Source organism: Rossellomorea sp. LjRoot5 (genome assembly GCF_964253455.1).
Lineage (GTDB): Bacteria > Bacillota > Bacilli > Bacillales > Bacillaceae_B > Rossellomorea.
Genome location: NZ_CAXUQN020000001.1, coordinates 3,501,521 through 3,732,206 on the forward strand (window position 1 = coordinate 3,501,521; position 230,686 = coordinate 3,732,206).

At 42.7% G+C, this 230,686-nt stretch carries 239 protein-coding genes, 7 pseudogenes and 1 riboswitch (2 of these 247 cut by a window edge); of the genes and pseudogenes, 62 read left to right on the forward strand and 184 right to left on the reverse strand.

The genetic code is table 11. The annotated features are described in order from the left end of the window. The 13 genes from ACSQ2E_RS17895 to ACSQ2E_RS17955 all read right to left on the reverse strand — a co-directional run. Positions 1–291: the 5' portion of a DinB family protein gene (locus ACSQ2E_RS17895; protein ID WP_435992730.1), read on the reverse strand. The gene continues 183 nt to the left of window position 1, outside the view; 291 of the gene's 474 nt are visible here — the first part of the coding sequence; the start codon lies at positions 289–291; its stop codon lies off the left edge, out of view. Positions 292–356: 65 nt separating this feature from the next. Further along, on the reverse strand, positions 357–821 hold the full coding sequence (locus ACSQ2E_RS17900) for an NUDIX hydrolase (protein ID WP_435992732.1): 465 nt from the start codon (positions 819–821) through the stop codon (positions 357–359). Continuing rightward, entirely contained in the window at positions 818–1,405 is a 588-nt protein-coding gene (locus tag ACSQ2E_RS17905) for a histidine phosphatase family protein (protein ID WP_435992734.1), read from the reverse strand. Before ACSQ2E_RS17905 ends, ACSQ2E_RS17900 begins: the two co-directional genes overlap by 4 nt. A 256-nt stretch (positions 1,406–1,661) precedes the next feature. After that, entirely contained in the window at positions 1,662–2,090 is a 429-nt protein-coding gene (locus tag ACSQ2E_RS17910; protein ID WP_435992736.1) for a hypothetical protein, read from the reverse strand. Positions 2,091–2,127: 37 nt separating this feature from the next. After that, positions 2,128–2,337: a hypothetical protein gene (locus ACSQ2E_RS17915; protein ID WP_435992738.1), complete on the reverse strand. Its 210-nt coding sequence runs from the start codon at positions 2,335–2,337 to the stop codon at positions 2,128–2,130. Positions 2,338–2,339: 2 nt separating this feature from the next. Then, entirely contained in the window at positions 2,340–2,819 is a 480-nt protein-coding gene (locus ACSQ2E_RS17920) for a GyrI-like domain-containing protein (protein WP_435992740.1), read from the reverse strand. 3 nt (positions 2,820–2,822) lie between these two features. After that, positions 2,823–3,614, reverse strand: coding sequence for a phosphotransferase (locus ACSQ2E_RS17925; protein ID WP_435992742.1), 792 nt, complete (start codon positions 3,612–3,614; stop codon positions 2,823–2,825). 115 nt (positions 3,615–3,729) lie between these two features. Next, positions 3,730–5,460 carry an ATP-binding protein gene (locus ACSQ2E_RS17930; protein WP_435992744.1) on the reverse strand — a complete coding sequence of 577 codons (1,731 nt, stop codon included), beginning with the start codon at positions 5,458–5,460 and terminating at the stop codon, positions 3,730–3,732. Positions 5,461–5,977: 517 nt separating this feature from the next. Next, complete coding sequence (locus tag ACSQ2E_RS17935) at positions 5,978–6,265, reverse strand: YesK family protein (RefSeq protein WP_435992746.1); 288 nt, start codon at positions 6,263–6,265, stop codon at positions 5,978–5,980. A 14-nt stretch (positions 6,266–6,279) separates the two neighbouring features. Then, complete coding sequence (locus tag ACSQ2E_RS17940) at positions 6,280–6,444, reverse strand: hypothetical protein (protein ID WP_435992748.1); 165 nt, start codon at positions 6,442–6,444, stop codon at positions 6,280–6,282. Further along, positions 6,445–6,705, reverse strand: coding sequence for a SunI/YnzG family protein (locus tag ACSQ2E_RS17945; protein WP_435992750.1), 261 nt, complete (start codon positions 6,703–6,705; stop codon positions 6,445–6,447). It lies immediately after the preceding gene. Positions 6,706–6,769: 64 nt separating this feature from the next. Next, the gene (locus tag ACSQ2E_RS17950; protein ID WP_435992752.1) at positions 6,770–7,189 is read right to left on the reverse strand and encodes an HIT family protein; all 420 of its coding nucleotides are present in this window, start codon (positions 7,187–7,189) and stop codon (positions 6,770–6,772) included. 28 nt (positions 7,190–7,217) lie between these two features. Further along, positions 7,218–7,547 (reverse strand): HIT domain-containing protein, encoded by a 330-nt coding sequence (locus ACSQ2E_RS17955; RefSeq protein WP_435992754.1) that lies wholly within the window; start codon positions 7,545–7,547, stop codon positions 7,218–7,220. Positions 7,548–7,790: 243 nt separating this feature from the next. Here ACSQ2E_RS17955 and ACSQ2E_RS17960 point away from each other — a divergent pair, with 243 nt between their 5' ends. The 3 genes from ACSQ2E_RS17960 to ACSQ2E_RS17970 are packed head-to-tail and all read left to right on the forward strand — an operon-like array spanning position 7,791 to position 11,575. Beyond that, positions 7,791–9,890 carry a BglG family transcription antiterminator gene (locus ACSQ2E_RS17960; RefSeq protein ID WP_435992756.1) on the forward strand — a complete coding sequence of 700 codons (2,100 nt, stop codon included), beginning with the start codon at positions 7,791–7,793 and terminating at the stop codon, positions 9,888–9,890. 19 nt (positions 9,891–9,909) lie between these two features. Beyond that, entirely contained in the window at positions 9,910–10,176 is a 267-nt protein-coding gene (locus tag ACSQ2E_RS17965; RefSeq protein ID WP_060671682.1) for a PTS sugar transporter subunit IIB, read from the forward strand. 31 nt (positions 10,177–10,207) lie between these two features. After that, complete coding sequence (locus ACSQ2E_RS17970; RefSeq protein ID WP_435992758.1) at positions 10,208–11,575, forward strand: PTS ascorbate transporter subunit IIC; 1,368 nt, start codon at positions 10,208–10,210, stop codon at positions 11,573–11,575. 115 nt (positions 11,576–11,690) lie between these two features. On the opposite strand, the gene ACSQ2E_RS17975 is transcribed toward ACSQ2E_RS17970, so the two are convergent. Continuing rightward, positions 11,691–12,689 carry an ABC transporter permease gene (locus ACSQ2E_RS17975; RefSeq protein ID WP_435992760.1) on the reverse strand — a complete coding sequence of 333 codons (999 nt, stop codon included), beginning with the start codon at positions 12,687–12,689 and terminating at the stop codon, positions 11,691–11,693. After that, positions 12,682–13,608, reverse strand: coding sequence for an ABC transporter ATP-binding protein (locus tag ACSQ2E_RS17980; protein ID WP_435992762.1), 927 nt, complete (start codon positions 13,606–13,608; stop codon positions 12,682–12,684). Before ACSQ2E_RS17980 ends, ACSQ2E_RS17975 begins: the two co-directional genes overlap by 8 nt. Positions 13,609–13,714: 106 nt before the next feature. Between ACSQ2E_RS17980 and ACSQ2E_RS17985 the strand changes: the two genes are divergently transcribed. The 3 genes from ACSQ2E_RS17985 to ACSQ2E_RS17995 all read left to right on the forward strand — a co-directional run bounded on the left by ACSQ2E_RS17985 (position 13,715) and on the right by ACSQ2E_RS17995 (position 16,113). Next, positions 13,715–14,485 carry an SGNH/GDSL hydrolase family protein gene (locus ACSQ2E_RS17985; protein ID WP_435992764.1) on the forward strand — a complete coding sequence of 257 codons (771 nt, stop codon included), beginning with the start codon at positions 13,715–13,717 and terminating at the stop codon, positions 14,483–14,485. A 481-nt stretch (positions 14,486–14,966) separates the two neighbouring features. Further along, entirely contained in the window at positions 14,967–15,464 is a 498-nt protein-coding gene (locus ACSQ2E_RS17990; protein WP_435992766.1) for an RNA polymerase sigma factor, read from the forward strand. Next, positions 15,454–16,113 (forward strand): zf-HC2 domain-containing protein, encoded by a 660-nt coding sequence (locus tag ACSQ2E_RS17995; protein ID WP_435992768.1) that lies wholly within the window; start codon positions 15,454–15,456, stop codon positions 16,111–16,113. Before ACSQ2E_RS17990 ends, ACSQ2E_RS17995 begins: the two co-directional genes overlap by 11 nt. Before the next feature lie 42 nt (positions 16,114–16,155). On the opposite strand, the gene ACSQ2E_RS18000 is transcribed toward ACSQ2E_RS17995, so the two are convergent. The 10 genes from ACSQ2E_RS18000 to ACSQ2E_RS18045 form a co-directional block, all read right to left on the reverse strand. Beyond that, positions 16,156–16,896: a phosphotransferase family protein gene (locus ACSQ2E_RS18000; protein WP_435992770.1), complete on the reverse strand. Its 741-nt coding sequence runs from the start codon at positions 16,894–16,896 to the stop codon at positions 16,156–16,158. A 111-nt stretch (positions 16,897–17,007) separates the two neighbouring features. After that, positions 17,008–17,259, reverse strand: a complete 252-nt coding sequence (locus tag ACSQ2E_RS18005; protein ID WP_435992772.1) for a hypothetical protein — start codon at positions 17,257–17,259, stop codon at positions 17,008–17,010. A 100-nt stretch (positions 17,260–17,359) separates the two neighbouring features. Beyond that, positions 17,360–17,632, reverse strand: a complete 273-nt coding sequence (locus ACSQ2E_RS18010) for a hypothetical protein (RefSeq protein WP_435992774.1) — start codon at positions 17,630–17,632, stop codon at positions 17,360–17,362. Positions 17,633–17,646: 14 nt separating this feature from the next. After that, entirely contained in the window at positions 17,647–18,438 is a 792-nt protein-coding gene (locus tag ACSQ2E_RS18015; protein WP_435992776.1) for an aminoglycoside N(3)-acetyltransferase, read from the reverse strand. Continuing rightward, positions 18,435–18,620 (reverse strand): hypothetical protein, encoded by a 186-nt coding sequence (locus ACSQ2E_RS18020; RefSeq protein ID WP_435992778.1) that lies wholly within the window; start codon positions 18,618–18,620, stop codon positions 18,435–18,437. The genes ACSQ2E_RS18015 and ACSQ2E_RS18020 overlap by 4 nt, the downstream gene beginning before the upstream one ends. Before the next feature lie 146 nt (positions 18,621–18,766). Continuing rightward, complete coding sequence (locus ACSQ2E_RS18025) at positions 18,767–19,048, reverse strand: hypothetical protein (RefSeq protein ID WP_435992782.1); 282 nt, start codon at positions 19,046–19,048, stop codon at positions 18,767–18,769. 120 nt (positions 19,049–19,168) lie between these two features. After that, a complete protein-coding gene (locus ACSQ2E_RS18030; RefSeq protein WP_435992784.1) occupies positions 19,169–19,780 on the reverse strand; it encodes an HD domain-containing protein in 612 nt (203 codons plus the stop codon). Then, a complete protein-coding gene (locus ACSQ2E_RS18035; RefSeq protein ID WP_435992786.1) occupies positions 19,781–20,305 on the reverse strand; it encodes a DinB family protein in 525 nt (174 codons plus the stop codon). 118 nt (positions 20,306–20,423) lie between these two features. Beyond that, the gene (locus ACSQ2E_RS18040) at positions 20,424–20,864 is read right to left on the reverse strand and encodes a GyrI-like domain-containing protein (RefSeq protein ID WP_435992788.1); all 441 of its coding nucleotides are present in this window, start codon (positions 20,862–20,864) and stop codon (positions 20,424–20,426) included. A 751-nt stretch (positions 20,865–21,615) separates the two neighbouring features. Beyond that, on the reverse strand, positions 21,616–22,818 hold the full coding sequence (locus ACSQ2E_RS18045) for an MFS transporter (protein WP_435992790.1): 1,203 nt from the start codon (positions 22,816–22,818) through the stop codon (positions 21,616–21,618). Positions 22,819–23,401: 583 nt separating this feature from the next. On the opposite strand from ACSQ2E_RS18045, the gene ACSQ2E_RS18050 reads away from it, so the two are divergent. After that, positions 23,402–23,542 carry a hypothetical protein gene (locus tag ACSQ2E_RS18050; RefSeq protein WP_435992792.1) on the forward strand — a complete coding sequence of 47 codons (141 nt, stop codon included), beginning with the start codon at positions 23,402–23,404 and terminating at the stop codon, positions 23,540–23,542. A gap of 109 nt (positions 23,543–23,651) precedes the next feature. Next, positions 23,652–24,437, forward strand: coding sequence for a hypothetical protein (locus tag ACSQ2E_RS18055; protein ID WP_435992794.1), 786 nt, complete (start codon positions 23,652–23,654; stop codon positions 24,435–24,437). Between the two features lie 509 nt (positions 24,438–24,946). Here ACSQ2E_RS18055 and ACSQ2E_RS18060 read toward each other — a convergent pair. After that, positions 24,947–27,019: a hypothetical protein gene (locus tag ACSQ2E_RS18060; RefSeq protein ID WP_435992796.1), complete on the reverse strand. Its 2,073-nt coding sequence runs from the start codon at positions 27,017–27,019 to the stop codon at positions 24,947–24,949. Between the two features lie 188 nt (positions 27,020–27,207). Next, entirely contained in the window at positions 27,208–27,591 is a 384-nt protein-coding gene (locus ACSQ2E_RS18065) for a hypothetical protein (RefSeq protein WP_435992798.1), read from the reverse strand. 301 nt (positions 27,592–27,892) lie between these two features. On the opposite strand from ACSQ2E_RS18065, the gene ACSQ2E_RS18070 reads away from it, so the two are divergent. Further along, complete coding sequence (locus tag ACSQ2E_RS18070) at positions 27,893–28,084, forward strand: hypothetical protein (RefSeq protein ID WP_435992800.1); 192 nt, start codon at positions 27,893–27,895, stop codon at positions 28,082–28,084. A gap of 42 nt (positions 28,085–28,126) precedes the next feature. On the opposite strand, the gene ACSQ2E_RS18075 is transcribed toward ACSQ2E_RS18070, so the two are convergent. The 9 genes from ACSQ2E_RS18075 to ACSQ2E_RS18115 all read right to left on the reverse strand — a co-directional run bounded on the left by ACSQ2E_RS18075 (position 28,127) and on the right by ACSQ2E_RS18115 (position 34,623). Then, positions 28,127–28,765, reverse strand: coding sequence for a hypothetical protein (locus ACSQ2E_RS18075; RefSeq protein ID WP_435992802.1), 639 nt, complete (start codon positions 28,763–28,765; stop codon positions 28,127–28,129). Continuing rightward, positions 28,758–29,333: a sigma-70 family RNA polymerase sigma factor gene (locus ACSQ2E_RS18080; RefSeq protein WP_435992804.1), complete on the reverse strand. Its 576-nt coding sequence runs from the start codon at positions 29,331–29,333 to the stop codon at positions 28,758–28,760. The genes ACSQ2E_RS18075 and ACSQ2E_RS18080 overlap by 8 nt, the downstream gene beginning before the upstream one ends. 608 nt (positions 29,334–29,941) lie before the next feature. Next, positions 29,942–30,349: a YbaN family protein gene (locus ACSQ2E_RS18085; RefSeq protein WP_435992806.1), complete on the reverse strand. Its 408-nt coding sequence runs from the start codon at positions 30,347–30,349 to the stop codon at positions 29,942–29,944. 120 nt (positions 30,350–30,469) lie between these two features. Beyond that, positions 30,470–31,408, reverse strand: coding sequence for an alpha/beta hydrolase family protein (locus ACSQ2E_RS18090; protein WP_435992808.1), 939 nt, complete (start codon positions 31,406–31,408; stop codon positions 30,470–30,472). An 85-nt stretch (positions 31,409–31,493) separates the two neighbouring features. Further along, positions 31,494–32,504: an ABC transporter permease gene (locus tag ACSQ2E_RS18095; protein WP_435992810.1), complete on the reverse strand. Its 1,011-nt coding sequence runs from the start codon at positions 32,502–32,504 to the stop codon at positions 31,494–31,496. After that, entirely contained in the window at positions 32,501–33,367 is an 867-nt protein-coding gene (locus tag ACSQ2E_RS18100; protein ID WP_435992812.1) for an ABC transporter permease subunit, read from the reverse strand. The genes ACSQ2E_RS18095 and ACSQ2E_RS18100 overlap by 4 nt, the downstream gene beginning before the upstream one ends. A gap of 171 nt (positions 33,368–33,538) precedes the next feature. Next, complete coding sequence (locus ACSQ2E_RS18105; protein WP_201712882.1) at positions 33,539–34,108, reverse strand: manganese catalase family protein; 570 nt, start codon at positions 34,106–34,108, stop codon at positions 33,539–33,541. A gap of 27 nt (positions 34,109–34,135) precedes the next feature. After that, positions 34,136–34,396: a spore coat protein CotJB gene (locus ACSQ2E_RS18110; RefSeq protein ID WP_098441517.1), complete on the reverse strand. Its 261-nt coding sequence runs from the start codon at positions 34,394–34,396 to the stop codon at positions 34,136–34,138. Further along, positions 34,396–34,623 (reverse strand): spore coat associated protein CotJA, encoded by a 228-nt coding sequence (locus tag ACSQ2E_RS18115; RefSeq protein WP_435992815.1) that lies wholly within the window; start codon positions 34,621–34,623, stop codon positions 34,396–34,398. Before ACSQ2E_RS18115 ends, ACSQ2E_RS18110 begins: the two co-directional genes overlap by 1 nt. 157 nt (positions 34,624–34,780) lie before the next feature. Between ACSQ2E_RS18115 and ACSQ2E_RS18120 the strand changes: the two genes are divergently transcribed. After that, positions 34,781–35,485: a YetF domain-containing protein gene (locus tag ACSQ2E_RS18120; RefSeq protein WP_435992817.1), complete on the forward strand. Its 705-nt coding sequence runs from the start codon at positions 34,781–34,783 to the stop codon at positions 35,483–35,485. A 168-nt stretch (positions 35,486–35,653) separates the two neighbouring features. Beyond that, entirely contained in the window at positions 35,654–36,169 is a 516-nt protein-coding gene (locus ACSQ2E_RS18125) for a DUF3231 family protein (RefSeq protein WP_435994636.1), read from the forward strand. Positions 36,170–36,280: 111 nt separating this feature from the next. Here the strand turns inward: ACSQ2E_RS18125 and ACSQ2E_RS18130 are convergent, their stop codons facing one another. From ACSQ2E_RS18130 to ACSQ2E_RS18155, 6 genes are all read right to left on the reverse strand, one after another. Then, positions 36,281–37,120, reverse strand: coding sequence for an MBL fold metallo-hydrolase (locus ACSQ2E_RS18130; RefSeq protein ID WP_435992819.1), 840 nt, complete (start codon positions 37,118–37,120; stop codon positions 36,281–36,283). After that, complete coding sequence (locus ACSQ2E_RS18135; protein WP_435994638.1) at positions 37,117–38,310, reverse strand: MFS transporter; 1,194 nt, start codon at positions 38,308–38,310, stop codon at positions 37,117–37,119. Before ACSQ2E_RS18135 ends, ACSQ2E_RS18130 begins: the two co-directional genes overlap by 4 nt. A gap of 231 nt (positions 38,311–38,541) precedes the next feature. Then, positions 38,542–38,931, reverse strand: coding sequence for a VOC family protein (locus ACSQ2E_RS18140; RefSeq protein ID WP_435992821.1), 390 nt, complete (start codon positions 38,929–38,931; stop codon positions 38,542–38,544). A 190-nt stretch (positions 38,932–39,121) separates the two neighbouring features. Continuing rightward, complete coding sequence (locus ACSQ2E_RS18145) at positions 39,122–39,286, reverse strand: hypothetical protein (protein ID WP_435992823.1); 165 nt, start codon at positions 39,284–39,286, stop codon at positions 39,122–39,124. Positions 39,287–39,342: 56 nt separating this feature from the next. Beyond that, positions 39,343–39,555: a hypothetical protein gene (locus tag ACSQ2E_RS18150; protein WP_435992825.1), complete on the reverse strand. Its 213-nt coding sequence runs from the start codon at positions 39,553–39,555 to the stop codon at positions 39,343–39,345. Between the two features lie 186 nt (positions 39,556–39,741). Further along, positions 39,742–41,064, reverse strand: coding sequence for an ATP-binding protein (locus ACSQ2E_RS18155; RefSeq protein WP_435992827.1), 1,323 nt, complete (start codon positions 41,062–41,064; stop codon positions 39,742–39,744). A 182-nt stretch (positions 41,065–41,246) separates the two neighbouring features. Here ACSQ2E_RS18155 and ACSQ2E_RS18160 point away from each other — a divergent pair, with 182 nt between their 5' ends. Together ACSQ2E_RS18160 and ACSQ2E_RS18165 are read left to right on the forward strand one after the other, a co-directional pair. Next, on the forward strand, positions 41,247–41,960 hold the full coding sequence (locus ACSQ2E_RS18160) for a DUF421 domain-containing protein (RefSeq protein WP_435992829.1): 714 nt from the start codon (positions 41,247–41,249) through the stop codon (positions 41,958–41,960). Positions 41,961–42,014: 54 nt separating this feature from the next. After that, positions 42,015–42,215 carry a hypothetical protein gene (locus tag ACSQ2E_RS18165; protein ID WP_435992831.1) on the forward strand — a complete coding sequence of 67 codons (201 nt, stop codon included), beginning with the start codon at positions 42,015–42,017 and terminating at the stop codon, positions 42,213–42,215. Between the two features lie 77 nt (positions 42,216–42,292). Here ACSQ2E_RS18165 and ACSQ2E_RS18170 read toward each other — a convergent pair whose 3' ends face one another. The 4 genes from ACSQ2E_RS18170 to ACSQ2E_RS18185 all read right to left on the reverse strand — a co-directional run bounded on the left by ACSQ2E_RS18170 (position 42,293) and on the right by ACSQ2E_RS18185 (position 47,153). After that, entirely contained in the window at positions 42,293–43,696 is a 1,404-nt protein-coding gene (locus ACSQ2E_RS18170; protein WP_435992833.1) for a sensor histidine kinase, read from the reverse strand. Continuing rightward, positions 43,686–44,393 (reverse strand): winged helix-turn-helix domain-containing protein, encoded by a 708-nt coding sequence (locus tag ACSQ2E_RS18175; protein WP_435992835.1) that lies wholly within the window; start codon positions 44,391–44,393, stop codon positions 43,686–43,688. Before ACSQ2E_RS18175 ends, ACSQ2E_RS18170 begins: the two co-directional genes overlap by 11 nt. Positions 44,394–44,619: 226 nt before the next feature. Beyond that, positions 44,620–45,507 (reverse strand): foldase protein PrsA, encoded by an 888-nt coding sequence (locus tag ACSQ2E_RS18180; protein WP_435992837.1) that lies wholly within the window; start codon positions 45,505–45,507, stop codon positions 44,620–44,622. A 374-nt stretch (positions 45,508–45,881) separates the two neighbouring features. Beyond that, a complete protein-coding gene (locus ACSQ2E_RS18185) occupies positions 45,882–47,153 on the reverse strand; it encodes a S1C family serine protease (RefSeq protein WP_435992839.1) in 1,272 nt (423 codons plus the stop codon). Positions 47,154–47,374: 221 nt separating this feature from the next. On the opposite strand from ACSQ2E_RS18185, the gene ACSQ2E_RS18190 reads away from it, so the two are divergent. Then, entirely contained in the window at positions 47,375–49,477 is a 2,103-nt protein-coding gene (locus tag ACSQ2E_RS18190) for a peptidoglycan D,D-transpeptidase FtsI family protein (protein WP_435992841.1), read from the forward strand. A gap of 78 nt (positions 49,478–49,555) precedes the next feature. On the opposite strand, the gene ACSQ2E_RS18195 is transcribed toward ACSQ2E_RS18190, so the two are convergent. Further along, the gene (locus ACSQ2E_RS18195) at positions 49,556–50,470 is read right to left on the reverse strand and encodes an aminoglycoside phosphotransferase family protein (RefSeq protein WP_435992843.1); all 915 of its coding nucleotides are present in this window, start codon (positions 50,468–50,470) and stop codon (positions 49,556–49,558) included. A gap of 111 nt (positions 50,471–50,581) precedes the next feature. Continuing rightward, on the reverse strand, positions 50,582–50,941 hold the full coding sequence (locus ACSQ2E_RS18200; protein WP_435992845.1) for a DUF3862 domain-containing protein: 360 nt from the start codon (positions 50,939–50,941) through the stop codon (positions 50,582–50,584). A 143-nt stretch (positions 50,942–51,084) separates the two neighbouring features. Between ACSQ2E_RS18200 and ACSQ2E_RS18205 the strand changes: the two genes are divergently transcribed. From ACSQ2E_RS18205 to ACSQ2E_RS18240, 8 genes are all read left to right on the forward strand, one after another. After that, positions 51,085–51,714, forward strand: a complete 630-nt coding sequence (locus ACSQ2E_RS18205; RefSeq protein ID WP_435992847.1) for a lysozyme inhibitor LprI family protein — start codon at positions 51,085–51,087, stop codon at positions 51,712–51,714. 163 nt (positions 51,715–51,877) lie between these two features. After that, a complete protein-coding gene (locus tag ACSQ2E_RS18210) occupies positions 51,878–52,201 on the forward strand; it encodes a hypothetical protein (RefSeq protein WP_435992849.1) in 324 nt (107 codons plus the stop codon). 98 nt (positions 52,202–52,299) lie between these two features. After that, a complete protein-coding gene (locus ACSQ2E_RS18215; protein ID WP_435992851.1) occupies positions 52,300–52,497 on the forward strand; it encodes a hypothetical protein in 198 nt (65 codons plus the stop codon). 34 nt (positions 52,498–52,531) lie between these two features. Beyond that, positions 52,532–53,416: a YitT family protein gene (locus ACSQ2E_RS18220; RefSeq protein ID WP_435994639.1), complete on the forward strand. Its 885-nt coding sequence runs from the start codon at positions 52,532–52,534 to the stop codon at positions 53,414–53,416. 180 nt (positions 53,417–53,596) lie between these two features. Next, positions 53,597–53,893, forward strand: coding sequence for a spore germination protein (locus ACSQ2E_RS18225; RefSeq protein ID WP_435994641.1), 297 nt, complete (start codon positions 53,597–53,599; stop codon positions 53,891–53,893). Beyond that, positions 53,868–54,110: a spore germination protein gene (locus tag ACSQ2E_RS18230; protein ID WP_224520951.1), complete on the forward strand. Its 243-nt coding sequence runs from the start codon at positions 53,868–53,870 to the stop codon at positions 54,108–54,110. Before ACSQ2E_RS18225 ends, ACSQ2E_RS18230 begins: the two co-directional genes overlap by 26 nt. A 24-nt stretch (positions 54,111–54,134) precedes the next feature. Continuing rightward, positions 54,135–54,569, forward strand: coding sequence for an Hsp20/alpha crystallin family protein (locus ACSQ2E_RS18235; protein WP_435992853.1), 435 nt, complete (start codon positions 54,135–54,137; stop codon positions 54,567–54,569). 26 nt (positions 54,570–54,595) lie between these two features. Further along, complete coding sequence (locus ACSQ2E_RS18240) at positions 54,596–55,006, forward strand: hypothetical protein (RefSeq protein WP_435992855.1); 411 nt, start codon at positions 54,596–54,598, stop codon at positions 55,004–55,006. A 107-nt stretch (positions 55,007–55,113) separates the two neighbouring features. Here the strand turns inward: ACSQ2E_RS18240 and ACSQ2E_RS18245 are convergent, their stop codons facing one another. Continuing rightward, positions 55,114–56,355 carry an ATP-binding protein gene (locus ACSQ2E_RS18245; protein WP_435992857.1) on the reverse strand — a complete coding sequence of 414 codons (1,242 nt, stop codon included), beginning with the start codon at positions 56,353–56,355 and terminating at the stop codon, positions 55,114–55,116. 217 nt (positions 56,356–56,572) lie between these two features. Between ACSQ2E_RS18245 and ACSQ2E_RS18250 the strand changes: the two genes are divergently transcribed. Continuing rightward, on the forward strand, positions 56,573–57,403 hold the full coding sequence (locus ACSQ2E_RS18250) for an STAS domain-containing protein (RefSeq protein ID WP_435992859.1): 831 nt from the start codon (positions 56,573–56,575) through the stop codon (positions 57,401–57,403). A 122-nt stretch (positions 57,404–57,525) separates the two neighbouring features. Here ACSQ2E_RS18250 and ACSQ2E_RS18255 read toward each other — a convergent pair whose 3' ends face one another. The 5 genes from ACSQ2E_RS18255 to ACSQ2E_RS18275 form a co-directional block, all read right to left on the reverse strand. Continuing rightward, complete coding sequence (locus ACSQ2E_RS18255; protein WP_435992861.1) at positions 57,526–58,350, reverse strand: STAS domain-containing protein; 825 nt, start codon at positions 58,348–58,350, stop codon at positions 57,526–57,528. Between the two features lie 151 nt (positions 58,351–58,501). Beyond that, complete coding sequence (locus ACSQ2E_RS18260; protein WP_435992863.1) at positions 58,502–59,875, reverse strand: MDR family MFS transporter; 1,374 nt, start codon at positions 59,873–59,875, stop codon at positions 58,502–58,504. A 390-nt stretch (positions 59,876–60,265) separates the two neighbouring features. Then, positions 60,266–62,125 carry an ABC transporter ATP-binding protein gene (locus ACSQ2E_RS18265; RefSeq protein WP_435992865.1) on the reverse strand — a complete coding sequence of 620 codons (1,860 nt, stop codon included), beginning with the start codon at positions 62,123–62,125 and terminating at the stop codon, positions 60,266–60,268. Further along, positions 62,122–63,846 carry an ABC transporter ATP-binding protein gene (locus ACSQ2E_RS18270; protein WP_435992867.1) on the reverse strand — a complete coding sequence of 575 codons (1,725 nt, stop codon included), beginning with the start codon at positions 63,844–63,846 and terminating at the stop codon, positions 62,122–62,124. Before ACSQ2E_RS18270 ends, ACSQ2E_RS18265 begins: the two co-directional genes overlap by 4 nt. Next, a complete protein-coding gene (locus ACSQ2E_RS18275) occupies positions 63,843–64,313 on the reverse strand; it encodes a MarR family winged helix-turn-helix transcriptional regulator (protein ID WP_435992869.1) in 471 nt (156 codons plus the stop codon). Before ACSQ2E_RS18275 ends, ACSQ2E_RS18270 begins: the two co-directional genes overlap by 4 nt. 183 nt (positions 64,314–64,496) lie before the next feature. Here ACSQ2E_RS18275 and ACSQ2E_RS18280 point away from each other — a divergent pair, with 183 nt between their 5' ends. Then, positions 64,497–64,787, forward strand: coding sequence for a DUF4190 domain-containing protein (locus ACSQ2E_RS18280; protein ID WP_435992871.1), 291 nt, complete (start codon positions 64,497–64,499; stop codon positions 64,785–64,787). 298 nt (positions 64,788–65,085) lie between these two features. On the opposite strand, the gene ACSQ2E_RS18285 is transcribed toward ACSQ2E_RS18280, so the two are convergent. From ACSQ2E_RS18285 to ACSQ2E_RS18310, 6 genes are all read right to left on the reverse strand, one after another. Continuing rightward, positions 65,086–65,478: a DUF3021 family protein gene (locus ACSQ2E_RS18285; RefSeq protein WP_435992873.1), complete on the reverse strand. Its 393-nt coding sequence runs from the start codon at positions 65,476–65,478 to the stop codon at positions 65,086–65,088. A 103-nt stretch (positions 65,479–65,581) separates the two neighbouring features. Further along, positions 65,582–66,052, reverse strand: a complete 471-nt coding sequence (locus tag ACSQ2E_RS18290) for a DUF1648 domain-containing protein (protein ID WP_435992875.1) — start codon at positions 66,050–66,052, stop codon at positions 65,582–65,584. A gap of 17 nt (positions 66,053–66,069) precedes the next feature. Continuing rightward, complete coding sequence (locus ACSQ2E_RS18295; protein ID WP_435992877.1) at positions 66,070–66,222, reverse strand: hypothetical protein; 153 nt, start codon at positions 66,220–66,222, stop codon at positions 66,070–66,072. Positions 66,223–66,360: 138 nt separating this feature from the next. Beyond that, positions 66,361–66,957, reverse strand: a complete 597-nt coding sequence (locus ACSQ2E_RS18300) for a hypothetical protein (RefSeq protein WP_435992879.1) — start codon at positions 66,955–66,957, stop codon at positions 66,361–66,363. Beyond that, on the reverse strand, positions 66,954–67,493 hold the full coding sequence (locus ACSQ2E_RS18305) for a GrpB family protein (RefSeq protein WP_435992881.1): 540 nt from the start codon (positions 67,491–67,493) through the stop codon (positions 66,954–66,956). Before ACSQ2E_RS18305 ends, ACSQ2E_RS18300 begins: the two co-directional genes overlap by 4 nt. Next, entirely contained in the window at positions 67,483–67,974 is a 492-nt protein-coding gene (locus ACSQ2E_RS18310) for a GNAT family N-acetyltransferase (protein WP_435992883.1), read from the reverse strand. Before ACSQ2E_RS18310 ends, ACSQ2E_RS18305 begins: the two co-directional genes overlap by 11 nt. Before the next feature lie 120 nt (positions 67,975–68,094). Here ACSQ2E_RS18310 and ACSQ2E_RS18315 point away from each other — a divergent pair, with 120 nt between their 5' ends. Then, a complete protein-coding gene (locus ACSQ2E_RS18315) occupies positions 68,095–68,589 on the forward strand; it encodes a hypothetical protein (protein WP_435992885.1) in 495 nt (164 codons plus the stop codon). A 167-nt stretch (positions 68,590–68,756) separates the two neighbouring features. On the opposite strand, the gene ACSQ2E_RS18320 is transcribed toward ACSQ2E_RS18315, so the two are convergent. Next, the gene (locus ACSQ2E_RS18320; protein ID WP_435992887.1) at positions 68,757–68,930 is read right to left on the reverse strand and encodes a hypothetical protein; all 174 of its coding nucleotides are present in this window, start codon (positions 68,928–68,930) and stop codon (positions 68,757–68,759) included. A 146-nt stretch (positions 68,931–69,076) separates the two neighbouring features. On the opposite strand from ACSQ2E_RS18320, the gene ACSQ2E_RS18325 reads away from it, so the two are divergent. Then, the gene (locus tag ACSQ2E_RS18325) at positions 69,077–69,589 is read left to right on the forward strand and encodes a hypothetical protein (RefSeq protein ID WP_435992889.1); all 513 of its coding nucleotides are present in this window, start codon (positions 69,077–69,079) and stop codon (positions 69,587–69,589) included. 13 nt (positions 69,590–69,602) lie between these two features. Then, positions 69,603–70,073, forward strand: coding sequence for a GNAT family N-acetyltransferase (locus ACSQ2E_RS18330; protein WP_435992891.1), 471 nt, complete (start codon positions 69,603–69,605; stop codon positions 70,071–70,073). A 235-nt stretch (positions 70,074–70,308) separates the two neighbouring features. Here ACSQ2E_RS18330 and ACSQ2E_RS18335 read toward each other — a convergent pair whose 3' ends face one another. The 4 genes from ACSQ2E_RS18335 to ACSQ2E_RS18350 form a co-directional block, all read right to left on the reverse strand. Then, the gene (locus tag ACSQ2E_RS18335; RefSeq protein ID WP_435992893.1) at positions 70,309–70,998 is read right to left on the reverse strand and encodes an alpha/beta fold hydrolase; all 690 of its coding nucleotides are present in this window, start codon (positions 70,996–70,998) and stop codon (positions 70,309–70,311) included. Positions 70,999–71,370: 372 nt separating this feature from the next. Further along, the gene (locus ACSQ2E_RS18340; protein WP_435992895.1) at positions 71,371–72,327 is read right to left on the reverse strand and encodes a hypothetical protein; all 957 of its coding nucleotides are present in this window, start codon (positions 72,325–72,327) and stop codon (positions 71,371–71,373) included. A gap of 268 nt (positions 72,328–72,595) precedes the next feature. Next, the gene (locus ACSQ2E_RS18345; protein ID WP_435992897.1) at positions 72,596–73,099 is read right to left on the reverse strand and encodes a DUF3995 domain-containing protein; all 504 of its coding nucleotides are present in this window, start codon (positions 73,097–73,099) and stop codon (positions 72,596–72,598) included. A gap of 1,057 nt (positions 73,100–74,156) precedes the next feature. Then, the gene (locus tag ACSQ2E_RS18350) at positions 74,157–75,410 is read right to left on the reverse strand and encodes an MDR family MFS transporter (RefSeq protein WP_435992899.1); all 1,254 of its coding nucleotides are present in this window, start codon (positions 75,408–75,410) and stop codon (positions 74,157–74,159) included. 99 nt (positions 75,411–75,509) lie between these two features. Between ACSQ2E_RS18350 and ACSQ2E_RS18355 the strand changes: the two genes are divergently transcribed. The 4 genes from ACSQ2E_RS18355 to ACSQ2E_RS18370 all read left to right on the forward strand — a co-directional run bounded on the left by ACSQ2E_RS18355 (position 75,510) and on the right by ACSQ2E_RS18370 (position 78,734). After that, positions 75,510–77,162 (forward strand): ABC transporter substrate-binding protein, encoded by a 1,653-nt coding sequence (locus ACSQ2E_RS18355; protein ID WP_435992901.1) that lies wholly within the window; start codon positions 75,510–75,512, stop codon positions 77,160–77,162. A gap of 130 nt (positions 77,163–77,292) precedes the next feature. Then, positions 77,293–77,850 carry a DJ-1/PfpI family protein gene (locus tag ACSQ2E_RS18360; RefSeq protein ID WP_435992903.1) on the forward strand — a complete coding sequence of 186 codons (558 nt, stop codon included), beginning with the start codon at positions 77,293–77,295 and terminating at the stop codon, positions 77,848–77,850. 132 nt (positions 77,851–77,982) lie between these two features. Then, positions 77,983–78,333, forward strand: a complete 351-nt coding sequence (locus ACSQ2E_RS18365) for a potassium channel family protein (RefSeq protein ID WP_435992905.1) — start codon at positions 77,983–77,985, stop codon at positions 78,331–78,333. A gap of 20 nt (positions 78,334–78,353) precedes the next feature. Then, on the forward strand, positions 78,354–78,734 hold the full coding sequence (locus ACSQ2E_RS18370; RefSeq protein WP_435992907.1) for a YkvA family protein: 381 nt from the start codon (positions 78,354–78,356) through the stop codon (positions 78,732–78,734). 36 nt (positions 78,735–78,770) lie between these two features. Here ACSQ2E_RS18370 and ACSQ2E_RS18375 read toward each other — a convergent pair whose 3' ends face one another. Together ACSQ2E_RS18375 and ACSQ2E_RS18380 are read right to left on the reverse strand one after the other, a co-directional pair. Next, positions 78,771–79,277 (reverse strand): GNAT family N-acetyltransferase, encoded by a 507-nt coding sequence (locus ACSQ2E_RS18375; protein ID WP_435992909.1) that lies wholly within the window; start codon positions 79,275–79,277, stop codon positions 78,771–78,773. A gap of 17 nt (positions 79,278–79,294) precedes the next feature. Next, positions 79,295–79,687 carry a hypothetical protein gene (locus ACSQ2E_RS18380; RefSeq protein ID WP_435992911.1) on the reverse strand — a complete coding sequence of 131 codons (393 nt, stop codon included), beginning with the start codon at positions 79,685–79,687 and terminating at the stop codon, positions 79,295–79,297. A 380-nt stretch (positions 79,688–80,067) separates the two neighbouring features. Here ACSQ2E_RS18380 and ACSQ2E_RS18385 point away from each other — a divergent pair, with 380 nt between their 5' ends. Continuing rightward, positions 80,068–80,691, forward strand: a complete 624-nt coding sequence (locus tag ACSQ2E_RS18385) for an HNH endonuclease family protein (RefSeq protein WP_435992912.1) — start codon at positions 80,068–80,070, stop codon at positions 80,689–80,691. Between the two features lie 85 nt (positions 80,692–80,776). Continuing rightward, entirely contained in the window at positions 80,777–81,019 is a 243-nt protein-coding gene (locus ACSQ2E_RS18390; RefSeq protein WP_435992914.1) for a hypothetical protein, read from the forward strand. Positions 81,020–81,092: 73 nt separating this feature from the next. On the opposite strand, the gene ACSQ2E_RS18395 is transcribed toward ACSQ2E_RS18390, so the two are convergent. Continuing rightward, on the reverse strand, positions 81,093–81,473 hold the full coding sequence (locus ACSQ2E_RS18395; RefSeq protein ID WP_435992916.1) for a VOC family protein: 381 nt from the start codon (positions 81,471–81,473) through the stop codon (positions 81,093–81,095). A 249-nt stretch (positions 81,474–81,722) separates the two neighbouring features. On the opposite strand from ACSQ2E_RS18395, the gene ACSQ2E_RS18400 reads away from it, so the two are divergent. Then, the gene (locus ACSQ2E_RS18400; RefSeq protein WP_435992918.1) at positions 81,723–82,085 is read left to right on the forward strand and encodes a VOC family protein; all 363 of its coding nucleotides are present in this window, start codon (positions 81,723–81,725) and stop codon (positions 82,083–82,085) included. Between the two features lie 40 nt (positions 82,086–82,125). On the opposite strand, the gene ACSQ2E_RS18405 is transcribed toward ACSQ2E_RS18400, so the two are convergent. Next, the gene (locus tag ACSQ2E_RS18405; RefSeq protein ID WP_435992920.1) at positions 82,126–83,139 is read right to left on the reverse strand and encodes an HAAS signaling domain-containing protein; all 1,014 of its coding nucleotides are present in this window, start codon (positions 83,137–83,139) and stop codon (positions 82,126–82,128) included. Next, complete coding sequence (locus tag ACSQ2E_RS18410; RefSeq protein ID WP_435992922.1) at positions 83,136–83,477, reverse strand: PadR family transcriptional regulator; 342 nt, start codon at positions 83,475–83,477, stop codon at positions 83,136–83,138. Before ACSQ2E_RS18410 ends, ACSQ2E_RS18405 begins: the two co-directional genes overlap by 4 nt. A gap of 280 nt (positions 83,478–83,757) precedes the next feature. On the opposite strand from ACSQ2E_RS18410, the gene ACSQ2E_RS18415 reads away from it, so the two are divergent. Beyond that, positions 83,758–83,940, forward strand: a complete 183-nt coding sequence (locus ACSQ2E_RS18415; RefSeq protein WP_435992924.1) for a CsbD family protein — start codon at positions 83,758–83,760, stop codon at positions 83,938–83,940. A gap of 46 nt (positions 83,941–83,986) precedes the next feature. Here ACSQ2E_RS18415 and add read toward each other — a convergent pair whose 3' ends face one another. Further along, positions 83,987–85,003: an adenosine deaminase gene (gene add / locus ACSQ2E_RS18420; protein WP_435992926.1), complete on the reverse strand. Its 1,017-nt coding sequence runs from the start codon at positions 85,001–85,003 to the stop codon at positions 83,987–83,989. Positions 85,004–85,054: 51 nt separating this feature from the next. Further along, positions 85,055–85,154, reverse strand: a riboswitch (purine riboswitch). Between the two features lie 176 nt (positions 85,155–85,330). On the opposite strand from add, the gene ACSQ2E_RS18425 reads away from it, so the two are divergent. Further along, the gene (locus ACSQ2E_RS18425) at positions 85,331–86,011 is read left to right on the forward strand and encodes a hypothetical protein (RefSeq protein ID WP_435992928.1); all 681 of its coding nucleotides are present in this window, start codon (positions 85,331–85,333) and stop codon (positions 86,009–86,011) included. A gap of 244 nt (positions 86,012–86,255) precedes the next feature. On the opposite strand, the gene ACSQ2E_RS18430 is transcribed toward ACSQ2E_RS18425, so the two are convergent. After that, positions 86,256–86,648 carry a DUF5412 family protein gene (locus ACSQ2E_RS18430; protein ID WP_435992930.1) on the reverse strand — a complete coding sequence of 131 codons (393 nt, stop codon included), beginning with the start codon at positions 86,646–86,648 and terminating at the stop codon, positions 86,256–86,258. Between the two features lie 140 nt (positions 86,649–86,788). Further along, a complete protein-coding gene (locus tag ACSQ2E_RS18435; protein ID WP_435992932.1) occupies positions 86,789–87,232 on the reverse strand; it encodes a GNAT family N-acetyltransferase in 444 nt (147 codons plus the stop codon). 173 nt (positions 87,233–87,405) lie between these two features. Between ACSQ2E_RS18435 and ACSQ2E_RS18440 the strand changes: the two genes are divergently transcribed. Both ACSQ2E_RS18440 and ACSQ2E_RS18445 read left to right on the forward strand, forming a co-directional pair. After that, positions 87,406–88,416, forward strand: a complete 1,011-nt coding sequence (locus ACSQ2E_RS18440) for a DUF3231 family protein (RefSeq protein WP_435992934.1) — start codon at positions 87,406–87,408, stop codon at positions 88,414–88,416. A 9-nt stretch (positions 88,417–88,425) separates the two neighbouring features. After that, positions 88,426–88,893: a hypothetical protein gene (locus ACSQ2E_RS18445; protein ID WP_435992936.1), complete on the forward strand. Its 468-nt coding sequence runs from the start codon at positions 88,426–88,428 to the stop codon at positions 88,891–88,893. Between the two features lie 76 nt (positions 88,894–88,969). On the opposite strand, the gene ACSQ2E_RS18450 is transcribed toward ACSQ2E_RS18445, so the two are convergent. Genes ACSQ2E_RS18450 through ACSQ2E_RS18460 form a run of 3 tightly spaced genes read right to left on the reverse strand, consistent with a single transcriptional unit; the run spans position 88,970 to position 91,093 of the window. Continuing rightward, on the reverse strand, positions 88,970–89,584 hold the full coding sequence (locus tag ACSQ2E_RS18450; RefSeq protein ID WP_435992938.1) for a response regulator transcription factor: 615 nt from the start codon (positions 89,582–89,584) through the stop codon (positions 88,970–88,972). A gap of 4 nt (positions 89,585–89,588) precedes the next feature. Beyond that, positions 89,589–90,683, reverse strand: a complete 1,095-nt coding sequence (locus ACSQ2E_RS18455) for a sensor histidine kinase (protein WP_435992940.1) — start codon at positions 90,681–90,683, stop codon at positions 89,589–89,591. A 26-nt stretch (positions 90,684–90,709) separates the two neighbouring features. Next, the gene (locus ACSQ2E_RS18460) at positions 90,710–91,093 is read right to left on the reverse strand and encodes a DUF6069 family protein (RefSeq protein WP_435992942.1); all 384 of its coding nucleotides are present in this window, start codon (positions 91,091–91,093) and stop codon (positions 90,710–90,712) included. Positions 91,094–91,399: 306 nt separating this feature from the next. Here ACSQ2E_RS18460 and ACSQ2E_RS18465 point away from each other — a divergent pair, with 306 nt between their 5' ends. After that, positions 91,400–91,702 carry a hypothetical protein gene (locus tag ACSQ2E_RS18465; RefSeq protein ID WP_435992944.1) on the forward strand — a complete coding sequence of 101 codons (303 nt, stop codon included), beginning with the start codon at positions 91,400–91,402 and terminating at the stop codon, positions 91,700–91,702. A 256-nt stretch (positions 91,703–91,958) separates the two neighbouring features. Here ACSQ2E_RS18465 and ACSQ2E_RS18470 read toward each other — a convergent pair whose 3' ends face one another. The 13 genes from ACSQ2E_RS18470 to ACSQ2E_RS18530 all read right to left on the reverse strand — a co-directional run bounded on the left by ACSQ2E_RS18470 (position 91,959) and on the right by ACSQ2E_RS18530 (position 107,450). After that, positions 91,959–93,065, reverse strand: a complete 1,107-nt coding sequence (locus ACSQ2E_RS18470) for a glycosyltransferase (protein WP_435992946.1) — start codon at positions 93,063–93,065, stop codon at positions 91,959–91,961. Positions 93,066–93,150: 85 nt separating this feature from the next. Then, entirely contained in the window at positions 93,151–93,636 is a 486-nt protein-coding gene (locus ACSQ2E_RS18475) for a glycosyl-4,4'-diaponeurosporenoate acyltransferase (protein ID WP_435992948.1), read from the reverse strand. Between the two features lie 15 nt (positions 93,637–93,651). Beyond that, on the reverse strand, positions 93,652–95,139 hold the full coding sequence (locus tag ACSQ2E_RS18480) for a phytoene desaturase family protein (protein ID WP_435992950.1): 1,488 nt from the start codon (positions 95,137–95,139) through the stop codon (positions 93,652–93,654). A 396-nt stretch (positions 95,140–95,535) separates the two neighbouring features. Further along, entirely contained in the window at positions 95,536–95,787 is a 252-nt protein-coding gene (locus ACSQ2E_RS18485) for a hypothetical protein (RefSeq protein ID WP_435992952.1), read from the reverse strand. Positions 95,788–96,190: 403 nt separating this feature from the next. Further along, positions 96,191–96,745: a DUF488 domain-containing protein gene (locus ACSQ2E_RS18490; RefSeq protein WP_435992954.1), complete on the reverse strand. Its 555-nt coding sequence runs from the start codon at positions 96,743–96,745 to the stop codon at positions 96,191–96,193. 429 nt (positions 96,746–97,174) lie between these two features. Beyond that, on the reverse strand, positions 97,175–98,035 hold the full coding sequence (locus tag ACSQ2E_RS18495) for an ROK family protein (protein ID WP_435992956.1): 861 nt from the start codon (positions 98,033–98,035) through the stop codon (positions 97,175–97,177). Between the two features lie 123 nt (positions 98,036–98,158). Beyond that, positions 98,159–100,681 carry a beta-mannosidase gene (locus ACSQ2E_RS18500; RefSeq protein WP_435992958.1) on the reverse strand — a complete coding sequence of 841 codons (2,523 nt, stop codon included), beginning with the start codon at positions 100,679–100,681 and terminating at the stop codon, positions 98,159–98,161. Positions 100,682–100,780: 99 nt separating this feature from the next. Further along, a complete protein-coding gene (locus ACSQ2E_RS18505) occupies positions 100,781–101,845 on the reverse strand; it encodes a BtaManbiosPhlase (protein WP_435992960.1) in 1,065 nt (354 codons plus the stop codon). Positions 101,846–101,862: 17 nt separating this feature from the next. Then, a complete protein-coding gene (locus ACSQ2E_RS18510; RefSeq protein ID WP_435992962.1) occupies positions 101,863–102,816 on the reverse strand; it encodes an MTP-1 family protein in 954 nt (317 codons plus the stop codon). Then, positions 102,794–104,413 (reverse strand): alpha-glucosidase, encoded by a 1,620-nt coding sequence (locus tag ACSQ2E_RS18515; protein WP_435992964.1) that lies wholly within the window; start codon positions 104,411–104,413, stop codon positions 102,794–102,796. Before ACSQ2E_RS18515 ends, ACSQ2E_RS18510 begins: the two co-directional genes overlap by 23 nt. 22 nt (positions 104,414–104,435) lie before the next feature. Continuing rightward, positions 104,436–105,266 (reverse strand): carbohydrate ABC transporter permease, encoded by an 831-nt coding sequence (locus ACSQ2E_RS18520; protein WP_071617268.1) that lies wholly within the window; start codon positions 105,264–105,266, stop codon positions 104,436–104,438. Continuing rightward, positions 105,253–106,131: a carbohydrate ABC transporter permease gene (locus ACSQ2E_RS18525; RefSeq protein ID WP_435992967.1), complete on the reverse strand. Its 879-nt coding sequence runs from the start codon at positions 106,129–106,131 to the stop codon at positions 105,253–105,255. The genes ACSQ2E_RS18520 and ACSQ2E_RS18525 overlap by 14 nt, the downstream gene beginning before the upstream one ends. Then, a complete protein-coding gene (locus tag ACSQ2E_RS18530) occupies positions 106,131–107,450 on the reverse strand; it encodes an extracellular solute-binding protein (protein WP_435992969.1) in 1,320 nt (439 codons plus the stop codon). The genes ACSQ2E_RS18525 and ACSQ2E_RS18530 overlap by 1 nt, the downstream gene beginning before the upstream one ends. A gap of 514 nt (positions 107,451–107,964) precedes the next feature. Between ACSQ2E_RS18530 and ACSQ2E_RS18535 the strand changes: the two genes are divergently transcribed. After that, entirely contained in the window at positions 107,965–108,981 is a 1,017-nt protein-coding gene (locus ACSQ2E_RS18535; RefSeq protein ID WP_435992971.1) for a LacI family DNA-binding transcriptional regulator, read from the forward strand. Positions 108,982–109,030: 49 nt separating this feature from the next. Here the strand turns inward: ACSQ2E_RS18535 and ACSQ2E_RS18540 are convergent, their stop codons facing one another. Further along, on the reverse strand, positions 109,031–109,666 hold the full coding sequence (locus ACSQ2E_RS18540) for a hypothetical protein (protein ID WP_435992973.1): 636 nt from the start codon (positions 109,664–109,666) through the stop codon (positions 109,031–109,033). 196 nt (positions 109,667–109,862) lie between these two features. Here ACSQ2E_RS18540 and ACSQ2E_RS18545 point away from each other — a divergent pair, with 196 nt between their 5' ends. Then, a complete protein-coding gene (locus tag ACSQ2E_RS18545) occupies positions 109,863–110,468 on the forward strand; it encodes a hypothetical protein (RefSeq protein WP_435992975.1) in 606 nt (201 codons plus the stop codon). 515 nt (positions 110,469–110,983) lie between these two features. On the opposite strand, the gene ACSQ2E_RS18550 is transcribed toward ACSQ2E_RS18545, so the two are convergent. From ACSQ2E_RS18550 to ACSQ2E_RS18585, 8 genes and pseudogenes are all read right to left on the reverse strand, one after another. After that, the gene (locus tag ACSQ2E_RS18550) at positions 110,984–111,859 is read right to left on the reverse strand and encodes a DUF4839 domain-containing protein (protein ID WP_435992977.1); all 876 of its coding nucleotides are present in this window, start codon (positions 111,857–111,859) and stop codon (positions 110,984–110,986) included. A 360-nt stretch (positions 111,860–112,219) separates the two neighbouring features. Further along, positions 112,220–112,951: pseudogene (locus ACSQ2E_RS18555) on the reverse strand (Ltp family lipoprotein). 178 nt (positions 112,952–113,129) lie between these two features. Further along, positions 113,130–114,356 (reverse strand): DUF819 family protein, encoded by a 1,227-nt coding sequence (locus tag ACSQ2E_RS18560; protein WP_435992979.1) that lies wholly within the window; start codon positions 114,354–114,356, stop codon positions 113,130–113,132. 230 nt (positions 114,357–114,586) lie between these two features. Beyond that, positions 114,587–115,786: a hypothetical protein gene (locus tag ACSQ2E_RS18565; protein ID WP_435992981.1), complete on the reverse strand. Its 1,200-nt coding sequence runs from the start codon at positions 115,784–115,786 to the stop codon at positions 114,587–114,589. A gap of 145 nt (positions 115,787–115,931) precedes the next feature. Next, positions 115,932–119,606 (reverse strand): AAA family ATPase, encoded by a 3,675-nt coding sequence (locus ACSQ2E_RS18570; RefSeq protein WP_435992983.1) that lies wholly within the window; start codon positions 119,604–119,606, stop codon positions 115,932–115,934. A gap of 122 nt (positions 119,607–119,728) precedes the next feature. Beyond that, positions 119,729–122,200, reverse strand: a complete 2,472-nt coding sequence (locus tag ACSQ2E_RS18575; RefSeq protein WP_435992985.1) for a DUF2357 domain-containing protein — start codon at positions 122,198–122,200, stop codon at positions 119,729–119,731. 2 nt (positions 122,201–122,202) lie between these two features. Beyond that, positions 122,203–124,767 carry an MrcB family domain-containing protein gene (locus ACSQ2E_RS18580; RefSeq protein WP_435992987.1) on the reverse strand — a complete coding sequence of 855 codons (2,565 nt, stop codon included), beginning with the start codon at positions 124,765–124,767 and terminating at the stop codon, positions 122,203–122,205. Positions 124,768–124,974: 207 nt separating this feature from the next. Then, positions 124,975–125,298, reverse strand: coding sequence for a nucleoside triphosphate pyrophosphohydrolase (locus ACSQ2E_RS18585; protein ID WP_435992989.1), 324 nt, complete (start codon positions 125,296–125,298; stop codon positions 124,975–124,977). 499 nt (positions 125,299–125,797) lie between these two features. Between ACSQ2E_RS18585 and ACSQ2E_RS18590 the strand changes: the two genes are divergently transcribed. The 3 genes from ACSQ2E_RS18590 to ACSQ2E_RS18600 are packed head-to-tail and all read left to right on the forward strand — an operon-like array spanning position 125,798 to position 129,781. Continuing rightward, on the forward strand, positions 125,798–126,601 hold the full coding sequence (locus ACSQ2E_RS18590) for a hypothetical protein (protein ID WP_435992991.1): 804 nt from the start codon (positions 125,798–125,800) through the stop codon (positions 126,599–126,601). 16 nt (positions 126,602–126,617) lie between these two features. Then, positions 126,618–127,982 carry an McrB family protein gene (locus ACSQ2E_RS18595; RefSeq protein WP_435992993.1) on the forward strand — a complete coding sequence of 455 codons (1,365 nt, stop codon included), beginning with the start codon at positions 126,618–126,620 and terminating at the stop codon, positions 127,980–127,982. Further along, positions 127,982–129,781, forward strand: a complete 1,800-nt coding sequence (locus ACSQ2E_RS18600) for a DUF2357 domain-containing protein (protein ID WP_435992995.1) — start codon at positions 127,982–127,984, stop codon at positions 129,779–129,781. Before ACSQ2E_RS18595 ends, ACSQ2E_RS18600 begins: the two co-directional genes overlap by 1 nt. Positions 129,782–129,860: 79 nt before the next feature. On the opposite strand, the gene ltrA is transcribed toward ACSQ2E_RS18600, so the two are convergent. Then, positions 129,861–131,297 carry a group II intron reverse transcriptase/maturase gene (gene ltrA / locus ACSQ2E_RS18605; RefSeq protein WP_435989184.1) on the reverse strand — a complete coding sequence of 479 codons (1,437 nt, stop codon included), beginning with the start codon at positions 131,295–131,297 and terminating at the stop codon, positions 129,861–129,863. Between the two features lie 747 nt (positions 131,298–132,044). Between ltrA and ACSQ2E_RS18610 the strand changes: the two are divergent. Then, positions 132,045–132,582, forward strand: a pseudogene (locus ACSQ2E_RS18610) (IS5/IS1182 family transposase); the annotation flags it as partial. 8 nt (positions 132,583–132,590) lie between these two features. On the opposite strand, the pseudogene ACSQ2E_RS18615 reads toward ACSQ2E_RS18610, so the two are convergent. The 4 genes and pseudogenes from ACSQ2E_RS18615 to ACSQ2E_RS18630 all read right to left on the reverse strand — a co-directional run. Further along, a pseudogene (locus ACSQ2E_RS18615) lies at positions 132,591–133,139 on the reverse strand (transposase); the annotation flags it as partial. Positions 133,140–133,269: 130 nt separating this feature from the next. Beyond that, on the reverse strand, positions 133,270–134,295 hold the full coding sequence (locus ACSQ2E_RS18620; protein WP_435992997.1) for a DNA methyltransferase: 1,026 nt from the start codon (positions 134,293–134,295) through the stop codon (positions 133,270–133,272). Further along, the gene (locus ACSQ2E_RS18625; RefSeq protein ID WP_435992999.1) at positions 134,279–135,346 is read right to left on the reverse strand and encodes a DNA adenine methylase; all 1,068 of its coding nucleotides are present in this window, start codon (positions 135,344–135,346) and stop codon (positions 134,279–134,281) included. Before ACSQ2E_RS18625 ends, ACSQ2E_RS18620 begins: the two co-directional genes overlap by 17 nt. A gap of 1,306 nt (positions 135,347–136,652) precedes the next feature. Then, positions 136,653–136,878 (reverse strand): annotated as a pseudogene (locus ACSQ2E_RS18630) (nuclease); the annotation flags it as partial. A gap of 248 nt (positions 136,879–137,126) precedes the next feature. On the opposite strand from ACSQ2E_RS18630, the gene ACSQ2E_RS18635 reads away from it, so the two are divergent. Continuing rightward, a complete protein-coding gene (locus ACSQ2E_RS18635; protein WP_435993001.1) occupies positions 137,127–138,554 on the forward strand; it encodes a hypothetical protein in 1,428 nt (475 codons plus the stop codon). A 294-nt stretch (positions 138,555–138,848) separates the two neighbouring features. On the opposite strand, the pseudogene ACSQ2E_RS18640 reads toward ACSQ2E_RS18635, so the two are convergent. Continuing rightward, a pseudogene (locus ACSQ2E_RS18640) lies at positions 138,849–139,209 on the reverse strand (ThuA domain-containing protein); the annotation flags it as partial. A 281-nt stretch (positions 139,210–139,490) separates the two neighbouring features. Here ACSQ2E_RS18640 and ACSQ2E_RS18645 point away from each other — a divergent pair. Continuing rightward, positions 139,491–140,168 carry a GIY-YIG nuclease family protein gene (locus ACSQ2E_RS18645; RefSeq protein ID WP_435993003.1) on the forward strand — a complete coding sequence of 226 codons (678 nt, stop codon included), beginning with the start codon at positions 139,491–139,493 and terminating at the stop codon, positions 140,166–140,168. A 45-nt stretch (positions 140,169–140,213) separates the two neighbouring features. Here the strand turns inward: ACSQ2E_RS18645 and ACSQ2E_RS18650 are convergent, their stop codons facing one another. Continuing rightward, positions 140,214–142,130: a 3'-5' exonuclease gene (locus tag ACSQ2E_RS18650; RefSeq protein ID WP_435993005.1), complete on the reverse strand. Its 1,917-nt coding sequence runs from the start codon at positions 142,128–142,130 to the stop codon at positions 140,214–140,216. A 358-nt stretch (positions 142,131–142,488) separates the two neighbouring features. Between ACSQ2E_RS18650 and ACSQ2E_RS18655 the strand changes: the two genes are divergently transcribed. Then, positions 142,489–143,070, forward strand: a complete 582-nt coding sequence (locus ACSQ2E_RS18655) for a hypothetical protein (RefSeq protein WP_435993007.1) — start codon at positions 142,489–142,491, stop codon at positions 143,068–143,070. A gap of 20 nt (positions 143,071–143,090) precedes the next feature. Continuing rightward, positions 143,091–143,474, forward strand: a complete 384-nt coding sequence (locus tag ACSQ2E_RS18660) for a hypothetical protein (protein WP_435993009.1) — start codon at positions 143,091–143,093, stop codon at positions 143,472–143,474. Between the two features lie 252 nt (positions 143,475–143,726). Here ACSQ2E_RS18660 and ACSQ2E_RS18665 read toward each other — a convergent pair whose 3' ends face one another. The 5 genes from ACSQ2E_RS18665 to ACSQ2E_RS18685 form a co-directional block, all read right to left on the reverse strand. Further along, complete coding sequence (locus ACSQ2E_RS18665) at positions 143,727–144,278, reverse strand: hypothetical protein (RefSeq protein ID WP_435993011.1); 552 nt, start codon at positions 144,276–144,278, stop codon at positions 143,727–143,729. A gap of 270 nt (positions 144,279–144,548) precedes the next feature. Beyond that, positions 144,549–145,340, reverse strand: coding sequence for a hypothetical protein (locus tag ACSQ2E_RS18670; protein ID WP_435993013.1), 792 nt, complete (start codon positions 145,338–145,340; stop codon positions 144,549–144,551). A gap of 4 nt (positions 145,341–145,344) precedes the next feature. Then, positions 145,345–145,713, reverse strand: a complete 369-nt coding sequence (locus ACSQ2E_RS18675; RefSeq protein WP_435993015.1) for a helix-turn-helix domain-containing protein — start codon at positions 145,711–145,713, stop codon at positions 145,345–145,347. Positions 145,714–146,057: 344 nt separating this feature from the next. Then, positions 146,058–146,849 carry an RsbR, positive regulator of sigma-B gene (locus ACSQ2E_RS18680; protein ID WP_435993017.1) on the reverse strand — a complete coding sequence of 264 codons (792 nt, stop codon included), beginning with the start codon at positions 146,847–146,849 and terminating at the stop codon, positions 146,058–146,060. A gap of 513 nt (positions 146,850–147,362) precedes the next feature. Continuing rightward, a complete protein-coding gene (locus ACSQ2E_RS18685) occupies positions 147,363–148,259 on the reverse strand; it encodes a glycerol kinase (protein WP_435993019.1) in 897 nt (298 codons plus the stop codon). A gap of 455 nt (positions 148,260–148,714) precedes the next feature. On the opposite strand from ACSQ2E_RS18685, the gene ACSQ2E_RS18690 reads away from it, so the two are divergent. Beyond that, positions 148,715–148,903: a hypothetical protein gene (locus ACSQ2E_RS18690; protein WP_435993021.1), complete on the forward strand. Its 189-nt coding sequence runs from the start codon at positions 148,715–148,717 to the stop codon at positions 148,901–148,903. A 120-nt stretch (positions 148,904–149,023) separates the two neighbouring features. Here the strand turns inward: ACSQ2E_RS18690 and ACSQ2E_RS18695 are convergent, their stop codons facing one another. The 23 genes and pseudogenes from ACSQ2E_RS18695 to ACSQ2E_RS18805 form a co-directional block, all read right to left on the reverse strand. After that, on the reverse strand, positions 149,024–149,455 hold the full coding sequence (locus tag ACSQ2E_RS18695; RefSeq protein WP_435993023.1) for a type II toxin-antitoxin system death-on-curing family toxin: 432 nt from the start codon (positions 149,453–149,455) through the stop codon (positions 149,024–149,026). Next, complete coding sequence (locus tag ACSQ2E_RS18700) at positions 149,456–149,656, reverse strand: hypothetical protein (RefSeq protein WP_435993025.1); 201 nt, start codon at positions 149,654–149,656, stop codon at positions 149,456–149,458. Positions 149,657–149,802: 146 nt separating this feature from the next. Continuing rightward, positions 149,803–150,054 (reverse strand): annotated as a pseudogene (locus tag ACSQ2E_RS18705) (immunity protein YezG family protein); the annotation flags it as partial. Positions 150,055–150,204: 150 nt separating this feature from the next. After that, a complete protein-coding gene (locus ACSQ2E_RS18710) occupies positions 150,205–150,642 on the reverse strand; it encodes an SMI1/KNR4 family protein (RefSeq protein ID WP_435993027.1) in 438 nt (145 codons plus the stop codon). Positions 150,643–150,738: 96 nt separating this feature from the next. Then, entirely contained in the window at positions 150,739–151,194 is a 456-nt protein-coding gene (locus tag ACSQ2E_RS18715) for an immunity protein YezG family protein (protein ID WP_435993029.1), read from the reverse strand. 19 nt (positions 151,195–151,213) lie between these two features. Then, a complete protein-coding gene (locus ACSQ2E_RS18720) occupies positions 151,214–152,362 on the reverse strand; it encodes a DNA/RNA non-specific endonuclease (protein ID WP_435994643.1) in 1,149 nt (382 codons plus the stop codon). A 251-nt stretch (positions 152,363–152,613) separates the two neighbouring features. Then, positions 152,614–153,069 (reverse strand): DUF4274 domain-containing protein, encoded by a 456-nt coding sequence (locus tag ACSQ2E_RS18725; RefSeq protein ID WP_435993031.1) that lies wholly within the window; start codon positions 153,067–153,069, stop codon positions 152,614–152,616. A gap of 35 nt (positions 153,070–153,104) precedes the next feature. Continuing rightward, positions 153,105–154,958 carry a T7SS effector LXG polymorphic toxin gene (locus tag ACSQ2E_RS18730; protein WP_435993033.1) on the reverse strand — a complete coding sequence of 618 codons (1,854 nt, stop codon included), beginning with the start codon at positions 154,956–154,958 and terminating at the stop codon, positions 153,105–153,107. A 12-nt stretch (positions 154,959–154,970) separates the two neighbouring features. Next, entirely contained in the window at positions 154,971–155,252 is a 282-nt protein-coding gene (locus ACSQ2E_RS18735) for a YwqI/YxiC family protein (RefSeq protein WP_435993035.1), read from the reverse strand. Between the two features lie 229 nt (positions 155,253–155,481). Next, positions 155,482–156,363, reverse strand: a complete 882-nt coding sequence (locus tag ACSQ2E_RS18740) for an aminoglycoside phosphotransferase family protein (RefSeq protein ID WP_435993037.1) — start codon at positions 156,361–156,363, stop codon at positions 155,482–155,484. A 23-nt stretch (positions 156,364–156,386) separates the two neighbouring features. Further along, on the reverse strand, positions 156,387–158,282 hold the full coding sequence (abc-f, locus tag ACSQ2E_RS18745) for a ribosomal protection-like ABC-F family protein (RefSeq protein ID WP_435993039.1): 1,896 nt from the start codon (positions 158,280–158,282) through the stop codon (positions 156,387–156,389). Between the two features lie 216 nt (positions 158,283–158,498). Next, entirely contained in the window at positions 158,499–159,692 is a 1,194-nt protein-coding gene (locus ACSQ2E_RS18750; RefSeq protein WP_435993041.1) for a PLP-dependent aminotransferase family protein, read from the reverse strand. Positions 159,693–159,754: 62 nt separating this feature from the next. Then, entirely contained in the window at positions 159,755–160,330 is a 576-nt protein-coding gene (locus ACSQ2E_RS18755) for a 4'-phosphopantetheinyl transferase family protein (RefSeq protein ID WP_435993043.1), read from the reverse strand. Between the two features lie 25 nt (positions 160,331–160,355). Continuing rightward, positions 160,356–161,231: a hypothetical protein gene (locus ACSQ2E_RS18760; RefSeq protein ID WP_435993045.1), complete on the reverse strand. Its 876-nt coding sequence runs from the start codon at positions 161,229–161,231 to the stop codon at positions 160,356–160,358. After that, positions 161,232–161,873 carry a hypothetical protein gene (locus tag ACSQ2E_RS18765; protein WP_435993047.1) on the reverse strand — a complete coding sequence of 214 codons (642 nt, stop codon included), beginning with the start codon at positions 161,871–161,873 and terminating at the stop codon, positions 161,232–161,234. Beyond that, positions 161,860–162,300 (reverse strand): hypothetical protein, encoded by a 441-nt coding sequence (locus ACSQ2E_RS18770; RefSeq protein ID WP_435993049.1) that lies wholly within the window; start codon positions 162,298–162,300, stop codon positions 161,860–161,862. The genes ACSQ2E_RS18765 and ACSQ2E_RS18770 overlap by 14 nt, the downstream gene beginning before the upstream one ends. A gap of 94 nt (positions 162,301–162,394) precedes the next feature. Beyond that, positions 162,395–163,609, reverse strand: coding sequence for a DegT/DnrJ/EryC1/StrS family aminotransferase (locus tag ACSQ2E_RS18775; RefSeq protein ID WP_435993051.1), 1,215 nt, complete (start codon positions 163,607–163,609; stop codon positions 162,395–162,397). After that, a complete protein-coding gene (locus ACSQ2E_RS18780) occupies positions 163,593–164,810 on the reverse strand; it encodes an MFS transporter (RefSeq protein WP_435993053.1) in 1,218 nt (405 codons plus the stop codon). The genes ACSQ2E_RS18775 and ACSQ2E_RS18780 overlap by 17 nt, the downstream gene beginning before the upstream one ends. After that, positions 164,807–166,660 carry a hypothetical protein gene (locus ACSQ2E_RS18785; protein WP_435993055.1) on the reverse strand — a complete coding sequence of 618 codons (1,854 nt, stop codon included), beginning with the start codon at positions 166,658–166,660 and terminating at the stop codon, positions 164,807–164,809. The genes ACSQ2E_RS18780 and ACSQ2E_RS18785 overlap by 4 nt, the downstream gene beginning before the upstream one ends. An 84-nt stretch (positions 166,661–166,744) precedes the next feature. Then, complete coding sequence (locus ACSQ2E_RS18790; protein WP_435993057.1) at positions 166,745–167,725, reverse strand: radical SAM protein; 981 nt, start codon at positions 167,723–167,725, stop codon at positions 166,745–166,747. Further along, complete coding sequence (locus tag ACSQ2E_RS18795) at positions 167,715–168,815, reverse strand: hypothetical protein (RefSeq protein WP_435993059.1); 1,101 nt, start codon at positions 168,813–168,815, stop codon at positions 167,715–167,717. The genes ACSQ2E_RS18790 and ACSQ2E_RS18795 overlap by 11 nt, the downstream gene beginning before the upstream one ends. After that, complete coding sequence (locus ACSQ2E_RS18800; protein WP_034761703.1) at positions 168,812–169,300, reverse strand: hypothetical protein; 489 nt, start codon at positions 169,298–169,300, stop codon at positions 168,812–168,814. Before ACSQ2E_RS18800 ends, ACSQ2E_RS18795 begins: the two co-directional genes overlap by 4 nt. A gap of 77 nt (positions 169,301–169,377) precedes the next feature. Beyond that, positions 169,378–169,515, reverse strand: a complete 138-nt coding sequence (locus ACSQ2E_RS18805) for a hypothetical protein (protein ID WP_435993062.1) — start codon at positions 169,513–169,515, stop codon at positions 169,378–169,380. Positions 169,516–169,684: 169 nt separating this feature from the next. Between ACSQ2E_RS18805 and ACSQ2E_RS18810 the strand changes: the two genes are divergently transcribed. Next, positions 169,685–170,572 carry a helix-turn-helix domain-containing protein gene (locus ACSQ2E_RS18810; RefSeq protein ID WP_435993063.1) on the forward strand — a complete coding sequence of 296 codons (888 nt, stop codon included), beginning with the start codon at positions 169,685–169,687 and terminating at the stop codon, positions 170,570–170,572. 103 nt (positions 170,573–170,675) lie between these two features. On the opposite strand, the gene ACSQ2E_RS18815 is transcribed toward ACSQ2E_RS18810, so the two are convergent. The 17 genes and pseudogenes from ACSQ2E_RS18815 to ACSQ2E_RS18895 all read right to left on the reverse strand — a co-directional run bounded on the left by ACSQ2E_RS18815 (position 170,676) and on the right by ACSQ2E_RS18895 (position 189,733). Beyond that, positions 170,676–171,392, reverse strand: a complete 717-nt coding sequence (locus ACSQ2E_RS18815) for a ThuA domain-containing protein (RefSeq protein ID WP_435993065.1) — start codon at positions 171,390–171,392, stop codon at positions 170,676–170,678. A gap of 2 nt (positions 171,393–171,394) precedes the next feature. Continuing rightward, complete coding sequence (locus ACSQ2E_RS18820; RefSeq protein WP_435993067.1) at positions 171,395–172,519, reverse strand: Gfo/Idh/MocA family protein; 1,125 nt, start codon at positions 172,517–172,519, stop codon at positions 171,395–171,397. Positions 172,520–172,532: 13 nt separating this feature from the next. After that, positions 172,533–173,600 carry a Gfo/Idh/MocA family protein gene (locus tag ACSQ2E_RS18825; RefSeq protein ID WP_435993069.1) on the reverse strand — a complete coding sequence of 356 codons (1,068 nt, stop codon included), beginning with the start codon at positions 173,598–173,600 and terminating at the stop codon, positions 172,533–172,535. Positions 173,601–173,755: 155 nt separating this feature from the next. Beyond that, positions 173,756–175,432, reverse strand: a complete 1,677-nt coding sequence (locus ACSQ2E_RS18830) for a glycoside hydrolase family 13 protein (RefSeq protein ID WP_435993071.1) — start codon at positions 175,430–175,432, stop codon at positions 173,756–173,758. A 14-nt stretch (positions 175,433–175,446) separates the two neighbouring features. Continuing rightward, the gene (locus ACSQ2E_RS18835) at positions 175,447–176,709 is read right to left on the reverse strand and encodes an extracellular solute-binding protein (protein ID WP_435993073.1); all 1,263 of its coding nucleotides are present in this window, start codon (positions 176,707–176,709) and stop codon (positions 175,447–175,449) included. A gap of 21 nt (positions 176,710–176,730) precedes the next feature. Next, entirely contained in the window at positions 176,731–178,263 is a 1,533-nt protein-coding gene (locus tag ACSQ2E_RS18840) for a response regulator transcription factor (RefSeq protein WP_435993075.1), read from the reverse strand. Continuing rightward, complete coding sequence (locus ACSQ2E_RS18845; protein ID WP_435993077.1) at positions 178,256–180,034, reverse strand: cache domain-containing sensor histidine kinase; 1,779 nt, start codon at positions 180,032–180,034, stop codon at positions 178,256–178,258. The genes ACSQ2E_RS18840 and ACSQ2E_RS18845 overlap by 8 nt, the downstream gene beginning before the upstream one ends. Positions 180,035–180,103: 69 nt before the next feature. After that, a complete protein-coding gene (locus ACSQ2E_RS18850) occupies positions 180,104–181,891 on the reverse strand; it encodes a glycoside hydrolase family 66 protein (RefSeq protein WP_435993079.1) in 1,788 nt (595 codons plus the stop codon). 28 nt (positions 181,892–181,919) lie between these two features. Further along, positions 181,920–182,753, reverse strand: coding sequence for a carbohydrate ABC transporter permease (locus ACSQ2E_RS18855; protein WP_034761677.1), 834 nt, complete (start codon positions 182,751–182,753; stop codon positions 181,920–181,922). A gap of 21 nt (positions 182,754–182,774) precedes the next feature. Then, positions 182,775–183,734 carry a carbohydrate ABC transporter permease gene (locus ACSQ2E_RS18860; RefSeq protein WP_435993081.1) on the reverse strand — a complete coding sequence of 320 codons (960 nt, stop codon included), beginning with the start codon at positions 183,732–183,734 and terminating at the stop codon, positions 182,775–182,777. Between the two features lie 75 nt (positions 183,735–183,809). Next, positions 183,810–185,087 carry an extracellular solute-binding protein gene (locus tag ACSQ2E_RS18865; protein WP_435993083.1) on the reverse strand — a complete coding sequence of 426 codons (1,278 nt, stop codon included), beginning with the start codon at positions 185,085–185,087 and terminating at the stop codon, positions 183,810–183,812. Positions 185,088–185,404: 317 nt separating this feature from the next. Next, positions 185,405–185,951 (reverse strand): annotated as a pseudogene (locus ACSQ2E_RS18870) (T6SS immunity protein Tdi1 domain-containing protein). A 277-nt stretch (positions 185,952–186,228) separates the two neighbouring features. Further along, complete coding sequence (locus ACSQ2E_RS18875; RefSeq protein WP_435993085.1) at positions 186,229–186,678, reverse strand: SMI1/KNR4 family protein; 450 nt, start codon at positions 186,676–186,678, stop codon at positions 186,229–186,231. Positions 186,679–186,692: 14 nt separating this feature from the next. After that, positions 186,693–186,821 (reverse strand): HNH/ENDO VII family nuclease, encoded by a 129-nt coding sequence (locus ACSQ2E_RS18880; protein ID WP_435994645.1) that lies wholly within the window; start codon positions 186,819–186,821, stop codon positions 186,693–186,695. Positions 186,822–187,040: 219 nt separating this feature from the next. Continuing rightward, entirely contained in the window at positions 187,041–187,514 is a 474-nt protein-coding gene (locus tag ACSQ2E_RS18885; RefSeq protein ID WP_324746981.1) for an SMI1/KNR4 family protein, read from the reverse strand. A 23-nt stretch (positions 187,515–187,537) separates the two neighbouring features. After that, the gene (locus ACSQ2E_RS18890; protein WP_435993087.1) at positions 187,538–189,439 is read right to left on the reverse strand and encodes a T7SS effector LXG polymorphic toxin; all 1,902 of its coding nucleotides are present in this window, start codon (positions 189,437–189,439) and stop codon (positions 187,538–187,540) included. Between the two features lie 12 nt (positions 189,440–189,451). Further along, positions 189,452–189,733, reverse strand: coding sequence for a YwqI/YxiC family protein (locus ACSQ2E_RS18895; RefSeq protein ID WP_435993089.1), 282 nt, complete (start codon positions 189,731–189,733; stop codon positions 189,452–189,454). Positions 189,734–190,065: 332 nt separating this feature from the next. On the opposite strand from ACSQ2E_RS18895, the gene ACSQ2E_RS18900 reads away from it, so the two are divergent. Continuing rightward, on the forward strand, positions 190,066–190,935 hold the full coding sequence (locus tag ACSQ2E_RS18900; RefSeq protein WP_435993091.1) for a helix-turn-helix domain-containing protein: 870 nt from the start codon (positions 190,066–190,068) through the stop codon (positions 190,933–190,935). A gap of 36 nt (positions 190,936–190,971) precedes the next feature. Here the strand turns inward: ACSQ2E_RS18900 and ACSQ2E_RS18905 are convergent, their stop codons facing one another. From ACSQ2E_RS18905 to ACSQ2E_RS18915, 3 genes are all read right to left on the reverse strand, one after another. After that, a complete protein-coding gene (locus ACSQ2E_RS18905; protein WP_435993093.1) occupies positions 190,972–191,415 on the reverse strand; it encodes a hypothetical protein in 444 nt (147 codons plus the stop codon). A 233-nt stretch (positions 191,416–191,648) separates the two neighbouring features. Beyond that, the gene (locus ACSQ2E_RS18910; protein ID WP_435993095.1) at positions 191,649–192,143 is read right to left on the reverse strand and encodes an LURP-one-related/scramblase family protein; all 495 of its coding nucleotides are present in this window, start codon (positions 192,141–192,143) and stop codon (positions 191,649–191,651) included. A 97-nt stretch (positions 192,144–192,240) separates the two neighbouring features. After that, positions 192,241–193,311, reverse strand: coding sequence for a thermonuclease family protein (locus ACSQ2E_RS18915; protein ID WP_435993097.1), 1,071 nt, complete (start codon positions 193,309–193,311; stop codon positions 192,241–192,243). Between the two features lie 467 nt (positions 193,312–193,778). On the opposite strand from ACSQ2E_RS18915, the gene ACSQ2E_RS18920 reads away from it, so the two are divergent. From ACSQ2E_RS18920 to ACSQ2E_RS18930, 3 genes are all read left to right on the forward strand, one after another. Beyond that, a complete protein-coding gene (locus tag ACSQ2E_RS18920) occupies positions 193,779–195,533 on the forward strand; it encodes an alkaline phosphatase D family protein (RefSeq protein WP_435993099.1) in 1,755 nt (584 codons plus the stop codon). Between the two features lie 19 nt (positions 195,534–195,552). Continuing rightward, a complete protein-coding gene (gene tatC / locus ACSQ2E_RS18925; RefSeq protein WP_435993101.1) occupies positions 195,553–196,302 on the forward strand; it encodes a twin-arginine translocase subunit TatC in 750 nt (249 codons plus the stop codon). 98 nt (positions 196,303–196,400) lie between these two features. Continuing rightward, complete coding sequence (locus ACSQ2E_RS18930; RefSeq protein ID WP_206856063.1) at positions 196,401–196,634, forward strand: twin-arginine translocase TatA/TatE family subunit; 234 nt, start codon at positions 196,401–196,403, stop codon at positions 196,632–196,634. Positions 196,635–197,067: 433 nt separating this feature from the next. On the opposite strand, the gene ACSQ2E_RS18935 is transcribed toward ACSQ2E_RS18930, so the two are convergent. Beyond that, positions 197,068–197,337, reverse strand: coding sequence for a DUF3949 domain-containing protein (locus ACSQ2E_RS18935; RefSeq protein ID WP_435993104.1), 270 nt, complete (start codon positions 197,335–197,337; stop codon positions 197,068–197,070). 149 nt (positions 197,338–197,486) lie between these two features. Between ACSQ2E_RS18935 and ACSQ2E_RS18940 the strand changes: the two genes are divergently transcribed. Beyond that, positions 197,487–197,828: a hypothetical protein gene (locus tag ACSQ2E_RS18940; protein WP_435993106.1), complete on the forward strand. Its 342-nt coding sequence runs from the start codon at positions 197,487–197,489 to the stop codon at positions 197,826–197,828. 79 nt (positions 197,829–197,907) lie between these two features. Here the strand turns inward: ACSQ2E_RS18940 and dhaK are convergent, their stop codons facing one another. Continuing rightward, on the reverse strand, positions 197,908–199,665 hold the full coding sequence (dhaK, locus tag ACSQ2E_RS18945) for a dihydroxyacetone kinase subunit DhaK (RefSeq protein ID WP_435993108.1): 1,758 nt from the start codon (positions 199,663–199,665) through the stop codon (positions 197,908–197,910). Between the two features lie 244 nt (positions 199,666–199,909). Between dhaK and ACSQ2E_RS18950 the strand changes: the two genes are divergently transcribed. From ACSQ2E_RS18950 to ACSQ2E_RS18965, 4 genes are all read left to right on the forward strand, one after another. After that, entirely contained in the window at positions 199,910–201,163 is a 1,254-nt protein-coding gene (locus ACSQ2E_RS18950) for an RNA polymerase sigma factor (protein WP_435993110.1), read from the forward strand. Between the two features lie 90 nt (positions 201,164–201,253). After that, a complete protein-coding gene (locus ACSQ2E_RS18955) occupies positions 201,254–201,628 on the forward strand; it encodes a YciI family protein (protein ID WP_435993112.1) in 375 nt (124 codons plus the stop codon). Positions 201,629–201,672: 44 nt separating this feature from the next. Beyond that, a complete protein-coding gene (locus ACSQ2E_RS18960; protein WP_435993114.1) occupies positions 201,673–202,113 on the forward strand; it encodes a YybH family protein in 441 nt (146 codons plus the stop codon). Between the two features lie 84 nt (positions 202,114–202,197). After that, positions 202,198–202,701 (forward strand): DinB family protein, encoded by a 504-nt coding sequence (locus ACSQ2E_RS18965; RefSeq protein WP_435993116.1) that lies wholly within the window; start codon positions 202,198–202,200, stop codon positions 202,699–202,701. A gap of 61 nt (positions 202,702–202,762) precedes the next feature. Here the strand turns inward: ACSQ2E_RS18965 and ACSQ2E_RS18970 are convergent, their stop codons facing one another. The 18 genes from ACSQ2E_RS18970 to ACSQ2E_RS19055 all read right to left on the reverse strand — a co-directional run bounded on the left by ACSQ2E_RS18970 (position 202,763) and on the right by ACSQ2E_RS19055 (position 219,976). Beyond that, the gene (locus tag ACSQ2E_RS18970; protein ID WP_435993118.1) at positions 202,763–203,569 is read right to left on the reverse strand and encodes a CPBP family intramembrane glutamic endopeptidase; all 807 of its coding nucleotides are present in this window, start codon (positions 203,567–203,569) and stop codon (positions 202,763–202,765) included. An 11-nt stretch (positions 203,570–203,580) separates the two neighbouring features. Then, positions 203,581–205,080, reverse strand: coding sequence for a class I adenylate-forming enzyme family protein (locus ACSQ2E_RS18975; RefSeq protein WP_435993120.1), 1,500 nt, complete (start codon positions 205,078–205,080; stop codon positions 203,581–203,583). 3 nt (positions 205,081–205,083) lie between these two features. Beyond that, positions 205,084–206,310, reverse strand: a complete 1,227-nt coding sequence (locus ACSQ2E_RS18980; protein ID WP_435994647.1) for an amino acid racemase — start codon at positions 206,308–206,310, stop codon at positions 205,084–205,086. An 81-nt stretch (positions 206,311–206,391) separates the two neighbouring features. Next, positions 206,392–206,958, reverse strand: coding sequence for a hypothetical protein (locus ACSQ2E_RS18985; protein ID WP_435993122.1), 567 nt, complete (start codon positions 206,956–206,958; stop codon positions 206,392–206,394). A gap of 25 nt (positions 206,959–206,983) precedes the next feature. Continuing rightward, a complete protein-coding gene (locus ACSQ2E_RS18990) occupies positions 206,984–208,342 on the reverse strand; it encodes an ABC transporter permease (protein ID WP_435993124.1) in 1,359 nt (452 codons plus the stop codon). Positions 208,343–208,373: 31 nt separating this feature from the next. After that, positions 208,374–209,312: an ABC transporter ATP-binding protein gene (locus ACSQ2E_RS18995; RefSeq protein ID WP_435993126.1), complete on the reverse strand. Its 939-nt coding sequence runs from the start codon at positions 209,310–209,312 to the stop codon at positions 208,374–208,376. Beyond that, positions 209,299–209,817, reverse strand: coding sequence for a tetratricopeptide repeat protein (locus tag ACSQ2E_RS19000; protein WP_435993128.1), 519 nt, complete (start codon positions 209,815–209,817; stop codon positions 209,299–209,301). Before ACSQ2E_RS19000 ends, ACSQ2E_RS18995 begins: the two co-directional genes overlap by 14 nt. Positions 209,818–209,842: 25 nt before the next feature. After that, positions 209,843–211,198, reverse strand: coding sequence for a phenylacetate--CoA ligase family protein (locus tag ACSQ2E_RS19005; RefSeq protein ID WP_435993130.1), 1,356 nt, complete (start codon positions 211,196–211,198; stop codon positions 209,843–209,845). Beyond that, the gene (locus ACSQ2E_RS19010) at positions 211,179–212,033 is read right to left on the reverse strand and encodes a class I fructose-bisphosphate aldolase (protein WP_435993132.1); all 855 of its coding nucleotides are present in this window, start codon (positions 212,031–212,033) and stop codon (positions 211,179–211,181) included. The genes ACSQ2E_RS19005 and ACSQ2E_RS19010 overlap by 20 nt, the downstream gene beginning before the upstream one ends. Positions 212,034–212,054: 21 nt before the next feature. Further along, positions 212,055–213,176 (reverse strand): 3-dehydroquinate synthase II, encoded by a 1,122-nt coding sequence (locus tag ACSQ2E_RS19015; protein WP_435993134.1) that lies wholly within the window; start codon positions 213,174–213,176, stop codon positions 212,055–212,057. 10 nt (positions 213,177–213,186) lie between these two features. After that, positions 213,187–214,533, reverse strand: coding sequence for a phenylacetate--CoA ligase family protein (locus tag ACSQ2E_RS19020; protein ID WP_435993136.1), 1,347 nt, complete (start codon positions 214,531–214,533; stop codon positions 213,187–213,189). Next, complete coding sequence (locus tag ACSQ2E_RS19025; RefSeq protein ID WP_435993138.1) at positions 214,530–215,306, reverse strand: amidohydrolase family protein; 777 nt, start codon at positions 215,304–215,306, stop codon at positions 214,530–214,532. The genes ACSQ2E_RS19020 and ACSQ2E_RS19025 overlap by 4 nt, the downstream gene beginning before the upstream one ends. Further along, positions 215,303–216,667 carry a phenylacetate--CoA ligase family protein gene (locus ACSQ2E_RS19030; RefSeq protein ID WP_435993140.1) on the reverse strand — a complete coding sequence of 455 codons (1,365 nt, stop codon included), beginning with the start codon at positions 216,665–216,667 and terminating at the stop codon, positions 215,303–215,305. The genes ACSQ2E_RS19025 and ACSQ2E_RS19030 overlap by 4 nt, the downstream gene beginning before the upstream one ends. Continuing rightward, positions 216,664–217,926, reverse strand: coding sequence for a phenylacetate--CoA ligase family protein (locus tag ACSQ2E_RS19035; protein ID WP_435993142.1), 1,263 nt, complete (start codon positions 217,924–217,926; stop codon positions 216,664–216,666). The genes ACSQ2E_RS19030 and ACSQ2E_RS19035 overlap by 4 nt, the downstream gene beginning before the upstream one ends. Positions 217,927–218,152: 226 nt before the next feature. Further along, entirely contained in the window at positions 218,153–218,638 is a 486-nt protein-coding gene (locus tag ACSQ2E_RS19040; RefSeq protein ID WP_435993143.1) for a hypothetical protein, read from the reverse strand. A gap of 18 nt (positions 218,639–218,656) precedes the next feature. Further along, entirely contained in the window at positions 218,657–219,163 is a 507-nt protein-coding gene (locus ACSQ2E_RS19045) for a permease (RefSeq protein ID WP_435993145.1), read from the reverse strand. Continuing rightward, positions 219,160–219,642, reverse strand: a complete 483-nt coding sequence (locus ACSQ2E_RS19050; protein WP_435993147.1) for a hypothetical protein — start codon at positions 219,640–219,642, stop codon at positions 219,160–219,162. The genes ACSQ2E_RS19045 and ACSQ2E_RS19050 overlap by 4 nt, the downstream gene beginning before the upstream one ends. Further along, positions 219,635–219,976, reverse strand: coding sequence for a PadR family transcriptional regulator (locus ACSQ2E_RS19055; protein WP_435993149.1), 342 nt, complete (start codon positions 219,974–219,976; stop codon positions 219,635–219,637). The genes ACSQ2E_RS19050 and ACSQ2E_RS19055 overlap by 8 nt, the downstream gene beginning before the upstream one ends. 157 nt (positions 219,977–220,133) lie before the next feature. Here ACSQ2E_RS19055 and ACSQ2E_RS19060 point away from each other — a divergent pair, with 157 nt between their 5' ends. Continuing rightward, entirely contained in the window at positions 220,134–220,622 is a 489-nt protein-coding gene (locus ACSQ2E_RS19060) for a DinB family protein (protein ID WP_435993151.1), read from the forward strand. A 51-nt stretch (positions 220,623–220,673) separates the two neighbouring features. Here the strand turns inward: ACSQ2E_RS19060 and ACSQ2E_RS19065 are convergent, their stop codons facing one another. Beyond that, positions 220,674–221,435 (reverse strand): hypothetical protein, encoded by a 762-nt coding sequence (locus ACSQ2E_RS19065; protein WP_435993153.1) that lies wholly within the window; start codon positions 221,433–221,435, stop codon positions 220,674–220,676. Positions 221,436–221,858: 423 nt separating this feature from the next. After that, a complete protein-coding gene (locus ACSQ2E_RS19070; RefSeq protein ID WP_435993155.1) occupies positions 221,859–222,467 on the reverse strand; it encodes an FMN-binding negative transcriptional regulator in 609 nt (202 codons plus the stop codon). A gap of 181 nt (positions 222,468–222,648) precedes the next feature. Between ACSQ2E_RS19070 and ACSQ2E_RS19075 the strand changes: the two genes are divergently transcribed. Then, positions 222,649–223,482: a YitT family protein gene (locus tag ACSQ2E_RS19075; protein ID WP_435993157.1), complete on the forward strand. Its 834-nt coding sequence runs from the start codon at positions 222,649–222,651 to the stop codon at positions 223,480–223,482. Positions 223,483–223,606: 124 nt separating this feature from the next. Here ACSQ2E_RS19075 and ACSQ2E_RS19080 read toward each other — a convergent pair whose 3' ends face one another. The 9 genes from ACSQ2E_RS19080 to ACSQ2E_RS19120 form a co-directional block, all read right to left on the reverse strand. Next, positions 223,607–224,635: a phosphotransferase gene (locus ACSQ2E_RS19080; protein WP_435993159.1), complete on the reverse strand. Its 1,029-nt coding sequence runs from the start codon at positions 224,633–224,635 to the stop codon at positions 223,607–223,609. Between the two features lie 88 nt (positions 224,636–224,723). Continuing rightward, entirely contained in the window at positions 224,724–224,858 is a 135-nt protein-coding gene (locus ACSQ2E_RS19085; protein WP_435993161.1) for a hypothetical protein, read from the reverse strand. 51 nt (positions 224,859–224,909) lie between these two features. Continuing rightward, a complete protein-coding gene (locus tag ACSQ2E_RS19090; protein ID WP_435993163.1) occupies positions 224,910–225,131 on the reverse strand; it encodes a hypothetical protein in 222 nt (73 codons plus the stop codon). Between the two features lie 156 nt (positions 225,132–225,287). Continuing rightward, positions 225,288–226,364, reverse strand: coding sequence for a glycosyltransferase family 4 protein (locus tag ACSQ2E_RS19095; protein WP_435993165.1), 1,077 nt, complete (start codon positions 226,362–226,364; stop codon positions 225,288–225,290). Between the two features lie 19 nt (positions 226,365–226,383). Continuing rightward, positions 226,384–227,424, reverse strand: a complete 1,041-nt coding sequence (locus tag ACSQ2E_RS19100) for a glycosyltransferase (protein WP_435993167.1) — start codon at positions 227,422–227,424, stop codon at positions 226,384–226,386. 16 nt (positions 227,425–227,440) lie between these two features. After that, a complete protein-coding gene (locus ACSQ2E_RS19105) occupies positions 227,441–228,409 on the reverse strand; it encodes a hypothetical protein (protein ID WP_435993169.1) in 969 nt (322 codons plus the stop codon). A 250-nt stretch (positions 228,410–228,659) separates the two neighbouring features. Then, positions 228,660–229,367 (reverse strand): DNA alkylation repair protein, encoded by a 708-nt coding sequence (locus ACSQ2E_RS19110; protein WP_435993171.1) that lies wholly within the window; start codon positions 229,365–229,367, stop codon positions 228,660–228,662. Positions 229,368–229,409: 42 nt separating this feature from the next. Beyond that, positions 229,410–230,519, reverse strand: a complete 1,110-nt coding sequence (locus tag ACSQ2E_RS19115) for a GerAB/ArcD/ProY family transporter (RefSeq protein WP_435993173.1) — start codon at positions 230,517–230,519, stop codon at positions 229,410–229,412. 20 nt (positions 230,520–230,539) lie between these two features. After that, positions 230,540–230,686: the 3' end of a Ger(x)C family spore germination protein gene (locus ACSQ2E_RS19120; RefSeq protein ID WP_435993175.1), read on the reverse strand. The gene runs 1,077 nt beyond the window's last position; 147 of the gene's 1,224 nt are visible here — the last part of the coding sequence; the start codon falls outside the window, past its right edge — the gene reads right to left on this strand; its stop codon occupies positions 230,540–230,542.

Genomic DNA, 230,686 nt, shown 5'->3' on the forward strand with positions numbered 1-230,686 from the left:
CTCCTCTAGAAATTCATGAAGCAGGTCATCAGTCTTCCTGAAAATTTCACGCATTTCTTCTACAGTGGTTGCGGAATCTGGAGTGATTTTAGGAAAAGACCGACCTAGAGCACGACTTCCCAGCCATACACGATAACAATCCGCTACGTGAACGTGCAGATTCCGAATGGAGTCACCACCGAATGAATCAAGTTCTTTTACATAATCGGATGGGGACATGGTTTCACAATAACGAAATAATAACTCTCTGGTACGGCGGATCCAGTCATATTGGCTTTCGAAAACATCCATTTTTTGCACTCTCCTTTTATGGTTCCTCACTTTATTTTCGTGCTTTTAAAATCCAGTAAACTCTCTTAACGTTTAACCTGCAGATAATCGTGAGCCTCTTTCTTTACGAAATGCTTCTCGATAAACGCTAGTACTTCCTCATTTCCAGGTAAAGACACAATGCCCATTGCATCTTTAAAGGACAACCATCTATAATCACTATGCTCTTCGTTTAACACGACTTTCTGATCATCTCGTACGAATCCCACAAACACAGGAGCGATGTATATGTAATTCCCTTCAATGGAATAAATCCGATCAAAGGTGTTAGCAGAATATAAGGAAAGGTTCGTGATGCCTGTCTCTTCTTCCACCTCTCTGTATGCAGCTTCCCATGCTTTCTCGCCTTCTTCGATTCCTCCGCCGATATAGCACCATGCATCTTTTAAAACCGCCTCGGCTCTTTTCACGAGTAATACTTTTTGTTGATTCCCCTCTTTTTTTAGTAATACGACGGCGATTCCTGTGCATCTGATTGGTACTTCGCTCATGTCATCACCCTTTTCGTGTCAGTCCACAACCGCTGGACCCCTACCAGTTCCAAACCATTAAATTCCATCCGATAAATATCCGGTTTGGTCGTACTGTGCAGGAAACTCAAATCATAGCGGCTGTCATAATGGCCCATCATCAGCGTCATGATGGCTCCATGTGTGCCGACCGCAATCTTCTTTCCTTTATATGTATGTAAGAGTGTATCCAACACGGTAATGGCCCGACTTTGACATTCGGCATTGGATTCTGCCTCCTTTAAGGCAAAATCCGGGTCGCGGAACGACGCCTCCAGCAATGGTCCGAGTTCCTGGTCGGAAATCCGGTTGTTATTTGTGGAAAAGATCCGTTCCTTCAGGTCTTCTTCCACGATCACAGATTGTCCGATATGCTGACTTATCCCTTCCACCGTTAGAACTGAACGGAGGTAGGGACTCGATACCACGACGTCCATGTCTTCCTTTTGCAGCAGCTCGGTCACTTTTTGGGCATCGGCTATCCCTTTTTCCGTTAATCCCCGTGTACGTTCAGGACCTTCTTTCGGTGAGTCGCCGTGTCTTATCATATAGATGTAAGTACTCAAATCAAGATTTTCTCCTTTCATTTTAAAAATTTGTCCTCTTTTGGAAAAACTTATTGGGAACCTACCAATCTCTTATCCTGGTAGCACTAAGAATCGGCCCCGGAAACAGGAATCATGCCGGTTTCAATCACTTTTATGCGGGACCTGCCACAATCATGCGGTTTACACGATTATCGTGCGGGAATAGAAAAATTCGTGCCGGATATGAGATAATCGTGCAGGTTTGTCGAATTTTCTTTACACTTAGATCCCCCGCTCAGTCCCCTAAACTCTCCCCTGTCAAAATTTCAAACAAACGGGCAGATTCAGCCTTTGGTAACTGCGCATACTCTCGAATCCCCTGCATCACTTCCAGCTTATCCTTCTTCGGACTGATCCAGACCTGGTGCAGCACGGGCTTGGCATCGATATTCGGATTTTTAAATTTGTAAATAAACCGATAGTCAGGAGGATGGACGAAGTCTACTTGTGCTTCCTTCCAATGGGTATCATGAAGGATTCCCCTTACCTCTTCCACCTGCTTTGTATCCGTGACCGTGTTAAACTCTTCATATTGATCCTCATCTCCGACCTGCTTCTCGACGACGATGTTTTGTTTTTCATTTCCTGCAATATCAGTTGTGCAGGCTCCTAGCACAAGGATTAAAATAAGCGGAATAAATATTATGCATCCACGCCTCAACATATAGAGGTCTCCCCTTTTTCAATTTTACCTACAGAATTCACAGTGTCTTTCCCCACTCACAATTTCCTTCATTCTCCCAAGAAACAATATACTTGTTCCACTCCTTGGTGACGGAGATGATTTCAACCGTGTTGCCATGGTGCTTCATGACGATGGCTTTTGCCTGTTCTTCCGTCAGGTCCGAATTGATGCCTTGGCAGCCGCCGACCAATAATAAACTTGCGACCATGAAGGAAGTCCTCTTCAACTCTACTCCTCCCCTTGAGGCAGAATGGCATCATACAATTCCACCCGTACATCAGAAGGGTCCCCAGGCTGGTTTTCTTTTTGATAGATTTCAAGATTCCAGCTCTTGGTGGAACGGGTATACCCGTTTTCATGGATCCACTGGTGCAGCTGCTCGTAGCTCTGCCGTATGTCATGATTGGGTCCCTGGTGAAGGATCGTTCCATATGTACTGGCAGGGATGGTCAAGGTGGTCATGTCTGCTGGAATGTCTCCATACTCACTTACCTGCAATCCGATCCAGTAACCGTCTTCTTCCGGGGATGATTCTTCTACGATAAAGGCGCCGATCTGCTGGTCCGGTTGCAACACGTTTTGGATTTCACCCTTTCTCTCTTGTAACCTCACCGCCGCTTTCGGGATTTCCTGCACGTATTCGTCACCGGGGCACACGACCCTGAGCCCCACTAATTTCACTTCTCCAACGCTTTTCAATTCTGCCATGATTTACGACTCCTCTACCCAATCTTTAAAATTCCCCCGAATAAAAGCGATATCCTTCTGATAATGTTCCACATGCCCTTCTTCTATCATCTTTTGAAAAGCAGGATCGCCTTCCCGTGCTTTCCGGTGGATGGTTTGACATATTGCTTCCAATCGGCGAAGGACCATCTGAAGATCCTCCATTCCAAAATCAATACCATACGATTCAAAGAACCGTTTCACCCGCTCTTTGATCCTCGCTGCATCCCGTTCCCGGTCGTAATGCATAGCGTCACCCGCCTCTGAATAACGGACACGGCTCAAAGGTACACAGGTGTACAATGTATATGCGATGTCCCACCGTCTTGGACCGGGCCCCGCCACGTCGAAATCGATGATCCCTACAGGATGCTGTTTGTTAAAGATAATGTTGTATATAGCAAAGTCATTGTGGCATAGCACTTCAAATGGCTCTGGTGTGAGATCGATTGGTTCCCAGCCGTCGTCGATGGGGAAATCGCTCACGTCGTCATGAAAGTTCCTGAGCATCTTCGCAATACCCCTAAGTACCTCATCTGACCACATGTATTCCTTTAACGGATAATTCCCGGCTTCCCCTTCAATAAAGGATAAGATTTCCCTGTCTTTCTCATCGATGCCGAGAAACGCCGGCGAGTGCAGGAATCCTTTCTTTTCGAGATGGTTCAGAAGCTTGTGAATCCTGGCACTCTCAGGCTTCAGTTTCCGACGAACAGTATCTCCGGATCGGTAGACGGTCGAGACATTCCCGCCGGTTAGTTTTTCTTCGTGTGACATAAGCTACCTCCATGAAACCAGTTTAATCCTACAATCCCAATTATTTCAAAACTCAGACCATTTCACAATCCCCTACTCACTTCAACGAAAAAAACCTCTCGTTTTCACAAGAGGGTCAGGTTTTCTGCGGTAAGAGGAGCGTCACGGTCGTTCCCCAGCCTACTTTACTTTTCACGGACATTTCTCCGTTGTAGTCATTCATGAGCTTGAAGCAGATGGTGAGGCCGATGCCGGTCCCTTTGTCTTTATTGGTAAAGTAAGGTTCCCCGATCCGGGCCAGGCGTTTTTTGGAAATGCCTTTGCCGTTATCGATGATGCGGACACGGATGCACTGGTTCGACTGATCTAGCTTGATTTTAATCTTGCCTTTTTCCTCGACGGCTTCGAGGCTATTCTTGATCGTATTGAGGAGCACTTGTTTAAAATGAGATTCATGAAAGGCAACTTGCGTGTCAGACGGGAGCGAACTCGACAAGTAGATCCTCTTGTTCTGCTCCGCGGCAACGGCGTCGAACAGGATCCTGACATGGTTGACTTCATGATGGATATTAAGCTGCATGTCTTCTTCGCGGAGGTGGGCATTGTCATTCGCTTCGGGCCTTGAGAGCAGCAATAGCTCCTTCAACACTTCATTTACCCGATCGATTTCTTCGAGCATGATCCCTTCATACTGACTTTCCACGTTTTTTTCTTTCATAAGTTGGATGAATCCCCTCACCGTTGTCAGCGGATTTCGGATTTCATGTGCAATGCTTGCGGCGAGTTCCCCGATGACCTTACTTTTTTCAGTCGAGAGGAGAAGCTGTTCATTCTGCTTCTGATTGGTGAAGTCGATTCCATAAAAGAGGGTGTACAGTTCCTTGTCATGATAGTGCAAGGTCGTGGTGCCCCATTGGATATAATGGACTTCCCCGTTGATGCGGGTCAGCTTCTGCAATTCACCGCGAGTGATTTTCAACTGGTACGTTTTGAGGAAGGTGGAAAATGTCATGCCCATCATCTGTTCTCCGGATATCAACAATAAGGCACAAATGGAATGATTGATCTTTACGATCCGATTCTCTTTATCCAAAACAACCAGATAGTTCGGGTTGATATTCATGATCTCTTCCAACAGATTGCTTTGTTTCACGAGATTGTCATTCGCCACATTCAGCTGTTCCGATTGCATTCGGAAGAAGCCGAGAAACAGGAGGATAGCGACAAGGATGGAATTGAAGCTTGAGAAATATAAAGGCAGCACACCAAAACCGCTGATGACCCCGTTTAAGAAAACAAAGAAGGAGCCAAACACAAGCTTCGAATAAAAAAGACGGAAAAAAGAGTCATGCAACTTTAATGTAAGCCCAAGAAGGAAAAACGTGTGAACAAACACCAATAGCACATTAATGATAAAAGTAGAGTTAAGCATCCCATACACGGGAATGAAATGAGAAGGGGCGAACGCCGTTTCTGGAACAAGCGCATACGAGGTGACTCCGATCTTGGTGAAATTTATCCCGTATACAATGAGACTGAATCCAACAAGGAACAGGAGCGCCGCTTTATTAAAGAACAGGTGATATTTCCTTAATTCATCATGCCTTTCTACAAGATAGTATGCAAAATAGTACATGACCGGCATGATCAGAATCGGGCCGATCCGGAAGATCCTGAATGCATGATCGATCAATTCTGGAGAAAAATAGTCATTGGCATATAAAAAAGCAATATCAATCTGCCATAAACATAATAGGAATAAAAATAAGGATAGAGCTTTGCTTAAGGTGGATTTTGAATAGAACAATAGCGACCCTGATATGATGACAGGAATGAATGAAATAGCGACTAACAGAACAAACTCCATTAACCTCTCCCCTTTTGCTATGATCATGCAGCTGTTGATGCCCTTGTGAGGTGATCTCGTTATGCTTCTCGAGACGGATTTTTGCCCCGGGAGAAGCCAAGGGATGCTTTCTTATCTATATCGGATTCCGTGCGATCTTGTTGAACGATTTTATGAAGCCTTCCCTGAAATTTTTTTGGCCCATATGACGTTTTGAAGAAGTCGCTTCCATTATTCAGGTGGGTGCATTGAATCCACAACTTCTATTTTACTGAGAAACGAAAGAAAACTATATATATTTTCCTAGTATCCCGAACGTTACTTTATGGTAAATTAGGATTACTTTTGGAAAAATTATATAAAAATCCCGCTTCCATAGAGAGAAGCGGGATAGTTTGAAGAGGATGGCTGGATGTGGATGAGATTTTTTCGATAAACGGCTTATATAGTAGAATTGTGGATCATTTCTTCCTTTCTTTTAAAAGCGAGCCGGCAACTGCCGCGATAACATCACCAATCGCCATCAATATCGCAATCATCAACCCACCCTTTCATCAGTTCTTGTCTTTTTCTTAACAAAAGGGCTGATAGCCGTTCCGATCGAAAGTCCAAGAAACGCAGCAATGGCATAGAAACCGATTGCCATCCCATCCCAGCCGCCTACCATGAATATACTGTAAAGAATGGTTCCTAAACAGACAAATCCCAATAGTGCAGACACACTCAATACGATATGATTACGGGTATACCTGGCCATCACCACAATCAGGCAAGCTGAAATGAAAAAAAGCACAATGATTGGAAGCCACCCCTCTAACATTAACATGTTGCCACCCCCTATTAAGTCCCTCTGTTAAACCACCAAAAGAAAAAGAGAATCACGGCCATAATAAACCCAAGTAGGGCAATCACATGTTTTCTTTCCGTTTTTTTCTTACCGGAATTAGCGGCAACGATACCGCCGATCAATGGTAAGGAAATGGCGACCCACATCCACAAACTCATCTAACTTGCTTCCATGAATGAAAGGATCTTGTCTTTCAAGCCATCATTGCTTGTATAGAGAATATACGTTTCAGAACGGGTCTTGATGACGACTCTGTCTGTGTGGCCATATGGCAGACCGATTCGGATGGCCTTCTTATCTTCACCACCATATGTATCATCCATCGTTACGTCTTTGATCTCTGAAAGAGGGATGTCTATTTGGCTTAACTGCCATTTGATACGCAGGTTCTCATTGTTCCTCAATACCTTCACTTCCATTCTAATCACTCCTATCTATATCAATATCTACGAGATAAGAATACAGAAAGTTTCAAATTTCTTCCTATTTTGAACTTGACGTCTCTTTCTTCCTTTTGTTTTCAGGTTGCTTTAACCAGTAACGAACCCCTTTTCCAGCCAGCGGTTCGTCATTGTATCTCGGAATCACGTGCAGGTGGCAGTGGAAAATGAACTGATTGGACACCTCACCGACATTCCAGCCAAGCGTATAGCCGTCTGGTGAATACGTTTCATCTAAGTATGTCTTTGCCTTTTGTAATAATTCGTATGTATCGTTCCACTCTTTCTCTGTTAACTCGAATGCATTTGCGTGATGACTTTTCGGCACAATCACGCCGGACCCTTCCAGTACATCCTGGTGCTTGTTATGCTGCAGGAAATAGCAGGAGTCATTTTTGAATACGATGTTTTGGTCTTTGTCCTTTTCCGGATGACAGAATGGACAGGTTTTTTGATTGGTCATGTGTTTTCTCCTTTCTCACTATCAGTTCTTATCGCAACGCCTTACCAGAGACAATATGCCAGTGCAGATGCTTGGAATCCTGATAGTCTCCCATATTTGTGATGACTTTACACGCACCATGCTCATTTGTAACCATTCGTGCAACCTTTTTAATGACGCTTAATAGTTCAATCAATAATTCGTCATCTTCTTCTTCAAGTGTAAGGAGTGAAGGAATATGTTTTTTTGGAATCGCTACAATATGGACAGGATAAAAGGGCCTTGTGTGATGGTAGGCGAGTACATTGTCTGTTTCAAGCACCTTATTCACTTCGGTTCTTCCGCTTAACACTTCATCACAATAAAAATCATTCGACATGGTTTGACCTCCCGGATACGGTTTCTCTTCCAATTATTTCAAACCTCCCTCCCTTTGACAATCACAAAATCCCATAAGGATGCCGTTTTGGTTCACTGTTCATTTTTGCAAAAACAGCCCATACAAACTCTACACAGTGAAACCCCTTTCATTACTGGTTAAATGCCTATATACTAGACTCATAAGATGATCATCTACTAAACAAGAATATAAATATGCAAAATTAATCAGAGGAGGATCCTCATGGTATTGGATAAAAGACGTGCACACTTATTATCCATCATTCAACATTCGCCCGACCCGGTCCCGACGAAGGAACTTGTCGCGAAGATGAACTTGTCTCAGCGGACCATTTATTACGATCTTGATCAGATCAACAACTGGTTGAGGACGGAAGGGTTGGAACCGATTGAAAGTCAGCATGGGAAGGGGTTGTATTTGCCCCCTGATTCGAAATCGAAGTTGATGATTTCGAAGGATCAGAGTTTTGAAGATTGGCAGTATCAGTTATCGAAAGAAGAGCGCGAAGTCCTCATTAAAGCATCCATCCTGTTGGAAGAACAAGATGCCTCGATGCAGCGGTTCATGGATTTGACGAGCATGAGCCGGGGGACGATCGCGAAGGTGATTAAAGACATCAAGCAGGAATTTCACGAAGCAGGTTTGCACTTGTACTATAAAAAAGGATCTGGCTACAGGTTGAAAGGTCCCGAGGACGCAAAGCGAACGATGCTTTCCACAATCCTCGCCACCATCTTTTCGCACCACGATTGGCAGAATGTCCGGAATGAGGTTCATAGGATGATCCAGCCGGAAGCCGATACGTGGTCACAGGATACGGAGCAAAGACGCCTCGTGAGGGAAATTCTTTATGAAGCGGAAAAGGAATTGGGATTGACGCTGACAGATGAAATGGTCGAGATTCTTTCCCTGCAGATCCTGATGATCATGAAGCGGATCGAATTACACAAGTACATTTCGGTCCCGGAAGAAGAAAAAGAAGTCCTGAAGCAGACAGAAGCCTACAGGGCAGCACTTCATATCACCAATAAACTAGATGTTGCTTTCCCGGATGATGAGGTTTGCTTCATTACGATGAACCTGCTCGGATCCAAGGTCCAACAGGATAACTTCAACCGCTATACGGAACAGGAACTATCCGGGCTCAAGGAAGTCGTTCAACGGATGATCCATGATTTCCAGCTTTACTCCTGTGTTGTATTCGATGACAAACAGGGACTTGAGGAAAACCTTATCTCCCATATTAAGCCGACGTTTTACCGGCTCAAGTACGGGCTCTCGATCGCGAATGACCTGTCCGGCAGTATTCAAACGACGTACCCCGATATCTTTCACCTGACGAAGCGGGTCATGAAACACCTGGAACTGTATGTCGGAAAATCCGTACCGGATGAAGAAGCAGCCTATATCACTCTTCATTTCGGAGGGTGGTTGACGAAAGAGCAGAAGAAGGTCGAAACCAAGTTCAAGGCACTCATCGTGTGTGAAAACGGGATTGGGACTTCGAACATGCTCAGGACACAGCTCGAGAACCTGATCGCCGGGTTGAATGTCATCACGACGCTCTCCATGAGGGACTATCGAACGAACGAGTACGAGGCGGATATTATTTTTTCCACCAATTATATAAAAGAAAAAGACATTCCCGTCATCCATGTGCCCGCCATACTGACGAACTTGGAAAAGGAACGGGTCATGCAGCGGATGAACGAGCTTTTCGACTCGAAGCCGACCGAAAAGAACCGGACCGACCTTCTGATGGACGTGATCAAACGGTACGCAACCATCCATCAGGAAAACGCATTAAAAAAAGAACTGGTCCAGCTTTTAGAACAAACTACTCCCACGATAAAGGAGCTCAGAAAGCCTATGCTTAATGAATTACTGACAGAACAGACGATCCAGCTGAAAGAACGTGTCGCGGATTGGGAGGAAGCCATCAAGGTGGCGAGTGAGCCCCTTGTCGAACAGCAATCGATCCGACCGGATTATGTGGAAGCGATGATCACGAACGTGAAGGAATTGGGTCCTTATATCGTCATCGCACCAAATATCGCGATCCCCCACGCACGTCCTGAAACAGGTGTCGAACAGCTGGGGATGAGCTTCCTGCGACTCGAGGAACCGGTTTATTTTTCCGAAAAAGAAAAGCATCGCGCCCAGCTCATCATCGTGCTTGCGGCAATCGATAATCAAACACACTTAAAGGCACTCGCACAGCTAACAGAACTATTATCAAATGAAGGCAACGTAGAAAAGTTGATCGCAGCAAGTGATCAAGAAACCGTCATTAAATTAATCAATCAAACAGTAGAAGTATAAATCTGAGGAGGAAATGAAAATGAAAAAAGTATTAGTCGTATGTGGAAATGGATTAGGAAGCAGCATGATCGTAGAAATGAACGTAAAGGCAGCACTGAAGGATATGGGGAAAGAAGCAGAAGTTTCCCACACGGATCTGACAACAGCCAAGACGGAACAGGCGGACCTTTTCCTGGGCTCTGAAGATATCGTCGAAAGCCTGGAAGACGGCCGTAAGAATGTCGTGAAGTTAAGAAACCTGATGGATAAGAACGAATTGCGTGCAGCATTGGAACAAAACATCTAGACCATTTTTTAAAAAAGAAGGAGCGATATAAATGATAGATATCATAATGAAGGATATACTCGGTACACCTGCGATCCTTGTCGGTCTATTCGCCTTAATCGGGCTCCTCATCCAGCGCAAGAATTCAGGGGATGTCGTGTCCGGAACACTGAAAACGGTCATGGGCTTCGTCATCCTCGGGGCGGGTGCGAATGTACTCGTCCAGTCCCTTGGGCAATTCAGCAGCATGTTCAATCACGCTTTCGAAGTCGACGGCGTGATCCCGAACAACGAAGCGATCGTAGCTCTTGCACAGGAAAGCTTTGGAACAGAAACAGCGATGATTATGCTGTTCGGTATGGTTGTCAATATTCTTATTGCACGATTCAGTCCTTTTAAATACATCTTCTTAACCGGACATCATACCATGTTCATGGCCTGCATGATCGCCGTCATCCTGACGACCGGAGGATTTACGGGAGTACCGCTGATCGTTCTTGGTTCGATCATCCTTGGGGCACTGATGGTCTTGTCTCCTGCGATGCTTCAGCCGTTCACTCGCAAAGTCACCGGTTCCGATGATTTTGCCGTCGGTCACTTCGGATCGATCGGGTATTTAGTGTCAGCGATGGTCGGGAAAGCCGTTGGAAAAGGAAGCAAATCGACAGAAGAAATCAAAGTGCCAAAATCACTAGGATTCCTTCGTGATACATCTGTCTCCGTTTCCCTGACGATGGTCATCCTGTTCTTCGTCGTAGCAGGCGCAGCAGGTCCAGCTTTCGTCGAAGGAGAATTAAGCGGGGGACAGAACTTCCTGGTCTTCGCCTTTATGCAGGGGATTACATTTGCCGTCGGTGTGTACATCATTTTAGCAGGGGTGCGCATGCTCCTTGGTGAAATCGTTCCGGCCTTCAAAGGGATCGCGGACAAAGTCGTCCCGAATGCGAAACCCGCCCTTGATTGCCCGGCCATCTTCCCATTCGCAGGGAACGCCGTCATCATCGGATTTCTATTCAGCTTCATCGCCGGACTCGTGAGCATGCTCTTCCTTCCACTACTGGGATTGAAGGTCATCGTTCCGGGACTTGTCCCTCACTTCTTCACAGGGGCAGCAGCCGGAGTATTCGGAAATGCCACCGGCGGACGCCGCGGTGCCGTCATCGGTTCCATGGCGAACGGGGTCATGATCAGCTTCCTGCCAGCACTCTTGTTACCAGTACTAAGCTCATTAGGATTCCAAGGAACCACGTTTGGAGATGCAGACTTCGGTTTAGTCGGTATCGTTCTTGGTAACCTTGTGAAATTGATCGAATCCAATATGATGGTATTTGTTTCAATCATTATCCTTCTGGCCGTCCTGTTCTTTATCAGTTATAAGGCTAAAGGGACTGGGGAGAAGAAAGAAACAGAAGTAGCATAAAATGAAAGTAGCCACCCTCTAAGTTTGTTGGAGGGTGGCTACTTTTTTTGTTTCATCTTCCATTACGATGCAGATGCGGACAGGATTCAGTAATAAACATTATTAAAGGATGAACTTAATACATATCCTTCTGAGTAAAATTCCAAAACGCAACGGCAAGGCAAGCGACAGTCCATACTCCAAGTACTGTTAATGAAAACGGCAGTGACATCCCTTCGATTGGCGGAGCTTGACCTTCTAAGTAATTGATCAGATCAAAATTCAAATTCACCAAATACTTTGAGCTCGTCCAGCTTGAACCGATGGAAGATAAAAGGGTGCCTGCAATCAACACAGCCATCATCGCCCCGATACCAGTAGCTGTATTTTTCACAAGGACTGAAATCATCAGGCTTATGGTTGCAACAGTCGCTGTAACGACCCATGCAAGACCCGCTGACATCAGCAAGTATTCCCACATCGGGAGGGTATGGATAGATGTCGTCGTTAATTCACCTGATGGAGAAACTTGAAAGCCCGTCAGAATAGGTGCCGTCCAGCCATCATACCCGAGGACAATCCCTGAAATCCCATAGCAGACAACTACAGTAGCTGCTATCAGCATCGATGTATACAGTAAAACCGTCAGCCATTTAGCCATCAGGATCTTCCATCGTTTGATCGGTCGGGATAATAATGTCTTGATGGTCCCATCATTGTATTCCCCACTCACAACATCAGCCATCATGATAATGATGAGTAAAGGCAGGACCAGTGTGAGTCCCTGCGAGAAAAAAATGCGGATAAATGTAGGTGCTCCAGGATAGTTCGGATTGATATTGTTGTCCAAGTAGTATTGCTTTTGCTTCAAATCCAATTCAAGGAATTGTCTGGCCTCATCCTGGATCCCACTGGATGCCAGCCGGTTTTGCCGATCGACGATCTCCTGCTGCAGTTCCACTCGCCAGTCCAGCGTACCCTGCTTTTCAATCTTCTCTTGTATCTCCCGGTATTGTGCATAAGTAAACATAGAGACTAGAATGATTAATATGGCGATGACAACCGCAAAGCGTTTTTTGGAAGCAATTTTCATGACTTCATTATGAATCAGACCAATCATATTTGGATTAGACAATATGATCGCCTCCTGTCAAACGAATAAATAAGTCCTCCAATGTCTGGACCTTCCTTTCAATTGTCCATACCTCCATTCCCGACTGCAGTAAAGATTCATTCAGGATCGACGTTTTGCTTTCATCCATAAGAGTATGGATCGTATGATCATCGTACAGTTCTGCAGCCTGGACATATGGAGATGCTTTAAAGAGATCAAGTGCACGAAAAGCATCATTGACTCTCCAGTCCACACCTGATGACAATGCATCCACTAAATCACTTACCTTGCCTACCTTCACGATTCTCCCACGGCTCATAATCGCCACTCGATTGGCTAGCATTTCAATTTCACTTAATATATGACTGGATACGAGAACGGAAAGGCCGGTTTCGTCGACCAGTTTCCTGATAAATGTACGAAGATCCTTTATTCCCATTGGATCCAACCCGTTCGTAGGTTCATCCAAAATTAGCACATCCGGCCGGCCTAACAATGCTTGTGCAATCCCAAGCCTCTGACGCATCCCCAGTGAATAGGTCTGTACCTGGTCATCAATTCGCGCAGTCAGATCAACCAGATCAATGACCTCTTGTATTCGTTCACTGTCCACCTCAGGCAGCATCCGTGCAAATAGTTGCAGATTTTCCCGACCGGTCAAATACTTATATAACTCTGGATTTTCAACAATCGAACCAAGGCGCTGCATCGCCTGTACAAATTGCTTTCTCACATTAAAGTCACAGATTTTGATGACTCCTGATGTTGGCTTGATCAGACCGACGAGCATCCGAATCGTAGTCGTTTTTCCAGCACCATTGGGACCAAGGAACCCAAATACTTCTCCTGGATATATGTCAAATGATATATTATCAATAATCTTCTTTTTCCCTATTACTTTCGTTACATTTTTCAATTGAACAGTTGGCTTTATGCTCATATCATCACCCTACATCTATTCTAACGAACTTTTTTCTCAATTGCTCTTATAAATACTCAGCATGAGTAAAAGTTGGTACAATCATAATAGAAGGAGAGATTAAGAGATGAAAAAGTGGATGTGGCAACTATTTATCACCCTTTCCCTTGCACTGACCGTCCTATTTGGATATGGATTTGTAAGAGCCTATTCGGATATCGCCAACCCTCCCGAAGAGAAGATAGTAGCAGAATCAGAAGAAGCTCCCGCTACTCCTGGAGAAACGTATATTGCACTTGGCGACTCATTGACAAGGGGGGTAGGATCTTCAAAAGGAGAAGGTTTTGTCCCGCTGGTTGGAGATTCACTTAAAGAAACCAATACGGTGGAGCGCTACCAAAACTTAGGTATACGTGGTGCCAGGATTGAAGATTTACTGGCCCAGTTAGAACAAAAGGATGTCAGGCGATCTCTTAAGAACGCCAAAATCATATCCATCACGATTGGGGGAAATAACCTCTTTAATTCCGGTGAGATTTTAAACAATTATTCAGAAGATGCCGCCCTTGGCATTCTGAAAACTGAAATTCCTAACTTGGAAAGAACGTTTGAAACCATTCGTGACATAAATAAGGATGCCGTCATCCTCTATATGGGACTATATAATCCCTTTAAGGAATTACCGGACGGGGAGTCCTTTGATTCTGTCATCCAAAAATGGAATGAATCTGCCCGCACATTAGGCTTAAAATACGACGTTCAAGTGGTGGATACCTTCAATTTGGTAACAGATGCCAAACGCGATCTTTCAAGTGACAACTTCCATCCAAATGATGCTACTTATCAGCAAATAGCTGATAGCCTATCACTTGTCATTGAAAAAAATGTTATAGAATGATCAGAGAAATGGTGAATACTTGAAGCCTCATGAGCGGATTTTGTATCCGATAAGGAATGATGAAACACTTTGAAGACCTTATTTTCAACATACTTTTGCAGTATTTCCTATAGCCATTGTAAAGCCACGTGGACAGGTAACGTTGCTTTTTGTGTACCAAAGGACCTGTACCCATGGGGTTTCGCAAAAGGGCAGAACCAGCCATCCGTGTTTGTTGCGGGTGGCTGTTTTTCGTTACGAGCCCAGAGGATAGCTCGAAGTTTTATTCAGTAAAATCCATTCTCCAAATGATGTTTTTGGTGTAATCTAGTGGATGTACCTTTTTTTGTCAAACCCTTACTTATTGTACCCTGAATCTATTTATTGAGGTCTGTAAGTAGTCAAAGCAAATAAAAAAAGAAAATAAATTGTAACGAATGAACATTTTTTTGGAGAAATAGATGATTAGACTTTTAAAAACAGATCGGAAAGGAGGTTACATGTGGATAAAGAGAGAGTTTATCAAGAATACGCAGACTTTATTTTCAGATATTTAGTGACCCTGACAAACGACCATCAAGCTGCTGAGGAGTTGACTCAAGAGACATTTTATCAGGCCATTAAGTCCATCGATCGTTTTCAAGAAAACGGAAAAGCGAAATTTTCAACGTGGCTCTGTTCAATCGCTAAAAATGTTTGGCTACAAGAGGGAAATCGCGAAAATAAGAAGCACTTGTTAGTGGAATCACTAGGCGATGAACCTGCTCCCGTTAACAGTTTGGAAGAACAATATATTCAAAATGAGGACAAAATCCAATTTTTTAAGCAGGCACAACAACTTAGCGAGAAAAAGCGTGAAATCCTTTATCTTAGGTTATTGGGAAATTTATCATTCAAAGACATTGGTTCTATTTTTGGAGAATCAGAAAACTGGGCCAGAGTCACATTTTACCGTGCCAAACAACAAATAAGAAAGGGTGATAAAAGGTATGAATCATGATGTTTTTAAAGATTTAGTTCCGAGCTATATTGAACATTTAACGAGTGAAGAGACCAATAGACAAATGGAAGTACATATGGAGCAGTGTAAAAACTGTCGAGAATACTTACATGAAATGCAAGAAGAATGGTTGTCGGAAAACGTACATGAACAGGCTAAAGAGGATAAAAATATCGACTACTTAAAAAAAGTAAGATCAAAGAACAGAAAAAAAATACTCACTATTGTCACCTCGTTGCTATCCCTATTCCTCATTTTGATCCTCGGCTATTACCTACTCTTCATCAGAATGTGGATAGCAGATGCAAACGATGTTCAAACAACAATTCAAAATCAAGGGAACACGGTTACTCTGTCATTTAAATCAAAACAAGACAATCGACATCTGTTAATTAGAAAAGAACAGCTGAATCGGGACTTTACTGACTGGATGGTCATCTATGAGAAGCGGGAAGATTTATCAACACCAGAAAACCTAAAGGATGAGATCAACATCACGTATACTTTCTTGGATGAAAACACGTTACTACTGGATAATGGGAAAGAAAAAAAACTGACTAACGATGACAAAATATCCATCCAATATAAAGACAGCACGAAAGAACTCTTAGTAAAAGATTTATACAATCCGGAAAATAAAAGACAATAGTATGAGTATAGTAGCCATGGGGACAGGTACCATGGCTTTTTATCAAATCTGTTGCACGATCTCTAATAGTCGCTTTGGATCTTCGGAAGAAACCCTCTCTGACAATCTGGCCGCGGCGATTATGGGTGCCCATTGGAAAATTTCATCTTTGCACAGACCGCTTTTCTCGCAATAAAGGCGCATGTACATATCAGCGAGGTCCTCTGAGACCCGGGAATACAGGAGATAGCTCCGATAGACGTCAGCTCGTCTATCCCCTGCACTGGAATCAACCCAGTCGATGATGGTGACGTTATTCTCTGACAGGATTAAGTTATATAAATGAAAATCTCCGTGGCAGAGCTTTTTTTCAAAGGTCATGGAATCTAGTTTTTTCAGTAAACGAGTCTTTACCCCATCTTCCAAATCAGGTGCAGATTCAATTTGGCGTCGCAGTTTTTCGGACATCGGTTCAATGGAATGAGCTGTGATCTGATGAATCTTCATTTGTACTTCAACGGACATGTTCATATAGTACTCTGCTTTTTCCATGTTGTCAGTTAGAAGGTCCCCTAGTGTTCTTCCTTTGATGTGTTCCATGATGATGACCTGTTTTCCGTCTGTTTTTGTGACATGAAATATTTCCGGTACAGGAAGCCCGCAAGAATGGGCATATTGTTGCTTTTTTGCTTCTTTTATGGATTCATAGGCTGGTAAGGAATCGTTAAAGACTTTGTAAATTTTTTTTTCATAGAGATAGACGTTGGCTGTGTTTCCGGTTGCGGTTGGAGTGCCCAGGTTCATTTTTTCTCCTCCTAGTGTGTATGTATTAATAGCATGAGTGCATCTTTATCATTTCTATAAAACAAAAGAACTTCTTTGCACAAGAAGTTCTTAACGTTAAGCTTTTGGCCTCTAAGGCTTATTCCAAAAAAACGTCGTCACCACAAATGGAAGAAGCAGACCGACCACTAATATGAGGCCATTTCCATAAAGGCCAATCTTTCTCTGGATTGTTTTTTCTCCGAACAAGCCTGCCACAAAACCTACGACTGCCGTGATGACCGCAGGCAGTAACAATGTATCTTTTCCTAACAGGGCTAAAAAATAGAATACTAGACCGATGAGAAATAAAATGAATGAACCCGTACCTAATGACTTTTTCAAATGGCACCCTCCCTTTCTCTTACCTACATATGTTTGAGCTTGTAAAATCATTCTATAATCAACAAGACTTCTTCTCATTGTGAAAGAACTCATTTGCAGATCATATATCACGGAACAACAAATTTAACAAAATAGAAATGACCAACCCTGATACAGCCACCATCATCACAGACAATCCTATACCCGTCATACTCAGACCAATCCATCCACCAAGCGCTATGCTGATGACCCAGCATGCAGCTGATAAAAGGATCAACACGACGAAAAGCTTCACATTCAAAAATGATGGTACCCTACTGTACTTCTGCAAAGTCTGTAAAACAACTCCAGCAACCGCCCCGATGAGTATCAACGAAAACACATCAAAGGTCATCTCGAATCCTCCCATCATTTCCTGTTTTTATCCATCCAGCCAACAGCGTAGTCCACTATCTGTCGCATGGGCATCAGAAAGCTCCTCGCTTCCCCGACCATACCCTCTTTCACAGCATCTGTTTCTCTATAAAAATCCTCAAACAATCGGTCAAAATCGTCTGACTCATTATTGATATCACGATACGTCGTCCACACTTCTTTCATGCCTTTTTTTATTTTGACGTCCCATATCTTTTCTTTCACAAACGAGTTGTTTTGCCTGTATTCTGCGAGGTGCAATGAGGTATTTGAATTCGTCGGGGCTCCAAGGAGGAGAATGTAGCCATCCAGTTCATATATCTTTCCTAATGGGGAGTGTTCATTCATGGAAAAGTCGAAACCATGTTCCTGCGTGATGCAGGCAGCATCTTTCCCCCAGGCAGCGAATGATGTATGTGGATGGGGACTCCGGTACACCCCATCTTGCTTTCTGAATGTCTCAGGAATGAAACCCATATAAGAGGTCGGGGTTAGATCAGGATGAAATGTCGGCATGTTTTCCCTAATGAGTTCCAGCTCTTCATCGCTATAGCCACTTCCATATTCCGTCGGGTCGCAAAGATGCTCGGTTTGGGACGGCATGACGATGGTTCCTTCTGTACCGACTGCCTCTTCCAGTGCCAGGATGACGGAAACCGGACCGCCTATGACTCTGCCGATTGATTTTAAGGATGAGTGGACGATGACGGTCATTCCCTTTGTAACGCCTATCCTCTTTAAATCTTTTACAATATGTTCTTTGGTGATGAGTCTTCCTTTTTTCATGGCTTTTTCACCCTTTTACTTGGTTTCACCTGATGCGTCCCTATGAAATAACTGCTGACACCAAGCATCATCCCACCACCGACACTTAATAACACACCCAGGTCTGGGATATATGTAGATAAATAGATTCCCAGCATAAAGAGTAGTAACCCTGTTATGAATAAAAGTGTACCTGTTTTCATGGTTGGTTCCTCCGATTGTTTTCTTGTATTCTTAGTTGATAATTCCAATTATTTCAAACAAGGCGTTATTTCACAATCATTTTTTGTATAATTTTACCTATACAAAAATTACAGTGACGATTCTGATACTACCGGTGCTTTGTTTTTCATAAAAAAAAACCCCATTTTCGGAAAAATGGGATCTGTATCTTACACGTTTTTCGCTTAAAATCCTTCTCTGATAGTGATTTCAAAAGATCTGAAGTAGAAATCCCCAGCCCTTGTTTGTACTGCTCTTCACTCTCTTTTGTCATACGTTCTAAATCTGGATTTTTCTTACTATCTTCTGAAATCGCTTGTTCACTCTCCTCTTGTAATACAAGAGTAAACTTCCCCTTACCCGGGATCGAGAATTGAACAACAGAGTTTTCACTATTCATGTTATCCATTTACTTCATAAGATCTTCTGAAGAATAAATCTTTCCCATACTATCAACGCCGTTTAAAATTTTCTTATATATATATTACCGTATACCTGGAATGCAAAGAATCCATTCTTGTATATCTCATCATCCCCTTAATTTTTCGGGCTCCATCCCAGCTACTTTCAACTTCGCGTAAGCCTCTTCCTCAATAATATCTTTAAATACCTGCAATGTTCCGTCAAAACCCACGTGCTTGCCCATCATGAAACTCATCCTATGTTCAATATCAAGCCAGGTAGAGATGTCTGCTTCGTTATGCTGGATCTGGGCTTCCAGTTTATCCAAGGCATTAGCAACTTTGGCTTCATACGTTTCTTTCTCTTCAAACTCATGCCAGAGATCGTATAGCTCTTCTCCTAAAGCATTTCCCTGCATATCCCGTATTCTCTCAATGGACTTCTTCTCATTGAATGCCTTCTGTTCCTTCACTGCTTGGTCATTCATCGTATCAAATGCCGGAATGTCTCCGGCTTCTGCTTCAACGAGATCATGAATGATGATCATTTTTAATAATTTCGCCGAATCCACTTTCTCTGTTAAATACGGTTCCATCAGCATGGCCATCAGGGAGACTCTCCACGTATGCTCGGCGACGCTTTCCTGTCTTCCGTTTGAAAGCCAGCTGTGCCTCATTTCAGTTTTCAGCTTTTCTCCTAGTTTGATGAGTTCCAATATGTTTAAAAGATTTGTTTTCATTTATATTTTCTCCTTCTTTAATCTCCGTTTCAGGCTGCGTATTTGTCCCCGGTGATTGATTTCGTCTTCCATGACGTGAAACCAGAGGTAGTAATGGTTATACGGTACACCATTCGGCCACTCATTCTCTTCGAACAACCATTCATCGTTTCTTTTTATGAGCTCTGCCAAGGTCTTCTCCCTGACGGCTGAGAGCTCGTTGATGTAGTACTGAATGGGATGTCCTTTTATAGTCTTCCCTGCTTCCTCACCGAGTTCCAGTGCGGCTTTCCATTTCTCCAACTCAACCTTGTTGATGTCCCGTCCTTCAAATGAAATAACCCCGTGAACAAACTCAATGGAAGCAATATGGAGGAGAAGTGATCCAATGGTATTCACATCGCCGTCTGCCCTCTTATCCAAGTCTTCTTCAGTGAGATCCTTGATTTCCTCCACTGTCACCGCCCGGCTATGTTCCAGCATTGAAACGAGTTCCCCCATCGTTTTTGTGTAACCACCGTTATTTTTTATACGATAATCAATCATATCCATTCCCCCTAACCAATCTATCCTGTATTTTACCAATTACCTCCATTTTTAACAGACTGATATTTTTAAGATAAGAGTGATACAATGGAATTAGATATAAAAAAAGAAGCTTATCTTAAGCTCCTTCAATCGGCAGGTAAACCGCCACTTCTTCCACGCCATCCTCCAATGGATGATACGTCTCCACAATATATGCTTCTGATTTTCGGTGATATCCCTGATCATCCATCCACTTGTTTAAATCTCTGTGAAGATTTCCAATATCGGTTCCTTTCATCGTCGCATAGTCTTCGTCCAATTCCATATAAATCATCCCGTCAGGAACATTAGTAAATGGTTCATCTACTTGGACGCCGACATAATAAATCCCATTGACATGAGCATGGTCCCTTTTCGGCTCATATAGAGCGATTTCCGGCCCAGTGACGGCTTTCACTTCGTGTAACCTTCTGAGAAACTCTTGCGCATGCTTTGGCACTTCCGTACTAAAATCACTAAAGGCCCCTTCCCCCTTTAATCCTATAAAACGAAATGTTTTTTTCAATTTGGCAATCATTCATATTCCTCCCCGCTTGTTCAATTTTACCATAATTATCCTTTAAAAAGGATATAAAACCCCTACTTGAAAATAAGGATCATAAATCCTGCACGTTCGGTTGGGAGATCAGATTAAGTGCTAGAGCTGATATATAGACGGAATAATTCCGCTTATTTCATAATGTATAGTAAAAAAAGCCGAAATAGTCGGAAAAATTCCGCCTATTGTCTCTATAAAGACAAAAAATGGTGGACTTTTCAGTACATAGGCGGAATAACGAGACTGTCGATTAATTAAAATGTGAAACTTTTACTTGACCTCACTGAATCTCAACTGCTATTTTAATGCACTAGAGAGTCACGATCGTTTACAAAAATCCCCTTGAGACGCATTTAAATCGATTTTCAGACAGTTAAGGCTAAAAAAGGGGTCAAGATACTCTGGGTAATACTAAATTGATCATTGAAACCTAACGAAATTTTAAATTTTTATTTGTCTAAAATATGGAGCATTTATTAAAAGTAGTTAATCGACGGTCTCATAACTCCGCCTATTCCCCTCAAAACAAGGGATATATTGAATGTAACCGGAAAATCTCCGCTTATCTTTCTTTTACTGTTTCTTCTATTAAGGGCAAGACATCTTATTTAAAAGATGACGATAAAAAAAGAACCTCGCCAAATTCCTGCGGCGAGGTTCTACCTTCTAAATATGATGATCATTCTGTACTTTATTTTACATGCACCTTAAAAGACAAGGAACTCCCTCCTTAGGCCCGTCCCTTCATTTTCATCCTCTGACCAACCAAATACCCACCTGCCAACACAAAGAAAAGCACCAGCAGCCAGGCGAATCCGTCAGTGAATCCTGTCCGTTCAATGGCATAGCCGAACAGCGGGAAGCTGATCATGATGACAAAGCTCTCCATCAACCCGATCAGGGAAAGGAAAGTCGACCGTATATTGCTTTTCAAAAAGCTCTGCACGAAAGAGCTGAAAATCGGTTCGAACAAACTCAACAGCTGGGCAAGGATCAGAAACGATAGCAGGATCGCCCAGTCCGTTGCAAAGATAAACAGGACGAAGAACACAAGAAAAAGTCCCAATCCGTAATACAGGATGTTGAAGAACTTGAATCGTTCCTCCACCTTGTAGGCAATCTTCGCCATGACAACTCCGAGAAGTCCTTCGATGGTAAACACCGCTCCCACGACGATGGACGAATACCCCAGTTCCACGAAGTATTCCTGCCCGTAAAATACCATGATCACCATGACCGCACTCGCCAGGATAAAAAGCACAACCGGTGCGTGAATGACCCGATTATTTCTCCAAACATTGACCCCCAGCCGGAATTGATAGACCCACTGATTGTACCAGCGTCCGCTGATCTCTTCGGTCTTCTCCCTCTCCGGTTCTTTCATGAACAACAAGGGAATGACCGCCAAGACGTGGGTGACGATGGTGGACCCGTACACCCACTCCCAGCTCACTTCCGCCATGAAACCGCCTAGGAATTTCGCCAGGCTAAGGGATAACAGGGAAATCGCCGTCATGCTTCCGATCACCCGGGTATAATCCTTTTCCCGTTTGTCATTCTTCAATGTATCGAAGGCAAATGCCTGCTCCGCTCCGGAATGAAGGGTGACCATGAGCCCCATGGACAGAAACGCCAGGGTGAACATGGAGAAGTTACCGCCGAGGAGCATGAACAATCCGTACAGGAGACTGAACAGATTCCCAATCACTAAGCTGACCTTCCTCCCGTACAAATCGGCAATCATCCCTGTCGGAACCTCGAATAACACAATGGCCAAGTGGAGCAGCGCCTCAAGGACCCCGATCTCACCTAATGTCATCCCCTTATCGCCAAGATAGATGACCCATAGCGCCCGGTCGAAAAACAGCTGGGCAAAAAAGAGATAAAAGTATAGTAAATAGATATTGTTTTTTGTTTTTAATATTTTCATCATTTTATTTCGTCCTCTCATAAAAGCGCAGGCGGGTTGCCCAAAGGCGACAAGCATAAGATGAACAGGGCGGAAAGGCGTTTTTTGCCTTTTTGACCTGTTTAGCTTATGACCTCGAGCCTTTAGCCGCCGGAGCTGGATAAAAAAAGCGCAGGCGGGTTTCAGCTGCTGATATTCCTATGATATTCTGCTGCTAAAAATCCCCTGAAATTCAGCAGCTGAATGGTACGTCGCAAACCTCAAGCCACTAGCCGCTGCGGCTGAATAAAATCAAAAAAAGCCACAGGAAATCATTCCCCATGGCTCTCGCTATTCCAGGAAATCATACACTCGTTCACACTATAAAAAATCAGCTAAAAAAGGACAGACGTGTCCCGAGGACGGCTGAAATTCCAATAATAGACATCATTAATAGTCGGTATTTTTTGATGTCTACAGTGAACGTATGCATGATATTCCCCCCTTTAGTATGTAAGATTCTTTTTTATTATATCTCTCTTCCTTTTTTTGGACAAGAGGAGAATTTATATCCCCTGGGACCAAGGCCCATACTAAGAGCCTAAACAAATTTGGAGGTGATTCGTATATGAAAAAGCCTGATCAGAATGAGATGAAATCAATGACAACAGGGACGGACCCACAGCAGGTGAAAAAGCAAATTCAAAAAGATGTCGCCGCAGGGCAAGGGGCCATGACTTCAAGGGAAGCAGGATCCATGCGTGATTAGTGATGAAAAGGGGCGAGCTCACCGTCCCCTTTTTCTTCCAAAAAGGAAATGATTCAAGGTAGAATGTCCGATTCAGATGTTTTATAATTATAGGAAGGAGGTGAGAAAAATGGAGAAGCAGATACTTGAAATACTGTTGGATTTACGTGGCGAGATGAAAGAAGTGCGCAGTGATATGAAGGAATTTCGAAGTGAGCTGAAGACGACTCAAGCTGATGTTCTCAGCATCCGGTCCGATCTGAAAGAGACCCAAGCGGACGTGAGCGGTATTCGTTCTGATCTGAATCAAATCCAAACGGACGTGAGCGGCATCCGTACTGATCTGAATCAGACCCAAGCGGACGTGAGCATTATCCGTTCTGATCTGAATCAGACCCAAACGGACGTGAGCGGCATCCGTTCTGATCTGAATCAAACCCAAGTGGACGTGAGCATTATCCGTTCTGATCTGAATCAAACCCAAGCGGACGTGAGCATTATCCGTTCTGATCTGAATCAGACCCAAGCGGACTTGAGCGGCATCCGTTCTGATCTGAATCAGACCCAAGCGGACGTGAGCATTATCCGTTCTGATCTGAATCAGACCCAAGCGGACGTGAGCGGTATCCGTTCTGATCTTAAATCTACCCAAGCGGACGTGAGCGGTATCCGTTCTGATCTTAAATCTACCCAAGCGGACGTGAGCGGCATCCGTTCTGATCTTAAATCTACCCAAGCGGACTTGAAAAACATCAAAGCAACCGTCGACCGGATTGAAGCTGCACAAACCGATGAAGTACTTGCTTTATTAAAAGTGACGAAGCAATCCATAGATTCCGAATTTCGCTTTGTGAATGCGAAAACGACAGACATCGATAAACGGGTATTCAACCTTGAGAATCGGGTGGAACGGTAACATATTAGAGCATGAATTCCCTCTCATTCACCCAGCCCCACACATTTTTTCTTCGTCTTTCGTTTCTACTTGGCTTTCCCCTGAACGTTATCCGATCAATGATGATCTTTTTTCCACTTATAAGGTTTATCTGCCCAATGAAACAACAACATAAATAAAAAAATGCAGAAGCAGACACTGATATTTTCTATCCACCTGATTTCTTCGTTTTTGATGAATTGGTAGAGGATCTTAATAACGAAATAGATTAGGGGGAATCGGATGCTTTTTTTAAACATGAAGAGACTCCTTTCAGCGTGACACATTATGGAATTTGTTTCCATTTTATCACTTATAGAAGATCGTGAACACTAGTAAAAACAAAGCCACAGAGAATCCATCCTCTGTGGCTTTCACTATCTATCTTTTACACTTGAAACTTCCGGACGAGACCGTTTAATTCCTGAGCCAGTTTCGCCAGCTGTTCTGAGCTTCCCGCCACTTCTTCCATCGAGAATCATCCCGCTATTTTAACAACCTGTTATAAATGACTGAGGACTTCCAGGTGCCGTAAACGGAACGAGTGTCTGGAAAGTGGTCGTCGTATTATCAGTCGCAAAGATTTCAAAGGTGATGTCACCCGTAACATTGTTGAGGGTGGCTCTGATTTGCGCATCGAATGTTCGGGAAGGACCGTTGTTAACCCGCCCATTGATCAACCCTTCTACAATGGCAACGGTAAAATTATCTTCACAGGCAATCATTGTTCTTCGACCTTGGGTGAATTGGAAGTTATCCCCGTTATTTGCATTGAAGAGGAAATTGAAGTTATCCACTGCAGGATTACAAGGACCCACCCTAGAAGCCCCACATTCGTTTATGGTGACATTCAATGTACCCGTATAATCCATGACGATTCCGAATCGGGTCACTCTTATTTGCGCACCAGGCTGCGCTCCACCTTGAGTATCCAGCTTGAATTTACAAGAACATTCCGGTGGCACAGGACAGTTCACATTTACACTGAATGGTCCTGCACTGATGGGGATCCCCCCGACGGTTGCTCGTGCTCTTACCGTAATGGTTTCAACCGTCCCATCAACGGCCATGATCGTTGCAGTGTATCGTCCATCCGCTCCGGTAATCGCAGGATTCGGATCAATGAATACGTTGGTATGGGATTGAACGATATCAAAGAATACCGGTACATTCGGAATCGGTGTCATCACGTCACAGACCACTCTTCCCATGAGGGTACCGGAACATCCGATGGTTGGAGGTACGATTAGATTCATGGCTGGATTTGGACAGTCGACACATCCTGCACGCAGAAAGTTGGTATTAGATACAAAGATGCCATTCACCGTTGCGCTGGCAGTATATGAAACACCTTCGGTTATGGGCGTCGGGAACGGCACGGTGGCCACACTTGAATATTCACCGTTGAAATTAGTCGTGACGACAGATGGCTGGAACATAAGAAGTGGACTGCTTAAGGTCACTTGTACGCCTGGAACCGGTGCACCATCACATAGGACACGTCCCGTAATAACGGCTCTGCAACTGATCGGACCAGGGATATCTAATTGAATGATCGGGTTTTGACACGGTGGACAGCTGACTTCAACCGTATTGGTATCGGAAACTGAAATTCCATTTACCTCAGCTCTTGCAGTATAAGATGTCACCTGATCGGATGTACCTGGTGGGACACTGACGGGGCTTGAGAATTCACCATTGGCATTCGTGATGACCGTCGGCGATCCAAAGACGAGTAGCGGACTGCTCAACCTTACCTGAACCCCCGCCACCGGTCTTCCATCACACAGAAGACGTCCTGTAACGAGTCCATCACAAATGATCGGCTCAAGGTCATCCAGTGAAATGACAGGGTTTTGACACGGCAGACACTCTACTGTAACAGGCTGGGTCTCAGACGTCACCGGATTTCCACCGACAGTCGTTGATGCCGTCACCGTTATCGTTGCGTCAATCCCAAGGAACGGTACCAAAGTGGCCGTATAGGTTCCGTCTGCCTTCGTAATAGCCGGGTTCGGAGTGATCACCACCTTCGTGGAATCGTTCCCGATCGTAAACAACACGGCTGCATTCGGTACTGGTTGCCCATCACATGTCAGTCGTCCTGAAATTTGCGTCCCCGGACACCCGATCGTCCCTTCTACAGGGTTAAGCGTTAGAACAGGATTTCTACATTCGACACACCCCACCCTTACAAAAATCGAATCACTGACCGTTTCCTCTGAGACAGTGGCTGTCGCAGTAATCCGGACATCAGGAGTAATTGGTGTTCCTCGGGGGACTGTCACCGTGGTGGTAAACACCCCCTGCCTGTCCGTCACCGGAGTCGGATCACTAAAGACCAATTCAGGAAAGGTAGACGTTAAAGTAACTTGTACCCCTCCCACAGGCACGTGATCACATAATACTCTTCCACTAATGGTTGCCTCACAACTGATGAGAACCAGTTCTTCCAATTGGATGACAGGATTAACACAAACCTCTGGCGGGAATAAACCCGGACATCCCTTTGGGGGGAGCTGGATTCGACATGAAAGACTGTTCTTTTGTTCCTTCTTTTTCACAATACAATACCTACTTCCCTATAACTTGTCAGAATAGTGTATGCTCACTAACATAGAAAGTTCGCGTATTATAGGAAGTTGAAGGAAAATTATGGGTTTCACCTAGTTAAAAAGAGAATAAACCATGGATGAGATTGAAAGGAAATTTTTTGAATGGTGAAGCTGCTACAATAGAAGGTGTAGTTTCCTTATAAAACCCGTTCCCTCTCCCCATCCGTAATCTTGAAGTGGACGTTCATGAAACCTCCCCCATCCACGTGATAGGGGACATCTGATACGTCGAGTACCTCTTTGAACTCTACCGTTTTTTCATGATCGGCTTCGACCGTGATTCTATAAGGACCACCCTTATTCATCAAGGAGGTCAAACGGTGATCCGTATCCGGAATATAGGAATCCAGGAATTCGATTTCTAATGTCACCGGATCCCCACTATGGTTCGTGATAAGCAACTGACATTCTCCATTTAATTCGTCCTCACTGACCCGCTCGAAATCACACGTCCCCGAACCATCATACGACATGGCGGAGATTCCTTTCGCAAGCGTTTCCTGGTAAAGTGCGGAACTCACTCTCTTTCAAGCAGAATTGTAAATAATCATGCGAGTTTCAGATTTATCGGGCGTGAATGGGAATAATCGTGCGGGATTATCAATATTCATGCCAACTTATCGAATTACCTATATTTCACCCATCCTCTATACATCTTTTATTAAAATATTAATATCTCGACAGGGTTTCGATAGCTATCCCGATTTTAACCGGTGATTTCCTCATCCCATAACCCTATAAATAGAAAATGTATCCAGCAGTTTTATAGTATGATAGTCATGTATTAAATTAATGGTATTAACTAACAAAAGGAGTTGGGCTATGATGAGTGACGGAACAAAAGTCATTGAAGACGGCGGAGGTCAAGGTGGCGTCACCTGGAAAGAAGCTTCCCGGAGTACTTCGGGGAGCTATACAATTGTCTTATATGTAAGTGCAAATGATGGAAGTCAGTGGAAAAAAGTCACTTATGACAAAAGTGGAAAAATCGTGAAAGTGGTCTACGGTAACTAATAGTAAAAGGATGATGGTGCAGGAAACCATCATCCTTTTCCCTTAACGGAAGGACTCCGCCATCTGGATCATGTCGTTTTTAGTGAGAGTGATGCCGGATCGTGTCGACATATATTTCAGTTCATACATAGCCTCACCCTCTATCCATGTCAGCCTGTTTGACTTTAATGGGCCCTCTGTTTCAGAATAGCTTCCTTTAGAAGAACCGACTGTCACCGGTTCCTCTGAGAAGGTCAAATCGGTCCCGGGCTCAAGGAGCTGAAAAGACATCGTAATCGTCTGTTTCTCTGATCCCATCAAAGTGACAATTTGCGTATGACCGAACGGGCCTTCCTTCTCTTCCGTGCTTACATTTTCCACCTTGAACGGCACCTTGGTGATGAACTTGAACTCTCTTCCAAGGAATTCCGGACGATCACTTGCTTCATATAACGGGGCGCTCGCATTATTCCCGATGATGCCCAGCTGTGTTCCTCCGAAGTAAACAAAGACCGAAAGGCAGGCGGCGAAAAATAGGACAGACAGGATTGGGGCAAAAATCGGTTTCTTCGAGATAGAAAACGACTTGGATGGTTTAGAATGGACTTCATTCAGGATATTCTCTCTCATCTCATTGGTGAAACCCCGGCCTTTGAACGTTTCTTCTTTCATCAATCCACGCAAAGATTTCAGTTCATCCATTCTTATACACCTCCCTGCGTTTAATCGTGGAACCGAGCAGCGCCTTGCCCCTTGTCAGACGGGTCTTCACCGTATTCGTATTGATGTCGAGACTCGCTCCGATCTCGGCTAACTTCATTTCCTCAAAATAATAAAGAAAAATGACTTCCCGATATTTGAGGGGCAGGGCCAGGACGCTTTGGATCAACTCTGAATTCTGCTCATTTTTGATCACGGTCTGTTCCGGTGCCCCCATCTTCCCTTTCACCAAATCGTTGATCTTATTGGAGATACTGACCATCCTCGTATCCCATCTCCTTAAATAATCCTTGCAGTGGTTAATGGCAACAGAGATGATCCAAGTCTTGAGGGAGGAATCTTCCCTGAACGTATCCATTTTTTGATAAAACTTGATGAAGATCTCCTGTGTCAGATCCTCGGCCAGGCTATGCTCTTTTACATAGGAATACACAACATAATAGACATCATTCCCGTAATCAGTCATGGCTTCCTCAAGGAGTCGGTCTTTCTCGTATTTCGTCCGCTCTTCCATTTTAGAAAATTCACCTGCTTTGTATGTATCATTCATTAGACGCAGCTCAAATGATAAAAGTTTTATTATTTACATTTTTACCCAAAAAATAAAAACCTGTCGAGTCTCCTCGGTCAGGCTTTCACCGGGCAGTGCCCGCTTTCATTATTACAGAACATTCCATATCATACAATTGTTTCTTTTATTTAGCCTTCTAATCTAGGTTTCGAGCTTATATATTATTTTTCAGCATAAAAACCGCTCATCCTCACTTCATATATTCAAGTCATGTCACTTTCTCTTATGAATCATGCCGGTTTTTAAGACAATCATGCGGGAATGTAATAAATCTAGCGGGCTACAGAATAATCAAGCGGGATTCCTACTTTTCATGCCGTTTCTGACCATAATCATGCCAGGTTATTCGGCAACAAAAAAAGCCTCGTCTTCTCGACGGGCCCTCCCTTTATGTCATCCTGATAAAATACTTCTCCATTTCTCGCTCAGAGATGATCATTCTCCTTGAGAAATCCTGGGTTCGTACCACATATTCCTTGATGCCGATATATTCGGATTCAACGACCAAATAGAAACAGGAGCCCTTTCTGACTCCTCTGAAATCACGTTTTAATTGATATCTTTTCATTTTGACTAAAGCCTGTCAATCACTGGCTCTCCTCCACTTGATACGACTGCGGCGGAATCGTCTTGATCTTCTTTATAAAATAATAATGTTTATATAATGCCAGGCCGATGAGGATGATCCGGACAGCAAGGATGTCGACGTAAAGGACGGAAAGCAGGATAAAGAAGTCTGCTATCAGATTGATTCTGATCTTTTCTTTCATGGTCATGCCCTTTTTTTCGAGAAAGGAGACCACGTATTTTTTGTAAATATACGTGTTTTTAAACCAGGCATCCACGCGCTTTGAGCTCTTGGAGAAAAAATAAACCGCCAGCAGATAAAACGGTCCACCTGGCAGGACGGGCAGGACTGTGCCGGCAACCCCGCACACCAAGGCTATGAACCCGAGCAGCATGAACAGGATGCTTTTCATTTTTTTCAATGTCATGACTCATCTCCCCTACCCTCAACCGTTTTCCTTCATTGTACTATAAATATAGCAGAAAGTCGGGTGTGGCGGGTTAGGAGATTATTGTTAATCCATCACCTGTTGCCGTCATGCCCACCATCAAAACTGTTCCTTAAACCATGCCGAATTAATCCCATTCAACTCTTCCTGCTTATTCATGAGACCGTGATCTCCGTCCGGAATGAGTTCAAATGTTGTATTGTCATTCTCTTTTTTTAATTGATCAGAGAAGTTCTTTACCGGATGCCAATCAATATGACTATCTGCGTCCCCTTGTACAATCAGGACAGGGACATCGATTTTTTCCACATCGATGGACTCTTCTTTCGTTTGCTCCGAGCTCTGATCATAGTCGCCATATGCTTCTTGAAACATTTCCAGAAAACCGATGTCTTTATCGGGATTCTCCAACAGCCAAGGATATACATGGTCTAGGCCAACATACGGGCTTACGGCCACAACATCGGCAATATCATCCCGGAACGTGGCCAGTTTCAGTCCGACTCCCCCGCCAAGCGATGTTCCCGATACAAACACTTTTCCACTGCTCTTTCTCTTCTCAATTTTCTCAAGATACGCCGTTAAGGCATCGATTGCATGACTCGTGTCAAGAGTGGCCCCATTTAATCCGGGAACAGTTCCATCGCTTTCCCCGTATCCTCTGTATAAAGGCACGAGACTGATCAAGCCCGGGGACGCGGTATAGAGAAGCATATTCTTATCGAAGGTCACCCCCATCATATCCGTTACATGGGACAAGTCTTTTGAAGCTGGAAAACCGCCGTGCAAACTAAGGTTTACAGGATAGGATCCTTCTTTTTCTGGAAGAGTCACGTATGCAACGGCTTCTTCCCCTTCACTCATGTAGGTCATTTTATACGACTGCACGGTTGCATTCAGACCCTCAACTTGTATCGGATCAAATGCAACGACCTTATTCGTTTTATCTTCTATGACCGTTTTCTCTTTATCAGCGGAACATGAGGACAGTAGTAGTAGACAAACTATTAATAGGATTAGAGAGTTTGTGAACTTCATTTTATTCCCCCTGTATCTGGTGAGTTTGTTTTTCATTAAGAAAACTATGAAGATTTAATACACTATTTATATATTCAGGGTCATTTTACAACTCCCGATCTATCAATCTAAAATCGCTCTCCACCAAAGGATTTTTCTCTCTCCGCTCAGCCTTCTCATCTATATCACGAACACCCTTCACCTCATCCTCCTCCAACAATTTCTCAAGTCCCCTCGCAATCCCCGTCAAGGACAGGATCGTCAGGGCGAAGAAGAACATCGGGATCATGAAGATCCACCAGGCGTTGGTCAATTCGACAAAGCTCATGGACATGATGCTCGCCCATTCCTGGACGAAAGGCTGCGGCGGCGGGCACATGGGACCGTAACACACATCGGTTCCACCGAAGTACAGCTCGAAGAATCCGAGGTGGGCTATGATGAGAAGCGCCTGGATCATGATTTTTGGAAAAATGATAAAGAGCCGCGGCTTCAGATGTGGGAGTACATGCTTCTTGAGCTGGAAGGATTTACTTCCGCCAAGTACCCGCGCACACGTCACGAACTCTTTGTCGAGAATCTGACGTGTTTCGTTGGATAGGAGAATCGCCGTGGTCGGAGCCATGATCACGGCCAGGGCGATGGACTGCCAAATGACCCTTTCTGTGAAACTTGTCTCAAATCCTTGCCTGGGTTCCCATAGCAAGGGGTAGAGCATATTGTAGGCGATGATCGATTGCGGGATGAAGTAAAAGGACGTAAAGATCGATTGCGTCCATTTTTTTGCCCGGGATTTCGTAAACCCTCCCAGTACCCCGATGACGAAGGAAAGGAGGAAACTGAGAAGGGAGATTCCGATTGCTGCCCCAATGGTATACTGAGCTCCCTCCAAAACTTTATAAAACAGGTGATCTCCTTCCCGGTCCGTCCCGAACGGAAAGTCAGCTGAAGGGGGAAACGGCGCGTCCCCGATGATATTGGCTTCATCATCATAAAGGATATATGTATTCGGTATTTTCCCATCCGACAGATTAAAAATCATACTCCACCCAACCAGCACGACGATGAACAGTAAACAGATGCTAATGGTGACATGATGCCGATTCCACTTTCTCATAGACTCATCTCCCTGCCTATTTTTCTCGTGATCACGAGCTGCATGAATTTTAATAGCAGATAGAGCGGAACGAATAGCATGATCGACGTAATCGCGAATATCGCAGGCGTGTTATAGGAAAATAGAAACGACGTGACCCCGAACACATTGAATAAGTATTCCAAGATTAATAGATTCGACAGCATCATCCAGATGATCTGCTTGCCGTGATAGGTTAAACTGACGAGCACATTCCGCATCATATGGATGAACATGATCCGGAATCGGCCGAGTCCCTTTCCCTTCGCAAGCTCCACATAAGGAAGTCCCTCTTCTTCTTTCAAAAAAGACACCATCGATCCCAGAAAAAAGAACGTTGGCAGGATCGAGAGCGTGACCGCCGGGAACAGGATGACCTGATTTTCTCCGAGTGATGCGACGTCGACGACGAGAATGCCGGTCTGTTTAAAAAACCAGATCACAAGCATCTGAAGGCTCCCGATGACAAAAATATCAGGAAGCGAGGCGAGATAAAACGATATGGCTTCCACCCCTTTCCGGATCCTTTTCCCCACTGAAAAATAGAGGATCATCAGTAAGACTGAACATGTTAACGCCAACCCGATTGCCAGGAAAAAGATGCGCGCACTGCTCATGAAAGCCTTCAGGATGATGGGAAAGAGAGGACGTTCGATATGCGAGACGGGGTTTGTATAGACGAGATGTTGAGGCTCGACTAATTCCCTGCATACAGCCATTAATTCCTGTCCATATGTAACGAGGGAAAGCATTTGTGTTTTGAACAGGCCGGATGTGGCACTGACCAAAATGATTCCAATGATAATAAGAACGGCTTCAAGGCCGGATTGTTTGAGTTGTTTCATCTTGTACCTCCAGTAATGATTCCTGCTAATCATTACCAATATACCAGATTTGAAAATTCTGTCAATTAAACCCTCAATTGCCGGACTATAGTAGGGCTGGTATATACACGTCCGAATCCAGTATAAAGAAAAAATGGTCAGGGCTAGTAGCCGCTGACCATTTTCCCTCATTTAAAAAATCACCTTCCGATCCCGCTCATCTTTCAATATCTCCACCGCTTCCCGGAAACGTTGCGAATGGATGATTTCCCGTTCCCGCAAAAATCGCAGTCCATCATTCAGGTCGGGGTCATCGCTCATATTGATGATCCATTGATACGTGGCCCTTGCTTTTTCTTCGGCGGCAATATCTTCATAGAGGTCTGCGATCGGGTCACCTTTTGCCTGGATATAGGAGGCTGTGAAGGGGACACCGGCTGCGTTTTGGTAAAAAATAGCATTGTCGTGATTTACATAGTTCGCATCGAGACCCGCGTCTTTCATTTGCTGAGGTGTGGCATCTTTGACGAGTTTATACACCATGGTGGCGATCATTTCCAAATGGGCGAATTCTTCGGTCCCGATGTCGGTCAATAAGCCGATGACTTTATCGGGAATCGTGTACCGCTGATTCAAATATCTCAGGGCTGCCGCAAGTTCTCCATCGGCGCCGCCGTATTGTTCGATCAGAAATTTAGCCAGTTTCGGATTACATGTACTGACCCGTACAGGATATTGAAGTTTCTTTTCATAAACCCACATATCATCTATCCTCTCCTTTATTCCGTATTAGACCTGCCATGGCCATGGGGCGTCTTTCCAGTCCCACGGATAGTTTGAGTAGCTGTATCCGAACCCGGTCAAGGGACCGAATTCCTTTTCGAATTTCTTTTTGATTTTTTTCCTCATCCGTACGTATTCGTTGTACTGTTTGATGGCTTCGTAATCTTCAGGATGAGTATCTAAGTATAAGGTCAGTTCGACAATGACGAAATCAACGGTCTGAAGTTCTTCCATCACCTCGTAATAATGAGCCGGAAGCTGTTTCATCAGGAGTCACCATCCCCTTTCAGTTCATAAGGGCTGTAGTAAGGATCGTAGAACGCCTTCCAGAGCGTCCCGTTCCGCAGTGCCTCCCGTGGGGTGAACTGCTCGAGATTTGCAGGCTGAAATCCCATATAGAGATTAGGCGGTGTCGAATACACCTTCTTCGTGATCGGCGGACAAGGATCAAAGGGACTAACGTATGGATGATACACTTTATAGTTCGTATGCAAGGTACTCCCTCCTGATTTGGCAATATCTTTCTATTGTTATGCAGAAGATTCTTCACCCATGACGGGTAAATGGAAATGGAGTCCTTTTTAAATAAATTATTCTCTAACTGCACATCTTACAAAAGTAGCATGAAAATATGAGAAGAGGTGCAGAAATATGACCATCATCGAGCTTTCTTTCAGACTCATCCTCTCCTTCCTCCTGTTGCTTACCCTTACCCGCATCATGGGAAGAAAAGAGATTTCCCAAATGACCTTCTTCAACTTTGTATCAGCTATTGCCATCGGAACGCTGGGAGCTTCCCTTGCAATCGATTCTACGATCAGTGTGCGTAATGGAGTGATCGCCTTGGCAGGTTGGACCATTTTCACGGTTTTCATGGGCTATGTGGACCTTAAGTCGAAAGCATTCCGGAAAGCGGTTGAGGGTGTGCCCCGGGTAGTCGTCCGAAAAGGGGAAGTAATGGATGCTGAACTGAGTAAGGTGCGGCTGGATCTGGATGCGTTGAATGTCCTGTTGAGAAAGAAGAATGTTTTTTCCATCAAGGAAGTGGATTATGCCATCTTTGAAACCGATGGGACTCTCTCAGTCATGAAAAAGGAGAAGCATCAACCCTTCACAAAGGGTGATCAACAGGCTTTCAGGAGTCCGGGTTCCACTCATCAGGTGGCGATACCGACAGCCGTGATTGAAGATGGGAAAATTGTGATGAACAGCCTGCGCGAGCTTCATGTGGATGAAGACTGGGTGAAGAAACAATTAACTTCACAAGGCATCACTGACATGACAGATGTGTTCTATGCAGAAATTCAAAAAGACGGGACGCTTGCAGTAGATCGATACAATGATGTCCTAAACTGACTCATAAGAAGCGTGAACCACTTCCCGGGTTGTGCAATCTATTCAAAACGAATCAAATGAATCACCAACTGATACATACTTTCCTGCCTTTTTGAGAAAAATATTCCTTGTGCTCGTACAATCGTTTTCGAAAGGTGGCACACAAATATGACAATCAGGAGGATAATGATGGGTATTTTAAGTGGAAATCCACAAGAAGAACCATTGCATTACGGTGAAGTATTTGGAGCTTGGAATTATTTATTGGCGGCTAAGGCCACTGTGGCTGGGTATCAAATGCAGCTTAATCATGCCGGTGATGATGATCTGAAGAAATTACTGAAAGACAGCATCGAAGGCGGTCAGGAAGAAATCAAACAAGTAGAGAAACTGTTAAAGGAAAACGGGATCGGACTTCCTCCCACTCCACCTGAGCCTCCACAGGCGTGCCTGGATGATATCCCGACTGGTGCCCGGATGCCGGATCCATCCATTGCAGCAGGAATGTCGGCTAATATCGCTTCAGGCTTAGTGGCCTGCAGTACGGTCATGGGACAAAGCATCCGTGAAGATGTAGCGATGATGTTCGGCCAATTCCATATGCAAAAAGCCCAATTGGGTGCAAAAGTCTTGAAGCTCAATAAAGAAAAGGGATGGTTGATTCCTCCCCCGCTTCATAAAAACAAAAATGAACATTGTGAGTAATCTATGAAATAAAGAGATTCTCAGGTCTGATATCCAGTCAACCTGAGAATCTTTTTTCATTACTCATGAACATTTAAATTCGAGGGGAGAGTACCTTTTTCGAATGAAAGGTTAATGCGGGTTCCGGTCAGCAGGTAAAGCAATGTCGTCAAAGTGTTCCACCAAATATCGCAATGCCCCTGAAAGCTCTTCCCCCTCCATCCCTTCTCCATGTCCAGTGAGTGCTGCTTCTGGATTCAGACGGGATAAGGTCACCACCGATTCTCTGGCCGCCTCCCAATCCATCGTGAAGTATTTAGGAGGCCCGCTGATTTCTTTCTTTTGTATCATGACCCTGTATAGGGATTCCTGCCTGACTGTGACAAATGCATCCCCGGCTATCAATGTCCCATCGGACTCACGGTAAAAGGAGACATGTCCCGGTGTATGACCTGGTGTATGGACCCATTTCCACCCAGTCATAAAGGGGACCTCACCATTTGCCGGTAGCACGTGAAGTCTGTCAGAAACATCGATGCCGTGATGTGGATATAGTGGGGACAATTCGCTCACCAATCCCCCATCCACCGTTGGGTCTCCTTTTGGATAATCCTTTTTTCCGTTAAGGTAAGGGATTTCTAATTCATGTGCATACACGGGCACATCCCATTCCTCCAGAAGCGGCTCCAGTGAACCGACATGATCGAAATGTCCATGTGTGAGCAAAATCGCCAGGGGTTTACCGGAATGTCCGAAACGTTCTTCTGCCGCCTCCATGATCTTCTCCTTTGAATGAGGCATCCCACAATCAATCAGCACCCATTCCCTGCTTCCCGGAGTCCCGTAGAAACAGACATTGACGATCTGATTGGTCCAATAATACAGGTCATTGCGCACTTCCTTCCCTTTCCCACTGTTTACACTGTAGAAAGGGAGATGGGAATCGGAAAAATCGCTATCTAAAGGTCTCATTTTTTACCTCCTTTTGCCGTTGAATCAGACTTTTCAGGCTTAATAAAAATCAACACAAGCAGAAACATCAGAATACCAAGGACTCCCGCTCCAATGAGACTTACATTCAGGAGGGATTTCATCAATACCGCCATCAACGGCGGACCGGCAGCCACCCCGATGAACCTGGATGAACTATAGAAAGAGGAAATCGTCCCCCTTTGTTCTTTCTCGATGTTTTCGGTGATCAACGCGTCCATCGTCGGCAGGAGAGCTCCAATCGAGAGGCCGAGGAAGCTTGTGACTGCGAGGAGCAGAACCAGTCGCTGATCGACAAATCCTATCAAGGCGACACTGATGCTCATCAGAATCAAACTCACCGTCATGATTACCTTCATGACCTTCAGCTCACCCTTGATCTTCCTGCCTGTAATAAAGGAAGAAATGCAAAGGGCCAGTAACGGAATGGCGAGCACAAAGCCTTTTTTCACCCCATACAGTCCATGGGTTTTCTCCAATGAATCCGATAGGAAAAACAAGACCGCAAACAGGACGAGCATAATGTAGATCCCGACAAGAAAGACAGTAAAAATCCATTTTCCCTCCTGTTTGAAGATCTTCTTCGTACTCTGGATGAAGGCTGAAATGGCAACGGGTTCTTCCTTCTTCTTAGGAACTTTAATGAAAAAGAGGACAAGGACAATCGAAATGAGACTGAATACAGAAATAGAGAAGAACGGAAGATACCATAAATACGCAGCAAACAAAGCCCCCAATATGGGACTCAGCACCTTGCCGAATGTGTTGGATGTCTCGATCAACCCAAGACAGGAACTCGTCTTTTCATCGTCATCCTTATACAAATCGCCGACCAGGGGCAAGATGATCGGAGCCGCCCCGGCTGCCCCGATTCCCTGGAGAACACGGCCGATAATGATCCAGGTAAAGGGATCATCCATTTTCCAGGAGGCATACCCTGCAACCAATCCGCCAATTAACGCAATCAGCAAACTCGGCAAAATGACCACCTTCCTGCCGAAGCGATCCGACAAATATCCAGCCACTGGAATCAGAAAGATCGACGCAATCGAATAACTTGTAATAATCATACTGGTCTGAAAAGAAGTGATCCCCACCTCTTTTTCAAAAATCGGCAGTACAGGAATCAGCATGGAGTTCCCCAAGGTCATGACCAAAGGAATCGATGCCATGCTCACCACACACCAATTACTAATCTTCGTCGTGCTATTGCATTGTTCTTTCAACTAAACCACCCTTTTGGATTGATCTGCTATTTATTCAGTATTTGAAAAAGGGGGGAAGAACATTCACTGAAACGATTGGCAAATATGAAAGGTAATTGGATGATTAGAATCATGGCACAAAAAAAGAAACCAACAAGAGACCCCCTTTATTTAGGGGTATGCTCCTGTTGATTTCATCTACAACTCTTTTTGATCCACATTTAATTCAATCAGATTCCCATCCGGATCTGCACAGAAGATCTGGGCAAAACCGCTTTTAGAATGGGGTTTCTCGAGAACCTCCACGCAATTTTCCTTTAACCATCGAAGCGTATCATGGTAGTTTTCCACTCTGAGGGCAAAGTGACCTTCCCGGCTGGATAGATGTTTGTCTTCCCGGATCGTCTGGGAAGACGCGTCCGCGATCAAGTGAAGCTGCTGGCCCTCAATATCATACCAGGCTCCGGGAAAATCGAAATCCGGACGTGGGATTTCCTTTAAGCATAGGGTCTTTCCGTAAAACTCCTTCGCTTTCTCAAGATCCGTCACATTCAAACTTACATGATGAAGACATTCGTACTTAATCAATCGGCTCACTTCCTTCAACTTGTCTTTCTTTTATTCTACAGAAGAAGCGGCCGTTCGGCGAGAGGGACGGACCTCTTTAATTTAAATGAAAAGGCGGATTTTAATGGATTTCACCCGTAAAAAGGGCACAAAATTGAGGTCCGTCCCTTAACGTTATCTTTAGCCGGGGCGCGTTGCCGCTGACCATTCTTCAGGATCCTCCCGAATTCTTGTGCATATTGGCATTCTTATCCGCTTCATCGATTTTCATCGCGTGTTCTGTCAGATCAGGAGGTGTCATCCCTGACTTTTTCTCCAAGTAAATCGCTATGCCTGAAACGAAAATGATCGGACCCAGTATGAATAACCAAATCATGTGTGACCTCTCCTTTCTTTTTCGCTTGCCTCATTTCAAGAGACTCAACCCGCTGCCTAAAACGCTTCATAACATTCCCTGCAATGCTGCCCATTCATCTGACGCTCATTCTCCGCCCCGCAATTCGGACAAGTGACGATCGCTGACTGCTGATCAATTCCTTTTCGGTTGTGCATGTAGTGAGACAGTGCTTTATTCACAAGAAAGACCGTCCCCACGATGGCACAACCGATTGCTCCTAATATGATGACCAGTAAGATTCCATTCACAGGATCCATTCCTTTCTGGATTACTCATACTTATCTATACGGTCGGACATGTAAAAAGTTTCAAATCGCGAGGGACGGACCTCTGAAAACCCACCCGAAATCCCCATTCCAATGGGTTTCACCCTCAAAACAACTAAAAAACAGAGGTCCGTCCCTCGCCCTTTTAACAAAAACAGAGGTCCGTCCCTATCGCAGTGAGGGACGGACCTTTGTTGTGTGGGCCGGGTTTGGGAGGGTGCCTTCTCCTTCTTCTTTGTAGATGGGGAAGGAGAGGATGACGGAGGTTCCTTTGCCGGGTTTGCTTAGGACGTTGATGGTGCCTTTCATGCCTTCTGTGAGTTGGTAGGCGGTCATCATGCCGAGGCCTGTCCCGTTTTTGCCTTTCATGGAGAAGTATGGTTCGCCGAGGCGCATGAGTTGTTCTTTCGTCATGCCGACTCCCGTATCGTTGATGACGATGAACACCTTTTCACCTTCCTGATAGCTGAAGACCCGGAGCGTTCCCCCGGCTTCCATGGCCTCCAGACCATTTTTCATGATATTGATGAGAATCTGTTGGAGCTTGTTGGGATCCCCCTTGATGGAGTGATGATGTAAAATGTTCACCTTCAGGATGATTCCTTTTTTCACCGCCAGGGGCATAATGATTTCCTTGGATCGGTTCATCTCATCCCGGATCTCCACTTCTATCTCAAGCTCCGGGTGAGGCCGGGCAAAGTCCAAGTATTGATTGATCACCTCTGTCGCCCGGTCGATCTCCCTGACGGCGACCTTCGACAGCTCACGATTCGTGCTGACGTTGGTTGGATCTTCATTGATCAGCTGAAGGAATCCCTTCACAGTCGTAAGCGGATTCCGCACTTCATGACTCATGCTCGCTGCCAGGTGACTGACCACCTGCATCTTCTCGTATTTGATCGCTTCCAGCTGAAGAATATAGATCGTCCGGATGATTTCACACAGATAAAAGACGAAGAACGTCGATCCACTGAGGACAGCCGAATAAATCAAGAACGAGTTGTCATACGTGAAGTGAAAGATCAGGGACGGGATCCATAATGAAAAGACCGAGTACCCGAACGCAAAGAGCGTATACCAGTACACCCTCGTCATCCAGGTTTTCCCCTCCCACCTCGGACGCATATACAGGATCAATAGCGTAAAGAGAACCGCCATGACCACGGTCACCCACAATCCAGGACCCATCATCGGGGCACGGACCGCGATCATGGTAACAGCAAGCCAGGGCAGGACCCGGTTCCCTCCATAGATTCCCCCGAGCAGAAACGGAATGAACCGCAGATCATACACAAATCCATCTTCCAATCGAACACTTAACGCAAGGCTGAGTAACAGAAGAAGCGAACTGGCCAAATAGATCGATAGCGGCTTAATGTGAAGTTTATGTACTTTATTTCGGGAAAGGTAATGAAAGCTTATCAGTAAAATGATGATCAATATGGCAAGGAGGTTAAGAAGGAGACCGGTCAATAACTCAAAGTGATTCATCGGTATTGCTTCCCTACTTTCAGTAATTTTAAAAGATTAAAAAAAATCAAACTTTACATTCTATTATAACTGAAATGAACAGATTGTGTTTTATTTTTATTGGACAGGATTTTGCATGCTCGTCTTCTTTCTCCATCCTTTGTCCATAATGGGAATGAATACTTTGAATAAGGAGATACCCTATGGATGGAGTTTTAATCGCTGTCGCAAGAACGATGATCAGTTTTCTATTATTGGTCATTGTCACGTTAGCTATTGGTAAACATATCAATTCACACAAAAATCATTACAGCTTTGCCCTGTCGATCACGGTGGGTTCCTGCATTGCCAATATGGGATTTGATACGAACATCGATTTTTTAAATATCTTCATTTCTTTTATAGTGCTGGTCTTATTATTTTATCTATTTCTGATACTGTCTTCGAAAAAACGGCTATTCAGACGATGGTTATCAGGGCGTCCCACGGTTCTTATGGAAGAGGGAAAAATTTTGGATGAGAATATGAAAAAACTAAAGTTCACGATGGATGACTTGAATCAGCACCTCCGGGAACTTGGTGTGTTTGACATAAACGAAGTGGAATATGCCCTGTTGGAAGTGAGCGGAGTACTGTCCATCAAAAAGAAAAATCGTTTCCTGCCCCTCACAAAGACAGACATGAATATGGACCCTTCCCCCTCTGCTTCCATTCCCATTGAGTTGGTCATGGAGGGCAAGGTCATTTCGAAAAACCTGATTCCTCCCTACTCATTACAATGGCTGGAAATTGAAGCGAACAAGAGAGGAATCACATTGGAAGACATCTATTATGCCGTGATCAACAGCAATGGCACCTTGTTCATCGACCTTTTTAAAGATCATCTCCCGGGCGACAGTGAACGAATGGACAGATGAAGGCATATAGTATCTCAACGTCCGAATATACCAATTAAATGGGAGAGTGACCGTATGTTCCAGTACCGAACACCGGGGAATCATGTTGTCTATCCGCCTGACCCCAGGTACCATCCTTATCACAGACAATATACAGGAGGGTATGATACCCATGTGCATATGATCGAAGCACACTATTCCCAGTTGAATCGAAAAGTACAGCGACTGCTTGAAAGGGTCGAGCATATAGAAAGATACCTTGGGATTAAGCCGTAGTGGGCTGATGAATAAACGGGGACAGATGCCTCGTCTCATTAAGGCCAAGGTGCCTGTCCCCGTGGTTTAACAACCCGTCAAAGCGGCAGCCGGATCACAAACCTCGTCCCCTCCCCCTTCTCACTGAGCACATCAATCGATCCTTCATGCATAAGGACCAATTGCTTCACGATGGAGAGTCCGATGCCGAATTCACCGTATGGATTATTCGTGCGGGACAGGTCCGCTTTATAAAAACGGCGCCAAATGGACTTGATTTCCTCAGGGTCCATGCCGATTCCGTTGTCTTCGATTTCAATGACCGATTCGTTTTCGGAAGAGGATCCCTTCATCGTGATCGTTCCTCCCGTGGTGAACTGGATGCTGTTTTTTGTGATGTTGATCAGGATTTGGACGAGACGGTCGTAGTCGGCATGCACCACTGCATCTTCGTCTGCCAGAACCGTGATGGAGTTTCCTTTTTCCTCTGCCTGCAGGTCGAGCTGGTCCTTGATGACTTCGAAATGATCGAGTAACGGCAGGGTCACTTTCGAGAGAACCACCTGATTGGAACGGATTTTTTCATAATCCAGATTCTCGTTCACGAGGCGGATGAGCCGCTTCGTTTCCTGACTGACAAGACCGAAGCTTTTCTCTTTCTGTCCCTCGGGGATCATGTCGTTCCGGATCCCTTCGATGACACCCCTGATCGTCGTCAGCGGTGTTCTAAGTTCGTGGGACACATCGGCCATGAACTGCCGTCTCCGGTTTTCCAAAGCGTCGATTTCTTCTTTCGATGCCCTGAGTTTCACCACCATTCGATTGAAATCTTCTGCAAGGTCACCGATTTCATCGAAGTTCGAGCTCGGGACATGAACATCATAATCTCCCGACGATACCTTAGACGTGGCATCCCTCATCCGCTGAATCCGTTTCACGTGGAGCTTTGATAAGAACAAGCTGACAAGCACAGAAATGGCAAGCGCCAACAACACGATATACAGCAGGTAATGATTGATCTCACTCAGCATTTCCCTCGAACCGCTGATCGGGGAAATCAGGATCAGTCCGCCCGTTAGCTGCTCATTGACCACCCGGGGCATGATGACGAGTGAAACCGCTTGATCAAAGCGTCCGAAATCTTTTTTCAACGGAACGGTTTCACCGCTCTCGATTTTCTGCCACTCTTCTTTCGAAAGCTCGATCCGCGGATACACCCCGCCACTTGAAAAGGATACTTCCCCCTGACGATTGAATGTGATCACCTCAATATTCCGGGCATGCAGCAGGTTACTGTATTCATCCAAATAAAGGGGACGTCTCGGACTTGGCCTTTCAAGGTCTGATAAAATTTTATCCCCATACGTCCGCAGCTCCGTGACCTTATTTTCATACACCAGGTTTTCGACATAATGGGAAAACAGGAGGCCGAGGATCATGAAGGCGATGATGAGGACGCTCGTATGACTGAGGAGCAGCTGATACAGATACCTAAACTTCATCCCCGGCCGCCGCCTCATCGAATTTATATCCTACGCCCCACACCGTATGAAGATACGGCTTGTCCTTGCTGCCGATCTTATTGCGGAGCCGCTTGATATGTACATCCACCGTCCGCTCGTCCCCGTAAAAATCATAGCCCCACACCCGCTCGAGAAGCTGTTCCCTCGAGAACACCTGCCGCGGATGCTTTGAAAGATAATAGAGAAGTTCAAACTCTTTCGGCGTCAGATTGGTAAGAGGAACGCCTTTCAGGAAAACTTCACGGGTTTCCTTGCTGATCCGGAAGTCGGACGTGTCGACATCCTGAGTTCCTGTACTATTTTTCTCCCCTTGACCTTGATAACGCCGGGTCACCGCCCGGATCCTCGCCATCAGGGCAAGGGGTGAAAAAGGCTTTGTCACATAATCATCGGCCCCGAGTTCAAGACCGAGCACCTGATCGGACTCACTGTCCTTCGCCGTCAGCATGATGACCGGAACCTGTGATCCTTCCTCCCTGATCTTCCGGCAAATCGTCACCCCGTCCATCCCTGGAAGCATCCAATCGAGGATGACAAGATCCCACTCGCCTTCCTGATAACGACGGTACCCCTCAGCGCCGTCATGGACAAACTCACCCTTTATATCTTCTTTAGAAAAAAACATCTCAAGCATGCTTGTGACGCTTTGATTGTCTTCTACGACCAACACGTTCATGACCATCGCTCCTTTTTGAATCAGGTGAGCCGCGGGGACAGGTCCCTTGGCCACCTCTCTCTACCTAAAGTATAGTCGTTTTACCCGATTCGTTCTATGTATTTCCCTTCATACAAAAACCCCCGCAATGTAAGCGGGGATTTCCTTCTTTATAATGATTCACTTTGAGTTTTTAGTTTGAAAGGCGAGGCCCTTTTTCGACTGTACCGTGATGGCCATGACCGGTTTATGAATCTTTCAATGTATTTTCAATCTTATACTCTTTCTTCTTCTCAGAAAGCCACGTTCCATACTCCGTCTGAAGGGCCTGATCAAACAGGATGTCCTTGATTTCATCTTTATGATCGGCAAGGACCGCCTCTTTCGCTTCTTTCTTGCCCGTCACCTTGATGATATGGTAGCCGAATTCCGTCTTGACCGGCTCACTGATTTCGCCTTTCTTCATAGAAAACGCCTTATCATCAAACGCTTCCACCATTTCACCTTTGCCAAAATAACCAAGCTCCCCGCCTGAATCGGCATTCGACGTATCCGTGGAATACTCTTTCGCAAGCTCGGCAAAATCTCCGCCGTCATCGAGTTTCTTCTTCACTTCTTTTGCTGTTTTTTCATCGTCCACCAGGATATGACTGGCTTCAACCTGCTCTTTTTGTGCAAACGTATCCTTATTCGCTTCGAAATATTCCTTGATCTGATCATCCGTGATCTTGATCCGGTCCTTCAGGAGCTTCTCCGTCAACAGGTACGTCTTGATATTTTCTTTGACACTATCGAGATCCGCTCCGCTTGAAGCGAGAGCCTCATTGAATGCCTCTTCACTGTCATATTGCCCTTTGATACTCTCCAGTTCTTTCTTAATTTCACTATCTTTGACCGTTAAATCCTTCTTCTCACTCTCAAGCTTCACGATCTTCTCGGCAATCAGTGTGTCCAGGGCGCCATCCCCGTATTGATCCACAAGCGTCGTGTACAGATCCTCTTTACTGATGGACTCGCTTCCCACTTTGGCGACTGCATCCTCTTTGGAAAATCCAAACACCGCAAGCAGCGATCCAATGAGGACAACGCCTCCGATAAGACTCCATAATGTGATTGATTGTTTCTTCTTAGTCACTTATTCGTACTCCTTTATGTTCATTTATTTATAGTGTGGTTGTTTTGGTACCTGGTACATTTTGGTGTGTTTGTGCCTGGTACATTTTGCTCTAGTTGTACCTGGTACACTTTGCTCTGTTTGTACCTGGTACATTTCGCTCTAGTTGTACCTGGTACATTTCGCTATGTTTGTGCCTGGTACATTTCGCTCTAGTTGTACCTGGTACATTTCGCTCTGTTTGTACCTGGTACATTTTGCTCTAGTTGTACCTGGTACATTTCGCTCTAATTGTACCTGGTACACCTCACCAAGTTTGTACCTGGTACATTCCACTCGTTTGGTGCCTGGTACATTCCATTCGTTTGGTGCCAGCCACCCTACAACCTCAAGCCTTACCCATTCATCATCGCATTACTAGTAAGCGTCACACTCACCGTCATTTTTTTACCGTTACGGTAGACGGTCAGGTCGATTTTATCCCCGACTTTCAGGTCACCGTACAGCTGTCTTCTCAGGTCTGCGACATTTTCGACCGACTTGCCGTTCATCTCGGTGATCGCGTCCCCTTCTTTGATCCCGGCGTCCGCTGCTGCGGAGGTTGGATCGACATTGGCGATGACCACTCCGGATTCAACGGATTGAGGCAGATTCGGTAAGTACGAACGAGGGATATCTGCCAGGTTCTTCATCCCGATCCCAATATACGGGCGCTCCACTTTTCCTGTTTTGATGATTTGGCTGACGATCGGCATGAAGTCCTTGCTTGGAATCGCAAACCCGAGTCCCTCTACACCGGAGTTCGAGATCTTCGCGCTGTTGATCCCGATCAGTTCACCTTTTGAGTTCAGAAGCGCCCCTCCGCTGTTGCCAGGGTTGATCGCTGCGTCAGTCTGGATGACGTTCAGTTCAGATTTCCCTTCGGATGTCTGCACGGGAATCGTACGATCGACTGCGCTGACTATTCCCTGTGTCACAGTCCGTGATAGGTCGAGTCCAAGGGGGTTCCCGATGGCGATGACCTTTTCACCGGCGCGCAGGGCACTCGAGTCACCGACTTCCAACAGATTGTCTGCATATTTCCCGTCAATCTTCACGACGGCCAGATCCGTCAGCGGGTCCGCTCCGATGAGCTCACCCTCGGTCTTTTCCCCGTCGTAGAGAGAGACTTCAATTTTGGATGCACCTTCAATTACATGGTTGTTCGTAATGATGAAAGCACTGTCCCCTTCTTTTTTAAAAAGAACGCCGGAACCTGTCCCCGCAGGAGTTGCCTCTCCTGCTCCCATTCGGCTCTGATTCTGATAATTGACGATTCCGACGATAGATTCAGAAGCATCCTCCACAATATCCGCTATATCGCCGCTTGTCCCGGTTGAAACCGATGTGGGCGTGATTTCTGAATTCGCCCCCGAGTCTGCTTGTCCGTTATCTGCAGACTGCTCGACGCCCGGCTGAGCCAGGTCCTGATAGTAGTCCGTTTGAGGCAATACCGTCAGCGTCAGGACTGAACCGATGATCCCCGCACCAACTGTGTTAAGTAATCCCCTTCCTTTGAACGGCTTCTTCTGCTTCGGAGTACGTTGCACTTCTTCTTTTTGAGTGACTTCTGTATCGTTTGTTTCCGTATGTTTCATTTCTTCATTTTGATTGTCTTGTTCAAACATGTTTTTTCCTCCTCGATTGATTTTGTCAGTTAATCTTTGCTGTTGATTTCATCTTAGAGGGTAAATGTTACGAAACTATTAACAATGTGTGTACAGGATGGGAAGTTTTTTGTAAGAGGGACTGAATGAAACGATTTCGTGAACGATTCATCATATCCCTTGGGTTTTTGTCATGCCTTTGTTTTAATTGTAATAAGTCAAATATATTAAATGGTGATCTAATGAAAGAAAAAAACAGAACAGAGCAAATAAAGAAAATGGTACTGCCGAAGCGTATGAAGATTCTCTTCGTCACCGTGTTTCTCTTATTCAGCACGCTGATTGTCAGGCTCGGGATGGTTCAGATCGCGAACGGACAATCTTATGAAAAGGTGGTTGAGAAGAAAGAAAGCCTGACGGTGAATTCACCCGTGCCGAGGGGCAGCATATATGACCGGAACGGGAAGTTGATTGTCGATAACAAACCAGAGAGGGCCATCACTTTCACCCGGACGTCGGATTCGAGTCAGGAAGAATTGATGAAGGTGTCCAGGAAGCTGGCCGACATGATTGACGTTGAGACCGATTCACTCACGACACGTGATAAAAAGGATTTCTGGATCTTGATGAATCCTTCAAAGGCTGATAAGAAGGTCTCCGCGTCCGAAGTCGATCGCATTCAGGGAGAGAAGGATCTCTCAACCAAAGAAGCCGATCAAAAGATTTATCAACTGAAGCTTGAGCGCATCGGTGAAAAGGAATGGTCTTCTTTTTCAGAAGAAGAATATGAAGTTCTCGCTATCTATCAAAGTATTTCCAAAGGTTACGCCCTTTCCCCTCAAATCGTGAAGAATAAAGGGGTGACCATCACGGAATATGCACAGGTGAGTGCACATCTCGATGATCTGCCCGGGGTGAACGTGACCACGGATTGGACCAGGTCTTATCCCCTTGACCACACTCTCCGTTCCGTGCTTGGAGACGTGTCGTCGACCAGGGAAGGGATCTCTAAAGATCTGCTCCAGGAATACCTGGCAGAGGGATATAACCGGAATGACCGCGTGGGAACCAGCTACCTGGAATTAAAGTATGAAGACCTGTTGAATGGTCAGAAAAAGAAAGTGAAAAACATCATAGAAGACGGGCAGGTCGTTGGAACGAAGGTCATCCAGCAGGGTCAAAGCGGGAAAGATCTCGTACTCGGCATTGATGTCGAATTGCAAAAAGCGATTGAGAAAATCGTTCAAGAAGAATTATCGAAACACATCGGTACAAAAGGGTCTCCTTATCTCGACCGTGCCTTTGTCGTCATGATGGACCCTCATACAGGAGAAATCGAAGCGATGGTCGGTCAAAAAGTGAAGGAAATCCACCCGAACGGAGAAATCGAATTCGAAGATTATTCATTGGGGACATACACGACGTCCTACGAAGCGGGCTCCGTGGTCAAAGGGGCCACACTCCTGACCGGTTATATGACGGATCATATCGAACCGGGGGAAAAGATTGTGGATGAACCCCTTTATATTAAAGGAACGCCGAAGAAAACGTCGTGGTTCAATGTATGGGGAAATCAAACGAGGCCCATCAGTGACCTCTATGCCCTGGAGAAATCCTCTAACGCGTATATGTGGAAAGTAGCTCTCCGTATTGCGGGGAACCGCTACGTCCCTCACGCACCGATTGAACTGAAAGGTGACGCATTCCGTACGTTCAGGGAGCATTTCGCCCAAATGGGACTGGGTGTGCCGACAGGAATCGATCTTCCCGGGGAATCTCCGGGATATCAAGGAACCGCTGAACATCCGGGACTGCTCCTTGACTTTGCGATTGGACAGTACGACACGTACACCCCCATGCAGCTGGCTCAATACGTATCGGCGATCGCAAACGGAGGAAAACGCGTAAAGCCCCATCTGTTAAAAGAAGTACGTGAACCTTCGAACCAGCCACACCGGTTAGGAAGTGTCGTGTACAAGAAGGAACCAGAGGTACTGAACCGGATCGATGCATCTCGTAAAGAAATCGAACACGTTCAGAAAGGGTTCTACCGGGTCTTTCACGGTCCAGAAGGTACGGCCAATCTATTTAAAGATGCCCCGTACAATGCAGCCGGGAAATCAGGAACAGCAGAAGCATTTTACAAAGGACCGGACATGGAGAGTGCACAGCCAACCTACAACACGACTCTTATCGGATACGCACCATTCAACAATCCGGAAATCGCCTTTTCAACCGTCGTCCCATGGTCCCATCAGGAGCATGACCCTTACATCAATAAAGTCATTTCCAAACGGGTGATGGATAAATATTTTGAATTGAAAAAGGAAAGAGCGAATAAATGAAAAGAGAGGCCCCCGAGCGGAACGTGCTGCTTGGGGGCCTCTCTTTTTGAGAAAAGCCACGGGGACAGGTCCCGTGGCTCATCCATTATATTTTTTATAAAAGTCTTCCACATACCATGTCGGTACCGGATTCTTCATTCCGTCAAACCAGCCCAGCACTTCCTTCGCCTGCTTCTTCATGACGGCGAGCTCCTCTTCACCGAACTTCATCGCCCACGGAATCGACGAGAGCATATTACTGCTGATGTAAAAGGCCATGAGCTTGAAGAAATCCTCCGGCGGACGACCGTTAAAATAGCCATTCAGCTGTCCCGTGGCAAAATGGGGACTCGCCGACGCACTGAAGGCGATGCGGTTGAACTCTTCCCACGGATCCCCGAAGTCATGGCGGTTGAAATCGATGACGGAAAGCTCCCCTTCATTTGAAATGACCATATTCCCCACGTGATAGTCACCGTGATGGAACGTTTGCAGACGCCCCCGAAGAAGATGCCTGTTTGCCTCTATGTATTCTAAGATAAGATCGCCGGCTTCGATTTTGAGCGGACACTCATGGTACTGTTTGATCTTATTATCCACTTTACGATTGAACTTCGTTTCCCACTTTTCATGATCCGCGGGTGCAGGAGTGGAATGGATTTCCCGGAGATAACGCCCCGACTTCAGGCCGAGCTCATATTGCTCTGTATCCGTCAGCTTAGGCAGCACTTCAGCCGCGTCAGTCCCTTCACACCATGTAAAGAGCGAATACACTTGATCGCCGTTTTCACACAACCCGAACTCAAGTGGCACAGACATTGGAATCCCTTTGTCAGCCAATCGCTTCATGGCCGCGAACTCGCTCTTCTTACCCTCATACTCAGAACGATCCGCCGTACGGAGCAGCAGCCTTTCCCCGCTCTCCGTTTCCACAAAATATTTCTTATCACTCGACCAGCCCTTGTTGATCGGGTCGACTTTTTTAAACACGTAATCCGTTTGAATATCAAGCATGTGGCACCTCCAGTGAGCCATGGGTCCCCCGACTCCATTTAAGTTTACTAGATTCATAAACCTAATTTTACCAGAAAGAGGACCGAACTGAGAATGTTAAAAAATGATTCCCTACTGTAACCCTACCTGTTGTTTCGTTGACAACTTCCCTTTCAGGAAGGTAACAGTAATAAAGGATTTTGGCTGCTCCCCATCCCAGACATACGTTTTATTGTTACTGTCGCTACTTTCATCAGACATCGGATTGCCAGGTGTGCCCAAGATATCTGTGGCCTCCTCATAACTCATCCCTTTTTCCAGTTGGTTATACTTTTCAAGTGTCGCTACAGGCGTTTCCTCCTGCTCTTCTTCTACGATGGTTTCTTTTGCTTCATTTGTTGGTCCCCCAATCCGGCAGCCACTCAGGATGACGGCAGATAAACCTACGACGAGTAACATGATGAAAAAGGTACTGACTTTTTTAATCTCCATACTCCACTCCCCTTTTTTAACATATACGGTTTAAACTGGAAAAGGTTTCATCTTAGTCTAAAGGAAAGTAAGTTAGAAGGAAATATCTGCTTATGTTAAAATAATCCAAGTGAACACTTTTATAAAAGATTGGAGCTGTAAAAATGAAGAAAAGGAATTGGTTGACCGTCACGACTTTATCAGCGATGGTCTTCGTCGGAATGTCCGCCTGTAGTCAATCTTCTGATGAGGACGCCGCTGGTAAACCTGAATCCGAAGCGGCTGCAGCAAGTACTGATTCGGATGATTCACAGACAGAAGAGACACCGGCAACAGAGGAAAACGAAAAGGCTCAGTCAGATGAGACATCCGTTGAAGAGAGCAGTCCTGATAGCCCGGTACAGCAACCTGCCGTCACAAAAGTGGAAGGAAAACAGGCATACATAGAAAAATTGGACGACCTCCAAAAAGAGCTGGATGCCATGCCGGATAAGAAGTATTCAGATGAAGGTGTTACGAACGCCATGAAAAACTACTACGGAGTATCTTACGAAAAATATGATGATGCGTTGAATGAGATCTATGACCTTCTGAAAAAAGAGCTGTCTCCAGAAGTCATGGCAGAGTTAAAAGTGGAGCAAGTGAAATGGATTGAGGAAAAAGAAGCGAAGGCAGAGAAAGAAAGACTGAAGTATGAAGGCGGCACGTTCGAAAATGTGGCTTGGTACATTTCGTTGTATGAATCCACTAAAGATCGGTGTTATGAGTTGGTGGAGGAGTATATGACAGAATAAGAGTTAGAGATCGGGTGGGGCTTTACTTGGCCCCCAGCCCTTCTAATTTTTCACAACCATCTCTTCCTCCCCATCAGGGATTTCAAAAACGAGTTACCAAAGGGCCTGTCCCCACGACTCCTATGATATAATGAACATATACATGGAGAGGAGGTGGGGAAGGATGAAAAAAGCTTCAATATGGTTCTTACTATTGATTTTAATCGGTTTCCAGCATCCACACGGGTTGGAATATCACAATGGCAATATGGATGAGGATGTATTAAAAGCGGATGATTCACATCTGACAAGTATTGATGTTTTGCTTTCTCCCCCCTCTTCGCTCCCTCATCATGTTGATAGTGTGGTACCTCGTAAAATTTTCTTAAGTGAGAAGTTGAAATCTTTCGCCTCCCCACATGCAACGGGGTATTTAGCCATGGACATTTCTCCAGATTCTTTTGGTTTCATTAAAATTGTCATGTCTCAATCCAATTACCTCTCTTAAACTATGTTTCCCTTTCATTCACATACTCACTCGAAAACTCTATAAGAATAGGGTTTATTAAAATTGGCGTTTTTCGTCATAATCGTTTGGAGGATCTTATGAAAAAGAACACATATCTTAGGGAATCATTAGCATGTTATCTTTTTTGTGCTGTGTTTTTGATTGGTTTTTTTGGCGTCATGTTTATAACGGCAGAGCTTTCAGGGAATTCCCTCTCTTCATTCATACCGGAATTTTCTTGGGATATGATCATTAAATGGGAAGATGTTATAGCCATTTTTGACTTTAAAGAATAAAAGGCAGGAGGAACATATTTTGACTGAAGAAACAATAGAACAACAGATCAAATCGGGTCTGCAACACCCGAAGCTAACGAGATTAAAGATTGCGAAAAGAGGCTTTTTCATCATCTTAGGGGCTATCATGATGGCCCTCGGGATCGAGGTTTTCCTTGTTCCGAATATGATTATGGACGGAGGAATCGTCGGTATCTCGATTATCCTCTATAACTTGACCGGCATTAGTCTCGGTGTCTTCATTTTCTTCCTGAACATTCCGTTTTTCTTTCTGGGATATAAGCAGATTGGAAAGACCTTTACGATCTCCACGATACTCGGGATTTCGATCCTTTCACTAGCAACGAATTACCTTCACCATGTGGCGGCCTTCACACAGGATATGCTGCTTGCCACCGTGTTTGGCGGGATTGTCCTTGGTGCCGGAGTGGGACTTGTCATCCGGTATGGAGGGGCGCTTGATGGGAGTGAGATCCTCGCCATCCTTTTAAATAAAAAATTCCCCTTTTCCGTTGGGGAATTCATCATGCTGTTTAACGTATTCATCTTCACATGGGGAGGCTTCGTCCTCGGCTGGGATCGTGCCATGTACTCCGTTCTCGCTTATGTCATCGCCTTTAAAACCATCGATATCGTCATCGACGGCTTTGATGAATCGAAATCGGCATGGATCATCAGTGATAAAGACACAGAAATCGGTGATGCAATACTTGCCCGCCTCGGACGCGGTGTCACCTATTTAAAAGGGGAAGGCGGATACTCCGGGGACGATAAAAAAGTCATCTTCTGCATCGTTACCAGACTGGAAGAAGCCAAATTAAAATCGATTGTGGAAGAATTGGATCCCACGGCTTTCCTTGCTGTCGCAGATATCAATGAAGTACGCGGGGGAAGATTTAAAAAGAAGGACATCCACTAAAAATAGTGGTGAGAAAGGGAGCGTCGACTTAGTGTCGGCGTTCCCTTCTTTCTTTCATGCTCTTATGTACACTCCCCAATAAATTCATAAAGGGTCGAACGGATGGGCTGATGAGAGCATATAGTATCCCAAAGACAAAAGAGGTGGGAAACTGTGCAGACTGTAGTAAACCTATACTGTATGAAGGTAAATAGCGTCTCGGGCAATGGTTCGATCACCATTGGAGAAGCTGTCCATAACAGTCATACGTCGAATAATAAGTCCCAGGGAATCAACTCTTCCTATGGTGATACCTCCCCTACAGAATCAATGATGGAAAATGTATATATCGATCCTGATGTGAACGATCAATCAGATTTAGGCAATGCGGATTCAGTAAATGCTGGAGCACCTTTGCCGGTCCCTGTTCCTGTACCGATTGACCAAAGAGAAACCGAAGAGGAGGATCCACATGCCGTATCAGATCAACATATTTAATATCAAAGTCAATGGCGTGACGCAGAACGGGAATGTCGATATCGGTCCGACGGTTCACAACAGTCATACCGCCAACGCGAAATTATTCGGAGCCAACTTTTCATTCGGTGATTTCTCACCTACAGGCTCACAGATGAATACAGGGGTACTCGATCCGGACGTCAGCGACCAAGACCAAATCGCCAACCCGGCCATTCCTTATACCGTTCAAGTTTAGGCGTCCCATAAGAGGTGATAATCCATGGATATGGAAAAAATGAAAAAATGGCTGGAACTGACCAACCAATACAAAAGCGATAATTTCTGGAACAGCGTATTCGAAAACAATAACCCTTCCCAGTTCTTTTCTACAGATGACGAATTCCCCCGGTATGACGTGTATCAGAACGAGTCCCATGTGTGCATCATCCTGGATGCCCCGGGGATCACCCAAGATGATATTAAGTTTTCATTGAGTTCCAATACGAAGCTTCTCATAAAAGGGATGATCAGACCCGTATACCCGAAAGAAATGGAAGTCAAAGCAGAACGGTTCTCGGGGGAATTTGAACGAACGATTCCCCTCCCGGAACCGGCCGAGGCTAAGTCCATCAACATCCAATTTCTCAATGGCCTCATTCAAGTGGCCTACCCCCGGAAAATAGATGACGTTTCATTACACGGAGGCTCACAGTGAAAAAATACTAAAAAGAATGTGAGAACATGTTGTATACTTACTTTCAGAAAAAACTAACTTCATACATTCAAAAAAGCATGAATGCTGAGCAAAATGAGATGAAAGATAAAATCCAGGCCCTCGAAAAGGAAATCCAATCCTTGAAAAAGGGCTTAGCAACAGACGCCAAAGACACGATCTCGTGCCAGCAGGAACCTGCAAAAATTGTGATTGAGCACTTATCCATTGAAAATGTAAACATTGATCACGCTGACCTGAGTAACAACTTCGGAAATCTCGGCATTAAAGACCTGAAGGGACAATTATACATCGGAACCACGTATGACAAGTTAAAACCTCCTGTCAGCAAAGAAGCATTGCCTTCCCATGTTAATCAGACGACACCACCCACACATCCCTCTCCCAAAGTAAATGTAACATCCAGAACAAATTCCTAAAGGAAGCACGGGGACGGTTCTTCTGCTTCCATTGTCACTATTTTAGAAGCATGAGAACCGTCCCCATGCTTCCGGACCTTTGCTAAGAAGCAAGAGGTCCGTCCCTCTTATGTACTACCTGGAAAAAAGACCTTGAATGTCGTTCCCACACCAGGCTCACTTTCCACTTTGATCTCCCCCTTCATCCGCTTCACAATCTGATAACTCACCGTGAGTCCGAGTCCCGTCCCTTTTTCTTTCGTGGAATAATAGGGCCTCCCGAGTACCTTGAGCTGTTCCGGAGGCATGCCGGTTCCGTTGTCCTGAACGATGATCAGCATACGCCCGTCAGGATGGCGACTCGCAGCTGCCGTGATTTCCCCATTTTCCTTCACTGCCTCGATGGCATTTTTCAGAAGATTGAGGAGGACCTGCTTCACCTCTAACCTCATCCCCCTGATCATCAGGTCATCTTCAATATTTTTATTGATTTTTATGCTGTTCATCACCGCATACGTAGACATGACATCAACGGATTCATTCATGGTGTCACTCAGACTGAACACCTCGTATTCTTCCGTCTGGGGCTTTGCCAGGGAAAGGTATTGATTGATGACGTCCTGGGCGTGATCAAGTTCCTGAATGGAGATGTCGATGAAGCTCTTTTGCTGCTCCGTTAATGTTTCTCTCTGCAAGAGTTGCATGAACCCTCTGACGGTCGTCATGGGATTCCGGATTTCATGGGCAACAGATGCCGCCAACTCGCTGACGACGTTAAATTTTTCTGCTTTGATGAGCTCTTTTTTGACCCTGACCTGTTCCAGGTGATTTTCAATTAGATAAATCGACAGAATCAACGTGATCCATATGATGAAAGTGGAGCTTGCCATAAACAGAAGCTGCTCCGTTTCATGATGCGTGAGTAAATAAAGGGACCTGGTAACCGGAATGAACAAATAAAAACCGGAAACCAGGAGCATTTTGTTTTTCCGGGTTAACCTTCTATACCATTTAGATAAAGGGATCAGCAGCACACTGTAAATCGCATAATTCACAAGCAGAAAGGTCCAAACATGATTTGTGAACCAGCCGATGACGAGCATGGCGACAAACGTACTGATCCCCACTCTCTTCCCTCCATAGAGAAAGGCAAGAATCACGGGAATCACTTTAAAATCATATACATATCCGCTTGAATAAACCTCGGGGAACGCCATCGTAAACACTAGAACAAGTAGATTCATCAGAAAGAATGGAACGGGAAAACCTCTCGTATCGCTATCCGATTCACTCGTGAACATTTGAAAAAGAAGAATCGTAAACAGGATAAATACCACATGTAAAATTAAATGATGCACCGTCTCTACCATACAGAATCTCCTTCAGGAAAAAATATCTACTCTAATTTCTTCGACACTTTCCCGGGAAATCCTTTCCAAGACGAGGAGGTTCGACAAGATTTGTAACATAAAGGAAGATTCCACTCGTGTCAGTTCATGTTGCCAAATAGCCCCATTACGTCCCTGACACTCTTGCATGTGTTATGATAATAACGGTAAATAACCACAAAGGAGTGTATTGGACGAGATGAATGACCAAATGACCCTCGAATACACACATGCAATATCCAATAAAATAATGAGTAAAAAGCAAGAACTGATTCTTCAAAAAAACAACCTAAGATCCACCCAATACAAAAATATCGAATCTCAGCTTCATAGCTGGCGTGAAAATATCATTGACATTTATGCAAACTCAATCAAAATTGACCTGGATACAACCTTCGAACTCCTAAAAGAATGGGGAGCAGAGGCCGTCGACACACTGGTTAATTTCAATCTTCCATTGGAGATTGCTCTCAATGAAGTAAGAGACTACCGAAATCTGATCGGGCGGATCATCAAAGATGAAGCCTCGAGTCACCATTTAACATATGATCAATTTTATGACCTGCTCTCAAATTTTGATGCAGTGGTCGACCGGGCCGTGCATTGGCTAAGCATGTCTTATTCCAGAAAATTTTATACACGGATCAATGCGGCAGAAGCCACCGCGTTAGAATTGTCCATCCCTGTCATTAAAATATCAAAGCAAATAGGGGTACTTCCATTAATAGGGGATATCGACACCCAAAGAGCTAAAGAGCTAATGGACAAAGCACTCTCAAAAGGAAGTGACTTATCTCTGGAATACATGGTGATCGATTTATCAGGAGTGCCGATCATCGATACCATGGTAGCCGATCGTATTTTCAAAGTGGTGGACGCCTTATCCCTCATAGGAATTGAAACCATCCTATCCGGCATCAGACCCGAAATCGCCCAGACCATGACCCACCTGGGAATCGATTCCACCACCATAACGGTCACACCAAGCCTCCACATCGCACTGGAAAAATTCCTGAATATAAAAATCTAATAACAGATCAAAAACCCCCGGCTGCCATTATTGGACAGCCGGGGGTTTTTGGAGGGAAGGACCTCTATTTTCTGGTTTTGGATGTTGTTTTGGTGCTGGTGGGAGGTCCGTCCCCCGGCATTTTACAGATGTTCTTTCAGCGTTTGCTGTAATGTTCCCTTTATCTCTACCATATTGTCAATTTCCACGCCGGAATCCACAATATTTCTGACAAGTTCTACCCGCAGCCCTGTGAGGATCGCTTTGCACCCCATCATATTGATTCCGTATAGAATCTTTTTAAATTGAAAAATGACATCCAGTTCCATTTCGGCAGTACCCGATAGATCGATAATAAGGGTTTGAATCTTCATCGAACTGATTTCCATCAACACTTTTTCTTCTAATGCATTGACGCGGTAAGAATCGATCATTCCGATCAACGGCAATACTGCAATGGTGCTATTGACCGGGATGATCGGTGCTGATAGATTTTCCACCAGTTTTTTCTGCGACAACAGCTGTGCATCTTTGTAATCCGAGTAACGGATAAAGAAATTATTCAGGAATTGGTCCACGTTGTCATTAATTCTTTTTTCCAAGTCGAAGATTGTCTTTCGTTGAGATTCAATCTCTTCATTCTGCTTATCATATTGATAAAGGAAGTACCATAATGTTCTCCTGATGGCATGGACCCATTCCAACTTGAATGCAAGTGTAAGAGAATGCTGTGCCCAGGCAACTCCCTCCACTTTAGCAAATTCAATCAGCTCTTCTTCTCTATTTTCAACGATATAGTGAGCGACTATTTCTGCATTCTTTAACAGATCTATGTTTCCTTTTTCAAGAATATCATTGATTTTGCTGCTGACAGTTACAGCTTCAGATAATAGTTTCTGCTGAAAATCCTCTCTATTTTCCTTAAGGAAATCCGTTACACATTCCTTATTCAGGTAGTTGTTACTCATCTTGACTCGCTCCTTTTTTTATCTGAATATATCCCTTATTCGATTCTACTAATAAAAATCCTTCTATAAAAGGAAGGAAATTCAAAAAAGAAGCAGAGGGACGGTTCTGGTGCTTCCCCTTTGGAAGCAGGAGAACCGTCCCCGTGCTTCCCTAATTCAATGAAAGTTGTTTCCCTTTTTCGCCTAGTAAGACTCCTGCTGTCACGATGGCGCATAGTGCTAATACTACGAGGAGCATGAAGACGGTGTGGAGGCTTGACTCCAATACGTGGCCGCTTAACTGATCACTCAGCCATAGGCCGGACACGGCAATCCCGATGGACTGGCCGAGGTTTCGCATTAAATTGAACGTCCCCATGGCGGCTCCCCGGACCTTCCATTCAACGGAGGATTGGACGGCCACGGTGAAGGCTGTAAGGGACAAACCGAAACCAAAGCCAATGACGGCGGTGACCACCATCATCAACGGAACGACTGTATGTTCCGTAAATAACACCAATCCGAGACATCCCGCTGTTATGACGGATATTCCCATAACGGTGATTCGTCCGATGGAAGTTTTCGCCATCAATTTACCTGACAGCACTGCAGCGATTGGCCAGGTAATCGACATCGGCAGCATCGTCACACCGGACATGGTGGCATTTAAACCGGTGACGCCCTGGACCCATAAAGGGATATAGAACGTAACGGCGACCAGAATGAAGCCAAGGAGGAAACCGGCAATCGTCGAGATGGTGATAAAGCGATTCTTGAACAGAGTCAGTGGAAGCATCGGTTCTTCCGCCTTGGTTTCAATCCAGAGAAACACACTGATCCCAATGGCAGCCACAATCAGTAACGTGAGGATTCCACCCGTCATGTGCGCTTTTTCCTTTAATAGAGTCAAAGCATAAAGAAAAGCGGTAATACTGACGGCAAACGTAAAAATCCCGCTATAGTCTATTTTGTGTTTCTTCTTTTCAATGTTTTCCTTTAACGACGTCCATAATAGGAAGAGAGAGACGATACCAAACGGCAGATTCATATAGAAGATCCAATGCCATGAAATGGTATCAACGATAAACCCTCCGGCAAGGGGTCCCGTTATGCCGGCGATCCCCCAGACACTGCTCATCCAGCCCTGCATTTTGGCCCGCATTTCAAAGGTAAACACATCGCCGATGATGGTAAACGGCAGCGTGGTGAGCGCCCCTGCTCCAATCCCCTGAATCAATCGGAACAGAACCAGCTGTTCCATCGATTGGGATAATCCCGAAAGCATGGAACCGGCCAGAAAGATGCTGACACCGATGGTAAACATAATCTTTCTGCCGAATAAATCAGCCAGTTTTCCAAAGACGGGTGTACTGATGACAATGGCTAATAGGTAGACCGAAATGACCCATGTATATAGCTCACTTCCGCCCAGATCCTCTACAATCTTCGGCATGGCGGTACTGACGATCGTTCCTTCGATAGCCGTGAGGAACGTGGCGATTAATAGAGCAAATACAACGGATTTTTGTTTGGTTTCTTGATTCATTTTTCTTTTCCCTTTCTTTTATGTGAATTCATGAAAATGATAGAATAAGACCCGTTTTTATTGAAAAATATATGAGAATCTCACCTCCATCTTATCACTTACGAGAGTAAAAGACAGGAGATGGAATTCGCAGGAGGCCTCCCTCTCCTCGCTTCGCTTCATTCATGCGGGAATCGGGCATCATCGTGCGGGATTTGAGATAATCATGCGAGATTCAAAACAATCGTGCGGGATTGACAAGAATCATGCGAGAAATACGATTTTCATGCCACCGTGTCGAATTTTCTTTATATGAGAGAACTGATCAAAAAAAAGATGGTGGCACCCCGATAAGCTCATCAGAGGACCGACACCACCATTTTCTGCATCCTGAAAGAGGGTGTGACCCCCCTATCCAGCTACTTCACCAAACTGACTATTATACAGATCCGCATAAAAACCGTTCTCCCTGAGAAGTTCTGCATGCTTCCCCTGTTCAATCACAGATCCTTGATCCATGACAAGAATCAAATCCGCATCTTTGATCGTTGAAAGTCGGTGAGCGATGACAAAGCTCGTTCTGTCTTCCATCAAGCGGTTCATCGCCTGCTGGATCAATAGCTCTGTCCGGGTATCGACGCTTGACGTCGCTTCATCCAGGATCATGATCGGAGGATTGGCGAGGATCGCCCGTGCAATGGTGATCAGCTGCTTCTGTCCTTGTGAGATGTTCGATGCTTCCTCATTCAGGACCGTATCATAGCCTTCAGGAAGCGTACGGATGAAATGATCCGCATGGGCCATTTCGGACGCCTGCATGATTTCCTCTTCCGCAGCACCCGTCTTCCCGTACGCAATATTTTCCCGGATCGTCCCCTTAAAGAGCCACGTATCCTGCAACACCATACCGAAGCTTTTTCTCAATTCACTTCGAGGGACGGACCTCGTATCGATGCCGTCGATCTTGATTTTCCCATCATTTAATTCATAGAATCTCATCAATAGATTGATCAGAGTCGTTTTCCCCGCTCCCGTCGGTCCAACAATCGCAACCGTCTGACCGGGCTTTACGTCAATATTCATATCTTTGATCAACAAATTTTCGCCATATCCGAAGTTCACATGTTCAAACGCCACCTCGCCTTTAGGACGGGATAAGTGCGCGACTGTTTCTTCTTTCATTTCTTCTTCCTCATCCAACAGCTCAAATACCCGTTCCGCCGCTGCCACGGTCGATTGGATGATGTTCGCGATGTTCGCCGTCTGGGTGATCGGCTGAGTGAACTGGCGTGTATATGTGATAAACGCCTGGATGTCCCCGATGGAAATCGCGCGGTTCGTAACAAGGATCCCCCCGACGACACTGATCAGCACATAGCTGATGTTTCCGATGAACATCATGATCGGCATGATGATCCCTGAGATGAACTGGGCTTTGCTTCCCGCTTCATACAATTCATCGTTCACCGAGTCGAACTGGACGCCGGCCTTCTTTTCATGACCGAATGCTTTCACGACCTGGTGTCCGGTGAACATTTCTTCAATATGGCCATTCAACTGTCCAAGCGTCCGCTGCTGATCGGCAAAATGCTTCTGGGACCGCTTCAGTATCGGACGAATCGCAAACACGGAAACAGGTAAGCTCACGATGGAAATCAACGTCAACAGTGGACTGATTGACAGCATCATGATGATGATCCCGACAATCGTCACGATCGACGTGATGAACTGAGTGAGACTTTGCTGAAGCGTACTGCTGATCGTATCGATGTCATTCGTCATCCGGCTCAGGGTCTCCCCATTCGCACGTCCGTCGTAATACTTCAATGGAAGCGTCTCAATCTTTTGATTCACATCTTCCCTCAAGTCATACGCCGTCAGCTGGGCGACGCTCGACATGATATATTGCTGGATAAAATTGAACACACTGCTGAATACATAGAGTCCCGCTAACAACAACAGGATCTCACCGATTTTTTCAAAGTCGATCCCGGCACCGGGCACCCCTTTGAACTTCGCATAGGCGCCTTCAAATAATTCCGTGATGGCGTTCCCCATGATTTTCGGGCCGATGATGGCAAAGACGGTACTTAAGATCGCGGCAAATAGAACGGCGATCAATTGCCCACGGCGCGGCTTTAGATAACCAAGCAGCCGCTTCAAGGTGACCTTGAAATTCTTCGGCTTCTGCCCCATCATCATCATGTTGCCGCCACCCGGTCCGAATCCTCCATGTCCTCCGCCTCTTTGAGGTTTACGATCTTTACTCATGCCGATTCCTCCTCTGAAAGCTGTGATGCGACGATTTCCTGATACACTTCATTGGTGTCAAGCAGCTCCCGGTGAGTTCCGATCCCGGCTACTTCACCTTTGTCCAAAACGATGATCCGGTCGGCATCGATCACCGTACTGACCCGTTGGGCGACGATGAGCACCGTTGCATCAACGGTTTCCTGTTTCAATGCAGCACGGAGCCTGGCATCGGTTTTGTAATCGAGGGCTGAGAAGCTGTCGTCAAATAAATAGATATCAGGCTTCCGGACCAGGGCTCTTGCAATCGACAATCGCTGTTTCTGACCTCCGGAAAGATTCGATCCGCCTTGTTCGATTTCTGCCTGGAATCCTCCGTCCATCCGGCTGACGAATTCTTCCGCCTGGGCGATGCGGGCCGCCTCCGCCACTTCTTCATCACTTGCATCTTCTTTTCCGAAGCGGATATTCTCTGCAATCGTTCCGGTAAAAAGAGTCGCCTTCTGCGGGACAAGCCCAAGCTTCGAGCGGATTTCCTCCTGAGATGCTTCCCTAATATCCACACCATTGACCCGAATCGTGCCGCTCGCTATCTCATAAAATCGGGGGATCAGGTTGATGAGGGTCGTTTTCCCTGAACCCGTCCCGCCAATGATGGCCGTCCTTTCACCGGGATGTGCTTTGAAACTGATACCAGACAGGGCAGGCTCTTCGGCACCGGGGTAATGGAACGTGACAGAGTCGAATTCCAGCGTCCCCTGTTGAATGTTTGCTGCTTTCGTTCCTTTATCTTCAAAAGAAGGCTTCATTTCAAGCACCTTGTTGATCCGTTTCGCCGATACATCGGCACGCGGCACCATGACGAACATCATAGACGCCATCACCAAAGCGAACATGATTTGCATGACATATTGAATGAACGCCATCAAGTCTCCGATCTGCATCCCGCCGTTATCGATCCGGATCCCTCCGAACCAGATGACCGCGACAACAGTCATATTCATGACAAGCATCATCACAGGCATCATGAAGGCCATGATTTTATTCACCTTGATCGATACATCGGTCAGTTCATGATTCGTCCGCTTCAGGCGCTCCTTCTCTTCCGGTTCCCGGTTGAACGCACGGATGACCCGGATACCGGTCAAGTTCTCACGGAGCACGAGATTCAATTGATCCAGTTTTTTCTGGACGGTTTGAAATAACGGAATCCCTTTATACAAAATCAGCAGGATCGACCCGACCAATACCGGCATCGTCAGGATAATGACCAGGGATAATTTCGCATCCATCAATACCGCCATGATGATCCCGCCGACCAGCATGATCGGTGCACTGATGATCATCCGGAGCAGCATGATCACGACCTGCTGCACCTGGGTGATATCATTCGTCGTTCTCGTAATCAGGGATGCCGTCCCCACTTCATCAAATTCCTGCAGCGAGAACTTTTCAATATGATAGAAAAGCTTCCGGCGGACATCTCGTCCCAACCCGACGGCTGCTTTAGAAGAATAGTAACTTGCAACGATGGAAGCCACCGCACCGAGAGCGGAAACGACGAGCATGAAACCGCCAATCTTCCATATATACGGGATGTCCCCGACGACGACGCCTTTGTCGATGATGTACGCCATGAGGGTCGGTAAGTAAAGCGTCGACATGGATTGAATGAAGATCAACACGAAGATCCCCACGATCATCCATTTATACGCCGATAAGTGTTTCAGAAGCTTGATCATGTGCCATCCTCCTCTTTCCCTTTTTGATCAAAATAGTCGGCAATCTGCTCATGGGCCTCCAAGAGACCGGCAAACTGTTCTTCCGACAGCGTCGCGACCGCCCCGGCCGTCAGCTGGTGAATGCTGCCTTCCTGCTTGTGGATCCCTTTTAACATCGTCTCTCCCTGTGGACTGAGGGAAAGAAGCATTTCCCGGCGATTGTCTTCCACCTGCTGCCGGTTGAGGTACCCTGCCTGAACCAGCCCGTCGACGGCTTGACTGAGCGTGCTTTTCGGCAGGAAGGTCCTCTCCCCGATTGTCTTCTGAGTCAGCTCTCGCTCAGGGGCAATCGTCACCAATATCGTATATTGCGGGACCGATAATCCGTTGTCTGCAGCCGTCTTCTGGACGAACCGCATCATCGTCTTATTCACCCGTGAAAATGAACGCAATAATTGCAAAGCAGGAGTGATCTGCTGACTATCCATTGTTATGCCCTCATTTCTAATGGTTAATATAATGAACTGTTCATAATGGAACTATCTTATTCTATTCTTTTTGTGGGAGATAGTCAAAGGGATGATTTCGACAAGATATGGATAGGTATGGAGGTCCGTCCCTCACGTTTTACCATGGTGGAATCATATACTTTTCATAAGGAGGAGTGAGGAATGAATGATGGGAACGAGCTAGAGAGAAAAGGCTTGAATGGAAAAGCCGTGGCGTCTATCTTCCTGGGAATTTTATCTATCGTGATGGTGATTTTTCCTATTGCGGGAGCGATTCTCGGTCTGGTGGGTGTACTACTTGGGATGATCGGGCGGAGTGAAGTCAAACTGAGTGGCCAGGAGGGGAAGCATCTGGCCATTCTAGGGGTCATTTTTAGTTTGGCCGGCATTGTGTTCTCGATCTGCTGGGTAGTCATGCCGTATATGACATTTTCGAGTATGATCTCTTCTTGAAAAGATAAGGGAACCTCTTTATTGGACGTTCCCTTTGTTATTTTCCTGGTGGAGCCGGTTCTTTTCTTCTCTTTTATTTAGCAGAATCAGGGTTTCTTCCTTTTAGGAAGCAGAGGAACTGTCCACGTGCTTCTATAAAATAAGGTTATATATGAATCATGCGGGAATGGGACTATTCGTGCGGGATAAAGCATAATCATGCAGCTCACAAAAAAAATCATGCCGGATTCAGATTATTCATGCGGGAAATCCAATAATCATGCCGCCCTGTCGGATTTTCTTTATTAGATCTACTATTCTATTCGCCCTGCTTCCTTATATACAGCCGATTCCGCCATTTAAAAATAAAATATGTAGTCAAAAATAAGATCAGCCCCATTTCATTAAAAAGGAAATATACGCTCACTAAATCCCTAAATGAATCAATTGGATAAGTACCACTCAGGAGTAACGTCGGGAAAACAGTAAGCAGCATGACCACATAATGTACCGCAATCTGTTGGATGAAGCTCCATCGTTCCACTTCATAAATCACGCTTGCCACCCCGAGGAAAAAAGCGATCAGACCGTAAAATAAGAGACTCTTTGAAATCGCTGATCCCCCTTCGAATTGAGTCCATATCAGCGAAGTGACGGTGAAAAGAATAAACGGGATGAGACCTCTAATTAATCCTTTTTTTAGTAGATTCATCGATTTCCTCTCTCTTCTTAAAAGTATTGAAGCATGGGGACGGTTCTCTTGCTTCCAAAACCACCGTTACAGGTACCGTGGCTCTTTATACTAATTTCATCTATTAATATTTCAACATTGCCGCCCAGAACAAATGATATATTGGTACAAAAAAACATATAGCCAATAGCATGATTGCGATTGAATATGGCAAACTTGACTCCATTCCCACTGCATTTCTCAGCGTTGCTTCGTTAGCACATACAAAGACTAGAGAGCCAAGATACTGAATGACCACCATTCCCTTTTCAGCCTTCACATATTGTAATTGTCTGTTTTCCTCTGTTAAATTCACATAGTTCAACTTCTCTGGCTTTTTGACTACTAAACCAATAAGAAACCAGATTACTAAACTTACAGCAGGCATGATAAACAGAAAGTATCTTGACCCCCAATGATCAGGCTTTCCTTTACTAAAATGAATAGGGATTGTATTCGGAATCTCTGACCAAAGTGAAAACAAATGAAATACATGATAAATAAGAATAGTAATTGAGATTATTACTAGCATCCATTTAAACGTCTCTGTTCTCACCTCACCCGCCCCCAGCATTATTTATATAGAAAAAATTGAATCCCCTGCCAAACCAGGATACCCAACCCGGCAATGACAAAGACAATATTAGCAATCATCGACTTCTTATTATCTTTCCTTCTATCTTCAACAGCATCAAACAAACCCTTAAAGATCCAAAAAAGAATCATCACTGACCCCCCGATGCGGTGATTAAAATTATCTTATCAAATGAATACCTTATAAAAATGAAGAGGATGATAACCAGAGTGATGTTCCGAAGAGCATTCCATATTTTTGCAGAAGATTCTTTCTTAAATATAATCCTTCTATCCACTAATCTTCCCAATCAATTCCACAACCTCTTGTTCATCCCCCGCATCAACCGAAACCTTCTCCGTATCATCCACAATCCCTTGCGTATACTCTTCCATCGACTCCTCTATCTGTTCACTGCTCGGCCAGTGTGATGGCACATCGTACACATTGATCGTGCCGTCTCCGTTGCCGCTATATGTGACGGTTCCATCTGCCATTGCTTTGCCGCTTAACACGATGACGTCTTCTGGATACGCGACGCTGGTGTCATCATAAGGATTCAGCTGCTCTCCGGCTGAAATCTGTCGGACGTTCAGTTCTTCAATGTCTCCATTCCCGATCACCTGCAGCCAGACGCGGGCGTATTCGATTTTTTCTGAAGGATATGTAGAAAGTGGATCTTCCTTAGTATCCGATTGATCTTGGGACGTTGCTTCTACTAAATCTACTGAATCAACTTCTTCTTCCGTTTCTCCTGATGCAACTTCCCCGCTCTCGCTTTCCTGTTCGGGCTGTGCCTGTTCCACCACTTGTTGCTTTCCACCGCTGCAGGCCATTAAAAGGCATCCCATGGCGAGTATCATGATCATCAGTATTTTTTTCTTCATTTTCCTTCCCCCAATACTCTTTCTATAAATGCTGCTTTCCCTTCCGAATACGCTTCGCGGTCGTCAGGAAATTGGTTTGCCAGACTTTTTTTCAGTTCTGCGTATTCTTCCCTCAAAGAAGGGTCCCCGTTCAACTGGTCCCTGAATAACCTCTGCTGGTCCCACCTCGGTTCCCCTTCCAGCATGAGATGTAAATGGGCGACACGCCTATCATTTTCAACCTTGATAAAAAATCTTCTCCACGGACGGTTATCAAGCTCCACCGGCACATAATGCCAATCATCCTCAGCTAGCTTTCCCGCGACTTCTTCCACTTCATCAAAGGACGGAATCTTCGCCATCACATCAATGATCGGTTTTGCCGGAAGGTCCCGGATCGACGTGCTTCCCACATGCTCGACTTCCTTGACACCAAAGGGACTTAAACGCTGCATGAGTTCCTGTACCTCTGCTCTTCCCGCATCGATCCACTCCGGATTCGGAGGTACGACCTCTATCGATTCCACAGCCCATTTTGGCCAGTGACTATTTTCCATAACCCGTCACACCCTTCTCCAGTTCAATCTCATCCCGAATCGGAATCCCGTTATTCCCGATCATCGGAATCTCAGGCTTTAGCCGTCTCGCTTTCTCCACGGCATCCCGGTGGATAGTCGATATCCTGAAGCCCCTCTTTTGGTAAAATTTCAGCGCCAGCAGATTGTCATTCGTCGTAATCAGTGTGATGCGTCTACACCCGTTCTCCGCAGCCACCTTTTCTACTTCTTCCATAAGCGAGGTGCCGATCCCCTTTTTTTCTTCCAAACTATCAAGTGAAATAATCTCGCATTCGGCATCTTTAAACACATATGTAATCAAGCCAATGACTACCAGTTCTCTATTCAAAACGGCAAAGCCATCTAAATCAGCACAGTCATAAACCCCGCTTGAAATAACCATCTTCGCACTTCCCCAATGCTGGTTAAAAAAAGCAGTGATCTTCTCTCTCGGTAATTTTTCTAGTGATAATATGTTCATTCGTTCTCTCCCCTTTTTCAGGCACTCTACTGCAAGATACCATAAATTTAATTGTAAAAAAAGGAAAATAAGAGATATTTTATGGTAAAATAGGGGTAATTCACAGAGGCGGTGATATCGTTGAATCGTCTAGTTTTATCCTTCTTACTGATTACTTGTTTCGTATTGAGTGGATGCAGGGTGATTATTTTCGCCCCAACAGAAAAAGCCCAATTCAACTTCACGATGGACGCACACGTATACGTAAAGCGCGCCAAGCTCCTCATCCGAACAGAAACCACCCTTCCACCAGAGACGCCTCTAACCATCACAATCCAACCATACTCAGACAATCATCTTTTGGGGAAAATACAATCCTATAAAGTAGACCCAGAGCAAGAGAATGCCGCGGAAACAACCGTTTTCGTGGATAAAGATGGAAAGGTTAAACCCGTAGTAATCGACAGACCAGACCCTTCTGAGAGATATAGGATAAAAATCTCTGCAGACAAGATGGTGAAGTACATGAATCTCATGAAAATCGAAGACCCTGATGGTATCGGAGCCAATCTTACCTTTTTGTCTATGGAAGAAATAAAGAAACGTTATCAGACGGCTGTTCGGGTGAAAAAATAGAAAAGGGTGCGTGCCCCCGGAACGACAAATGTTCCAGGGGTACGCACCACTAAACAGCTAATGATCTTTTGAGACTCCAACATGAACAGCCTCACAACAACTAGAGATTATTTAAAACCATATCTTAATGTACTGGTTTTGAAAATCTATAAAAAACTCACTGCCTGTTAAAAAGAAAGACTCTGAAACAGCGAAATCGTCAAAATCAGCGTGAGCAATGACCCTGACGCCGTTGAAATAATGATGATTCGGTTATTCTGATGTCGTTCAGGTTTTTGAAACTCGTGAATGGCGACAAGCCAGGTCACCGTCGTAAGTAAGGCGATGATTCCAGTGGACATAGGCATATCTCCTTTTCGATCACTATACTTGAAGATATCATAGATTTAATTGTAAAAAAAGGAAAATAAATGAATCTATATGATAAAATGGATGAGAATTGGTACCGCTTCCTCTATTTTAAAATATCTAAGGAGCAATGAGGCTATTGACAAAGTTACGATTCCTTATTTTAGTGATGAGCGCAGTCTTACTGGCAGGCTGTAATGACCAAGACCTGAATCTAACGGATGGCGATAAACAGATAACGCAGCAGATCGATGACGCAATTTCTCACTATATTGTCCAAAAGTACGCCACCTCCTACTACGGCACAGAAAAGCAGTTTGAAGTCCATAAAGTCTATGGAACGAGCGAAAAGGATGGGCTCCTGAGTGTCTACATGTGGTCATATTACGGGGGATTCAATCAAGCCAACGGATTAGAATCCCAGTCCGGGCATTCACTGCCTGCTGTGATCCGCTTAAAACAAGATGGCGACATCTATTCGGTCATCGACTACACAGAACCTCAAGACGGCAGTATGTACCAGTCTTCCCTGGAAAAAATGTTCCCGGCGAAATACGTCAAATCCGCGCAGAGGGACAGCGGGAATATCGGGGATCTAGAAAAAGAGATGAATAAAAAAGTGAAAGCATGGCTCGACAAGCCGGAATCCTAAGGGGGAAATGAACATGGAACTGACCATCAGAAGACGGACACAGGAAGATATCAACGAATTCATCACGTGGACGTATGAAGGCATCTATTCGTTTTATGATAACAATAGCCAAAAAGAAAAAATCGAAGGATTGAAAGAGAGCGTCCACTTGGAAAGAGCCTTTTCCGTCGTGGACGAAAACGAAAATCTTGTAGGAAATTGTGAGTTTTATGATGTGGAAGAAGACGGGGAAACCATCCTGGTCCTCGGGGTTCAGATGAAGCCCTCCATGACAGGAAAGGGACACGGCCAGGCCTTTGTGCAAGCGATCATCGAACAAGGACGTGAACGGCTGAAGTTCACTCATTTGGAATTGGCCGTCGTGGATTTCAATGAACGGGCGATCAGAACGTATGAGAAAGAGGGATTCAGAAAACGGGGATCATTCGAAAATGAAATAAGGGGTGAAAACTATCAATTTAGTATTATGGCGAAGGATTTTTGAAAAAATAAGGGTCAGCCTTAAAGGTCTGACCCCCATCTCCTCAAGTAACAGTAGAATCTTCCTCATAAAGAAAAGGCGATCCACTTTGCTGCAATCGCCATGCTTAATACCAATTATTTCAAAACGAAACATTTTTACACAATACTTGATAACATTAAATAAGATGCTATCCTTGTTTCAGATAAGCGCCCGTTTGTTTGTTATGAATTAGGCTAGCAGTGAAAGCGTTGGAAATTCATGAATTAAGAAAATTTTTTACGGCGGCTAAGAAGGCTGGTAAATTATCATCATGCACAAAGTGCCCGGCATCTTCTATCGTCACCAGTTCGCAATTCGGTATAAGCTCAGAAACTTCCTGCAATTTGTTTTGAGCAATATGACTGGACCCACCGCCTATAATAAGAGTCGGCATAATAATGTCCGAAAGACGCTCCCACCATTCGGGATTAGGTTCATTAAGTTGCTGTAGAATTGAAGGCACTACCAGCCAATCAAACGGTAGGGGATCAGAAGGTTTGGAAGGAACTTCGAACGTCTTATCTGGAACAGGAGGAGGAGTGTCTTCAACAATCAACCTTTCTATTCTTGACGGATATGTTTCCGCGAAAAGATAGGATACTGTTCCTCCCATGGAATGACCAATTAGCGTAAACCGTTCCAATTTCATAGCATTCGCAAAATGAAGCAAGTCATCGGACATCAGTTCAAAAGTGTATGTACTAGTTCTCGCACTCCCACCGTGCCCCCGTTGATCTAAAGCTAAAACTCGGTATTTTTCTCCTAATACAGCAGCAACTTGATTCCATGTTTCTGCACTTGTCCCCAGCGCGTGAAGTGCAACAAGTGGTGGGGCAGAAGGTTCTCCACTCTCGCGATATTGAAAAGTGAGTCCATTCAGTTCAATTTGATACACCCGTGTTTCCATCTCCGATCATCTCCTAGGGTAGGTATTATTATATCAAACCCGATTTATTTAATCTCTGTACCTATATATTCAGCGAACGTGTGAATATTCCTTTTTAAACTCTTTTTCCCGTTAGTTAAATATTCTCTGCTCATCTTGAACTATATAGCCCATAAATTAAACTAGACGCATTTCTTATTAGAGAAATGTGCCCTTTAAAAGAAGACTCGATTTAAAGATAATCTTCACAGACATTAATAACGATCTTCAGTTATTGCCCTCTTACATATCCTAGTGACAGGGTTCTTACCATAGACCGCAAAGGTAATCATGGTTTAACTATTTTTATGGGTAATTCATTTCCGTGGTTCTGTGTAACCAACTTCAGTTGGACTAATCTCGAAGGGCTCGACGGCGCTCGTGCAGCACCAGCAGGATAATCATCCCCATTATTACACCTAAGACGATGCCGGCCTGTGTGGTCAACAACCACGCCAAAGGGTACTCTGGGGAGGGTGGCGCATCGAGTCGAACTGAAGATAAGGCGGAATAGAGGTTGTTGGAGAACAACGCTCCCGATGAAATCCATGCCGCTGCCATAGGCGGTAGAAACCACCTCGAACCACGACGCGATGCTACCACCAGTATGCCCCACGCACCTGCAAAGGACCACACACCTATACTCAATGACAGCACGTGCCACCACACATCGCGTTCACCCATGATTGCCGGGTCGATGCCGAAAGAGCCGCCTACCGCCCAAAACACCTTGATGACACCAAGCAGAATGCAGCCGGCAGCGACGATCCTAGCCAAGATGATCTGTAGTTGTCGAGTATTTCCCGGCAACTCCTTGTAGTCGGTTGTGCCACTCAGCGCCTCTGGCCAACGTGCCTTTGCATACCCCGCCAAAGCAAGCGGCAGGAAGATGCCGATCCCGAAAAGTGAGATCATGACGAAGATCTGCTCGTATACCCAGAAGTCGGCGGCACCTGCCTCTTGATCCCGGATCATAGCTGCAGGGCCCAGAACTGGTGCAACCAACACCATGGGAACGAGGAAACCGGTACCAACCCAAATGGGTAGAGCAACCAACCACGCAGGTAGCCGCTCCCCCCACGGCCTGCAGAACGCCAGTGCAAGAAGGATACCAATAGCAGCGAGAACGGCGGTTACTGCGTTTACAATGCGCCAGCTGGCGTCACTCATTTGCTCGGTTGGAAGGAAGAGACCGAAAGTCCACACGATTTTGATCAGCAGGTAAGGTGTTACTGCTATTGCGGCACCATAACCGCAGATTCTACGCAACCTCATCAATCTTGTGGCCTGCCTCTCTGCACTAATAGTCACCTTCTCATCTCCTCTACAAGTTCTAACTCGCTTTGCTTCAAAATTATTTATTCACTCCTACCCTAATGCCTTTAACGCTTTTAAACCTTTCACATACAACTTTCAAGCACTTTATATTTCAAAGACTCATATTAGTGCCTTCCTTACATAACATAGTTACTCTAGATTATCGAATAAAATATCATAACTCTAAATTAACTTCGATTTCCGTTTGAGTAATCCCTTCCTTAATTCCATTAAATTGCCCTTTAATGGAATAACTGTAGGTTCACCTCATATTTATCTCATTCTGTATTATTTTTCTCCCATTATTGGAGGTATTAATGTAAAGAAAAGCAAGAAGTCCATATAAGATACCTCCTAACAAGAAAAACGGTTCAACTATTATTAATAGTAAAGAAAGTGGTTCTGCTTCCAACAAGCTTTGAATTATCCCTGCACCACCGCGCAAACCCAATACCACACACGCTCCCCATGCTGAAGTGAGCAACAACCAGGATGGAAACCTTCGTCCCCATGCTTGAACAAATGCAAGTGCAGTAAAAGCAGCAATTACACATAGGGCAATTGCAACCAGATTAATGATGAATAACACTTCGCTCATCGTCCTGCCTTCAAATCCTAAAGTGCCTCCTACAGCCCAGTAAATGTGGATTAACCCGAATAGAGTCGACCAAACAAACGCTGCATAACCAGTAAAAACCAACCAACTCCCTTTTTTGTCCAGAGGATGACGTTCATTATTTTTTTTGATTGTAATAACTCCTTTCATTATGAGGGATAACAGAACTCTCTTTAAAATACGTATAGTTTTTTATATTGTTTCATTCAATAATTTGTTAAGTTCAATTAAATTTTTCTGAATATCCAGATTATACTTGTGCATTTGTACAATCAGTTACTGCATTATATGGCCAGTTTGTTAAATAAGAAGATTTTTTAAACTTAAAAAGCAAAAAAAAATTCCGAGTTGGCACGACACTAATTTACACACAAAAAAGCCTCGGTATAAACCTTTGACGCTTCATTTCTGGTCCGTATTTTAATGGTATTGCATCTGGATTTACGGCTTTTTACTTATCAAATTTCTTGCCGTCGATGATTACACCAATATTTGGGATAGGCTCTGTTCCTATGTCGTAGAACAGATGCTTAGAGCTCCCTCTCTTCCACAAAACACGTATTTGCAAAATCCTTAATTGCTTTGTTATTGGTAGGATTCTTCTTACCTAATCTAAATGAAGTTTAGTGGTTTTCTTTTGTGTCGTCATCTTGGAGTTGGGCATTGCGCATTTTCGAGAGCCCGAACCAAACTCCGCAGATAGCTAGTCCTATTATGGAAACCCATAAAGCCATTCAATACCCAAATCCATCGGCTATTCCCCCGCCTAGTGGACCTTCCAATCCCATGGCAAAACCGTAATGGAATTGACCTATCACAACCATTATCAGTGCATTTGTCTGCAGATTATCTTGGATAGCTGGTGGTGCTAGGACAATCAGAATTATCGGTGGAATATACAGAATTCGTCAAAAAGTCAAGACTCCTCCAATACCCCATCGCTGACCTGCCCGAGTGGAGAGCGATCTTCCAAGTACAGCACCAATACCTGCGGCAGAGAATACAAGCCCAAGGATTTACCTGGATCCATATTTCAACTGGGCCGGTAACAGCGTTTGATTAAAATGCACATTGAAATCGTCTATAATCCGTGGGGACACACGGTACATCTTTCTTCGGTAGATCATTATGATTCCTCCTCTCCTTTATTGAGGGACGGACCTCCCTCACCTTATTTTGAATGAAACGATTTAGATGTCCGTCCCTCTTACTTCCCTCCACTCATACCCAATACCTTCGCCTTCACCCAGCTCCCGCCAAATAATCCCGTGTAAACAAGGACGGTGCCAAGCATGACGATGAATCCGATATAGACACTCATCATCATCGGCATCAGGAAGGCTCCGATGATGATGGTGGATCGTGCGACAAGGTCCGCTCCGCTGAAGGACAGGTTGGAGAATGCGGAGTAAGATCCCCGCTTATCGCTTGGGATCATGTTCGCCTGCTCTGCATTGCGGATCGGCGAGTAGATGAGCTCTCCCATGGTCGCGATCAGATTGAAGGCAATCAGGACGTACCACGTGTTGGCCGATGTGACGGTCACATAGCCGATGCCGTACAGGAGCAGCCCGATCAAGAGAGCGTTCTTTTTATTCAGGCGATCTGTATAACGATTGATGATGAACGTTAGGCAGACAACGAGCAGCATGTTCTCGATGTTCAGGATACTGAGCATCCTCACCCCGACGATTTCGAAACTCCCGATGTTCACCGCCTTGAACGTTTCAGCCAAGCGGATCCCGATATAGCTGTTCAGGGAACATTCCGCTGCAAAGATGAAGGTGGACCCTGCCACCACTTTCACAAAGGCGGAATCCCTGAAGGCAATCCGGTAATTGTTGATGAGATCGACGAACACATTTTCATGTTTTTTCTGAAGCTGATCTTTAAAATTGTCCTGAAGCCAGATGCCATATGCGATGGGGATCGTTGTCGACGTGAAGGTCAGCATCATGAATAATTCTGTTTGATGGTTCAAATACAGCAGTCCCCCGAGGGCGGCCCCGATCGCCATGGACAGATTAACGAGCCAGTAATCCAGTGCATAGACGGCTTTCCGGTTCTCCGGTGTCGTCGAGTCGATGATGATCGCATGCATCGCCGGGCGTCCCAGGCTGCTTGTGATGATGAATCCAATATACGCACCTGCGAACAGCAGGATCAAGTTATCTTCCGGAAAAAGACTCACCGTCATGATGAAAAAGAACAGTGCGTTCAGCCAGGACGTCGTCAGCAGTACTCTTTTCCGGGGAAAGCGGTCCGAAATGTATCCCCCGACGAGATTGACACAGAATCCGATCACCACGGTGACGATCAGGAAGATCCCTGCCCAGATTTTATTCAGTTCCTGTGCAAAGAACAGCGCCATGAACGGCATGACGGCGGATGAAACGGCACGATTGAAGAATGAGGTGATCATCCGTACTTTAATGTTTTGAGGTAATTCCTTCCACTTCATGTTGTTCCCCCTCCTCTATTTACTGTATAGTAAACTAGACGGAACATTATAAAAATAGACACTTTTCAAATTGATGTCCCCTTTTAGGAGGAAAAACATATGGAGAACAAATTACTCACCCTTTGGAGGTACTATCCCTCAGGCAGCATCCGCGTGGAAGAAATCTCCGAAACCCTGCAATTAAGCCATAAACAGACCTCCCGCTATTTGAAAAAATGGGATAAAGAAGGCTGGATCGCTTTCACCCCGGGACGCGGACGGGGAAATGTCTCGACACTCCAGTGGAAGAAAGATGTGGAGGATGCGTTCGAAGAAGAAGTCGAGAAGCTCATGGAAGAGGAACCGATCGAGCAGAGCAGCAAGTATCTCATGTACAACTGGTCCACCGATAGCAAGATGAGGCTGATGAATACTTTTCACAGTAAGCTCGGATTTGTGAAGGAGTCCAAGGACAAGCTGATCGTGCCGAAGAGATATCCCTTTTTCTCGATCCATCCCTTGGAGGCAGCCGACGTCATGAGCGCCCATCTCGTGGCAAACGTATTCAACCGTCTTGTCTCCATCACAGAAAAAGGAGACATCCTGCCGGAACTCGCTCACAGCTGGGACGTGTCCCCCAGTAAACTTCGACTCTATCTAAAAAAGGATGTCCGCTTCCACGACGGCTCCATCCTGACGGCTAAAGATGTCGTTCAGTGTCTCGAACAGCTTCGGACCTGCCCTCACTACCAGGAACTGTGGGCTCCCATTGAAATGATCGAGGTAAAAGCCCCCCTCATCATCGACATCCATCATCCTGGAGGCTGCAGCTACACCCTCCCCATGCTCAGCATGATGTGCGCAAGCATCTATAAAGAATCCAAGGGACGGACCTTTGGGACAGGGTGCTTCTCCCTTGAAGAAAATACCGAGTCCAAGACGACCCTCGCTGCCTTTAAAGAACACTTCCAGGAAAGGCCGCTCCTTGACGCAGTCGAATTTGTCCAGGTGCCGAAAGACTTCAAGGGAATCTATCACTCTCATATAGAAGAAAGTCAGTCTTCGTCCGTCGAAGTCGAGAGTGACTCAGGATTCGGGATTGTCGTCATGAATGCCGTCCCCGGGCGAGATTCCCAGATTCAGAGAAAAGAAGTGCGGGATTATCTGCATTGGGTGATCGCGAAGAACCGCCACACCCTCCGTGACCTTGATCCCCGCATGACACCGAATGGGAAAAGCATTTTCGTCGGCCAGGATCAAGGCATGACGATCCCGGAAGCTGACCGTCCCCTGTTCCCCGAGCCCCTCGTGATCCGCTGTGCCAATCATACAGCGAAAACAACCGAGTGGCTTGTGAAGATTTTTGAAAAAGAAGGGATCCCCGTCGACGTACAGTGGTTTTCCTTTGCCGACACGCTGACGAGGCATCCGGAGACCTTGGATGTGGATCTTTTCATACACGGGGAGATATTTGAATCGAATCAGGATTTTTCGTTTTATCATTTTTTGAAAAACGGTTATTCTCCTCTTAATGGACTATTCGAAAAAAAAGGCATCTGGAATTCACTCCTGGACGAATATCGGCATACGCCATTTGAGGACTGGACGTCGTTGAATATGAACTTGGAAAACTTACTGATGAAAGAATCGATCATGATTCCACTTTACTATGAGAAACGCTACATCCCTTTTTCGACGGATATTATGAATATCGAAATCAAGCATTTTGGGTATGTGGACTTTGCTAAGCTGTGGGTGCGGCCGGAGATATAGGAGGAAGCGGGGGGACGGTTCTTGTGCTCCCTCAGAAAATAGTTAAAAAATCCCAAATCAATCGTTACTTCTGATAATATAAGCTTAGGAAGTTTTTTCAGAAAATCTTTGTAAGGAAGGGTATGAGTCTATGAAAGCTTTATTCTTGTTATATGATCACTATGTGGATTGGGAAATCAGTCCATTATCGTACATCTTCAGTGTAACCAATGTGGAGATCGAGACGGCAGCACTCCAAGAGGAAGTGACCCATAGCGGTAAATTCAGAATCAGAGTCGATCGGGCCTTGAATGAATGCCGAGTGAGCGATTATGACATATTGGTCATCCCCGGTGGAGACCCTGAACCACTTTTAGAGGAAGCGGCGTTCCTGAAGCTAATCCAAGAATTCGATCAGGAAAACAAGTGGATCGCTGCCATTTGTGGAGCGTCTACCCTACTTGGAAAGAGCGCGGTGTTACGGAATCGAACGTATTCTACTTCAATCGATATTTCTGAATTCCCTTCCTATTTCGATCCGGTGTATCAAAGTAAGGCAGATACCACGGTATGTGAAAACCTCATCACGGCAGAAGGCAGCGCCTATGTTGAATTCGCTGTTGAAGTAGGCAAGCAGTTAAACCTCTTTAACGATCGGGAAGATGAATTGGAAACCATGTTGTTTTTTAAAAATTTGCTTAGGGGATAGAAAGTGGCGGCCATGGTGATATATATGCCGTGGCTTTTTTTCAGTGTCTTCCCATCCCCTCCAAGAACCTCTTCTCAACCTATCGCTCCTTCTGTTATGCTATCAAAAAAACAGAATTTCAAAGGAGTCACCATGATTTCATTTTTTCTCACACTAAAGCGACTGCTCAAAGCCTTATGGCAGGCCTTTAAACTGAAAAATTTCCAGGTTCTTTTTACATTGGTGTTGGTTCTATTATTTTCGGGCACCACCTTCTACGTAAAACAGGAGGGCCTGTCGGTAGTCGATGCCCTTTATTTTTGCGTGGTGACGTTAAGCACAATCGGACATCCAAGCTTCGAACCTCAAACGACATTCGGCAAGATATTCACCATGATTTATATTTTTGGCGGGAACGGGGTTTTCATTGGGATGATCGGGTATGTGGCGTATGCGATGATTCAGAAACCGGAAAAGTTGAAAAGGAATGGTAATAGGGAGTAGCATTCCTTGGGAGGTCTCCTATGAATACCTTATCGAAACTAAAGAACTATGCCAAAACCGTAAAGCAGGATCTTATCGTGCTTTATCTATCCTATAAAGATCCAAGAACCCCTCTGTATGCAAAAATTTTGGCCATGTGCGTCGTAGCCTATGCTTTTAGTCCCATCGATTTGATCCCTGATTTCATTCCGATCATCGGGTATCTTGATGATGTGATCCTGGTTCCCCTGGGAATCATCGTCACCCTGAAATTGATCCCATCCGAAGTGCTCAAGGAGAAACGGGAACAGGCAAGACATATGGTGAAAAGCGACAAACATAAGAACTGGTTTGTAGGAGCTATTTTTATCATTATTTGGATTCTATTAGCTGTATGGATAGGGAAACTGTTGTTTGTATAGTGTTTTTAGAAGCACGGGGACGGTTCCCGTGCTTCCTCAAATGACACGACAATACCTCAACGACCGATACTCCCCCTCCTCATTCCCATAAACAGGCTGTTCGCTTTCATATACAAACCCTCTCGCTTCGTAGAAAGGAATCCCTTTCTCGTTCCCTTTTTGCACGGACACCCACTGCTTACCCGCATGGAATTCTTCCTTCTGCTGCTGAGTGATGGCATCCAGCAATCGAGTCCCGATCCCTTCATTGCGCCTCGAAGGATCCAAGTATAAAACATACAGTTCTCCCTCAGTCTCATTCATCATCCCGCCTCCACCAGCACCAATGACCTCATCGTTTTCAACGGCGACAAAATAGCCACCCCACTCCCGGTTCGATGTGGTCACTTCTTTCAGGATCCGTTCTTCGTTATAGAACTCTTTTATCACTTTCTCTATATAATTTTTAGAATAAATATCGCGGTATGTTGCCCAATTGCCATCGGAACAAACTTTACTAATGCCTTTTACATGAGCCTCGTTTGCTTTCAGAATATGTATCATGATCCATCCTCCAATTTCTATTTCAATAATAACTGTACGATTGTATTCGTTTGTTTCTGCTTGATTTTGTAATAATCTTCATTACGATCACTCGAAATCAACGTTTCATTTGTGTCGAAACCTTCGTGAATATATAACACTTCCTTATCCTCTTTGTATTCCAGTTTAATTTTGTATGTAGGTTCTACGGCAAGCTTATAGTGCGTATTGGATATTTTATTCGACCGATTAAGAATTCCCGTAACGGTCGAGATGATCTCGTGATCGGTAACCGGTTCAGCGCCCTCAAATGATTCATCGTATTCTTGAATCGTTATGCTTTTCACACCAGAGAAGCCGTTGTATAGCATGGAATAGCTTATAAAACCAACTAGAATGACGAAAATGATAGTCATTATGATTCTTTTCATTTAACCCCTCCTGGCAGACGCCTTATATCCAATTATTTCAAATCCACTCTTGCATATCCACTTATTTCTCACTACTTCCCCCAAAAATGACGTCCATATAGTGATAATTACACAGACTGAAATCAATTTTTATGAAGAAATGATCCTGAAGGAACAGGAAGAAAGATCCAACTTTCTAATGAGACCCTGATTTACAAAATATTAACTTGTTGAAGCTTATTCCATCCCCTATCATTTATGGTAGAAGCGAACACAACTTATGCAAAATCCTCAATAAGAATCCCTTCCTCACCGCCTGAATTCATTGTTTTACTATTAACATGCCATTCTCTGAGGGAATGACATGTTGATATAAAAAAATACATACAGGAGGCATTCCCATGCTAAAGAAATCGTTGGTTTTTGTTGTTGCCCTTCTTCTCTCGTTCGCTTTATTCCTGCCCTCGGCACTGGCATTCCCGCCCGGTACACCATCCAAGTCCACGGCCCAATCTCAATTGAACGCGTTGACTGTAAAAACGGAAGGCTCTATGACCGGATACTCCCGGGATAAATTCCCCCATTGGATCGGCCAGGGAAATGGGTGTGACACACGCCAGCTCGTCTTGCAGCGTGACGCTGACAGCTACAGTGGCAGCTGCCCGGTGACATCCGGTTCATGGTACAGTTATTACGACGGGGTCACATTCACCGATCCATCCGATCTTGACATCGATCACGTTGTCCCCCTTGCAGAAGCATGGCGCTCCGGAGCCAGCAGCTGGACGACGGCTAAGCGCGAAGACTTCGCCAATGATCTGAGCGGTCCCCAACTGATCGCCGTCAGCGCAAGCTCCAACCGCTCCAAGGGAGACCAGGACCCATCCACTTGGCAGCCACCGCGTACCGCCGCAGCCTGCGGTTACTCCAAATGGTGGATCCGCACGAAATACAAATGGGGCCTAAGCCTCCAATCTTCAGAGAAATCCGCCCTTCAAGGCATGCTAAACAGTTGTATTTACTGATTTAGAGGGGAGCACGGGGACGGTTCTCGTGCTCCCTTTTCATTCAACATTGATTATATCCACACATCGAAAGGGAGGAATACATATGGAAAAGAAATCAACAGTTTTCACGGCAACCCACGGGGTCATGACGTCTGAAGTAGGCGTGATCAGTGGAGAACTTGAACTGGTGACGGCTTGTGATGAAGATGGTGTGCTAAAGCTTTCTATCACCTACGTTGGGGCCGAGGAATGGTATTCGCTGCCCGGGGAGGAGTATCGCTTACATGATGTCCGGGATCATGAGATTGTTCATAAGATGCTTGCTACTGTGTTGGAGCGACCTTAAAAAGGAAGCACGGGGACGGTTCCTGTGCTTCCTTTCCTGATTGAGAGGAAGCAACAGCACCGTCCCCATGCTTCTACTTCCTCTCCATCACCGCAAAATAATTTTCTTCATGATCGGCAAAGTTAAATACTCTTCCCCCAGGCATGTCGACGATTTCCCCGATTGTGACCTTCTTATTGGATAAACCGCTATATAACTCATCGAATTGGTCTGTGAAAAACATCAAAGAAGGAGTACCCAGATTTAAACCAGGTGACATTTTGGCCACGAATTCCTTGTTATGAAGAATGATGCTGGTTTCAGCCTCTTTCGTCGGGGCCACTTCAATCCATCTCATTCCCTGACCGTTATCTTCCTCAGCCTTCACTGTAAATCCTACTTTTTCCGTCCAAAAATCCACTGCCTTATCTTGGTCATTGACGTATAACATGACTTGACCGACTTTATGAATCATTGTTTGCTCCACTCCTCATGATTATATTAGGAACCCATTGTAGTATTCTCCAGAGAATCCTTGACTCCTTCTCTTTTTCTAACTTTATTTCTTAAGCCAAATGAAGGTTTCAATTTCTTTAAATCAAAATATATATCCATAATAAGTAAATCTTATCATACATAATAAAGTAATCGTCATTTACTTATTAAAATGGGAGAGATAGGATTGGATTAAGGTTAAGTTCCACTCACATTAGGGGGAGATACTATGATTCTAGGTCTACACCACGTACAGATCACGATTCCAAAAGGTTCTGAAATCGAAGGGAAAGGCTTCTATTGCGGTCTTCTCGAATTACCTGAAATTGAAAAACCCGACTCACTAAAAGGTCGGGGAGGGTTTTGGTTAAAAGTCGGGGACAGAGATGTTCACGTCGGCACGGAAGATGGGGTCGACCGTTCCAAAACGAAAGCCCATTTGGCTTACCAGGTTGATAATATCTCAACTTGGAGAAATGTGCTAGAGAAAAATAACATTCAAATCCTTGAAGGGATCCCGATACCCGGATTCGAACGTTTCGAGTTCAGGGACCCCTTTGGGAACCGCGTGGAAATGATTCAAGCGGTTTGAGGGAGAAGCGCGGGGACGGTTCTCGCGCTTCCTATTTCAATCAAATGGAAGCAGCAGAACCGTCCCCATGCTTCCAGGCTTTTTTAAATCCATCATAGCTGTTGGTCACAGCCGCGATTAGTAACGCAACGGATATGGTCAGGTAGAGCCACTGGAAGTTGAAGGAGCCGTCAAACAGTTCCTGGATCCGATCTGTGAATCCGGCATTCAGCAACTCCATATTTCTGAACATGAACATAAAGGCTAGAACTGGAATGAACTGATAGACTGCATTCACAATCGCAAGCTTCTTGGTCCAGACCCCCGCTTTCCATTTTCTAAAAAGCAGATGAAGTTCCAAGCCGATCAGGAACACGACCAACGGCCAATACCCGATGAGCACATCCTGATGAAAGAACGGAGTGAATTCTCTTCCGCTGTCAGTCTTTTCATACAATCCGACGATACTTGACGCTTTAAAGTAACCGGTTGCCCAGATGATCGTCCAGGCCAAGCCTCCGAAAATCTCAAATTTGGAAATTCGTTTTTCTTTCGGGATATACGGGATGTCTTTCAGGTCATCAGGCGTCCACTCTTTCCCTCTCATGGTAATCGGAAGATGACTGTCCGAGGTAACGGTCCGCTCAATGACGGCAAAGGTAAGGGTCAGCCAAAAGAATACCTGCATGGCTGTTCCAATCGCCTCGACAACCCCATTTCCTGCAATAGACAAAAACACCTCCATGGGATTTGATTCCCCTGAATAGTTTAAAACGGATGTTACGGCCAACACGATGAACGTGATTGCTACGGAAAGTGGGAGAATGATTTTCAATAGCGTCAAATACAGATCATAATATCTTGGCCCGATCAAATACATCGGCCGGTCTTGATAATTCGAGGCAAGCACAGCAGGATTCCCGAGTGAAGTCAGTACCTCTCTCACATCATCTTCTGTGTAATCATCAGGCAACATGTCTTCAATCGTCGATTTCAATTCCAAGGCAATATCATCCCGGTTCTTCTCCGGAAGCCTTCTCATCACTTCTTGAATATAGAGTTCAACAAGCTTCATCCTTCCTCATCCCCTTTTAATAAAATGGCCAATTCCCCGGACATCTTTTCCCATTCGGCCTTTAATTGTCCGAGAATATCAGTGCCGTATTCGCTCAGTACATAATATCTCCTCGGCCTGCTTTCCGTCCGGTCCCAGCTGCTCGTGACCAGTTCCTGCTTCTCCAACCGGCGCAGCAGTGGATACAGTGTACTCTGTTCCATCGAAATTCCGCTTTTCTCAAGCAACTGGACAAGTGAATATCCATACTGCGGTGTCCGCAATTGACTTAATACCGCCAGTGTCAATGTCCCCCTCCGCAATTCCGTCGTCAAGGATGTCAGCAGTGACTTATCCATAGGTTCACCTCTTTGCTTAATAAATACTGTGTGTCGTACACTATACGCTTTATACTATGTATCATACACTATAGACGTGCAGAAAAGAATGTTTTTTTTGAAAAAGAAGCAAGGGGACGGTTCTCGTGCTTCCTTTTCGGTTAGAAAAGAGGTAGCAGAACCGGCCCCCAAGTACATCATTTACAAATTCCCACAATTTCCCGACTACCTTTTAGTTTATTTCTATTCCTATTGGATAATGAATAATAAGAATAAAACTATAGAAATGAGGTAGTGAGAAATGAGCGAAAATCATGATCAAGTAAAGGGAAAGCGAAACCAGGCAAAGGGAGATTTGAAGAAGGGCTTAGGCAAACTTACAAACGACGATTCTAAAATTGCGGAAGGCGAACGCGATAAGGATAAAGGCAAGCTTCAAGAAAAAGTTGGAGATGTGAAAGAATCTTTTAAGAAGAGTTGGTAACGGCAGTCAGGAAGCGCGGGGTCTTTTCCCGCGCTTCTTTTCTTTCTCAAAAGGAAGCAACAGAACCGTCCCCTTGCTTCCCCCTCAACTCCTCCTTCACCTCATCACTCACAAAAGCGGCCTCCACACTATTCATATAAATCTCTTTATAATCCTCTTCACTCATGGCAAACTCACCCCAGACCAACTCACATTCCTTCGTCATTGTGGTATCCGATACCGTTCTGTTGTCTGTATTAATGGTGATCTTGATTCCGTCCCTGTGAAAATTGTAAAGCGGGTGATCCTGGAACTCTTTTACCGCTTTCGTCTGGACATTACTCGTCGGACAGATTTCAAGCACGATCCCCTTATCTTTTACAACCTGATACGCTTCCGGACAGTTTGTAATATAGACGCCGTGTCCGATTCGTTCTGCACCGAGCCATTCAACAGCCTCGAGCACATTTCTTCCGATTCCCGTTTCACCAGCGTGGATCGTGACTCTGTAGCCATATTCTCTCGCCAATGCAATTGGTTCGATGAATTTCCCGCAAAACCCCTTTTCTTCAGAGGCACATAAATCAATGGCGACGACTCCTTTCCCGAGGAAATCCTTCCCCTTTTCCACGACCTCAAAGGCACTTTCCGGCGACATCGTTCTCATACAGCACAGAATGATATTCCCTTTAATATCGAATTGTTCTTCAGCCTCTTTCATTCCTTCAACGACACTTCCAATGATTTCTTCGACCGATAATCCTTTCCGCGTATGAAGCAACGGGGCAAACCGCACCTCCATATATTTCACGTTTTCACCCGCTGCATCTTCATAAAGCTCAAAGGAGATTCTCTTTAAATTTTCTTTCGTCTGCATCACGTCATTGGGGATCGAGAACTTCTCCAAGTATTCATCCAATGATTCGCAGTCCAAAGGGGCAATGAGTTCCCCTCTCATCTCTTCCCTATCAAATGAAGGAAGATCGATACCGTCCTTCTTTGCTAAATCAATAATTGTCTCAGGTCTCACACTCCCATCCAGATGGCAGTGCAGTTCAATCTTTGGCATAGTAGAATAATTCATGTTGAACCTCCTCAATTTTCATAAAAAAAAATCCTGATTACGAAGAAAATACAATAACAGTACCTTCTTCGTAATCAGGATTTTTTGGTTCCTGGTAGAGACCTCCAAACCATATTATTGGAGTTATACGAAAGTGAAAATCGTATGTGGTTTTTTATAACGATAATAAACTTCTGTTGGAAAGTCAAGGGAAGCGGGGGGACGGTTCTCGTGCTTCCTTTTAGGTCAGGATGGAAGCAGCAGAACCGTCCCTGTGCTTCCTTCCCAAAAATATGGGTAGTATCCTCAAATTATTTCCACTATAATAATGTGAAGGAGGTGAGAAAAATGGACAAGCAAATCGTGAACATGCTAACTGATATTCAACAGAACATGAAGGAGTTAAATCTAAACTATAAAGAGCTAAATCATAAGATGCAAGGGCTCGATCATAAAATGCAAGGACTTGAAGGTAGTGTACAAGGGCTCGACCATAAAATGCAAGGGCTTGAGGCTAATGTACAAGGGCTCGATGATAAAATGCAAGGGCTTGAGGGTAGTGTACAAGGACTCGACCATAAAATGCAAGGGCTTGAAGGTAGTGTACAAGGGCTCGACCATAAAATGCAAGGACTTGAAGGTAATGTACAAGGGCTCGATGATAAAATGCAAGGGCTTGAAGGTAATGTACAAGGGCTCGATCATAAAATGCAAGGGCTTGAAGGTAATGTACAAGGGCTCGACCATAAAATGCAAGGGCTTGAGGGTAATGTACAAGGGCTCGACCATAAAATGCAAGGGCTTGAGGGTAATGTACAAGGGCTCGCGGGTAATATGAGAGAGTTAGGGAGTGACGTAAAAGAAATAAAGGAAACGGTCCACAGAATTGAAACCTCACAAACAGAAGATGTCATTGCTCTGTTAAAAGTGGGCAACCAGCGCTCTGAAACAGATTTTCGTTATTTAAATACAAGAATCACTGATATCGACAAGCGGGTTTTCACCCTTGAAAATCGTGCTGAAGGGTAATGGTCCTTTCTCGATAAAATGATGATGGTTACCCATTCTTACTCTTCGTTTCCTCTCACCATGACCCACACTTTTTGCTTCGTTTTTTCTTTTATAGAATTTCCATCAATGAACGGAACCTGACCTTATGTTGTCAGGTTCCGTTTTTTATTCCACATCTCTTTTGAAAAGCGGGGAGCGGGATTTGAGCGCGATGTCGATGACCTCATTTTCTAGTGAAATAACAACCGTCCCCACTCTACCCTTATGGATGTCTGTAATCATACTTTCCATCAGGTATATTAATTTCTTGACCATTTATGTTAACGGTATCTTCATCTATCCAATTAATTTCTCCGGCCGTCTCTTTATATTGCCAATAGATATGTTTGGAGTCGGTATTTTTTTCATTTGAAAATAAAACACCAAGAACGGCATAATTCACCGTAGCTCCTCCGTTATTCAAGTACGTTCTCACTGTGTAGGCACCGCTTGGTGATGTTTTTTCAGAGATGAGTTCCCCCGGCTCAATTCTTTCAATATTGTAAAATGCCCAATGAACTATGTAACCAAAAACGCAAAAGACCATAATGAAAACAAAGGATAAAGATATTAAAACAGGATGTCTTATAAAGAATGATGAAAAACGCTTAAACAAACATACCCCTCCTATGATCCATTTACAAAAATTGTATCACATAGATGAGAAGCAGGGGATGGTTCATAACCTACTTTTTGGTGAACCAAATGCGTTTTCACCTTGTAAAATAAAAAAGTAGAGCGAGAAACGTCCCCACCCTACCCCTGCAAAATCATATCAACATGAGGAATCCCATCATCCAGATAAGTTTCCGTTACCACCCTGAATCCAAATGACCCATAGAACTCCTGCAAATATTCCTGAGCCTGGATCTTCACCGTTTGTTCCCCCCACTCATCATGAATGAAAGCCAATCCTCTTTTAACCAGCTCGCTTGCGAACCCTCTTCCGCGAAATTCTTCCTTCACGAGGACTCTCCCGATGGAAGGTTCGTTGTAGGAAACACCCGCAGGCAAAAGTCTGGCATAAGCAACCACCTCACCGTTTTCTTCCTTATAAAGATGAAAAGAATGCCGATCTTTCCCATCGACTTCCAGGTAGGCGCATTCCTGTTCGACTACAAATACCTCGGTCCTTACTTGTAAAATTTCGTAAAGCTTGTGGGTTGATAGTTCATTAAAGTTCTTTACCTTCCAGCTCATAATATGGAACACCTCTACTGTATTGTTTTGATCATTTGAGCGAGCCACCGGGACAGGCAGCTCGGTCCTTTTTTTATTATTGTACCATGGAAGCATAGGGAATCTATTTAGGTACTCATTAAACAAGATCCATTGGGATAAACTACTTATGACCAATTACTGGAGGTATGTAAATGGAAATCAACAGTCACCACACTAAGATAAGTGCATCAGAACTCGCAAACCTTTGGACACAATATGTGAATGATAGCTTAGCACACTGTATGTTTCGTCATTTCCTTCATTATGTTCAAGACCCGGATATTACTCAGGTGCTTGAGTATGCCTTTGAACTTACGGAAAGACACCTTCAAAAGGCTGGAGACTTTCTAACAACAGAAGGGTATCCCATACCGATAGGATTTACAGATGAGGATGTTACCGTTGATGCCCCTCCTTTATTTACAGATACCTATATCATTGTTTATCTCCATATCATGGCTATTCACGGACTCACTAGGTATGCTGGCGCATTAGGCAATGTCATTCGGGAAGATCAGAGGGAATATTTTATCGGGGTTATAAAGGAAACGTTGGAATTGTATGATAGGTCCACTAAAGTCCTTACACATAAAGGGATTATTGGCAAACCACCTACTTTTAACAATCACCAAAAAGTTGAGTTTATAAAGAAACAAAAATTCATGACGGGTTGGTTAGGGAAACGCAGACCGATAAGTGCAGTAGAACTAAGCGGTACCTATCTGAATTTGCAGAAAACAATGGTGAAGACTGTCCTTGAATTAGGATTCAGTCAAGTGGCTAGATCGAAAAAAGTCAGGAATTACATGGAACGGTCCAGGCAGCTATGTAATGACCACTTTAAAGTATTATCTTCTATGTTAACGGAAGATAATTTACATGTTCCAAGGACCTATGAGACGGAGGTGACTGATTCAACAACTCCTCCATTTTCTGACAAACTGATGTTGTTTCATGTCACGGCATTACTCTCTTCTGCCATTGGTTATTACGGTGAGGCAATGTCGGTAAGCCAACGAATGGATCTGGCGGCGAGTTACGCTAAAATGATTGCAGAAATTGGACTGTTAGCTGAAGACGGCATGAATCTCCTAATAGAAAAAGAGTGGATGGAACAGCCCCCTCTGGCAACAGATCATAGTGACTTGGCGAAAAATAAATGATGTATAGAGATGAAAAAAAAAGATAAAATCATTGAGAGTATATTATGGAGTATAGCCCTGCCTGGATTTCCACAATTATTAAATGGACGGCTTGTCAAAGGAATTCTCTTTATTGGATTGGAATTTGTAATTAACGTGATGGCAAACTTCAATGAAATCATCCGCTTGAGTTTCATTGGAAATATTGAAGATGCAGTATCACATACAAATTATCAGTGGCTTATGTTTTATCCCTGTTTATACTTCTTCGCGATGTGGGATGCCTTTAAAGACGCGGGTGGAGGAGAAAAACCTTACTCCTATCTTCCATTCGTCAGTTCCGCATTCCTTGTGACGGTCGGAATTATGTACTCAGCACAAGCGAAAATTTCCGGAATACTATTAGGATCAGTGTGGTTTCCCATGCTCTGTGTCATTCCTGGATTAATAATTGGATTCTCTTTAAAAATACTATTAAACAAAGCAAAGATAGATTGAGAAGGAAGCATGGGGACGGTTCTCGTGCTTCCTTTTTAAGCAAAGCGGAGCAACAGAACCGTCCCCGTGCTTCTTCTCACCCCGCCCCAGATCCAATCCACCCTTTCACCCTCGCAATCTTCACGGCATCGAGACGGTTTTTCGCTTCTACTTTTTGGATGATTTCAGAGATGTAGTTCCGTATGGTGGGAGGAGATAGATATAAGAGTTTACTCATTTCGTTTACGGAATAGCCTTCTTCAAGATGGATGAGGATGTCTTGTTCCCTTTTTGTCAGTGGATTCATTTCTTCGAACATCGAATGGGAGAGTTGTGGACTGAATACTTTTTGACCTGTTAGGATGGTCCGTAAATGCACAGCCAATTGGGATACGGGGGAATCTTTCAGGAGATAGCCATACACCCCTGCCTGGATGGCGCGCTGCAAGTAGCCGCTCCGTGCGAAGGTGGTCACGATCACAATGCGGCAAGGGTGTCCCTCCCCTTTCAGTGTTTCCGCTGCTTTAAGGCCGCTTACGATGGGCATTTCTATATCCAGGATGGCGATGTCAGGGGATGTCTGTCTTATGAGGTGCAAGGCTTCTTCCCCATTTTCCGCTTCCCCCACCAGTTCAATATCCGGTTCTAAGGACAATAGCTTCCCAATCGCCCCTCTTACCATCCCTTGATCTTCTGCGATGATGATTCTCATGTTCTCACCTCTCTTCACTTATTGGCTTTTCAATTTTTGGTACAGAAATGGTTATCTTCATCCCTCGACCAGCATTCGATGTCCAGTGCAGAGTCCCTTCAATCATGCGAAGGCGCTTCTTCATCCCCATCAAACCGCTTCCTTCATGACCTCTATTCATCCCTTCCATGCCGACTCCATCGTCTTCAATCTCCAGGATGAAAGAATCACTATTTTCATAAATGGCCATCCAACAATTTTCAGCCTGACTGTGCTTCACGATATTGGTCACACATTCCCGAAGGCACAAGCCGAGGATTTTCCCATTCACCAGAGGGATTCTTTCCAAATCCATCGTCTGGACATGGACCTCTATTCCCGCTGACTGGAGGAAATGTGAGACTTGCTCCACTTCTTCCGATAGCCTGACAGACTGCATATCACTGACCAATTTCCGGACTTGTATCAACGTATTCCGGGAAATGTCTTGAAGCTCGCGTACCTCCTGGATCGCCTCATCAGGGTTCCGACGAACGAGCTGTTCCACGAGTTCCCCCTTCAAGGTTAAAAGGGATAGAGTATGCCCGAGCGTATCATGCAGGTCTCTCGCAATCCGTTCTCTTTCCTCAATTTTGATGAGGCGGGCAATTTCTTCATTCGCACCCAGAAGCTCTGTTTTTATTTGATTCGAAATCTGTTGGTTACGGAGGAAATACGGCAACCCAATGAAAAGGATGAGGATCGGGATCCAGGACAAATCCTGTGTTCCTAAGTTAAATTCAACATGATACCATACAGACGTGACATACAAGGCGGCCATCGATCCAGTATAGACCGTGATTCTTCTAAACGAGGGAAGGAATCCGGTGATAATAGCAGGATACATTCCGAACCAGATATTCCACGGATTAAAGAGGATGATCAATGCCATTACACACAAATGCTGAATCACTATGCCTGATTCACGATATTTTACGTGTGACGTACTTCCCCAAAAGGCAAGGGCAAGCACTAGAAAAAAAACATACCCATACCACTTATCTTCAAAAGGCAGGAGCAGCATATAGAAAGAAGGAATGATGAGCAGCCTCCACCAAGGAAACGTTGCGATTGTCGGCATCCTTCATCCCCCTCCCTCTACGAATCTCAAGATTTTGTTCTACTGACCGTCCGATCCATCCAGCCCGGAAGCCATGCAATGGAAAGAGTCGCCACAAATCCATGTAACGTATTCGCTACACCAGCAATACCCGGCTCTGCAGGAAACGCCCAATCAAATAGGGAAAGGGCCAATGCCACCCCAATCGTAATGAAGGCATACATCCATCGCGGTCTCGCACTTCGCTTCTTTAACTTCGCATAAATCAGTGCCCCGACGATATTCACGACAACCGACATCAAGAAGATCGACACCGGCGTTATCTTCTCAAATGTAACGTCTAACAAAAAGCATAGCAAGTAATACACCACGATTGCGGCCACACCGGAAATCGCCCCCACCATACACCCAACCTTTACACTATTTTTCATACATGCACCTACTCTCATAAACTAAAAATCTGCTTACATCGTAGCATGTGGAAATAGGTGGAAATAGTGATAAATATCATTTGTTTGGAAGCGTGGGGACGGTTCTTGTGCTTCCTTTTCACCCATAGAAAACCTCAAACCTCCCCTAACTCCTCACCCAACAATCCCACCAGCATCCAATCCCGTCCCTTTATCATTGGCTATCTATGAGCCAAGGGACCTGGCCCTCAGTATCAGAGTTCACCCAATATCAGAGTAGTATCATCCATTCATATCCACTATAATAGTATGAAGAAGGTGAGAAAAATGGACAAGCAAATCGTGAGCATGTTATCCGATATTCAACGGAACATTAAAGAATTAGACAGTAACATAAAGGAATTAGACAGTAATATGAAGGAGTTCGACGGTAAACTGAAGGAATTCGGAAATGATTTAAAAGAGGTAAAGCAAACGGTCAATAGAATTGAAACATCACAATCAGAAGATGTCCTTGCTAAGTTAAAAGTAGGCAACCAACGTTCTGAAACAGACTTTCATTATCTGAACACAAGAATCACTGATATTGATAAACGGGTTTTCACCCTTGAGAATCGAGCTAAAAGGTAAAATCGTCATTTCTCTATACAACGTTATGATGATTATATTATACCTACTCTTCGTTCCCTCTCACCATGATCCACACTCCATTTCTTCGATTTTTCTTTTGTTAGACCATTCCATCATAAAACCAAAAAGGGTGTCTGACCTACTGGGGTCAGGCACCTTTTTTTCACGACTCATTTAACCATCTGTCAATCCACTGCTGGAAAGCCATGGGGACAGATACCTTCGTCTACCTTAAAAACTCTAGAAAAGAGGCCCTTCACACCTTTATCCTCCGCCCCTTCCACTTCACAGAATGAAAAACATTCACCCGAACGAAAGAATAAAGGAAAATCACCGCGAAGAAAGAAAACAGTAACGGATAAAAAGCAAAATACCTCCATCTGAAATCCCCGACCCTGCGGGCAAACCATGCCGTTTGAACCGCATAGAGGATATACAATACCCCATATACGATCATTGCAGCGGGTCTTCCCTCTATAATCGAAGAGATCAATGAAGACGGGCTGGTTAAACTTCCGGTAATCCAGAGAATAACCATCAACATAACCACAGGATGAGTGGACTTCGAACCAACGGCAAAGCTTTTGCACCAGCCTTCGATCAGGCTTCCGAAGCCTTCCGGATACATGCGAAAGGAAATGATTCCCCTGCCGCCAAGACAGCGAACGGGAAGATTTTGATCGAGAAAGGCCTCTCCCAGTGCCAGATCATCCATGATGGCCCCCTCGATTTTCTCATGTCCTCCGGATAAAAAGTAATCGTCTCGATTACATAGAATACATGGTCCGAACGAGCCGGCTGCCTTGAACCGGGATCCCCAGACAGTAAAGAGATTCATGCCCACCACGACGATGATGTTAAAGACAATGGAGAGGTGCTCATACACACGCTCCACGGTGTGATAGGGCTGCAAGGCGAGGATACCCCTTGCTCCTTTTCCCTGGTAGTAATGAAGAAGATTACGTAATCCATCCACACTGGTAAATCGGGTATCGGCATCGAGGAACAGCAGCCAGCTCCCTTTTGCTTCCTTGGCCCCGCGCCAGCAGGCAGACGATTTTCCTGCCCCTTTATTCTGGAGGACCGTTACACCATAGCTTTCTGCCACAGCCACGGTACGATCCGATGAATCGTCATCCACCAACAGAATTTCAAATGACTTGAATCGCTGCTCCTGCAACGACTGCAATAACGGGGAGATCCTGGCTTCTTCATTCCTGGCAGGGATAATGATGGACACAAACGGCAACCCCTCCGTATTTTTGGAGGTGAATCTTGGAACCGGCAAGGACCAAAACATAATGATGCCAATGATAAACCCCAGGAAACCCAGGATGAGATTGATCACTTCTGAAGCTGTCATTTAACCTGCCTCCTCCCTCTAGAAACTACCAACGTGACAATCCCCGTTCAACCTTTATGTAGCTACTTCCTTACAGTAGTCCGCTTCATTTCTTCCCAATGCCTGACGTGATCGCCGATATGCGGCCCCGATTGTACCGTTGAACAACAATAATCGGAAGGTTGAAGACAACAGCATACAGGATCATCACCCATCCCGCCCAAACTGGATTCCATATGAAGAACAGCGGCGCAGGGAGAATGGAGAGCCAATGGGTTAATTCCGCGCGTTTCGTTTCTGCCGCGAATATCATCAAGTCCCTCGACCTCGTGCCATGCAAGCCCTTTTTACTGTATCCCTTTTTGAAAAAAATCGTGCCATCCAGAATCAATCCCTTCCACGTTTTCACCCGGAATAAACGCTGCCACAGCTTTCCGGACTGTTCAAAAGGGAACGTCTGAAACCAGAAATGGTCTTTCAAAAACCAGGTCAAAGGAAGCTTCAAGCAAACGGCCGAAATGGCGAGATGAAAGAACGTCCAGGCAAGCACATCAATGAGTATCATCCAATGAACAGGCAGTGATACGATCATGACATCACCCCTTTTTTATAAAGCATCCCTCTCCACAATTTTCTCGCCTACGAGTTGGCCGCTTAAGGTAACCATCGGCATTCCCCCTCCAGGATTCACTGTTCCCCCGACAAAGTAGAGGTTGTCGTAGCGTTCACTCTGTTTCGGATGCTTCAACCCTTTATTCTTCTTACTGTCTGACACCGTCCCATAAATCGCACCGCGGTCGGAGCCATACGTGCGCCTGATATCTTCCGGTGTCCACATATCCTTCGTGACAATGTTGTCACGCAAGCCATCAAGGCCCATCTTCTCCAACTTGATCAGGACCCGCTCAGCGAATTGTTCATAGTCCTTTTGCGTATACGGATTCTCATCCCGGATAAACGGAATATGAGGCAGCACCTTGATATTCTCATGTCCTGCAGGAGCCTGTGTCGGATCGGTCTTATTGACATTGACGAGATAAATGACCGGATCATCCGGCAGTTCATGGCGGTGGAAGATCGATTCCATTTGCTCTTTCATATTTTTAGCAAAAAAGAAATTATGATGGCCGAGCTGCGGATAACTCTTCTTCACACCCAGATGCATCACGAGACCGGAACTCGCTGGTTCGAATTTCTTTTTTAATTTATCAATATATTCGCTGTCTTCCTCCAGTAATCGCTCGTAAACCGGTATGACTTCCATATTGGACACATAATGATCGGCGGTCACTCGTGTCCCGTCTTCCAACACGGCTCCGGTAATGTCGCCATCCTTCTTTTCAAGTTTGACGATCTGCCGTCCAAGGTGGAAGGTCACCCCCACTTCTTCCGCCAGCTTCACAAGGGCGTCCGCAAGCTTGTGCAAACCGCCGGGAACGTACCATGCTCCCTGATCATGCTGCATGTAGATCATCATATTCATCACGGCCGGCGCATCGTAAGGGGACGAACCCACATACTTGATAAAATAGGAAAGCATATCGCGAAACTGCTCATGACTGATCCGCTTATCGAGGGATTTATGCACTGTGGACATCAGGTCAATGTTCTTCAAGACACTGAACAGTCCCGCCTGCTTGACGATTCCTTTTGCCGTATCCGCACCTTTAAATAAGGTTTTATCCGTCATATCGTAATGAGTCTTCGAATGCTCCAACAGACATTGATATTCACGAATGTCCTTTTCACTGAGAGAGGCGTTTTTCTCACGCATGTCATTCATATCTTCATACAAGTCTATGACATTTCCATCGGGGAAAAAGGAACGCCATTGATGATCCAGCCTTTCAATCTGGACATAATCCTTCATGGATTTACCGCTGGCCGCAAACAATTTCTCAAAGATCTGCGGCATCGTCAAAATGGAAGGGCCAAGATCAAAACCAAAGCCGTCTTGTTCCAGCCGGTTCAACTTTCCTCCAATGTGATCGTTTTTTTCATATAAGGAAACATCGTATCCCGCCTGTGCGAGTGTAATGGCAGCCGACACCCCGCCGAGTCCGCCTCCAATGATAAGTACCGTTTTATTTTTCAATGGTTACCGTTCCTCCTGTTCGGAAATCTTGTTTGGAGTATGTATGTTTATCTACAACACTTTTGACATCTGCCTGGAATTGTACCAGTGCTTTTTTCAATACATCAAGTCTGTATCTTCCGCACTTATCTTATACCCTCACTGCCACTAAGAAAAAACGTTGAATGTGCTTGGGTCATGGTTCAATATGGAGGGGAAGCATGGGGACGGTTCTCCTGCTTCCTTTTTGAACACGGTAAAGCATTTCAAGAAAATAGTTACAAAATAGCCCCACTCCCAATCATGGAGTGAAGCTCATCACTACCTTATCCATATAATAAATCCAAAATAGGAGAAAACATAAACAAAGGGGCGTATCCCACCTTTGGCAAAGTGAGATACGTCCCCATTTAGCTATTAAATAAGAAACTGTCGCATTTCTTCATCTGTTAAATCTTTTGGCTGAACACCGTGATCTTTGCAGTATTTGTCCAATGCCCTTATTTTCACTTTGGGGGATTCGGCGGGTGCAGGGAATGCAAATACTCCATCAGGAAAAGCATGATCAAATTTCTCGATATCTTTATGCATACTATCACTCCTGGTTATAGTATGCCCTCCTGGAGTTTTTTTAAAATACTTTGATTTCAACTTGGTTCCTGCCACCATACTACACCTCCCGGAAAATATATTTTTACAAGCCTTTCAGAGGCAATATCGTTAAACATAAAATGCTGCCCCATATGTCAGTCGAGCTCCCAGACTCTCATAAAAGGGATATTTGTTACTTTTGGATGTAAGACCTACATACCCATCATACCCTTTTTCTATACTGTACCAACAAGCGAATGCTATGAGGACTCTTCCAACATTAATATATAAGCGCTCTTTGTTAAGTACACCTTTTATGAACTTCTTATTTTGCGGTGAAGACTCAATAATATCTATATGTCAGGGGTCAGGCATCGCTTTATGTGTTGGGCAAGGGAGCGTAACCGTGGATTGTTTTCATCCTATTTCCTGATAGATTCGTTGAATCCAGCCATAGGGTGGTGTCGGCCCCCACTCCCACCTATCCATCCACCCCCGGATACACGACTGTCCCATCCTCTTCAATGATCGGCAAGGCTCCCCATTGGCCGAGTTCGTGACTGATCACATCAGCCTTTCCATCAGAATTATCAATGATGTGGGAGACATCCCAGCCATTTGCTTTCAGCACGTTACTGATCAACAGGCGGTGACACCTGGCCGGGTGGCGTTCCGAGCACATGTATGCCAATTTGCTCTCAGCAGCCGCCTCCTTCAGCTCTTTCAGTCCATCCTTGAATTCATCTGTCAACGTGTAATCTGCATAATTGTGGAACGATCGGTTGTTCCAGCCTGCGTTCAGGTCTTCACCAATCACCCCCGACAAACGCCTCCTGCCTCCGAGCTTCGGGAAATGACGGTATTCTATTCCTGCTTCACCCAGCCACTCTCCCATGTCCTCCTTCTTGAATTGAGGGTGTTTTCGACTGGCGGGAAAAGCACGGATATCCGCTATGTATTCAATTTCTACGGCATCAAGCATGTTCAGGAATTGTTCTTTGGAATGCGTCGAGTGCCCGATGGAGTAAATTTTCATGAAACCTCCGCCTTTCGTATAAAATATAATCTCCGTGTAGTTAAAAAGGGAGACAATGGAACTGCTCTTACGTTTCTTATACCCGTTCGCTTACTTCACTAGTCTTTAGAAGCATAGGGACGGTTCTCCTGCTTCATAGATGAAATCAATAACAAAAGAGGATCTCACACATTACGGAGGTCCTTTCTTATACTGAACTCTATCTTTCAATCCTCGCTTCTTTCCTTATTACAAACTGGTTTTCTGGAATGACCTCTATGGACTAGAAACCAAGGGGACAGGTTCCTTGGCCCATTCGAACCATCGTACCTGTCCCCCTGGGTTAAAACAATAGCAAAGGAACCTTCTGCTTGTGGAAGGTTCCTTTTTTAGGTTATTTTGAAAAATCCTCATTTATTATTGACCATTTCAAGAATGCTCACCGACGTTTCACTGCAATGCTTCTTTAGCTAGCAGAAGTGAGCCGACAATTCCTGCGTTATCTCCTAGCCCCGGGCTTACGATATAATCAGAAAGCTCCGGTAAAGACACATAGTCATTTAAAAATTCCGGTAAATACTTATAAACAGAAGAAAACACCTGCTTCTGGTTCATGACTCCGCCGCCAAGGATGATTTTCTTTGGGGAGAGGATCAGGATGTATTGCATGAGTGCCTGGGCGATATAGTAGGCTTCCAGATCCCAAACCTCTTCGCGCCCAATTAGGTCGATGCCTTTTGCTCCCCAGTGTTCTTCTATTGCTGGACCTGCAGCCAGGCCTTCAAAACAGTCCTGGTGGTATGGGCATTTTCCTGCATACTGGTCCTCTGGGTGACGTCTTACGAGAATGTGTCCCACTTCCGGGTGGGAAAGTCCTTGAAGCAACTTTCCTTGAACCACTGCTCCGGCGCCAATTCCTGTTCCTACCGTAATATAAAGGCAGCTGTCTGATCCTTTTGCTGCACCAAAGGTTCCTTCTCCTAATGCAGCGGCATTTACATCAGTGTTAAATCCTACCGGAACAGCTAATGCCTCTTTTATCTCCTGAACGAATAATACGAGTCTTTTTTTCTTATAATCCGGCTCTCTTTCAATTGATTCGTAGATCATCGCATTCATCGAAGTGCCGATCATATTCATGGCTATCGGCGACAGAATTCCAAAGATCAACAATGAAATAAAGACAGGGTAGGCCGAAATCAGTACAGAGCTCAATAATATTGTAAATGAACCAATCGCAAAAACCGGGAATCCGGTCCTTGGCTTTTGAATACTTTGCAAGCATATAGAAGGCCAAGATCGCTCATCCATAGGAATACACTTTGGAAAACACCTGATAAGGATGTTCCAAACGCAAAAAGTGCATTCATCAGCAGATAAAACTTCAATTCCATGGAAAAAGATCTAAAGGCTCAACAAGGACTGCTTCCATCATCACCCCTCGGTTATCTTCGTTTTCACGCTATTAATTGCTTTTACCCTTAAAGTCTCCCACGGAATTTCTTTCCCTTCGGCCTGGCTTACTTTAATTGTTTTTGTCATATGAGGCTGCTGGTCAAAAAAGTTATCCTCGAGCACAAGCTGTTCGATCTCCATTTCAATCGTCATCATTCGTGCCAGAGCATCACTTGATAGAGTGATCTCATTATCTTCTCTGCTGTATTCTACAGTTAGCTCAGCATTAGGAAGCATTACATCCTTTTGATCACGGAAATAATAAGTATTTTCAAAGGTTTTATCGTTTAATGAACGAAGAATGATCATTGCCTCTTCCGGCTTTAATCCTCCTAAAGCCTTTCCCTCTAAAACCGTGTCTACGTGATAAACGGAATTTGCCTCAACAGAGACATTCCACCTCTTTGAGAATGCTATTTCTCCATGAAAATCATAAACAGCAAGCTCGATTTCATCCTCATATCCTTCTAATCTGTCATTAACGACCCATACTTTCAGGCTATCACAAGGATCATGTTCAATGGTTAATAAGATAGGATGATAGAATTTTTTTGCATAGTGGTAGGAAGCTTTCGGCAGCAAATAATAGTCGATGACAGACCAACTCGTACCAGGCCAGCAATCGTTTAACTGCCAAAACAAAGCACCACTGGTTTGGGGTTTATTCCGGCGGTAATGTTCAATGCCGTATTTCAATCCTTCAGCCTGTGTCAGCATTGAATAAGCAATATACTCATCTAAATCCTTTGGCACTCCAATGTACCCTTCCATCAGTAAAATCCCCTTAGGATGATGGATGTCTTTATTTCTGTAGGCCATTTCTTCACTGCCCCAGAAGAATTGGTCTTCAGGGATGTTCCGTTCCAGTGTATAGCGGTTAGAAGACGCATGCATGCCGAATTCACTGGCAAACGTGGTACGATCGTTTTTAAAGTTTTTAAAAGAAAGGCCGTCAACACTGTAATTCACAGTCTGCGGCTCGCCAAAGTTGCGCGGCTCGATATTGCCGTGCCATACCTGCCAGTTATGCGAATCACCCTGCTCCCTCGAGTTGTGGTCATTTCCTCCGTACGGAGAACTCGGCCAGAACAGTCGGGTTGGGTCCAGTTCGTCTAAAATTTCCGGCATCAGTTCGTGATAAATTTTTTCGCCGTAAAAAGGATCGGTAATTTCACCTGAAGAAAACAATGCTTCATAAAGCCAATCGTTTTCATTATTCCCGCACCATAAAGCAAGCGATGGATGATTCCGCAGGCGCTTGACGACCTGGATGATTTCATTTCGGACATTGGCCATGAAGTTTTTATTGTAATCAGGGTAGAGCGCACAAGAAAACATGAAATCCTGCCAGACTAAAATCCCAAGCCGGTTGCACTCCTCATAAAAAACATCTCGTTCGTAGATGCCGCCCCCCCAAACACGAAGCATATTCATGTTCGCGTCCTTTGAAAGCTTAATTAAGTGGCTATACCGAGAGACCGGAACGGCCGCTATGAAGCTATCAATCGGAATCCAGTTCGCTCCCTTTGCGAAAATTTTCTCGTCATTAAGCACAAAGGTAAAACACTGATTCCCTTCCTCATCAACACGAAGAACTTCAATCGTCCTGAGTCCAAAATCCTCGTGTTTTTCATCGATTTTTTCTCCATCAGAATATAATTCAACATTCAATAGATAGAGGTGGGGCGTTCCCAGGTCATGGGTCCACCACAGCTTCGGATTTTCAACTTCCAGGGTAACGAAAGTCTTTTTCCCTTCAACCTTTGCACTTCCAGTGAACTTTTCTTCACCAAAAGACAGCTCTACCCGAACTTGATAGTCTTTTCCTCTTCTAAAAGCATCCACTTCAACCTCTACATCAACTTCTGCCTTGTCTTCGGAAAGAGAGGTTGTTTTCGCAAACACAGAATGAATGCTGGCATATGTCCGTTTTTTCAAATGAACATCTTTCCAAATACCCGCTGCTACAAGCCGTGGTCCCCAGTCCCAGCCCCAATGGCTTTGATTCTTCCTCGTCCAGATCCGTTCCTTGCTGAATCCTGACCAGTAATATTGAACCTTCTCCTTCACATGCACATCGATGGGATCGAATTTTACAGCAAGGACGTTTATGCCTTTTTTCAATTCCCTTGTCACTTCAAAGGAATGGCTGATGAACATATTATCCGTTGAACCAAGTTCGACTCCATTCAGGTAAATCGTCGCATACGTATCGAGCCCTTCAAACAGCAAATCATATCTTTCATCCTTATGTTCTGTTCCGTCGAATTCAAAGGTGGTACGATACCACCAAACCTTTTCCTCTACCCACTGACATTTCAAATCATTATGGCCATAGAATGGATCCTCGATTAACTTTCGGTCAATCAGGGTGGAATGGACGTCACCAGGAACCGAAGCGGTCATCCAAAAGTAATCAATAAACTCAGGTGCGGCCACCTCCAGTTCACGTACGTCCCCCACATCGAATTGCTTAATCTTCCAGTTTTTATTAAGCTTCATAGAAACAGAACCTTTCATAATAGAGTCACTACAGGACACTAAAACCTTCATTAACATAAAAGCCAAAATCATCACGTGATTTTGGCATTAATATCGAAATTATTTAATATAAGTCAATGAATCCAGGATTTCCTGAAGGCTTAACTCAGCACATGCCATTGAAGTATCTGCAACTCCGTAATACATTTGTACAACGTCGCCTTCAACGACCGCACCGCATGAGAAGACCACATTTCCGAAGAATCCTTCCACTTCATAATCTGCTTCAGGCTCAAGGATTGGTTTGTCAGAGCGGGCGATGACCTTGGTTGGGTCTTCCAGGTCAAGCAATACAGCCCCCATGCAATAGCGGTGGTCCGTCGTTGCGCCATGGTAAAGCTCCAGCCAGCCTTTTTCCGTTTTGAACGGAACTGCTCCGCCGCCCATGCGGGCACTATCCCACATACCCTCTCGCAGGCCAAGTAAGTATTTATGATTTCCCCAGTGCAAGAGATTAGGAGATTCTGCAATCCACATTTCAGGCTCACCAGTACTCCTTGGAACAGGACGATGAAGAGCATAGTACTTGCCGTTAATTTTCTCAGGGAAGATTAACACGTCTTTGTTTTCTGGCGCAAAAATCATTCCCCGATGCTCAGTTGTGACAAAGTCCTTTGTTGTAACCATCGATTCGCCAACACCAACAGGTGAGACAGCACTGAAGTAAATATAATAAGTATCATCAATCTTCGTAATCCTTGGGTCTTCAATCCCGAATGTTTCAAGCTCATTTGAAGGGTAAACAAATGGCTTTTCATCGACCGTAAAGATATGTCCATCCTTACTGCGGGCAATCCTTAAATAAGATAATGAAGTCAGAAAAGCGAAACGGTTCGTCTCTCCGGCTTTTTGAATCGTACGGGGATCTGAAAAATTGTACTTAGGATCGTTCAAATTGAATTCCAGAATTTCAAGCTCATTTGTTTCCGGATTATAAACAGGTGATTTCACAATCTTAGGGTCATCACTGATCGGACGCTCTGCGACACGGAGCAGCATGATAATTTCATCGTTAAAAGTCGTAATTCCCGCATTGAATGCGCCAATGACTTCAAAGTCCTCGCGATGCGGTTTTACATCCATTGGTGTCACTACCGGATTCTCTTCATATCTATAAACATTCATGTTGTAATCTCCTCAATTCAGTAAGTTTTTTGCTCGTATTGTAAAAATGGATCTGCAATCGTGATTTTTTGCGCTTCGGCATCACTGATTCCGGCATAGATATCTGCTGTGCCGTCCGCTTTCCGTACAATTCCCCCACTGAACACAACATCCGTCAGGTCAGGTCGCTTGGAATCACCTGGAAGGAAATTACTTCTCGTTGCAATCAGCTCCATATCCGAAAACACTCCTGTTTCCGGATCAAGGGCGAAAACCATCGGATAATAATGGCGGTCGCAAGCTGCATCAAACGAAGCAACGTGCCCAAGTACACCAACCAAACCATTTGCAAGCAGATGCGGCTCGTTCGCTCCTCCCCATTCTTCATCTATAAACTGACCTTCAAATAAAGGAGCCTCATTGATGACATCCAGCGTCAATTCTTCCAATTTAGAAATACGGGTCCAGCCAATCTTTCCCCTGCCTCCCTTATCTCCCTGAGGTCTTGTTAACACACCGATGCTGCCATCAGCCAGTTCAACAAGGCGCAGATCCTTCATCCCATCTGGTCCCTTGGCAAATTCCTCTAAACTTGCAATATTCTTTCCTTTATAAAAAACAGTACGCCAGCCAAATGCATTTTCGATTGCAGGATGCGGGAATATCTGTACGCCTCCGAGGACTAAGCAACCGGCAATCCTTGTGTAAAAAGGATCCTGCAATTCAAATACAGGCGCGTTTTTCCGAGGAACCCATTCGCCGTCTCTCTCCACAAAGAAATAAACGCTGGAATGCTCGCTATCACGCGATTCTACGCGTCCTGCAATGACCTGATCACCCTCATCTTCAAAAGGTGCTGAAATATTATAGACATCCTTTCGTCCAACACCAGAGAATACGATTTTTTCTGGATGGTCCGGCTGTGCTTTCGAAGAGAACTCCTCCAAAAGCTGTTTGCACGTTTTTACATTACCTTTGGTTAAGACTGTCATTCCCAGCATCCTCCTTTAAAATAATGACTTCATTTCCTACTATCGTTAGTACCTCACTGTTTTCAACCTTATTTCGCTTATTTGAAAGCAGCAGGTTCATGTTTTTCAACTCTAATTCAAGGGATTTTTCCTCTTCAGAAAAGTTCAGAGCCACGAATGTCCGTTCCATCTCGTTGCTTCTCATGTAGGAAAGGATTCCATTCTGAAAGCGCAAGAATTCATATTCTCCTGTTTGGAAGGAAGTATGTTCTTTACGCAGTTTCAACATTCTTTTATAGAAGGACAGCATGGAATCAGGGTTGCCTTCCTGATTTTCAACATTAGTATGGAACGCATCCTCTGGCACCGTTATCCACGGGACAACTTCGGAAAAACCTGCATGAGGACCAGAATCCCACTGCATCGGAGTACGTGATTTATCACGGCATCGTTCGTTCGCAGCAACCAGCGCTGCCTCCTTAGATTTACCATTCTTCACTGCTTGTTCATAGGTGAGGCGCCCTTGGACATCCATCATCTTCATAATGTCATCTGGAACCCAATCCTTCATGCCAAGTTCATCGCCCTGGTAAAGGAAGGGCACACCCTTCGCTGTAAGAATCAGCACCGCTGCCATCTTCGCACGATCCTCATCACCGCCAAACCGTGAAATATGGCGTGACATATCGTGACTTGAGAAGAACAGAGTAGCAATCTGCCCGGAATCATACGCTTTCTCTGTTTCAACCAATTTCTTGTAAATCTTTTCTGCATCAAACTCTGCAATACTTCCAATGTTGAAGTTAAAGGATACATCCAATTTATTCAGTCCGGAGTACCGTTTCAGTATATTAATATCTTCAGAACCAACCTCACCGACAAGGAATTTACCCGGATATTGATGAACCACATCGGCGATTTCCTCGATAACCGATAAAATTCCTTCCTGATCCTTGTCATACAAATGTATTTGTTCCTTTTTATCATGGTCATATGGGTTATCGATAAAGGATTCGTTGATCGTCAGGAAGTTGATGACATCCAGTCTGAACCCATCCACGCCTTTTTCCAGCCAAAACCTCATGACATCATACATCGCATTTTTGACTTCAGGGTTGGCCCAGTTCAAATCCACCTGTTCCCTAGCAAAAGCATGGTAATAATATTGACCGGTTGCCTCATCAAATTCCCATGCCGTTCCGCTGAAAAATGATTCCCAGTTATTCGGTTCGTCTCTCCATATATACCAATCACGCTTGGGGTGATCCTTGGAGGACCTTGATTCCTTGAACCAAACATGCTCGGAAGACGTGTGGTTCAATACGATATCGACTATGACTTTGATATCTCGCCTATGCGCCTCCGCGATAAAAGCTTCAAAGTCCTCCATCGTCCCATAAACCTCATCAATACAATAATAATCAGCAATGTCATAGCCGTTATCAACCTTCGGCGATGCATAAAAGGGAGTGAGCCACAGCCCATCTACTCCGAGCTCCTTGAGATAATCCAGCTTGGAGGTGATTCCCGCAAAATCCCCCAGTCCATCTCCGTTTCCATCCTTGAAACTTGGCATATATATTTCATAAAAAGCTGATTGCTTCCACCATTTAACCATTTGCTTGAACTCCAATCTCTGGTTACTTAAGTGTAAATTGCATTCCCTCTTGAAACTTCTTCGCGAAAAGCAAGAAGATGATGATAATCGGCAATGTCAATAATACGGATGCAGCATACATCGGTCCTGGATAGCCGCCATACGGGCCGAACATTTGTGATAAAAGTACGTTTAACGTAAGCATGTTATCACTCTTCGCAACAAGCATATCCCATAACAGCTCTGTCCATCTTTCCATGAACAAGAACAAGAAGATCACGGTAGTAATCGATTTTGACATTGGCAGTACAATCTTGAACATGATTTGCATTTCGCTTGCACCGTCCAATTTTGCCGCTTCAATGAATGTATCCGGGATTGCCTTGAAGAAGTTCGTGTACATGAATACTGCCCATAAGCTCATCGCCTTTGGCAGGATCATTCCCCAGTAAGAGTCGTACATTCCGACCTTTTGGATAACCAAAAATGTAGGAATTAGCAAGATGATTGCCGGGAAGAACATTTGGAATAAGACCACGTTATTAATCGTATCTCTTCCTTTAAAATGAATCTTCGCTAGCGCATAAGAAACCATTACCGCTGAGACCATCATCAAAATGGTCGAACCAGCTGATACGATAAAGCTGTTAAAGAAGGCATTGATCCACGGGCGAGGGATGACAGATTCTCCGCCGCCAAGCAGCCATTCCCATGACTTCAATGAATATTCTGTCGGGAAGAATTTCTTATCGACCTGACTCCAATCAGCAAAGGAATTCAACACCATATAGATATATGGATAAATCATGATTAACAATAGGACGAGCGCAAACAGGTAACGAAAAACCAATCCTTTTTTCTTAGGTCCAACCATTTCGTTTCCCCCACAGTTCTAAGAGTTTTCGAATGATGTAAATCGCAATAAACGTTACAATCGATGCGATGATGGCAATAGCAGAAGCGTATCCGGCTTGCAGGTTAGAGAATGCTTTAGTGAAAATCTCCATTTGCCATGTATTCGTGGCAAAATCCGGCCCACCTCCGGTTAACTGATAAACTTCTGTGAAAATACCAAATGTAACACCAATCGATAAAATCAATACAGTAAACAACGCTGGATAGAGGAGCGGAAACGTAATTTTCCAAAAACGCTGCCAAGGTGTTACTCCATCAATCATCGCTGCTTCATAGACATCTTGACTGATGCTTCCAAAGCCCGATGTTAAAATCAACGCGTAATATCCGGTGAATTTCCAGGCAATAATCAAGGCTACAACAAAGAGTGCAGAAAACGGTGTTCCAAGCCAGTTAATATCGATGTTCAATGTACCTCTAAGGAATTCATTCAGCGGACTGTTGTAAGATAAAATCCCTTTCACGATCAGCGAGGAAACAACTCCTGAAGCCAGGTACGGAAGAAAGAATCCGATTAAAAACAATCCTCTAAATCTTGGAAGCCCTTGAACAACCAATGCCACAATAAGGGAAAAAGCAATAACTAGTGGAACAAACACGCCCATAAATTTAAAGGTTACAAAGAAGGCGCTCTGCACACCCTGACTTTTGAGTGCCTCGGCGTAATTCTCCATTCCGACGAAATTATACGTCGGCGAGATTAAGTTCCAGTCTGTCACAGATAGAAACAGTGACCAGACAAGTGGTATCAGGAAGAAAACAATTGAATATAAAAGATAAGGACTGGCAAAAAGCCAGCCCAACCATCCTTGGTTCTTTTTCATTATTTGAGAGCCCCCTCAATGGCCTCTTGCATATCCTTCCATGCAGCTTTCGGATCTTTTTCTCCTTTTACCACTGGATTGAAAGCTTTCTGGCCAATCAATGTCTGAATCTCATTGTATTTAGGGTTATCCATAGGCGGTATTGCATTTGGAACGGCAGCAGCGTATGGCTGTAATGCCGGGTTGTTTTCAAAGAACGCTTTGAAAGTATCGTTCGTTGTTAAATCATCACGTGCCGGTGGCAGGTTTGTCTTTTCAAGCCATTTCAAATCATTTTCAGGATTTGAATAGACCCACTTAATGAATTCGCCCGCAGCCTTTTGTTGTTCTTTCGTTGCTGAAGCATACACGACCAGACCCTTTGTATCTGCGAATGTCTTAACGTTTTCTGTATCCATTCCGTCTGGAACTGGAGGCAATGCTAACGCATAGGTTTCATTCAATTTCATTTTTGGGAATTTCTCTTTCCAATAAGAAATTGTCCAAGGGCCAATATCCGTAAAAATTCCCAATCCGCTTTCAAATGGATCTTTAGACTGCCTAGTCATTAAAGCATCTGCTTTTTGCAGCTTATCTACAAATCCAAGAACTTGCTTTCCTGCTTCTTTATCTGCAGTGAAATCAGTTCCCTCTACGAACTTGTTGCCATCAGATGCGGCATTATAGAGCATGAAGAAGTCGAACCATCTTTTCCACCCTGTTGGATCAGCAAGGTCTGGTTTAGCCCAAACATATTTGTCCGGGTACTTTTCTTTCAATTTCTTCGCAACTTCCAGCATTTCACTATATGTTTTTGGTGGTTCATTAAAGCCAAGTTCCTTCAGGAGGTCCAATCTCCAGCCGAACAACATAGCATTCGAATAGATTGGCAAAACGTATTGGTGGCCGTCAGCAAACTGCCAGCCTTTCATTGTATCTTCCATATTTCTCTTTTTCTTAATTTCATCCCAGCCTTCTAGTTCATCCAACGGTAAAATCGCTTTACTTTCAGACAGTTGAGCAGCAAAACCACGGTTGATATTTTCTGACATCGTTGGTGCACTGCCGCCAGCAAGCGCTGATTGGATACCAGCTTCAGATGTCGGGCTTTCCTTCATCGGGCTTACGTTTACCTTGATATCCGGATGTTCTTTTGAGAACTCTTCCGCTATTTCCTTCCAATACACTTGCTGTGATGGGTTTGGCGCCGCCCAGAATTCGATTGTTGTTACTCCGTCTTTGGTGCTTCCGTTTCCTTTATCTCCATTACTACAAGCCGCAAGTCCAGAAACAGTCAGTGAGGCAGCAAGGAGTATTGAAGCCGCTTTTTTAATTTTCATCCGATATTCCCCCAATTATTAGTATGATTTCCTAACTTTATGTTTTCAGTAAGGTTCCCGGTAGAATGAGAAAACTATTAGCCTATCTTTTTAATGCGGATGTAATGATAGCGCTATCATAACTTTACAAAAAAAAGTATAATCAATTGTATCTGGGTCACTTTTTTAAATAATTTATCCTTTACCCCTCATTTCTAAAGATTTTTTATAATTATTACAAGAAAATATGTAATTAAAAAATAATGTAATTAGTAACTTTACAAATACATTATTGCACCTTGCTTATTATCTGTCAAACTCAAATTAAATTAAATTTTCTGTAAGGTTGACTTTTTTATATAGTGGTTAATCTTCCAATCCAATCAACCGCCTTATATATATAGTCGTATTTAACACCTATAACAAGTTGAACAATTACAATGATAAGTATGTTGCTAAAAATAATTTGTAACGTTACAATATAATTACAAAACTAATTACTATTATTCGCTTTCATTAAGGAGAAGTTTTATATATGAAGAAAAAAGTAACGATGCAGGATATCGCTGACCGCCTGAATATTTCTAAGAATTCTGTTTCGCAGGCTTTGTCGGGTAAGCCTGGGGTTAGTGAAGAAACAAGGATGTTAATCCAAAAAGCCGCAGATGAGTTAGGGTATACCTATTTGAATAATAGAAATACCCAAAAGCCTGATGAGAAAAGAGGAATCAACATCGCCCTTATTGCCTCTGACTATGCTTTTTCTCTTAAAAGCTTTTTCGGAGAGATTTACCTCAGTGTAGAAAAGGAAATGAGGACACGCGGCTGGAATTTATTAATTGAATCAATCGATCAGGATTCAAAGGACAAGTTAATCCTTCCCTCCCTGCTATCGAATCATCAAATCGATGGGATTTTAGTTCTATCTCATATCAGCACCGATTATATTTCAAAGATTATTAATACTGGAATCCCGACTGTGATGATTGACCATCACTCTCCATACCTGCAGGCAGATGCTATTTTGACGAACAATCGCTTTGGCGCTTATAAGGCAGTTGAGCACCTGATTCAATTAGGACATCAACACATTGCATTCGTAGGAGATATAGAGGTTTCCCCAAGCTACCAGGAGAGACTAGAAGGCTATATGCTTGCCCTGAAAAAACATGGAATAGAACCAAGTCAGCCTCTATTATTTACAGACGCAAAGGAAAACCAGGAAGAAATAAGTGGATTTGTGAACCGACTGTCTTATATGCCGACTGCATGGTTTTGTGTAAACGATGGACACGGGTTCCTTGTCCAGTCCGTACTGCAGCAAAAAGGATTCAACATTCCTAAAGACATATCAATCTGCAGCTTCGACAACGGTCAGCTATCCCAAATAGCCACACCAAAAATTACAACAGTTAATATTGATTTAAATTACTATGGTAAAAAAGCAACCGAACAGTTGAGCTGGAGGCTTAATCATAAGGATGAACCTATCCACGAAATTCTGCTGCCCACCACATTGATCGTTAGAGAATCAACCGCTGTTAATAGGTGAACCACGGGGACAGGTTCCTTGGTTCACCTCTCCAATCAACATCCTATTTTCATAGTCTATATCTGAGCCGAGGGGACCTATCCCCTACGGCGTCAACAGGAAGCCTCCCCCTCCTGCCGACGAAATGCCCGATCAGAGCCTGCAGCCTATTTACATCCTTAGCGTCTCTAGTGGCAGTGTTTTTGATGTTGTTGTTCTCTAAGATCTCTTCTTTCTCTAAGGTCTTAAGTCTGTTTGCAGGTTCTCTCCGCACCTGTTTCACATCCTTTTCGCCGCACGAAGACCCTCCGGAACCAGCCCCATCATCAGGCTGGTCACCACCGGATTCCTCACGTCCCTCTTCCTTCTTAGACATCCCCATCCAACTCAAATACTCCCCACACGCGAAATCCTTCGTCGGCCGGAGCGTAAACACATACCCATGTTCATACTTCTCCGCCTTCAACCATCCACACTTCTCCAACCGCTTAATCGAACGCTGAATCCGCGAATGCGAATACTCATCAATCTTCTTCCCATTATAGAACCACAGATCCTCCCGCAGCTTCCGGAGCGAACGCACATACTGCCTCTCCCCAAGCACCACACCCCCAACCTGAACCCCGCCTTTATGCGTCGCATTCAACAGAATCAACACATACAACCGAAGATCCTCCGGGTGATGAAACGTCTCCTTATCCAACATACCTGTCTCCAAAGGGACACCCTATAAATAATTTTTTTATAAAAAAAACATTCGGGTGGGGTCCGAATGTTTGAAGGAGGACATATGAACTTAATTAATACTCAATCCAAACAGAATTCAAAGGCATGAAAACACTTGAACTTTCATCTATATAAACTAGACTTAAAGTAATGACCATTAGAGAGGATGACCATATGTGCAAAAGAAAACATTCACATTCAAGCTGTCTGATGATGGATATTATGAGCTCCTTAAATACATGCCCTACTTTAGAAAAGTTTACTTCTTTGGAAACATAGGAGTGTTCGTGATTTCCACAGTATTTTTTCTGTACTGGAATCACGAATTTCAAGAATCAGCAAGTACGTCTTCCCCAGTAATGTTCGCATTTATATCGCAAGTGATGGTCCCAGCTCTATTGGCATTCGGTTTATCCCTTGTCGTACATCTTGTGTTGTATTTCTATTTCCGCTTTAGAATCCATGCATTCCTAAAACAATCAGCCCGCCGTTTAAAAGAGAAATACCAGCCAGTAAACAATGAGGAATACATGATTGTGTTTGATCAGGATCAAAATGCCTTCTTACTCGGAAATCGAAAACATAGGATTGGTCAGAATCTAAAAGTAGTATCTACTTCTAGACATCTTCTATTTTATGATGGGGATGGGAAGTCTCAGGAGAAGTTTTATATTCCTAAGGATGGGGATCAAGAACATCAGGAAAATGTAGCTTATATTACGGATTACTTAAAGAAAACCTCCGGAGTACAGTATGAAGAAAAAGGAAAAAGACCATCGTGACTGTTCAATGGTCTTTTTCCTTTATTAGGTATTCAAATCATTATGTGACTTTGTCTAATCTGTCCTCGTGTTATAACATAATTAATTGTCCAATACAGCGAAGGAATGATAGAAAACAAAAGAAAATACACCAATGAGTGAACATTCATTTCCAACATAACTTCCAGGTTTCCTGTGGGTAACAATATAATTAGGAAATAGATCAGAGAATGCAACAAAAGTGATTTCCAAATAAAATTAGATCTTTTTAGTAACATCCAATCAATAAGTAGTGATAAAGGCAACCCAATAAGTATCATGACTAAAAAGGTTATTGGTAAATAGATCAGATATCCTAGAAATTCAAAATCACCCTCATGTACAACGAAAATTGCGTTAGCGATAAAACTGCAAATGGTAAGGGATATTAGTTTATTTAGAGGTTTGTTAAATTCATTCAAAATGTCCCTCCTCATCTGACTTCATCATTAGAGAAGTGTGCTAACCCAACTCATATAAGGATCCTTCAATAACTATTATCTAATTTCAGTAGAAATCGGATCAAGCCTGAAAAGTCCGGAAGTTTCATCGTACTCTTCAACTGCAGCTGTAATATGAAGATTTTGTCCCATACCAATAGTATCCGGTATGTTAGAACCAGTAAGGTTTAAATCAGAAACAACATTAACATCTTTGAACTGAAAATTAGGTCCACTAAACGTTGTATCACCATAATCACCAGCTAAAATTAAAATATTATATCTTGTTTTATAATTCCCATGTAGCATCATATTTGCAATATATCCATCAAATTCAATGGTTCTACCTTCATATTTTTTTGCAAATTCACTGATAATCGGATCAGCTTCATTCTTCACTGCCAAGACAGCCGCAAAATCTTCATTATTTTTCACAGTTACTATTTCCTGTGCGCTTTCGACAGATGTATCATTGTTTGATTTTTCTTTTGTCTCAGAGTTTGATTTGTCTTCTTTATCATTGGTTGATTTGTCTTCCTTATCATTCTTTGACTTATTTTTTTTTGCAGAACTTTTTTGATCAGCAGATCCGGTATCACGTTTCTCTTTTTCTGGGAATGTGTGATAGGTGATGACTACTTCCACATCGTTAGAGTACCATTCATCTGACGAATAGTCTTGATCTCCATCAACAGAAACAGATTCAACTTCACCATCTTTTGTCAACCAACCTGTTACTAAATCTTCCCGCTTCTCCGTTCTCATGTTCTTGAATCCTTTTTCCTTAAATTCATTAACAACCTCTTCGTAGTCCCTACCTTTTTGTACACTGGAACCTGACGGTGTTTTTGCTTCACCTTCATGTCCATCTCCAGAACATCCAACTAATGTAATGATAATACAAGCAATAAAAATGCTAATTATTTTTTTCATTATGTTCCTCCCCGTCATCATATATAAATCATAGCAGATGATAAAAAGTTTTTGTTACTAATTTCCATACTTATACTGTATAAGAGGAAGAGAATCCGATTCCTTATGAGATCAAGACAATGTTAAAGAAATTAAAATAATGTGGGGAAAGTCGGGGTTTCTTCCCTTATTGCTCACTTGGAGGAATACTCCAGGGTACAGGTTATAGCAAAAGAAAAAAGACCGTCGTGAATGTTTCAACCACGGTCTTTTCTCCCTTTTACAAGTCTATGTTTCTCTTTCCGTAAAAAAACAGTGACTGCCCTTTAAACGTATCGTTTATCTATATTGAGGGTAAGACACCAATTCATGTTTAAGATTTTACTCAGTTAAATGTTGAATAGCATAATCCGCTTCCTCTTGAGTGAACTGTTCGCCCTAATCAGAAACGAGTTGGTCTCTTATCGCTTCTGGTGCCATGGCCATGGCATCTTGATAACTTTTTGCTTTTTCCAAGGCGTTCTTCTTAAAATCAGCTTTCATTGTATCAATCGCATATTGTGCTTCTTCCGCAGTGAACTGTTCACCGTTCTCTGAAACAAGCTGATCATAGATGCCTTGCTTTGACATGTACATCGTATCAGAGTAAGATTCCGCCTTTTTCAAAGCATTGTCCTTCCAATCATATTCAAGCTTTCCCATGGCATACGCAGCCGCTTCCTCGGAAAACTTTTCACCAAACTCTGAAACTAATTGGTTATGAATCGCTGCTTTGGACATATTCATAATGTCAGCGTATGTTTTCGCTTTTGTCAAAGCGGATGTATGTTCTGCGGGAACGTCATCTTCCACTTTTGCTTCTTCTTTTTTGGGTTCCTCTGTTTTGGGCTGTTCTGTTTTAGGCTCCTCTTTTTTAGGTTCCTCTTTTTTCTCTTCTGACTCTTTAGGCTCAACCGTCACGGGTTCGGTCGCTTCTGACTTGACTTCCTTTTCCTTAGTATCCCCTGTCTCATCACCATTCCCACCAACAGCTGTTGCAACAATCAGAATCGCAATGACCCAGACCCACCACTTTTTGTAGAACGGTTTTTTCTTTTTTGGTGATTCCCCCACTAGCTGTACCCCCTTAATATAGTAAACCTACATAAGAAGTATATTTTCCTGGATCGACAAACATGCAGGGAGTCTGTTAGCGATGCTAAGGGACCTGTCCCCTCGGCTTCAAAAAAACACAGCCATTCTGTTACGAATGCTGTGTTTAACTTAATTATTCAGTAACTTTTCTCTCGACTCACATCAAACCAGAAAACCACAATCCCAATGTCGTCCCAATATAATTCCCAATAATATAACCCAACGTCCCCACCACAAGGATCGGTCCAATCAAATCCTTCCACCCTTTCGCAATGGCCATCGCAGCAGCCGTTGTCGGCCCTCCGACATTGGCATTGCTAGCTAGAAGGATTTCTTCAAGGTCATACTTTAATAGCTTTCCTGCAGTTAAAGACACAGCCAGGTTCACTACGACAATAATGAACACAAATACGAGCAGCAGCGGAGCATTTTGAATAATGAGCGGGATCGATGCCGGAATACCAATCACCACAAAGAACAAGTAAATGAGGAACGTACCAATTTCCTGGCTTCCATTAATCGATTCAAAGTACTTCGGAAACAGAGCAAGTGCCAGGAATGTCAATGTCGTCAACATTAAGTACTGGTCGCCGAACAACCCATTCAGCAAATTGAGAAAGAAAGACGTCTCCTCTCCGGAAGGAATCACTCCGTCCAGGAATTCGGCGATTTTAAACGAAACCATCACGAGCAAGAAGGCAGTCCCTACAGATAACGCAATATCCTTTAGAGAGATATCCTTTCGCTCCCAAAAGCTTTCCGCAAGGGTCTTTCCCTCTTCTATCATTCTTCCACTCTCAACTTTTTCCACATGGGGTGCGTTAAAGCGTCTTCTGAAAAAGCCCATGGCCGGAATCATCATCAGAACGATGAAATAAATCGCCATCATTAAATTGTCTGCGACCACGGCGGAAGAAACCATTTCACCAGGCGCTTCGAACTTTGCTGCCATGGCTGCAAAATTGACCCCGCCGCCCACATAAGAGGCACTTAGCATCGCACCAATCTTATCAAGGACCGGTATATGATCCCTTAATAAAAAGAAACTGATGATCACTCCTGCAACCGTACCGATGGAGCTGATCAAAAAAAGAATCAACAGCCGTCCGCTCTCCTGCCAGATCTTTTTAAAGTTCACATGGAAAAGCAACAGGGGAATGGCGAGCGGAATGATAAATGTCCAGACAGCATCATAAACCGGCGACGCTGTAGGAATGATACCAGTATTTGATAGAATAATAGCCCCTATCAGCGCAACAATTGCACCAGAAATCTTCGCTGCCCAGCTGTAGCGCTGTTCCAAGTAGATACTTGCTGATGCCCATACTACGATAATTCCCCAGAGCATCACATAATCATCTGCTTTAATAAGAGTGTTTTCCATGACGTTGCCTCCTTTTAACATTATTTCCACTATCAATATATTACCTATATTGGATTGGAAATTTAAAATATTCAATGCGCATCAGAAGAGTGACAGGCGGACGGACCGCTGCCTGCTCTGCAAAAAAAACGCAAGAACCGTCCACACTTCTCTTTTTTGAAATGTGAAAAGTAGAACGGGGAAACGTCCCTACTCCACCCTATAGATGACCATAAATAAAGCAATTGTTATTACACTTCATTCGTACCAATATATATGTTCTCTTTATCAAAAATAAGTTCGATTGGCTGATTATATAGTTTGTTAACTGTATTGATGTTTTCAACGAAAGGTCGGATGTAATCGCTCTGCTTTTCTATAAGTTGTTTAAAATCTTTCATAGTCTGCTCTGTTCTCTCTGAACGATTCTTTTCCAGTTTGTCGCTGAATAACACTGTGGTCATGCCAATAATTTTTTTTATGTCTCGATCCTTTGCTAAATGACCTCCAATTCCTCTACTAACGTTTATCGATCCCTTGTACATTTTGGACTGTAATGAGGACTGAGCATGTTCTTTTATTTGGTCATAGCATTCAGTCGAAAGTTCACTATACTTAAGTGAATAATCTTCTATTTTTTTAGATATACCATCAAGATATTCTGCCTTAAAGTTTTCTAAAAGAATTACTTCAAGGAACGAAGAAAAGGAATACAAATATAAAGCAAGTTGATAGTCTTTAAACACAGAGTAAATTTCATCAAGTTGCTTCCTTACCCATTGATCTCCATGAAAAAGAGACTTTTTATTTATTTTTATTTTAGTAGTTATCTGCTCTCTGTATAACTCAATTTTTCTTTCTGCTCCCTGCAGGATACTCAGTACAATATTATAATTGCTATCTATATATTTATCGTTGTTCCAATTGTATTTATATTTATTAAGAACATCTGTCAAGAAATTGAGATCACCTCTAAGATCTGACCTCTCTTTTTGCACAAGAAAATCAAGGATTTCTAGCTGTATTTCTTGGATGTTGGCGAGCTTTTTATCGATGGTCGCTAGAGTCGTAGCCATAAACAACATTGTTGGATTAAAGACAAGAGGATTCAACACTGCCTGTCCACCACCTACTGCACCGTTCTCCTTCAAAACACTTCCTAAATATCCAGAACCATTTTTGAATTTTGCTAGGTGTGCACCTTTTGGAATCGTTACTTGATATAATCCGCTTTTAGCTGCCCCACCATTTATGACTTTTCGAAACGCCACTGTCAAAGGCTCAAAGGCAGTCCCAAGTGTCGAAACTTGCGAAAGAGGCAGCTTCGTGTAATTAGCTACACAAATCTGTTCTTCTATAATGGAAGGGTAATATTCAACATCTGTCATTGCTTTTACTATTTCGCTTTTCCGCTCAGCGTTTTCGTTAGTTTTTCCGAATTTATTTGACATATCTTACTCTCCTTCCTTTGTCTTAAAGTTCCGCCATTAATTCTATACGTTGTAATTATCAAACTCTATCCATTAACACCGCACACTCAACATAGTACTGTTATCTAATTCATCAACTCGACAGTTATTTAATATTGTATGTTGGTTAGTGGGAACTATTTTTTATCCAAGTTTGAATTTTACTTTCTATTAATGTTGCATCCAAACTTCCGTCTAGTCCATCCTCTGTAATTATCATATTTCCAAGGATTTCTGAAATTCCCACACTTTCATAGTTTGCTCTTTTCTCCTCCCAATGCTTTTTATATGTTTTATTCCTTAGCATTCCAAGGTGCTCTAAATAAGCAGTTTTGCCTTGGTAGCGTAGAGTAAAATCAGGAATATAGGTTTTACCACTAACCTCTAATGGTTCTTCATATGAATACTCAATTTTCATCTTATCGAGAATGTTTGCCACAATTACTTCGGACTTTGATCTTACCATTTCACCACGAATTGTTTTATGGATTAATTTTTCTTCAAAGAACCGTTTTTGTTTACTTGATTCTATCTCAGTGATGTTTGGAGCTTCAAATAAGTCTGTATATCGTTGTTTGGTATCTGAATGCCAGTCATTAGAATACCTAACTAATTCTTGAATTGATAAATCACTCAATATAATTAGTTTTTCTTTTTGACGAGAAAGTGCAGTATACAAAAGTTCTTTAGTAACAAATGAACTTTTACCGTTTATGACTACTATGGTTTTTCCAAAGCTAGAACCCTGTGATTTATGAACTGTAAGAGCATAAGCAAGTTCTAACTTAGAATCACTATTATCACCACCAAACTCAGCTTTAGTATATGAGAATACTTTTCCTTCAAATGAGCCAAAACGAAATATATACCAACTAGTATTCTTATCATTTTTGCCATAGTGGCTTGGGTAATCCGCCATAATACCAATTTCACCATTAGCAATATATGCTTTCCCCGATGAACCATCCCAGTAATTCTTCTCACTATTTACATTAGATATGACTTTATCTCCGTAAACGATATTTTGAACGGATTGAGGACTGTAATTTGACCACGGATATGCAATCCATTTCTCGACAATGCCTTGACGATATTTTTGGTGAAGTTGATTATTCAAATAATAGCTTCCTGCACCAATAAATTTAGTTGGAGATAAAATTTGCCAGTCTTCTATATGTTTACTCGTTGGATAATTTGTATATTTGCCTACCGTAGCTCCCAAACTTTTGTTGAAACCATCAATATCATCTTCATTTGACATATTTGCAATTTTCACTAATTCTTCTAACAATACTTTATCTAACTCATTTAGATCGGTGTATTGAATATATTTAAGACGTTCATCAGTTTCATTATTTTGAATACGGTAAATTATTTCTTTATCGATCGAATCTGAATTAGAGAATACTTGGGCAAATAATAAATCATCGCCACCTGACCCCTGCCTCATCTCAGTTTTTAAACCTGCGACCCTATCTGGATGAGCAATCTCTAAATATTTTATCATGTCGACAAATGGGCGCCCTGCTCCTATTGGTGGTAATTGATTTGGGTCTCCTATAAAGATAATTCTCTCCGCATGAGAATCAACCAGTTTTAGTATGCCAGCAAACATATCTTCAGTCAGCATTGAACTTTCATCGATAATAACTGTTTTGGCAATACTCGAACTAGGTTCGCTTGGCATCTTATAGGACATTGTATTCCAACTGAAACCTTTTGAACGAATTAAAAATTGTGCAACAGTCATAAAATCAGCTTTAACACTATTCTTCTTAAATGAATTCTCAAGTTGAACTCTTGCTTTCCCAGTGGGAGTCAAAGCTAATACTCCACCAGCTTTAATTTCTTTTGAAGAAGCTAAAATCCCCAATGCTGATGTTTTACCAGTCCCAGCTCTTCCCAATAGGACAGATATTTTAGATGATTCAAGGATTTTTAACGCTGTCACCTTTTCATCACGAGCCAGTTGATCTTTCTCTTCATTATTTTCTTGAAGTTTTCCAAATTGATCGTCAATGATTTGTTTCCAGTCTTGTACACTTGATAAACTAGTTTCTAAACGGTTATTTACTATATCGACTACCAATTCTTTGTAATCTTGATATTCTTCAAGTTTTATGTAAGAATTTTCCACATTAACGTGCAATTCACCTTCATGTAAGAACTCTAGAACACCTTCAATTTTTTCAGTTTGAAACTCCGTTTTTTGATCTAAAGGTAATTTGTTAATTTCTTCAACAATTTGATCATAGCTGAGTAAAGTATGTCCTTGATTTGCTACTTGGTCTAAAACAAATACCACCATAGCTCTAAATCGGCGCTTATCACCTTCTGTTCTCATTTTGGTTGGTTTATTAAGGGGATACTTATTTTCAACTAACCGATTTACAAACATTGCGTTGTCGATTTGAGAAATAGAAACTTTATGCTCGTCCTTTTCTTTTCGTGTAAGTTCGAATAATAGGTATGGGTTTTCAACAATTTCGGCTGCATTATTTCTCAGGTTCCTCCAAGCATAAACAGCTTGTTTAACTGATAGATTCAATCGAGAAAGAAGTTCGAAGTAACGAGTTTTGTTTTCATTTCTTAGTAAGCCAGAAAACTCATCCTCTTTGTCAGCTAAGCTGTCATCAAGATTCTCATTGCCAATTTCTTTGTCTCCTGAAAAATATAGCTTCAATTCAGTGATTAAGTCGTTTTCAGAAATATCAATATGACCAGCAACATCGAAACCATATCTAACACCGAAAGCTGATAAAATCGAACCTAAACCTGGGAAAATACCACGTTGATTCCAAACGCTTTTTAATTGATTATTAATATATTCAAGTTGAACATTAACCCATTGATGATTGGCTTCTTTCAGATTTAGTTTAGCAATATTTTTCAATACCATTTTCGCTTGATTTAGCACGTCAATAGCCGCATCGTAGCTAACCCATTCAGCTGCATATGAAAATTCCGATCTAAATCCTGCCGGTTCAAATAATGTGACACTCGATACATCAAAATCAGGATGGTTTTTTATATACTCGGAAATTTCAAGATATGGCATTAAAAAGCCATCTTTGCCATTAACTCTTATGGAATGAGCTGCATTTGTCTCCCAAATGTAGTTTTTTTCGTCACTGCTTCCATCAGAGTCATACTCATGAAGTTCAACATTTGATACTATATTTCCTATTCCTGCAATTACACGTCGATTATCCTCGATAAATGGAACTTGCTTGTAATATGGAAATATCAATGAATTGTGCGGATTAATTCCAGAAAAGAAGTAATTGAAGATCGCTTTTTGAGATTCTCCATGTGATACCCAGGAACTTGACCAGCTAAGCATTTGTTCTGTTTTCTCTAAGTCAAAATAAAAATTGTAATACTTTTGCTTCTCAATTGCATTATCCTTTAAAGTCCATGAAAAAGGGCGCAATAAGAATGAATAGGGTTCCATCTCGAAAGTTGTTTCTTTAAAATGTTGGAACTTAGCATTTCCTTTTTTATATGGATGATTCATTTTAAGATAAAGATTGGTATCACTCATGAACGCAGCGTTCTCTGTAATCCAGCTTTGCATTCCTACTGGTCCTACTTCTTTGTAACTTTTACCTTTATTTGTTTCCTCAAACTCCAAGTCCCGGGATGATGCAATGTTTGGAATTACTTGAGCAGCTACATTATAACTAGGATTATTGTCAATTCGACCAGTATAATCGTTATCTTTCCACGGAATTCTTGTTGAAAAGTGTTGTACATAGTTTGTTTGTGGGTTACCTTTCTTTTCATTATTTAACTGGAACATTAGCCCTCTCCTCCTAAACCTCTATCACATAGTACTTGCACTTAACACAAATCGTTCTTTAGAAAAAATCGTTTCTCTCTGTTCTCTTCCTAAGGTCCTGATGGTGAGTCTCTCATATATACTCAGTACCCAAACACAATACTCCTTATCAAACTAAAAGCCCGAGCCGGCTGCTTCCTCAACAACTCCAAAGAAACAACCTCCAAAACCTCACCAACCTGCATAACCTCAATTTGTCCACTAACCTTATTCAACAAAACCTCCACATGCCCAATCTGATAAGCCAAAACCTTCCGAGCCCGATCCATCGAAACATCATCCAAACTAGTAAACACCTTACTAGTCAACCGCCTCAACATCCGCCAAAGCTTAATCTCCTCACCAGACTTCATAAACAACTCCGGAAGCTCCTCAGACTGCACCAGCAACGACATCGTCGTCATCATATGCGACTGGATTCCATACCCTACAGGTCGAATCACGTTCTTCAAGGCTTGCCAACTCTCTACTACAAATCTCACCTTGCCCCCATTAACCTTTATATCCTCAACTCTTCCATAATACTGAATACCATTCACAGGACCTGCCTCACTACTCACTTCACTCGTCACATACAGAGCAACATACAAACTCTCCTGCCAACCCCTCTTCAAAGAAGAAGAGTCCAGCTCAAAATACTTGCCCCTCTTATACTCTTGATAATCTGACCTGTCATTCACCGTTCCTACAAGAACCTTCTCATCCAAAGAAGACTCCCAATGCTTCCAAGCACCAGTAGGAAGCACACCTTCCTCCTGCAGATCCTCAGGATTACTCTCCACCAATCGCTCCACTAATGTCTCCACTAGCACAGTCGAATTAGGCAAAAACGGCAGTCCACCAATATTCACCTCATCAATGCTCTTATAAAAAGGATGGTCTAAGTAAGCCTGTTCTTCATGCCACGGAAACAGCACATACGCACCAAACGAATACCGCTCATAGCTATCTCTCTCATGATGCTTTCTCACCAATGCATCTCGATAACGATGCATCGTATTAATATCCTCTTCCAACGGCCCAACCTTTTCAGCCTGATCAGATCCAAAACCGAAATCAATCCGATACTTCGCATCAAACACATAATGATAGCGATTATGAGAATACTTCTTCTCTACCTCGAGCATGATATCCGGTTTCTGCGTAACCGTAGGTACCTTCCCTTCTCTCTTTTGAAAAGAAAGGACAATCCGCTCCCCAGTTTGAGGATGTGTAAACACCTGCTTCGCATTCGAAGTTTGATCCAGATCAACAAATAATGCACCATGACGGATTGCCACGACATCCTGATATTCAGGCACATACTTCGTTCGTAATATCTGTCCCATCTTCAGGTAAGTCCAATACTCATAAAGCGTCGCTACATCCTTCACCGACATTTTGAAAAGCTCTCCTTCAAGCATCAACCCTCTGGTAACGACTAGATAGATTTTATACGCATCCCGATAACCAATCTTTCTCTGAATCACCATGCTTGTGACCGTTCGATCCACACTACTAATCCCTTTCCAAAAGGGTTTATTCAAATAAGCCTTTAGAGTACCTTGCATCCCTTTAACCTTGAGCAGCAACTCTTCATCTACCTTCCGCTCATATCTACCTGACTGCCTGCTTACCTTAGCAGCAAGATCCACTAACTTATGAGTAAGCCGCTCCATCATCCACTTCACAAATCGGTTTTCTAACGTATCATAAGTAATCGTTTTTCGAGCATTTAACCCCTTAACAGGAAAAACAGGCTTATCATGCAGCACCAGTCCATTGTCAGCTTCCATAAACAATTGAGGATTGCTTCGTAAATGCTTACGTCCTTTGCTATCCAATCTCTTAATCCGTTCCCCTCTCACCATCTGATGCTCTGTCAATAGCTGGTGATGAGGCTGTTCCTCAATCCGTTGAATCGACTTGATAAAGCTCTGAAAATAGAACTCGATCAATCGATAAAACTCCGCCAAGGAAGGATTCTCCGATAAATGGTTCGATGCCCCAAGAAACGTCTTCTTTATAAAATGAAAAGCGAGATTATACACTTCATCATTTACTTCCTCTAGAAGCTTACGATAATCATCTTTATAGCTTAATTTCGTTGGAAAAATTTCAAGCTTCACTTCAAGCAACACCTTCTCATGATGCTTAATCGAAAAGCTCGTATATCCCACTTCATTCATAAACTGCAAATTCCCCATAAGGATCGGATGACTTCCTCTACCTACTGGTTCAACCGCATTCCTCAAAACTGGATGCTCATGATAAAAAGACAAGCTTTTATCCGTCTTTGGAGAAATCACAATCTGATAGACTCCATTTTCAAAGAAAATAGGTGCAAAAGACTGACCCTGCTCTTCTTCAAGAGAATTCGTTTCAACATCGTACAATTCAACCGATCGAACGCCCTCACCACTATAGGTAAACGTCATCGCTTCCTTCTCAAGAGCAGAATGCTTCCGATACTGTGATAAACTCTCGAACCTCGCATTATAAGGCATTCCTTTGATAAAAAGAGAAAAATCCTTAGTCTCAATGTACAGCAGCTCTTTCGTTTCCGATCCATTCATCCTTAACTACCCCAAAAGGATGTGAAGCCATCATGCATGATTTTCGGAATCATATTAGACAGCTTATCGGCTGATTTTGAAAAACGAGCTTCTTTCACGATCGCGTGTGCATTCATCTCATCCCACTCATGACTTGTACATAACAGGAACAGCTTCTTCAATGCTTCCTCCGTTTTCAGGTCATTCCCTGTTAATCTTGGAAGAACCTTTTGAAGAAGCTGATAGTCAAACGCGGCGTCAAACTCCATCAGTTGCCCCTCATCGTTATAAATCATGTAGAAGCAGACTTCATCTCTTACCCGGTAGCCAAAATGAGCCTTGATCGGTTCCAATATTGTATTTACTTCAACAAGCAGCCCAGTGACCTTTCTCACAAGATCCTCATGATCAAAGAAAGCATCCTTCAGATTTAAAAACCTTCCAGCTATTTGTTTATTCTCTATAGTAACTGGTTCAGCAAAAGAATCCTTTGTCAAAAATCCAAAATGATCTAACACCACCTCATTGTATTCAATCGTATTCGCTCGATCTAACACCTTTGGACTGAACGGATGAGTCGTCTCATCCATGTTCACCGTCCCAATAATGTAGAAATTATCTCGTAAAAGGAGTCTTCCTAGTTCCTTTTCCTCCACAACAGGTGCAGATACCATCTCCTCATCCTGACGATCACGACTTTCCATCACGCTCAACAAATCACTAAAATAGTATTCTACTCGTGCTAGATTCATCTCATCTAGCAACAAGAAATAAGGCTTATTACGATTTTCAGGCAGATTCGCTTCCATCAACACTTTTGTTAACGGTCCTGCCTGGAACTCTCCTTTAATATCCCGATATCCAATTAGATCGGACCCGTCGCTCCAGTCAGGGCGTACTGGGATCAGGGCAAACTGTCCATTTTCTGCAGTTGCACCTAGACTTTCAGCGAGCAACTGAACAATCTTTGTTTTACCCGTCCCTGAAATACCGGATAGAATAACGAAGGGTTTTGTCTTTAGAGAAAGGTATAAGTTGATGATATCTTTGCGATCATAATAGTATCCTTTAGCAGAAATATAATCATGGATATGATCAATTAGCTCACCATCATTCTGAAACTCTACTTGGAACTCCTCTACTTCAGGCAGGACATCATCTATTTCGTCTTGGGTATTAGAATACTCTATGTATCTCTCATAATAAGCAATCATGCTCTCTAGATCGTCCACAAGCTCTCCTTCAGAAGGCATGTCATCTTTACGGTATTCTATGTAAGCTGCAGTCGATAATGCATATCCCTTCGCTTTACTTGACTCTCCCAGATATAAGTCATTATCCTTCTTAACCGAAGTCTTCATTTCTACATGATCACGGATTTCCTGCTTACGCTTCAACATTTCTTCTTTTGTCGTTTCTGTTACTCCCTGTGCCAACGTTAAATAAAGTCTACTCATATCTTCACTGAATAAATAAACGATATAATAGCCTCTTTGAGTAGAAGTTGTAATTTCTTTATTCATAATCGCAATCCAAGGAACAGACGCCCAATTTCCTTGGCCAACAGAGCCTGTAACGACATATTGCTCTTTTAAACAATCTAGCTGCTTGAACTCTTTAGGGACATCGCTTCTTACATATGATCCAAGCTCATTCCTTCCAAAGGATTGAGCCTTAGCTTGAACGTAGTTATTCATAATATATAAGAGTTTTTCACGTATCGACGTTTTCACATTAGGGTGCTCCTTTAGTATATTGACTTGAATATTCGGGGTGTACTCATCATCGATTAAATCTACATATTGAAGCCATTTAAGGAGATTCGTCGTTCTTTCTTTGGCTACACTATCCACCATTAGATTATCCCCAAGTGAATTCCTTACAATTAGTTTTCCTACCTCAATCAATGCTCTTTTTTTCTCGATTGGTGTATGTTCTTTTAATAAGCCCAATACTTCAATCGCCATTCTAAAATACTCTTTATGTAAAATCAGCCCCCTTAATAGCTCGATCTTATTTAAAGATTGTATGTATTCTTTGAAGAGTTTTTCATTTTGTTGTTGATCCTTATCCAGGAAACCCAATAATCTTAAGTCCTGACGTGCTCTTGACTTGATTCGATACTCATTACCTTCCAGTTCCTCACTTAGTCTTTCAGGTTGATACGTCCCATCAATAATCTCCTCTAAAAACGTCATAACTTTATGAATCTGCTCATTCGGCAAGTCGTCTGTTTTGAACTCGATGAACGAAATGGCAGTCTTTTGTCCTTTCTCCACTACCTTTACAAAAGGCAGCTTTGAAAAGAAAGACATAATAAAAGAAGTTCTCCCCTTCGTTTTTACAAAGTCCTCTTTGAATGCCACTCGTTTAGAAGAAAACTCTTCCCATGCTTGCAGCAAAAACTCAAAAGAAATGGATTCCATTGAAGTCGTTTTTTCTCCTCGCTGGAACTTCTCCAATGATGAATCCGTCTCTACATAAATTCCCTTTTCATCTATCTCTCTTATGTAATTCCACTTCTTCTGTGTTAACGTTTCTATCATTTTGGTTTGTTCTGCCAGTGCTTTTATGATTTCTATTCCCATAGTTGTCTCCTAAATAGTCATTTTCTATAGTTTATCACAATTATTTCCATGTAATAAAAAAGCCTTCCTGCAGTATGCAATGAAGTCTTAAATAATCTCATTTGGAATCTAATTAAAATAACGTAATAAAGTTAACCCTATTCCCTATAGCCAGTTTGTCTTGTAATTCCTCTATCGAGAGGTAATAATTCAATCGAACTTGCCCAATCAATCCCCTACCTCTATTAAGAAAACCTTCTCTTCAAATGCACCACGCTTCTCCGTTTTCTCTTTGCGTACCGATTCAACTTCTTCTATAGAAGATCCATGATGCTTAGCCAGAGCTTGAATAATCTCTAACAGATCCGCAAGCTCCTCTAATGCTTCCCCATTCGATTCAGCTGCACAATACTCATCTAGCTCTTCATAGCTCTTTTCTTTTAAGTACTTTATATAGTCCTGATCATTTAAGATTTCTGTTGAAACCTTCTTTCCTGTGTTCTCAATGATTTGTGGAATTTTATCTCTGACTAGTTTGTTGTACGTTGGCATGGAATTGACCTCCTAACTATTTACTATAAGCTCACCATATTTTAAAGGCATGATGAACTTAGGTGAGGATATTAATAGAGTATTTAATCTGTGGCTACTTTTTCCTCCCACTTAAATAACAGATTAAAAAGCGGTGATAGATAAATCGATTGAAGCATTTGCTGAACCCTTAACCTTAATGAACTCACCACGGACACACTGAAAGAGGGAATGGGAACTCCACCTAAAAAGGTCCTGCCCCTTTATTAAGTTAAAATACTAATGCGCCTGAGGGGAAGACACCAAAATTGTGTTTATGGATACTTGGAATATATAGCATTTATTATACGAAATATCTAAGTGTTATTTTATAACATACAGTTTATAAATTGTCAGATAAGGTGAAGTAAATAGATTTAGAGTTTTCCAGAATTCCTTATTAATACCATCTTATCTTCCATTGAAATATATGGTAATATTAGGTTTCGAACTGTTTCTAACTAAGAAAGGCGGTAGCATAATGTCAGTAGCTGCACTACGCTATACATTTTCTTCCTATTCAATTCCTAGCTTGCCTTCTTTGAAACCATGGAAAGAATATAGTTTTCATATTCAAGAGTCAAGTATGAGAAGTGCAATTAATGCAGAAAGAAAAATAAACAACTTCCTTTCTGGAGGTACACTTCCTAAACAAGTCTGGGTGGACTTAAAAGGGGTTTACGGGCTTTCAGATTCGAGACTGAGTATTAACACTCTGGGCCACGATTTTATTATTTACTGTAGTACTGCATCAACAAGCTTCGCTAAGGAAGCTTGGTTATATAGAGCTCACAAAAACTCTATAAATGCAGATCTTCGTTATAAATTTAATAATAGGCTTAAAAATTTATATACGTTACTATCATACATTCCAGATAATTTAGCCGAGAGAGTATTTAACAATTCAACTGAAGGCAATAAGGTGTTGGCATTTTCAGAACACTTAATTCAATATCCATTTGCCTTAGATAAATTATTTGAATTACCTTGGAGCGACATTGTAAACCTTACTAATAGAACAGATACTCAAATTGAGGAATTAATAAGCTTATTGACGCCTTCTGAACATAACTTAGTTCCTTTATTGAAACGCATAAAGACTTTTAATAGAGAACCTGAACGGAGACTTGTTTTCGTTGCTTCTATGCTGATAGCACCTACTATAGAGAGAATAGAATTTACAGGAAGCTCTCCGTTAATTTTGAATTATCCCTTTAGTCGTTTTTTTACAGAGCAGGATTTAATTAGATACCTTAATCAAACAGGAGCCTATATGGTTCACTAAGACAGGAGAGAACAATTTGAGTCTACAAACCCATTTACAAAATTCAAGACTACTTTTTAATCAAGAAAATGTAATTGACTTGTATTTATCACTTAAAACATCACCTATTACAATTTTCACGGGCATATCAGGAAGTGGAAAAACAAAGTTAGCTCAATTATTTACTGAATATATGGTAACTACACTACACCCTGTAACAATAGCTGGTACTCCAATGCCTTCTCCAGTAATAGAGAGACAACGCTTTTCATTTGTTTCAGTCCGTCCTGACTGGTTGGATAATAAAGGTGTACTTGGATATTACAATCCACTATTAGGTGTTTATTCAATTACCCCAATTCTTCAATTATTGCTCAATGCCTTAAACGAGCCGAACGAACCACATTTTTTAGTTTTAGATGAAATGAATCTTGCAAAAGCAGAGTATTATTTCTCAGACTTTTTAAGTGCTTTGGAAAGTAGAAGGTACTCACCAACCACAGGATCTTATGAAGCTGAATCCATAAATTTACATAATGCAGGTTCGCGTGTTATTGCAAAAAATTATGCAGATCCCAATGATAAGATTCAAGCAATAGCTGAAATGAACAGTCTTCCCGATAATTTATATGTGCATGTTTCATCTACTTTAGAAAGAAAATATTTTATTCCCGAAAGCATTGTCATCCCTCCAAATTTATATGTGATCGGTACAATAAATATAGATGAATCAACTTACAGGTTCAGTCCTAAAATTATCGATAGGGCTCATGTAATTGAAATGAATGGAACTACAACTGAAGATTATATTAACTATTTAACCGGTACAATAAGCACTATAACAACACATTCTTCCTTTTCTGGACTAGATTTTAACAAACGTGATTTCACACATGGAAATAGATTTATATCTACTCGTACCGAAGCTATTATACTAAGTGATACATCTATCAATCAAAACATTTTACAAGAAACAGTAACCCATCTGGGTGGTTTACTACTAGATTCACCTTTTAGATTTAGTTATAGAACTACGAATCGTTTAATTCAATTTATCGGGAATGGGAAAGACCTATGGGATAATAGCCATATTCCATTCAATGATGATTCATTATTATTTTTATTAGATAGTGCTATCTTATTGAAGGTCTTACCAAGGTTACATGGTCAAAGGAGATTACTAGAACCATTACTAAAAAATTTAATATATTTTTGTCGTTCAACTTTTACCAATGCACATTATGTAGAGATAATAAGTGGGAGAATACCAGACGATCTTAAAGGGCTTGAGTCTCAACCATTCGTGAAATCTGACTATAGATATCCTAGAGCTGCCCTTACCATCTTTAAAGTATATAACTCTCTGGTAAAGGGAAATGCTAATTATGGGAGCTTTATTTAATGAAAGATTTTTATTTGGTTAATAAGGTTGAAATTCTAAACCCTAATTTCAAGCTAACAATAGAACCATCAAAACCACTGGATTTAATAAACCTCACTATTGAAACTTATGAAATAAATAATAATTACTTAATCTTACATTGTGAAAAGTGCAATGATATAAAGTTATACCATAAATCACCTATTGTGTTTTCAAGGGAACCTTTATTAGAGGATCTAAAATTCCTTGAGAATAGTTTGTACACAATTGAAATTGAACATGATAATTTGGAGAACTTAGTTCTTCAGCCTAGGCTTCACATGTCTTCTTCAAGTCCATCAAAGTCAAAAACGAAATATTTAGAAAAATTAGCCTACACAAGAGTAAATTGGGAATCGTATGTTGGGAAAGATCATATTAGTGTTTTTTGGAAATTAGAAGATTCATTTAATTTGCCAGTTGAAATTAGAGCAGCAAAAATTGATTATTTATTAGATTTCAAGACAATGGTTAATAATATAAATACCGTTTGTTCAACAATAATTTGGAGTAACAAAACTAATTCCAGTCTCAATACACAGAATACTCTTTACTATGAGAAAAATTTACTGAGTAAATTTTTCTTTATTAGATCTGCATTATCTGAGGAAAATCTTCCAAGTTCTTTTTACCTCATTCGTAATGCACCTATTACAAAATTAGAAGATCACAAAAAAAATGTAACTATTGGAGAAGTTTCCTCATTTGATTACAGAACTGTTAGTTCAATAATAGATAGCCCATATTGGGTTGCTACTGACACATCAGCAGATTATTTATCTACTTCATCAAATAATTTACCTTATATTATTAATGAACATAGCTCAAAGCTATCTTATGACACTACTGAAAATAGATTCATAAAATACTTACTTGATGAAATTCACTTTATACTTAGTGAACTAATTGTTCAATATTCAAAACAAACATTTGTGGGCCTTGAATCATTTAGATTATTATCAATTGTGGAAAAAATGATTTCTAATAGCTTCCTAAATGAAGTTAAATCTACTCCCTATATTGAAACAGGAAATTTAGCTCTAAGAAGGGTTCCAGGGTATAGTGATTTTTTTATTTTCTATGAGCAGCTATTAATGTCAGAAACTCTTGAATGGGACGAATTTATCGACCTTCTTTTTCATAAACAGATTAAACCTATTTATGATATCTATGAAGCCTGGGTTTTGACAGAATTCCTTGAAGCTTTCAAAGGCATTTCAACCGGTGGTTTCGATGTAGAATTTGGAAATGGTAAAAGATTTATAAAAAGAATTACCACACAATTTCATTCCTTAAATTTGGAAGTTTTATATCAACATACGATAAAACATTCTAAGAAAAATATACCGCTTAGTTCATATTCAATGCGAATGGATCCGGACTTTATATTAAATATTTATAAAGCTGATAAATTGTTAGGCTCAGTAGTATTTGATGCAAAATATAAACTAAATAATATTGGTGACATTTTTGACTTTCCTGATGACGGTTTAGATGAACCCAATGCAGGTATAACTACACAGGAAAGGCTTGCTAAAAGAGTAGATCTCATGACAATGCATGCATATAAGGATTCCATTAGAGGCGTTCAAGGTTCATATGTTATACTGCCTAGTATAGAAAAGAACTTAGAATTTTGGAGTGAAAATAAAAATATAGTTCCCTCTATAGGCGCTATTCCTCTTTATCCAAGCACAAACACAATTTTCAGGCAACTTCAAAGAGATACTTTTACACGGTTTCTAAAAAAACTTATTACACATTATAATAGAGTAGGGTGACCTTTCTCAAGGCCACCCCCTCATCAAACCGTACGTGCCCTATTAAGGCATACGGCTTACCAATGTGATTCCGCTTAGTTCAAGATGATGCAAACTTATTCGCACAGTGTATTTTAGAAAGTCGTTGTGAAGAAAAGTATTCCTCTCCCTTTTCTTTTGCTCTCTCCAGACTTCTTTTGTATTTCTTCTTTTGCTTATCTTTCATGTATTGGAGGTAGTATTCAATACCATCTCCATACTGTTTTCCGTAATATATTTGAAAAGCAGATTTAAGACCTGTACACGCAAAGAATTCAATGTTCCATTTCGTACTCATCACCCATCCTTTTCGTTGTGAAGGATGTTTGTGAAGCATAGCGACTCTCAGCCTTCGGCGAGTGTAAGAATCTATTGCCAGTAGTTCATCTCTGAATATGTTGAAACAACAGTTCAGTCGATATCCCTTCTCTTTGAATTCTTCAATCGCTTTCCACAAGGTTAGATAGAAGTTTACCTTTCCTTGAATGATGGAGTTTACGCGTTGGTACCACGCTTCTCTGCTTAAGGTGAGTGTTTTCCTGGTGGCTCTCTTAATTTTCATTCGAAAGTCTTTCCAGGTCTCATCTTTTGGTTTGGCTAAATAGTAAGGTTTACCATCCTTCTTACGTTTTCTCCAGTGTTGGAACGTAAAACCAATAAAGTCGAAATCATCATGATTGAAATCGACAATTTTAGTCTTCTCGATAGAAATTTCCAGACCTAGTTCATCGAGTTTCTCTTTTGTGATTTGTTCGGCTTTCTTAATGTCCTCTTTGGATTTGGCGAAAAGGAGGAAGTCATCGGCATACCGTACAAATCGAATGCCGTGTAAATCAAGTGTCCAATCCAGTTCGTTCAGATAGATATTCGCTAAAAGTGGAGAAATCACTCCACCTTGAGGAGTACCTGAATCTGAGCGATGGTAGGTCCCTTCTTCCATGTATCCAGCTTTTAGCCATTTCCAAATCATGTCTAGGACTGTACCGTCCGCTACATATTTGTTTAGGACCTTCATCAGTTTCTTGTGCGGGATATTGTCAAAGAAGCCTTTGATATCGCAATCATAAATGTGATTGTATCCTTGTTCAATATTCCACATTATAATTTGTACAACTCGTTTGGCTCCGCGATTTTGACGATACCCACATGACCAATTATGAAAGATATGGTCATCGAATTTTGGTTCTAATACGTTTCGCAGAGATTGTTGAACAATCCGATCTTCGACCGTAGGAATACCGAGAGGTCTCTGTTTTCCATTCTTCTTGCGTATATAGGAGCGTCTGACAGGAGTAGGCTCATATTCTTTCGCTCTCAGTTTGCCGAGTAGATTATCTAGATTTTCATCCAGGTTCTCCTCATACTTTTCAAGAGTTACTTCGTCGATTCCACCTGAACCTTTGTTGGCTTTTACTTTCTCCCACGCACTTTTCAATTTACGGTCAAACAGTAGTTGTCCGTATACACTATGCCATTTAAGCTTTAATTCTTGATTCACTACGTATTCCACACCTTTCATTGTGTACATTCAGTTCGTTTATACCGAAGTATCGTGGTCTGTTGTCATTACACACCTTTACTTGTGTAGAGTCACAAGGTCGTTCCCCTTCCGTTCACCAGATGTTTTGTCATCTGGCTACTTCCGTACTATGAGAACGTCTGACTTCTCTATCCACATTATCCATTTCGGAATTCCTTATAGGACAATGCCCTGACGGTAAGATAGAGATCTCACGGGGTCATCGCACTTTCCTTCTGTACATACCCAGCACCATCACTTGATAAGTTGAGCTCATTCGGCTGATTCTTTGAATGAACACCTTTAAGACTTCCCATTATTTTCGCATGGTCGCCAACTTACCCAGCCGCCGTGCTTCACACTTTTTGCATTTGGGTCTGCACATCCGACTACGGGTCTCTCGATTATCCGCATCTCCTCCGAACACAATCTCACAATTATGCCCTAGATTAGTCTTCGTTAGTTGTATCAGCACTCTAACGGAAGGACTTTCACCTTCGAGACGATGAATCTTCCGGGATTCGGGAGCCGTTTATACTACGTATCGTACTCCAACCCTTAACAATTCATCTTGAGTGTGGAACACTCAAGGTGCGACTGCCCGTCGCACAAAGAAGAGGCATCTCTTAGATGCCTTCAGCTTGTAGACAAAGTCAAAGAATTAGACCAAGTCTATGAGGTTTTTTGTATAAAGAATGGAATAGATATTCTGTCGGAGAGATAAAAATGTTAACAAAACACATTGAAGATGGAAGAATTCAAATTAAAATGGTTGCGTTTAGATCAGCTGGTTTCAGATGATCACCTGGTGAGGAAGGTTGAACAAGCGATTGATTTTGAATTTATCTATGACTTGGTTAAAGATATATTGTTTAGATAATGGTAGGCCTAGTGTGATCTGATCATTCTGATAAGGGATTTGTTGATACATCCGTTGTTGTTTATTGACTCTACTCATATAAAAGCTAATGCAAATAAAAAGAAATTCGAAAAGAAAAAAGCCCAAATAGAAACAAAAACGTATCAGACTCAATTAGATGAAGAGGTCAATATCGACCGTGAGAAACACGGAAAAAAGCCCTCCCCCCCATTCTCCCACAGAATAAAGAAGATTCAAAAGAAATTAAGGACAGTACGACAGACAGACCCTGAAAGTGGTTATTATGTAAAAGATGGACGTGAAAAACTTTTCGCTTATTCTTTTCATACGGTAGGTAACTTCCGCGGCTTTCTCCTAGGTTCTCTCGTCACTGGTGGAAATTTGCAATGAAACTTTTTAAGACCTCTTAAGGTGTTCCAACGCATGCCATTCTTTTTTTTGGCGTCCGCAAAGACCCGTTCTATCGTCTCTTTGCGTTTCGCATATATTGTACTATTTAGATCTGTACATCTTAAATGATCTACTTGGTCTATGTAATCCTGCTGCCATACGTGTCGATGAATCATTTTGGTATGATTCTTACTCTGCGTGCAACGGTCCAATAGAGGACAACAGTCTTTACATTCCATAAGGGTTTGAAGCGCACTGTTTATACCCGTCTCTTGTCGTTGTGCGGTACGGAAGAACTCGTCCTCTTGGACAAAGAGACATATTTATATTTTTTTAAGATATCCATCTTTCGTTCTCGGGAGGGTGTAAGGCATAACGGGTCTGATTTCTTGGTATATGAGGAACTTATCGATGTGCGGTGTTTTATATCCTGCATCAACAGCGACGGAATCAGGCTTTCCTACTTTATCAGAGACTTGAGTGACGAGTTTGTCCAACATTCGATTAAAGCCATGCTTATCTCCGCTCCCATTAATTAGCAAACCGAACACAACGAGGACCATGTCCAGCCTGAAAATAGAAAAGAAAATCTATAAAAATAACAGAAATCCCCACCTTTCACGTAATCCGAAGGTGGGGTTTGTCTACGGTCTGAAGGCATCTCTTAGATGCCTTTTCTCTTTATTCTTCTTCTTTTCTAAAGATCAATATATATTGGTGCATTTGATGCATTACATATGCATATGGATATCCAAAAGGAAAGAGATCGTTTGCTTGATCATACCATATTTTCACTCCCCTATAAACCAATCCAGGAATTGTACTTAGTGAATTAATAATATCTGCATGTAGAATATTAGGTTTACCAGGTTTGGGTTGGAAATCTTTACAAAATACTATTGCATATTTACCCACTTCCAATTTTTCAACTGCAAGTTCCATTATGTCTTTAAATTGAATTAAAAAATCATCATACTCTTGATTTCCTAAGTCTCTCTTATCATCTGTATAGGGAGAAGGATTATCTTTACCATAGAATTTCAACTTTTGACCTGTCTTCTTTTTATTCATCATATCTGCATAAGGGGGATCGGTAATAATCAGCTGAAATTTTCTATCTAATAACGGATGATCGTTGTTAGATAAAATTTCCTTTGAGTCTCCATGAATTGTATTTTCAAGAGGGATATTGTCAGTTTCACAAACGGTATTATAAGCATTTAAATATAAATGGTTTAAATCTATCCCCACTCCATGTCTTGGGGGCTCACATAAAGAACCTCCTAATAGGCTCCCCCCCACACCGACAAAGGGGTCCAAGATCCATTGATCACCTTTTGTAAAGAATGAAATAAGTTCTTTCATTAACTGAGGGGGTTTAGGTGAGGGATGAATTTTTCTTAAATCGAAACCAACCCCATCTTTTATTGTAGGTGGATAAGCTTTTACTAAAACACTGTTTAAGAAAAATGTCCATTCTCTTCCTGTAAGGTCATTAAGTTTATTACGTTTATCATAAATTCCCCTTTCACCTAAGTCAACGCCGTTTACTCCGATTTCTTTCTTTTTCTTTCTACCCTTACTTTTTTCTTCTCTCCAATATGGTAGTTTTTGATCCTTATCTTCATCCACTTTATCAACTAAGGATTTCGATTTTTCATCATCTATTTTAAGTTCAAGTTCAAGATTTTCATTTATTTCTGACATAGTATAATCGCTCCTTTACTTTAATTTCACCACTACCCCCGCCATTACTTTTGTATCTTTGAAATGAAACATCTATATAATCAGTTTCACCTTTAACACTTAGAATCTTTATTATCTCCTCATGTTTTAATATCCCGTCAGTATTATAACTTAAAAAAATATGCTTACTATTTAACCTAGAAATCACTTCATTAAGTGCTTTGGCAGCTTTATCATTATAACAAAAATCTGATTTTTGTGTTTGCCAAGGTCTTAATCCTGTTTTTCCAGTTACAACTGGTGAGTCACCAACTGCAATTGTCTCTAGTACATGATAATAAGCTCCATACTGACGAAAATTATACGGCGGATCAAGATAAACTATATCTGCTTTTATATCAGCGGCTAATTCTTGAACATCTTTTTGAAGCACTTTGTGCTCTAGTTTATCATTTTGTGATACTTCTATTGATTCTAACATTATTGAATTAAAAGCCCTTTTATCCCATTCTTTTAAGAAAGCTCCATAGGTTCCTGCTATATTAGCAACCTTATTGGTTGCCCGTAAAAGTGAAGCCAGTAAGATTGCCTCTTCTGATTCATTAATCAATTTATTTGTCTTCCAATTTTCAATTTGAGTTCTTATTGCGTCAATTTTTGAAGCATTTTCTCCAGTAAAATACATTCTTTTACTTTTTCCTTCAGGAGAGTATTCATTAAAAATAAAGCCTTCTATTCCTGAAAGAGCGTTTAAATGTTTTAATACAGTATCTTGATTATTCTGAAATAAGCTAGTTAATTCTTGCTCTTTTATTTGGTTTGAGTTAATTAACTTATTAAAAGTAATATCATTTGAAGATGCCAGAGCCGCTTTAGCCCATGTCACACAAACTGTTAAAAGGTCATTTGCAATTATTTTATAACCTTTTTTTCTGAAAAATCGAGAAACAGAAGCTGTACCAGTGAATAAATCTGCAAAGGTTAAAGTTCCTTCCTCCTCATACTCTACTTTTTCTTTTACAAAGGCATAAATGAAATCAAGTAGCCTTTCTTTAGAACCAATATACCTCATTATACACATCTCCAATAAATAAAAACGTGCACCCACAAAAAATTAATACTTTTGGATGCACTTTTGGTTTCAAATTTATATCTAAAAAAGTCCCCATTAAATTATAATGTTCTTAATAGGGTGAGTCTATGATTAAATATCATTTTAGCTTGGCTAATAACTCCAACACTTATATTATACCAGAACAAAAGTTCTGTGTTAATAAAGTTTAATGCTTTTTTCAACAGGAATTACTCCAATTAATCCTAATCGACAAACAAGTTTCTTTCAATTCTTTCGTAGATTACTCTCGGAATAATAATAACATTGGTTTAAATCAACCCCATGGACCTTAGACTAAACACTTATTGTTTCCACATTCCTATAAATAATTAGTTAGATGACTAAGAATCACGAGAAAGTTCCCAATTTACTTTACATTAAAAATTAAAAGAAGCTTTTTTAATACCAAGAATTTTTTGGAAGCTAAAAGATGTTTATGGTAAATTCAATCATAAGCTGTAAGATTTTTGTTTGATTTACAAAATGACGAAAGGATGACTCTCAAAAGACAAGACAAATATGGTCGAATGTTAAAATTGAATTGGAGTAGTTATTGCCAAAATATTTAAAATCAGAACCGCTCTCTTATTCATACTAAAAATAACTGCCCACCAGATCAAATAAGGAGGAATTGAAAATTAAAAAGAAGGAATTGATATTATTAAAGAATAAGCAAAAGTACAATTTTATTATTATTGGTTTCTGTAACAAACATGGGTATGGAGAAATATATTTCACAGAGAATAATAGAAAGACTACAATTCATAGGGGTTCTGATTTAAAAGAAGTTATTAAGAGAGCAAAAAAACAAAGCAGCCTCATGTAAAATGTAAACAGTAGAGATTTGGTTTCTTGGTAAAAGAGGATTGAGACAAGTTCAAACCAAGTAGATTCTAAGTCCTGACTTTCATCAATCAACATGGCATCGTATGTAGGGGGAATCGCTTCCCCCTTTACAACCTTTTCGAGTATGGTAGGCGACTCTTTTTCCATAATCCTGAGGACATTCCTCAGCAAGAAAAAAAATCTATACTGAGATATTATGCTTTCTCTCTTTTAAGTTCTCAGAACCAGTTAATTCAAAATCAAAGAGATTGTCAGGTTCATTCATTATATAGAATACGATCTGCTCATTATACCAGGCAAAGGAAATATTGTAGAAGAGAATTAGGAGCTTCCAATCGGGTTATTCTTTGGCGAGTATTTTCACTCTGCTCGCAAGTATGAGCGTCTTCCGCTCCTCAGAAGACGTATGTAAAATTTATTCACCAGGGTTTAACTGAAACAACGTATTCTTTGTATAATCTTTACCCCTAACACCCCCAGACCCAAATCCTGTCCAATAATAACAAAGCTCGGTCTTCTCGCATGGATCTCAGGTTCATAATACACAATATAATCATCTGGAAAATACTTCTTTAACGTATGAAACAACAACCTCTCCCAGCAGTAGCCTACGATCGGATCGTTTCCGATATAATGTATGCCATCACCCCTACTGTTTTATGATAGTTTACATTGCACTTAAAAAAGTTTGTTGTATTTTTACATTTACAGGTTTGATTGATTGGAACTAACTTAAAACTCCGAACTCTCAAAATATACCAGTTAGTCTTATATGCTGTGACGTCATTACTTTTTAAACTACCTAAAAATCCCTTCTGAAGGTTGAACAAAATGTTACTATCACACATAATTAGTACATAATCTTTTTTGAAGCACCGGAAAGGAATTAGTAATGTGTAATAACTATTTGAAGCGGATTAATCTATACTACAACGAGCTTATTGTTACAAATCGTTTGAAATTTGACGGAGAACACTTTTACGTTAGAAGTAATAATAGTAAGGAATGGAACAAGGCGAAGGTGTATAAAGGTGACACCATCAGTGCATCTACTTCATTGAGAACAAGTTTACCTTTAGCAAACGCTCGCTTCATGTTTGCAAATCCAGGACCCTATACAATCGAACAACTTGTCAATCTTGCCTATGATGGAGAACTACTAAAATACTACGGCCATGTAAGAGGTTTCTGGACACACGAAACTAGAACACTCTACTTCGAATTATTAAGAAATAATAACATCCCTCTGCACGAACATTCGATTAAAGATACCCATACCGCCTTTTATAAGAGCGTTCGCCTCGCATATAAAGGCACCAGGCGATATCATCAGTTTCTTGTAGACATGGGAGTGAATCCAGATGAAATAAGCGGCATGAAAAACGTCGGGAAATTCTTGAGCGAAGGAAGGCATATAGAATCTAAGATTATTGAGTTGCTCAAGGAGTTCTCAGCACCGTATGAATACGGCCACCGCCTATTCGATAATCTCATTCCTGATTTGTATAACACAGATACATGTGAAGCAATTGATATTAAAAGGCATATCAAAACTGGTATTAAAAAAGAAGAAGAGAAATACATAGAAGCTTTTTCAAAGGTTACAGTGATCTACCTATTAGGGAGCAGAACAAAAGAAAGCAATAGCGCCGGTATTAGAAGAACCAGCATATTCAATTGGATAAGAGAAGAGGAATTCTTTGTTAAATTGAATAAAAAGCAACAAGAGTCCATAATCAACAGATTGGAAAGATTAGTAGAAGATATCAACCAAAAACAAGCCGAGCAAGATCGTTTCGATTTCCATAAAAAATTGGTTGAACGAATCATTAAAATGGATAAGGCAGGATACAACAACCCGGAGATCGCAAAGGAATTGGGATTTACTTATAAATATGTAAACCGCATATTAGTCGGCAAAGCATTAAAGGAATACAGCGGAGATTACCCAGAAGTATACAATGCCAGACAAGAACTAAACAGATTGACAGCAAGAGAGAAAATGCCCTCAGAAGTGAAAAGGCTAACACTACAAGGACTGAACGTTAAGGTTATTTCAGTGAAATTAGGCATCAGCACGGATATGGTTAAATATCACCTTAGGAATCTAGGGTTAAATGAGAAAGTTGTCATCCAACAAAGGAACAATCGCTTAATCGAACTATTTTCAACCAAAACTCACCACAGTACCTTAAAGATAAAATTTGAATGGATCATTGAACAGCTGATCGAAGATTACCCTCTTCTTAAAATAGGTGCTGTAAAATCCATTTATTATGAGTATATGAAAGAATACAAAAATACAAAATTGCACTCCTAATGAAACATGTCCTTTTGAAAAGGTTTTCAGTACTTTCCAAACCCTATCGAAATTCAGGGTCCTCCCCCTTACGCACTAATGCTCTAGTGGACTGGTGGACTTGCTCCACTTTTTATGATTGTCGGCTTTACCCGTGAACATAATTACGGGAAGATTTATTTTACAAATCATAATAGAAGGACTTCTGTTTACAGAGGGACTGATGTGAAGGAAGTAATTAAGTTAGCAAAGAAAGCAGGAGCTTACAATCACAGTAAACCACTGCTTTCTTCATTATTATAGTTAATCTAGCCCTTACCTGCTCTCCAACGGCTGGACATTCCCAACGTAAGAACAGGAGAACTCTTCTCAGGACATGCCCACAGCACAGCATTCCTGATCCCCGCTGTATATCCTTGTTATGAAACGTCGGATATGTTTCTTCCCCTGTCCTGAAGTAGAAGATCTTCCCTCTTCCGCGCCGGTATGTACAGCCGCTTCTGAACACTTCTCCTCCCGACAATCAACTGATAAGGATGAGTTCGTCCGACTTCGGAATGCCAAAGCGTTCGCCGTACATTTCTTCTTTCTCGAGATCGATGACTTCAGGGATGCCGTTCACGATAGGATGACCTTCCTCCAAGACCCACAGTTTTTCATTATCGTCTACTACCCGTCATTTCAGTTCTCCCGTCCTGGTCCCCGTCAGTAGCTTGAATAGTAGAGTGGGAACGGTTCCAATTCTACCGCCTCCTACCTAAAGACTTACAAACCCATTTCTTTTAGATTATCACTTTAGAAGTGGATGAATTAGAGACACTTCACTTCCACCTTTCTCCATATTTTAAAAGTATTATTGGAAATTTCCCAGTTATCCAAAAATGACTTATCCCCTTTACCGGTGTAATAATATGGTAAAATAACCTTAATAGTTAAATTAACATTCGAGGTGTCCTAATGCTAAAACAACTACTCTCTAAACTACTACTCTCTAAACTACTACCAGCCAAAGATGAAGCCAAACCTGAAATCATCGTACAAACCCAAAAGGTATTCTTATACGAAACGGACCCATCCAAACTAGAAAGCATCATTCAGTCCACAGCTCCTAATGGCCCGCAGCCAGGGTACGTGAATATCATCCAGGAACATATGAATGGCTGGTTCAAAATCGTAAGCTCCACGACCATTGATATAAGCCTGAATGTGTTCAATGTGAACCAGCCCGTTGATTATCACCTGGTGTATTTGATTAAATCCGGTGATGTTCAGTCGACCGAGAAAGCATTCCATGAACACTTCGCTTCGAAACAGTTACTGGGTGAGTGGTATGATTTCTCTAGTGAAGACATTGCTTGGATTAAAAGTGGTACGTATACTCCTGAGATTACAGGCACAATCGGCACTCACTCCCAACTGAGCAATGATCAGTCTTTAACGCCTAAACAATTGGATTACGCGAAATCCATGATTAAGAGATTAGGATCTTCCTATTCCCTTGCTGTTGAAGAATCTGCTTTAACCCAAATGGACTTGAAGCGACTGTCTGTCTATTTCCGCTTTAAGAATCACGGGGCTTTGAAGAATCTTGTTGAGTCTGGTGTGATTAAGAAGAAAGAGCTCGTCAAGCGCTGATAAGAAAAAGGTATGAAAAGCGTGCTGCTCATACCTTTTCTGTATTTATCCACTTTTCTCGCTCGTTTTCTTCTGTTCTTTTCTCTCGATAAGGCATTGATCAAAGTACTTTGTGAATTCGGATTCCCCTGAATACGATAAGCACAAATATTCTTTCGCCCTTGTCATCCCGATATAAAGAAGAGAGACTTCTCTTTCCACATCCTCCTCCAGTGCAAACGGCATGTTGTCCACATTCACAATAAAGACCGCTTGAAAGTCGAGTCCTTTGCTGCTGTCGATCGTACTGATTTTGACTCGATTGTCCTCCTTCTCGAAGCTCCGCTTGGATTGACTATTTTCCGTTAACCAGAAGTAGTCAATATGCTCTTTTTGAAGTTCGCGCTTTAGAATGTCGATGTAGCTTGTGCTGAATGATTTCTTGATCCGGTATAAAATAAGCATTTCCGAGAACGGTACATGCTTCTCTTCGTTCAGCTTTTTGATTTGCCTTGCTACGAACCTTGCCTCCTGTTGGAAATCACCTTTCTTGATGATAGCAGGCTCGATCCCTTTTCTTCGTGTACTTTGCGGAGCTATGATTTCGCCTTCTAATTCCCTCGTCACCACTTTATTCTTTAACGAGGAATGCGTCTTATAGAAGTCCCATGCGAATTTCACGACTTGTGCAGTATTTCGATAATTGATGCTTAACACTTTCGATCTTCCTTGAAAACTGAGACCCATGTCCTGCAGGTAACTTCTTTTCCGTTTATAGATGGACTGAGCTCGGTCCTCTACTAATAGAAGGGACTTGGTTTCTGGGTTAAGAAGACCTGACACCAGTTCAAACCAGGAAGATTCAAAGTCCTGTCCCTCATCAATCAGGATCGCATCATATGTAGGGAGAATCGCTTCCCCGTTTTTAATCTTTTCAAGCACGGTGGGCAGCTCTTTTTCCTTAATCTTGAGATCGTTCTTCAGCCAAGAATGAAAGTTTCGAACAGAAATATGATGCTTTTTCCCTTTGACATTTTCAGAGCCAGAGAAATCAAAGTCAAAGAGATTATCAGGCTCATTCATCATATGGAAGACAATCTGCTCAATGTTCCGGGCAAGGGAAATATTGTAGCAGAGAATCAGGATCTTCCAGTCCGGCTGTTCTTTGGCCAGTAGTTTCGCTCTACTCGCAAGAATGAGTGTTTTCCCGCTCCCTGCTACCCCACGAATAAGCCGGTTCTTATCCCCAATCTGCTTCGCCAGATTTTCCTGATGCAGATCCATCGCTTTAATATCATGGAGTGATAGCAACAGTTGATCCTGGTAAGGGACAGGCTGCTTGAACTCCGCACTAATCCGTACTTCAGGGAACAAGTGATACCGGATCGCATCCATCTCTTCTTTTGACAGGGGCTTTTGCAACCGGTACGGAATCGTAAACATATTCACGATCTTCTCGATTAAATTCTCTTCTGAGAAACCGTCCTTCTCCGGATCAATCTCATCCCTCGTCAAACAGAATGATGGTTCCACTACCGCATACAGACCATTCTCAATAAAATCTTTCTGATGCAAACGGGTAAACACAGCCCCGAATCCATAAGGGAACTTCAACTGAAATTGATATTTCCCCTCCAACTGGACGAGATTCTTATCCTTCTTCAACACATCCGCAATATGAAACACATAATCCCTGGCCTGCTTCAAAGGATTCTTCGTCTTCCTCTGCTCCCCAGAAGACGTATATAGAGTCCACTCATCATGATTCAACTGAAACAACGTATTCTTCGTATAATCCTTTACCTCTAACACAACCAAACCCAAATCCGGCCCAATAATAACAAAGTCCGGCCTCTTCCCATGAATCTCAGGTTCATAATACACAATATAATCATCCGGCAAATACGTCTTCAACGTACGAAACAACAACCTCTCCCCAGCCGTAGCCGACGATCGGATCGCTTCTGGTATGGTGTAAGCCATGTGAACACTCCAACTGTTTGTGATGGTTACATTATACTACAAAAGTTTGGTTATTTTTACATTTAATGGTTTAACCTTTCCGATTTTAAAACTTATTCCTTGAATTTGTTTATCCCCCTCCAATTTAATGGAGCTTGTATACTCATAAAACAAAATATAGAATATCCTCATAACCTAAGAAAGGCAGCTGAAAGAGAGTGTACTTTAAAAACAACCTACAACAACTGATGGATTCACGTGGAGTTTCCCTAAATAAGTTAAGTCTAGATAGTGGAATCAGCATTAATACATTAAGAGAAGCAAAAACAATCCCTCCCATAATCTCAACTTAGATACTGCTGCTAGGATAGCTGAAACATTGGATTGTCATATTAAAGATCTTATCGAAGAAGATATGCCTACATTATTTTTTGAAGAAGTATCCATTACATATAATCAGAATCCACTTTTTATTAATGAACAAATATTCAGCCCCACCAATATTAACCTTTTGAAAGATTTGTTTTCAGAGCTAGGGATTGTATGTGATATTACGCCATACAGTTTATATCGAAACGTAATGATAAAAAACAAGGATGAAAAAAGCTCCATTATCTTCGACATTAATATGTCTATTAATCAAAGAGCTGAGTTGCACGTTAGAGATTTTTATATTTCCGTTAACCAAAGGATTTTAGATGAAACTATAATAAAAAAAGCTCTCATTTTCGCACTTGAAACATATGCTAAAAAGTTGAAATGTACACAGATAAAATTTCGTGTTTCAAAGGACTTAGAACCAATGGAAGATAACGTATACACTAAAATACAAACACTCCCATCTAATTTCAAATTCACTATGGGTACAGATCCTACCCTCTTCATTGAAAATAACTATGAAGAATTTAACAATCCATTTTCGTTTGAAGATACGACTCTTTGGTATAAAAATTTATTATAATTTGATTGGAGGTAAAAGATTTGGAGAGAAAGAGTGTAATAGAAGAGCTAATTACCATATTTTCGAGGTACCATAAAAAGCATGAATCCTTTAAGGAATTTTGTTTAGAAAACCCAGTGTTAGAGAAAAGCATTGAGGTATTTGATGAAGAGCTGGTAGACTTAATCTATCTAAATTTGAAGCAACTTGGTATTTGTGAAAAGGATGAAACTGAACAGTATTGTAAGGAGAACTGGACAATAAACACTTGTTATAACTTAATCAAATTAGCCTCAGAAGATGAAAAGTATGTAAAAGCTGCAATTGATATAATATCAGATTGGGAGAACTTAAAAACATATACAGCTAAAGTAGAATCACACACATGGTTCTATTATAAAGACCTTCTTGTTGAATACTCTTAAGTATGACGTATTTGCTTTTATAAAAAATACTCCTACCTACCGTTCGAAAATTCCACGTCGGGTAGGAGTGTTTCTCACCGTTATAAATCCCTTTGAAGCACGGGGACGGTACTGATAATTTCTCTTTCTGCAAAGGAAGATTGTTCCCGAATGGATTACTAATCTTCCCCCGCTTTTGATAGGAGCATCAATCACCCTTCCACTTCTAAAGTTTTCATAGAATAGAAGCATGAGGACCGATCTTCTCTTTTTCTAAAACTCAAAATGATAGTTTTCTATATGCCTTAAAGCGTCTATAAATTCCATTGTATCCATAACGTATTCGTGTCTGGAAACACTCTCATTTTCAAGTTTGACTGAGAATATGACCGTTTTACTATTAGGCCGGAAACGAACAATGTCTTCAATTGTTACCCATCCTTCCGTTACAGCTTTTATGAGTAAGATATCTGTGCTCATGAAACTGACAGGAGTGGCTGGATTGTGTACTAATTCCATTTTATGAAGATTGTCCATTATTTTCTTTTTTATAGTCAAGGTTCCTTTATCACTGGAGAAAATGGTGATATTTCTTATTAACGAGGGAAAGTGGTGAAGCAACAAATAAGTTAATACTAATATAGAGGTTTCCCCAGCATTTTTTCTTAAGTCAGTTCCACTGGTGACTTCAAATCCTTCTTCATAAAAATCCTCGATCCACCTTTCTGGTAGGTCATCATGTTCATTATAGAATTTTTTTAATTTCGAATAGAATTTTCTTGCTGGTGAAATTGCCGAAGAAGCATGATGGAAAAGTTCTAGCAACCTTAGCTCTTGATACCAAACCAGCTCAGGATAGTCTTCCTCTTCACTTATAATAAAGTAGGGAATAGGGACACTCGCTAAGTAATGTAATCGTTTTGGGTATGAGAGATTTCTCTATGAACCCATTCAGGTATTAAAATCATATCATAATCCTTAAATACTTCCTCTGAGCTGTAAACATCATCATGCTGGCTACAAAATTCAAGATTGTTGTTATCCATGATGAGTATACGATTACCTTCTAACTCATTCATTTTGGCTCTTAGGTCTCTATAATTCCCCACTCTCTAGTTTTCCTTTCACTTGTAAATATTTATTTTCCAGACCGTATATAAAATCTTTTGTTTCCCTATAAGCACGGTCACCAGTAATGTCTACTTCATCGACTTCATGTTTTAAACGTCCAAAATCAACTTTAAATGAAGGTTTGACTAGATTCTCATCTAAAGATAATTGCTGAAATATTTCTACCCAGGCTTCAGTGTTTAGGGATAAATCAAAGTTTACCTTTATTTCTTCTTGGAGTTCTTTATTATGATACTCGAGTGCAGATTCATATAGCTGGATTAATATCGCTTTATAAGGTGCTTTAAACGTATCCATACAGATAGCAGCCTTATGAACAAATTCAGTTTGTCTCATATCTAAAAAGTATCTGTAAATATCCTTACTTATTACCATCTGACTCGCAAAATAGTCAGCTTTACGCTCTGTTAAATCAAGTTCCGTAGAAATTTCATGTACATTTGAAAAGTTCTCTGTAAGGTGGTAGATTTCATGCCAATAAATGAAGTATTGATACAAGCGAGGTTGTGAAGTATTAATGACTGGAATTTTTCTCCCGGTTGGTAATTCTCTTATGGCTCCTCCCCAGTTTGGATCCGGGATGGGAATTTGAATGAGATAGTGATCTTTTAATATTTGTAATCCAAGTTTTTCAGGTGATTGTATATTGTATTTAGCAAGGAACATATGCATATATTGTAAATGTCTCTGAACCTCATGATCAATTTGTTGATTCAATCTTACTGTTTCGTCTAAATTCGTACTCGTTATCCTCATTTTTTCACCCCTTTACATAAAAAGCAGCAACCGTTAATAATTCATCTAAATCGTTTAATAATTCTTCTGTTAAAGGGCTTTTATCAGAAATCGCAGATCGATCTGAATACTGAGTTGATGGTAATTGCCATTTTTCTTCATGGAAACCTGAAAATGTCTCAAAATAATCATTTGGTAACTGGAGTGCCTCTGTAATCTTTCCTAACTGTTCTTCATAAATCTTGGGATTCGGACTTTTCCCTTCTAGAATTTGATTAATTGTCGGACGAGAAATTCCTGTCATTTTAGATAAAGCCGTCTTTGTATAACCTTTAAGCCTTAAATACGTTAATAAATTTTCTCCAACCATACTCTGCAAATGATAAAGTCTCATGTTCCACACCTCCAACCTGATTACTATAATTATACACTATATGCCAAAAACGTAAAAATAATTTTTACAAAACGTAAAAAATATTACTTATTATAACCAAGTTTAGTATTTTATATTCACATTTATTCAAGAACAACTTTGAGTATCATTTCTATTTGATATTCAAATTCCACTTATTAGTCAACTTTATTATTAAAAGAACCACGGATTTGTCTCCGTGGTTCACATTTGTATCTAAATTAGTGAATAATGAAAATTAAGGATATGACAGCGTTGGTAAGTCCTCTCTCATTGATTTTTGAGCTATAAAGGCCAGAGGGACAGATGCCTTGGCCCGTCATTTTTTATAAAGAGCCAAGGTCTCCATGGCTCCTGTTGGCATTACCTTGAAGCTTCATAATATACTTTAATCCCGCGTTCGCACTGCGGAAAGTTCGGACGTTGAAGATATCTTTAATCGTCAATGCCAGTTCTGGTGTTATCCCTACAAGAATGAGTTCTACCCCTATTAATCGTAAGCAGTCATGCAACGATTGAATCGTGCAGGTGAATTGATTAACAACCTGTTTCACTCCACCTAATGATAATAAAACAAATTCTATCTGTTTGGATGTACACTCTTCTAGCACCATTGAAATCAAGTGATCTCCTCGATCTATATCCATATCTCCTAAAAGAGGCAGGGCAATGGTGTTCTCCCAAATATGAATAATCGGAACCTGCAGTTCTTTTATCATCTGGTCTTTTCTTTTCTGTTCCTCCGCCTGTGACGTTACATCCATCAACATAACCATATATCCTTCTATTTCGGCAGTATCTTCTAGTGGGTGAATGGGCGTAATGACAATATCCGCAGCAATTTTATCCGCAATCATAATTCTTGCTCTGTGCCCCTCTCCTAGCTCCTTCATCATACCCCTTTGATAGTCAGGAGAACGGTGAAAGTGGTCCATATTCAACCCAATCATATCTTCCGCCCTTGATAATCCATAATAAGGAGCAATGGTCTGCAATGACTGGATCGCTTTGCGATTCATCCAAGTGATCTTGAAATCTGTATCGGCAATAAGAATATTTTCTCCAATACTATTTAACGTATTTGTAGCTGTAATATCAATAGGAAGCTGATTACTCATGATCCTCCACCTCGTAATGAAATTTATTTCTTTCTCTATATTATAGTGCTTACTCTATGAACGTAAATACATTAATGAAGATTATAGAGTCACTGTGTCTCACTCTGTGTATAGTAGGGTTCTACCCTAACCGGGGGCATGGGAATAACGGGGGAGGTTTCTGATGCTTACTTTTATTATAAAAAAAGCACGAGAACTGCCCCCCTCCGTGCTTCTATCTTCATATCCCGAAATGGGGTCAGTCCGCTAATCCGTTAGTGTGTCGGGGGACTGACCCAAAATCTGTGATAATAATTTTAGGTTTTATAATGAACGGAGGTCTATAAATCCCTGCATAACCGCATCAATTTCTTCATCAGATCTTACACGACCAGTTCCAGCTTTCTGAGCGATAACTTAGAAGCAGAGTGACGGTTCTGGTGCTTCCTGGCAACATAAAAAGAAGCACGAGATCCGCTCCCGTGCTTTCCACTAGCTTTCGTTTTGCATACTTTAAAGGAGACAATCCACCTCTTAATAAGCCTTAATCCCAAACATCAAAAGCTTCTTAGGTAAAATATCATCTAAGTTCTGGATATCAGCGTCATTCAGCTCAATTAAATTAAATCCATATTTATGATAGATTCGTAATTTCTCTTGTTTCCTTGCTGCATACTTCGGATCATTTTCCAATCCCCAATATTCTATGTACACTTTACCAACAGGCAGATAGAAATCGGTATATACATCTTCTTCAACTGGTAACTTTCTTTCATAAGCATGTGCAATTTCGGACATGTACAGCCAATTATCAATTAACATCTCTGCTCTTGACCGGACATAATGTCCATCGGTTGCTCTGTGTTTGGCTTCGAACTTCTCTCTGAACTCTAATGGGTTGTGTTGGACAGACTCTGCTTTCTCTTCCGTCCCATTCCCCTCTAGCTCTTTCATTGTTTCGACTAATCTTCTATTCTGCAGTATACTGTTTGGCCAGTTTACATATGGGACACCCGTTTTATCGTATTCAAGCTGTTTTCCACCCAAACTTAATCCGAGTTTTGTTACGGTCCAACCTTTTAGACCCTTTTGAACAAAGCCAAGTTCCGACAGGATTGGATTCATTTTAAGCTTCGATACCCCAAAATGTTTACTTAATGCAGTAGCATTTATAAGGATTTCATTACTATCCGTTTTAAACATGCTATGATCTTTTATGTCTTCCTTCCAGGCAATGTACTCTCCCACTCTTGGAAGTTTTTTTATGGTGCCCCCTATCTGCTTTCCCTTTTCAGTTAGCATCCAATTATCATCTACCCTGTTAATGAACCCATTTGCAAGGAATATATTAAACATTTCTTTAACATTTATTTTTAATTCCTTTGAAAGTGCAGTTGTGGAAACGTATCTCACTTTATCCGTTGTACTCATGCCATCCCTCTTTTTCAATAATCTGCTAATTATATAGTACTTCTTAATTATTGAGAGAACAATAGATATGGGGAGATTCCTTTTTTCAGTAGAAGCAAGTGGCACATTAACATTAAACCGTTTTACCGCTAAACACAGCAACAACATCCAGTTAATGGTAAAATAAGGGGTGTGAGTGAGCTGGCTCCACATAAGCATTTGAATCTTTGTTTATTCCCTCCCATGAATGCCAATCTTCCTCTATGCAGGTAGAATAAATAATTCAAAATAAAGGACGGATCCATAAATGAACTTCTACTCTGGATAACACTTGGTTTTTTTCTTATGGGAATGATTACACTCGTTTTTATAAAAAGTCAACAATCTGGTTTATAGTAGGAACGACAGCATGGGGTGCAGCAAGCATCATGGTTTTTGTTCGGTGGTTTAATACGATTTAGAAAGGTGGGAACACAATGAAATTCATATTCAGCATGTATGCCGTGATGGCGTTGATGGTAGTGGTTAATTTGATAAGTGAGTATTTACTAAACGGAGGATATTCGGCTATTGCGAGTTGGGTGGTTACCGTTTTATTTTTCTTCGGTACTTTGTTTTTTATTAATGCTAGATACGTATTTTCAAAGAAGAGGGATGAGAGGTAAATCATATGATGAGAGGTAAATCATATAATGAAAGAAAAGGCTATTCACAATAGGGGGGGGCAGAATAGCCCTCGTTAACCAATAAATAAAAACTCCCCATGACCATCTGACTACAATTACCTACGTCAGGTCGGAGAGTTTTTCAATATCTAAAATATAAGGTTGTGTGTGAAGTTCTATCCAAGCTTCAATTTCCTCCAAATTTGGTCTGGTTTCATGATTAGCGATCATCAAACAGAAATCGTACAATTCATTTTGATCGACTTTAAATTCATATCCATTAAACTTCAAGAACAAGTCCGTTGATAGAAAGGCAGCCCGTTTATTCCCATCAGCAAAACAATGTGAAATGGTGATCCGTAGCATGTAAACGGCAGCTTTCTTGAACAAGCCTGGGTATTGTTCTTCGCCCCAATACTGAGTTTGCGGTTCGACTGTTCGTTTCTCTACACAATCTTCATCCATTCCATAAGTCTTTCCGCCATATGTTTCCCATCCAAGTAAATGGGCTTCCCGGATATCTTCTACTAATAAATAATAGATTTCGCTCAATTACGTGCGAGAAAGACGCTGCAAAGCTTCATTATTGTTATGAATACTTTCTTTAATCAAGGCTTTCTTCAAATCCTTCATAGTCATATCCTTATCTTTTTGCTTCTGCATGTCTTTCAACTCCTTATCCATTACGTTCATATTATCCCCTGCCTTTTGTTCTGATCGCTTGCCCAACTCTTTATCCTCTTGGTCGCTCATATAACCACCCCTTGGTGAGAAATGTATTCTCATTATGGGTAGAGTAGACCTTAAATTATACCTATTTTACCATAAAAATGGTATGTCAGTGTAAAACTTTTTATTCGTATACTTGGCGGTTGTTTGCTTCTCTTATACCTTAGTTATCACTTAATCAGCACTCTTGCAGTGCAGATAGAGGATCTATTTTCATCAGTAGGTACCTTATCTAAATATTTGCTTTTCCAAATAATCATTTGGTCACTAAAACTATACTCTGTATCAAACCAATTTGTATAATCATAATGCAACTTAAATTTACCACTACTGTTTAAAGACATTGTAAAAGAATACCAAGCTTCTTGATCATTATCTTTAAAAACTTTCCTAAGTTCCTTACTTAATTTATATAAGTGATCTACATTTTTATAAATCCATCGAATCTACAATATCTTCAAAGGATTGCTTCAGGTCCTTCCATATGTACTTCGCCGTGTCGATAACAAAACGGGGTCAGTCCCTCGGCACAATAACTCATTATTATGCAGGGGGACTGACCCCAAAATTCATTATTCAACCATATTAATAAAATATTCGGCATCATCGTCAATTTTTCTTAAAAATCCCTCCAACGATGCAGCTATTTGTGTATCAAAAAAATATACTGGTGATTGTTTAGAAGTATCTAAAGCAAGCGTTAAATATACACCCTCGTTCACTTCAAAAAATACTAATTTATCTTCTTCCTCATAAATTCCGTCTAAATCTGGGTCATACTCGTAAATACCTTCTCTCAATGTAATATCAACTATAGTATCAGGGTCCATTAATCTATTTATTGCATCCTCATTGCTACCTTTAATAAAGCCATAACCTACTTCTAGATAAAATTCTCTAAGTTCATCAGGTAATCCAAATCCAAGTCGCTTTTCTGCATCTAACAGTTCTTTATTTTGTAGTTTAATAAATTTATGCTTCCCATGTTTAATAAAATCAAATGTAGCCATTAAAAGCTACCTCCTCGGAAACAAAAAGCACTTGTTTCCTAATCGGCAATCAAGTGCTTTATAGTTTCAATAATAAACCGGCTTGACAATCAAACCTTAAAGTTTATTATTTTGTATTTCATCAAACCACTCATCAGCAATCTGACGGGCCGTTTTAGTTTCATGATTAGTATAAACTAAATCATACTTGTATTCAGATTTGAATTTGCCACTCTTAACATCATATATTAACTTCATTTCAGTAGGCATGTCTTTTTCATAATCCAAACATAATTTTTTAATTTTTTCAATATCTTCATTTAAGATATCTAATACCATAAACTGGCGTTCCGAAGATACATTGTATCCTTCATCCCCATTCGCCAATGCATCATTCACTTTATGAGGCTTCACATACTTATTATTAATTAAATAAAAAAACTTGCTCGAAATAATACTTTCCTCACATGAAGCGTAAACATATACTTTATCCGCTCTCTCTTCAATATACTCCATACATATAGATATCATATCAGCTTGCAATTCACTAAATCTATCTTCAAAAGTCTTCATCTAGTTTTCACTCCTTAGATTAGTTTAAAAGGACTTCAGAGAACGACTCACCATCAATTGTGTATTTTACTAGGAATTTTTCCGGCCTCACATTATTCCCAGAGTATATTACTTCTAGATTAATTGTTACTTCTTTTGGAGGGGTTTCCTTTAAAGCTGCAGCCCATTCATCTTCAATTTTCTTATATTGCTTCAAATTAACATCAGACAATTGCGAAACCAAATTATCTATTTTAGGTGAGCCTCCAAACCTATCACCTGCCAAATGTCCCGCGTGGTCCTGACCTTTTACTTTACCTGGTGTATTTTTACTGTGTGACAATCTATCTTTTCTCGTTGTTAATTGTAAATTTTCTGTTTCGAATTTTACAATCCTACCTTCACTATCTGTTTGATAGAAGTAGTTATACTCTCCAGTTTTATACCTAATATTAGGCTTTAATCGATTTTTCCTTCCGTTTGTGTACTGTTCGCCTTTTCCCACAAATATTTTAACATCTCTTGCACCAGCCAAACGATTACCCGTTCCCTTAGTCGCACTCTTCCCAGAAACCACCACACGCCCATCCTCATTCAACAACACCTTCCCCATCCTGGAGAAAGCATCGGACTGAGCTACCCTCGAAACCGGACCGGCCACTACCTTTTGATAGGTCTTCTCCATCACCGATTTCCCTTTCCCCGGATTCAAGACATGTTTGGTCTTCCTGAATAGCTCTTGAAGATGTCCGGAGAGGGAATTTAGTCCCAGTGCCCTTCTTCCTGTTCGAGAAGAAAGCAGCTGATGCGCGGTGTCTTCCACTTTTCCAAAGGTGCTTTTCACTCCGTTGTGGATGAAGGATTTGATTTTGGCTGTCGTCATAACGTTGTAGGGAACGTCTGACTTGGAGCTCATTTTGCCGGGTTTACCCACCTTGCCGACTTTGTCTACGCCTTTCGTTCCGAAAATGGATGCTGCGATATAGGTTCCCGCGTAGGAAAAGTATCTCGCCCGGCTTCGTACGTCGCCGTTGACGACTTCTTCTTCAAAGGATTGTTTCAGGTCCTTCCATATGTACTTCGCCGTGTCGATGGGGTGAAGGACGGTATGAATGATGCCTTTGAAGAATCCGATGGGATCGGTGAACAGGGCGATGAGCGTGTCGACGAGATCGCTGACGATATCCACGATCGCCAAAAGGGCTCCTTCCACGGTCCCAAGAAACTTGGATCTCTCACTTAAAAACAAAACACCTGTTACCTAGTAGGCAATCAAGTGTTTTATAGTAAGCTACATAAAATATTTCATTTCTATTTTTAAATCTATAAAGCTAGATACACGTTCGAATTGAGATAACTCCCTACTCCTCAATACAAGGATGCTCCCTTAAATGAATCTTCCTTAGAAGGCTTTTATCGCCCATCAATGTTTTAAATAAGTCATATCTTAGGAATATCAATCACTTTGCCTGGAGATTTATTAATTAGAACGTCAGGAAGTTCTGGATTAGACTTTTTCAACTTATACTTTTGAATTTTTGTTAATTCAGGGTCAAAAGAAATATCTTGTGTTTTAAAATCTAAGCTTAGAAGTTTGTTATATACATTACTCAGAAAATCTCTCCATCCCTCAAGTGAAGAACTTGAAATTACATCTGAACTCTCTAACAAACGGTAACCATCTGCATAGTGAAACATTAGTAAGCCTGTCCCTAAATCACAAACCTCGTTTTCTAAGATAACTGTTGGTACATTAAACCCGCTATTCCAATTATAATTAGCAGCAAAATAATGAAGTAATAAAGGGTTGTCTATATTCTCTAACTGGCTCACTACAAACTCTTTATCTGTATTATAAAGTAACTGTTCAATGAAAATAATATCTTTTTCATCCATAAGTACTTATCTCCTTCCCCTATTTCTACATAGAATTATTTTTCCAACTGTTTAAGCTTCCTTTCCCAAAGTTCTATTGTGGCACCTTGGCTTGGGTACAGAGGTAAACCCTTCTCCTGTAACTTCCTTAGATTACTCTGTAAATCGTATAATTGCTTTTGCAAATTACCAACACTTTGGTTAGTATCCATTCTATTTAATGCTCTTTCAACTACTTCATTATAAACTGAATGATACCCCCTGTGCCTAGACATGGGACTTATATCATTATTTGGAACTCTTAGGAAAATTCCGTTTGTCGAGTCATCGAAATTCATTCCAACCTTTTGAATAACAGAATTTTTTGCCATTTCAGAAGGAATAATATGTTGTGCTTGATATCCACTCCACTTTGTAGAACGCTTAAGCCCCATATCTTCCAATATATTCTTTCCTAACTTATTAGAATTACCTCCTGTAACAACACCAGGGGTACCTGGAATAAGTCTATTAGCATTATCTATACCCTTAGTCTCAACCCGTCGAACCTCACTCTTCCCAAAAACCACCACATGCCCATCCTCATTCAACAACACCTTCCCCATCCTGGAGAAAACATCGGACTGAGCTACCCTCGAAACCGGACCGGCCACGACCTTTTGATAGGTCTTCTCCATCACCGATTTCACTTTCCCCGGATTCAGGACATGCTTGGTCTTACGGAACAGCTCTTGAAGATGTCCAGAAAAAGAGTTTAACCCCAGTGCCCTTTTTCCGGTTCGGGAAGAAAGCAGCTGATGGGCAGTGTCTTCCACTTTTCCAAAGGTGCTTTTGACTCCGTTGTGGATGAAGGATTTGATTTTAGCTGTCGTCATAACGTTGTAGGGAACGTCTGACTTGGAGCTCATTTTGCCGGGTTTACCCACCTTGCCGACTTTGTCTACGCCTTTCGTTCCGAAAATGGATGCTGCGATATAGGTTCCCGCGTAGGAAAAGTATCTCGCCCGGCTTCGTACGTCGCCGTTGACGACTTCTTCTTCAAAGGATTGTTTCAGGTCCTTCCATATGTACTTCGCCGTGTCGATGGGGTGAAGGACGGTATGAATGATGCCTTTGAAGAATCCGATGGGATCGGTGAACAGGGCGATGAGCGTGTCGACGAGATCGCTGACGATATCGACAATCGCAAAAAGGGCTCCTTCCACGGTCCCAAGAAACTCGGATACTTTATTTTTGGCCATGACCGATGTAAACTCGGATAGTTGGGATAGAAACGATGAGTCTTCCTGGTGAGCCTTCTTCTCTATTATACCAAGCTTTCCTTTTTGAAAAACAGTTTGGAGCCGAGCGATTTGCTGCGTCATCGTGTGGACCTGTTCTTCAAGGGAAGAAAGCGAAGCCGTTTGAGTATGGTCGAACTCATTCAGCTTTCGGAGGCTGCGTTCTTTTTCCTCCTGGGCATGGGTTACCTGCTGTAAAAACGACCAGTCCTGGATTCTTGGCACCGATACAATATCTGATACACTTCTAATGGTGGAATTGGCTTCCCCCGTTAGTTCCACGGTTATCTGCCTTGCACGGTGAAGACCTTCCTCCACTTCGTTGTCCAGGAAGCTCTGCCTTATGAACCCGTCAGGTGAAGGCTCCACGTGATCAAGCGCCTCCTTCATTTGACTGATCACGGATTGATAGTCGGATAAAAACAACTGGTATTGTTCCAGCATGGGAAGGTGCTGACTCCGGTAGAAATCGCGGATCGCATTCCCGCCCTCCCCCTTAAACGCCTCATCCAGATGGACCACGTCCTGAACGGCTCTTTCAATCTGCTCTACCTGATCTTTCTGTGAAGACAGGGTTTTCTCTATTTCCTTTATTCCATGTTGAAAGCCGTCCACATCTAATATTTTCATAGAGTGCCTCCCTTACCGGCTCAAGGTCATGGTAGAAGAAAGAGTACGATCGGTTTCTTCCATGCCCTCTACGGAAAGTTGTGTCGCCGACTGGTTTTCCATCAGAAGCTGTTGATAGCTCTCAAGCATCTTCTGGCACTGCTCATTGAGTTCATTGAGCTTATTGATGACCTCAAGTTCATTCGCCCCGCCAATCTGCCTTGGGTACGCTGTATTCCAAGCGTCAATCGTCTGACGAAGCTTGGAGAGCGCCCTCTCCGTCTCTGAGTACTTAATCTGGATTTCAGTGTGCATGTGATCGATCCTTTCTCTATAAATCTATTTATTTTTAATATCCTATAAAATTCCAATTCACAGAATATCGTACCATCGTTTCTTTGGTCATTCTATTGTGAACTGGGTTTAACTAAAAATAGGAGATAATGCTCATTTCTTAAGTAACAACATGAACATGAGAGCCCTTTAATCGTAAAAGAAGCACGGGAACCGTCCCCATGCTTCTTCCCATGCTTCTTTGATTCTTTCATGACATCGTCCGTATAGAATCCTCAACCACAATCTCATACCAATAAGTCCAGGCGTTCAGGTAGATGGGTAAGTCTCGTGGGTGATGTTTGATACACCTGGCTATTCGGAAGTATAATCCTATGAGTACCTCCTCGTATAACGTTTGTTTACTCATTTCTCTTCCAACCTTCAGTAATTCGGCTGCCGCTTCAAAGGTTTCTCTATTCAAACTATCCGGGGTAGAACAGAATGCGTATACCAAATCATAAATCGGATACCCCACCACCGGCATAGGATCTATGATTCCTTCCAGGTTATCATTCATGACTACGCAATTATGGAACCCGCAATCTCCATGTAATAGATAGGGCGTTTTACTTGATTGATTTCTAACTGGAGCGTCAATCAATCGATAAATCACTTCTTTTTCATTATGGGGTAAATAGCCGGCTATCCACTCATCAGCCTCCATGGTCCAGTCTTTTAGAAAGCTGGTCCATGAATCCGTACTTGTTTGAACCCATCCCCAACCATTGTCTGTATCTATCGGTTCATAGCGGTTGATTAGTGTCTGAACGACCATCTTAAGAAGAGTTTCTTTCCTTATCATGGAAGGGTTTATTTCACCTGGCACGTAGGAATACACCATATATTTATTGTTCGCCTCTGTGTACAGAAGGTTTGCCAGAATGGGAAGATGCTTATACGTTTGTAAGAAAAAGGATTCAGCTTTAAGTACTGGAGGATCATTTATTTTGATGACTTTTTTTGAAAGAGTCGACTCTGTAATAAGAAAGATGTGACTTAGTGTTCCACCCTTTAACTTTTCAACATTCAGTATATCCGGATCGATCACCTTTTTTTTAATTAATTCATCTACAATGGCATCAATATTCATGTCTATTACACCAACCTGCGATATTATCCAACATTCATCATCGACTCTAACTTTTGATAAATTTGATCTTTCGCGTGTTCATATTCGACTTTTTCATTGAATAATCGCTCGAGCATCGTTACATCTTTCTCATGAAACATCCTTTCATCGATGTCATCCATCTGGCGTTCCAGCTCTATCAATTCCTGTTCCAATTGATCCAAACCAACTACTGGATGATGGTCTTTCTTTTTCTCATCAGTATGGATATTCTTTTTTTCCACTTTTTCCAACGGTTGTTTTGCATCCATTTCCTTCGCTAAGATCTTATCCTTTACGGAATCATAGTTACCCTCAAAGAATGTTAGTCTACCATTCTGAATCCAATACACTTTATCAAATAACTTGTTTATGAAATAGCGATCATGAGATACCGCCAATATGGTCCCGTTAAACTCACTCAGAGCTTCTTCCAGCACTTCCCTTGACTCTATATCCAGGTGATTGGTCGGCTCATCCATCACCAGGAAGTTTAGATCTTGATGCATCAATTGGGCCAGCCTAAGCCTCATTCGTTCACCGCCGCTTAGTTGTGAAACTTTTTTAAACACGGCATGACCATAGAATAAGAATTTGGCTAGAATATTCCTGGCTTCTCCTTCTGTAACGGATACATTTTCCCTGAAGGATTCCAATACCTTGTTTCCTGAATCAGGGAATAATTCTCCTTGAGAAAGATACCCAATCTTGACATTACTTCCAATCGCAACCTTTCCTTTATCAGGGGGAATCTCGCCCATTATCATTTTAAGGATCGTGGATTTCCCCACTCCATTGTTCCCCAGCAATACCATTTTGTCTTGATAACGTAAACTCATGTTTCCGTCGTTTACTATGACCTTGTCGTCGTATTTCTTTGAAACATTCTCCATCACCATCACGTCAGTCCCGCTTCTGTCACTATGGTCTAATGTAAGCTCCATTTTCCTCCTGTTCAACTGGGGCCGATCGATTTTCTCCATTCTTTCTAGAGCCTTTTCCATACTTTTCGCTCTTCTATGCATATTGGCATTGGGAGGATTGGCTCTGTTTGCCCATTCTTTAAGGGTTTTAATCGTTTGTTTCATTTTCTTTATCTTCTGTTGCTGCAATTTATAGCTTTCAAACTCTTTCAGTAGCCTTTGTTCCTTCTCTATGACAAATCGTGAATAATTGGAGTGATAGACGGTTAGTTCCCCACCCTCCATATCAAATATTTTAGTATTGATTTCATCTAGGAAATACCGGTCATGCGAAATGACAATTATGGTGCCTTCATAACTCTTCAAATAAGTACTTAACCATTCTACTGATCCAATATCAAGGTGATTGGTGGGCTCATCCAATAGGAAGATATCCGGATTCTGTAATAGGGAAAGACCTAAACAAACCTTGGTCTTTTCACCTCCACTTAGATCATGGAAATTCTTATTCAATAAATTTTGTATGTTAAGTCCGTTTGATATGTACTCAATCTTGGCTTCCATTTCATATCCGTCTTTCAACGCGAATTCGTCCTGGATCGTGCCGTATCTCTTCATGATTATGTTCAATGCCTGGGCATCCGCCTCATCCTTCATTTTCGTTTCTAATACTTTCATCTCCGCCTGGATTTCAATCAAATCCTTGAAAGCTAGTTCCAAAACCCCTCTGCCGGTTATAATCGAGGAGAAATTCGGGATTTGTTCAAGATAGCCTACTTTAATGTTTTTCTTCCAATGTATTTCTCCACTATCTTGTTTATCATGCCCTGACAGAAGTTTGAATAAGGTTGTTTTTCCTGACCCATTACTTCCAACAACCCCAATACGGTCTCCGGAATAAATATCAAAGGCTAAATCATTTAGAACGATTGAGCCTCCATACATCTTACTGACTTCTCTTCCACTGCATATAATCATTCTTTTACCCCCAGCATTGAGGAGAATGTTTCATTCCTGCCTCATTATTTCTTGGTCTTGTTGGACATACTTTCTTAATGGCTGTGTAAGTAGCATCGTCTCGTAGCCAGTTGCATTGTCATCCATCCATTCACTTCTGTCACTTTGATTCACTCATTCTCCATTTTATAACGAAATATTCTGTTTATTACTCCAATACCAGTACCTACAACCACTCTATATGGTGACGATGGAATCTTGCATATTCTTTATACATTCCCCAACCCGTTCAATCCCTGTCTTTATCTGGGCATGATCCGGGTTTGTAAAATTCAACCTTATATAATTTCCTGAGCCCTCATTATATTCTGGACAAAAGACGGACCCCGGAATAAAGGTGACGCCTCTTTTCAGAGTGAAATTCAAAAGCTCTGTTACATTGATTTCCTCTTTCAATAATACCCAAAGAAACATACCACCCTTTGGGGACCGATACTCAACATTCGTATGTAAATATAAATCTAAATAATGCTGCATGGTCTCTCTTTTGGCTTTATATTGTCTCCTCAATGTATCTAAATACGTTTCAAAATGATCTTTTACTATTTCCCGGACCACAAATTGCGATAAATTACTCGTGTGAACATCTTTATTCTCTTTTAATTTCATGACTTTCCGGATTATGTCCTCATGTGCAATGATATAGCCTACCCTCAGTCCAGGGGAGATGATTTTTGAAAAACTTGAAAGATAGATGACATTCGGATGACCGGATGATTTAATCGGCTTGATAAATGGGGCATCATAGTTTAATTCGATATAAGGGTCGTCCTCAATGATGGTGATATCGAATTCATTCATGATATCTACCATCTTCCTGCGTCTGTCCTTACTTAAAGAATAGCCTGTAGGATTATTATAATTCGTCACAATATAGAGAAACTTTGGGTGGTATTTCTTTAGTTTCTCTTCTAAACATTCTATGATGATCCCATCTTCATCTGATTCTACTGGAATCACTTCCGCTTTATAGCTTTTAAATATCTCGAGGGCTGACACAAAGGAGTATTGATCCACAAATATATAATCACCTGGATCAATGAAGAATTCAGTCATTAGTTCAATCGCCTGTGTGCCACCGGAAGTAATCATGACCTCCGAATCGCTCGTGTTGATCCCATACCGTTCAACCCATTCGCTTATTAATTCCCTAAGCTCCCTGTCTCCTTCAATTTGACCGTATTGGAAGATGGATTGGTTCACATCGAGACAGGCACGATTCAAGATTTCTACATAGTTATGATGATTCACTAATTCTGAGGATGGCAATCCTCCAGCGAAAGAAATTACCCCCTCGGTAACATTAAGAAGCTCATTAACGGGATTGACTTGTTTCAACGTCTGTTCTGCCTTATTGGAAATCTTCACCATCCTTTATGTCCTCCGTCCCTTTCTAACCATTGTTCTATTCCTCTCCCACATCACAACTTCTTCTAGAAACATACACTGATAGCATACTCTCCTCCTAATTCAAAAGAGAGCAACCGTGGCTTTATGTCCTCACACCCTGTATCAACATAGCCTAAGCCTGGTTCTGTTGGAATGGAAAAAGAATAAAGCGGCATCTTCAGGCCCGCACCCATATATTTCACAAAGCTTTCCTTACCTGTCCAGATCCTGAAAAACTCTCTTTCTGCTACACTTTGATTGATACTATGAATGTAGTGCTGCTCACATAAACTAAAGTGCCTGGAAATATTCCTATAGTCTATGGTTCGTATTCTTTCTATGTCTACTCCAATTGGGGAACGTGACATCCCAATCAACATCCAATCACCCGAGTAGGAAATGTTGAAGTGAACCCCTACTTTTTCGTCAACGAATTTTTTCCCGTATTTATCTTCTTCTATCTTTATTTCCCTTGGATTCATATTCACTTTTCGGGAGATGAGGAATCGAGTTATATCATGTGATAAAACAGATAAGGTTGACCGCTTGCTTAGGCTTAGGCAAGTGCTTGTTATATGGCTTTCGAATGTGGAGGTATTAAATATGTAAAGCTCAATCATTAGCTGCCCCTCGTTTATTGTTCGGTTATAATGATTGGACAAATTTCACTATCTCTTCAAAGCGGAACCCTAAATTTTCTTCAATCAATGAATTCCATTCCTCGACGTTTTCAAAGGAAACGTCATCATACATAGTCGGTACATTCTTACTGTCGACCATGAAGCAGTTTTCGTTTGCCTCAAGAGAAAGGATAGGTAATGTAGGGATATATGCAGCCTGTTTTTCAATGCCTAATATGACCGATTGCGATAAATGCACGCCGTCTACAATAAGATCTTCTTTCTCGACATCTCCCGCTGGATATCTATATCGTAAACAATAGCTTTCATATCCCTTCAAGATTTGGTCTTCGTTAGAAGCCCCCATAGGGTATAGCTTTAACTTAGGGTTATCGGAATATGGTTGAAACAACCCGTATAATTTCCTTTTACTGATTTCTCCACCGAAGAGATGATTCGCATGCGTTGCAGAAAGGTGGACTCCCAGGAACTCAGAAAGCTGATCAACTAAACGACTGATTTTTGATGATAACGTTTGATAATGAGCTTCATAAGATGGATAGTTATGGGACTCCTCCATGATTGGAACTAGTATTAAGCCTTCCACCTTGAATTTCTTGGCAAACATGGCCACCACCAGTATTTCCCATAGGAATGATAATGGTAGTTGGTCATACTCTCCATTACTTTTGTAGATACATACCCCACCTATGACGCGTTTAACAGATTCTTGGGGCAGATTATACCCCCCAACAGCGATTTGGGTCAGGGATTCCAGCTTCTCTTCCCACTCCCTGGACAAAGGAAGGATCCCCTGTTCCAGCCAGGCACTTGGGTTCCCCTCTTTTAGTTCCATGGCTTTCCTAGCACCAGGTGGATATTCTCTTGTTAATGGACTCATTCAACCTTCACCTCTATTAATCGATTCATACAATCGCTCTATTCCTATACCAAAGCAGCAAGAGACTCCTTCTACCTTCTTCTTCGCAGAAAAGTGCTCTCCGTGTTTGTTTGCTGAAGCAATGGATACTTTGTTGCCTCCACTTCCTACTATCCATTCTTCTTTTTCATATTTTTGAATAAAGGAATCATCCGCTTTGGTCCATTCCCCTTCTGTATATCTACTTAAAAAGGTGGTTAGAAGCTCTTTCACCTCTATGTATTTAGTGGCTGTATATTCCTTAGAACCCGTGATGATCACTTCAGCCACTTCGAATGATTCCATTCTTGTTTGCTTATTCAAGTTTCGCAAGGGCTCCAACCGATGTACGCGATTAAAGCCAAAATAAATATTGTCTGTATAATTTTCCACCTCATCAAAAAATGGAAGACATGCAGCATGGACGAGAGTCCCTTCTTTATGTCCAGAATCGACATTTTGCGGATGAAAAAATGAATCCTGCACCAGTGAAGGCAGCCACAAACTTGTATAGTCTAATTGGCTAAGAGTATCTTCTATTTCTTTTTTCAGGCTTGCCAGTTGTTTTGCTCCTTCTCCACAAACAAAGAGAGCGCCAGATTTGGTTGATTTAATATCTATCAATATAGTCGACCTCTTTTTCTATTTTTGTCATTACTTGACTGTAATTCTGAATGTTTGCCGGAATTCCTAATAAAATTTCATTTTCAGTTAGTTTAAATGCAATGTTTCGATCAAACTGAAATTCTATCCACATCCTAAATTCGATTAAATCTTTGTCGGTTCTGACTACATACCAGTGTCTTACCAAATCTTGTTGAGTAGATTCATTTACTGTAGAAAGTAAATCCCTGACCGTTCTAAAGGATGAAGGTGGTAAATGTGTCAGCTGAATATGGACCCCTTGATCCATTTCAATAAATGTTATCAGTTCTAACAGTTGAAGAGAATTGATCAATTCGCCATATAGAATATCGTCATGGCTCACTTTTTTGTGACTTTTCTCTTCCAACCATTCCAATACAGCCTCTGATAAGCTTTTCGTTTTCAAGAAGTCACCCCATTTAAGGACTACATAAGAAAAAGCAGAGCTCCATATAGAATCTCTATCATTCTATTCAGTTACCCTGCTTATATTTAGTCGTTTATTTTGTTAGAAGTTCACACACTTTTACTGCACAACGTGCCGAGTCTTCTTCACTCATTTGAGTTCCGACTACAAACACTCTGTCCCAAAGTTCTTTTTCAGACTTTAATAACGCTTCTTCTTCCTCTCCCCACCAATTCTCTTTCTCCATCCATGTCTTAACCCAAGGGGTTTCGATCAGGGACGGATAAACCCATGCTGGAACACCTTCCATATTAAGGGCTTCCACTAACCAATCTCTGTCATCCTTCGTCCAATTCTCAGGCAATATCACCGCTGTATCGAACCATACCACTTCACAATCCAAGTGTTTGTGAGGCTCTGCCACTTCAATTCCTGCTTCTTTCAATATACTTGAGAAGCGATTGGCCGATTTATTTCGCAGAATGATCTTTTCTTGCATGACATCCAACGACGCATGCCCCAGAACCGCTTCCATTTCTCCACCTCTGAAGTTATAACCTGGTGTAACGGACCAAACATTATCACTTTTCCCATGGTGGCCGATGGTTCGCATTCTCGTTCCGATTTCAGGATCATCGTAAACATTCATTCCGCCTTGTCCCGCTCCGAACAGCTTCCTATTTGATCCTGCAAAGGTTGACACATCTCCCCTGAATCCCACATAGGTACCGTCCAGTTTACTTCCTAATGCCTGGCTTGCATCTTCTAGTAAATATTTTGCCTGTGTCTTTTCCATAATATGGTCAATATCAACTACATTCCCAAAGAAATGAGTGATAAGGGCAACTTTGATGTCTTCTGGGATTGTATAGCCTTCCGGATAATGACTCATCAGGGTTTTTCTGTCTGTAGGAATGAATACCGGCCGCGTCTTGGAATGATATACGGCATTAAGGGAAGAGATGAAGCCTGAAGAACTTATTGCCACTTTATCCCCTTCATTCAAATCCAATGCTCTTAATCCGGTCACTAATGCCGCACTGCCGGAGTTATGAAAAAACGCACCGTTCTTTCCAATTACATTAGCAAAACGTTCTTCTAATTTCTTGGCTACTGGTCCTCCCCCCCAATAAGACGTTCTACCACTTCTTACGATATCAGCTACTTTGTCTGCAGCATCGGTGCATATCCCTGTATCTTCATAGGGTAATGGAATAGGATCCTTCCCACTATTGATAACTAGATCCATGTTTTCTTTTACTTCATTTGGCTGCTTTATATCTTTTACTTCATTAAGCTGCTTTATCATTTATCTGTCCCCAATCCATACGTTTAGTTTTATTAATATATAACAGTGCTGTTGCTAGATTTATCAATCCTATAGTCGCAGTGGTGATATTTAATGAAGTCACATCCAATAAAAATCCGATCATCAGATAGGACAACCCCAGACTAACACTTCCAATCATGGAACCAACGGACATGATGCTTGCCCTTGTAAGTGACGGTATTTTACTATGAATAAAATTCACGTTCAGAACATTTGAAATATACGGGAATATCACAATAGCTACAAACGAGATATAATAGTAGAAACTAAGGTCAAAAATATTTAATATAAGCACGAAAGACGTACCTAACATGGTAGACACAATGACTTTTCTGGAAGAGAATTTATTGGCCAATTTCGGAGCGATAAAATAACTGAACCCTGAAAAGAGTCTCCCTCCCATAAAGACAAGTGAAATCACAAACACATTCAGCCCTAACATATGGAAGAATTGCTGTGAAAACATGAAATACGACATACAAGTTGCTTCGAATGCCCCAAGAAGGATGAATACCAGAAGAATTTTACGCCCCTCATAACTTTTAAAATATTGAGAGGTTTCGCTAATAATATTCTTCTTCTGAGAAATCACTTTCTTAGTTAGCGTGTCTATACTTTCAGTTTCATTAACTGATAGCTCTTTGATGGATAAGAAGAATACGATAGATCCCAGGATCGCGATTGAACTCAAGCCATAAACAAGATTCCAGGATACCCCCTGAATGGCACCTCCAACAATGGAAGCAATCGCCAACGAAATATAGGACAGGGCTAAAGAGTTGCTCATCGTTTTCAGAAACTGCTCTTCTTCATCCATCTTCTTCAGATTATCGTAGAGAAGTGATTGATCTGACCCGGAAATAAAAGACATCCCCAACCCTTCCAAGAAGAAAAGAATCGCCAAGACCCAAAAATGTTCAAACATTATAAATCCTAAGGATGAAAGTGTTAATAAGGTTAGTCCGGTCACAACACTGAATTTCCGACCAAACCGATCACCTAAGATCCCTGTAGGAACTTCACTTAAAAACATCCCGCCCAGGAGACTCATTTGTAAAATAGCGATCTCGGAATTATCCAACCCTCTTTGGGTGGTTAGGAATAACATGAAAATCCCTTTTTGGAACACTAGATTAGATAAGAAGTAATATGAATTGTATTTAAATACTAACGATTTCATATAACCTTCCCTTCTAATGTAAAGAAGTGACGATTGATGGTTATGCCTAAGTTTTGTACAGTGAAGACCGTGAAATAGTATCCTTGAGCAGGAATATCATTTCTAAATTCAAACTCTAATTCCACTTCAAACGCTTCTTTACTCTTATTCTTAAATCTCTTCAAGGTCGGCTCACCAATCAGATGCTCTTTAATATAATTGGGTACGAACCACCCAACCATGATTTCTCCCTCTTCTTCCGGAGTAATGGTGCATACCCCTTTGATCCGCTCCCCTACTTTAAAGTCTGGAGTTACATCGACGGCGATTTTTGGCCCACCAGCCATTCCAATGCTTTTATCCCCACATCGGAAGCAGAATTCCATTTTCAGATCAAAGGTTTGGGAGCTATGTCCTTTGTAGAAATATGACAATCCTTCCTGTCCACAATTACATAGATGGGGATGGATCGTTTCAACATCTACCTTTGAACGATATACGTTGTATCCATCGAATTCCATGATAGGGTCATCTGGATCTTCCATAATCGTATTGGCGATAATATCATTAAGAGCTTGAATTTTCTGTTTCCAATTATTTTCTATTTGACGCTTCTCTTTGGCATCGAGACCATACTGCCCCCTCAATACATACTGATTACCTTTATTAATGAAATTAGGCAATAATTTCTTCAATGAATGATTTTCATCTATGAAATCGTTCGTATAATATTTTTGGGCTCTTTCTAACGTTCTGATAATCCGATTACTGGGCTCAATGATGTCAATATCGATTGTGTCTTTCGTAACCGGTAATCCAACTTCAATCATACTTGGGAACGGCTGCATATAATCCAGGGAATCGTTTATGATTCTGGCAGGGTTCCAATTAGGATTGGTGAAATCGACTAACCTTTTCAACTCCAATAAATCGGAGTCCTGAATCGTTACCGCAGCTGTAATATTCTGGGCAGGGCTGTCTATCGCATTCAACAATAAATTGAACTTATCATCGTACAGCGCCATATCGGCGAATGGTCCATTATTACAAGAGGCCATGATCACATTCGCTGCCTTTACTCTGTTTAGTGGGATCAGTTTCTGATCATCTTTAAAGCACGATTGCTCACAATACCCGCATCTTGGAAAGATATTGTGTTTGTTTACTACCTCATCATTTCTCCCACAGATGGTATAATCCTCAAAGTTGATATTGTCCTCTTTCCCGTGTCCGTGAAGAATCAGCTTACTCCAATTGTTTTCCAAAAGCTCTAATTGCATATCGTGCTTCTTGACTATAGCTTTGTCGTAAATCAATAACTCTTCAGCAATATTGATCATTTCGGTTTTTAAGCTTTGATTGATTTTCCTGTGAGTTAAAAGGCCATTATCCATGCCCTTTGATTCTTTCAGAAATTGCTTGGCACACAACCAGGATAGGGAACTTGTATCTCTTCCAATGAGGTAAGAAACCTGTATTTTTTCCTGATAACATTTAAATATGAATCTTTTAAGATTGTCGTATTTAAAATCCTTATACAATCCCATAACCACAACGGATTTTTTTTCGAGGTCTAAATCAATCAGGTCTTTAAGTTCATACCAGTTATCAGCGAAGCTGCTTTCGAGTGATGAAAACATCTCGATATCTTCATGAGGAGATAATCGAATTCCCACATCTACTTTGTTAGGGTTTTTTCTTTCATCATATAGGGATCGGGATAAACGAATGCTTTCCTCAAGATCATTCCGACCCTTTACGAATACTGGAATAACCGTTGGATCGGCCTCCCCTACAAACTCTTCCATTGCTTGCATATATGTCTGTTCGTCTGTATATGTTTCCAGTAGTTCTGATTTCAGTAATTCCACAGCAATACCCCTTTTCTATAACTTTCTCATTTCTGTGCCCATAGAGTATCCGCATTTTCTCTCTCTTTCTTCTACAACAGGAGATCAATACATAAATTCAAATTCTTTTTTACCTTCGGATAGCATGTCACTGCACCCGGAAGCCGTGGACGAACAGCCGTGACATATCGATGGTCCATTATGATAAAAATAGTTCGCTACTTCTTGTGTCTTATCATCCGTTAAGCTAAATTCTTCCATTGAATCAAACGAGCGATAATATTTTTTGGACAACCCTCTATGAGGTAATAGACTACACACGTATAAGTTCCTATTTTTTGCATCATAATACCTAACCAAATTCACCATGTGGCACTTACCTGTGGCCCGCGGAGGTAGCGAATGTTCAAAGTAATTCGTCTGCTCTTCCTCCGTATTACCACACCAATATTTACCGAATGGGACGAGTCTCCCCTCACTTTCCCCGTTTACATACACTTTTTCGAGGATATCATTTACTTCATCAATCCCATCTTCATAGATGATTCTCTCGTCTAGTTTCAGGGCGGATAGCTCCCAATAATTAACCCCTGCTTCTGTGAAAATGGACTGTAATTCAGGCATGGATTTATAGTTATGGGGACCACAAACCGTGTTAACGCGTGTCTGCACACCAAGTTTCTTTGCCTTTTCCAATCCTTTTAATGCCCTCTCGAACAGCCTAGGTAAAAGTCTGATATCATTGTGCTTTTGATCCACTTCATCTAAGCTTACAATCACTTGATTTAGACCATTCTTACTTAATTCATCAATTTTTTTCTCAAGGAGAAATCCATTGGTTATAAGAGAGGTTTTCAAACCATTTTCATTAGCAATCCTTACAAAATCCACAAGATTGTTGTGGAGAAGGGTTTCTCCCCCTGTAAATCTCACATATTCCACGCCAGCTTTTTTGGCCTCTTCTATGATCTTCTGATACTCTTCCAGACTCAGTCTGTATGAGTCACCCGACTTGGCAAAACCACAAAACCAGCATCCGGCATTACATGATTCCAGTATCCGAATGAATAAATACTTAATGTTCATATTGATATCCCCTTTCCTTTTTGAGCAGTATATTCACCATTTGCTCTTGTCCAAGAGGCTCGATCGATTGTTTTTCATATGGGACTGCTGTATCGGCTACGTATTTAACCATCTTTCTTAATTCTTGATCATATTCTTCAAGAATTTTCGCTATCCGTTCATTGACCATTGGAACAGCGATTGACTCAGGCAATTCTTTAGATATAGCAAATGAATCATTAAAGTCTTCGAGCTTCATCGTCTTACTATCAGGATTGAGGGCAGAGTATTTTTCACTTAGTAACACCTGACTATAATTCGATGGTAGTAAGTATCCCATCCTCTTCCCCAGGATCCTTCCTTCCAATGTGGCTGTAATCCCTGGAGTCGTTAACACAAGTCTAGATTTACTCATCAACTCAATAAATTCATCATGAGGAAGGCACTTGAAATAAATATTCGAATATTCAATAAATTCAACCTGCAACTCTGCTGCTAAATAAGTGTTCGTTGTGAACACGATTCTTTCGAATTTATCATGATACTCTTCCAAAATGATCTTAGTAAGGGATTTAGAGTACCGGCTGAAAAAATCAGGACTTGTAAAGGGGTTGCACATTCCCGAATAGTTCACTAGCATCCAGTCTTCTTCTTCGCAATGTGTAGCATTTATGATCGTTATTGGATTTATTATGTATGTGTCTACTATTTCTTTGTTTATATTCTTTTGGTCCAACAAGAAGTCTTGAATATAATATTCACTCACATTCTCAATCCCTTTTGGAAGCTCATCCCACATCCAATTCAGACTATCCACCAAAATCATGCGGGGAAATTCCTTTTTCCAATGTGGTAAAACATCCATTTCCATTACATTCACTACATAATCGTACTCTTTGATTGCCTCAGCAAGTGTAGCGATTCCATCTTGGGACTCCCATTCATACACATGATCTACAGGGCTATTATTTAGTATGAAATCCCTGGACACTCCTGAACCGAAGAAATCTATAGTGGACTGTGGAGATTTCTTCCTCAACGCTTTGATAATGTAGTTGGTTTTTGAAACAGGGCCAAATCCAAAATTGGTCGTAATGAATGCTAATTTCATGCTTCCACCAGTTGAACTTGATCGGAAATCTCAATTTCCTTTTTCAATTGTGGATATATCACTTCTTCCCAAATGTCCTTACTTGGGAAATCCTCTTCACACCTGTACTTTATTGTTTTCACATTCGTTAACTTATCCAGCCCTTCTAACAGAGGAGACTTAATGCCAAATTTCTCATTAATGAGTAGCACGATGTTTTTATTTAGTGCACTTGCCCATCCAACTTCAACATATACTCCGTAACTTTGGTTAGGAATGGCAATAAAGACATCCGTATCAAGCATCTCTTTATGGTCTAACCAAGTACATTCCTCGCCTGAAAGTAATTCCTCTCCCCATTTCTCCCTTTCTATTGCACAGAATACATTCGTATCATCCTTTCGCAAGAAATCAATGATGTACTGTAAATTACTTTTATTTTGGTTAGTGAACGCATTATTCTGATCTAACAAGCAAGTGATGGGTGTGCCAAGAAAAATTTTCAATGTATTTCCCCCTATAAATATGTAGATTAGTTCAAAACAAATGAATTATTACTTTATGCTTATCGAAATGGATTAAATTAACTTTTCAATTCAATTGAATGCATAGCACCAGGATCATCTTCAGACGCCACCTCAACATGTTGATTGAGATTTTTCAACTCATAACCAGATACAGTTGTCAAAATTACCATTAAACACAGTAGTGCTTTTTTCAATTTAATTCCCCCTAAACTTAGTATAGTTGTATGTTAGCAAAGTTTAATTTGGAAAGTATTCCTCATTTAATCTGTTATAATATAATTAACCAGCAAAAAATGCTCATAATCTTCTTAATTTTCCGACCTGTATAAATATAGTTATATGTGTAAATAGGAGTGGGTACATTTGGTCAACTATTTAGGTGATAGAATCAAAGAATTGAGGGAAAAATACGCATTATCTCAGAAGGACATATCAAAAAACATATGTTCTCAAGCTTTTATTAGCAAGATTGAAAAAGGGAATGTTTTTCCCTCAGCAGACATCTTAATAAAATTAGCAGATCGATTATGTATCGATATATCATTTTTACTAGATACATCAAACACACCTAGACATGAATATACTGTAGAAACCTTTTCACAGATCAGGGAAGCTGTAAGCAAGAGGGATTATAAGTTGGTACGGGAAATAATAAAGTCAGAAAAAGACAATAAACTTTTTTCAGATAATAAGTTACAACAGTTCTTCGTATGGCACGAAGCTATCTGTAGTTATTATGAGGACAAAAATTTTTCGAGATCCCTTACATACTTAGATCAGGCATTAAATTTAACCTCGCTTGATCGAAAAATCCATTCCGAGAGAGAAATTGAAATTTTAATAAGTAAAGGGAATATTTTAACTGATAATAAAAAAATCAGTGAAGCTATGATCGTTTATAAAGACGCATTAGAATATCTTGCCTACCTTTCGAATATCCAGAATAAATTTGTCCCCATCCGTCTTTATTATAATTACTCTAGAGCATTAAGAGATAATGAAGACTTTCTGGAGTCAATCAAGGCTTGCCAAAAGGGGATTCGCTTAACTGAAAAACACAGTCTTCTTTATCTAAAGGGGGACTTATATTTCCAAATGGGCTTAAATTATAAACTTCTAAATGATTACCAAAATTCTTCAGAAAATTTTAATCGTTCTCGTATGATATATCAGTTGGAATCAAATGAAAGGTTGTTAAACCTGGTCGATTTACACTTAAAAGAACTAGAGGCTTCGTCTAAAATGAAGTGATTTATATTTTCGAGCCCACCGTATTATCCTTTAATGGATTAATTAAGCATCACCCATTAAAAAATTGAGAGAGCCAAGGTCCCCCTTGGCTCTCTCATCAATATTACCTGCTCTCCAACGGCTCCACATTCCCCAACTTAAGAACCGGAGAACCCTGCTCAGGACACGCCCACAACACAGCATTCCTGATCACCTGCTGTATATCCTTGTTATAATACGTCGGATACGTCTCATGCCCCGGTCTAAAGTAAAAGATCTTCCCTCTTCCGCGCCGGTATGTACAGCCGCTTCTGAACACTTCTCCTCCCGAGAACCAGCTGATGAAGATGAGTTCGTCAGGCTTCGGGATGCCAAACCGTTCGCCGTACATTTCTTCTTTCTCGAGTTCGATGACTTCTGGTATGCCGTTCACGATGGGATGACCTTCCTGCACGACCCACAGTCTTTCTGTGTCATCGGCTTCCCTCCACTTGAGTTCTCCCGTCCTGGTACCCATCAGTACCTTGAAGACCTTCGAATTATGGGCTGAATGCAGTGGAATGAATCCCATTCCATCAAGGATGCGTTCTTTTACTTTCTCTACAATGTGGTCGCTTACTTCATCATGGGCGATATGTCCCCACCAGATCAGTACATCGGTTTCGTTGAGGATTTCGTCTGTCAATCCGTGCTCTGCTTCATCAAGCGTGGCCGTCTTCACCCTGAACTCTTCCTGCAGGAAACCAGCAAGAGCCTGATGGATGCCGGCAGGATAGATCTCCTGTACAGCCGGATTCGTTTGTTCGTGTCGATATTCATTCCAAATTGTCACGTTGATCATTGTCATTCCTCCATTTTTTCAAGTTCTTTTACGACTACTTCTTTTCGTAATGTATTGGATAAGAGAACGGAATCAATCACCCGCTGGACGACATAGCCGTCTCTGAATGTCGGCCTGTCCCTACCTTTTTTATCGAGAATGGCGTCCACCCATTTCCATATTTCGTTTCTATTCGTTAGACGCCATGGGCGAAAACGTTCTTCAGAAGGCTCGGCCGCATCGTTCCACAGCACACTGTTTTCCACTTTAATTTCCTGCCAAGGACCTTTTAATGGTGCATACCTGAGTCTTATCCCTAGTTCACTTGATAGAAGCTGCAACGCTCCTTTCTCTCCTTTGAACGTCAGCTCGATTGTCTGGTTCCGATTTCCCTGGGTTGAAACCCAGCTTGTATAAAAGGATCCCTGGACTCCTGACGGAAACGAAACATGGAAGAAGGCAGAATCAGCAGCGCGATCCTTATCTACTGATTCACTGAACCTTTCCAGCCTGCCGTCCTCCAGACATGATAGGGAAGCGGAAACGTGCTCTATTTCTTCTCCAAGGATATAGTGGACTGCATCGATGAGATGGGAACCCAGGTCAGCGAGCACACCGCCCCTTCCTCCCGATGAATGCGTGCTGCGCCAACCCGGTGGACCTGATAACCCGTAATCACCCGAATACTCGAACTTTCCTTCATACACCTTACCTATTAATCCATCCTCTATCAGTTCTTTTAACCGGAGGACGGCAGGGTTCTCCCGATACGTGAAATTCACTCCATGGGTGATGCTGTTTCGTTCTGCCGTTTCCCACATCGCTTTTGCCTCTCTGGTATCCATAGCTAATGGTTTTTCACACATAACATGAATACGTTTTTCTGCAGCCAGTAAGGCAAGATCATGATGACTGGAGTTGGGGGTCACGATGCAAACGCCGTCGATGTCTTCTTCCAGCATTTCCTCGTAGGACCGGTAGCTGGATGGGATGCCGTATTTGGCAGCAAGCCTTTCTGCATTTGTTCCATTTTGACTGCAGATCGCTTCCAGGATGACGGAGGGATGACGCTTTAGAATTGGGAGATACCACAAATCCGCAAATGAACCGGAACCGGCGACGCCAATCTTTACTTTTTGATTACTCATAAACGTCTCCTTTCTATTCGTCTATGTTTACGGACTGACCTTTTTCGGCTGATTCGATAATTCGCTCCAGCACTTTTTGATTCTGATAGCCATCATGGAAGTCAGGGATTTCTTTGTGCCCCTGGCCGGTCACTATAGCGATGAAATCTTCGAGCTGCTGACGCCTGTAGCCCGGAGGAATCTCCATGGTCTCTTTCGTTGTTTGAAGGTCATTACCATCAACCAAACTGAGCAGGACTTCATCCGGTTTTTCACAATTGACGTGTATCGTCCCAATATCCCCGTACAATGTCACTTCATGCTGATTCCCGGAACCAATTGCGTTCCTGGTCGTCAGGAACGCCCCTACCACATCATGCTCCAGCACAGCATGGAAGCTTACATAATCGTCCACTTTCACTTTGTGCATATTACAGCTTGCCGGGTTCCTGCGTTCCGGGACAAAGGTTCTCATTAACGCAGATACTGATTTGAATTCCCCGACAAGGAACCTGGCGCTGTCGATCATGTGTGCACCGAGATCACCCAATGCTCCCGTCCCGGTAATCGCCTTATTGAACCTCCATAAATATGGGACATCAAAGATCGGTGAGCCGAACGATTGAAGATAGCGGACTTCCAAATGACGGAGGGTACCGATTTTGTTTTCCTCCAGCAGCTTCTTAGCATATCTGAAGGCCGGTATATAACGGTAAGAAAACCCGACCATGCACGGAATCGGTGTCTTCTCATACAGTTCCGCCAGAAATTCCGCTTCCTTGAAATTCAAGGTGAATGGCTTTTCTGCCATGATGGGTTTCTGATGACGGATGCACAACTCCAATACTTTCGCATGCAAATCATTCGGCACAATCGAAATCACGGCATCCACAGTCGGATACTGGATGAGCGCTTCCATCTTGTTGAATCGCTTCTCTTCTCCAATCCCCTCTTCCTCTCCCACTTTATTTAGGAGTTCATCGTTCACATCGCACAACGCGCTTAATTGGAGTTGATCCAACTCGGAAATCATCCTCCGGTGGGCATCCGCCATCCCTCCGAGTCCGATCAGTCCTACCTTGATCACTTTATTGACTGTCATATCTGTTCCCCCTTTGCTTCTACTTCCTATTTTATAGACAACAGCTCTTCAGAAGAATAGGTAGAATGAAAGCGCTTAATTTATGACACTCATTCATGTATATAAAACACTTTCTCACAGAAAAAAGCAGCACGCCGGCTGCTTTTTCTGAGTTGTTAGTTTAATTTATACACTCTCGCTTCATAAGGCTTTAATTTCCCATTTTCCACGAGATGATTATCATCATTTTCATAATTACCAATCAGCAAAGATGAAGATTCAAAGTGAAGATCTTCAGGCAAGGTAAAGGCTGCTTCTTCCCACGTAAAGTTACACAGGATGATCAGCTTATTTTCCCCGAGCGTCCGGGTATAGGCATAAATTTGCTCATGGTCATCAAGGATAAGGTCATACGTGCCATAAACGATGATGTCATGTTCCTTACGAAGGATGTTCAATTCCTTGTAGTAATAATAAATGGATGAGGAATCTTTCAACGCGTTTTCTGCATTGATTTCCTTATAGTTCGGATTGACCTTCAGCCACGGCGTACCGGTTGTAAACCCGGCATGTTCACTGTCATCCCATTGCATTGGCGTCCTTGCATTATCCCTCCCTTTTCGATAGATGTCTTCCATGATCGTGTTGTGGTCTTCTCCGCCCTCCGTCACTTTTTCACGGTACATATTGTGAATCTCAATATCGTTGTACTCTTCAAGGGAGTCGAATGCAACGTTCGTCATCCCAAGCTCTTCCCCTTGATAGATGTAAGGAGTTCCCTGCAGCATATGAAGGAACGTAGCAAGCATCTTGGCAGATTCAACGCGGTATTCCTTATCGTCCCCGAACCTCGAGACCATCCTTGGCTGATCATGATTATTGAGATAAAGACTGTTCCAGCCCCTGCCTTCAAGGTCTTTCTGCCATTTGCTCATCACCTGCTTCAGATCGGCCAGTGACCAGTCCTTCACATCCCATTTACCGCCCGGACCGGAATCCAGGTCCATGTGTTCGAATGTGAAGATCATGTTAAGCTCCGTACCCTCTTCATTGGCATATCGGGCGGCATCCTCAGGGGACGCCCCTGGACATTCGCCGACTGTCATCATGTCATATTTCGAGAGTACTTCCCTGTTCATTTCTTGCAGATACTCATGTACACGGGGGCCGTTCATGAAGTACTCTCCGCCCCAGTCGTATTTCTTTCCGCCTGGTGTACTCGGGAGGCCGTCCTCTTTGGAGATGAGGTTGATGACATCCATCCGGAATCCGTCGACCCCTTTATCCAGCCACCATTTCATCATGTCATAGATTTCAGTTCTCAGTACAGGGTTTTCCCAGTTGAGGTCCGGCTGTTTTTTACTGAAAAGGTGGAGAAAATATTCATCCGTGGCCTCATCATACTCCCAGGCCGATCCACTAAAGAAAGACGTCCAGTTGTTTGGTTCATTTCCGTCCTGGCCGGGACGCCAGATGTAATAATCCCTGTAACGGTTGTCTTTCGATTTCCGGGATTCGATGAACCATGCATGTTCATCAGATGAATGGTTGACCACAAGATCCATCATCAGCTTCATTCCTCTGCTGTGAAGACCCCCCAATAACTCTTCCCAGTCTTCCATCGTCCCGAACTCGTCCATGATCGCTTTGTAATCGCTGATATCATAGCCATTATCATCATTGGGAGATTCATAGACGGGGGACAGCCAGATGACACCGACTCCCAGTTCTTTTAAGTAATCCAGCTTGCTTATGATTCCTTGTAAATCACCGATCCCGTCTCCGTTACTGTCTTTGAAGCTTCTCGGATAAATTTGATAGACGACGCTTTCTTTCCACCATTTTTTCTCCATTTCCCTCTTCCTTTCTATGATGAGAGCTGACGGTCTATATCAGCTGCCGCTTTCTTTAGTCCTTCTTCTACACTTATTTCACCAATGAAAATGTTCCTGAAGGTATTTGTCAGGATCGTGTTGATTTCTTCCCATTGTGGCACCGGCGGCCTTAAGAAGGCTTCATCGATGCTTTCGATATAACTTTTATAGTAAGGATACTCTTCTGCAATATTGGATATTTCCACCCGTTTATTCGTTGGGAGCAGGCCTGCTTTTAACAGAAGGCTTTGAGGCTCTTCGGTTGTCATCCATTTGACGAACCTCCAGGATGCCTCCAGATGTTTCGTTCCTTTCGTGATGACCGCATTTTCTCCTCCGAGGATGGAACGCTCTTCTCCATTACTCGGAAACACGCCTGAAACCGTTTCTTGATTGACAAGAGCCAAGTCATTTTCTGACCTTACACTGTAGAACCATGGCCCTTCATCAATCATGAAATAATCCCCTGAACTGACATTCTGCCACGTCTCCGCATATCCACTGAGTACCTCGGGGGGAATAAATCCGTTTTGGTACAGCCCCACCAACTCTTTAAGGGCTGAAATGCTCTCGTGGCTATCCAGATAACCGCTTGCCTTCGTATAATCCCCGTTCATCACCTTCCCCCCCAATCCGTAAAAATAGGGGAGGCTGTTCCAGGGAGAAACGTCACTGATTCCGATTTTCAGATTGTTTTCCTTTACGATCCCAATCAATTCATCCATCGTTTCAGGAAGATGATCCAGGCCGAGTTTTTCCACTGCTTCTTTGTTGTAAATAGCAGCTTTCACATTCGTGTTCAGGGGTAAACCGTAATAATTCTTTCCGAACCGATTCGACTCAAGGGGATTCTGAAGGAATCTTGTCTTGACCAAATCAAAGTCATCAAATTCACTTATTGGATAGAGTAAGTCCAGGTGGACAAACTTGGGAATCCATGTAATATCCATTCTGACGACATCGGGGGTCCGATTGACAGATGCCCGTGAAATAAGCGCTGACATCAGCTGCTTGCTATGAGGCTGCCTGACGGATTTGACATCGATTTGCGGATATTTCTCTTCAAATAGTGGAATGATCTCATTCTCAAAGATTCTGGTTTCTTCGTCGCTGTAAGTGTGCCAGATCTCTATTTCTTCTACACTGTTATCATCAGATAATTTCACTTTTTTCGAATGGTCGATGATATGTTGATTTCCGCAAGCGTTCAATACAAGCAATAGGATAAGTATGATGGTTGTCCGGAATCGAATCATGTGAGCATTCCCTTTCCCTATCTATTTATGATGCTCTGACCTGTAATCCCCCGGGGAGAAGCCGGTGACTTTCTTGAATAATTTACTGAAGTATTTCACATCATTAAAGCCTGATTCACCGGCTACTTCATACACCTTTAATGAAGTGTGGCTAAGAAGTTCTTTTGCTTTGTTGATTCTGAGCCTTATAACGTAATCGATGAAATTGATATCCATGAATCGTTTGAATAAAATGCTAAAATAATTCCGGCTGATATGGATATGATCTGCGACGTGCTGAAGAGTCATCTCTTGTGTAAAGTGGTCATGGATATACGAGAGGGCCTTATCCAACAGCTCATTATCCGTATGCGGATGCTTACTTTCCGATTCAAGAAAGAGGTCACATTCTCTCTTGGCATCATGGAAAAGTGTGATCAATTCCTCCAATGTCTCAGAAGATTCCAAGTTCGACATATAGTCCATTAATACACTTACTTCTACCTTGTTCCAATAAAGTGCCTTCAGAATATCCCCAGCTTCTTTCTTGACATTGCCGGGGTGCATGCCCTCTTCCTTCCAGTGTGTAAACCTTGCTTCAAAGAACTTCTCCAGTGATTCTTTCTTAAGAATTTGAGCTTTAATTTCCTCAAGACTCAGGGGCTCCTGAATCATTTTTTCTCCTTTTTCATATGGAAAGATCTCGGTCTCACTTTGGAAGAAGTACTGCTCACCTGCCAAAGAGGCATCGTGGTATCCATCGACTAGTTTCCCTGGATCTGAAACGGTTGCATAGCTAAACACCAGTTTCAGCGAAGACTCCTTTTCAATCCTTTGCTTTAACTTTTTAACGACTTCCCGCGGTTCTTCCTTATTTCCCATGAAGAAAATCAGTTCATTTTCACCTATCGGAAAGCAATAACCGGATTCAGTCTCTCTATAAAATCGCTCTTGAATTTCATCGACAATCAAATTTTTATAAAGGAAACCAAATTCATCTTCGAGTCGATCGAGTTCCTTTATGCTCCCAAGCAGTAGAAGCTGGGGCATGTGAAGAGATTCAATCCTTTGTTCACAATCCTGGTATGGCATTTTTCGCAGAAGGATCCTCTTGATCGATTGTTCCGTCCTCCGCCTGTCGTTGATCTTATTAGTCTGTTCCGCCTGATCAAGCTTCTCTGTCACTTTTTCCTCCTCGAGGATTTTGTCGATACATTTATGGATGGTCCTTGAGAATTGATCGGGTTCAAGTGTCTGTTTCAATATATAATCGACCGCCCCGTGTGTAAGGCCTTCCCTGACATATTCGAATTCGTTGTAGCTGCTGACCAGGACCACCTTTAGTTTCGGGTTCATTTGAAGGGCTTTCTTCATCAACGTAATGCCATCCATAACAGGCATCTTAATATCGGTTATGAGAATATCCACATGGTCGGTTCTTTCCATTGCGTCTAACGCTTGTTTTCCATTTGAAAAGTCACCGATCAAGTGAAGATTCTTACCCTCCCAGTCGATGGAGGATTTCAGGCCAAAGCGGATGATCGGTTCATCATCCACAATCATCACGTTATACATCTTGATCACCCCCGGTTTTCGTCATCAATACAAGTTTCACAACGGTCCCGTCCCCGCTGCTGATTTCAAACTTCGAATCCGGACCGAAATAAAGTCTGATGGAATCGGCCACATGACTTAATCCGATGCCTACGTATGAGTTGTCGCCAACTGAAGACCTTTGAACTCGTTGTAACATATCCTGCTCAACACCCACTCCGTCATCCCTGATTTCAATTTGAATTCCTCCGGGGATATTCTTACCCGTGATCCACACTGTCCCTTCCGTTCCTGTTGGTACGATCCCGTGAAAGATTGAATTCTCCACGATCGGCTGCAGAAGCATCCGCGGAATCTCCCAGTCTTCCACGCCCTCTTCAAAGTCCGTCACCAAGTGGAACTTCTGCTCATACCTGATTTGCAGGATGACCATGAATTGTTCAACCAATTCCACTTCTTCCTTTATCGAGATAAAGGTCCCGGTCTTCCCCATATTTCCTTCCAGGAGTTTCGATAATGCAGTAAGAGCAGTGTTTGCTCTCTCCGTTTCTTTGAACTGGACGAGCCAGCGTATCGTGCTCAATGTGTTAAAAAGGAAGTGAGGATTGATTCTGTGCTTGATGGCCCGAAGGACGGCTTCCTGCTTCTGATGCTGTTCTTCCTTCACTTGCTCGAGTAAATCTTCCACCCGATTGATCATATGGTTGAATTCGGAGCTCATCCTTCCGATTTCATCCTTCGAATCCACACTCGTACGCACCTTTAAGTTCCCCTCGCCGACAAGCTTCATTTGCTCCGTCAAGATCTTAACCGGATCGGTCACTTTCTTCGCGATGAAACTCCCGACGAGAATCGCCAATATTCCGAAAATGATGGATGCACCAATGATGATTTTCTGAATCGAAATGAGTTCGCCTGTGATTTCAGAAGTTGGCACCCTTCCAACAATCAACCAGCCGTTTCCGATTGGTTCCGTTACACCATAATAAGGGATATCATCCTCTTCGAATTCGAATTCCCGTTTATCAGAAAGGATATACTTCCGCATTTCCTTATTTAGGACCGGTTTATGCAAAGTCTCTAAATCGTTATCGATCACCACTTCAGCTTGCTTATTCACAACAAAGAAGTGGCCGGTCTTCCCAAGCTTGATTTGACTAATTTTATCCAATACAGCCTTTCCGTCCAGGCTTATCTGGATATAGGCAATGTTCTCCATCGTATCAAAGTCTTTCAACACCCTTGTGATGGGCAGGACAAGATCCGTGTTTTCCCCGGCCCCGCTAAACCGGTCATACTGAAGTCCGCCCCACACCAGCTCCCCATCTCTTCGAACTGCTTCCTCGGCCCAGTCCATTCTATCAATATTCACTTTGGAGAGCTTATAAGGGGAAAATGTCCCGCTCCCCCAGCTCATCCCGTCTTCCTTCAATACGTAAATGATCCTCACGAATGAGCTCGTATAAATATTTGAATTCAAATAAGATGTCATATATTCTTGATTTTCTTCGGTGGCCGAGGAGCGATTGTCCAAGTCATCCTTCACGATCTCCTGTATTCTTTCATTACTGTAGATGAGATCTGACATATCACTTCCATTGGAGAAGATAAAAGACAGGGATTCCGCTGCCTGTCTCGCAATCTGTCTTGACGATTCCCTTACATTTTCTTTTACGACGTCAGAGGCAGATTGGTAGAAGAACACGCTATTAAAGACCGTAGGGATTAAGCAAACGACTAATATGGTGAGAATGACCTTGGCAGCCAGCCGTTTCTGTAGAAGCTGTCTCATTTGCTAATCCCTCTTTCACTTATTCTTGTTATCTATCATATCTCTCCTTCTTAACCGGAGCAATAGGTCCTATTTATAGTCGATCACGACCATGTCCCAATACTTTAGGGAAGGGACGGTGAACGTAATCGAGTCCCCTTTTTGCTTAAAATCAATCTCCAGAGGGGAACCCTGGTAGGCATCAGGTGTTGCCACCCAGATCTTATCTACCTTCCCCCCAGCCTTCACTTCCACTTCGATATTCTTTTCCCCCTCAGGTTCAGGCTGTGACCCTTGATTATCCCGCCATTCCAGCGAAGAAGCATCAGTGAAATTAATCAGATGAATAAGCTCTTTATCCTCTTTCTTTTTGGCAAATGACCAGATGGAGCCGAGCTTCGGCTGATCGGAGATGGTAAGATCCCCTTCTATCTTCACTTCTTTTTCCGCTTCCACTCCGCCATCACGAAGAAGATTCTGATAGGCTACTTGGAAGTCATAGTATCTTGTCAATTCGGTTTTCAGTTCATCACTCATGCTTAATTTCTTATGAGGGAAATATTCTTTCGAAAGCATATTTTCTCCAAGTTCCAAGTGAGACCCTCCAGAAGCGAAAATGACCGCATTCGTAATCAAAACACCGGGCGTATTGAATTCTCCCATGGAGTCAGATAAATCATAGTTCATGTAGGCAGCCAGAACAGTATTCAGCTTTCCTTTACTGTACTTACTATTCTGATCAATGACACCTTTAAGACTTGAATACGTATTATGGGCATCCCAAAGCTCCGAATAGAGGAAGCTCACCGGTGCCTGGGAAGCGATATACCCTTGTGCATACTGGGAAACGGCATTCATGACCAGGTCGACGCCCAGTTCCTTTTTCGCTTCATTCAAAAATGGCACATACGTAGTCGAAAGGTCTACCGTCTTTCCTTCACCATTCCAAAGTACGCCCCGATCACCGAGCTGATCGACGTGCCATCCGTCAAAATCCAAATGATTAAACACTTGTTTTTCTTCCTTTATGATGAAATCCTGCCACCCATTATTGGAAGGATCCATCAGGTAAATATCACTCGCCCAATTATCGGGAAGGGGATGGTGATCCTGCTCTTCGGCATCCGGATCCTTGAATAGTCCCCACTCTTTTTTTACTCCCTCACTCTCAGCATTTTCATAGCTGCCGAAAAGGAGATTATAATTCATCGCCTTCATATTTTTTTCATGGGCAAGGGCAATGTAGCGTTCGATTGTATCCCGTGATACTTCCCTGTTGGCAATATCCGGCCAGGTTTCCGCAAGTTCACCATCTTCAAGCTTCAGGGGCTTCTCATGTTTGTACTGCCAGTCGTAAAATTGAAGCCCATTGATGTGGAATCGATTTAAATTGTCGATCAATTCTTCCTGCTGATCAGCTTCCATTTCGTAAAAATCGGCAAGGTACCCGTACCTCGGAAACTTGGCCCAATCGGAGGATACATCAACACCTATGTTCTGGTGATCAATGACCTCATCTCCTTGTTTTACATACACTTCTACCATATACCCTTTAAAATCATCTTCTTCGGGTTTCCATGACCACGATATGTCTTGATCTTTCAGATCGAATTCTTCCTCTTTCACTGTTTTTGCCAAGTGTTTATACTGAACCTGTATTTTTCCTTCTTTTACTTTTTTGTTCAGTGATAACGAAAGCTTCACAGATTCCCCCGGTGCATAGGCGGCTTGATCTGTGCTCAGTTCATCCACCCATTTCCCCTGTTGAATCGTCTCCGCTTGAAAAACAGGTTCAGAATTTGAATTCACACAACCGAAAAGCATCGCTGCTGTAAGTGACATGCTTGCCAGAACGGCCAGGCTTCTCTTTTTCCCCATTACTCTCACCCTATTCCTCTTATATGAGTTATCCTTTGACCGCTCCTTCTGAATGTCCGCTCTGTACAAACTTCTTCTGGAAGATGATATAAATAATGATCACTGGCAGAATCGCAATCAAGGAAGCCGCAAATATCCAAGACCAGTTACTCGCATATTTGCCCTGGAACATCATAAGCGCAATCGGCAATGTTCTCATCGCTTCATCCTTGATGATCGTCAACGCAACGAAATATTCATCCCATGTCCCCGAGAATGAGAAAATGGCCATTGTACCGAGGGCAGGCTTTGAAAGAGGCAGATAGATCCTTCTGAAAATGGTCCAGTTTCCCCCTCCATCCATCAAAATGGATTCTTCCAATTCCTTCGGTACGGTCTCAAAAAACCCTCTCAGGAAGAAAGTAGAACCGACCACACCACCGCCAATATACAATAACCACAAGCCCCAGTAAGTGTTAACAAGTCCAAGGTTCTTAATGACGGTAAATTGAGGAACGATGGCAAGCACAAGAGGAATCATCATCGTGAATAAAAAGATCCTGAATAACAGTTCTTTGCCTGGAAACGTAAACCGGACAAAGGCATAAGCTGTCAACGCTCCAAGAAAAACACTTCCCACCGTGGCCACACCTGCTACCAGCAAGCTGTTTAAGAAATAACGAAAGAAGTTATTCTTGTTCCAGACAATTTCATAGTTTTCAAAATTAGGGACTGCCGTGAACACTTCCTGTGGCTTCGGAAGTGAGTATGCCCCGTTAATGAATGTCGTCATCACCATATAGATGAAAGGTGTGATAAAGACGACGACCCCCAAAATGAGAAACAGATAAACTACCAATTTACTAAAAAAGTTCCCATTCATACGTTTACCCTCCTCTTCTATCTACATGAATTTCTGATTGCTCAATTTCTTCTGTTGCGTGAATGTAATCAGGAAGATCGTCAGACCCATCATCACACCCAGCGCTGAAGAATACCCAAAGTTAAAGTTACTGAACGCCTGTTTGTAAATCATGCTTTGGAGCACTTCTGTCTGCCCCATCGGTCCGCCGTTCGTGATGAAATACACCTGCGGGAAAAAGTTAAAGGCACCCATGATTAAATTAATGATGACAAATGCCGTAATCGGACGAAGCATCGGTATCGTGACAAACCTGAAAGCCTTTATTCCGCTTGCCCCGTCGATTGCTGCCGCTTCATAAAGATTCTTCGGAATTCCTTGGAGGGCTGCTAAATAGATGACCACTGTCCACCCCACTGTTTTCCAGATGTGGAATAGCCAGATGACGATCATCGCTGTCCACTGATTCTGCAGCCAGCTGATCGGCTCATCCACGATTCCGAGATGGACGAGGGCAAAGTTGATCAACCCGTTATCCCCATCTGCAAACAAATAACGGAAAAGGAATGCAACGACAATCCATGACGTGATAATCGGAAGATAATACAACGTCCTGAACGTAATCTTGTACTTAACAAATTGAATATTGATCAACACAGCAAAAAGCAGTCCTAAAAACCAGTTGATCGGCACCGTCACGACTGTATTGAGAAATGTATTCCTGACGGCGTACGCAAAAGCCGGGTCCGAAAAAGCCTTTTTATAATTCTCCAACCCGACAAAAGGACTTTCCGCACCTGGAATGATGTTATAGTCTTGAAAGCTCATGACAATCCCCTTTATCAGAGGATAAATGACAAATATAGTTGCCCCTGCAAGCCCAATGAGCAGAAACGGCGAGACTTCCAACCACTGCTTTGCCCCTTTTCTGAACCGCTCGGAAAATGGTTTTTTTGTAGAAAGAATAATATCACTGTCATTATTATTAAGTTTCGGTTCCACCTTGCTCCCTCCTTATGTCCTTATTAATGAAAGAAGATACTGCACCAGATCGGTGAGTATCTTCTCTTGTCGAAATTACTGTTGAAGAATAGCGTCCGCTTTCTTCGCTGCATCATCCATTGCTTCTTTCGCTTTCATTTCTCCGCGCATCACTTTCTCGAAGTCCAAGTTAATGACCGCTTCAATTTCAGACCATTCAGCAATCGGAGTACGTGGCAGCGCTGTTTCAAGCTGCTTTACGTATTTCTCGACAATCGGATTCTCAATCACGCTTGGATCATTCGCAGCGCTCTTATTCGTAGGAATCAACCCCGCTTCTGCCATCAGTTTCTGAGGCTCTTCCGTCAACATCCATTTCGCAAACGTCCATGCTTCTTTAGGATGCTCGGAACCTGCAAATGTAACAAGGTTCTCACCGCCGATAACAGAACGGCTTCCACCAGGACCTTCAGGAATCAAACCACTCACAGTCTCTTCTTCCGGATTGAACTTACTTCCTTCTTCATTCCCAAGAATACTGTAGAACCAAGGGCCGTCATCCAGCATGAGATATTGATCTTCTTTCATACCATCCCAAGCGCCCGGTTCTCCGCCTAGAATCGTAGGTGAAAGAAGCCCGTCCTTCTGCCAATTTGCCATTTCTTCAACCGCAGCAATGCTTTCTTTACTATTTAAATAGCCATCGAACTTTGTATAATCATCATTGGTCATCTTACCGCCAAGACTCCAGAAATACGGAAGGAATCCCCAAGCGTTACTGCCTCCGATGCCAATTCCGCCTTTAGCGCCTGCATCGACCGCTTTCTTCGCTGCATCCTTCAACTCATCCATCGTTTTCGGAGCATCTTTGTAGCCTGCTTTTTCAAGTAAGTCTTTATTATAGATTGCTATTTTCGTATTCGTATTTACCGGTACTCCATAGTACTTACCGTCATAGATATTCGTAGCCATTGGAGCTTCAAAGACACTGTTCTTTACTTCCTCGAACCCGTCCATACCGCTTACTTCCTGAAGGGCGCCCATCTTGGCAAACTCAGAAACCCACACAATATCCATACGCATCAAATCAGGTGCTTCCCCACCGGAAACCCCGGCAATCACCTGCTGTTTCAATCCTTCATAAGGCATCCTCGTAAGCTTCAACTCAATATCAGGATGTTCTTTTTCAAACAATGGTTTGATCTTCTCATTAAGAATGACTTCTTCCTGATCACTATACGTATGCCAATAATCCAACACGACCTTATCACCACTGCTCTCAGATCCAGTCTCACTCGATCCCCCACTGCAGCCTCCAGCAAATAACATCGTGGATATAGCTGCACCTGTCATAAACTTCTTCCAAGCCTTCATATCCTTAACCCCTCCCTTTTCTATAACTACATTTTCCATGAAAGCGCTTCATCATAAAACCGCTTACATTTTTGTGATGGTGTTATATATTTGATTGTTTTAGGAGGTGGGATCGTTGTGGAAATAAAAAAAGTGTCATATGTCTCTGATTTAGAGAGATATGACACTTTTTTTGGAAGCATGGGGACAGTTCTGTTGCTTCGTCTACGACATTGGATTTTCTACCTGTAAGGATTACTAAATCTTTCAAAGTGAAAACCACCTGCTGCCTAAAGCAAGTGGTTTAGTAGTTCGACCAGTAAATGAATTTCGGACTTTTACTGAACTGGTCCCATAAACTCAGTAATAACCAGAATATGTTCCTTCAATTTCACTTTGCTTAAGTTTTCTACTTTTTCATTTCCACCTAACCCTAATAAAGGAGTGTATCCAAAACACTCATCATAGTCAGGGGCCACTGTAGGTTCTAAGCGCATCGGGATAAGGCTGCCACATTAATTCATCATTCATAAAGTCTGAATCTTTTAAGTCATCAAAAAAGAATTCAAACCCGGATGAAACAACATTAACATATCCTTTTCGATAGTTTATTAAATTTACATACTTACCCTTTTCCCATACTATAATATCACCCATCGCTGTTGCAAAAATGGGAATCGCCTGCTCATACCTTAAATAGCTTCTCTCTAAAATATCCAAATAATCGTCTGGATTAATAACTTTTATAAAGCCATTTAGAAAAGTACCATAACCATACCTTTCCCAAGTTTCTATTAATTCTCCAGGAAGTTTAGCCTTGTATTTTAAAATAACATCTTCATCAATTTTTTCATTTTTTATAAAATCGCTAAATATAGTTCTCAATAAATACCCCCTTAGACTATTTAGTTAATTTCTCATTTACATGATTATTCTTTAAGAGCAGACATCATTGGCGGTTTAGGAGATAAAAGAGTAAATTCCTAAATGGTCACAAATGGATATATAGAATTGATGTTTTTGATGAAGAAATTTACTTTGTCAATTCCTTATGACAGATGAAAACCAAGATCACTCACGTAAAACAAAACACCTGTTACCTAGTAGGCAATCAAGTGCTTTATAATAAGCTACATAAGATATTTTGTTTCTATTTTCAATCTCAAAGATCTTCTTCCCATGCTTCTTTTGCGCTCAGTAACCTTTGTGATAAAAACTCATAAAAATTCTTTGCCGTACTGAAATCATCAAGCCCCCCTGTCCTATTCCACACTATTACCGGGCACTCATTATTTTCCATTTCACTCGTATTAAGACAATAAACATATTCTCCAGCATCTTCAATAACTACTAGTTCCTTTTCCATTCCTAACTCTCTATATCTCTTAGTACTCACAACCACAGGAGTTCTATTTGACTTAGCCACTCCTAAAATATCAACACCAAATAGCCCACCAGAACCATAAGTAGTTAAAAACCACTTGAAACTTTTTGGTAATTCCACCCCTAGCTCATTTTCAATTGAATGAATTTGAATTTCATCTACTCCGCCTGTAAAGTCATCTGATTCCTTATGCTCATTAACAAGGTTTGATAATTCCTCTTTATTCACTCCAGGTTCCTCCTTTACAATTCATTTTTATCTATCTGCTTAGCTCTCCATCTCCAATATTTACTTCTAAAATTATCGTATTGCTTTCCTAATATGGGGTCGTTTTTAAAACTCCTACCAAGGTGGCACCATATTCTCCCTATTCATTTTAACAAGCACGAAATATATGGCCGTGCCTCCACTCTTCTATGTTTTTCACATATCTATAAGACTCCAATATCTCCACATCATACACCAAGTCTAATATCTTCTGCCTATTTTTTTACAAAAAAGCACCTGTTGCCTATTAAGGACAATCAAGTGCTTTAGATAATTCTGATTTAAGAGTATTCTATTCAAGTTTATATTTATAAAACTTGAATCTATTCTGTTAACATATTTAGAAATCCTTCGAAGCTACTATTGATCATATATGTTACGGGATTCAAATCTGAAGACTCTTCATGATTCCACACGCAAACTGTAGGCTCTTCACCATTTTTACTGTAGTCTAAGCATACAAAGTCACCTGCAAATAATACAGCTATCGGTAAGAGTTCAGTACCTACTAAATCTTCATCAAACACAATTCTTTCTTCCAATTGTGTTCGAACTACTCCTATGTCGTAATACTCATCTTCTCTTTCCCCAGTTACTTGCAAAGTACATAAAAACCTATCAATCGCATACATGTGGTTATTACACTTAAAACTATCCTTTATAGGAATACCACCATTGTATTTTTTTATAAATTCTTTATATGAATCTGGTAATTTTATTCTCCACTTGCTTTCTTTTTCAAATAATAATGTATCATCCGGCAAGGGATATATAATTGATCCATCCTTGAATTCCATATTTCAATACCTCCTCAAAGTTGTTACCTAGGAGCGTCTGCCCACATTCCTTTTGTTCTTCCTCCATTATGAGGTGTAATATTGTGAATACCAAAGGGAACTAACTCCATTCTACTAGGAACTTCTGTATGATGCCATGTCATTCCTTTTCTTGTACCGCCTATTTGTTCATCCAACCACTTAAACTGTTCTTTGTCCGATAACTTCCAAAACACTTCTGGTAGTTGTACAGTTTCTTCTACAACACCTGCTCTTGCGAAGTCAGCAAATCCGTATCTCATTCCAGCTACTTTTGTAACCTTTATTTCAGGAATGTGCCCTTTTTCTATAGCCATTTCTTTAATCTTTCGTTTTTGAGCAGAAGATAAACTATCTCCACCGGGAATGGTGTCGTCCCATGACCAAGGTTTGTTTAAGTCTACATGTTTTTTATATACTTTTGCGTAGTCTTCAATTACTTCATCAAATTTCTTATTACCACTAATAAAATCATCAATATTTCTTAAATTTGTTTCATTGACTTCCTTACTTTTAACTATACCCTCATTTCCAACCCTTCGACCCTTCTCCTTCCCAAAAACCACCACATGCCCATCCTCATTCAACAACACCTTCCCCATCCTGGAGAAAGCATCGGACTGAGCAACCCTCGAAACCGGACCGGCCACTACCTTTTGATACGTCTTCTCCATCACCGATTTCACTTTCTTCGGATTTAAGACGTTTTTAGTCTTCCTGAATAGCTCTTGAAGATGGCCGGAAAGGGAATTCAGTCCCAGTGCCCTTTTTCCGGTTCGGGAAGAAAGCAGCTGATGCGCGGTGTCTTCCACTTTTCCAAACGTGCTTTTCACACCGTTGTGGATGAAAGATTTGACTTTGGCTGTCGTCATGACGTTGTAGGGAACGTCCGACTTGGAGCTCATTTTACCGCCTTTGCCCATCTTGCTGACTTTGTCTACGCCTTTCGCACCGAAAATGGACGCGGCGATGTAGGTTCCTGCGTAGGAAAAGTACCTAGCCCGGCTTCGTACATCTCCGTTGACGACTTCTTCTTCAAAGGATTGTTTCAGGTCCTTCCATATGTACTTCGCCGTGTCGATGGGGTGAAGGACGGTATGAATGATGCCTTTGAAGAATCCGATGGGATCGGTGAACAGGGCGATGAGCGTGTCGACGAGATCGCTGACGATATCGACGATCGCAAACAGAGCTCCTTCCACGGTCCCAAGAAACTCGGATACTTTATTTTTGGCCATGACCGATGTAAACTCGGATAGTTTGGATAGAAACGATGAGTCTTCCTGGTGAGCCTTCTTCTCTATTATACCAAGCTTTCCTTTTTGAAAAACAGTTTGGAGCCGAGCGATTCGCTGCGTCATCGTGTGGACCTGTTCTTCGAGGGAAGAAAGCGAAGCCGTTTGAGTATGATCGAACTCATGCAGCTTTCGGAGGCTGCGTTCTTTTTCCTCCTGGGCATGGGTCACCTGCTGTAAAAACGACCAGTCCTGGATTCTTGGCACCGATACGATGTCTGATACACTTCTGATGGTGGCATTGGCTTCCACCGTCAGTTCTACCGTTAACTGCCTTGCATGGTGAAGACCTTCCTCCACTTCGTTGTCCAAGAAGCTCTGCCTCATGAACCCGTCAGGCGAAGGCTCCACGTGACCAATAGCCTCCTTCATCTGTCTGATGATGGTTTGATAGTCGGATAAAAACAACTGGTACTGTTCCAGCATGGGAAGGTGCTGACGCCGGTAGAAATCCCGGATCGCATTCCCGCCTTCCCCCTTAAACGCATCATCCAAATTGACCACGTCCTGAACCGCTCTTTCAATCTGCTCTACCTGATCTTTCTGAGAGGACAGGGTTTCCTCTATCTCCTTTATCCCATGTTGAAAGCCGTCAACATCCAGTATTTTCATAGAGTGCCTCCCTTACCGGCTCAAAGTCATGGTAGAAGAAAGAGTACGATCGGTTTCTTCCATGCCTTCTACAGAAAGTTGCGTAGTCACCTGGTTTTCCATCAGAAGCTGTTGATAGCTCTCAAGCATCTTCTGGCATTGCTCATTGAGTTCATTGAGCTTATTGATGACCTCAAGTTCATTCGCCCCGTCAATCTGCCTTGGGTACGTCGTATTCCAAGCGTCAATCGTCTGCCGAAGCTTGGAGAGCGCCCTCTCCGTCTCTGAGTACTTAATCTGGATTTCAGTGTGCATATGGATCGGTCCTTTCTATTCATCTATTACATCCTATAAAATTCCAATTCATAGACTATCGTACCATCGATTCTGTGGTCATTCTATTCTCAACCTAGGTTTTTCTAGAAATAGGAAATAAGTAACAGAAGCACAGGGACGGTTCTGCTGCTTCCATTGACAAAAAAAAGAAGCACGGGAACCGTCCCCGTGCTTCTTTAATAACTTATTATGGATTTTTGTGAATCTTTAGTCTTATTTGATATACTATCTTTATACTAATAAATAGGTGCTCTTTAATCGTTATTTGACTAACGATATGAGTTTACGAATATTTTACGTAGGGGATAGTTATGAACATTGGAGAGAGAATCAAAGAGTTGCGTCAGAAGATCAACATGACACAGGGTGAGCTGGCTAAAGATATTTGCACTCAATCTTTCATCAGCCGATTGGAAGGGGGAAGTGTGTCTCCCTCCGCTGAAACCGTTTATAGACTATCTGAAAGACTGGGAGTTCCCATCTCTGCACTAATCAATCCTGCTTATAATGAGCGATATGACTACTTCAGCGAGGTTTATAAACAATTACGAAATGCCAGGGCGGCAAGAGACTACGATCTGGTACGCAAGTTAATCCAATCCCAAAAGAACAATCCTTTATTTAAAGACATTCGTTATCAAAAGATCTTCACATGGCATGAAAGCCTTTGTGCTTTTTTTATAAAAAATGATCTTGATCAAGCACTAGCCCTGATTAATTCTGCACTGGAAATGTCCTACAGCACCAAAAAGAATCTATCGGAAGAAGACTTAGAAATTCTCATTACCAAATGCAACCTACTAATAGAAGCGAAACGATACAATGAGGCGCAGAAAGAATACCAAACCGTGTTCAGCCACCTTAATCAGAACCTGCCACTATTAAATGATAAAATCGTCATTCGATGCTATTACAACTATGCCTATGTTTTATATCACACAAAAAAGTTTAATGAATCCATCATGTATTGCAATAAGGGAATTACCTATTGTACGGAACATCACTACTTATATGCACTGGGTGATCTCTATTTCATGCTGGGACGAAACTTCATCAAGCTGCATAATAAGGAGTCAGCCATCACTCATCTCCAGTATGCCAAAATGGCTTATCACTTACTGAAAAGCGAAAAGAATATCAATATGACTCAAAGCCTCATCACACAAATGAAAGACGCGTGAGACTCACATGAAAAAAGCATCCTAAGCGGGATGCTTTTACTCGTTCATAGATGCTTTGGTTTTATTTATTTGGTACTCAGATACTTGCACGAGGCCGATTACTGGTGAATCACCTTCGCATTCTTGTAAAGAGATGGATCCAGTTCTTTCCTCAATGCTCTTGCAACTCATGTTCACCCGTTCTTCCCCTTTCCCATCTGTTAGTTCATACGTCAACGATTCTCCATCGAACTTCATTTTATTTAGCGTCACTTGACGATTCGAGAAATTCGAGAGGGTCAGTTCCGATTCCTTATCAGCCTTAACATCCTTTATAAAGGATAATAGTTTATCCAGATTTTCTACTTTTCCCTCTTCATTTACAATCGTGTCCCCATTATCAGTCGCTTCAGCGATGGTGTATTGCTTTTCTTGAGGGGCACTGGAACATCCAGATAGTAAGAGTCCTGTCAGCGTCAATCCTGCTAATACTTTTTTCATTCTTTTACACCCCTTGCCATCGAAATGAACTTATGGTTTGAGTATACACCATGCACCATTCTACCTTATCTTCCACATGGAGGGATTTAAGGGGATTACGGCACTTATTAAGACCGTTTTTTCCTTCGTTCTTTGTTATATATGAGTATAGTAATAATTTAGGAACACGGGGACGGTTCTCCTGCTTCCAATTCATGAAAAAAAAGCACGGGAACCGTCCCCATGCTTCTCTTCTAGTTAGCTGACGATGCAGCCGCTGCTTCATCCGCTTTCACACAATCTATCGCAATGACAAGTGCAATCATAATCGTTTCCATCTCTTCATTTATGACGCTCACCCTGTAGCTGTCGCCCCAACTGAACCACTCCTTACCCACTTCACCAACTACTTTGCCATGCTGTAACACTTGGAAATTCATATCCCACCAGTTACCCTGCACTTCAATGCCTGCCGCGTCAATTGTATAGCGTGCTTTTAAAAAGGATAGCTCCTTCTTAATCGTCAACACCTCTTGACCATTTACCTCCACAAAAAACTTCGGTAAGAAGCTGAACGTCTTCTTCGTAATCAGCGCTACTTCTTCCCTGCTTGCATCCATAATGGAGAAAGTCTTCGGAACCTTCATAAAGCTTCCTTCCACATAATATCGATCCTTCTCCTCATGATCCTTCACCGTGAATTTCCCGCTCAGACTGAATACCTTTTGTTTGATATAAAGCTGTTTCATGATTTCCCTCCCCAACTTAAGGCCTTATATTATCTACGATTGAGTTGGGATCAAGTTCCAATATTTTTACTATTACCCCAAAACAAAAGCCATTCCCTCACAAAAGGAATGGCCCGTACTCTCTCTTATCTCTCACACGCCCAGTCGTCCTTATCCCGGTCATGCTTCCGTGCATAAGCAGGATGATCGGATGGGACTCCATTCGGATAGATTTTCTCAGTTCGGTACAGTTTTGATAGTACTCTTGTTCTTGATCAGCTGCCGGTTCTTCCGTTGTGGCACTGGAGCCGGATTTAGGTGTGGCGGCTGTCGTTGTTTTCTTTTCTTCCTTTAGATCCAGATCCCCTTTAGTCGTTCCATTTTCACCGTATGCCCAGAGGCCCGTTCCATTCTCCCTTGCTTCCCTGGCGAATTTCACGAAGTACTCGCTGTATTTCACATCCGGGTTGTAAGTGGACGGCTCTGCATATCCGTTTAATACGAGGTCCGCATTGAACATTTTCGTCCGGATCTCTTCTTCGTCCATGTCATCCTTAGGAATCTCAAGCCAGATAAGACGCAGTGAACGATTGTATCGGTTCGTTTCGGACACATCTTTTTGGAGCCAAACCGTCTTGCCTTCTAACTTTTCCGTCGTATAGTTACTTGCTTCTTTCCCGTATTCTTCTGTTCTCGTAGTGGACTCGGGGGTGTTGACGCCTATGAACCGGACTTTTCTTCCATCCTTCAATTCGACTGTATCGCCATCTACCACTCGGGAAACCAGCACTTCTTCCAATCCGAATGTGTCGGCAAGCTCCTGCTGCTCTTTCTCAGCTTCCGCTTTTTCCTTTACCTCCGTCTCTTCTTCTTCCTTGGCTTTCTTCTCTTCTGCCGCCTTCTTTTCTTCCTCTGCCTTCGACTGTTGATCGGCTTCTTTCTCAGCCTGCGCAGTAGTTTCTTTATCCACATCTTTTGATGGATCTGCACAGCCCCCAAGGATGATTCCCAGAATTCCGACCGTCATCAACCAGCCCGAGAACTCCCTTTTGCCTTTGCTCTTTTGAGAAGTATGGTATAAGCTAAATGCCACGATCAATAGTCCAATCCATGCTACAGGCGTTATCATCGCCAGAAGTTGAGTGACAATGATGCCAATAGTAGCCAAGCCCCCACGAGATCCCTTCATTTCAGCACCTCATTCTATTTTTTCGTTCAAACCCTGACCGACCGCAACATTTTTAACAGATTAGTATATTAATTGTATTATAAAATGGCTTATTTATCAGATAATATCGCAATTCAGCAGAGATTTTTCTTGTACAAGCAGAAAAAAAGAAACCAAAATAGGGCAGTCCCCAAACTTTCAGGCAGATCCCTTAAACGTATCTTTTCATCTCCCAAGACGAATCATTTTATTATGTAGTTTTCTTTTCATCCATGTTAAGAAAAACAGGTCTGTCCGCCTACAAAAATGGATAGAATCCACTGAATCTTTCTCACTTATTGAAAAATTCGAATAAAAATGGGCTTTTGTCCCAGGAATGAGTCCCCTCCTCTTCCTCCCTCTATTTACATTCATTTACAACACGTTAAAAGTGGACTCCTATAATATGAACTGTTCGATTCAATAGATTCATGAAGGGAGTCATCCACATGACGAATGAGAGATCAATGGAAAATTGGATTCAAAAGCTGAATGAAGAGACCTTATATAAAGGGGTCGACCGCCGCAACTTCCTTCAAGGGGCGGGGAAAGTCGCAGGCATTTCCCTGGAGATGGCGATTGCTCAATCGATGGGCGGTTTGTCTGTCTCGGCAGAAGAAGCCGGATTTCAGGATTTCCCTTTTTCACTTGGGGTAGCTTCCGGTGACCCGCTCCCGGATGGTGTCGTATTATGGACACGTTTAGCCACAGACCCGCTTAATGGCGGGGGCATGCCTGACCGAAAGATTCCAGTGAAGTGGGAAATCGCGAAAGATGAACATTTCCGACATATCGTCCAGCGTGGGACGGAAGTGGCAAGTCCGTCCCTCGCTCACTCGGTTCATGCAGAGGTGGGGAACCTGGAAGCAGGAACGGTGTACTATTACCGATTCAAAGTCGGAAAGGATTTCAGCCCGATCGGAAGGACGAAAACCCTTCCTGCCCTGAATGCAGACGTCTCAAGTCTGTCCTTTGCCTTTGCTTCCTGCCAGCAATATGAGCACGGCTATTATACGGCTTATAAGCATATGGCCAAAGAAGATCTTGATCTCGTTTTCCATCTTGGAGACTATATTTATGAATACGGCCCGAATGAGTATGTAGCTAAATCAGGAAATGTACGAGACCATAAAGGTCCTGAAATCCGCACGTTGGAGGACTACCGCAACCGCCATGCCCAATACCGGACGGATGCGGACCTGCAGGCTGCCCATGCGGCTTTTCCATGGGTGGTGACATGGGATGACCATGAAGTGGAAAACAACTATGCCGACATGATTCCTGAAAAAGGCCAGTCTGTGGAAGAGTTCGTGAGGAGGCGTGCCGCAGCCTACCAGGCTTACTACGAGCATATGCCGTTAAGGAGATCTTCCATGCCTCATGGAGTGGACATGCAGCTTTACCGTCAGTTCTCATACGGGAACTTGGCCAATTTCATGGTGCTCGATTCCCGTCAGTACCGTTCCGATCAGGCAAATGGAGATAAAAGCTCTCCCCAGACGGAAGAATCCCTGGATCCTTCACGCACCTTGTTGGGCCGCGAACAGGAACAATGGGTTCTTGATCATCTCGGCAACTCCAGCAGCACATGGAATGTACTGGCCCAGCAAATCTTTTTTGCCAAAAGAAATTATGGTCCAAGTCCTGACCGGCCTTTATACAGTATGGATGGATGGGATGGTTACACCCCTGCAAGGGAACGCATCACGGCATTTGCCCGTCAGAAAAACATGGATAACCTGATTGTCCTGACAGGTGATGTACATGCGAACTGGGCATCCAATATCCTGGCAGACTTTGACGAACCGTCTTCCCGCATGCTTGGAGCAGAGTTTATCGGCACATCAATCACATCAGGCGGGGATGGCGCAGACAAGCGCTCTGACACGGACCGCATTCTTGCCCAGAACGAACATATTAAATTCTTCAACGATTATCGCGGATATGTCCGCTGCCATGTCACGCCGACCCAGTGGAAAGCCGATTATCGTGTCGTTCCATTCGTCTCGAGTCCAGGTGCAGATATTTCTACCAGAGCTTCCTTCGTGTACGAAAAAAATGCAGAAGGACTGAAGGAAGTGTCAACATCAACCGTTCCAGAAGGGAAACCTCTGTCTTCTGAGGTAGAAGAGGATCGTCATGAAGCGCATGCCCGCGCCCATAAAAAACAAGCCCAAAAAGGCAAACATATGCAAATGAATTAGCACCAAGGAGGCAGATGCCATGAAAGATCGCAACCAACAGGTGATCGGACACTTGGAAGAGCTGAGGAGCCGTGCTATTAAAACCGTACTCGCCTTTATCGGTTTCCTGATAGTGGGTCTCTCTTTTATGAAGCCGATATACGGATGGCTGATCAGGGATATAGACATGAAGCTCGCGATCCTCGGACCGAGTGACATTTTATGGGTGTACTTGATGATCGCATCTGTCTTCTCAGTCGCAGCGACCATCCCAATCGCTGCCTATCAGATTTGGCGATTTGTCTCTCCGGCTCTGAGTGAAGCAGAAAAAAAAGTCACGTTACGGTTCATACCCGCCTTGTTCTTTTTGTTCATTTTCGGCATTGGATTTGGCTACTTTCTTCTTTTTCCGATCGTCCTGAACTTCTTAACCACCCTGTCAGCCGATCAATTTGAAACGATGTTCACAGCGGAGAAATACTTCCGATTCATGTTACACCTGACCCTGCCTTTTGGATTGTTATTCGAAATGCCTTTAGTCATCGTCTTTCTGACGGTACTTGGCATTTTGGATCCTTCCAAATTGAAAAAATCAAGAAGGATCGCCTATTTCCTGCTGATTGTCATTTCCGTGGTGATTACACCGCCGGATTTCCTTTCCGATGTATTGGTCATCCTGCCGCTCCTCCTTTTATATGAAATCAGCATCACCTGCTCAACCATGGCTTATAAGAAAAAGGCTTCCCCTTCTACGGAGTCAAATGCAGGTCAAGAGAATGTTGCTCTATAAAGGAAGAGACTTGAATGAACACAGCATGAACAGAAGAGACTTATTGAATGTACGCGGAATCGGCAGCACATCCATTAAACCGACAGGAGGAGAAACCTATGCTTACAAATATCGGAATCCCGGGATTAATTCTCGTACTGGTAATCGCACTGATAATCTTTGGCCCGTCAAAACTTCCGGAAATCGGACGGGCATTCGGAACGACCTTAAAGGAATTCAAAAGTGCTACGAGTGATTTAGTCAATGGAAATGACCAAGAAAAGAGTACCTCAAGAGACGAAGGTCAACGACTGACAGCTGTGGAAAAAGACAAACAGCATACAGGCAGCTGATCAGCCACATTAAAAACCGCCCAGAGCTTTCTTAGCCTGGGCGGTTTTCGATGTTAGATATCCATTTCTCTAACCGTGACCGTTCTCCTCTTTCTCTTTCAAATAGTTTTCATATACCTCCCTTGCCTTATCGGCTCTTGGCATTTCTTTCATTATTCTTTTATGTATATCACTTATCAGATAAAGCCCCTGAACAAACAACCTGCAATGATACCGAAAGCAAGGCTTCCGCCTATCCAAGGCCCTAATATAAACAAGATCAAACCTAGAATACTGGCTAAAAAAATCGATAATAGTAAGTACAAACGAATAGATCCCCCTTCTCTCCAATGATTTGTTCGTCTAGGATTGTGATCAAGAGGGACAGGTCCCGTGACCCAAAACCAAAAAAAAAAACAGTCACCCCATAAAAGAATAACTGTCTCTTGATCTCCTACATGCTATCCCCACGATGCTTCACTCTATAAAGAAGCGAAGCAAAAAGATTAGCCAGAAAAAACAACGGGTTCCCCTGCATATTCCCATGAAGGCTCAGTTCACCGGCATTCATGGCATCATACATATCCCCCTGTTTCTTTCCTTTTAACCAGTTCTTCTCCTCTTCAGCTTTTAAAGCGATCAAGAAGCGATATTGCATAGGTAAGATCAACAGGGAAATCAACACATATATCCCGATAACAGCTAGAAAGATATACCATTCCATTTTGACTGCCTCCTTAAGTACGTCACTGTTTTTATTCCTTATATATGTATACGTTTAACTGAATTGGAAAGTTTCGTTAATGGAAGTCTTTTGTCAGGTGGATAATTTGAGTATGATAGATAGAGAGTTGCTTAGAAAAGGAGATTCATATGTATGTGTATGTAGATTACATAACTGATATCATCAAACTATTCATCATCGTGGTCCTCTCCACCCAATTTGCATATGGATGCACCATTCTTTTATTGGAAAGAACCATGTTGGATTACTACGATTTGGCCGTTTACCGCCCTGCAACCACGATCTTTCAAAAAATCACGAACGCCTTCCAAAAGGGCATGTTCGGCTCCGGATACTACATTTACACGAAAATCGGAAAGTACAACTGGTTTGTCCGAAAGATCCTATTTATCCTTGCGCTGTTTGTTCAAGGAGTTCTCTCGATTATCGTCTACACTTTCCTTTCCATGATAAAAGAACTTATTGTTTAAGGAGCACAGGGACGGTTCTCCCGCTTCCAACCAACAAAAAAAAGAAGCAAGAGAACCGTCCCCTTGCTTCCATCAACCTTTACTTCAAACTCTCCGCAAGCTCCGTAAATATTACCCCAAGCGCATAAGCACCTGCATCCGGATGTCCAAGGCTTCGTTCCCCAACCGTACCGGCACGACCCATCCGGGCAACGATACCCTTGGTTTTCTCGGCTCCTTCTACAGCGGCCGCTGCTCCTTTTTCAAACGCGGTCTTGAAGTCAGCTCCGTTTGACGCACTTTCCGACCAGGAGTCCGCGCAAGGAACGAGTGCATCCACGAGGGTTTTGTCCCCGACTTCTGCTCCTCTGCCGAAGGATCGTTCGCCTGTATCCTGGATTCCCTTCACGGCCGCTTGCAGCATGTCCGCAAATTCTCCCACGGTCAGTTCCTTTCGATCCTCTGCCGCTTTCCCTGCCGCACGGAACGCAGATCCCCAGATCGGACCGGAAGCACCTCCGCAGTATTCCATGATGACCATGGAACTTGCATCCAGGAAGCTGCCGATGGTGAGATTTTCTTGATCCAGGATGTCTTTCCACTCCCGCTTCAATTGCTTGAAGCCTTTGGAGACGCTCATCCCGAAATCACCGTCTCCGGCATGTGAATCCAATTCACAGAATGGTACTTCATTCTTGATGATGATGTCGCTCATTTTGTCCACAAGATATATCATGTTTTCGAGTGTCGCTCTATCAATTTTAATCACAGCATGTTCTTCCGGCGTTTCCACTTCGAAGGAGACTGGTTTCGTTTCCTCATCTTCTTCGAGATCGATGTACTCCACACCCGGGACCGGCCCGTCCACTCTGAACGCAGGCGCAGTGCTTTCACTTGAGAGCAATGTTTTCAACTCTTCATCAAGCTTCATCACGGTCAGGGAAACGCCTGCCATGTCAATGCTCGTCATGTAGTTACCGACAAAGGCACGGTTAATGGACACCTTTTTCCCGGCCAAAATCCGGGTAACGGAATTGTTGAAAAGGTAGAGTTCCTGTAGCGGCGTGCCTCCAAAGCCGTTTACAAGGACCGCAATCTCGGAAGAATCCCCATCTTCCATCTTCAAATCCTTCAGAAGGTCATTTACCATACGATCTGCCAGTTCGTCAGCGGACGCGGTTTTTTCCCGTCTTGTCCCCGGCTCTCCGTGAATTCCGACACCATATTCGATTTCGTCGTCAGCCAATTTGAACGTCGGAGATCCACTGGCTGGGACCGTACAGGATGTCAGGGCGAATCCGATGCTGCGGACATTCTCAGCGGCTTTTTCCGCCACAGCTTTCACTTCCAGCAAGTCCCTTCCTTCTTCAGCTGCCGCTCCCGCAATTTTATGTACCAACACGGTTCCCGCGACACCACGGCGTCCCACTGTATAAAGACTGTCTTCCACCGCAATATCATCATCCACTTTGACGTATTCCACAGGGATGCCATCCTCTGAAGCCATGTGAGCCGCATTTTTAAAATTCATGATATCCCCGCTGTAATTCTTAATGACCAAGAGGGCTCCCTTTTTACCGGCCGTCGCCTTGATCGCCTGATATACCTGAATTTGAGAAGGCGATGCAAACACGTCACCGCACACAGCAGCATCGAGCATCCCTTTCCCAACGAGTCCCGCATGGGCAGGCTCATGTCCGTTTCCTCCGCCGCTGATCAACGTTACCTTCTCTTCATTCAAATCCTTTTTCTTCATCACCTTATACTTCTTCATAAACTCAAGCTCCGGATGAGCCATGGCCATCCCATTGCACATCTCCACGACCAAATCCTCAGGTTCATTCATGACTTTCTTCATTCATAACTCCTCCTTCAGTTTTGTGATTGCTCAAATTATCTCACTCACCACGTTAAAACGAAAGTAAGAAGCATGGGGACGGTTCTGATGCTTCTTCTTGATGTGAAAATGAGCACTGTCACCATTGATCTTATGATAAAATGACATTATCAGAATTTTACAATTAATATTATGGTGTGGTTCCCATATTGGTTTCATTTTGATTTAGAATGCGTAATGCATTGGGGAAAGGAGGAACAAACACATGATAGAGACTTCAATCCACCAAAGAATTGAGTCGATTTGGAGAGCGGAATCAGCTAAAGTAGTCGCATCACTTACTCGGATCGTGAAGGATATAAGCATTGCTGAAGATCTTGCTCAAGACACACTGATCATAGCACTTGAGCGTTGGTCAGTCTCTGATATTCCGGAAAACCCTGGTGCATGGCTGATGACTGTGGCTAAACGAAAAGCCATAGACATGCTTCGCAGAAAAAAACGGCTGGATCAAAAATATGAACAAATGGCTTACTCGATGAATACTCAGTACGATTATGACTTGGCTGATGAAATGGATGAAGAAATTAAGGACGATGTACTGAAGCTGATTTTTATGACATGTCATCCGGTGTTATCAAAAAACGCCCGTGTAGCCCTTACCCTAAGACTGGTTGGGGGACTGACAACAGAAGAAATCGCAAACGCGTTTCTTGTACATGAACCGACGATTGCCCAGCGAGTGGTGAGGGCAAAACGAAAACTTGTAGAAGCCAATGTTTCTTTCGAGGTTCCTAAGAAGGCTGAGTATGCAGAAAGGATTTCTTCCGTTTTGGAAGTGATCTATCTTATGTTCAACGAGGGATATTCGGCTTCTACAGGTAAACATTTGATTCGAATGAATCTATGTAACGAAGCATTAAGAATGGGAAGAGCTTTAGCAGAACTCATTCGTCTGGAACCGGAAGTTCATGGTCTTGTTGCGCTAATGGAAATACAAGCATCCCGATTTAAAGCCCGAACAAATACGGAAGGTGAAATGATTTTGCTATTGGATCAAAACCGCTCGTTGTGGAGTCAGGAACACATCGACCGGGGTTTTGCTTCACTAAAAAAAGTAGAAGACCTTGGAGGCACAATTGGATTGTATGCATTGCAAGCTGCTATAGCTGCTTGTCATGCAGAAGCCGACTCACCAGAAAAAACCAATTGGGAGCGAATTTCAACTCTTTATCGTGCGCTTTCACATATTGCTCCTTCTCCCATCGTTGAACTGAATCGGGCGGTTGCCATTTCAATGGCCTATGGACCAATTGCAGGCTTGGAAATTGTCGATTCTTTACTGAAGGAACCAGCGTTGAAGAATTATCATTTACTTCCAAGCACCAAGGGAAATTTCCTCCTAAAGCTAGGAAGAAAAAAAGAAGCATATAAAGAATTCCAGCGTGCTGCTTCGTTAACCCAAAATGTACAAGAACAGAAATTTCTATTAAAACAGGCTGAAGATTGTATGAAATAAAAAATTAATTATTCGTTATGTCGATTTACCGACTTGCTGATCGTTGTATGAATAGATACAAAAAATTCGAGTGACCTAGGAGAGATGACGATGATATTTTTATGTATGGGCTATTTCAACTCTGAAAAAATGGATGCACGTCCAAGTGCGGAAATAGAGGCTGTGATGGAGGAATGCCAGCCGCACACGGAGAAATTTTACGAAAGTGGGAAGGTGCTGCTTGATGCAGGTCTGGAGTCAGAAATCAAGAACTTGCGCCGTGTGGATGGAAAGGTCATGGTTACAGATGGGCCGTTTACAGAATCGAAAGAGCTGATTGGCAGCATATTCATTTTTGAAGCAGAAAACATGGATGAGGCGATCCAACTTGCTTCTATTCATCCGACCACGCAATTGAATATAGGAGAAGAATTTGGGTGGCGAATCGAGATCCGTCCAGTTCATTTTTTTAAGAATGATAAGTGAGTTAGCCATAATGTTTTTCACACTATTTTTAAGGAGTGGATGATATGACAAATAGAGCGGGATTGGTTCAGGACGTTCTTGAAACGTACAAACGCGCCGTCTACGAAAGCGATGTTGAAAAATTCCTATCTATCTATTCGGCAGACGTACATATTTATGACTGCTGGGGAAACTGGGAGTGTAAGGGTCTTTCTTTATGGAAAGATAGTGTAACAGAGTGGTTTAATGGTTTGAAGGAAGACCACTATGTACTACAAGTGGATATCAATGATTTAGTTATTGAGGAAAATACGAATATAGCATACGTGCACTGTGCAGTAACTTACTCTGCTTTCAGGGGGAATTCCGAAGAGAAAGATCGTCAAATGACCAACCGTTTCACATTTGGCTTAAAAAAAGAGAACGAAGCTTGGCTAATCACACACGAACATTCTTCATTGCCAATCGATATGCAAACGGGAAAAGGTATCTTCAACCCAAAATAATAGAATTGGTAGAGAAAAATAGTGCATTTCTTCAAGAAGGAGAAGTGCTTTTTTTATTAAATGTATGAAAGAGGAGAAATGAACATGAATGACCTTAAATTGATCGAAACATACAAAAGCTTCCTACAAACCTATTCGTTGGAGCAACTCAGGTATGTACCTGAGCAAGGGGTCTGGTCTATCGGTCAAATGTATGACCATCTACTTGTCGTGGCACATGAGTATCTGGACAGTGTTGAAGCTTGTGCGCTGGCTGCTGGAGAGCAAACACAGGGGAAAACAGAGTTTGGGGAATACTTATTTAACATTGGTGGATTCCCGCCAATTAAAATCCAGTTACCGCCCGAACTTAATGCTGCCCCGGACAATACAAAAACGAAAGAGGATATTATACGAGAGCTCGATCAACTAATGAAACGAATGACAGAATTGAAAGTGAAAGCAGATGAAATCCACCCAAACTACAAACAGAAGCATGGAGGCTTTGGATGGTTGAATGCCCAGGAATGGTTTGACCTCGTCGGAATGCATTTTCGTCACCATCTGCGGCAGAAGTATGAGTTAGATGAAGCATGGGGACGGTTCTGATGCTTCTTCTGAATAAAAAAGGAAGCAAGAGAACCGTCCCCTTGCTTCCTGCGGGTATGGATCAATGAATGATGAATCCACTAAAGACCATAAAGAGGTTAATGATGAAATGCCATAGAATCGATGGGATGACACTTTCACTTCTATTCCTCACAACCGCAAAGAAAAAGCCTCCTATAGAAAAACTGATGGCAGCAGCAAATGGAATGCCTATGGCAATATGATGAAGGCCAAACGCAAGACTTGTCAGGATAAGGGCATAAAGCATTGATACTTGTTCCGAGAGTATCTGAAAGAACGCTCCCCTCCAGAGTAACTCTTCCAGAAAAGCATTCACCACGGAAAAAGCCAACGCAAAAACAAGTAAGTCCTTCATTCTTTCCCAGTCACCAAATATGAATAGAAGGATGGTGAATACCACCATATTTCCAAGTACTGAAAGCTGAAAGAATCGTTTGATCTTAATGGAGTGGAAACCATGTGTGATAAAAGGGAAATAGATGGGATTATCCCACTTGGGCTTTTTCAGGTTCAGCGAGAACGGCTTTCTACATACGATGGCTGTTACGACAATACTGATAATGATGAGGCTTAATAAGAGACGATCCATTAACACAATCAGCATAAGATCATCCGTATGGTGACGAAAAAGACCGCTTAAGAGAACGTAAACATAAAAGCTTACTAGAAAGGCAGACAGAATCATCATAAGATATCGCATTTCCTTTTGTAAAAAAGCGAGAACACAGAAAATGACCGTTATGATCAATACCCATTGTGCACTAATACCATATGAAACTAATACGATTCCAAGTAAGTAAAGAACCCCGATGATAATATGGATCATACACATATTCGTGTTTTTCATGTTATCTCCTATCAATGAGTGGCTACATTTGTCATAAGACCGTAAAGTTTTGGTTTGTCGATTTTCCCCCCGAGATTAAACGGCATCTCTTTCAAGAATGTAACGTATTCGGGAATCTTGTGCGCCGGCAGTGTGAGCAATAGCTTTGTTTTTAAATACTCTTTCATTTCCAGCTCGTCAAATGGTTGATGACTTTCTTTTAAAACGACAAATGCTGCGGGGACCTGTCCCCATTTATCATCTTGAACGGGAAGGACGGCCACTTCTTGAACCTCTTTGATTTCCAGCATGCTATTTTCCAGCTCAGAAGGGTAGAAATAAAATCCGCCCCGATTGATGACCTCATTTTTCCTGCCAACAATAAATAGATATCCATCTTCATCTAAATAGCCCACATCTCCAGTACGGATGTATCCATCGACAAAGGAATACGCTGTTACATCCTTTTCAAATTTGTATTCTTTCATGGCATACTTGGACTTTACACAGATTTCTCCAGGAACCAATGGTGCTGCCTTTCCCTTTGTTTCATCCATTATGATTACATCGACGAAAAATTCCGGTTTTCCAGAAGATCGATTTTTCATTTTCCATTCTGATTTACTGATGGATGATATCGCACCTATTTCACTTGTTCCATAAAAATCAATGATGTCACATCTTGGAAAGTGGGATGCCATGCGCTCTTTTAAACCATCTGGCAAAGCTCTGCCGGTTGTCATCACTTCTTTCAAAGAATGCGGTGCTTCTTTAGACTCTGACTCCATATAGTTTACCAATTCATATAAATCCGTCGGCCCGGAAGTCATCTGCTTTACCAGATTTGCAGTTAGTAATTGATAGATGGTGCCTGGATCGTCTGAACGGCTGACCACCAGTGTATCTCCCTGAAGAATCGTGTTATAGGCCAAAGTCAAGTGAGAACGGAAGAACATGGGACGCACCAGTAAATGAACTGAAAACTTCTTCTTTAAAAAATCAGGAAGTACCGTGGGATTCAACGATTTCTTTAAGAGTGAAATTCCTTTCGGTTTCCCTGTTGATCCTGATGTAAAAAAGATCATTTCACTTTCATCATCATAGTGCTCGAACAAATGTGAGGCCGTAGTGACATTTCTATCCATGAAACCGATCGTAAGGTTTTCAACAAAGTGGGTCTTATTTCCCAAACCAGTGAAAGTACTTTGGAAATACAACTCTGTTATGACATATTTGACGTCATATTTACCACAAATGTCCTTAACATCTTTTTGAAAGAGCTGATAGTTCATCGGCATGATCGTGGCATCCAATTTCTCCAATGCCACTATGACGGCAAGGAACCGGCTGCTGTTTTTCATACAAACCATCACTCGATCATTCTTTTGAATCCCCATCTGGAGAAATGTCAATGCCCAATTCGTGCTGAGGATTTCAAGTTCTCCATAAGTCAGAGAAATATCATCATCTACTAATGCCAACCGATCCGGATGAAATCTGGCGAACGTTTTGATGCTTTTTATAATCGTCATTTTTTATCCCCTACTTAATTCATATATCTGGTCTTCGGCCAGCTTAAATGCCTGTTCACTCTTCTTTAAATCTCCCAGTTGTAAATAGGTATAGCTGATGAGTTTATAAATATCAGGATCTTTTAATCCATGATTCACGCAGTACTCAAGTTCTGCAACTCCTTTTTCTAAACTCCCTCCGAATTCTTGAGGGATTTTAATCAAGCGGGTACCGGTCAATCTTTTCACAATGAGGGACTCGGCTTCGAGTTCCACACATCTCTGTACAGCCATTTCAAATTTAGGGAGCAGTTTTACTTTGAGCAAGGCATTGCTTTCTTCCATCTTGGATCCCAATGTAATCGCAATCCACGCGTGTGCCTCGGGATCATCCGGATCCAGGCAGGTCGCATCCTCGAAGTGCTCCAATGCCTCATCCAGATGATCCAGATTGAGTTCGTCGATCCCTTTTTTCAGAATCCCCGAAACGTCTGTCTGTTGATGATACTTGAAAAATCCCGACATACTTTTGAAATTCCCTTTGTCCTTTTGCACCTCTTCCTCGTGTGTTTCCTCTTTTATTTCTTCATCAAGACAGTTCCGGATGATTTCATCAATCAGTAATTCGTTCGGATTCACGAACCGGATGGACGGATGTTCAAATGAGATGAGTGGTAATTCTGTACAGGCAAGGACAATGGCTTCTGTATCACAATCTAATACTCTTTTACAAACAGTATTAATATACTCTTTCGACGATTCCTTCGCGATACCTTCTTGTAATTCCTCTGAGATGATCCGATCTATTTCTTCCTGTTCTTGAAGCGTCGGCTGGACCAGCTCTATTCCGTATTGACTCAATTTCTTCTCATATAATCCAAACTGCATGGTTACAAAGGTTCCGAGTACAGTCACCTTTTTAAACTGCTCATCCCGGCATTGATTAACGGTCAAGTCCACAATATCCAATAGAGGCAGAGGGAGTCGGTCCCTGATACTTTCTACGGCATAATGAGTCGTATTGGCCGTTAGTGCAGCGACGGAAGCACCTGCATTTTTTAAAGAGGTAAGGGAAGTCATGAGTACCTCTCCTGTTTTGCTCAGGTCTGAGTTGCTGAATTGATTAATGGGCATGGTGTGGAGGGTTACTTCCGGGTGTGTTCCGAACTTTTTCAAGCATTTAATGATCAAGTCTTGATAACAAAGGGCAGCTCCAACTGCTGAAACCCCTACTAATCCGACGTGCTTCATTTTTATCAATTTAGGTTCCTCCTCTTATGGTTGCATAGGATCCGGGGAGATTTCCAAACGTTCACCGGAAAGGCTGCCCCATCATTTTACAAACAATTCCACCTTCGGCTCAGAAGGTAAGGCTATGTTATTCAGGATGGCAGGATTGAAATATTCCAATAAATGAATACCTGGCCGCCCGTTCTGCTCAAAGCTGATTTCATACTCTTTAAAAGGGACTTTTTCACTCACCTCAAATATCAAGTGAGACGTGTTACCGTGAAGATCAACAATTTCCGGACAATACTTCCAACCATATTCCAGAATTCTCCTGGTCGAAATGATATCCATATTCTTTATGCTTTTTCCTATCCCTTCCGTTTTTCCGCTGACTTTGTTACCCAGCTCGTTCGGAATGAATTCCGGATAGATTTTTGCAAAGTTATGAGAGAGAATGAACTTGGAATCTTTGGTGATGATATGGGATTCACGGTATATGTACGGCGTCAACCTGCCGTTGTCTGCATTCACCTGTCCCGCTGTTTGATTCTCCACTTTCAACTCAAGATCTTCGCCAGCCAACACTTCCAGGATATCGGTGGTTCTTCCATTAGACGTTAAAAGAAGTTTATAGATTACGTCTTTATACACATCAGCTAAATGATTCATGGTCTCCTCCTTCTTCATCCCATTTCTAATCATCAAATCGTAAACGCCAAACCGCTATGAGGATAAACGCGATTCCAAATAGGAACAAAACAAGCATATTTAACCATACATCAGTGAATCCCATCCCCCTCACTAGAAGGCTTTGGTATCCAGTCAGTGCCCATGCATGTGGGGTGAATAAAGCTATTTTCTGCATAATGTCAGGCATGATGAATAACGGGACCATCGTCCCCCCTAATGCCGCCAATGTTAATACAATCATCATGGAAACACCGACAATCTGCGTCTCAGACCTGACCAAAGAGGCAATTAACATTCCGACCGCCGTGCTTGCCCATGCCAAACATATTGAAATTCCAATTAGTCCAAGGATGGAATTTCCAAGTGACATACCAAACACGAAATGCCCAATGGCAAACATGACAAAGCATTGCATGAGACTGATAAGGAAGTTGGGAATCATTTTCCCAATGAATAAATTCCATTTGCCTATGGGGGCAGATAGAATCCTTCTGAACGTTCCTTCTTTTCTTTCAGTCAAAAAAGAACGTCCTGCAAACATGACAATAAAGAAAACAAACATCACTGTATAACCTGGAACGTTCTGCTGAAATGAGTCAGGCTTATCGGCATTCTGTCTAACGCCCAGATTCTCATCTACCGTAATTAATGGTTCTCCCACAGAGTCATTTGCCTGTTCCAGTAATGATGCCCTCATGGATTCTACATTCGTATTCTGGTCTTCCACTTCAACGGGCTCGATCTCGATCGGTTGACTGGCAGGAACACTCTGTACAAGTGTATTGAGCTCTGTCGTCAATTCATCGATTTTCCCTTCATATACTTCCGTTAACTCTGTAATTCGATCATCCACTACTTCATTTACTTCCGTAATTTGATTGTCAACCATCTTCTCAATGGTAAACTGAGCGGAGTATGTACTTGAAACACCATCTAACGCTTTGACCAAGACTGAACTTGTATTATATTGAGCAGGATCGATGTAGCTTTCCAGGATTACTTTCTCGTTTTCTTTCACTTTCTTTCCGAATTGGTCCGGGATGACAACCGCCATCGGATAGGAATCTCCTAGTATTAATTCCTCGGCGTCCTCTTCACGGAATTTTTTTCCATCTTTTTTCATTTCGACGGTCAATCCATCAACATCTTGGAGGCTTTCTATAAACCCCTTCGACTCTGCCGTTTTATCTAGGTCGATGAGAGCGATGGATATAGTGGAATCAGACCCTCCATTATAAACAGGCATTAATGCAAAGCTCATCACACTGATGAACATAATAGGTAGAAGGAACAGGACGACGATGGCTGCCTTGTCCTTAAAAATCAGTTTTAAGTCTTTTTTTACAATCGGTAGAAACTTCACGTTCTCCTCCTCCAGTTAATCTGAAATTTTACTATTCTCTTAACTCTTTTCCGGTTAAATGGAGAAAAAGTGTCTCTAGGGTAGGTGGCATTGTATTGACGGAACTGACCTTTATACCCTTTGAATTCAGAGAGCCCATTATGACTTCAAGAGCTTCCTGTGCGTCTGTCACCAGGAAAGACAGCTTATCTTTCGTCTGAATACATTCAATGACACAGTCATCCTGTACTACGAGGGACTGTACCTCTTCCCTTACCATATCCCCGTCTATATGAAGCTCCAATATCCCCCCGTGAAGCTGCTTTAACAATTCTTCTGTGGTACCATGCTCAATTATTTGACCATCATCCAGAATGGCAATCGTATCGCAAAGGACGGCTGCTTCCTCCATATAGTGGGTGGTATATATGATGGTTTTCTTCTCTTGTTTCAGTAACTCGATCAACTCATAGATCTTATTTCTTGATTGGGGGTCGATCCCTACAGTAGGCTCATCCATAAAGACGATCCGTGGATCATGGAGAAGAGCTGCCGCAATGTTGATCCTTCGCTTCATGCCTCCTGAATAATTCTTGACCGGTTCTGACGCACGATCCTCCAACCCAACCATCTGCAGTATCCAATTGACTCTCTCTTTCAATTCCTTCCGTTTCAAACCATATAAAGCACCGAAAAATGTAAGGTTGTCAACGGCATTCAATTCCGGGTAGAGGGCAATGTCCTGGGGGACAATCCCGATCAGCTTTTTGATTTCCTTTACATTTTTATCCAGGTTCATTCCGGCGATCATCACATTCCCTGAAGTCACCGGCAATTGAGCACTCAACATTGAAATCAACGTTGTTTTCCCGGCTCCATTTGGTCCTAGTAAACCGAATACCTTTCCCTCATCGATGGACACATCTATTCCCTTTATGACCTGATGATTTCCATAGTTCTTCTCAATATCCGCTACTTCAATGATGGCCATTGCCCACTCTCCTACTAACGAATTCCAGTTCTTTCTGAATCAATACATCCCCCGGTTTTATCTCGATCCCTCTTTCAAATGCTTCTCTTGCATTTACGTAATCTTTTACTTGTATATAGGTAAGTCCGAGACCATAGTAAAGATCAGAGTCCGTAACACCTCTTTCTATACAAAAGAGGAATTCACCGATCGCTTTCTTGGGGTTCCCCCCGAATTCTTTCGGGGTCTTCAACAACCTGAACGCATTGACTCTTCTTGCAACAGTGGATTCGGGATCCAATTTGAGAGCCATGGAGATGGTCTTCTCAAATTGTGGGAGATATTTGACTTTATCCATGAATCCCCCTTTTTCCATCAGTTTTCCATAGACTGCAGCTAAAAAGGCGTACGCTTCCCCATTATCAGGTTCTTCTTGTATTGCAGATTGAAAATACTTTTTGGATGCTGCCATATCTTCTGCAAGGAAACTTTTCTTCCCTTTGGTTATCCAATCGGCTGCTTTCATGTTTCTTCACCACCTATGATTGATATTATTTTCGAATAATCATTCTATTCGCTTTACCGAATGTTCTGGGGATTTCTGTAATGACAACTTTAAAAGAGGTGGAAAAAAGAGCGTTCATCTCCGCTTCTATGCGATCTTTCAGATTCTCATCCGTACAGTCCATGCTTCTTTCAACTTCTATCGTAATGCTTTGATCTTCTTCAATGACGAAGTGATACCATAGCCCGACACCTTCTATCTTTAAGAGGCAATTCTCCAATAAGAATGGTGAGTATTGTTCACCGCCGATATTCAATTGGTTCTCCAATCTTCCTCTCAACTGTAAGAGATCCATCTGGGAGCCGCATGAACATTCGGATTTCATTAAATATCCAATGTCCCCGGTCCGGTACCGGATCATCGGCATCCCCTCACGAAGCAGAGTCGTCACGACGAGTTCCCCGATTTCCCCGTGATCCAATACCTGTTCTCCCTCAGCTTCTACAATCTCTACTTTCACATGACCCTCAGCGATATGATAGCCATTGTGCTCTTTGCACTCAATGCCGATCACACCACACTCCGTGGAACCATAGAAGAAGGAGACCTCACATCCCCAAAGCACTTCCAATCTATTTCGAAACTCATAAGAGCATCCTTCACCCGTTAAGATCATTCTCTTTAATCCAATGTCCCGCTGAATGTCAATCCCCTGCTTCACGCTTTCTTCGGCTAAAAGGGCAGCATATGAAGGGGTAGTGGCTAAAACGGTGACTCCAAATTCCCTCATCAACTCCAGGGACTTGTCGACCGGGGCCATGTATCCACCTTTTCCTAATGACAGGACCGTCGAGCCAAAGGAAAACTGAAAGAGCCTTTGAAAGCCTAAACCAGGCAAGGCAAATTCATAGGGCAAAGCAACCGCAGCTACATCCTGGTCGCTTTCTGGAAAAAGGATTGTATATTTAGGCAATAACTCATAAATATATTGATCTGCCAATGTAAAAGAGGTATATATCGGCTTCCCGGTGGTACCCGACGTTACGTGGACTTGACCGATTTCCTTGGGATCCATACATAAAAGCTTGCTCTTATCACCCCGGATCGACTCTTTGTGCAAGAACGGCAATCTCGCTATGTCCTCGAGGGAATTCAATGCAGGATTTGAAATCCCGTTCATATGAAAGGTCTCTTGAAAGTACCGGTTGTTATTGACCGCATGTTCTAGAAGAGCATTTACGGCTTCTAATTGATAAGAAAGGATTTCTTCCTTTGGAAGGGCATCAAACGATCGCCCTTCCGCCTCTACTTGATCGAAAAAGGGAAGGAGCCCTTCATAAGTAAGGTCCGAATCAATATCGACCACCATTTTTCGTGAATACTTATGAGCTTGTAACTCCATGGTTTTCACTCCCTAAATAAGAATTTTCCAGTTGAGCGGAATGATCCAGATAGATGTCCACCGCTTCTTCCGGTTGGACAAAATCATGAACAAGACTTGACAGCGCTTTGGACATTGCAGCAGGATACCTATCTTCAAAAATATTCCTTCCTATTGATACACCTCTTGCTCCAGCTTTCATTGAAACATGAATTTCTTTAAATAATGCGATAAGATCATTAGACTTTTCTCCGCCGGATATTAATACAGGGATGGGGAATGCTTGAATGGCTTCTTCCATCTTTTCTATCGTTCCCGGGTATTTCACCTTGACGATATCCGCTCCCACTTCACCTGCTACACGAACCGCATGAGCAATACTATTCTTATTGGGATTGAGGGCCTGTTCTCCAAATACGTTCATCATTGCCAATACCGGAAGTCCCCATTTATAGGCTTCATCACAGACAAGTCCTAAATCCTTCAACATGGCAGGCTCTTCTTGGACCCCGAGATTCACATGGACGGAAATACCGGATACCCCGATCCTGAGTCCATGTTCAATGGTAGAAACCAATTGTTTAAATTCCCCGTTCAATACAAAATTGGTGGAAGCAGAAAGGTGGAGAAGATAATTCATGTTCCGGGTTTCACCACCTCTTTCGATTGCCCAGTGAATGGTGCCTTTGTGTGCTACTATGGATTGAAAATTGTTTTCTTCAGCCATCTTAGACAGTGCAGGAATGTCCGTTAACTTCCCCAGTGGCCCTAATGTTGTTCCGTGGTCTACAGGAAAAAAGATTGCATTGCGTGAAACTGGATGAAACAATCGATTCATTCTAAGAGACTTACTCATCTTAAACCACCCTTTTCAAGTTTAATTTTCAGTAATCTTTTCTAGTATTTTGACTCCTACATGCCTTCCCGGTTCACATTCATATGCCAGTATCTCGTCACCCTTTTTGAAAGCCGTCGCATTTTTAGGATTGCCATCTCCATCAAATATCCGAATATGCCAGTCATCCTGGACAATAGCATTAATCTTCTTTCCTTCATACTCAGCCTCTATCAACAGGAGTGGCCTTACCTCTATCTTTATTCTGCCAATATTCACTTCCCTGAGGTTCCCCTTCGTATCGATGACCGAGACTTTCCCCCCTACCTTCAAATCTGTAATATATTCAGTTGTATCGTTTGGACACCATATATAACTGTGGACGGCTCCCGCATTGACACGAAATGGCCTGGTATTCATATACGGTAAATAATGCGTCTCACTGCAAACAAGGAGACCTCCTCCAGAAGTAGATCCCACAATCATCGCTTCTTCTGTGGTGAGGAGACTCGTTGTATCAATACATGCCCGTTCGCCTGGACCAAGGTGAACGACATCCGTTACGATTGCTCTGACGACCTGGAGAGAAGTCGTCTTTGCCTTTTCCAACACAGTATTCAATTGAGAAATGACCTCCGCCTTGTTAGTGTCTATCAGGAAGCCATCACAACCCACTTCCATCACTTCTTTTGAGACCACGGCATCGCTTACAGACTGGACGTACTTAATAATTTCCGTGTCGCTCTGTTGAAGCTTTGCAATCACCAACTCTAGCGGTATATTCGTCTCATCCTTAAATTCCACCAGAAGATAATGATGGTCACTACCCTCTTCACAGGCTCTTAACATAGACGATTCATCCTCTATATACACATAGAGACCAGTCTTCAAATCTACTAATCTTGCTTTGTCTAAAACACCTTGACAGGAAGATACAATAACGACGTCTGCCCGTTCATTGCTTGCCTGATCCAGGTAACGCTCCAGGTCTTGCAATGAATTGACATGAATGGCAATCGTCAAACGATCAGAGTGTGCCCACTCTCCCATTTGATCGACATGATAAAGGATGCCATTAAAATTATAGGATTGATTGACCAATGCCAACAGTTCTTGCTCTATATAATCGTTTCGCGCATCGTACCAGATCGTTCGCTTTTCCATGGAATTCCTCCTAGTCCTCTAACCAGACTCGTTTCATTTTCCCAGCATTCCGGTGGACCTTATCCACCACTTGCACATCACAATATGTGTTGATATGAAATTCCAGACTGGAACTGATTTGTTCTGAAAGTAATTCACGATCAACCGTTTCATCTAATGGCTCTACTTCTACCTTCAGCTGCTTCTCTTTTACAATGAACCGATACCAGTTCCCCACTCCATCCACCTGCATAAGAATATTTTCAAGGTGAAAAGGGGAATACTCGCCCGTTTCAATGATGATTTGTTCAATATTCCGCCCACGGAGGAATAGTTTCGGAAGGTTCACTCCACAATCACAACCACTCTCATCAATGAAGCCAATATCGCCAGTCCGGAATCGGACCAGCGGCATGCCCTCACGGAGTAAAGTGGTAACGACAATTTCTCCTTGTTGCCCGGCCTCCAGAGGCTCCAGGGTTTCCTGGTCGACGATTTCTATATAAAGGTGCCCATCTGCCAAATGGAATCCGTCCTGCACCTCACACTCCAGGCCGATAAGCATAGCTTCAAGCGAACCAAACAAGATGGTAGACTTACACCCCCAAATGGTTTCGATTCTCTTTCTGAAGTAATGGGACGTTCCCTCACCGGTCAGAAAAATATGGTTGATAGTAAAGTCTTCCTTCACGTCCATCCCGAGTGCTTTGGCATGCTCATATAAGACAATCGCATAAGACGGCGTTGTGACGAGTATTTCAGCTTCCCAGTCTTTCATGAATTGAAGGGCAATTTCCGGTTCAGAATAGGCCCCGCCTTTTCCGATGGGAAGAATGGTGCAGTGAAGTAAATGTTGAAATTCATGATGAAATGTGAGTGCAGATGAACTCATTTCATAAGGAAGGGCATTGGCCACCACCTGGTTTTTCACCTTTTCCATCAACGTCGGGTATTTTGGAGCAAAATAATAAGAATACAATTCATCCATCGTATGTCCAATGTAACTTGGTTTAGTCCCCGTAGTGCCCGTCGATTTACATATATGGGCAAGTTTCTGCTTGGTTAAGATGTCTTTATACCTTTCCCTCAAGTCATCTTTCGTCAGAAACGGGATTGTTGGATAATCCTCTAAGCCAAAAGGCTGATCCGGTTCAAATCCTGCTGATTGTAATCTGTCACGATAAAATGAATTGTTTTCCCATACATAATGAAGGAGGTGCTTTAAGGTTAGCCTGTGATATTCCTTCACATCATCCCTCGACATCGTTTCAAGCGAATCCCCTGAAGCTTCCAGACCATCAAACCAGCGTTTGATACTGGTAAGATGAAATTCTCCTTTCGGGATGGAAAGTGATTGGGTCAGTAATGGCATACTCATCCTACCCCCACTTCTGCTTTCATCAACCGAAGTATATTTTTACTGAAGATGTGGTCTTTCTCATCATCTGTAATCGGCAATCGCTCAATTTTCACCTTCTCGACATAAGGGTCGGAAAGTGGAAATTCCGATCCATAAATGAGCTTTTCGTGCCCGCACTTCTTCACAGCTGTTTCGATAGCCAAGTAATTGGAGGAGGAGGTTTCTAAATATACATTATCTAACGCAGTGGACAATTCGATCGCTTCAATATCAAGCGGTCCGAAGCCCATATGTCCGATGATGAATGTCGTGTTCTTGAATTCACTTGCCAATTTGCCCACTGCTGCCGTGCTTGCACTTGCATGGAAGATCGTATGGGTATAAAAAGGGATATCCAATTGTCCGCAAAGATCGGCAAGTGCTTTTGAAGTTTTCCCCAATAAGGAAAACTGATGTACCATCGGAGCCATCTTAAGACCATGCAGTCCCTGCTTAATATAATAGTCCAACTGTTCAAGGACCTTTTCCGACTTATTATTTACATTCACATTACAGAACCCAAAAAATAACTCCGGATATTTCTTTACCAACCTTAAAACATACTCATTATTCGCTTCAGGCTTCTCCGGTTTATCTTTTCCTATGACATAATTGGTCATCTTCCTGACATCGACCATTCCTCCGGGGAACAGCACCGTTTTATCAATCTTGGCTTCCAACATGGTTGTCATTAATTTTTCAACGCTGATATAAGGCATTTCCGCAATGTGAGCATGGGCATCAATAATCATTGATTCGTTTCCTCCTTATAATGCACTCGATTTACTTTTGAGTATTCTCGCTTAATCTTCTCTACAATAGATACGTTGCAAACGACCCCTCCTGCAGCATACATATGCCTTTTCACTTGTTCTGTCAGTTCATCTTCATCGACTCCATTGGGATTCTCTATTTCAATGGTCAATTCTTCATCATGAATTACAAAACGAAACCATAGTCCTACATCTGGATTCATCAGAAGAAAATGTTCCAGCAATATAGGTGAATATTCGATTCCTTCTATTAAGAACGTACTTCCAATCCTTCCTCGGAGGTGCAATCGTTTCAGCTCATTGGGCGACCCTTCAGCCGGTTCTTTAAGAAATCCTATATCACCCGTTTTATAACGGATAAATGGCATGGCTTCTCTTAAAAGAGTTGTAATCACAATTTCTCCGAGTTCCCCATTTTCCAATGGGCTCCCTTTTTCATCCACTATTTCAACCAGTACATTGCCGTCTAAGACCTGGTAACCGTCCTCTACATTGTCCTGTATTCCAACCAGACCACATTCGGTCGAACCATAAATCTGGTGAATCTCACAATTCCAAATTTCTTTTAACCTGGTAATGAATTGCGGAGAACACCCTTCCCCGGTCAACATCAATTTCCGTACATTGACCTCTTTCCCAATAGAAAGCCCCATGGACTCAATTTGTTCTGCTAATAAGGTTGCATAAGAAGGCGTGGTAATAAGGATGGATACGTTGAATTGGTTTAATGCCTCCACCGTTTTATCCAATGGAGCCATATAGCCCCCTTTTCCAAGGGATACGACTGCTGCTCCGAAAATAAATTGATAAAGTCTGTGAAATCCTAAAGCTGGCTGGGCAAATTCATAGGGCAGGGCGATTCCAACAACATCATTGGATGAATCGCCTTCATAAAGTGTAGGATAGGATGGTATTGCATCATGGAAGTACTGGTCATTCAGTGTAAGTGCATTATAAATGGGCTTACCTGTAGTACCTGATGTGAGGTGATATTGGGTAATTCTTGAGCGGTCTACGGATAATAGAAGATCACGATTTCCTTTCAATTGGTCTTTCTCAAGAAAAGGGATCTTGTCTATATCAGCAAGGTGGTTGATCGTTGGAGTAGTAAATCCACTTTCTATTAATCTCTTTCGATAATATTCATTATGTTCCCAAACATATTCTAATAATAGATTAAGTGCCTGCATGTAGTAGGCTTCTTTATCCTCCCGACTTAAGGATTCAATGGTCTGACCCCGCTTATGTACACTCTCGAAGAAGAGCTTCAGTGGAGTGAAAATGGACGTTTCCAAATCCTCCTCAAATACATTCGGCCTAATTTCGGATGAGTGAATCAAATCCCCGTTCCTCCTTTGAAGCTGTTTTTTTCAATATAAACAGGCTTTCTGCTTATTTCCTTATCTAGTAACGCGGATGTATCGAATAGAATTTCACCAATTCTCAGATTGATGCCATCCGGTAGGTTGCAATTCAATAAATGTTCTTTAATCTCATCGTTTGATAGGGAAAGGGTTTCTGTAAATTGCAATGCAATATCCATTCCGCTGTCTGTCTCTCTTACTTTCCAAGCTATCGGAACATGCTCCAAAGAATAAATCGCTTCCTGCAGTTCGTACAGCCCAATGGTTTTACCCGCAATGGTCAAACAATCATTCGCCCGGCCATAGTGTCGTATTTCCACATGATTTGAACCGCATCTACATTTGGAATCGTGTATAGAAACTAAATCCCCGGTTGCATACCTTATGAGTGGTGACCCTTGATTTGTAAGAGTCGTAACCACTCCTACTCCGATCTCTCCAAGGCTTTTTTCAGATTCCAATGACTCCTCAAACACTTCTACATAATAGTTTTCCTCAGATAAGTGAAGGAGCCCGAATTCACACATTTTAGCGATATTACCGGTTTCTGTTGATCCATATAAGTTATATATGGGCCTTCCCCAGACCTTTTCAAGATACGCCTTTCGCCTTGGCGACAACAACTCTCCAGCAACCAGGATACCTCTCAAATGAGGAAAAGCATCTTGGGGGTCGATAGACATTTGCAAAGCAGTTTCAGCAAGCAGTTCCAGTTCTCTCGGAAGTCCGGCAAATACAGTCACTTCAAGCTCTCTCATTAATTCCAGTACTTTCGGGTAAGGTGTAACCGTGTTCCTGCTGCTTGCCGGAACCACCCCTGCACCGGTTTGGTACGCTGCATGAAGGACTAAATAAGCTGGGACGAACAGGGAAAATGGGAATCTGATCAACACTAAATCATTGTCATTCAGTTTTATTCCTGATTCTGCTATCTCTTGTCCGCCCGTTTCTAAATCCTCTTTGGTATACCATGAGACGGAAGGAATGCCGGTTGTACCGGAAGATTCATGAAAATGACTGATACGTCTTTTTTTCACTGCCAACAAATCGAATTTGGATGTCTCTCTCAACTCTTCCTTTGTCGTAAAAGGAACATCTTTTATAGACGAAAAGGAATCCTTAGACTTTAATTTATTCGCATAGAAGGGCGAACCAAGTACTTTTTCGAGTAAACTCCCAAGATCGATTTCAATTCGACTTTTTACATATGTATTTATGTCTCTCCCTCCAATCAAAACTAGTTAACTACCAAATTATTGGTTTACTAGTAATTTATTCTAAATTATAGACAGGTAGTTCATTATAATCAATACAAATAGTACAAATTTTGACTATATTCTGATTAATTTGAGTCTTTAGCCTCATTTTTATCCGTCAATTTTCTACAGGGGGAGCACAGGGACGGTTCTGTTGCTTCCTATTGGCACAAAAAAGAAGCACGAGAACCGTCCCCGTGCTTCTTCAACCCGCCAATACTCTCCCAACCATCAAGCTCATAAACGAAACGACTTCTCCCTCACCAAGCTCTTCCAGAATCCAAGCAAACTCACTTTCTAACAGACCAGCTATCTTCCGCACCGCTACCTCATGATGGGAAGGTGTCATCGCCTCATAAATCTCCACCACACGATCTTGTCGTTCTTTTGGGAGGTCCCTGTGAATCGTCTTCAACCCAAGTACCTCCCGCTCCTTCGCGTATCGCGACAGCAGGATGATCGTCACGTTTCTCATAGAGTGCCGCAGCATTTCCACGGCCCACGTATCATTCCCTCTCGCCGCTGCTTTCTGGTGCTGAAACAAAAACCAGGCTGCGTCGAGTACGTTATCTTCGAACTGCTCTTTTGAAACTGTGAGGTTCTGGGTAGATTCATATTTTCCCATCAGATTGTCAGGGTCGTGTGCAAGGGGACGGTTCTGCTGCTTCCATTTGGTACGAAAAAGAAGCAAGAGAACCGTTCCCTCGCTTCACTTCAACAATTCCCCCGGCTGATAGAATTTCTCAAACAGCACACCGAGGATATAGGCAAACAGTAGACCGAATCCGATGTGGATCATGGTGAATTTCATCCCAAAGGAGGCCAGCTCGTAAATCACGACCGGCAGTTTCGACGTTGACCAGACTCCGAGGAAGAAGACGATGTAGCGGACACTTGCCCCTTTTTTCAAAAACAGGACAGCCATGGGAAAGGCCACGTATAACGGCCCAGCTGCGATGGTTCCGAGAAGCAGGGAGAAGAGGATGCCATAGAACCCTGAGTCTTTCCCCATATAGCGGATCATCGTTTCCTTTTCCACCCATTTGTCCAATAATCCCACTAACACGAGGACCGGGGGCAGAAGGAACAGCATATCCAGCATGCTGGTTCCCGTCACCTGAGCCGCCTCCCATCCTGCTGATCTGTTTACACTAGTCAGAACGATAAGGCCGACAAGGAGAATAAGAAAGAATCGATATCTCTTTACCTGTTTCATGCCATCACCACCCAAATTAGAACGGCGAATAGAACAGACATGACAACGGTTGCCCCATTTCGCGCTATCGCAAAACTACGTCCAAACACCTTTTGTTCCATAGGTAACGTGACGATCCCGACGGCCATGAACGAAGCCATCAAGGCTGCCACCTGGGGAAGACCCGCCCCGTTTTCCACCAGTGTCGCACCAAGTGGAAAGACCACAAAGCTCGGGATGAGGGAAACAGAACCAATGATCGTGGAGTAAACGAGGCCCAAGACGCCGGATTCCTTCCCGACGATGGAAGAAATGAGTTCTGGAGTGAGAATGGATAAAGATAATCCGACAAACAGCATAATCGCCAGCACATCAGGCATAATATTGCTGAACATTTTCCACGCCTTACTCATGGCTCCTCTCGTCTTTTCCCTGTCTTTCCAGAACGAAATTCCGGTTAAGATAAGAGCTATTCCGTAAAGAATCAGACCGTTAATCATGGTTGGGTCCCTTCTTCCATTCCTTATACTTACCTAAGAAAAAGGATAAGTTCTTGATCTTACTTTCAATATCTTCATGAAAGTCCTCCAATGTTCTTTTTCCCGTTTCGGTGATCCGGTACATTTTTATCGGCTTCTCTCCTGATGTACCAATATAAGACTCAACGGCCCCTTCCGTCTCCAACTTTTTCAGGGTGCGGTAAATGATCGCACTGTCAATTGGGTTGACCGGAATTTCATCCTGACACTTCTGAAGAAGCTGACCACCGTAGCAATCCCCCTCCGTTAAAAACATCAAAAGAAATGCGCCTGTATGTCTTCCTGTATGTTTCATCTATGATGACCTCCTACATTATGATTTAAACTGTTAAAAACAGTATACTGCTAATAACAGTATACTGTCAATAACAGTTTGCAAAATGGAAGTATTAACGAGTTCAACGTGATACAATAAAAAGGAAAGTATCATTTAAAATTCAGGAGGGAATACCATGTTCACATCCAAAAATGATTTCCTACAAGAATGGAAACAAGAAGCCGCAGTCACCCAAAAGGTAATGGACGCACTGACGGATGAGTCGCTGAAACAAGTTGTCGCACCCGACCTGTACAGCATCGGAAGCGTTGCCTGGCACATCACGGGAGCTACATACTACTTCCCGGCTCAAGTTGGCATCACATTCGAAGTGCCGGATCTTCGCAAAGAAGCACCGACGTCGGCTACAGAAATCAGTGAAACATATAAGCTCGTCAGCGACCGCCTCGTAGAAGCCGTTTCTGAGCAAGTGTCAGATGAAAAGATGAACGAAATGGTCAATCTCTTTGGAATGGAAATGCCGGTTCAAGCCGTATTCCGCTTACTGATTCAGCATCAGGCTCATCACCGTGGTCAATTGACGGTTCTCATGCGTCAGGCTGATTTGAAAGTGCCTGGGGTGTATGGACCGAGTAAGGAAGAAATGGAAGCGATGAAGGGTTAAGTAGCAATGACAGCCGGCGGGAGCCGGCTGTTTTTATTATGTAGTGACAGTTTATTTTATGTTTGTTGCCCGCATTTCCTTGTCGACTGCAGGTACGCTCTGGACTTTTGCACGAAGATCCGCTATAAACGGCTCCGCATCCTCCATATAAATCAACGCCTTCTTCACCACTTTCCTCTGCCCGAAATACCCTCTCGCCTCAATCGGTTCCTTGAAGATGATTTCATACCTCAACTCATCGATCATCCCGAAGACACGGGTGAACACCCTTGGCAGCATGGCGACATGAAACACATATTTCTCATGGATGATGCCCCCGCTTTTAGCATACTGGGTTCTTGCCGGCTGAATGGCCGAAACATCCTCTATGTTAAAACGAAGGGACCTCCGCACGCCGATTTTCATGGTGACCTGATTTCCCTTGAACGTAATCGGTGAGTTCCGGACAAGATTATAGTCCCCGAGCATATAAAGGATGCTGTAGACATGTAGCACGACAAGGATATCCGCCCGGAGTGGATCCACGTCTTTTAAATAGTAATGAAACGCGAACGCTTCGATCACCTGTTCATGAAGAAGCGCGATGAACAGCCAGAAATAGTTGGAGCCCTTATGATAGGCATAGGTTGCTTCAGTCGGCCTCACTTTCCATTTGAACAGGGCATAGTAGAAGACAATCGCTTCTTTCTTTAGAATCGTGATGAAGGGATTCTTCTCCATGTGGCCTCTTCTATATTTTATAAAAAGAATGATGGCGCCGACATCCGCCAGTACAATCAGGATGACGAGTGAGATGATCAGTTGAGTGTCCACGGTCTTCCTCCTTTATCCAAGAAAATGAGGGATAGCCAACGAGTGCCTGATACCGGTAAGCCAAATCCTGTTGAGTTACCAAAAACCATATATATCCTTTTATGGAATTATCATCTTAAATGTAAGGTATCCTGTGTAGGATGTATAGGATTATTTATCGTATTTTCTTAATAGACAAGGGATTGTGACGAAATGGTTAATAAATGGAAATCACGGTTGACTGGGGAGGAATTTTTAAAAAAAGAGAAAATTAGCTTGCTTTAAATGTAAAAGCCAGGTGGACAGTCTATCATGTTCACCTGGCTTTTGTTATGATCAATGCTCTTTTTCTTCGGAATATGGATGATGGGTCTATGAAACAGTCAAAAACCAGACTGAGAGAGGTCTTAATAGAAGGTCACAGCTACGTGTATAAACCTCCCTCTACTTCATATTCCCCTTCATCCAAGCAGCAATCTGCTGCTCATCCGTAGTTGGTTTCTGCTCAAGCTGGCGGATCACGCGCTCTTGTCTCTCAATTGAATGATTTTGACTCAGCTTCGCTTTTCCTTCAATCTGATTGATCTTAATTTTGAACCCTTGAACTCCCCTGCTCATGCCGGCGAGCAGCGCAGGGTCTAGATCCCCCAGGCTATAGGAACTGTCCCGGGCTTCGAACGTTGATACCAGTTCATGCAGCGATTCAACGAGCTCTTGGTCGTCCTCGACAAGCTCTACTTCCCCGGACACATGGACGGATACATAGTTCCAGGTCGGGACGGTTTGATTCGTCTCGTACCATGATGGGGAGATATAACAATGAGGACCGTGGAAAATGGCCAGCACCGTTTGTTGTTCAATCTCTTTCCACTGGGGATTCGGCCGGGCAAAGTGTCCGTATAAGTATGTTTTCTCCTTGTTTAACAGGAGCGGTAAATGCGTCGCAACCGGCCTCCCCTCGTGCTGGGAAAAAAGCGTCGCAAAGCTGTGTTCATTAATGACACCAAACGCCACCGTTTCATCGGTGATCTTAAAGTCTTTGGGAATATACATTGTGATCCGCCTTTCTACATTTTTGTGGCTACCCTTTTTTAAGAAAAAAGAAGCAAGAGAACCGTCCCCTTGCTTCCCGAACAGCCCATAATCTACATTTCATAAAACAACCAAGGGACCTGTCCCCGCGGCTCCCCGTGTGCTATAGTATCCTAGTATCAATTGAGAACGGAGTGAGCATATGAATTCAACAACGAAAGAGATCACACTGATCATCATCGGATCCTTATTCTTCGCCCTCGGGGTCAACTTGTTTGCCATTCCGAATGAGCTTGGGGAAGGCGGCGTGACGGGGATTTCCATGACCCTCTATTATGTATTGGACTGGTCGCCGGGTATCACCAACTTCATCATGAACGGCATCCTCCTCGCGATCGGTTATAAGGTATTAAATAAACGGGTGACATGGTACACCATGCTCGCCATTTTCTTTACGTCCCTCTTCATTCAATTGACAGAAGGGATGGGAAATTCCGTCGACATCATGCTCGGCACCGTGTTTGCCGGAGTGTTCATCGGGATCGGACTCGGGCTTGTACTGCGCTCGGGGGGTACCACGGGTGGCTCCACGATCATTGCCCGTATGCTCAACCAGCAATTCGGCTGGGCAGTCAGCACGACCATGTTCGTGTTCGACATTCTTGTCGTCCTTGGTTCATCGTTCGTCATCGGAATCGAAAATACGATGTACACCGGGATCTCCATCTACATCAGTACGAAGATCCTCGATTACCTGATCGACGGATTCGATACACGAAAGGCGGTCACGATCATCTCTCAGGATACCGACGCCATTGCGGAAAAAGTAAGCGCCGAAATGGACCGTGGTGTCACCATCATCAACGCAAGAGGGCACTATTCAAAAGCGTCGAAAGATATCTTATACGTCGTGATTAACAAACAGGAGCTCTTCCTCCTGAAGAAAATGATCCAGCAGATCGATGATAAAGCATTTGTCGTTGTCCACGATGTGAGAGATGTATTCGGGGAAGGATTTACGTTTCCGAAGACGTAAGCATGGGGACGGTTCTCGTGCTTCCTTTTTCACCAGAGGGACAGGTTTCTTGGCTCAATTAGGCCGGGGAACCTGTCTTTCTTTTCACCTATGTAAAACATTTGTTTAGATGATACCAGCCACCTTACCTTCTCCCATCCATTTCCTCATAAGTCCACCCCGCAACCTCCACCTCATACCCCGCTTCAAACTGCCCCATCAACAACCGCAATCCATTTTCCCGATCTTCAACATTCCCTTGTTCATCCATTAACTGCATGCCATATGAAGCGATATCCGCCACAACCCGCTCATTCCGGTAATAAGCGAGAAGGACCGGATCCACTTCCACTTCTCCATAACCCTTGTAGAAAAGGTCGGTGTGCTCACGGCCCTCATCCTTGAAGCACAACCCCAAACCCACTCCCGGGAACATCAAATCCCTTTCAACAGGGGCCATGACGGGATCGTCCCAATCGACGATGAATAGCTTTGAATCCCCATCGATCATCACATTCCCGGGATGGATATCCCCGTGGCATAAAACAAATCCACTTTTATCACGATCCTGCAGCCTCTGTGAAAGTTCTTCCGTCCGCTCCACAAGGATCAGGATGTCTTCGCGCTTTCTTTTCCAAAAATCAATGAGTTTCTCTGCCACTTTGTCACGGGGAAGATCTAAATACACCTCCCTGTCAAGCTCCCTGACTTTCTCACACCAGGGTCCTGAGAAATCTTCTTGACGCAGTTGCACTTGAAGATCATGAGGGACCCCTGCAGAATGAATGGACTTCAGGATCTGTCCAAACCGAATCGACTGCTGCCCGCTTAACGGCGATTCGAAACCCGTTCGCCCGTCTACGAATGACGAAAGGATCCAGTGGTACCCTTCATGATGGACCGCCAACTTATGACCAGTCGTCGGTATGGGCGGTATGACCGCGTCGATCCCTTGAGTAAAGAGTAAATGAATGATTCTGATTCCCGTGTCATCAAAGGAACCTTGGATCATTTTCAGAAAAAGGACCTCGCCTCTCGACCCTATTACACGATAGACTGCCGCTTTCGGATCATGTCCGATGGGCAGGAACGTCACTTCTTTCGCTGCAAAGTTAAAGTGTTCTTTTAATCCGTCTATGATTTTTTCATGGTTGAGCTCAGGTTGTTTTAACATATATCCGTTTCCCCTTTCAGATGCAACAGAGGGAGAGGTCCCGTGGCACGGAGTCTCAAAATGAGCCGCGGGGCCTGTCCCTCTGGTTTTATACGGTCCTGATTGCCGCAACCGCTTCGATTTCAACCAATTGATGTGTGTATCCAAGCACCGTCACTCCTGATAATGTACTGGGAACGTCATGATCCCCAAACTCTTTTCTAATCGCCTCCCAAGCCGTCACTAAATCGGTCTGTTGATGAGAGGCTACAAGGACCCGGGTATAAACGACGTCCTACAAGGAAGCACCACTCTCTTTCAGTACTTCCTTCATATTTTCCACACACAGCTTGGCTTGAAGTGTGTAATCCTGTGCATGAGGCACTTCCCCTTCTTTATTCAGAGGACAGGCTCCGGCTAAAAAAAGGAGGTCCATGTCTGAAGGTACTCTTGATGCGTAGGCATAATCAACATGGGCTAAGTGCGTTGATCGGATAAAAGATATTTTATTGGTCATGTCGGTTCCTCCCATCCATTCCGGACATGTTCCACCTTCCCTTCTTCGCGGTTCCATATGGAAAGGGGAATATCCTATTGGTTTCTTACTAGTAGACTTCGACATGGGGAAATGATTTCCTTGTTTTATCCATAAGTCAGCGAGTGGCGCCCCTTCTTAAATTGCTCCAATCGACGTTAGCATCTCAATGAAATGGGTGCAGTACTGATTGGGATGGAAGTGAGTCTCTACATGCTTTAATCCTGATTCCCGGATTTCTTCCCGTTTTTTTGAATTCGTCATTAATTCTCTTGCTTCCTTTACAGCTTCCTGGATATTTCCGAGAGTATAGTATTTTCCCGTTTGATTGTGAATGACGGCACTTCGGACTCCGTCTGAATCGGTGGTTAGGACGGGACACTTGCAGCTTAATGCCTCGAGGACCGAATAAGGAGCCCCTTCGACTTTGGAAGTGGAACAGTAGAATCCTCCCGAATCTCCCATGGAAGAGAAATAGTTTGGCATTTTGTTATGAGGGACATGGTGTAAGAGTGATAGATTCTTTTGCAGATTCAGGTTGCGTATCAATTGAAAGAATCGCTTCCGTTCCTCGGGAGTACAAAGGGTTGGATCTTCGAACATATAAAGCTGAATGTTTGGATTGACCTTCTTAATGAGGTGGTAACCGATACGGAGGAATTCACTCCAATTTTTATTATCCACGATCCGCCCGGTCCAGCCGATAATGGGATAAGCGCTTTTCTTTATTTGAGTATACTGGAATGCACTGGTATCAAAACAGTTGTTGAAGCTGAATTTAGGGGTGGAAGGAAAAAGTTGGTGAAGTAGTTTTTCAATATGCGGGGTCCTCGGATTAAGCAATGCGTCTGCATGGGCATCGATGATGGGTTTACCCTGGGTCAAAAATTGCCTTGCCCTCTCTTTGGATCCGAGCCCCTGGATTTCGATGATCAATTTGCCTTTATATCCTAACTCCCTGAATAAAGGAAGGATTTGATAATCTGAGATGACGACGATGGCACTATATTTTCCTTCCGTTAATACCCTCTTGATCATTTCGGGATCCCTTCCGATGAAGGTACGTCCATCTGAAGGGTTGAGCAAACTACGCTTCTTTTGATAATAAAGACTATGCCCTTCGATATTGAACGACTTAAGCGCTGCACATCGTTGGCGATTCAGGGTTTCCACCCCTCCACTTGGCACATAGAAAACAAATAATACTTTTTTCAAGATGGTTCTCCTTTCCTGTTCACGGTAACACCCTTTTGATGGTATTCATGGTTTTGGTCAAATCCTTGACATTTGGGCAATGAACCATTTGATAGGTGGTTTCCGGAAGCTTTAGATCCGCCCCCGCCGGAGACGTCACAATCATTCGACAGTCCTGAATTCCAAGTTCTTCTAATCCGGCAGACAACTGCTGGGTTGTGTCGATGAGGACGAGCCAGTAATTTGAATACTTCTGCTCGAGCAAAGTTTCAATTTCTTCTATCGTCCCTTCGTCCACTGAGTATACCGGAAAGTAAATCGTAGTCTCATATGGAAGATTCCTTCTTTTCCGGGCTTGGTGCCTGGCAAGGGCGAATTGATCTCTCCACCAACGATGTTTCGCCTTTTCCTTGACGATTTTCTTCGATAGACTCATCGGGGAATTCAAGCGATACCCCATCAATTCTTCAGGTACAAAGGCAGTGTCACAGTTTTCGGTCAGACGCAGCCAGAAATCATATGTTTGTACGGGGTCAAGATTGAAGCCGCCGATTTGTTTCGCATATTTCTTTTTGTACATAAATGAGGTGCCGATAAAGCTTGATTCCAATAAGTCTTCTGCTGTTCTTGTTTGCTGCCACTCGCGAAGTTTATCCTGTCTTTCTTTATCAAAAATGATTTGACCGTTTTCATTTATATGATCAAAAGCACTGTAGACCAATCCTACTTTAGATGGGGAGCTAACCAGTTTGTCACGGAGCTTCTTAAAGAAGTCGGGATATAATATGTTGTCACTCGACCCCCAGGTGACATATTTCACTTCATCCAATTTGAACAAATGCTCAAATCCTGTATTGAGAGCCTTGGATATCCCTTCGTTTTTCTCCTTTTCAATCACGGTACACCTTGGATCGCCGGCAAATTCGTAGACTATAGACTTCGTTTCTTCATTTGCCCCGTCTATGACAATGATTAAATGGAATTGATCATAGGTCTGCTGCTTGAGAATCGAACGAAAAGCCGCCCGTAAATAACGGGGCAGTTGATTGTACACAGGCATGACCATACCTACATCCTTCATGTTTCGTTTCCTCCTTTTATTCGTTTTCACAATGAATCGAAAATACAGCATTGAACTCAAATCTTTCCAGACCACATTCCCACACTAACTTCCCCTGCTTTAAGTCATAGCAGGCAATCCGTGTTGGCAATGTATCAATATGCGACCGATAGCCTTGATTGCCATCCAATGGATTTTTGGTCGGGCGCATCCGGGTAAAGCCCACAATGACGGTATGATCATCCAGAACCTTGATTCCCCGGCACCAGCCGAGCTTCTTATTATGGTTTGTCCATTCATTTAAATCATAATCGTTTGTCACCTTGAATGTTTTCACATCAACGGTGACGACATGGCCATCCACCCTGGTAAAATAGAGTGTCTCGCCGAACAGGACACCGTCATGGATATAGGCTCCACCGATGTCGATCCGTTTGTCGGGATTCGTTAAACAGATGGCGTCTTTCTGCAAACAGCGGGTTGCCCAAATCTCATCCCCGATATGAAAGACATAGTTCGGATGCGAAAGATGTGGCTTCGTCGTCAGTACTTTACGATAATCCACCTGCTTTGAAAAACGCTCCCATGGAGGACTCTGAAGGACATCCCAAACGTGTATCAGCTTTCCCCTCTTATCCACCTCCACCACCATATCCAATCCCGTCGTGACGACATGAAGGTTTCCGTTCTGCGCCGGCCGGACATGATGCACATCATTGAAGCAGGGAATCGACACATATCCTTTTTGTTTCATGTCAGGTAAGGAATAGACAAGGACTTCCCTTTCCGTGCACACGTATAAGGTTTTCCCTTTCACGGTTCCCGCTTTGAAGACGATGGAAGGATCCTCATCCGGACAGACCTCAGGAGGCGATACATACTCGAACCGGTCGATCAGTTGTTTGGTTTGCATGTCCAGCTTGAGAATGACGCCTTTTTCATATTGGTGCCACTCAGCTACCATTCTGTCCTTCTGCTTTCCACCGACAATATAAATGCTACTCATAGCATTTCACCCCCTTTCCCCGTTTGGTTCGCTACCCTACCGAATGGTATCCGGCAGATGTAAGGTTTATACACTATTCTATTGAAGTAAATCCACATATGTTTGGACTGGCGTCGTGGTTTTTTCGCATCATTTTTGAAAAGCCGTCCAGTAGAACAGAAAAAAGGACATGAACCGCTGTTTCCAGCGATTCATGTCCCTACGTTTCAATAAAAAAAGAGACGGCCAGCATGCTGTCTCCGCCTCCACATCAACACCTCACATACTTCCTCTTAAACCCGATCCGTCCCTTCTCCACCTGCTTCTGAATATCATCGGCAGACTTCAGGACACTGTTCTTCTTCCCCTCCCGCACCATCTCGACAGGCCCGATGTCCTTTGCCGTCTCGAGAGCCTCTTCATGAAGAGGAACATAGGAAACGCCGACTGTCGTGACGAAATTACTCATTGACGATTTCGTCCTTTCGGGTGCCTCGTGGATGGTGTCTTTCACCCTCTCCAGCATCCCGGCGATCTTCTCTTCGGAAAACTCTTCGTCCTTCCGGTTCCCGAGGAGCCAGCAGTAGCAGCTCCATCCCGCCGACATTTTCAATTCTTCCCCGCTCTCAATCCACTTATCGGCGACAACTTGCGCGATATCAGCTTCTGCCAAGGTGACCGCCACCACGTAATCGGACAGCATATAGAAATATGCCCCCTCGATCCAGCGGTCAAAGTCCGCTTCAGTCATCCTGATCGGATCGGCAATGACGCCGGCAAAGTACATGGCATCATAATTTCCGGTAGCGTATAACTCCTCTGCCAGGGCTTGATCCTTCTTGATTTCCTTCGCCATCGGCTTCATGGCACCCGTCGCGACACCGAACACGGGCTCACGGGCACCGTTCGATACGTACATTTTCTTCATTCGTTCCTTGCCGAGGGCTTCTAGTTCCTGCATCACCGTTTCCAGATCCATTCCATCCACTTCCTTTATTTGTCCATCTTATATGTATTCTTCTTACATCGCCCTGTCCCTTTTATTTTTTTTATTTTTCACGAAGGCAATGAGAAGGAGGAGAATCGGAATGACGACAAGCAGAGGCAAATGCAGCACATACATGGCCACCTTCAGCCCTTCATGGATATGTTCCTGAAAATTGCTCGCAATCCACATCGACATGAATAGGACGATCAGGCCGAGCGGATAAGCGAGTCTCGAAGGCGATTGAACCTTGAATACGCTCGCCGTTCCGATGACGGCCGCATAAAAAAAGATGCTGATCTTCAAAAAAATCCCGATCACCAGACCAAGCATAAAGAAGACATCCAGGCGTTCCAGAAAGTCGGCTACCTGTATCGACTGAACCGTACTAAGAAGGGGGAACTGCGAACGGGCCGTCAGATCCACCCCAAGGACACTGATATTGATGAGCATCGTCAGGATCAGGTTGATTCCGCTAAGTCCTATGGCACAAAATATGGTTAACTTCGCCTTCTTTGGATTATTCAAATACGGCAGGATCATTGTAAAGACAAAGACTTCTGCAAACGGAAAATATAAGGTTTGTGTAAAAGTCACTTTCAGGACCGGCTTCAGCCCTTTTTCCAATACAGGCTGCAAGTTGGTGAAATCGATCAAACCGGAAACAACGATCAAGATGAATCCAACAACCGACAGGAGGAACATGAGCATGAATAGCAGTTCGCCTGATCGGGCGATGACCTCGATTCCTTTCCGGACCGTATAGATAATGACAAGCATCAACAGGGCATTGGCAATGAATAACGGGGTTTCCGGATAAGCAAAGGTCAGCAGCATTTCACCGAAATCCCGGAGGACCCTGGACGCATCATACATAAAATAAAAAAGATAAAGGAAGGCAAGGACCGTTCCAGCTACTTTACCAAGAATCTTCTGCATGTATTCGGTCGGCAGAAGGTCTGGATAATACGAGTACAGCTTATGATAGACGAGCAACAGAACGAAACTCGCGATCATCCCGAATGTGATTGCAAGCCACGCGTCCTTTTTCGCATCGATGGCAAGAGGGACCAGTAAAGCACTTCCCATTTCAAACAGAACCATTAAGACAAAGAGCTGAATACTGCTGATTTTCGCCTTTTCCACTGTACGGTCCCTCCTTTTCCTCACTCTTCTTCCAGACTTGAAAGAAACGATTTATTTCTCAGACCGGCGCGACGGATGTAGGCTTCCACCGTGATATCCACCTTTAATTCAGGGAAATACACATCTCCCCACATCGCTTCAAGTTTATTCCAATCTGCTGGTCTCGA

Bases quoted from the DNA above. Each gene is read 5' to 3' on its own strand.
- ACSQ2E_RS18580 (WP_435992987.1), bottom strand. From the start codon at position 124,767: ATGGGAATAGAAATCATAAAAGCACTGGCAGAACAAACCAAAATGATA.
- ACSQ2E_RS19075 (WP_435993157.1), top strand. From the start codon at position 222,649: ATGAATTCAACAACGAAAGAGATCACACTGATCATCATCGGATCCTTA.
- ACSQ2E_RS18815 (WP_435993065.1), bottom strand. From the start codon at position 171,392: ATGATCAACGTGACAATTTGGAATGAATATCGACACGAACAAACGAAT.
- ACSQ2E_RS18515 (WP_435992964.1), bottom strand. From the start codon at position 104,413: ATGGTTAAATGGTGGAAGCAATCAGCTTTTTATGAAATATATATGCCA.
- ACSQ2E_RS18565 (WP_435992981.1), bottom strand. From the start codon at position 115,786: ATGTCAAATAAATTCGGAAAAACTAACGAAAACGCTGAGCGGAAAAGC.
- ACSQ2E_RS17950 (WP_435992752.1), bottom strand. From the start codon at position 7,189: ATGACCAATCAAAAAACCTGTCCATTCTGTCATCCGGAAAAGGACAAA.
- ACSQ2E_RS19060 (WP_435993151.1), top strand. From the start codon at position 220,134: ATGTTCACATCCAAAAATGATTTCCTACAAGAATGGAAACAAGAAGCC.
- ACSQ2E_RS18625 (WP_435992999.1), bottom strand. From the start codon at position 135,346: ATGAGGTATATTGGTTCTAAAGAAAGGCTACTTGATTTCATTTATGCC.
- ACSQ2E_RS18710 (WP_435993027.1), bottom strand. From the start codon at position 150,642: ATGGCTACATTTGATTTTATTAAACATGGGAAGCATAAATTTATTAAA.
- ACSQ2E_RS18735 (WP_435993035.1), bottom strand. From the start codon at position 155,252: ATGCACACTGAAATCCAGATTAAGTACTCAGAGACGGAGAGGGCGCTC.
- ACSQ2E_RS18245 (WP_435992857.1), bottom strand. From the start codon at position 56,355: ATGGTAGAGACGGTGCATCATTTAATTTTACATGTGGTATTTATCCTG.
- ACSQ2E_RS19005 (WP_435993130.1), bottom strand. From the start codon at position 211,198: ATGGAGTTACAAGCTCATAAGTATTCACGAAAAATGGTGGTCGATATT.
- ACSQ2E_RS18965 (WP_435993116.1), top strand. From the start codon at position 202,198: ATGAATGACCTTAAATTGATCGAAACATACAAAAGCTTCCTACAAACC.
- ACSQ2E_RS18730 (WP_435993033.1), bottom strand. From the start codon at position 154,958: ATGAAAATATTAGATGTGGACGGCTTTCAACATGGAATAAAGGAAATA.
- ACSQ2E_RS17985 (WP_435992764.1), top strand. From the start codon at position 13,715: ATGAAAAAGTGGATGTGGCAACTATTTATCACCCTTTCCCTTGCACTG.
- ACSQ2E_RS18570 (WP_435992983.1), bottom strand. From the start codon at position 119,606: ATGTTCCAGTTAAATAATGAAAAGAAAGGTAACCCACAAACAAACTAT.
- ACSQ2E_RS18460 (WP_435992942.1), bottom strand. From the start codon at position 91,093: ATGAAAAATAGTGTAAAGGTTGGGTGTATGGTGGGGGCGATTTCCGGT.
- ACSQ2E_RS18820 (WP_435993067.1), bottom strand. From the start codon at position 172,519: ATGAGTAATCAAAAAGTAAAGATTGGCGTCGCCGGTTCCGGTTCATTT.
- ACSQ2E_RS18235 (WP_435992853.1), top strand. From the start codon at position 54,135: ATGGATATGGAAAAAATGAAAAAATGGCTGGAACTGACCAACCAATAC.
- ACSQ2E_RS18415 (WP_435992924.1), top strand. From the start codon at position 83,758: ATGAGCGAAAATCATGATCAAGTAAAGGGAAAGCGAAACCAGGCAAAG.
- ACSQ2E_RS18135 (WP_435994638.1), bottom strand. From the start codon at position 38,310: ATGGCATCGATTCCTTTGGTCATGACCTTGGGGAACTCCATGCTGATT.
- ACSQ2E_RS18960 (WP_435993114.1), top strand. From the start codon at position 201,673: ATGACAAATAGAGCGGGATTGGTTCAGGACGTTCTTGAAACGTACAAA.
- ACSQ2E_RS18905 (WP_435993093.1), bottom strand. From the start codon at position 191,415: ATGAAAAAAGTATTAGCAGGATTGACGCTGACAGGACTCTTACTATCT.
- ACSQ2E_RS18020 (WP_435992778.1), bottom strand. From the start codon at position 18,620: ATGAAAACAGGTACACTTTTATTCATAACAGGGTTACTACTCTTTATG.
- ACSQ2E_RS18885 (WP_324746981.1), bottom strand. From the start codon at position 187,514: ATGGAATTCAAGGATGGATCAATTATATATCCCTTGCCGGATGATACA.
- ACSQ2E_RS18935 (WP_435993104.1), bottom strand. From the start codon at position 197,337: ATGGAATGGTATATCTTTCTAGCTGTTATCGGGATATATGTGTTGATT.
- ACSQ2E_RS18455 (WP_435992940.1), bottom strand. From the start codon at position 90,683: ATGCCGACAATCGCAACGTTTCCTTGGTGGAGGCTGCTCATCATTCCT.
- ACSQ2E_RS19050 (WP_435993147.1), bottom strand. From the start codon at position 219,642: ATGATTAACGGTCTGATTCTTTACGGAATAGCTCTTATCTTAACCGGA.
- ACSQ2E_RS18345 (WP_435992897.1), bottom strand. From the start codon at position 73,099: ATGAAAGGAGTTATTACAATCAAAAAAAATAATGAACGTCATCCTCTG.
- ACSQ2E_RS18550 (WP_435992977.1), bottom strand. From the start codon at position 111,859: ATGAAAAAAATAATTAGCATTTTTATTGCTTGTATTATCATTACATTA.
- ACSQ2E_RS18330 (WP_435992891.1), top strand. From the start codon at position 69,603: ATGGAACTGACCATCAGAAGACGGACACAGGAAGATATCAACGAATTC.
- ACSQ2E_RS18165 (WP_435992831.1), top strand. From the start codon at position 42,015: ATGTTCCAGTACCGAACACCGGGGAATCATGTTGTCTATCCGCCTGAC.
- ACSQ2E_RS18895 (WP_435993089.1), bottom strand. From the start codon at position 189,733: ATGCACACTGAAATCCAGATTAAGTACTCAGAGACGGAGAGGGCGCTC.
- ACSQ2E_RS18995 (WP_435993126.1), bottom strand. From the start codon at position 209,312: ATGGCCATCATTGAAGTAGCGGATATTGAGAAGAACTATGGAAATCAT.
- ACSQ2E_RS18825 (WP_435993069.1), bottom strand. From the start codon at position 173,600: ATGACAGTCAATAAAGTGATCAAGGTAGGACTGATCGGACTCGGAGGG.
- ACSQ2E_RS18510 (WP_435992962.1), bottom strand. From the start codon at position 102,816: ATGACAGTCTTAACCAAAGGTAATGTAAAAACGTGCAAACAGCTTTTG.
- ACSQ2E_RS19080 (WP_435993159.1), bottom strand. From the start codon at position 224,635: ATGTTAAAACAACCTGAGCTCAACCATGAAAAAATCATAGACGGATTA.
- ACSQ2E_RS17980 (WP_435992762.1), bottom strand. From the start codon at position 13,608: ATGAGCATAAAGCCAACTGTTCAATTGAAAAATGTAACGAAAGTAATA.
- dhaK (WP_435993108.1), bottom strand. From the start codon at position 199,665: ATGAAGAAAGTCATGAATGAACCTGAGGATTTGGTCGTGGAGATGTGC.
- ACSQ2E_RS18370 (WP_435992907.1), top strand. From the start codon at position 78,354: ATGAATACCTTATCGAAACTAAAGAACTATGCCAAAACCGTAAAGCAG.
- ACSQ2E_RS18600 (WP_435992995.1), top strand. From the start codon at position 127,982: ATGAAAGATTTTTATTTGGTTAATAAGGTTGAAATTCTAAACCCTAAT.
- ACSQ2E_RS18225 (WP_435994641.1), top strand. From the start codon at position 53,597: ATGAAGGTAAATAGCGTCTCGGGCAATGGTTCGATCACCATTGGAGAA.
- ACSQ2E_RS19015 (WP_435993134.1), bottom strand. From the start codon at position 213,176: ATGGAAAAGCGAACGATCTGGTACGATGCGCGAAACGATTATATAGAG.
- ACSQ2E_RS18090 (WP_435992808.1), bottom strand. From the start codon at position 31,408: ATGAAGTTCACAAACTCTCTAATCCTATTAATAGTTTGTCTACTACTA.
- ACSQ2E_RS19070 (WP_435993155.1), bottom strand. From the start codon at position 222,467: ATGTATATTCCCAAAGACTTTAAGATCACCGATGAAACGGTGGCGTTT.
- ACSQ2E_RS18335 (WP_435992893.1), bottom strand. From the start codon at position 70,998: ATGGAAACACGGGTGTATCAAATTGAACTGAATGGACTCACTTTTCAA.
- ACSQ2E_RS18975 (WP_435993120.1), bottom strand. From the start codon at position 205,080: ATGACGATTATAAAAAGCATCAAAACGTTCGCCAGATTTCATCCGGAT.
- ACSQ2E_RS18145 (WP_435992823.1), bottom strand. From the start codon at position 39,286: ATGATTTGGTTATTCATACTGGGTCCGATCATTTTCGTTTCAGGCATA.
- ACSQ2E_RS18835 (WP_435993073.1), bottom strand. From the start codon at position 176,709: ATGATTCGATTCCGGACAACCATCATACTTATCCTATTGCTTGTATTG.
- ACSQ2E_RS18755 (WP_435993043.1), bottom strand. From the start codon at position 160,330: ATGATTGAGCTTTACATATTTAATACCTCCACATTCGAAAGCCATATA.
- ACSQ2E_RS18155 (WP_435992827.1), bottom strand. From the start codon at position 41,064: ATGAATCACTTTGAGTTATTGACCGGTCTCCTTCTTAACCTCCTTGCC.
- add (WP_435992926.1), bottom strand. From the start codon at position 85,003: ATGAATTATTCTACTATGCCAAAGATTGAACTGCACTGCCATCTGGAT.
- ACSQ2E_RS18650 (WP_435993005.1), bottom strand. From the start codon at position 142,130: ATGGCTTACACCATACCAGAAGCGATCCGATCGTCGGCTACGGCTGGG.
- ACSQ2E_RS18445 (WP_435992936.1), top strand. From the start codon at position 88,426: ATGAAAAAAAAAGATAAAATCATTGAGAGTATATTATGGAGTATAGCC.
- ACSQ2E_RS18000 (WP_435992770.1), bottom strand. From the start codon at position 16,896: ATGAACCTGGGCACTCCAACCGCAACCGGAAACACAGCCAACGTCTAT.
- ACSQ2E_RS18400 (WP_435992918.1), top strand. From the start codon at position 81,723: ATGATTCTAGGTCTACACCACGTACAGATCACGATTCCAAAAGGTTCT.
- ACSQ2E_RS18395 (WP_435992916.1), bottom strand. From the start codon at position 81,473: ATGATTCATAAAGTCGGTCAAGTCATGTTATACGTCAATGACCAAGAT.
- ACSQ2E_RS18530 (WP_435992969.1), bottom strand. From the start codon at position 107,450: ATGAAAATTAAAAAAGCGGCTTCAATACTCCTTGCTGCCTCACTGACT.
- tatC (WP_435993101.1), top strand. From the start codon at position 195,553: ATGAAAGATCGCAACCAACAGGTGATCGGACACTTGGAAGAGCTGAGG.
- ACSQ2E_RS19110 (WP_435993171.1), bottom strand. From the start codon at position 229,367: ATGGATCTGGAAACGGTGATGCAGGAACTAGAAGCCCTCGGCAAGGAA.
- ACSQ2E_RS18470 (WP_435992946.1), bottom strand. From the start codon at position 93,065: ATGACAGCTTCAGAAGTGATCAATCTCATCCTGGGTTTCCTGGGGTTT.
- ACSQ2E_RS18680 (WP_435993017.1), bottom strand. From the start codon at position 146,849: ATGAGTAATCAGCTTCCTATTGATATTACAGCTACAAATACGTTAAAT.
- ACSQ2E_RS18915 (WP_435993097.1), bottom strand. From the start codon at position 193,311: ATGAAGGGATCTCGTGGGGGCTTGGCTACTATTGGCATCATTGTCACT.
- ACSQ2E_RS18380 (WP_435992911.1), bottom strand. From the start codon at position 79,687: ATGAAAAGAATCATAATGACTATCATTTTCGTCATTCTAGTTGGTTTT.
- ACSQ2E_RS18780 (WP_435993053.1), bottom strand. From the start codon at position 164,810: ATGAAATCGTTAGTATTTAAATACAATTCATATTACTTCTTATCTAAT.
- ACSQ2E_RS18955 (WP_435993112.1), top strand. From the start codon at position 201,254: ATGATATTTTTATGTATGGGCTATTTCAACTCTGAAAAAATGGATGCA.
- ACSQ2E_RS17935 (WP_435992746.1), bottom strand. From the start codon at position 6,265: ATGTTAATGTTAGAGGGGTGGCTTCCAATCATTGTGCTTTTTTTCATT.
- ACSQ2E_RS18010 (WP_435992774.1), bottom strand. From the start codon at position 17,632: ATGACCTTTGATGTGTTTTCGTTGATACTCATCGGGGCGGTTGCTGGA.
- ACSQ2E_RS17925 (WP_435992742.1), bottom strand. From the start codon at position 3,614: ATGTCACACGAAGAAAAACTAACCGGCGGGAATGTCTCGACCGTCTAC.
- ACSQ2E_RS18850 (WP_435993079.1), bottom strand. From the start codon at position 181,891: ATGGGGAAAAAGAGAAGCCTGGCCGTTCTGGCAAGCATGTCACTTACA.
- ACSQ2E_RS18130 (WP_435992819.1), bottom strand. From the start codon at position 37,120: ATGAGACCTTTAGATAGCGATTTTTCCGATTCCCATCTCCCTTTCTAC.
- ACSQ2E_RS18120 (WP_435992817.1), top strand. From the start codon at position 34,781: ATGACCATCATCGAGCTTTCTTTCAGACTCATCCTCTCCTTCCTCCTG.
- ACSQ2E_RS18185 (WP_435992839.1), bottom strand. From the start codon at position 47,153: ATGTTTGAACAAGACAATCAAAATGAAGAAATGAAACATACGGAAACA.
- ACSQ2E_RS17920 (WP_435992740.1), bottom strand. From the start codon at position 2,819: ATGGCAGAATTGAAAAGCGTTGGAGAAGTGAAATTAGTGGGGCTCAGG.
- ACSQ2E_RS18485 (WP_435992952.1), bottom strand. From the start codon at position 95,787: ATGGTGGCAGGAACCAAGTTGAAATCAAAGTATTTTAAAAAAACTCCA.
- ACSQ2E_RS19000 (WP_435993128.1), bottom strand. From the start codon at position 209,817: ATGAAAGCAGCCGATTGGATAACCAAAGGGAAGAAAAGTTTCCTTGCA.
- ACSQ2E_RS18740 (WP_435993037.1), bottom strand. From the start codon at position 156,363: ATGAATATTGATGCCATTGTAGATGAATTAATTAAAAAAAAGGTGATC.
- ACSQ2E_RS18725 (WP_435993031.1), bottom strand. From the start codon at position 153,069: ATGGATGAAAAAGATATTATTTTCATTGAACAGTTACTTTATAATACA.
- ACSQ2E_RS18715 (WP_435993029.1), bottom strand. From the start codon at position 151,194: ATGAAGACTTTTGAAGATAGATTTAGTGAATTGCAAGCTGATATGATA.
- ACSQ2E_RS18865 (WP_435993083.1), bottom strand. From the start codon at position 185,087: ATGAAGGCTTGGAAGAAGTTTATGACAGGTGCAGCTATATCCACGATG.
- ACSQ2E_RS18520 (WP_071617268.1), bottom strand. From the start codon at position 105,266: ATGGTTGGACCTAAGAAAAAAGGATTGGTTTTTCGTTACCTGTTTGCG.
- ACSQ2E_RS18350 (WP_435992899.1), bottom strand. From the start codon at position 75,410: ATGAAGTGGAAGGAATTACCTCAAAACATTAAAGTACGGATGATCACC.
- ACSQ2E_RS18170 (WP_435992833.1), bottom strand. From the start codon at position 43,696: ATGAAGTTTAGGTATCTGTATCAGCTGCTCCTCAGTCATACGAGCGTC.
- ACSQ2E_RS18210 (WP_435992849.1), top strand. From the start codon at position 51,878: ATGAAAAAAGCTTCAATATGGTTCTTACTATTGATTTTAATCGGTTTC.
- ACSQ2E_RS17995 (WP_435992768.1), top strand. From the start codon at position 15,454: ATGAATCATGATGTTTTTAAAGATTTAGTTCCGAGCTATATTGAACAT.
- ACSQ2E_RS17940 (WP_435992748.1), bottom strand. From the start codon at position 6,444: ATGAGTTTGTGGATGTGGGTCGCCATTTCCTTACCATTGATCGGCGGT.
- ACSQ2E_RS18375 (WP_435992909.1), bottom strand. From the start codon at position 79,277: ATGATACATATTCTGAAAGCAAACGAGGCTCATGTAAAAGGCATTAGT.
- ACSQ2E_RS18540 (WP_435992973.1), bottom strand. From the start codon at position 109,666: ATGTTGGATAAGGAGACGTTTCATCACCCGGAGGATCTTCGGTTGTAT.
- ACSQ2E_RS19045 (WP_435993145.1), bottom strand. From the start codon at position 219,163: ATGAAACAGGTAAAGAGATATCGATTCTTTCTTATTCTCCTTGTCGGC.
- ACSQ2E_RS19025 (WP_435993138.1), bottom strand. From the start codon at position 215,306: ATGATTATTGATGCCCATGCTCACATTGCGGAAATGCCTTATATCAGC.
- ACSQ2E_RS18410 (WP_435992922.1), bottom strand. From the start codon at position 83,477: ATGGATAAGTCACTGCTGACATCCTTGACGACGGAATTGCGGAGGGGG.
- ACSQ2E_RS18390 (WP_435992914.1), top strand. From the start codon at position 80,777: ATGGAAAAGAAATCAACAGTTTTCACGGCAACCCACGGGGTCATGACG.
- ACSQ2E_RS18575 (WP_435992985.1), bottom strand. From the start codon at position 122,200: ATGAATGGATCGGAAACGAAAGAGCTGCTGTACATTGAGACTAAGGAT.
- ACSQ2E_RS18475 (WP_435992948.1), bottom strand. From the start codon at position 93,636: ATGATCGTATCACTGCCTGTTCATTGGATGATACTCATTGATGTGCTT.
- ACSQ2E_RS18500 (WP_435992958.1), bottom strand. From the start codon at position 100,681: ATGAAGCTTAATAAAAACTGGAAGATTAAGCAATTCGATGTGGGGGAC.
- ACSQ2E_RS18385 (WP_435992912.1), top strand. From the start codon at position 80,068: ATGCTAAAGAAATCGTTGGTTTTTGTTGTTGCCCTTCTTCTCTCGTTC.
- ACSQ2E_RS18465 (WP_435992944.1), top strand. From the start codon at position 91,400: ATGGACAAGCAAATCGTGAGCATGTTATCCGATATTCAACGGAACATT.
- ACSQ2E_RS18535 (WP_435992971.1), top strand. From the start codon at position 107,965: ATGAAGAAAAAAGTAACGATGCAGGATATCGCTGACCGCCTGAATATT.
- ACSQ2E_RS18970 (WP_435993118.1), bottom strand. From the start codon at position 203,569: ATGAAAAACACGAATATGTGTATGATCCATATTATCATCGGGGTTCTT.
- ACSQ2E_RS18450 (WP_435992938.1), bottom strand. From the start codon at position 89,584: ATGAGAATCATCATCGCAGAAGATCAAGGGATGGTAAGAGGGGCGATT.
- ACSQ2E_RS18830 (WP_435993071.1), bottom strand. From the start codon at position 175,432: ATGGAGAAAAAATGGTGGAAAGAAAGCGTCGTCTATCAAATTTATCCG.
- ACSQ2E_RS18070 (WP_435992800.1), top strand. From the start codon at position 27,893: ATGATGAGTGACGGAACAAAAGTCATTGAAGACGGCGGAGGTCAAGGT.
- ACSQ2E_RS18635 (WP_435993001.1), top strand. From the start codon at position 137,127: ATGTGTAATAACTATTTGAAGCGGATTAATCTATACTACAACGAGCTT.
- ACSQ2E_RS18025 (WP_435992782.1), bottom strand. From the start codon at position 19,048: ATGGATAACATGAATAGTGAAAACTCTGTTGTTCAATTCTCGATCCCG.
- ACSQ2E_RS18620 (WP_435992997.1), bottom strand. From the start codon at position 134,295: ATGTCAGAAATAAATGAAAATCTTGAACTTGAACTTAAAATAGATGAT.
- ACSQ2E_RS18260 (WP_435992863.1), bottom strand. From the start codon at position 59,875: ATGAATCAAGAAACCAAACAAAAATCCGTTGTATTTGCTCTATTAATC.
- ACSQ2E_RS19100 (WP_435993167.1), bottom strand. From the start codon at position 227,424: ATGAAGGATGTAGGTATGGTCATGCCTGTGTACAATCAACTGCCCCGT.
- ACSQ2E_RS18750 (WP_435993041.1), bottom strand. From the start codon at position 159,692: ATGGTGAAGATTTCCAATAAGGCAGAACAGACGTTGAAACAAGTCAAT.
- ACSQ2E_RS17900 (WP_435992732.1), bottom strand. From the start codon at position 821: ATGAGCGAAGTACCAATCAGATGCACAGGAATCGCCGTCGTATTACTA.
- ACSQ2E_RS18215 (WP_435992851.1), top strand. From the start codon at position 52,300: ATGAAAAAGAACACATATCTTAGGGAATCATTAGCATGTTATCTTTTT.
- ACSQ2E_RS18100 (WP_435992812.1), bottom strand. From the start codon at position 33,367: ATGAAACAACTCAAACAATCCGGCCTTGAAGCCGTTCTTATTATCATT.
- ACSQ2E_RS19010 (WP_435993132.1), bottom strand. From the start codon at position 212,033: ATGAGTAAGTCTCTTAGAATGAATCGATTGTTTCATCCAGTTTCACGC.
- ACSQ2E_RS18435 (WP_435992932.1), bottom strand. From the start codon at position 87,232: ATGAGCTGGAAGGTAAAGAACTTTAATGAACTATCAACCCACAAGCTT.
- ACSQ2E_RS19105 (WP_435993169.1), bottom strand. From the start codon at position 228,409: ATGAGTAGCATTTATATTGTCGGTGGAAAGCAGAAGGACAGAATGGTA.
- ACSQ2E_RS18200 (WP_435992845.1), bottom strand. From the start codon at position 50,941: ATGGAGATTAAAAAAGTCAGTACCTTTTTCATCATGTTACTCGTCGTA.
- ACSQ2E_RS17960 (WP_435992756.1), top strand. From the start codon at position 7,791: ATGGTATTGGATAAAAGACGTGCACACTTATTATCCATCATTCAACAT.
- ACSQ2E_RS18930 (WP_206856063.1), top strand. From the start codon at position 196,401: ATGCTTACAAATATCGGAATCCCGGGATTAATTCTCGTACTGGTAATC.
- ACSQ2E_RS18015 (WP_435992776.1), bottom strand. From the start codon at position 18,438: ATGAAAAAAGGAAGACTCATCACCAAAGAACATATTGTAAAAGATTTA.
- ACSQ2E_RS18525 (WP_435992967.1), bottom strand. From the start codon at position 106,131: ATGAAAAAGAACCAAGGATGGTTGGGCTGGCTTTTTGCCAGTCCTTAT.
- ACSQ2E_RS18320 (WP_435992887.1), bottom strand. From the start codon at position 68,930: ATGTCCACTGGAATCATCGCCTTACTTACGACGGTGACCTGGCTTGTC.
- ACSQ2E_RS18275 (WP_435992869.1), bottom strand. From the start codon at position 64,313: ATGGATAGTCAGCAGATCACTCCTGCTTTGCAATTATTGCGTTCATTT.
- ACSQ2E_RS18310 (WP_435992883.1), bottom strand. From the start codon at position 67,974: ATGAACATATTATCACTAGAAAAATTACCGAGAGAGAAGATCACTGCT.
- ACSQ2E_RS18240 (WP_435992855.1), top strand. From the start codon at position 54,596: ATGTTGTATACTTACTTTCAGAAAAAACTAACTTCATACATTCAAAAA.
- ACSQ2E_RS19090 (WP_435993163.1), bottom strand. From the start codon at position 225,131: ATGACCAATAAAATATCTTTTATCCGATCAACGCACTTAGCCCATGTT.
- ACSQ2E_RS18195 (WP_435992843.1), bottom strand. From the start codon at position 50,470: ATGCTTGATATTCAAACGGATTACGTGTTTAAAAAAGTCGACCCGATC.
- ACSQ2E_RS18405 (WP_435992920.1), bottom strand. From the start codon at position 83,139: ATGAAGCTTGTTGAACTCTATATTCAAGAAGTGATGAGAAGGCTTCCG.
- ACSQ2E_RS18230 (WP_224520951.1), top strand. From the start codon at position 53,868: ATGCCGTATCAGATCAACATATTTAATATCAAAGTCAATGGCGTGACG.
- ACSQ2E_RS18160 (WP_435992829.1), top strand. From the start codon at position 41,247: ATGGATGGAGTTTTAATCGCTGTCGCAAGAACGATGATCAGTTTTCTA.
- ACSQ2E_RS18585 (WP_435992989.1), bottom strand. From the start codon at position 125,298: ATGCCAACGTACAACAAACTAGTCAGAGATAAAATTCCACAAATCATT.
- ACSQ2E_RS18280 (WP_435992871.1), top strand. From the start codon at position 64,497: ATGAATGATGGGAACGAGCTAGAGAGAAAAGGCTTGAATGGAAAAGCC.
- ACSQ2E_RS18365 (WP_435992905.1), top strand. From the start codon at position 77,983: ATGATTTCATTTTTTCTCACACTAAAGCGACTGCTCAAAGCCTTATGG.
- ACSQ2E_RS18645 (WP_435993003.1), top strand. From the start codon at position 139,491: ATGCTAAAACAACTACTCTCTAAACTACTACTCTCTAAACTACTACCA.
- ACSQ2E_RS18110 (WP_098441517.1), bottom strand. From the start codon at position 34,396: ATGAAACAGCTTCCGGCTCATTATTACGAGGTGATGGAAGAACTTCAG.
- ACSQ2E_RS18985 (WP_435993122.1), bottom strand. From the start codon at position 206,958: ATGAATCATTTAGCTGATGTGTATAAAGACGTAATCTATAAACTTCTT.
- ACSQ2E_RS18250 (WP_435992859.1), top strand. From the start codon at position 56,573: ATGAATGACCAAATGACCCTCGAATACACACATGCAATATCCAATAAA.
- ACSQ2E_RS18050 (WP_435992792.1), top strand. From the start codon at position 23,402: ATGAAAAAGCCTGATCAGAATGAGATGAAATCAATGACAACAGGGACG.
- ACSQ2E_RS18175 (WP_435992835.1), bottom strand. From the start codon at position 44,393: ATGAACGTGTTGGTCGTAGAAGACAATCAAAGCGTCACAAGCATGCTT.
- ACSQ2E_RS18040 (WP_435992788.1), bottom strand. From the start codon at position 20,864: ATGATTGCCAAATTGAAAAAAACATTTCGTTTTATAGGATTAAAGGGG.
- ACSQ2E_RS18265 (WP_435992865.1), bottom strand. From the start codon at position 62,125: ATGAGTAAAGATCGTAAACCTCAAAGAGGCGGAGGACATGGAGGATTC.
- ACSQ2E_RS18950 (WP_435993110.1), top strand. From the start codon at position 199,910: ATGATAGAGACTTCAATCCACCAAAGAATTGAGTCGATTTGGAGAGCG.
- ACSQ2E_RS18255 (WP_435992861.1), bottom strand. From the start codon at position 58,350: ATGAGTAACAACTACCTGAATAAGGAATGTGTAACGGATTTCCTTAAG.
- ACSQ2E_RS18840 (WP_435993075.1), bottom strand. From the start codon at position 178,263: ATGTATAACGTGATGATTGTGGATGATGAACCGATCATCCGCTTTGGC.
- ACSQ2E_RS18505 (WP_435992960.1), bottom strand. From the start codon at position 101,845: ATGAATGTTTATAGATATGAAGAGAATCCGGTAGTGACACCAATGGAT.
- ACSQ2E_RS18440 (WP_435992934.1), top strand. From the start codon at position 87,406: ATGGAAATCAACAGTCACCACACTAAGATAAGTGCATCAGAACTCGCA.
- ACSQ2E_RS18980 (WP_435994647.1), bottom strand. From the start codon at position 206,310: ATGAAGCACGTCGGATTAGTAGGGGTTTCAGCAGTTGGAGCTGCCCTT.
- ACSQ2E_RS18360 (WP_435992903.1), top strand. From the start codon at position 77,293: ATGAAAGCTTTATTCTTGTTATATGATCACTATGTGGATTGGGAAATC.
- ACSQ2E_RS18295 (WP_435992877.1), bottom strand. From the start codon at position 66,222: ATGATTCTTTTTTGGATCTTTAAGGGTTTGTTTGATGCTGTTGAAGAT.
- ACSQ2E_RS18125 (WP_435994636.1), top strand. From the start codon at position 35,654: ATGGGTATTTTAAGTGGAAATCCACAAGAAGAACCATTGCATTACGGT.
- ACSQ2E_RS18690 (WP_435993021.1), top strand. From the start codon at position 148,715: ATGAAATTCATATTCAGCATGTATGCCGTGATGGCGTTGATGGTAGTG.
- ACSQ2E_RS18085 (WP_435992806.1), bottom strand. From the start codon at position 30,349: ATGACATTGAAAAAAATGAAAAGCATCCTGTTCATGCTGCTCGGGTTC.
- ACSQ2E_RS18045 (WP_435992790.1), bottom strand. From the start codon at position 22,818: ATGATGAAAATATTAAAAACAAAAAACAATATCTATTTACTATACTTT.
- ACSQ2E_RS18425 (WP_435992928.1), top strand. From the start codon at position 85,331: ATGGACAAGCAAATCGTGAACATGCTAACTGATATTCAACAGAACATG.
- ACSQ2E_RS18700 (WP_435993025.1), bottom strand. From the start codon at position 149,656: ATGAGCGACCAAGAGGATAAAGAGTTGGGCAAGCGATCAGAACAAAAG.
- ACSQ2E_RS18775 (WP_435993051.1), bottom strand. From the start codon at position 163,609: ATGATAAAGCAGCTTAATGAAGTAAAAGATATAAAGCAGCCAAATGAA.
- ACSQ2E_RS17965 (WP_060671682.1), top strand. From the start codon at position 9,910: ATGAAAAAAGTATTAGTCGTATGTGGAAATGGATTAGGAAGCAGCATG.
- ACSQ2E_RS18495 (WP_435992956.1), bottom strand. From the start codon at position 98,035: ATGGATGAGCGATCTTGGCCTTCTATATGCTTGCAAAGTATTCAAAAG.
- ACSQ2E_RS18675 (WP_435993015.1), bottom strand. From the start codon at position 145,713: ATGAGACTTTATCATTTGCAGAGTATGGTTGGAGAAAATTTATTAACG.
- ACSQ2E_RS18845 (WP_435993077.1), bottom strand. From the start codon at position 180,034: ATGAGACAGCTTCTACAGAAACGGCTGGCTGCCAAGGTCATTCTCACC.
- ACSQ2E_RS18590 (WP_435992991.1), top strand. From the start codon at position 125,798: ATGTCAGTAGCTGCACTACGCTATACATTTTCTTCCTATTCAATTCCT.
- ACSQ2E_RS17955 (WP_435992754.1), bottom strand. From the start codon at position 7,547: ATGTCGAATGATTTTTATTGTGATGAAGTGTTAAGCGGAAGAACCGAA.
- ACSQ2E_RS18105 (WP_201712882.1), bottom strand. From the start codon at position 34,108: ATGTGGGTTTATGAAAAGAAACTTCAATATCCTGTACGGGTCAGTACA.
- ACSQ2E_RS18790 (WP_435993057.1), bottom strand. From the start codon at position 167,725: ATGAACATTAAGTATTTATTCATTCGGATACTGGAATCATGTAATGCC.
- ACSQ2E_RS18760 (WP_435993045.1), bottom strand. From the start codon at position 161,231: ATGAGTCCATTAACAAGAGAATATCCACCTGGTGCTAGGAAAGCCATG.
- ACSQ2E_RS19055 (WP_435993149.1), bottom strand. From the start codon at position 219,976: ATGAAACATACAGGAAGACATACAGGCGCATTTCTTTTGATGTTTTTA.
- ACSQ2E_RS18305 (WP_435992881.1), bottom strand. From the start codon at position 67,493: ATGGAAAATAGTCACTGGCCAAAATGGGCTGTGGAATCGATAGAGGTC.
- ACSQ2E_RS18080 (WP_435992804.1), bottom strand. From the start codon at position 29,333: ATGAATGATACATACAAAGCAGGTGAATTTTCTAAAATGGAAGAGCGG.
- ACSQ2E_RS18055 (WP_435992794.1), top strand. From the start codon at position 23,652: ATGGAGAAGCAGATACTTGAAATACTGTTGGATTTACGTGGCGAGATG.
- ACSQ2E_RS18685 (WP_435993019.1), bottom strand. From the start codon at position 148,259: ATGAGTACAACGGATAAAGTGAGATACGTTTCCACAACTGCACTTTCA.
- ACSQ2E_RS18095 (WP_435992810.1), bottom strand. From the start codon at position 32,504: ATGAGAAAGTGGAATCGGCATCATGTCACCATTAGCATCTGTTTACTG.
- ACSQ2E_RS18795 (WP_435993059.1), bottom strand. From the start codon at position 168,815: ATGAAATTAGCATTCATTACGACCAATTTTGGATTTGGCCCTGTTTCA.
- ACSQ2E_RS18560 (WP_435992979.1), bottom strand. From the start codon at position 114,356: ATGGAAAACACTCTTATTAAAGCAGATGATTATGTGATGCTCTGGGGA.
- ACSQ2E_RS18855 (WP_034761677.1), bottom strand. From the start codon at position 182,753: ATGAATGGGAACTTTTTTAGTAAATTGGTAGTTTATCTGTTTCTCATT.
- ACSQ2E_RS18030 (WP_435992784.1), bottom strand. From the start codon at position 19,780: ATGAAAACAAATCTTTTAAACATATTGGAACTCATCAAACTAGGAGAA.
- abc-f (WP_435993039.1), bottom strand. From the start codon at position 158,282: ATGATTATATGCAGTGGAAGAGAAGTCAGTAAGATGTATGGAGGCTCA.
- ACSQ2E_RS18490 (WP_435992954.1), bottom strand. From the start codon at position 96,745: ATGAAAATTTACTCCATCGGGCACTCGACGCATTCCAAAGAACAATTC.
- ACSQ2E_RS17910 (WP_435992736.1), bottom strand. From the start codon at position 2,090: ATGTTGAGGCGTGGATGCATAATATTTATTCCGCTTATTTTAATCCTT.
- ACSQ2E_RS18940 (WP_435993106.1), top strand. From the start codon at position 197,487: ATGTATGTGTATGTAGATTACATAACTGATATCATCAAACTATTCATC.
- ACSQ2E_RS19020 (WP_435993136.1), bottom strand. From the start codon at position 214,533: ATGAGTATGCCATTACTGACCCAATCACTTTCCATCCCGAAAGGAGAA.
- ACSQ2E_RS18190 (WP_435992841.1), top strand. From the start codon at position 47,375: ATGAAAGAAAAAAACAGAACAGAGCAAATAAAGAAAATGGTACTGCCG.
- ACSQ2E_RS18920 (WP_435993099.1), top strand. From the start codon at position 193,779: ATGACGAATGAGAGATCAATGGAAAATTGGATTCAAAAGCTGAATGAA.
- ACSQ2E_RS18270 (WP_435992867.1), bottom strand. From the start codon at position 63,846: ATGATCAAGCTTCTGAAACACTTATCGGCGTATAAATGGATGATCGTG.
- ACSQ2E_RS18205 (WP_435992847.1), top strand. From the start codon at position 51,085: ATGAAGAAAAGGAATTGGTTGACCGTCACGACTTTATCAGCGATGGTC.
- ACSQ2E_RS17945 (WP_435992750.1), bottom strand. From the start codon at position 6,705: ATGGAAGTGAAGGTATTGAGGAACAATGAGAACCTGCGTATCAAATGG.
- ACSQ2E_RS18910 (WP_435993095.1), bottom strand. From the start codon at position 192,143: ATGAAACAGCTTTATATCAAACAAAAGGTATTCAGTCTGAGCGGGAAA.
- ACSQ2E_RS18285 (WP_435992873.1), bottom strand. From the start codon at position 65,478: ATGAATCTACTAAAAAAAGGATTAATTAGAGGTCTCATCCCGTTTATT.
- ACSQ2E_RS18300 (WP_435992879.1), bottom strand. From the start codon at position 66,957: ATGAAGAAAAAAATACTGATGATCATGATACTCGCCATGGGATGCCTT.
- ACSQ2E_RS18355 (WP_435992901.1), top strand. From the start codon at position 75,510: ATGGAGAACAAATTACTCACCCTTTGGAGGTACTATCCCTCAGGCAGC.
- ACSQ2E_RS17970 (WP_435992758.1), top strand. From the start codon at position 10,208: ATGATAGATATCATAATGAAGGATATACTCGGTACACCTGCGATCCTT.
- ACSQ2E_RS18035 (WP_435992786.1), bottom strand. From the start codon at position 20,305: ATGATTGATTATCGTATAAAAAATAACGGTGGTTACACAAAAACGATG.
- ACSQ2E_RS18670 (WP_435993013.1), bottom strand. From the start codon at position 145,340: ATGAGGATAACGAGTACGAATTTAGACGAAACAGTAAGATTGAATCAA.
- ACSQ2E_RS17930 (WP_435992744.1), bottom strand. From the start codon at position 5,460: ATGGAGTTTGTTCTGTTAGTCGCTATTTCATTCATTCCTGTCATCATA.
- ACSQ2E_RS18900 (WP_435993091.1), top strand. From the start codon at position 190,066: ATGAACATTGGAGAGAGAATCAAAGAGTTGCGTCAGAAGATCAACATG.
- ACSQ2E_RS18890 (WP_435993087.1), bottom strand. From the start codon at position 189,439: ATGAAAATACTGGATGTTGACGGCTTTCAACATGGGATAAAGGAGATA.
- ACSQ2E_RS18075 (WP_435992802.1), bottom strand. From the start codon at position 28,765: ATGGATGAACTGAAATCTTTGCGTGGATTGATGAAAGAAGAAACGTTC.